This is a genomic window from Luteibacter sp. 1214, from assembly GCF_031455395.1.
Taxonomy (GTDB): domain Bacteria; phylum Pseudomonadota; class Gammaproteobacteria; order Xanthomonadales; family Rhodanobacteraceae; genus Luteibacter; species Luteibacter mycovicinus.
Map to the genome: position 1 here is coordinate 631,690 of NZ_JAVDSQ010000001.1, position 226,676 is coordinate 858,365.

At 65.4% G+C, this 226,676-nt stretch carries 219 protein-coding genes, 6 tRNA genes and 1 pseudogene (2 of these 226 only partly in view); 91 read left to right on the forward strand and 135 right to left on the reverse strand.

The genetic code is table 11. The features are described from left to right. On the forward strand, positions 1-929 hold the 3' portion of the coding sequence (locus J2X57_RS02420) for a CusA/CzcA family heavy metal efflux RND transporter (protein WP_309863387.1). 2,158 nt of this gene lie to the left of the window's left edge; only the last 929 of its 3,087 coding nucleotides appear in the window; its start codon lies beyond the left edge, outside the window; its stop codon occupies positions 927-929. Between the two features lie 66 nt (positions 930-995). On the opposite strand, the gene J2X57_RS02425 is transcribed toward J2X57_RS02420, so the two are convergent. From J2X57_RS02425 to J2X57_RS02470, 10 genes are read right to left on the reverse strand one after another with little or no spacing between them, the layout of a single operon-like run. Next, positions 996-2,126: a GNAT family N-acetyltransferase gene (locus tag J2X57_RS02425; RefSeq protein ID WP_043693773.1), complete on the reverse strand. Its 1,131-nt coding sequence runs from the start codon at positions 2,124-2,126 to the stop codon at positions 996-998. Further along, complete coding sequence (locus tag J2X57_RS02430; RefSeq protein WP_309863390.1) at positions 2,123-3,670, reverse strand: oligosaccharide flippase family protein; 1,548 nt, start codon at positions 3,668-3,670, stop codon at positions 2,123-2,125. The genes J2X57_RS02425 and J2X57_RS02430 overlap by 4 nt, the downstream gene beginning before the upstream one ends. Then, complete coding sequence (locus tag J2X57_RS02435; protein ID WP_309863393.1) at positions 3,667-5,406, reverse strand: hypothetical protein; 1,740 nt, start codon at positions 5,404-5,406, stop codon at positions 3,667-3,669. The genes J2X57_RS02430 and J2X57_RS02435 overlap by 4 nt, the downstream gene beginning before the upstream one ends. Beyond that, positions 5,403-6,407, reverse strand: coding sequence for a UDP-glucose 4-epimerase GalE (gene galE, locus J2X57_RS02440; protein WP_036113549.1), 1,005 nt, complete (start codon positions 6,405-6,407; stop codon positions 5,403-5,405). The genes J2X57_RS02435 and galE overlap by 4 nt, the downstream gene beginning before the upstream one ends. After that, positions 6,404-7,237 (reverse strand): alpha/beta hydrolase, encoded by an 834-nt coding sequence (locus J2X57_RS02445; RefSeq protein ID WP_036113551.1) that lies wholly within the window; start codon positions 7,235-7,237, stop codon positions 6,404-6,406. The genes galE and J2X57_RS02445 overlap by 4 nt, the downstream gene beginning before the upstream one ends. Continuing rightward, positions 7,237-7,956 carry an alpha/beta hydrolase gene (locus J2X57_RS02450; protein ID WP_309863398.1) on the reverse strand — a complete coding sequence of 240 codons (720 nt, stop codon included), beginning with the start codon at positions 7,954-7,956 and terminating at the stop codon, positions 7,237-7,239. The genes J2X57_RS02445 and J2X57_RS02450 overlap by 1 nt, the downstream gene beginning before the upstream one ends. Before the next feature lie 2 nt (positions 7,957-7,958). After that, positions 7,959-9,323: an outer membrane beta-barrel protein gene (locus J2X57_RS02455; RefSeq protein WP_308847102.1), complete on the reverse strand. Its 1,365-nt coding sequence runs from the start codon at positions 9,321-9,323 to the stop codon at positions 7,959-7,961. A gap of 28 nt (positions 9,324-9,351) precedes the next feature. Continuing rightward, complete coding sequence (locus J2X57_RS02460; RefSeq protein ID WP_239709009.1) at positions 9,352-10,116, reverse strand: polysaccharide biosynthesis protein; 765 nt, start codon at positions 10,114-10,116, stop codon at positions 9,352-9,354. Positions 10,117-10,119: 3 nt separating this feature from the next. Then, entirely contained in the window at positions 10,120-11,649 is a 1,530-nt protein-coding gene (locus J2X57_RS02465) for an XrtA system polysaccharide chain length determinant (protein ID WP_309863403.1), read from the reverse strand. 11 nt (positions 11,650-11,660) lie between these two features. Beyond that, positions 11,661-12,284 carry an XrtA/PEP-CTERM system exopolysaccharide export protein gene (locus tag J2X57_RS02470; RefSeq protein WP_036113560.1) on the reverse strand — a complete coding sequence of 208 codons (624 nt, stop codon included), beginning with the start codon at positions 12,282-12,284 and terminating at the stop codon, positions 11,661-11,663. A gap of 119 nt (positions 12,285-12,403) precedes the next feature. Between J2X57_RS02470 and J2X57_RS02475 the strand changes: the two genes are divergently transcribed. Then, positions 12,404-13,117, forward strand: a complete 714-nt coding sequence (locus J2X57_RS02475; RefSeq protein ID WP_309863408.1) for a YdcF family protein — start codon at positions 12,404-12,406, stop codon at positions 13,115-13,117. Positions 13,118-13,137: 20 nt separating this feature from the next. Here J2X57_RS02475 and J2X57_RS02480 read toward each other — a convergent pair whose 3' ends face one another. Together J2X57_RS02480 and J2X57_RS02485 are read right to left on the reverse strand one after the other, a co-directional pair. Further along, on the reverse strand, positions 13,138-13,452 hold the full coding sequence (locus J2X57_RS02480; RefSeq protein WP_036113562.1) for a cellulose biosynthesis cyclic di-GMP-binding regulatory protein BcsB: 315 nt from the start codon (positions 13,450-13,452) through the stop codon (positions 13,138-13,140). Positions 13,453-13,530: 78 nt separating this feature from the next. Beyond that, a complete protein-coding gene (locus tag J2X57_RS02485; protein WP_309863411.1) occupies positions 13,531-13,962 on the reverse strand; it encodes a hypothetical protein in 432 nt (143 codons plus the stop codon). A 112-nt stretch (positions 13,963-14,074) separates the two neighbouring features. Here J2X57_RS02485 and J2X57_RS02490 point away from each other — a divergent pair, with 112 nt between their 5' ends. Next, positions 14,075-14,440 carry a peptidase C13 gene (locus J2X57_RS02490; protein ID WP_309863413.1) on the forward strand — a complete coding sequence of 122 codons (366 nt, stop codon included), beginning with the start codon at positions 14,075-14,077 and terminating at the stop codon, positions 14,438-14,440. A gap of 3 nt (positions 14,441-14,443) precedes the next feature. Here the strand turns inward: J2X57_RS02490 and J2X57_RS02495 are convergent, their stop codons facing one another. Both J2X57_RS02495 and ispG read right to left on the reverse strand, forming a co-directional pair. Then, positions 14,444-15,274 carry an aldo/keto reductase gene (locus tag J2X57_RS02495; protein WP_309863416.1) on the reverse strand — a complete coding sequence of 277 codons (831 nt, stop codon included), beginning with the start codon at positions 15,272-15,274 and terminating at the stop codon, positions 14,444-14,446. A 65-nt stretch (positions 15,275-15,339) separates the two neighbouring features. Then, positions 15,340-16,599, reverse strand: coding sequence for a flavodoxin-dependent (E)-4-hydroxy-3-methylbut-2-enyl-diphosphate synthase (gene ispG, locus J2X57_RS02500; RefSeq protein ID WP_036113567.1), 1,260 nt, complete (start codon positions 16,597-16,599; stop codon positions 15,340-15,342). A gap of 133 nt (positions 16,600-16,732) precedes the next feature. Between ispG and J2X57_RS02505 the strand changes: the two genes are divergently transcribed. Next, positions 16,733-18,205: a phospholipase D-like domain-containing protein gene (locus J2X57_RS02505; RefSeq protein ID WP_036113569.1), complete on the forward strand. Its 1,473-nt coding sequence runs from the start codon at positions 16,733-16,735 to the stop codon at positions 18,203-18,205. Between the two features lie 31 nt (positions 18,206-18,236). On the opposite strand, the gene J2X57_RS02510 is transcribed toward J2X57_RS02505, so the two are convergent. Genes J2X57_RS02510 through J2X57_RS02520 form a run of 3 tightly spaced genes read right to left on the reverse strand, consistent with a single transcriptional unit; the run spans position 18,237 to position 20,613 of the window. After that, positions 18,237-18,527, reverse strand: coding sequence for a DUF6587 family protein (locus J2X57_RS02510; protein ID WP_043693748.1), 291 nt, complete (start codon positions 18,525-18,527; stop codon positions 18,237-18,239). Beyond that, the gene (feoB, locus tag J2X57_RS02515; protein WP_036113572.1) at positions 18,524-20,371 is read right to left on the reverse strand and encodes a ferrous iron transport protein B; all 1,848 of its coding nucleotides are present in this window, start codon (positions 20,369-20,371) and stop codon (positions 18,524-18,526) included. The genes J2X57_RS02510 and feoB overlap by 4 nt, the downstream gene beginning before the upstream one ends. Then, on the reverse strand, positions 20,368-20,613 hold the full coding sequence (locus tag J2X57_RS02520) for a FeoA family protein (protein WP_036113574.1): 246 nt from the start codon (positions 20,611-20,613) through the stop codon (positions 20,368-20,370). Before J2X57_RS02520 ends, feoB begins: the two co-directional genes overlap by 4 nt. A gap of 118 nt (positions 20,614-20,731) precedes the next feature. On the opposite strand from J2X57_RS02520, the gene J2X57_RS02525 reads away from it, so the two are divergent. Together J2X57_RS02525 and dacB are read left to right on the forward strand one after the other, a co-directional pair. Continuing rightward, positions 20,732-21,517, forward strand: coding sequence for an enoyl-CoA hydratase/isomerase family protein (locus J2X57_RS02525; protein WP_309863429.1), 786 nt, complete (start codon positions 20,732-20,734; stop codon positions 21,515-21,517). Next, positions 21,505-23,004, forward strand: coding sequence for a D-alanyl-D-alanine carboxypeptidase/D-alanyl-D-alanine-endopeptidase (dacB, locus tag J2X57_RS02530; RefSeq protein ID WP_309863432.1), 1,500 nt, complete (start codon positions 21,505-21,507; stop codon positions 23,002-23,004). Before J2X57_RS02525 ends, dacB begins: the two co-directional genes overlap by 13 nt. 81 nt (positions 23,005-23,085) lie before the next feature. Here dacB and J2X57_RS02535 read toward each other — a convergent pair whose 3' ends face one another. Then, positions 23,086-23,568, reverse strand: a complete 483-nt coding sequence (locus tag J2X57_RS02535; protein ID WP_036113577.1) for a glutathione peroxidase — start codon at positions 23,566-23,568, stop codon at positions 23,086-23,088. Positions 23,569-23,677: 109 nt separating this feature from the next. Here J2X57_RS02535 and J2X57_RS02540 point away from each other — a divergent pair, with 109 nt between their 5' ends. The 3 genes from J2X57_RS02540 to J2X57_RS02550 all read left to right on the forward strand — a co-directional run bounded on the left by J2X57_RS02540 (position 23,678) and on the right by J2X57_RS02550 (position 26,233). Next, positions 23,678-24,682: a methionine ABC transporter ATP-binding protein gene (locus tag J2X57_RS02540; RefSeq protein ID WP_308847114.1), complete on the forward strand. Its 1,005-nt coding sequence runs from the start codon at positions 23,678-23,680 to the stop codon at positions 24,680-24,682. Continuing rightward, positions 24,679-25,353, forward strand: a complete 675-nt coding sequence (locus tag J2X57_RS02545) for a methionine ABC transporter permease (RefSeq protein ID WP_036113583.1) — start codon at positions 24,679-24,681, stop codon at positions 25,351-25,353. The genes J2X57_RS02540 and J2X57_RS02545 overlap by 4 nt, the downstream gene beginning before the upstream one ends. Before the next feature lie 70 nt (positions 25,354-25,423). Further along, a complete protein-coding gene (locus J2X57_RS02550) occupies positions 25,424-26,233 on the forward strand; it encodes a MetQ/NlpA family ABC transporter substrate-binding protein (RefSeq protein WP_309863439.1) in 810 nt (269 codons plus the stop codon). Here the strand turns inward: J2X57_RS02550 and pncB are convergent. Next, positions 26,203-27,405, reverse strand: coding sequence for a nicotinate phosphoribosyltransferase (pncB, locus tag J2X57_RS02555; protein ID WP_036113594.1), 1,203 nt, complete (start codon positions 27,403-27,405; stop codon positions 26,203-26,205). The genes J2X57_RS02550 and pncB overlap by 31 nt on opposite strands. Next, entirely contained in the window at positions 27,402-27,785 is a 384-nt protein-coding gene (locus tag J2X57_RS02560; protein WP_309863442.1) for a thioredoxin family protein, read from the reverse strand. The genes pncB and J2X57_RS02560 overlap by 4 nt, the downstream gene beginning before the upstream one ends. An 81-nt stretch (positions 27,786-27,866) precedes the next feature. Here J2X57_RS02560 and J2X57_RS02565 point away from each other — a divergent pair, with 81 nt between their 5' ends. Beyond that, positions 27,867-28,670: a cytochrome c gene (locus J2X57_RS02565; protein WP_309863445.1), complete on the forward strand. Its 804-nt coding sequence runs from the start codon at positions 27,867-27,869 to the stop codon at positions 28,668-28,670. Positions 28,671-28,679: 9 nt separating this feature from the next. Here J2X57_RS02565 and J2X57_RS02570 read toward each other — a convergent pair whose 3' ends face one another. Then, on the reverse strand, positions 28,680-29,951 hold the full coding sequence (locus J2X57_RS02570; protein WP_309863448.1) for a dicarboxylate/amino acid:cation symporter: 1,272 nt from the start codon (positions 29,949-29,951) through the stop codon (positions 28,680-28,682). A gap of 125 nt (positions 29,952-30,076) precedes the next feature. On the opposite strand from J2X57_RS02570, the pseudogene J2X57_RS02575 reads away from it, so the two are divergent. Then, positions 30,077-31,162: pseudogene (locus tag J2X57_RS02575) on the forward strand (alkene reductase). 61 nt (positions 31,163-31,223) lie between these two features. Here J2X57_RS02575 and J2X57_RS02580 read toward each other — a convergent pair. The 3 genes from J2X57_RS02580 to J2X57_RS02590 form a co-directional block, all read right to left on the reverse strand. Next, complete coding sequence (locus tag J2X57_RS02580; protein WP_309863451.1) at positions 31,224-32,267, reverse strand: aminopeptidase; 1,044 nt, start codon at positions 32,265-32,267, stop codon at positions 31,224-31,226. Positions 32,268-32,377: 110 nt separating this feature from the next. After that, a complete protein-coding gene (locus J2X57_RS02585; RefSeq protein WP_309863453.1) occupies positions 32,378-32,920 on the reverse strand; it encodes a cytochrome b/b6 domain-containing protein in 543 nt (180 codons plus the stop codon). Then, a complete protein-coding gene (locus tag J2X57_RS02590; RefSeq protein ID WP_309863455.1) occupies positions 32,920-33,996 on the reverse strand; it encodes a catalase family peroxidase in 1,077 nt (358 codons plus the stop codon). The genes J2X57_RS02585 and J2X57_RS02590 overlap by 1 nt, the downstream gene beginning before the upstream one ends. Before the next feature lie 130 nt (positions 33,997-34,126). On the opposite strand from J2X57_RS02590, the gene J2X57_RS02595 reads away from it, so the two are divergent. Then, positions 34,127-34,639 carry a sigma-70 family RNA polymerase sigma factor gene (locus J2X57_RS02595; protein ID WP_043693712.1) on the forward strand — a complete coding sequence of 171 codons (513 nt, stop codon included), beginning with the start codon at positions 34,127-34,129 and terminating at the stop codon, positions 34,637-34,639. Next, positions 34,636-35,385 carry an anti-sigma factor gene (locus tag J2X57_RS02600; RefSeq protein WP_308847123.1) on the forward strand — a complete coding sequence of 250 codons (750 nt, stop codon included), beginning with the start codon at positions 34,636-34,638 and terminating at the stop codon, positions 35,383-35,385. Before J2X57_RS02595 ends, J2X57_RS02600 begins: the two co-directional genes overlap by 4 nt. Positions 35,386-35,458: 73 nt before the next feature. On the opposite strand, the gene lolD is transcribed toward J2X57_RS02600, so the two are convergent. From lolD to J2X57_RS02645, 9 genes are all read right to left on the reverse strand, one after another. Next, positions 35,459-36,151: a lipoprotein-releasing ABC transporter ATP-binding protein LolD gene (gene lolD, locus J2X57_RS02605; RefSeq protein ID WP_309863457.1), complete on the reverse strand. Its 693-nt coding sequence runs from the start codon at positions 36,149-36,151 to the stop codon at positions 35,459-35,461. Continuing rightward, complete coding sequence (locus J2X57_RS02610; protein ID WP_043693705.1) at positions 36,144-37,385, reverse strand: lipoprotein-releasing ABC transporter permease subunit; 1,242 nt, start codon at positions 37,383-37,385, stop codon at positions 36,144-36,146. Before J2X57_RS02610 ends, lolD begins: the two co-directional genes overlap by 8 nt. Before the next feature lie 147 nt (positions 37,386-37,532). Continuing rightward, positions 37,533-37,940, reverse strand: a complete 408-nt coding sequence (locus J2X57_RS02615) for a hypothetical protein (protein WP_309863461.1) — start codon at positions 37,938-37,940, stop codon at positions 37,533-37,535. Further along, positions 37,912-38,160: a succinate dehydrogenase assembly factor 2 gene (locus J2X57_RS02620; RefSeq protein WP_036113619.1), complete on the reverse strand. Its 249-nt coding sequence runs from the start codon at positions 38,158-38,160 to the stop codon at positions 37,912-37,914. Before J2X57_RS02620 ends, J2X57_RS02615 begins: the two co-directional genes overlap by 29 nt. A gap of 110 nt (positions 38,161-38,270) precedes the next feature. After that, complete coding sequence (locus J2X57_RS02625) at positions 38,271-39,056, reverse strand: succinate dehydrogenase iron-sulfur subunit (RefSeq protein ID WP_036113620.1); 786 nt, start codon at positions 39,054-39,056, stop codon at positions 38,271-38,273. Between the two features lie 21 nt (positions 39,057-39,077). Then, on the reverse strand, positions 39,078-40,862 hold the full coding sequence (gene sdhA, locus J2X57_RS02630; RefSeq protein WP_036113622.1) for a succinate dehydrogenase flavoprotein subunit: 1,785 nt from the start codon (positions 40,860-40,862) through the stop codon (positions 39,078-39,080). A 3-nt stretch (positions 40,863-40,865) separates the two neighbouring features. Continuing rightward, positions 40,866-41,252 (reverse strand): succinate dehydrogenase, hydrophobic membrane anchor protein, encoded by a 387-nt coding sequence (gene sdhD / locus J2X57_RS02635; protein WP_036113624.1) that lies wholly within the window; start codon positions 41,250-41,252, stop codon positions 40,866-40,868. Further along, positions 41,249-41,641, reverse strand: a complete 393-nt coding sequence (gene sdhC / locus J2X57_RS02640; RefSeq protein WP_036113627.1) for a succinate dehydrogenase, cytochrome b556 subunit — start codon at positions 41,639-41,641, stop codon at positions 41,249-41,251. The genes sdhD and sdhC overlap by 4 nt, the downstream gene beginning before the upstream one ends. Before the next feature lie 60 nt (positions 41,642-41,701). Next, entirely contained in the window at positions 41,702-41,869 is a 168-nt protein-coding gene (locus J2X57_RS02645) for a DUF1674 domain-containing protein (protein WP_081996514.1), read from the reverse strand. Between the two features lie 126 nt (positions 41,870-41,995). Between J2X57_RS02645 and J2X57_RS02650 the strand changes: the two genes are divergently transcribed. Next, positions 41,996-42,778, forward strand: a complete 783-nt coding sequence (locus J2X57_RS02650) for a folate-binding protein (RefSeq protein WP_309863469.1) — start codon at positions 41,996-41,998, stop codon at positions 42,776-42,778. 492 nt (positions 42,779-43,270) lie between these two features. After that, a complete protein-coding gene (locus tag J2X57_RS02655) occupies positions 43,271-43,705 on the forward strand; it encodes a cell wall hydrolase (protein ID WP_036113631.1) in 435 nt (144 codons plus the stop codon). Positions 43,706-43,875: 170 nt separating this feature from the next. Here the strand turns inward: J2X57_RS02655 and J2X57_RS02660 are convergent, their stop codons facing one another. Then, on the reverse strand, positions 43,876-44,343 hold the full coding sequence (locus J2X57_RS02660) for a glycine zipper 2TM domain-containing protein (protein ID WP_043693693.1): 468 nt from the start codon (positions 44,341-44,343) through the stop codon (positions 43,876-43,878). Positions 44,344-44,373: 30 nt separating this feature from the next. Then, the gene (locus J2X57_RS02665; RefSeq protein ID WP_036113634.1) at positions 44,374-44,970 is read right to left on the reverse strand and encodes a glycine zipper 2TM domain-containing protein; all 597 of its coding nucleotides are present in this window, start codon (positions 44,968-44,970) and stop codon (positions 44,374-44,376) included. 143 nt (positions 44,971-45,113) lie between these two features. Between J2X57_RS02665 and J2X57_RS02670 the strand changes: the two genes are divergently transcribed. Beyond that, positions 45,114-45,926 carry a TatD family hydrolase gene (locus J2X57_RS02670; RefSeq protein ID WP_309863478.1) on the forward strand — a complete coding sequence of 271 codons (813 nt, stop codon included), beginning with the start codon at positions 45,114-45,116 and terminating at the stop codon, positions 45,924-45,926. Here the strand turns inward: J2X57_RS02670 and J2X57_RS02675 are convergent. Next, the gene (locus J2X57_RS02675) at positions 45,902-46,816 is read right to left on the reverse strand and encodes a hypothetical protein (protein WP_308847129.1); all 915 of its coding nucleotides are present in this window, start codon (positions 46,814-46,816) and stop codon (positions 45,902-45,904) included. The genes J2X57_RS02670 and J2X57_RS02675 overlap by 25 nt on opposite strands. A gap of 245 nt (positions 46,817-47,061) precedes the next feature. On the opposite strand from J2X57_RS02675, the gene J2X57_RS02680 reads away from it, so the two are divergent. The 21 genes from J2X57_RS02680 to J2X57_RS02780 all read left to right on the forward strand — a co-directional run bounded on the left by J2X57_RS02680 (position 47,062) and on the right by J2X57_RS02780 (position 65,341). After that, positions 47,062-47,577 carry a MarR family transcriptional regulator gene (locus J2X57_RS02680; RefSeq protein ID WP_308847130.1) on the forward strand — a complete coding sequence of 172 codons (516 nt, stop codon included), beginning with the start codon at positions 47,062-47,064 and terminating at the stop codon, positions 47,575-47,577. Beyond that, complete coding sequence (locus J2X57_RS02685; RefSeq protein WP_309863481.1) at positions 47,574-49,034, forward strand: efflux transporter outer membrane subunit; 1,461 nt, start codon at positions 47,574-47,576, stop codon at positions 49,032-49,034. The genes J2X57_RS02680 and J2X57_RS02685 overlap by 4 nt, the downstream gene beginning before the upstream one ends. Then, entirely contained in the window at positions 49,031-50,230 is a 1,200-nt protein-coding gene (locus J2X57_RS02690; protein WP_043693679.1) for an efflux RND transporter periplasmic adaptor subunit, read from the forward strand. Before J2X57_RS02685 ends, J2X57_RS02690 begins: the two co-directional genes overlap by 4 nt. Positions 50,231-50,292: 62 nt before the next feature. Next, positions 50,293-51,798: a DHA2 family efflux MFS transporter permease subunit gene (locus J2X57_RS02695; RefSeq protein ID WP_051944251.1), complete on the forward strand. Its 1,506-nt coding sequence runs from the start codon at positions 50,293-50,295 to the stop codon at positions 51,796-51,798. A gap of 126 nt (positions 51,799-51,924) precedes the next feature. Beyond that, entirely contained in the window at positions 51,925-52,434 is a 510-nt protein-coding gene (gene phaR, locus J2X57_RS02700) for a polyhydroxyalkanoate synthesis repressor PhaR (protein ID WP_036113645.1), read from the forward strand. A gap of 88 nt (positions 52,435-52,522) precedes the next feature. Beyond that, entirely contained in the window at positions 52,523-53,902 is a 1,380-nt protein-coding gene (locus J2X57_RS02705; RefSeq protein ID WP_309863487.1) for an NAD(P)/FAD-dependent oxidoreductase, read from the forward strand. Between the two features lie 59 nt (positions 53,903-53,961). Continuing rightward, a complete protein-coding gene (gene ccmA / locus J2X57_RS02710) occupies positions 53,962-54,597 on the forward strand; it encodes a heme ABC exporter ATP-binding protein CcmA (protein ID WP_309864370.1) in 636 nt (211 codons plus the stop codon). After that, positions 54,594-55,280: a heme exporter protein CcmB gene (gene ccmB, locus J2X57_RS02715; protein WP_043693663.1), complete on the forward strand. Its 687-nt coding sequence runs from the start codon at positions 54,594-54,596 to the stop codon at positions 55,278-55,280. The genes ccmA and ccmB overlap by 4 nt, the downstream gene beginning before the upstream one ends. Positions 55,281-55,346: 66 nt before the next feature. Continuing rightward, entirely contained in the window at positions 55,347-56,114 is a 768-nt protein-coding gene (locus J2X57_RS02720; protein ID WP_309863492.1) for a heme ABC transporter permease, read from the forward strand. Next, positions 56,111-56,311, forward strand: a complete 201-nt coding sequence (ccmD, locus tag J2X57_RS02725) for a heme exporter protein CcmD (protein WP_036113652.1) — start codon at positions 56,111-56,113, stop codon at positions 56,309-56,311. Before J2X57_RS02720 ends, ccmD begins: the two co-directional genes overlap by 4 nt. Further along, positions 56,295-56,795, forward strand: a complete 501-nt coding sequence (gene ccmE, locus J2X57_RS02730; RefSeq protein WP_051943718.1) for a cytochrome c maturation protein CcmE — start codon at positions 56,295-56,297, stop codon at positions 56,793-56,795. The genes ccmD and ccmE overlap by 17 nt, the downstream gene beginning before the upstream one ends. After that, positions 56,792-58,756: a heme lyase CcmF/NrfE family subunit gene (locus J2X57_RS02735; RefSeq protein ID WP_309863497.1), complete on the forward strand. Its 1,965-nt coding sequence runs from the start codon at positions 56,792-56,794 to the stop codon at positions 58,754-58,756. The genes ccmE and J2X57_RS02735 overlap by 4 nt, the downstream gene beginning before the upstream one ends. Then, entirely contained in the window at positions 58,753-59,295 is a 543-nt protein-coding gene (locus J2X57_RS02740) for a DsbE family thiol:disulfide interchange protein (protein WP_309863499.1), read from the forward strand. The genes J2X57_RS02735 and J2X57_RS02740 overlap by 4 nt, the downstream gene beginning before the upstream one ends. Positions 59,296-59,402: 107 nt before the next feature. Then, on the forward strand, positions 59,403-59,825 hold the full coding sequence (locus J2X57_RS02745; RefSeq protein WP_308847138.1) for a cytochrome c-type biogenesis protein CcmH: 423 nt from the start codon (positions 59,403-59,405) through the stop codon (positions 59,823-59,825). Continuing rightward, positions 59,822-60,493: a tetratricopeptide repeat protein gene (locus J2X57_RS02750; protein ID WP_052191213.1), complete on the forward strand. Its 672-nt coding sequence runs from the start codon at positions 59,822-59,824 to the stop codon at positions 60,491-60,493. The genes J2X57_RS02745 and J2X57_RS02750 overlap by 4 nt, the downstream gene beginning before the upstream one ends. A 3-nt stretch (positions 60,494-60,496) precedes the next feature. Beyond that, positions 60,497-61,600 (forward strand): homoserine O-acetyltransferase, encoded by a 1,104-nt coding sequence (locus J2X57_RS02755; RefSeq protein WP_036113663.1) that lies wholly within the window; start codon positions 60,497-60,499, stop codon positions 61,598-61,600. 123 nt (positions 61,601-61,723) lie between these two features. Then, positions 61,724-62,302, forward strand: coding sequence for a cysteine dioxygenase family protein (locus J2X57_RS02760; protein WP_036113666.1), 579 nt, complete (start codon positions 61,724-61,726; stop codon positions 62,300-62,302). Positions 62,303-62,325: 23 nt separating this feature from the next. After that, positions 62,326-62,412 (forward strand) — tRNA-Leu (locus tag J2X57_RS02765). A 585-nt stretch (positions 62,413-62,997) separates the two neighbouring features. Further along, positions 62,998-63,252, forward strand: a complete 255-nt coding sequence (locus J2X57_RS02770) for a hypothetical protein (RefSeq protein WP_036113673.1) — start codon at positions 62,998-63,000, stop codon at positions 63,250-63,252. 42 nt (positions 63,253-63,294) lie between these two features. Continuing rightward, a complete protein-coding gene (tmk, locus tag J2X57_RS02775) occupies positions 63,295-63,921 on the forward strand; it encodes a dTMP kinase (RefSeq protein WP_309863509.1) in 627 nt (208 codons plus the stop codon). Between the two features lie 103 nt (positions 63,922-64,024). Continuing rightward, positions 64,025-65,341 carry a PAS domain-containing methyl-accepting chemotaxis protein gene (locus tag J2X57_RS02780; RefSeq protein ID WP_051943720.1) on the forward strand — a complete coding sequence of 439 codons (1,317 nt, stop codon included), beginning with the start codon at positions 64,025-64,027 and terminating at the stop codon, positions 65,339-65,341. 58 nt (positions 65,342-65,399) lie between these two features. Here the strand turns inward: J2X57_RS02780 and J2X57_RS02785 are convergent, their stop codons facing one another. After that, positions 65,400-67,355, reverse strand: coding sequence for a formylglycine-generating enzyme family protein (locus J2X57_RS02785; RefSeq protein WP_043693639.1), 1,956 nt, complete (start codon positions 67,353-67,355; stop codon positions 65,400-65,402). A gap of 111 nt (positions 67,356-67,466) precedes the next feature. Here J2X57_RS02785 and J2X57_RS02790 point away from each other — a divergent pair, with 111 nt between their 5' ends. Further along, a complete protein-coding gene (locus J2X57_RS02790; RefSeq protein ID WP_308851665.1) occupies positions 67,467-68,588 on the forward strand; it encodes a ribonuclease D in 1,122 nt (373 codons plus the stop codon). Here the strand turns inward: J2X57_RS02790 and J2X57_RS02795 are convergent. Together J2X57_RS02795 and J2X57_RS02800 are read right to left on the reverse strand one after the other, a co-directional pair. After that, complete coding sequence (locus tag J2X57_RS02795; protein WP_309863516.1) at positions 68,555-69,523, reverse strand: DMT family transporter; 969 nt, start codon at positions 69,521-69,523, stop codon at positions 68,555-68,557. The genes J2X57_RS02790 and J2X57_RS02795 overlap by 34 nt on opposite strands. 66 nt (positions 69,524-69,589) lie before the next feature. Further along, entirely contained in the window at positions 69,590-70,288 is a 699-nt protein-coding gene (locus J2X57_RS02800) for an AraC family transcriptional regulator (protein WP_309864373.1), read from the reverse strand. A gap of 105 nt (positions 70,289-70,393) precedes the next feature. On the opposite strand from J2X57_RS02800, the gene J2X57_RS02805 reads away from it, so the two are divergent. Further along, a tRNA-Ala gene (locus tag J2X57_RS02805) sits at positions 70,394-70,469 on the forward strand. 54 nt (positions 70,470-70,523) lie between these two features. On the opposite strand, the gene J2X57_RS02810 is transcribed toward J2X57_RS02805, so the two are convergent. After that, positions 70,524-70,922 carry a helix-turn-helix domain-containing protein gene (locus tag J2X57_RS02810; protein WP_051943723.1) on the reverse strand — a complete coding sequence of 133 codons (399 nt, stop codon included), beginning with the start codon at positions 70,920-70,922 and terminating at the stop codon, positions 70,524-70,526. Between the two features lie 99 nt (positions 70,923-71,021). On the opposite strand from J2X57_RS02810, the gene J2X57_RS02815 reads away from it, so the two are divergent. The 3 genes from J2X57_RS02815 to J2X57_RS02825 are packed head-to-tail and all read left to right on the forward strand — an operon-like array spanning position 71,022 to position 73,123. Beyond that, entirely contained in the window at positions 71,022-71,753 is a 732-nt protein-coding gene (locus J2X57_RS02815) for a glucose 1-dehydrogenase (RefSeq protein ID WP_309863522.1), read from the forward strand. Positions 71,754-71,777: 24 nt separating this feature from the next. After that, a complete protein-coding gene (locus tag J2X57_RS02820) occupies positions 71,778-72,266 on the forward strand; it encodes a low molecular weight protein-tyrosine-phosphatase (RefSeq protein ID WP_309863525.1) in 489 nt (162 codons plus the stop codon). Next, on the forward strand, positions 72,263-73,123 hold the full coding sequence (locus J2X57_RS02825) for a fructosamine kinase family protein (protein ID WP_309863529.1): 861 nt from the start codon (positions 72,263-72,265) through the stop codon (positions 73,121-73,123). Before J2X57_RS02820 ends, J2X57_RS02825 begins: the two co-directional genes overlap by 4 nt. 15 nt (positions 73,124-73,138) lie before the next feature. Here J2X57_RS02825 and J2X57_RS02830 read toward each other — a convergent pair whose 3' ends face one another. Then, a complete protein-coding gene (locus J2X57_RS02830; RefSeq protein WP_309863531.1) occupies positions 73,139-74,020 on the reverse strand; it encodes a LysR family transcriptional regulator in 882 nt (293 codons plus the stop codon). Positions 74,021-74,517: 497 nt separating this feature from the next. Here J2X57_RS02830 and pgaA point away from each other — a divergent pair, with 497 nt between their 5' ends. From pgaA to pgaD, 4 genes are read left to right on the forward strand one after another with little or no spacing between them, the layout of a single operon-like run. Next, positions 74,518-76,569, forward strand: a complete 2,052-nt coding sequence (gene pgaA, locus J2X57_RS02835; RefSeq protein WP_309863534.1) for a poly-beta-1,6 N-acetyl-D-glucosamine export porin PgaA — start codon at positions 74,518-74,520, stop codon at positions 76,567-76,569. A 5-nt stretch (positions 76,570-76,574) separates the two neighbouring features. Further along, positions 76,575-78,449 carry a poly-beta-1,6-N-acetyl-D-glucosamine N-deacetylase PgaB gene (gene pgaB / locus J2X57_RS02840; RefSeq protein WP_309863537.1) on the forward strand — a complete coding sequence of 625 codons (1,875 nt, stop codon included), beginning with the start codon at positions 76,575-76,577 and terminating at the stop codon, positions 78,447-78,449. Then, positions 78,446-79,696 (forward strand): poly-beta-1,6-N-acetyl-D-glucosamine synthase, encoded by a 1,251-nt coding sequence (gene pgaC, locus J2X57_RS02845; protein ID WP_036113696.1) that lies wholly within the window; start codon positions 78,446-78,448, stop codon positions 79,694-79,696. The genes pgaB and pgaC overlap by 4 nt, the downstream gene beginning before the upstream one ends. Then, complete coding sequence (pgaD, locus tag J2X57_RS02850; protein WP_036113697.1) at positions 79,693-80,136, forward strand: poly-beta-1,6-N-acetyl-D-glucosamine biosynthesis protein PgaD; 444 nt, start codon at positions 79,693-79,695, stop codon at positions 80,134-80,136. The genes pgaC and pgaD overlap by 4 nt, the downstream gene beginning before the upstream one ends. Here the strand turns inward: pgaD and egtB are convergent. The 8 genes from egtB to J2X57_RS02890 all read right to left on the reverse strand — a co-directional run bounded on the left by egtB (position 80,133) and on the right by J2X57_RS02890 (position 88,893). Next, a complete protein-coding gene (egtB, locus tag J2X57_RS02855; RefSeq protein ID WP_309863542.1) occupies positions 80,133-82,292 on the reverse strand; it encodes an ergothioneine biosynthesis protein EgtB in 2,160 nt (719 codons plus the stop codon). The two genes, pgaD and egtB, sit on opposite strands and share 4 nt — an antisense overlap. Before the next feature lie 23 nt (positions 82,293-82,315). Further along, positions 82,316-82,693 carry a DUF427 domain-containing protein gene (locus J2X57_RS02860; protein ID WP_036113700.1) on the reverse strand — a complete coding sequence of 126 codons (378 nt, stop codon included), beginning with the start codon at positions 82,691-82,693 and terminating at the stop codon, positions 82,316-82,318. A 123-nt stretch (positions 82,694-82,816) separates the two neighbouring features. Further along, positions 82,817-83,896, reverse strand: a complete 1,080-nt coding sequence (locus tag J2X57_RS02865) for a cyclopropane-fatty-acyl-phospholipid synthase family protein (RefSeq protein WP_308847790.1) — start codon at positions 83,894-83,896, stop codon at positions 82,817-82,819. Then, the gene (locus tag J2X57_RS02870) at positions 83,893-84,681 is read right to left on the reverse strand and encodes a DUF1295 domain-containing protein (protein WP_309863547.1); all 789 of its coding nucleotides are present in this window, start codon (positions 84,679-84,681) and stop codon (positions 83,893-83,895) included. The genes J2X57_RS02865 and J2X57_RS02870 overlap by 4 nt, the downstream gene beginning before the upstream one ends. Then, on the reverse strand, positions 84,678-85,913 hold the full coding sequence (locus J2X57_RS02875) for a cyclopropane-fatty-acyl-phospholipid synthase family protein (RefSeq protein ID WP_309863549.1): 1,236 nt from the start codon (positions 85,911-85,913) through the stop codon (positions 84,678-84,680). Before J2X57_RS02875 ends, J2X57_RS02870 begins: the two co-directional genes overlap by 4 nt. Positions 85,914-85,917: 4 nt before the next feature. Next, the gene (locus J2X57_RS02880) at positions 85,918-86,679 is read right to left on the reverse strand and encodes a DUF1365 domain-containing protein (protein WP_309863551.1); all 762 of its coding nucleotides are present in this window, start codon (positions 86,677-86,679) and stop codon (positions 85,918-85,920) included. After that, positions 86,676-87,941, reverse strand: coding sequence for an FAD-dependent oxidoreductase (locus J2X57_RS02885; RefSeq protein ID WP_043693604.1), 1,266 nt, complete (start codon positions 87,939-87,941; stop codon positions 86,676-86,678). Before J2X57_RS02885 ends, J2X57_RS02880 begins: the two co-directional genes overlap by 4 nt. 1 nt (position 87,942) lies before the next feature. Further along, positions 87,943-88,893 carry an acyl-CoA desaturase gene (locus J2X57_RS02890; protein ID WP_309863555.1) on the reverse strand — a complete coding sequence of 317 codons (951 nt, stop codon included), beginning with the start codon at positions 88,891-88,893 and terminating at the stop codon, positions 87,943-87,945. 151 nt (positions 88,894-89,044) lie between these two features. Here J2X57_RS02890 and J2X57_RS02895 point away from each other — a divergent pair, with 151 nt between their 5' ends. The 13 genes from J2X57_RS02895 (at position 89,045) to J2X57_RS02955 (ending at position 104,292) form a co-directional block, all read left to right on the forward strand. Continuing rightward, entirely contained in the window at positions 89,045-89,605 is a 561-nt protein-coding gene (locus J2X57_RS02895; RefSeq protein WP_309863559.1) for a sigma-70 family RNA polymerase sigma factor, read from the forward strand. Then, positions 89,602-90,339 carry an anti-sigma factor gene (locus J2X57_RS02900; RefSeq protein ID WP_309863562.1) on the forward strand — a complete coding sequence of 246 codons (738 nt, stop codon included), beginning with the start codon at positions 89,602-89,604 and terminating at the stop codon, positions 90,337-90,339. Before J2X57_RS02895 ends, J2X57_RS02900 begins: the two co-directional genes overlap by 4 nt. 133 nt (positions 90,340-90,472) lie before the next feature. Beyond that, positions 90,473-91,963 carry a GGDEF domain-containing protein gene (locus tag J2X57_RS02905; protein ID WP_309863565.1) on the forward strand — a complete coding sequence of 497 codons (1,491 nt, stop codon included), beginning with the start codon at positions 90,473-90,475 and terminating at the stop codon, positions 91,961-91,963. 73 nt (positions 91,964-92,036) lie between these two features. Beyond that, positions 92,037-93,818: a VWA domain-containing protein gene (locus J2X57_RS02910; RefSeq protein ID WP_309863568.1), complete on the forward strand. Its 1,782-nt coding sequence runs from the start codon at positions 92,037-92,039 to the stop codon at positions 93,816-93,818. Between the two features lie 11 nt (positions 93,819-93,829). After that, complete coding sequence (locus J2X57_RS02915; RefSeq protein ID WP_043693596.1) at positions 93,830-94,384, forward strand: RNA polymerase sigma factor; 555 nt, start codon at positions 93,830-93,832, stop codon at positions 94,382-94,384. Between the two features lies 1 nt (position 94,385). Then, positions 94,386-95,225 (forward strand): hypothetical protein, encoded by an 840-nt coding sequence (locus J2X57_RS02920; protein WP_309863573.1) that lies wholly within the window; start codon positions 94,386-94,388, stop codon positions 95,223-95,225. After that, positions 95,222-95,833, forward strand: coding sequence for a YigZ family protein (locus J2X57_RS02925; RefSeq protein WP_309863576.1), 612 nt, complete (start codon positions 95,222-95,224; stop codon positions 95,831-95,833). The genes J2X57_RS02920 and J2X57_RS02925 overlap by 4 nt, the downstream gene beginning before the upstream one ends. A 55-nt stretch (positions 95,834-95,888) precedes the next feature. Further along, positions 95,889-97,652: an ABC transporter transmembrane domain-containing protein gene (locus tag J2X57_RS02930; RefSeq protein ID WP_309863579.1), complete on the forward strand. Its 1,764-nt coding sequence runs from the start codon at positions 95,889-95,891 to the stop codon at positions 97,650-97,652. Positions 97,653-97,725: 73 nt separating this feature from the next. Continuing rightward, a complete protein-coding gene (locus J2X57_RS02935) occupies positions 97,726-98,748 on the forward strand; it encodes a ligase-associated DNA damage response exonuclease (RefSeq protein ID WP_309863582.1) in 1,023 nt (340 codons plus the stop codon). Next, positions 98,748-100,343: an ATP-dependent DNA ligase gene (locus tag J2X57_RS02940; protein ID WP_309863585.1), complete on the forward strand. Its 1,596-nt coding sequence runs from the start codon at positions 98,748-98,750 to the stop codon at positions 100,341-100,343. The genes J2X57_RS02935 and J2X57_RS02940 overlap by 1 nt, the downstream gene beginning before the upstream one ends. Next, positions 100,300-102,750, forward strand: a complete 2,451-nt coding sequence (locus tag J2X57_RS02945) for a ligase-associated DNA damage response DEXH box helicase (protein ID WP_309863588.1) — start codon at positions 100,300-100,302, stop codon at positions 102,748-102,750. Before J2X57_RS02940 ends, J2X57_RS02945 begins: the two co-directional genes overlap by 44 nt. Next, positions 102,747-103,394 carry a ligase-associated DNA damage response endonuclease PdeM gene (gene pdeM, locus J2X57_RS02950; RefSeq protein WP_309863591.1) on the forward strand — a complete coding sequence of 216 codons (648 nt, stop codon included), beginning with the start codon at positions 102,747-102,749 and terminating at the stop codon, positions 103,392-103,394. The genes J2X57_RS02945 and pdeM overlap by 4 nt, the downstream gene beginning before the upstream one ends. A gap of 40 nt (positions 103,395-103,434) precedes the next feature. Continuing rightward, positions 103,435-104,292 carry an energy transducer TonB gene (locus tag J2X57_RS02955; RefSeq protein WP_309863594.1) on the forward strand — a complete coding sequence of 286 codons (858 nt, stop codon included), beginning with the start codon at positions 103,435-103,437 and terminating at the stop codon, positions 104,290-104,292. Positions 104,293-104,323: 31 nt separating this feature from the next. On the opposite strand, the gene J2X57_RS02960 is transcribed toward J2X57_RS02955, so the two are convergent. The 13 genes from J2X57_RS02960 to J2X57_RS03020 form a co-directional block, all read right to left on the reverse strand. Next, on the reverse strand, positions 104,324-105,040 hold the full coding sequence (locus tag J2X57_RS02960; protein ID WP_036113751.1) for a copper homeostasis protein CutC: 717 nt from the start codon (positions 105,038-105,040) through the stop codon (positions 104,324-104,326). A gap of 2 nt (positions 105,041-105,042) precedes the next feature. Continuing rightward, positions 105,043-106,068: a N(4)-(beta-N-acetylglucosaminyl)-L-asparaginase gene (locus tag J2X57_RS02965; protein ID WP_043693570.1), complete on the reverse strand. Its 1,026-nt coding sequence runs from the start codon at positions 106,066-106,068 to the stop codon at positions 105,043-105,045. A gap of 8 nt (positions 106,069-106,076) precedes the next feature. Continuing rightward, positions 106,077-106,301 (reverse strand): hypothetical protein, encoded by a 225-nt coding sequence (locus tag J2X57_RS02970; RefSeq protein ID WP_309863600.1) that lies wholly within the window; start codon positions 106,299-106,301, stop codon positions 106,077-106,079. After that, on the reverse strand, positions 106,298-106,801 hold the full coding sequence (locus tag J2X57_RS02975; RefSeq protein ID WP_309863603.1) for a hypothetical protein: 504 nt from the start codon (positions 106,799-106,801) through the stop codon (positions 106,298-106,300). Before J2X57_RS02975 ends, J2X57_RS02970 begins: the two co-directional genes overlap by 4 nt. Then, a complete protein-coding gene (locus J2X57_RS02980; protein ID WP_309863606.1) occupies positions 106,798-107,220 on the reverse strand; it encodes a type II secretion system protein in 423 nt (140 codons plus the stop codon). Before J2X57_RS02980 ends, J2X57_RS02975 begins: the two co-directional genes overlap by 4 nt. Before the next feature lie 243 nt (positions 107,221-107,463). Then, entirely contained in the window at positions 107,464-107,670 is a 207-nt protein-coding gene (locus J2X57_RS02985; protein WP_036117760.1) for a cold-shock protein, read from the reverse strand. 138 nt (positions 107,671-107,808) lie between these two features. Further along, a complete protein-coding gene (locus J2X57_RS02990) occupies positions 107,809-108,555 on the reverse strand; it encodes an S-methyl-5'-thioinosine phosphorylase (protein WP_043693563.1) in 747 nt (248 codons plus the stop codon). Positions 108,556-108,559: 4 nt separating this feature from the next. Then, positions 108,560-109,108, reverse strand: coding sequence for a hypoxanthine-guanine phosphoribosyltransferase (locus tag J2X57_RS02995; RefSeq protein ID WP_036113767.1), 549 nt, complete (start codon positions 109,106-109,108; stop codon positions 108,560-108,562). Positions 109,109-109,115: 7 nt separating this feature from the next. Continuing rightward, positions 109,116-110,117: a beta-N-acetylhexosaminidase gene (gene nagZ / locus J2X57_RS03000; protein WP_309863625.1), complete on the reverse strand. Its 1,002-nt coding sequence runs from the start codon at positions 110,115-110,117 to the stop codon at positions 109,116-109,118. After that, a complete protein-coding gene (locus tag J2X57_RS03005) occupies positions 110,111-110,635 on the reverse strand; it encodes a CYTH domain-containing protein (protein ID WP_043693558.1) in 525 nt (174 codons plus the stop codon). The genes nagZ and J2X57_RS03005 overlap by 7 nt, the downstream gene beginning before the upstream one ends. Positions 110,636-110,648: 13 nt before the next feature. Next, a complete protein-coding gene (rlmD, locus tag J2X57_RS03010; protein ID WP_308847234.1) occupies positions 110,649-111,947 on the reverse strand; it encodes a 23S rRNA (uracil(1939)-C(5))-methyltransferase RlmD in 1,299 nt (432 codons plus the stop codon). Between the two features lie 88 nt (positions 111,948-112,035). Continuing rightward, the gene (locus J2X57_RS03015) at positions 112,036-112,638 is read right to left on the reverse strand and encodes a YdbL family protein (protein WP_079521431.1); all 603 of its coding nucleotides are present in this window, start codon (positions 112,636-112,638) and stop codon (positions 112,036-112,038) included. 19 nt (positions 112,639-112,657) lie between these two features. Beyond that, positions 112,658-114,685, reverse strand: coding sequence for a hypothetical protein (locus J2X57_RS03020; RefSeq protein WP_309863632.1), 2,028 nt, complete (start codon positions 114,683-114,685; stop codon positions 112,658-112,660). Between the two features lie 45 nt (positions 114,686-114,730). Between J2X57_RS03020 and J2X57_RS03025 the strand changes: the two genes are divergently transcribed. Further along, positions 114,731-115,471, forward strand: a complete 741-nt coding sequence (locus J2X57_RS03025; RefSeq protein ID WP_309863635.1) for a response regulator — start codon at positions 114,731-114,733, stop codon at positions 115,469-115,471. On the opposite strand, the gene recO is transcribed toward J2X57_RS03025, so the two are convergent. The 11 genes from recO to J2X57_RS03080 all read right to left on the reverse strand — a co-directional run bounded on the left by recO (position 115,468) and on the right by J2X57_RS03080 (position 127,157). Continuing rightward, positions 115,468-116,160, reverse strand: coding sequence for a DNA repair protein RecO (recO, locus tag J2X57_RS03030; RefSeq protein ID WP_308847237.1), 693 nt, complete (start codon positions 116,158-116,160; stop codon positions 115,468-115,470). The two genes, J2X57_RS03025 and recO, sit on opposite strands and share 4 nt — an antisense overlap. Before the next feature lie 21 nt (positions 116,161-116,181). After that, positions 116,182-117,111: a GTPase Era gene (era, locus tag J2X57_RS03035; RefSeq protein ID WP_036113787.1), complete on the reverse strand. Its 930-nt coding sequence runs from the start codon at positions 117,109-117,111 to the stop codon at positions 116,182-116,184. Next, positions 117,108-117,761, reverse strand: coding sequence for a ribonuclease III (gene rnc, locus J2X57_RS03040; RefSeq protein ID WP_036113792.1), 654 nt, complete (start codon positions 117,759-117,761; stop codon positions 117,108-117,110). Before rnc ends, era begins: the two co-directional genes overlap by 4 nt. 9 nt (positions 117,762-117,770) lie before the next feature. Continuing rightward, positions 117,771-118,148, reverse strand: a complete 378-nt coding sequence (locus J2X57_RS03045; RefSeq protein WP_036113794.1) for a DUF4845 domain-containing protein — start codon at positions 118,146-118,148, stop codon at positions 117,771-117,773. A gap of 89 nt (positions 118,149-118,237) precedes the next feature. Then, on the reverse strand, positions 118,238-119,140 hold the full coding sequence (gene lepB / locus J2X57_RS03050; protein WP_036113797.1) for a signal peptidase I: 903 nt from the start codon (positions 119,138-119,140) through the stop codon (positions 118,238-118,240). A gap of 99 nt (positions 119,141-119,239) precedes the next feature. Next, positions 119,240-121,033 (reverse strand): translation elongation factor 4, encoded by a 1,794-nt coding sequence (gene lepA / locus J2X57_RS03055; RefSeq protein ID WP_036113799.1) that lies wholly within the window; start codon positions 121,031-121,033, stop codon positions 119,240-119,242. 131 nt (positions 121,034-121,164) lie between these two features. After that, complete coding sequence (locus J2X57_RS03060; RefSeq protein WP_043693542.1) at positions 121,165-122,592, reverse strand: Do family serine endopeptidase; 1,428 nt, start codon at positions 122,590-122,592, stop codon at positions 121,165-121,167. Between the two features lie 156 nt (positions 122,593-122,748). Continuing rightward, positions 122,749-123,387: a sigma-E factor negative regulatory protein gene (locus tag J2X57_RS03065; protein ID WP_036113801.1), complete on the reverse strand. Its 639-nt coding sequence runs from the start codon at positions 123,385-123,387 to the stop codon at positions 122,749-122,751. Next, positions 123,384-123,980 carry an RNA polymerase sigma factor RpoE gene (gene rpoE, locus J2X57_RS03070; RefSeq protein WP_036113803.1) on the reverse strand — a complete coding sequence of 199 codons (597 nt, stop codon included), beginning with the start codon at positions 123,978-123,980 and terminating at the stop codon, positions 123,384-123,386. The genes J2X57_RS03065 and rpoE overlap by 4 nt, the downstream gene beginning before the upstream one ends. Before the next feature lie 155 nt (positions 123,981-124,135). Next, positions 124,136-126,670, reverse strand: coding sequence for a bifunctional diguanylate cyclase/phosphodiesterase (locus tag J2X57_RS03075; RefSeq protein WP_239709008.1), 2,535 nt, complete (start codon positions 126,668-126,670; stop codon positions 124,136-124,138). Positions 126,671-126,674: 4 nt separating this feature from the next. Beyond that, positions 126,675-127,157 (reverse strand): hypothetical protein, encoded by a 483-nt coding sequence (locus tag J2X57_RS03080; RefSeq protein ID WP_036113804.1) that lies wholly within the window; start codon positions 127,155-127,157, stop codon positions 126,675-126,677. Positions 127,158-127,314: 157 nt separating this feature from the next. Here J2X57_RS03080 and J2X57_RS03085 point away from each other — a divergent pair, with 157 nt between their 5' ends. Further along, positions 127,315-129,372 carry a 3-hydroxyacyl-CoA dehydrogenase NAD-binding domain-containing protein gene (locus tag J2X57_RS03085; protein ID WP_036113806.1) on the forward strand — a complete coding sequence of 686 codons (2,058 nt, stop codon included), beginning with the start codon at positions 127,315-127,317 and terminating at the stop codon, positions 129,370-129,372. Between the two features lie 58 nt (positions 129,373-129,430). Here the strand turns inward: J2X57_RS03085 and J2X57_RS03090 are convergent, their stop codons facing one another. The 4 genes from J2X57_RS03090 to J2X57_RS03105 form a co-directional block, all read right to left on the reverse strand. After that, on the reverse strand, positions 129,431-130,123 hold the full coding sequence (locus J2X57_RS03090; protein WP_309863652.1) for a DUF2058 family protein: 693 nt from the start codon (positions 130,121-130,123) through the stop codon (positions 129,431-129,433). A gap of 22 nt (positions 130,124-130,145) precedes the next feature. After that, positions 130,146-130,361 (reverse strand): SlyX family protein, encoded by a 216-nt coding sequence (locus J2X57_RS03095; RefSeq protein WP_036113814.1) that lies wholly within the window; start codon positions 130,359-130,361, stop codon positions 130,146-130,148. A gap of 180 nt (positions 130,362-130,541) precedes the next feature. Beyond that, positions 130,542-131,324, reverse strand: coding sequence for an FKBP-type peptidyl-prolyl cis-trans isomerase (locus J2X57_RS03100; protein WP_079521441.1), 783 nt, complete (start codon positions 131,322-131,324; stop codon positions 130,542-130,544). Positions 131,325-131,490: 166 nt separating this feature from the next. Further along, positions 131,491-133,251, reverse strand: a complete 1,761-nt coding sequence (locus J2X57_RS03105; protein ID WP_309863658.1) for a cation:proton antiporter — start codon at positions 133,249-133,251, stop codon at positions 131,491-131,493. Between the two features lie 205 nt (positions 133,252-133,456). Between J2X57_RS03105 and J2X57_RS03110 the strand changes: the two genes are divergently transcribed. The 3 genes from J2X57_RS03110 to J2X57_RS03120 all read left to right on the forward strand — a co-directional run bounded on the left by J2X57_RS03110 (position 133,457) and on the right by J2X57_RS03120 (position 133,765). Next, positions 133,457-133,532 (forward strand) — tRNA-Ala (locus J2X57_RS03110). An 11-nt stretch (positions 133,533-133,543) separates the two neighbouring features. Beyond that, a tRNA-Glu gene (locus J2X57_RS03115) sits at positions 133,544-133,619 on the forward strand. Between the two features lie 69 nt (positions 133,620-133,688). Next, positions 133,689-133,765 (forward strand) — tRNA-Asp (locus J2X57_RS03120). A 154-nt stretch (positions 133,766-133,919) separates the two neighbouring features. Here the strand turns inward: J2X57_RS03120 and J2X57_RS03125 are convergent. Further along, positions 133,920-134,393: a DUF1249 domain-containing protein gene (locus J2X57_RS03125; RefSeq protein ID WP_043693527.1), complete on the reverse strand. Its 474-nt coding sequence runs from the start codon at positions 134,391-134,393 to the stop codon at positions 133,920-133,922. Positions 134,394-134,426: 33 nt separating this feature from the next. Next, positions 134,427-135,242, reverse strand: a complete 816-nt coding sequence (locus tag J2X57_RS03130) for a pyruvate, water dikinase regulatory protein (protein WP_036113827.1) — start codon at positions 135,240-135,242, stop codon at positions 134,427-134,429. Between the two features lie 184 nt (positions 135,243-135,426). On the opposite strand from J2X57_RS03130, the gene ppsA reads away from it, so the two are divergent. Further along, the gene (ppsA, locus tag J2X57_RS03135; RefSeq protein ID WP_036113831.1) at positions 135,427-137,799 is read left to right on the forward strand and encodes a phosphoenolpyruvate synthase; all 2,373 of its coding nucleotides are present in this window, start codon (positions 135,427-135,429) and stop codon (positions 137,797-137,799) included. A gap of 96 nt (positions 137,800-137,895) precedes the next feature. On the opposite strand, the gene J2X57_RS03140 is transcribed toward ppsA, so the two are convergent. From J2X57_RS03140 to J2X57_RS03150, 3 genes are read right to left on the reverse strand one after another with little or no spacing between them, the layout of a single operon-like run. Then, positions 137,896-138,666, reverse strand: a complete 771-nt coding sequence (locus J2X57_RS03140; RefSeq protein ID WP_036113833.1) for a DeoR/GlpR family DNA-binding transcription regulator — start codon at positions 138,664-138,666, stop codon at positions 137,896-137,898. Then, a complete protein-coding gene (locus J2X57_RS03145) occupies positions 138,663-139,283 on the reverse strand; it encodes an HAD family phosphatase (protein ID WP_036113836.1) in 621 nt (206 codons plus the stop codon). The genes J2X57_RS03140 and J2X57_RS03145 overlap by 4 nt, the downstream gene beginning before the upstream one ends. Before the next feature lie 12 nt (positions 139,284-139,295). Further along, positions 139,296-140,417, reverse strand: a complete 1,122-nt coding sequence (locus J2X57_RS03150; RefSeq protein WP_036113839.1) for an MFS transporter — start codon at positions 140,415-140,417, stop codon at positions 139,296-139,298. A 109-nt stretch (positions 140,418-140,526) separates the two neighbouring features. Here J2X57_RS03150 and lexA point away from each other — a divergent pair, with 109 nt between their 5' ends. The 5 genes from lexA to J2X57_RS03175 all read left to right on the forward strand — a co-directional run bounded on the left by lexA (position 140,527) and on the right by J2X57_RS03175 (position 146,923). After that, the gene (gene lexA / locus J2X57_RS03155) at positions 140,527-141,153 is read left to right on the forward strand and encodes a transcriptional repressor LexA (RefSeq protein ID WP_036113842.1); all 627 of its coding nucleotides are present in this window, start codon (positions 140,527-140,529) and stop codon (positions 141,151-141,153) included. Positions 141,154-141,155: 2 nt separating this feature from the next. Next, positions 141,156-141,785: a translesion DNA synthesis-associated protein ImuA gene (imuA, locus tag J2X57_RS03160; protein WP_036113845.1), complete on the forward strand. Its 630-nt coding sequence runs from the start codon at positions 141,156-141,158 to the stop codon at positions 141,783-141,785. Between the two features lie 73 nt (positions 141,786-141,858). Next, positions 141,859-143,268, forward strand: a complete 1,410-nt coding sequence (locus tag J2X57_RS03165; protein ID WP_309863670.1) for a DNA polymerase Y family protein — start codon at positions 141,859-141,861, stop codon at positions 143,266-143,268. Positions 143,269-143,276: 8 nt separating this feature from the next. Continuing rightward, positions 143,277-146,414, forward strand: coding sequence for an error-prone DNA polymerase (locus J2X57_RS03170; protein WP_309863673.1), 3,138 nt, complete (start codon positions 143,277-143,279; stop codon positions 146,412-146,414). A 218-nt stretch (positions 146,415-146,632) separates the two neighbouring features. Then, positions 146,633-146,923, forward strand: coding sequence for a hypothetical protein (locus tag J2X57_RS03175; protein ID WP_309863675.1), 291 nt, complete (start codon positions 146,633-146,635; stop codon positions 146,921-146,923). A gap of 69 nt (positions 146,924-146,992) precedes the next feature. Here the strand turns inward: J2X57_RS03175 and J2X57_RS03180 are convergent, their stop codons facing one another. Both J2X57_RS03180 and J2X57_RS03185 read right to left on the reverse strand, forming a co-directional pair. After that, complete coding sequence (locus tag J2X57_RS03180; protein WP_036113850.1) at positions 146,993-147,217, reverse strand: RNA-binding S4 domain-containing protein; 225 nt, start codon at positions 147,215-147,217, stop codon at positions 146,993-146,995. Positions 147,218-147,297: 80 nt separating this feature from the next. Next, positions 147,298-148,254 (reverse strand): alpha/beta hydrolase, encoded by a 957-nt coding sequence (locus tag J2X57_RS03185; RefSeq protein ID WP_043693519.1) that lies wholly within the window; start codon positions 148,252-148,254, stop codon positions 147,298-147,300. 137 nt (positions 148,255-148,391) lie between these two features. On the opposite strand from J2X57_RS03185, the gene J2X57_RS03190 reads away from it, so the two are divergent. Then, positions 148,392-148,976: an ABATE domain-containing protein gene (locus J2X57_RS03190; protein WP_309863681.1), complete on the forward strand. Its 585-nt coding sequence runs from the start codon at positions 148,392-148,394 to the stop codon at positions 148,974-148,976. Between the two features lie 33 nt (positions 148,977-149,009). On the opposite strand, the gene J2X57_RS03195 is transcribed toward J2X57_RS03190, so the two are convergent. From J2X57_RS03195 to J2X57_RS03205, 3 genes are all read right to left on the reverse strand, one after another. Continuing rightward, on the reverse strand, positions 149,010-149,996 hold the full coding sequence (locus J2X57_RS03195; protein ID WP_309863683.1) for an MBL fold metallo-hydrolase: 987 nt from the start codon (positions 149,994-149,996) through the stop codon (positions 149,010-149,012). A 62-nt stretch (positions 149,997-150,058) separates the two neighbouring features. Then, positions 150,059-150,475, reverse strand: a complete 417-nt coding sequence (locus J2X57_RS03200; protein ID WP_036113861.1) for a ketosteroid isomerase-related protein — start codon at positions 150,473-150,475, stop codon at positions 150,059-150,061. A 9-nt stretch (positions 150,476-150,484) separates the two neighbouring features. Then, complete coding sequence (locus J2X57_RS03205) at positions 150,485-151,597, reverse strand: S-(hydroxymethyl)glutathione dehydrogenase/class III alcohol dehydrogenase (RefSeq protein WP_036113864.1); 1,113 nt, start codon at positions 151,595-151,597, stop codon at positions 150,485-150,487. Between the two features lie 130 nt (positions 151,598-151,727). Here J2X57_RS03205 and J2X57_RS03210 point away from each other — a divergent pair, with 130 nt between their 5' ends. Then, positions 151,728-152,624, forward strand: coding sequence for a LysR family transcriptional regulator (locus J2X57_RS03210; RefSeq protein WP_043693510.1), 897 nt, complete (start codon positions 151,728-151,730; stop codon positions 152,622-152,624). Between the two features lie 360 nt (positions 152,625-152,984). Next, entirely contained in the window at positions 152,985-153,146 is a 162-nt protein-coding gene (locus tag J2X57_RS03215) for a hypothetical protein (protein WP_156108748.1), read from the forward strand. A 66-nt stretch (positions 153,147-153,212) separates the two neighbouring features. Here J2X57_RS03215 and J2X57_RS03220 read toward each other — a convergent pair whose 3' ends face one another. After that, positions 153,213-153,776, reverse strand: a complete 564-nt coding sequence (locus tag J2X57_RS03220; RefSeq protein ID WP_309863694.1) for a hypothetical protein — start codon at positions 153,774-153,776, stop codon at positions 153,213-153,215. Between the two features lie 371 nt (positions 153,777-154,147). Here J2X57_RS03220 and J2X57_RS03225 point away from each other — a divergent pair, with 371 nt between their 5' ends. Then, positions 154,148-154,753 carry an NAD(P)H-dependent oxidoreductase gene (locus J2X57_RS03225; RefSeq protein WP_036113869.1) on the forward strand — a complete coding sequence of 202 codons (606 nt, stop codon included), beginning with the start codon at positions 154,148-154,150 and terminating at the stop codon, positions 154,751-154,753. 103 nt (positions 154,754-154,856) lie between these two features. After that, the gene (locus J2X57_RS03230) at positions 154,857-155,042 is read left to right on the forward strand and encodes a CsbD family protein (protein WP_036113872.1); all 186 of its coding nucleotides are present in this window, start codon (positions 154,857-154,859) and stop codon (positions 155,040-155,042) included. Between the two features lie 540 nt (positions 155,043-155,582). Here J2X57_RS03230 and J2X57_RS03235 read toward each other — a convergent pair. Then, on the reverse strand, positions 155,583-155,708 hold the full coding sequence (locus tag J2X57_RS03235; RefSeq protein WP_255349736.1) for a hypothetical protein: 126 nt from the start codon (positions 155,706-155,708) through the stop codon (positions 155,583-155,585). A gap of 149 nt (positions 155,709-155,857) precedes the next feature. Between J2X57_RS03235 and J2X57_RS03240 the strand changes: the two genes are divergently transcribed. Further along, positions 155,858-157,222: an amidohydrolase family protein gene (locus J2X57_RS03240; protein WP_036113874.1), complete on the forward strand. Its 1,365-nt coding sequence runs from the start codon at positions 155,858-155,860 to the stop codon at positions 157,220-157,222. A gap of 124 nt (positions 157,223-157,346) precedes the next feature. Here J2X57_RS03240 and J2X57_RS03245 read toward each other — a convergent pair whose 3' ends face one another. Further along, positions 157,347-157,529 carry a hypothetical protein gene (locus J2X57_RS03245; protein WP_043693505.1) on the reverse strand — a complete coding sequence of 61 codons (183 nt, stop codon included), beginning with the start codon at positions 157,527-157,529 and terminating at the stop codon, positions 157,347-157,349. Positions 157,530-157,717: 188 nt separating this feature from the next. On the opposite strand from J2X57_RS03245, the gene J2X57_RS03250 reads away from it, so the two are divergent. Continuing rightward, positions 157,718-158,416 (forward strand): Crp/Fnr family transcriptional regulator, encoded by a 699-nt coding sequence (locus tag J2X57_RS03250; RefSeq protein WP_309863703.1) that lies wholly within the window; start codon positions 157,718-157,720, stop codon positions 158,414-158,416. Between the two features lie 17 nt (positions 158,417-158,433). Here the strand turns inward: J2X57_RS03250 and J2X57_RS03255 are convergent, their stop codons facing one another. The 4 genes from J2X57_RS03255 to J2X57_RS03270 all read right to left on the reverse strand — a co-directional run bounded on the left by J2X57_RS03255 (position 158,434) and on the right by J2X57_RS03270 (position 160,165). Further along, positions 158,434-158,676, reverse strand: coding sequence for a DUF3820 family protein (locus J2X57_RS03255; RefSeq protein ID WP_036113881.1), 243 nt, complete (start codon positions 158,674-158,676; stop codon positions 158,434-158,436). Between the two features lie 15 nt (positions 158,677-158,691). Further along, positions 158,692-158,928 (reverse strand): hypothetical protein, encoded by a 237-nt coding sequence (locus J2X57_RS03260; protein ID WP_036113884.1) that lies wholly within the window; start codon positions 158,926-158,928, stop codon positions 158,692-158,694. 66 nt (positions 158,929-158,994) lie between these two features. Continuing rightward, complete coding sequence (locus J2X57_RS03265; RefSeq protein WP_309863709.1) at positions 158,995-159,264, reverse strand: hypothetical protein; 270 nt, start codon at positions 159,262-159,264, stop codon at positions 158,995-158,997. A gap of 130 nt (positions 159,265-159,394) precedes the next feature. Continuing rightward, positions 159,395-160,165: an NAD(P)-binding domain-containing protein gene (locus J2X57_RS03270; RefSeq protein WP_309864376.1), complete on the reverse strand. Its 771-nt coding sequence runs from the start codon at positions 160,163-160,165 to the stop codon at positions 159,395-159,397. A 60-nt stretch (positions 160,166-160,225) separates the two neighbouring features. Here J2X57_RS03270 and J2X57_RS03275 point away from each other — a divergent pair, with 60 nt between their 5' ends. Next, the gene (locus tag J2X57_RS03275) at positions 160,226-161,245 is read left to right on the forward strand and encodes a TraB/GumN family protein (RefSeq protein ID WP_309863712.1); all 1,020 of its coding nucleotides are present in this window, start codon (positions 160,226-160,228) and stop codon (positions 161,243-161,245) included. On the opposite strand, the gene J2X57_RS03280 is transcribed toward J2X57_RS03275, so the two are convergent. Further along, entirely contained in the window at positions 161,212-162,249 is a 1,038-nt protein-coding gene (locus tag J2X57_RS03280; protein ID WP_309863715.1) for a DUF4105 domain-containing protein, read from the reverse strand. The two genes, J2X57_RS03275 and J2X57_RS03280, sit on opposite strands and share 34 nt — an antisense overlap. A 172-nt stretch (positions 162,250-162,421) precedes the next feature. On the opposite strand from J2X57_RS03280, the gene J2X57_RS03285 reads away from it, so the two are divergent. After that, complete coding sequence (locus J2X57_RS03285; RefSeq protein ID WP_308847257.1) at positions 162,422-163,120, forward strand: HAD family phosphatase; 699 nt, start codon at positions 162,422-162,424, stop codon at positions 163,118-163,120. Between the two features lie 19 nt (positions 163,121-163,139). Here the strand turns inward: J2X57_RS03285 and J2X57_RS03290 are convergent, their stop codons facing one another. From J2X57_RS03290 to J2X57_RS03300, 3 genes are all read right to left on the reverse strand, one after another. After that, entirely contained in the window at positions 163,140-163,523 is a 384-nt protein-coding gene (locus J2X57_RS03290) for a response regulator (protein WP_051943727.1), read from the reverse strand. Between the two features lie 99 nt (positions 163,524-163,622). Then, complete coding sequence (locus J2X57_RS03295) at positions 163,623-164,123, reverse strand: tetratricopeptide repeat protein (protein WP_309863720.1); 501 nt, start codon at positions 164,121-164,123, stop codon at positions 163,623-163,625. Positions 164,124-164,215: 92 nt separating this feature from the next. After that, on the reverse strand, positions 164,216-164,575 hold the full coding sequence (locus J2X57_RS03300) for a DUF1304 domain-containing protein (RefSeq protein WP_079521462.1): 360 nt from the start codon (positions 164,573-164,575) through the stop codon (positions 164,216-164,218). 233 nt (positions 164,576-164,808) lie between these two features. Between J2X57_RS03300 and J2X57_RS03305 the strand changes: the two genes are divergently transcribed. The 4 genes from J2X57_RS03305 (at position 164,809) to J2X57_RS03320 (ending at position 167,135) form a co-directional block, all read left to right on the forward strand. Next, the gene (locus J2X57_RS03305) at positions 164,809-165,084 is read left to right on the forward strand and encodes a hypothetical protein (RefSeq protein WP_156108750.1); all 276 of its coding nucleotides are present in this window, start codon (positions 164,809-164,811) and stop codon (positions 165,082-165,084) included. 100 nt (positions 165,085-165,184) lie between these two features. Beyond that, a complete protein-coding gene (locus tag J2X57_RS03310) occupies positions 165,185-165,538 on the forward strand; it encodes a UBP-type zinc finger domain-containing protein (RefSeq protein WP_036113901.1) in 354 nt (117 codons plus the stop codon). A gap of 8 nt (positions 165,539-165,546) precedes the next feature. Next, positions 165,547-166,149, forward strand: coding sequence for an HAD family phosphatase (locus J2X57_RS03315; RefSeq protein WP_309863728.1), 603 nt, complete (start codon positions 165,547-165,549; stop codon positions 166,147-166,149). A gap of 5 nt (positions 166,150-166,154) precedes the next feature. Beyond that, positions 166,155-167,135 (forward strand): NAD(P)H-quinone oxidoreductase, encoded by a 981-nt coding sequence (locus tag J2X57_RS03320; protein ID WP_309863730.1) that lies wholly within the window; start codon positions 166,155-166,157, stop codon positions 167,133-167,135. Between the two features lie 32 nt (positions 167,136-167,167). Here J2X57_RS03320 and J2X57_RS03325 read toward each other — a convergent pair whose 3' ends face one another. From J2X57_RS03325 to tpiA, 5 genes are all read right to left on the reverse strand, one after another. Continuing rightward, positions 167,168-167,614: a hypothetical protein gene (locus tag J2X57_RS03325; protein ID WP_309863733.1), complete on the reverse strand. Its 447-nt coding sequence runs from the start codon at positions 167,612-167,614 to the stop codon at positions 167,168-167,170. A 60-nt stretch (positions 167,615-167,674) separates the two neighbouring features. After that, positions 167,675-169,729, reverse strand: coding sequence for an EAL domain-containing protein (locus tag J2X57_RS03330; RefSeq protein ID WP_309863736.1), 2,055 nt, complete (start codon positions 169,727-169,729; stop codon positions 167,675-167,677). A 211-nt stretch (positions 169,730-169,940) separates the two neighbouring features. After that, positions 169,941-170,025, reverse strand: a tRNA-Leu gene (locus tag J2X57_RS03335). Between the two features lie 33 nt (positions 170,026-170,058). Further along, positions 170,059-170,511 (reverse strand): preprotein translocase subunit SecG, encoded by a 453-nt coding sequence (gene secG, locus J2X57_RS03340; protein WP_036113913.1) that lies wholly within the window; start codon positions 170,509-170,511, stop codon positions 170,059-170,061. A 24-nt stretch (positions 170,512-170,535) separates the two neighbouring features. Continuing rightward, complete coding sequence (gene tpiA, locus J2X57_RS03345; protein WP_309863740.1) at positions 170,536-171,285, reverse strand: triose-phosphate isomerase; 750 nt, start codon at positions 171,283-171,285, stop codon at positions 170,536-170,538. Between the two features lie 159 nt (positions 171,286-171,444). Between tpiA and J2X57_RS03350 the strand changes: the two genes are divergently transcribed. Next, complete coding sequence (locus tag J2X57_RS03350) at positions 171,445-173,880, forward strand: DUF3772 domain-containing protein (protein WP_052191202.1); 2,436 nt, start codon at positions 171,445-171,447, stop codon at positions 173,878-173,880. Between the two features lie 56 nt (positions 173,881-173,936). On the opposite strand, the gene J2X57_RS03355 is transcribed toward J2X57_RS03350, so the two are convergent. The 7 genes from J2X57_RS03355 to J2X57_RS03385 all read right to left on the reverse strand — a co-directional run bounded on the left by J2X57_RS03355 (position 173,937) and on the right by J2X57_RS03385 (position 184,052). Continuing rightward, positions 173,937-175,565: a serine hydrolase gene (locus tag J2X57_RS03355; protein WP_052191201.1), complete on the reverse strand. Its 1,629-nt coding sequence runs from the start codon at positions 175,563-175,565 to the stop codon at positions 173,937-173,939. A gap of 68 nt (positions 175,566-175,633) precedes the next feature. Beyond that, entirely contained in the window at positions 175,634-176,536 is a 903-nt protein-coding gene (locus J2X57_RS03360; protein ID WP_043693472.1) for a DMT family transporter, read from the reverse strand. A gap of 169 nt (positions 176,537-176,705) precedes the next feature. Then, positions 176,706-178,538: an ABC transporter ATP-binding protein gene (locus J2X57_RS03365; RefSeq protein WP_036113918.1), complete on the reverse strand. Its 1,833-nt coding sequence runs from the start codon at positions 178,536-178,538 to the stop codon at positions 176,706-176,708. Between the two features lie 89 nt (positions 178,539-178,627). Further along, positions 178,628-180,817: a catalase gene (locus J2X57_RS03370; RefSeq protein ID WP_043693466.1), complete on the reverse strand. Its 2,190-nt coding sequence runs from the start codon at positions 180,815-180,817 to the stop codon at positions 178,628-178,630. A gap of 94 nt (positions 180,818-180,911) precedes the next feature. Further along, entirely contained in the window at positions 180,912-181,544 is a 633-nt protein-coding gene (locus J2X57_RS03375; RefSeq protein WP_036113922.1) for a Pr6Pr family membrane protein, read from the reverse strand. A gap of 2 nt (positions 181,545-181,546) precedes the next feature. Further along, a complete protein-coding gene (locus J2X57_RS03380) occupies positions 181,547-183,484 on the reverse strand; it encodes a M1 family metallopeptidase (protein WP_309863756.1) in 1,938 nt (645 codons plus the stop codon). A 73-nt stretch (positions 183,485-183,557) separates the two neighbouring features. Then, positions 183,558-184,052, reverse strand: a complete 495-nt coding sequence (locus tag J2X57_RS03385) for a pyridoxamine 5'-phosphate oxidase family protein (RefSeq protein ID WP_043693460.1) — start codon at positions 184,050-184,052, stop codon at positions 183,558-183,560. 158 nt (positions 184,053-184,210) lie between these two features. Between J2X57_RS03385 and J2X57_RS03390 the strand changes: the two genes are divergently transcribed. After that, positions 184,211-185,173, forward strand: a complete 963-nt coding sequence (locus tag J2X57_RS03390) for a glutathione S-transferase family protein (RefSeq protein ID WP_309863761.1) — start codon at positions 184,211-184,213, stop codon at positions 185,171-185,173. 79 nt (positions 185,174-185,252) lie between these two features. After that, the gene (gene gnd, locus J2X57_RS03395) at positions 185,253-186,257 is read left to right on the forward strand and encodes a phosphogluconate dehydrogenase (NAD(+)-dependent, decarboxylating) (protein ID WP_036113931.1); all 1,005 of its coding nucleotides are present in this window, start codon (positions 185,253-185,255) and stop codon (positions 186,255-186,257) included. Between the two features lie 138 nt (positions 186,258-186,395). Here the strand turns inward: gnd and J2X57_RS03400 are convergent, their stop codons facing one another. The 5 genes from J2X57_RS03400 to J2X57_RS03420 form a co-directional block, all read right to left on the reverse strand. Beyond that, positions 186,396-187,337 carry a cation diffusion facilitator family transporter gene (locus J2X57_RS03400; protein ID WP_036113934.1) on the reverse strand — a complete coding sequence of 314 codons (942 nt, stop codon included), beginning with the start codon at positions 187,335-187,337 and terminating at the stop codon, positions 186,396-186,398. A gap of 207 nt (positions 187,338-187,544) precedes the next feature. Continuing rightward, entirely contained in the window at positions 187,545-188,528 is a 984-nt protein-coding gene (locus J2X57_RS03405; RefSeq protein ID WP_036113936.1) for a malate dehydrogenase, read from the reverse strand. A gap of 37 nt (positions 188,529-188,565) precedes the next feature. Beyond that, the gene (locus J2X57_RS03410; protein ID WP_309863769.1) at positions 188,566-189,765 is read right to left on the reverse strand and encodes an aminotransferase class I/II-fold pyridoxal phosphate-dependent enzyme; all 1,200 of its coding nucleotides are present in this window, start codon (positions 189,763-189,765) and stop codon (positions 188,566-188,568) included. A 105-nt stretch (positions 189,766-189,870) separates the two neighbouring features. Continuing rightward, entirely contained in the window at positions 189,871-190,377 is a 507-nt protein-coding gene (locus J2X57_RS03415; RefSeq protein WP_309863773.1) for a peptidylprolyl isomerase, read from the reverse strand. Between the two features lie 126 nt (positions 190,378-190,503). Then, the gene (locus J2X57_RS03420) at positions 190,504-192,258 is read right to left on the reverse strand and encodes a 3-hydroxybutyrate oligomer hydrolase family protein (RefSeq protein WP_309863776.1); all 1,755 of its coding nucleotides are present in this window, start codon (positions 192,256-192,258) and stop codon (positions 190,504-190,506) included. Between the two features lie 165 nt (positions 192,259-192,423). On the opposite strand from J2X57_RS03420, the gene J2X57_RS03425 reads away from it, so the two are divergent. Further along, complete coding sequence (locus J2X57_RS03425) at positions 192,424-194,634, forward strand: pilin (protein WP_309863779.1); 2,211 nt, start codon at positions 192,424-192,426, stop codon at positions 194,632-194,634. A 126-nt stretch (positions 194,635-194,760) separates the two neighbouring features. Then, positions 194,761-196,605 (forward strand): translational GTPase TypA, encoded by a 1,845-nt coding sequence (gene typA / locus J2X57_RS03430; RefSeq protein WP_036113947.1) that lies wholly within the window; start codon positions 194,761-194,763, stop codon positions 196,603-196,605. A gap of 136 nt (positions 196,606-196,741) precedes the next feature. Here typA and J2X57_RS03435 read toward each other — a convergent pair whose 3' ends face one another. Then, positions 196,742-197,296 carry a DUF1003 domain-containing protein gene (locus J2X57_RS03435; protein ID WP_309863784.1) on the reverse strand — a complete coding sequence of 185 codons (555 nt, stop codon included), beginning with the start codon at positions 197,294-197,296 and terminating at the stop codon, positions 196,742-196,744. 118 nt (positions 197,297-197,414) lie between these two features. After that, entirely contained in the window at positions 197,415-198,533 is a 1,119-nt protein-coding gene (locus tag J2X57_RS03440) for a mechanosensitive ion channel domain-containing protein (RefSeq protein WP_309863787.1), read from the reverse strand. Between the two features lie 71 nt (positions 198,534-198,604). Here J2X57_RS03440 and J2X57_RS03445 point away from each other — a divergent pair, with 71 nt between their 5' ends. Continuing rightward, entirely contained in the window at positions 198,605-199,135 is a 531-nt protein-coding gene (locus tag J2X57_RS03445) for a mismatch-specific DNA-glycosylase (RefSeq protein WP_309863790.1), read from the forward strand. Here the strand turns inward: J2X57_RS03445 and J2X57_RS03450 are convergent. Together J2X57_RS03450 and J2X57_RS03455 are read right to left on the reverse strand one after the other, a co-directional pair. After that, positions 199,111-200,331 (reverse strand): cytochrome c, encoded by a 1,221-nt coding sequence (locus J2X57_RS03450; RefSeq protein WP_309863793.1) that lies wholly within the window; start codon positions 200,329-200,331, stop codon positions 199,111-199,113. The genes J2X57_RS03445 and J2X57_RS03450 overlap by 25 nt on opposite strands. A gap of 4 nt (positions 200,332-200,335) precedes the next feature. After that, positions 200,336-201,040 carry a c-type cytochrome gene (locus tag J2X57_RS03455; protein ID WP_309863797.1) on the reverse strand — a complete coding sequence of 235 codons (705 nt, stop codon included), beginning with the start codon at positions 201,038-201,040 and terminating at the stop codon, positions 200,336-200,338. Positions 201,041-201,140: 100 nt separating this feature from the next. On the opposite strand from J2X57_RS03455, the gene J2X57_RS03460 reads away from it, so the two are divergent. Continuing rightward, complete coding sequence (locus tag J2X57_RS03460) at positions 201,141-202,724, forward strand: amidase (RefSeq protein ID WP_309863800.1); 1,584 nt, start codon at positions 201,141-201,143, stop codon at positions 202,722-202,724. Positions 202,725-202,844: 120 nt separating this feature from the next. On the opposite strand, the gene J2X57_RS03465 is transcribed toward J2X57_RS03460, so the two are convergent. The 9 genes from J2X57_RS03465 to cmk all read right to left on the reverse strand — a co-directional run bounded on the left by J2X57_RS03465 (position 202,845) and on the right by cmk (position 211,656). Continuing rightward, on the reverse strand, positions 202,845-203,249 hold the full coding sequence (locus J2X57_RS03465) for a DUF2628 domain-containing protein (RefSeq protein ID WP_036113966.1): 405 nt from the start codon (positions 203,247-203,249) through the stop codon (positions 202,845-202,847). 154 nt (positions 203,250-203,403) lie between these two features. Continuing rightward, complete coding sequence (locus J2X57_RS03470) at positions 203,404-204,279, reverse strand: UTP--glucose-1-phosphate uridylyltransferase (protein WP_036113970.1); 876 nt, start codon at positions 204,277-204,279, stop codon at positions 203,404-203,406. After that, positions 204,276-206,174 carry a nucleoside-diphosphate sugar epimerase/dehydratase gene (locus tag J2X57_RS03475; protein WP_036113973.1) on the reverse strand — a complete coding sequence of 633 codons (1,899 nt, stop codon included), beginning with the start codon at positions 206,172-206,174 and terminating at the stop codon, positions 204,276-204,278. The genes J2X57_RS03470 and J2X57_RS03475 overlap by 4 nt, the downstream gene beginning before the upstream one ends. Next, positions 206,161-207,195: a glycosyltransferase family 4 protein gene (locus J2X57_RS03480; RefSeq protein ID WP_309863806.1), complete on the reverse strand. Its 1,035-nt coding sequence runs from the start codon at positions 207,193-207,195 to the stop codon at positions 206,161-206,163. Before J2X57_RS03480 ends, J2X57_RS03475 begins: the two co-directional genes overlap by 14 nt. After that, positions 207,192-208,364 carry a lipopolysaccharide assembly protein LapB gene (gene lapB, locus J2X57_RS03485; RefSeq protein ID WP_036113976.1) on the reverse strand — a complete coding sequence of 391 codons (1,173 nt, stop codon included), beginning with the start codon at positions 208,362-208,364 and terminating at the stop codon, positions 207,192-207,194. Before lapB ends, J2X57_RS03480 begins: the two co-directional genes overlap by 4 nt. Beyond that, a complete protein-coding gene (locus J2X57_RS03490) occupies positions 208,361-208,621 on the reverse strand; it encodes a lipopolysaccharide assembly protein LapA domain-containing protein (protein ID WP_043693444.1) in 261 nt (86 codons plus the stop codon). Before J2X57_RS03490 ends, lapB begins: the two co-directional genes overlap by 4 nt. Positions 208,622-208,766: 145 nt before the next feature. Next, positions 208,767-209,069 (reverse strand): integration host factor subunit beta, encoded by a 303-nt coding sequence (locus J2X57_RS03495; RefSeq protein ID WP_036113981.1) that lies wholly within the window; start codon positions 209,067-209,069, stop codon positions 208,767-208,769. A 61-nt stretch (positions 209,070-209,130) separates the two neighbouring features. Then, the gene (gene rpsA / locus J2X57_RS03500; protein ID WP_036113984.1) at positions 209,131-210,804 is read right to left on the reverse strand and encodes a 30S ribosomal protein S1; all 1,674 of its coding nucleotides are present in this window, start codon (positions 210,802-210,804) and stop codon (positions 209,131-209,133) included. A gap of 171 nt (positions 210,805-210,975) precedes the next feature. Then, positions 210,976-211,656: a (d)CMP kinase gene (cmk, locus tag J2X57_RS03505; protein ID WP_079521488.1), complete on the reverse strand. Its 681-nt coding sequence runs from the start codon at positions 211,654-211,656 to the stop codon at positions 210,976-210,978. A 118-nt stretch (positions 211,657-211,774) separates the two neighbouring features. Here cmk and J2X57_RS03510 point away from each other — a divergent pair, with 118 nt between their 5' ends. Further along, positions 211,775-212,047, forward strand: coding sequence for an acyl-CoA-binding protein (locus J2X57_RS03510; protein ID WP_036117804.1), 273 nt, complete (start codon positions 211,775-211,777; stop codon positions 212,045-212,047). 99 nt (positions 212,048-212,146) lie between these two features. On the opposite strand, the gene treY is transcribed toward J2X57_RS03510, so the two are convergent. The 7 genes in view from treY to J2X57_RS03545 are tightly spaced (at most 11 nt apart) and all read right to left on the reverse strand, a layout consistent with a single transcriptional unit that may run on beyond the window. Continuing rightward, positions 212,147-214,759 carry a malto-oligosyltrehalose synthase gene (gene treY, locus J2X57_RS03515; RefSeq protein WP_309863820.1) on the reverse strand — a complete coding sequence of 871 codons (2,613 nt, stop codon included), beginning with the start codon at positions 214,757-214,759 and terminating at the stop codon, positions 212,147-212,149. Next, complete coding sequence (gene malQ / locus J2X57_RS03520) at positions 214,756-216,834, reverse strand: 4-alpha-glucanotransferase (protein ID WP_309863824.1); 2,079 nt, start codon at positions 216,832-216,834, stop codon at positions 214,756-214,758. The genes treY and malQ overlap by 4 nt, the downstream gene beginning before the upstream one ends. Before the next feature lie 3 nt (positions 216,835-216,837). Then, positions 216,838-218,589 carry a malto-oligosyltrehalose trehalohydrolase gene (treZ, locus tag J2X57_RS03525; protein ID WP_309863826.1) on the reverse strand — a complete coding sequence of 584 codons (1,752 nt, stop codon included), beginning with the start codon at positions 218,587-218,589 and terminating at the stop codon, positions 216,838-216,840. Then, entirely contained in the window at positions 218,586-220,694 is a 2,109-nt protein-coding gene (gene glgX / locus J2X57_RS03530; RefSeq protein WP_309863829.1) for a glycogen debranching protein GlgX, read from the reverse strand. Before glgX ends, treZ begins: the two co-directional genes overlap by 4 nt. Positions 220,695-220,705: 11 nt before the next feature. After that, a complete protein-coding gene (gene glgB / locus J2X57_RS03535) occupies positions 220,706-222,892 on the reverse strand; it encodes a 1,4-alpha-glucan branching protein GlgB (RefSeq protein WP_309863832.1) in 2,187 nt (728 codons plus the stop codon). Continuing rightward, positions 222,889-226,206, reverse strand: a complete 3,318-nt coding sequence (gene treS / locus J2X57_RS03540) for a maltose alpha-D-glucosyltransferase (protein WP_309863834.1) — start codon at positions 226,204-226,206, stop codon at positions 222,889-222,891. Before treS ends, glgB begins: the two co-directional genes overlap by 4 nt. Positions 226,207-226,209: 3 nt before the next feature. Further along, positions 226,210-226,676: the end of a maltotransferase domain-containing protein gene (locus J2X57_RS03545; RefSeq protein ID WP_309863837.1), read on the reverse strand. 2,815 nt of this gene lie beyond the right edge of the window; the window shows 467 of its 3,282 coding nt (coding positions 2,816-3,282); its start codon lies off the right edge, out of view; the stop codon is at positions 226,210-226,212.

Below are 226,676 nucleotides of genomic sequence, written 5' to 3' on the forward strand. Positions count from 1 at the left end.
TCGAGGTCGACCGCACCGCCCTGGCTCGCTACGGGCTCAATGCCGACGATGTACTCACCGTGGTTCGCAACGGTATCGGTGGCGAACCCGTCAGCAGCCTTATCGACGGTGTACGCCGTTTCGACATCGCGGTGCGACTGGACGACGCCAGCAAGGCCTCGCCGGGAACGATCGGGCGCATTCCGCTACGCACCCCGACCGGCGCGCTGGTGCAGTTGTCCCAGGTCGCCCGCGTCACCCAGGCTGAGGGGTATTCGTTCATCCGCCGCGAGGCGCTGCAACGCTTCGCCGTCATCGGACTCGATGTGCGCGGCCGGGATATCGACGGGTTCGTGCGTGAGGCGGAGGCACGGCTGGCCTCGGAACTCACCCTGCCGACAGGCTATTACACCGAGTGGGGCGGCGCATTCGAGAACCAGCAGCGGGCCATGAAGCGTCTGGCACTGATCGTGCCGCTGACGATCTTCTGCATCTTCGTGCTGCTCTATACCGCGTTCAGCTCATTCCGGCATGCGGCGCTGATTCTTGCCAACGTGCCGTTCGCAGTCATCGGCGGCGTCATCGGCTTGTTCATCACCGGGCAATATCTCTCCGTACCTTCCGCGGTCGGCTTCATCGCGGTATTCGGCGTGGCCATGCTCAACGGCATCGTGCTGGTCAGCTTTCTGGACCGGCAGCGTGACGAAGGGGGTGACCTCCGCCAGGCAGTATTGCTCGGAAGCGCGCTGCGTCTGCGCCCCGTGCTGATGACTGCCACGGTGGCGATCCTCGGGTTGCTACCGATGTTGCTGTCCAGCGGCGTCGGCGCTGAGACGCAGCGACCGCTGGCCACCGTCGTTGCCGGCGGGCTGATCACCTCGACGCTCCTGACCTTGGTGCTGTTGCCGGTGGTGTACGAATGGATGGAGGCAAGGGCCCGACGCCGCTAGACCGTCCGGCTGCGGTGGAGGCCCACCGCAGTCGTCACCGGCCCTCGTCTCGAGGGCCGTCCCGGCTCAGCCCTTGCGACGTGCCCGCAGATCCGAGCGAACGCGATGCAGTCCCCGGTAAATCCATCGCACCGGCGCATACATCCGGAAGCCCGCCGTCGCACGGGTCGCGCGCACGACGTACAACGAGCCGCAAGCCTCCGCGCGCGTCGCCAGCAGTCGCTTGTACTGGTTATCTCCGTAGCCGAAGCTGATCCGCTCGCCAGGGAAACGATCGAGCAGCGCCCGCACGGCCTGAAACACGGCCACCGACCCGATGCCGACCTTCGCCACCTCTTCGTCATAGCCGAGGTCGTCAACGAGGTAGGTTCCCCCGAGGCGATAACCGTGGACGTAGGCCAGCGGTCTGCCGTCGCGCAGCACGACATGACCGATCAATTGCCCGGCGGCGGTAAGCCTTTCGAACAACGCGACCCGCTCAGGCGCCTCCCAGTCCATCGGCAGGTCGTCATGGTGCCAGGTCTTCGCGTACACCTCGTTCATCAGGCGGCAGTATTCGGGCATGTCCTCGGGCCGGTCGAACGTGCGCAAGGCCGCGTCGCAGCCGAGCTTCCGATAGGCGCGGCCCACACGCTGGGTCAGATCCGTGCGCTTCTTCTTGTCCATCGCCGAAAGCCACGCTTCCGACGAAACCTGCGGATCGATCGACCAGTGCAGCTGATCCAGCAGATGCGCAGCCACCGTATGAAACCCGCCGCGAGCAAGTGAGTCCGCAAACGGATTGGGCAGGTCCGCCTCCTGCACGCGCACCACACGGACGCTACTGTCCCCCGCCAGCTGGCGTGACACGGCGACGCTGACGACGCCGCGCTCGGCCTCCCCGGCCACGACGCCAGACCCAAGCAATCGCAACGCCGCCCCGCGATAGAGGCGCACACGCCGCCCCGCGAGATCCAGCCGCGCCGTGTGTTCGATCGCAAGCAACGGTGCGTAGCCGACCACCCTCCCCCCGGCATCGCGCACCACGATCACATGCGGCACGGTGCCATCCCGGCGACTCTCGACCTCATATGCGATCCAGTCCGGATGCTGCACGATACCGCTGGCCGCGCCGGGCAGTTCAGCGACGCGGGCCAGCTCATCGCGGTAGCCGCGCAAGGTCTCGAGGGAACGTACGATGCAACAGACGTAACTCATGGGCTGGCCTTGGACACTGCCGGCGGGATGAATTCGAGGGCACGGATCAACCAGCGACCCGGCCGGCCGAGGCGTCGGCCGATGCCGGCCATCAGCTGCACGTCGTCTCCGGTCCAGTAACGAACCAGGACGCTACCCGGCACGTAAAGCACAACGAACACGGCGCAGCCGCCGAGGAAGCCGACCCGTGACGGTATGGCGGCGGTGGTCGCCCATGCCGCCAGCGTCGCCACGCTGCCCACTGCGAACAGGCGGGTCATGGCCGCCACCGGCAGTGCGCCGCTGGTCGCCTTGCGCAGGTAGTGCACCGCAAGCACCATCTCGACGATACGCGTCCCCGCGTATGTCACGACTGCGCCGGATAGCCCGAGAACAGGAATCAGCGCCAGACCGAGAACCGCGTTGGCGACGAGTGCGATAGTGGCGATGCGTACACGGTCGTCCTGCCGGTCCACCACGGTCTGAAAGGCCGCGATACCGTTGCCGATCAACAGCAGGCCACCCAGCACCAGCGTGGCCTCGATCGCGGGAATCGCATCCAGATAGCGCGTGCCGTACATCAGGCGGACGATCTCAGGCGTCGTGACCAGGCCGAGCCCGGCGATGGCGATGCCCACCGCCCAGTAGAACCGGGTCGCCTCGGCAAGAAAGCGCGCCGCGCGCGCACTGCCGCTCTCCCCGTACGACTTGGCCATGTAGGGAAGCAGCGTCGACGTGAGCCCGACCGAGAACAACTGCACCGCGCCGCGCGTCAGCGTGCCCGCAATCGCGAAGTAACCCACCGCGACCGATCCCGAGAACGTGTTGAGCAGAAAGATCTCGATCGTTCCCACACGAAACGAGCCCATCAGCACCAGCACGGCCGTGAGTTTCAGGTGGCGGTTCACCCGCGCATTCAGCGTGGGAGGAATCGGTCCGGAAGCGAAATCCCGGCAATAACGGCGGTAGACCAGCCGGTTGACCAGGTTGAGGATCAGGCACGCCACCGCGAACAGCGCGACAAACGAGACCAGGTCGGCATGCATGAGCATGGCCGCAAGCACGAGCGACATCCCCAGGATGCCGCCGATCACCGTCGCCACCGCTTCGGGCTCGAAGCGTTCCTGTCCTTTGCCGATGGCCACCAGCATCGCATAGTTGGCCTTCGCGACCACGGCCACGACGACCAGCGCCATGATCGGTAGAAGGGACGCATCCCACTCGGCGGGCCGGAACGACCAGCCGATCACGAGGAACAGACCGATGACGCTCGCCGAACTCCACGTCTGGATGCGTGAAAAGCGCGCCGCGAGACTGGACGCGAGCCCGGGGTCGCCCATGCCATCCGCCTCGGCGATGAACTTGGTCGATGACGTGGTCAGCGCATGGTTGGAGCAGACGATCAGCCAGCCACACAGCCACACGGTGAACGCATAGCGGCCGAAGTCGCCCGGACCCAGGGCGCGAGCGATCCACACACTCATCAGCAGCCCAAGCGCGTACTCGATATACGTGGACACGGTGACGATGCCCACGCTGCGCAGGACATCGAGGCGGCGGGTCATGGCGACGTCCGCGCAAGCGAGTCGGTCAGCCCCGCACCCGCCGGCTGGCGCATCATCCACTGCGCCACGCCCGCACCGCGGTTGTTCCAGTTGAACCGGCGCAACGTGTCCGAGATGGCCGCGCATGACGGTGCGTACGACGACGACAAGGCGGCAAACCGCTTCTTCAGCAGCGCGGCCTGCGCCGGATCCGTCTCGAAGTAGTGGGCAGCCGCGACGGGGAGGCCCAGTTCGACATTGTGCCCGTCGCTGTACCAGCCCTCCGACTCCTGGATCTTCATCAGGGCTGCCGGTGTCGCCTTCGATGACGACCAGTACCAGGCGATCTGCCCGCCCGGCCCCGAGCATTCGTTGCGCCAGTCATGCGGATGCACGAGCAACGCCGGGTCGATCCAGCCGTAACGTTCGAGGTAGCGTCCGAAGGCGGTGATCATCGGGGGAATGCGCGGATCCTGCGTCACCAGCCATGCATGCCAGAGACCGTCCACGATGTTCTCGCTCATCCACGGCGAGGCACCGCGCACGTCATCGGCACCGTCGGGGTCGTTTTCATGCACGTTCCAGCTGTTGCGCCAGGAGCCGTCGTCGCCGAGCCCGTCGGGGTTATGTCGTTGCTGCTCGTCGAGCCAGCCGACGCGAGCGAGTACGCGATCGCGATAACGTGCATCGCCTGTGAGCTCGTACGCGGCAACGGTCTCGATGAGACCCAGGCCGGCAAGTCGCTCGGTGAAGTAGTCAGTCGGGTGCCTGTATGGACCTGGCGGTCCGTTCCAGCCGCCGCTGTGCCAGAGGTCGGCCATCTTGCCGACGAGGGCGGCGTCGTGCATCGAGTCGTCTCCGCTCAGGGCGACCGCGAGCAGGATGGGTTCGATATAGACGTACTTCACGTCGCACGGTTTGCCGTCAGGCAGCCATCCCCCGGCGCATGAGGGGCTGACTGGAACGCCGTCACGCTTCATACCCGCCATGTACCAGCGATAGCTCGCCTCGGCCGCCTCGAGATAATCGGCGCGACCGGTGCGCACGTACGCCTTGAACAACGTGGAAGGCCGGTCGAAGAGCCAGGCGGTGGTGTCGTTGACCGGAAGTTCCTTCGCCCAGCGGAACTGCGCATCCACGTAGCGCGCGTAGGCTTCGTCGCGGTCGGCCACCGACTGCGGGCCGGCGATCAGTGAGGCGGTGAGCCATTCGGGCGTGAGCGCGGCGATCGCTTTGGGCCTGTCGTCGATCAGGCCTTGCGCGTAGGGCCAGCCGGGAGCGTCCATCGCGCGAGGTGTGCCGAGTTCGAAGCGATAAATCCCGGCGGTGGCGCGGAACTGGACGCGGACGGCGCGGATGCCGCCGGCGCCGGTGTGCCACTGGAGGGTCGGGATGACGGACGCGGGGACTTCGTTGCCTTTGACGTCGACGATGCGCAGGAGCCTGGGGTCGCGGAGGGTGCCGGGTGGGAAAGGGATGCCTACGGTGACCTGGACGGAGGCCGTGTCGGAAGTGCGGCGGGTTACCGTGATTTGCTGGGTACCGGGGCCAGGTCGTTTCGCGACCAGGGTCGCTCCTGCCGGAGCGGGTGACGCGCCGCGGACGGGTGACAGGCCCGCCGCGACGGCGGCAAGCAGAAGGCCGATGACGATGAGCACGTGGCGGGACATCGCTTGAGACGCGCCCGGCGTCGCTCGCCGTGTCTCGCGCACGATCCCGTGCCAGCCGCGCCGACGCTGGAAGGTACGTGCGTTCATGCGACCGACGCGACAGGCGCGTGCAGCCCCGCCAGGCGGTACTCCCAGTCCAGCGCGGTACGGACGATGAAGTCGAGATCGTCGTGGCGCGGTCGCCAGCCGAGCACGTCGCGCAGCCGGTCGCTGCAGGCGATGAGCTTTCCGATGTCTCCGGGCCGGCGCGGCAGTTCCAGCACGTTGAGCGCATGGCCGCCCGCGCGCGCCACGGCATCCACGACCTCGCGCACGCTGTAGCCGTGCCCGTAGCCGCAGTTCAGGGTGAGTGAATCGCCACCGTCGCGCAGATGATCCAGCGCGCTCAGATGCGCGGCGGCCAGATCGTCGACGTGGATGTAGTCACGCACGCCCGTGCCGTCCGGCGTGTCGTAGTCGGTGCCGTAGATGGACACGCACTGACGCTTACCCACGGCGTGTTCGCACGCCACCTTGATCAGCAACGTGGCCAGCGGAGTGCTGTGGCCGATGCGTCCGAGCGGGTCGCAACCGGCGACATTGAAGTAGCGCAGGATGACATGCCGCATCGCTCCGGTTGCGCACCAGTCGCGCAACATCGTTTCGGACATCAGCTTCGACGTGCCGTAAGGATTGGCGGGACACGTCGGCGTCGTTTCGTCCGCCACGCCGGCTTCCGTGGCACCGTAGACCGCCGCCGTCGACGAAAAGATGAACTTGTCCACGCCGGCCGCCGCACACGCCGCCAGCAGGTTGCGGGTATTGCAGGTGTTGTTGCCGTAGTACTTCAGCGGATCGCTGACCGACTCCGGCACCACCGTATGTGCCGCGAAGTGCAGGACCGCATCGACGCGATGCGCTTCCAGAACCCGCGAGACGAGGTCGCCGTCGCCCACATTGCCTTCGACCAGGGACGCGCCGCGCACGGCCTCGCGGAATCCGGTGGAGAGGTTGTCGATCACGACGACCCGGTCGCCCCGCGCGACCAGCTGCTGCACCGTGTGGCTGCCGATATAACCGGCACCGCCGGTGACCAGGACCGTATTCATGGAGACCTCCCGGCCGTGGCCGGTGGGAAGTTGCGGGCAAGCCAGCCGCCGATGCCGTCGAGCAGACGGGCGCGGTCGCCGGTGAGGATGTACGTATGGTCGGTCTCGGCCAGGTACCGCGTGGTGACCGCCGGATGGCTCATCACCTTGCCAAAGCACTCGCGGAACTGACGCGCGTGATTGAAATAGTTGCTGATGCCACCCGAGTAGACGAGATAGAGCTTCATGCCCCGCCCCACCATGCCGGTGAAATCGGCGATCACCTGATCGCGGGGCGCGGGTGCCACCGCGAACACGGGCTCGGGTGCCGCCTTGTCGGCGCCGCCTCCACCCGGACGCCCGCGCAGCCAGCGCGCCCAGCGGCCGGGATCCGCCACACGCGGCAGGTAGTGACGAAGCTTGTAGCCGAGCGTGCGATACGCGTATCCGTCGAGGAATACCGCTCCCGAGACACGCGGATCGGTCGATGCCACCACATGTGCGTTCTGCGCGCCCGAACACAGGCCGACCAGCACGAAACGCTCGCACCCCGCCCGGTTTTTCATCAGAACCATCGCGTCGTCGAGATCCGCGCAGACCTGCTGGGTACGGGTCATGCCGCCGCCCGTGGCACCGCTGTCGCCGAGCGTCGACATGTCGAAGCGAAGTGTCGGGTAGCCAGCCGCGTTGAGCTGGCGGGTCAGTTCCACGTGCAGCCGGAAGGGACCGATGCGATGCACCAGTCCCGCGTTCAGCACGATGACCCCGGTCTCTCCGCGCGCGCCTTCCGGCACACCCGCGATACCGACCAGGTGCCTTGCACGACCGAATCGATGAGCTTCCTCACGCATCACGCGACCTCCTTCAGGCGACCGGTGACCGCCTGGATGAGCGGCTGCGACAGGATCGCGGTCTCGAGTCGCCGCAAGTCGTTCCACGGGGTGGACTGACCCAGCGACTGCGCATCCAGTACGAGCGTAGGCACGGCCGGCGTGGCGACGCGTAACGCGCCGAGCTGACGCCGCAAGCTGTCGCCGATGTCGAAGCCCAGCCATTGCTCGGCCACATCGGCCTGGCTGCGCGGTCGCGTAAAGCGCTCGCCGTCCTCGCGCAGGGCGGCCTGCATGGCGTCCAGTGCCGCCACGTAATCGCCGCCATCGAGCACGGGATCCCATGCGATGACTTCCGTGAAACCGGCCCGACCCGCAGCGGCCATGGCGATGCTGCCACCCAGCCGTGCACCGAAGGCGACGACGCGGTCGATACCGGCGCGTCCGCGCAGCTCCGCGGCGGCCGTCACGGTGTCCTCGACACAGCGCGACCAGTCCACCTCGCGACTGCTGCCAGCGGCGTCGCCGGTACCGTGGTAGTCGAAGCGCAACACGGGGACGCCCTGCATCGCCAGCGCTTGCGCGAGCTGACGATACAGGCGATGGCAGCGGATCAGGTCCTGCCCCAGCGAGGGGCACATCAGCAACGCGCGACGCGCGGTCGGCGTACCCGCGTGATACATGCCGAACAGGCCGTCGTCGGCACCGAAAAAGAACGGCAGGTCGAGGTCGCCATGCATGCTCATCTCCGGTAGACCACGCCGATGAAGAATTCCGCCTCGCGATAGCTCTGGCCCACGGCATCGCTCGTACGCCGCTCGCGTGCGACGGAGGCGTGCCAGCTCCAGTGCCGATTGATCTGTTTGCCCAGGTCCAGGCCCAGCCGGACCGTGTTGTCCTTACGGCTGAGCGTGTCGTAGGTCACGCGGTCGTAGGTGGCGAAGCCCGAGAGGGTCAGCGTGGGGTTGAGGCGGTAGCCGACACCGACGCTCAGCCCGCGTCCGGTCTGGTCGAAGGTGGGATCGTCCAGATAACTCAGCTTGTTGAAGGCCGGCGATACGGTCATGGTCAGCCGCTCACCGCGCCAGTTCCAGGTCGCTTCGAGACGGCGCTCCTTGTACACCTCCGAGCCGATCACCGCGCTGCCCACGCCGATGCCCGTGCCGGTCGCCCCCCTTCCCAGTCCGCCCGTGTTGGCGAACGGATCGATCGCCTCGGCGCGATCGGCGGTCAGGCCCGCGCCATAGGCCCCTGGCGTCGTGATCAGATCCTGCGCGGCGTCGGCATACTGGTAGGCACCCGCCACGGTCAGTGCGTTGCGCAGGGTCGGCTGCCAGCCGACCTGCAGTCGTACGACGGGAGCCGACGTGCTGCGCCCCTGGTCGAACGACAGTCGCGTACCGCCCACCAGCACGTCCGCATCGAAATGCGCCAACGTGCTCGTGTAGCGCACGAAGGCCTCCTTGCGATCGTAATCGGCCGTGCTCGGCTGATGGGTGAAACCGACCCGCTGGAACTCCACGTTGCCGGAGAGCTGATCGGTCGGGCTCAGGTCGCGATAGACACGAAAAGCCGCCATGCCGCGGGACGAATCGAACTCATCGACCTTCGATGCGTAGCTGTTGATGTACCGCAGTTCGAACTGACCGCGCGCCGCATCGCCGAAGCGCATGCGCAGCGTGGGGCCGAGCACGATCACGTTGGTCTGCTGCTGGTTGTCGGGCGAGTCGGCCGACAACTGATCCACGGGCTGCACGCCCGCATAGTCCTCGACCGAAAAGTCCAGCCGCTCCGGGGCGATCGTCCAGTTGGCCTGCGCGCCGAGCTGTGTCTGCGTCTGCGAATCGAAGTGGTTTTCGAGGTACTTGCGGTATTCGAAGGTTCCCGCCACGTTGGCCTGGAACGTCGAACCGAGCTGCGTGAACTGGAATGTCCCCCCTGGCGTCAGCACGTTCTCGCTCAGGGGCCGGTCCGACGACAAGGCAATGTTGTTGCTGTGCTCGATGCCCCCATACAGGGTGTAATCGAAGGTTCCGGCAAGCACCGCCGTCGGTGCGACCGCGAGCCCGATCACGATGGCCTGCGCGAGCCTGGTCGATGCCGGCATGATCCCTCCCCCTGCCCTTCGGTCCGCGTCACGGCGACTGATTGAAGACGACGCCCGCCAGCTTGGCCGGATCGAAATTCGCCACCGCCTGATTGATCGCCGCGGGCGTATCGCGTCCATAGCCCGCGACCACCACGACGAAGTCGGCGAGATCGGCCAGGATGCGCGCATCCGGCGAGCCCTTGACGGACGGACCGTCGAGGAACAGGTAGCGGTCGCTGTAGCGACAACGCAACGAGTCGAGCACGGCGCGCATGCGGAACGACGAGAAGTACTCGCCACTGTTCTCGCGCGACCTGCCGGCAGGAATCAGGCGCATCCGCGGTACGCCGGTCGGATACATGATCGAGGCGATGCCGCGTGACGGATGCTCGAGGAAATCGATAAGACCGCCCGTGTGTGGCTCGATACCGAACGCCTTGTGCTGATTCGGATAGCGCAGATTGCAGTCGACCAGCAAGCTCGTCTTCGACTCGTCGAAAGCGAACGCGGTGGCCAGGTTGCGCGTCACGAAGCTCGCTCCCGACCGCGGGCTCACCGCGACGACCAGGGTGATGAAGTTGTTTTCGCCCGCCATCTCCAGCAACCGCGTGCGGATCCCCCGGAAGGCATCGGACTGTTGTCGGACGGATTCCTCGCGATGGATGAGGCGTTTGCGCTCGCAGTCGATCGGCGCCAGCGCCCCGTCCGCCTCGCGCATGCGCGCGATGGAGTGACCCGGCGTGGTACGCGGGTCGACGTGCGGGTGCTCGGCATGCCCGGGTTCGATGGGTTCGGCGGCCAGTTTGTTCATGAGTCAGCCCTTCATCCTCAACCAGAACAGCAGCAGGTAGACGGCACCGACGCCGGTGACGATGAGCACCAGCAGCATGTTCTGCAGGTGCTCACGGCGGCGGTCGCGCGGCGTGGGATAGAACGGAATGGTGGCCAGCACGGGAAAGCCCGTGGCCCGTTCGAGCTGGCCGACCGAACGCACGCGGGGATCGAAACGCGCCACCGCGAACAGCAGACCGAACGGAACCGCCAGCGACAACGCGACACCCGCCAGACCGAAGTGCATGAAACGCAGGCCCGACGGCACCAGTGGCAACACGGCCGGATCCTGCACCTGAAAGGTCAGTCCGCGCTGCTCGGCGTCGAGATTCATGGAGACGCGCGCGTTCTCGCGCCGCTTGAGCAGATCCTGGTAGACGTCGCGATTGACCGTGTAATCGCGCGTTAGCTCGGCGGTCACGTTTTCCGAGTTGGCGATGCGCTTGCTGCGCTCCAGCTCGGACTGAAGCATCGACTCGCTCGCGCTCACCCGGGCCGACGCGGCGGCGGCATCGCTGCGGATCGTCGCCAGCTGCACGCGCATCTGCTGGTTGACCGGATTCATGGTGACCATCCGGTCGACCGTGCCGCCACCCACCGCACGGCTTGCGTCGGCACTCTGCATCTGCGTCCGCACATCCTCGATCTGGTGACGCAGGCGGACGACGTCCGGGTAGGAGTCCGTATAGGTGAGCAGGAGCTTGTCGAGCTGCGACTGCATCTCGGCCAGCTGGGCCTGGTAGATGCCGCCGACGGTCTGCACGGCGTTGACCTCGGACTCGCCGCTGAGTTGCGCATTCAGCGCCGCGGCCTGGGACTGCTTCTGCATCGCGTCCATGCGGTTGTTCTCGATCTGCGTACGCAGGGCACTGATGCGGGAATTGGTGTCGATATCGCTACCGGGACGCGCATCGGCATTGGCATCGCGATACGCCTTCAGCTTGTCCTCGGCGTCGGTGAGCTTGCCGCGATAGGCCTCGACCTGACTGTTGATGAACTCGTAGGCGTCGCGGCTTTCCCGCTGCTTGGAGAGCAGGCTCTCGCTGATGAACAGCTGACCGAAGGCACGGGTCACCTCGAAGGCACGTCGCGGGTCGGAGTCGAAGTAGCTGATGGTGATCAGATTCTCGCGATTGTTGACGATCTTCGTGCGTGCCTTGATGCTCTCGATGAGCTTGTCGCGCTCGATCGGGGACGGTGAAGAGGCCAGCCACCCGCCGGTCCGCAACACCTCATCGAGCACGCGGCGGCTGAAGATCACGTCGCGTGCCATGCCGGCGCGATTCTTGTTCGCCGTCGCCGAAGCCGCGCCTTCCATCAGCGGCGTGATGATGCTCGCGTCCTGCGCGAGGATGGTCGTGGATGCTTCGTACTTTTTCGGCCATACCGCTCCGATACCCAGCGCGGCCAGCGCGATCACCGCGAAGGTGACGCCCATCGCGACGCGCCGTCTGCGCGCCTCGCCGATCAGTGCGGGCAGCATGCCCGCGAAAGGAACGAGTTCCCCGCTCATCGATGTACCCCTTAAAAGGCGCGTTGCGGCACGGTGATCACGTCGCCGGGCTGTACCGGGTAGTTGTTGGCCAGATCGCCCTGCTGCAGGATCTTTTCCAGCCGCACGGCGTATGCCTGGGTGGCACCGGCCTCGTTGTGCCGATAGAGCTCGGTGCGATCGGGCGCCGCGAATTCGGTGGTTCCGCCGGCGGCAAGCACCGCGTCCAGCACGGTCATGCCCTGCCGGTACGGCATGGAGATCGGGCTGCGCACGGCGCCCGTCACCCGCACACGGGACAGGTACTCATGGCTGCGCAACGCGGTGAGGATCACGGCGACCTGAGGATCGCGGATGTACTGCACCAGCTTCTGCTGAATTTCCGCACCGACCTGATCGGTCGTACGCCCACCGGCGGCGATGTCGCCGACCAGCGGCACGGTGATCTTGCCGTCGGGACGGACCGGCACGCTGACGCTCAGGTCCGGGTTATGCCAGACGGTGATCTGCAACTGGTCGTCCACGCCGATCAGATAGGACGCGACGACCGGGCTGGCCGCGTCCATCTTCGGTGGTGGAAGGTTGCTTCCCCCGGTGGCGCAGGCCGTCAGCCAGAGAGTGGCTGCGACGGCGGCGACGCGATTCCAACGCTTCATACGGACACCTACCCCTGTGACTTCGCTCGGTCCGTATCGTCATTTCAACCGGGGGCCGCGTCCATTCAACAGCCCGCCTATGCCATTCGACCGACGGGTGATCCGCGGCGTTTTACGCCATGATCGCGTCCAACATGGATATCGCCGCACGCCTCCTCCATCCCGCCGTGCAAGCGTTGCTGCTGGCTCTGTGTTCGACGGCGTTCGTGCTGTGTCGGCGTCCGCGTGCGGCGTGCGCACTCGCGGCGATCGCGCTGATATGGATCTGGCTGGCCGCGACACCGGCGCTGGCGTTGCGTCTGCGCGATGGGCTTGTCGCCGGTGCGCCGGAGACGCCGCGGCACGCCGATGCGATCGTCGTGCTTGGCGGCGGCAAGCTTCCGGTCGGGGACTGGTCACACACGACGACCCGGGCAGGCATGGGGCTGTCGTTATGGCGAGCCGGATGGGCACCGCTGGTGCTGGTGTCGGGCAGCGATCAGGCGATGGACCTCGCGCAGGGCTTCGGACACTCGGGCATGCCGGATGGCGATCTTCGCATCGAAGCGACCAGCCGGAACACGCACGAGAACGCGCGCAACTCGGCCGCCATCCTCGAGGCGGAAGGCCTGCACCATGTACTGCTGGTGACCTCGGCGGTTCACATGCGGCGGGCGGCCGGATGCTTCCGGCATGAGGGTATCGAGGTGACGCCTGTGGCCGCCGACGATCGTCATGCCATGCTGGCCGCGGCGCCACCATGGATACCAACGCGCGGTGCGCTCACCCTGACTGCTCGTGCTCTGCACGAGTATGTGGCCTTATGGATCTACGAACGCCGCCAATGGATATAGCCCGTAACGGTCCGGCGCTCTCAGCGGTCGCCTGTCTCGATCTGCAGTGACGTCTTGCTGTCACGACGAACGAGCCCCGGGCCGAACTGGGTGACCTTTCCGTCCTTCAGCACAACGGTGTAGTCCTTATGGGAGAAGGAGAAGCGGCCGGGACGGCGGTCCAGCCAGCTCATCACCTCGTAGCCGATGATCGTGCGATCGGAGTCGGCCGGGCCGAGTCGATCCAGCACCTCGTCGCGGGGCATTCCCACGTCAAGCCGGGCGACCTTCGACGCCATGCCCGCACAGCCGGCGACCCCCAAGGCGAGGACGGCCACGACGATCGCCTGCTTCATCCTCACTCGCATACCTCGCATGGGTCGGCATTCACCGGATGGTAACGCACCGGCGCAAGTCCATGCGACCTCGCCGGATCAACGAACCGTGGTCGCGGGAGCTGGCATCGGGACGGCTGCCTGACCAACCGGCTTGCCGTGCGCATCCAGCGTATGTCCCAGCGCATCGACGCCGTGGGCATTCGCACGCTGAACCCGCTGGGTTACGCCTGTCGCCGCGCCATCCGTGCTGGCGGCAGCGCCGGCAGCCCCGGTGGTGTTCAGGCCGCGCTCCGTCGCACCCGCTTCCGAGCGGGGCGGAACGGGGGCGGCCGCGGGATTGGCCTGATGCAGCATCCCGGGTGAACCGACCAGTGGAGCCGGCGACGAAGCGGGTGCCGTGACCGGCTTGGGAGCGGGCGCGCTGGCCGGGTTTCCTGCCGGCGCCGACGGCGAATTCGTGGCCGTCTGTGCCATGGCGGCCGTGGCGGCGAAGGCCAGGGATAGCAGGAACATGGGACGCGGACGCATGGCGTTTCCTCGATGCGCCAACAGCGGCGCGTGACAGACCCACGCTAACCCCTCCGGTGTGAAGCCCGCGCGTCCCTGTTAGGCTTCCACGATCCTGCTTCGGAGACCTGGAATGCTGCTTGCCCTTGCCCTCGCCCTGGCCACCGACAACGCCTTCGACGCGCGTGTCCACACCGCGAAGATGCTCGAAAACAACGCCGAGGGGAAAGTCTGGCAGGGCAGACTGTGGGACAGCATCGGCAATCCCGCGACGGACGCGCTGAAGGGCTGCATCGCCAGCAATATGCCGGCGGCCGACCGCCGCCCCTTCACCCTGGTGGCCCGCGTGGCCGCGGACGGGCGCAGCAGCGATGTCGACGTACGGCCGAAGTCGACGGTGGCGACCTGCTTTGCCGGGCAGTTCGCCACCTGGACCCTGCCAAAACCGCCGAAGACGCCGACCCCCTATCCGCTGGAGATCGACGTCACGATGGACTGAAGCTCAGTTCAGTTCGTCGGGATCCGGGCCCATGCGCTTACCTGCATCGAGCGCGGCGATGGCCTTCATTTCATCGGCCGACAGTTCGAAGTCGAACACGTCGATGTTCGACTTGATGCGCTCCGGCGTCGCCGACTTCGGAATCACCATATGGCCGAGCTGCACGTGCCAGCGCAGCACGACCTGGGCCGGTGACTTGCCGTGCGTCTTGCCGATCGAGACGAGGGTCTCGTTCTTCAGCAAGTCGCCGCCCTGACCCAGCGGGCTCCACGCCTCGGTGATGACGTTGTGCTTCGCGTTCGCCGCGACGACATCGCTCTGCGCGAAATCCGGATGCAGTTCGATCTGGTTAACCACCGGCGCCACACCGGTTTCCTTCACGATGCGCTCCAGATGCGCGGGCTGGAAATTGGACACGCCGATCGAGCGGATGCGGCCTTCTTCGCGCAGACGGATGAACGCCTTCCAGGTATCGACGTAGCGATCGTGCTTCGGCGTCGGCCAGTGGATCAGATACATGTCGACGTAGTCGGTGCCGAGCTTCGCGATGCTCGCATCGAAGGCCTTGAGCGTGGCATCGAAGCCCTGCTCCGAGTTCCAGAGCTTGGTGGTCAGGAAGATATCGCCGCGGGCGACGCCGGAGCGTTCGATGCCCTGGCGTACGCCGGCTTCGTTCTTATAGATGGCTGCGGTATCGATCGAGCGATAACCGGCCGCCAGCGCGGCGGATACGGCGTCGGCGGTCTCGCCGTCGGGAATCTGGAAGACACCGAAGCCCAGCTGCGGTGCCTTGTTGCCGTCGTTGAGGTCGAGGACCGGAACGGTAGAGGTCATGCGTCATCTCCTGCAGGGAACCGCCCGATATCATGACGGCGGCCCCGCATTCAACGCGTGACGGGTCAGTCGCCGCGGCTGGCGTAGTGCGTTTCGACGTAGTTGTCGAGGATGGCCACGAACTCGTCGGCGATGTGTTCGCCGCGCAGGGTCATGGCCTTTTCACCGTCGATGAACACCGGCGCGGACGGAGCTTCGCCGTTACCTGGCAGCGAAATACCGATATTGGCGTGCTTGGATTCGCCGGGACCGTTGACGATGCAACCCATCACGGCGAGGGTGAGGTTTTCGACGCCGTCGTACTTCACGCGCCACACGGGCATCTGCTCGCGCACATGTGCCTGCACGGTCTTCGCCAGTTCCTGGAAAAATTCGCTCGTGGTCCGGCCGCAACCCGGACACGCGGTGACCAGCGGCGTGAACGCGCGCAGGCCCATGGTCTGCAGGAGTTCCTGCGCGACGATGACTTCGGCGGTACGCGACTGGCCCGGTTCGGGCGTCAGCGAGATACGGATGGTGTCGCCGATGCCTTCCTGCAGGAGCACGCCCAGCGCGGCGCTGGACGCGGTGATCCCCTTCGAGCCCATGCCGGCCTCGGTCAGGCCCAGGTGCAGGGCGTAATCGCCGCGGCGGGCGAGATCGCGATAGACGGCGATCAGCTCCTGCACGCCGGAGACCTTGCACGACAGGATGATGCGGTCGCGGGACAGGCCGAGGTCCTCGGCGCGGGCGGCGGAATCCAGCGCGGAGCGGATCAGCGCCTCACGGGCGACATGGCCGGCGTCCCAGGGATCGGCGCGGCCGGCGTTCTCGTCCATCAGCGCCGCGACCATGCTCTGGTCGAGCGAACCCCAGTTGGCGCCGATGCGGACCGGCTTGTCGTAGCGGATCGCCATCTGGATGATCGAAGCGAACTGGGCGTCCTTCTTCTTGCCGAAGCCGACGTTGCCCGGATTGATACGGTACTTGGCCAGGGCCTCGGCGCAGGCCGGCTCGCCTTCGAGCAGCTGGTGACCGTTGTAATGGAAGTCGCCGATCAGCGGGACCGACACGCCCATCATGTCCAGCCGTTCGCGAATCCGCGGCACGGCCGCGGCCGCGGCCGGCGTGTTCACGGTGATCCGGACCATTTCGGAGCCGGCACGGGCCAGTTCCGCGACCTGCCTGGTCGTGGACACGGCATCCTCGGTGTCCGTGTTGGTCATCGACTGGACGACGATGGGCGCGCCGCCGCCGACCCGGATACGATCGACGGAAACACCGGTGCTGGGACGGCGGGCGCCGGCTTCCGCGGGACGCGGGCGGCTGAGAAGGTCTTCGGTCATAGCGGGGCATTTTAGCGCAATGGTGTGACTGGAATCCGACTGGCTGCGGCAATCAGGCGGGGCGCCCTGCCCGGTCGGCGATTCGACCCGCCTCACCCCCTGCTCATCCTCCGGCCCGATAAACTCGCCCCCCATGAACGCACGTCACCGCACCCACGGCTTCTCGAGCCGCCTCTTCGCCGAACAGGCCCTCAGCCGCAGCGCCGGCGCCCCCCTCATCGGGGGGAACGCCGTCGAGCTGCTGATCGATGCCCAGGCCCACTTCGACGCCTGGCTCAAGGCCATCGCCAACGCGAAGCGCCATGTCTTCCTCGAGAACTACATCATCCGCGACGACCGGATCGGCCAGGCTTTCCGCGACGCGCTGGTCGAACGCGCGAAGGCCGGCGTCTTCGTCGCGGTGATCGGCGACTGGGGCGGCTGTCTCGGCCAGTCACGCTCGTCGTTCTGGGCGGCCCTGCGTGAAGCCGGCGGACAGGTACGGATCTATAACCCGCCACAGCTGGGCAGCTCGTTCGGCTGGATCAGCCGCGACCATCGCAAGGTTCTGGTGGTCGACGGCGAAGTCGGCTTCCTGTCCGGCGTCTGTCTCAGCGAAAAATGGCTGGGCGACCCCGCCAACGACGTGCCGCCGTGGCGCGACACCGGCGTCGCCCTGCGCGGTCCCGCCGTCGCCGAGATCGAACAGGCCTTCGCGGACAGCTGGCGTGAAGCCGGCGAACCGCTACCCGACGACCCCCGGCTGTCGCCTGTCGCCGGCGCAACCCACGCCGGCGAGGTGTCCTTGCGCGTCATCGCGACCCAGCCCAGCACGGCCGGCATGTATCGCCTCGATCAGATGGTCGCGGCGATGGCGACGAAGACGCTGTGGCTCACCGACGCCTATTTCGTCGGCGTGGCGCCCTATGTGCAGGCCCTCTCCGCCGCCGCTCGCGACGGTGTCGACGTCAGGCTGCTCGTGCCCGGCACCAGCGACATTCCCATGGTCGCCGGGATGTCGCGGTCGGGCTACCGCCCCCTGCTGAAGGCGGGCATCCGCGTCTTCGAATGGAACGGCACGATGCTGCACGCCAAGACGGCCGTGGCCGATGGCCGCTGGGCACGCGTGGGCTCATCCAATCTCAACATCGCCAGCTGGCTGAGCAACCGCGAGATCGACGTGGCTATCGAGGACGTCGGCTTCGCGACGCAACTGGAGGCGCAGTACGAGAAGGACCTGGAGAACGCGACCGAGATCCTGCTGCATCCCAGGCGCCGCCGCTCCGGAAACGAGCGCGTCCGCAGCCGTGCCCCGCACCCGCCCAGGCCGCGTCACGGTGGCGGAAGTTCGAGCCGCGCCGCCGCGGGGGCCCTGCGCATCGCCAATACCGTGGGCGCGGCCATCTCGCAGCATCGCGTGCTGGGCGATACCGAAACCGGGCCGTTGCTGGCAGGCTTCATCGCGGCAGCGGTGCTGACCCTCGTCGCCATCCTCTGGCCCGCGGTGATCGCATGGCCGCTGGCTCTGATCGGCGCATGGTTTACCGTCAATCTTTCAGTGAGCTGGTGGACACTGCGCCGCAAGCGCGTGGCGAAGGCCGCCACGGAAGCGCCGCACGAAGATTGACCAGCCATCGTCGACGCTCATGGCAAGGCGATCAGCCGCGCGGCCGGAACTCCAGCGGCTGCGCCGCACTCTTCGGCGCCACAGGCCCACAGCTCCCACACGACCCGCACCCGTCCCCGCAACTTCCGGTCGCCGCGGCAGGTTGCACACGCTTTCCCAGCGACCGGACCATCACCGGCCTGCCGTCGCGATTGAGCCATGCCGACACCCGCGCCAGCACCCGCGTCGACGTCTTCGGCAGCAGCTTCCGGAACGCCACATACGCCGCGACCGCGACAGCCACGCCGATAACGAAGCCCTGAAACAGTTCGAACGTGCTCATGAAAGCGCCCTCGCGATCTGGTAAGTGGCGAGCGAAGCGAGATATGCCAGGCCGAACAGATAGCCCGCGGCCACCGCCACGTTGCGCCAGGAATTGGTTTCGCGGCGGATGACCGCCAGCGTCGACATGCACTGCGGCGCGAACACGTACCACGCGAGCAACGACAACGCCGTGGCCAGCGACCACGAGTGCGCGATCACGGGCCCGAGCTGCGAGGCGACCGCATCGTCGCTTCCCGACATGGCATACACCGTGCCGAGTGCCGCCACCGCCACTTCGCGCGCGGCAAGGCCGGGCACCAGCGCGATGCAGATCTGCCAGTTGAAGCCGATCGGTGCGAACACGTATTCGAGCAGCCTGCCGAGGCGGCCGGCCAGGCTGTAATCGATGGCGGGCCCCGTGGCTCCTTCCGGCGGTCCGGGGAAACTGGAGAGGAACCACAGCAACACGGTGAGCGCGAGGATGATGCCGCCGACGCGCTTGAGGAAGATCAGCGCGCGCTCCCACAGACCCAGGCCGATGTCTCGCACGTTGGGCAGGCGGTAGGACGGCAACTCCATGATCAGCGCGTGCTCGCTGCGATCCTTGCGCAGGCGCTTGATCACGAAGGCGACCAGCAAGGCGCTGAAGATACCCGCGAAGTACAGCGTGAAAAGCACCACGCCCTGCAGGTTGAAGATGCCCCACACCGTCCGGTCGGGGATGAACGCGGCGATCAGCAGCGTATACACCGGGAGGCGGGCCGAGCAGGTCATCAGCGGCGCGACGAGGATCGTGGTCAGGCGATCGCGCGGATCCTGAATACTGCGCGTGGCCATGATGCCGGGAATCGCGCAGGCGAAGCTCGACAGCAGCGGAATGAACGCCCTGCCCGTCAGGCCGACGCGGAACATCATGCGGTCGAGAAGGAAGGCCGCGCGCGGCAGATAACCCGATTCTTCCAGCACGAGGATGAAGAGAAACAGGATCAGGATCTGCGGCAGGAACACGAGCACCGCGCCCAGACCCGCGAACAGACCGTCGTTGAGCAGGCTGTGCAATGCGCTGTCCCCGGGGAGGAAACCCGTGACCGCCGTGCCCAGCGCGGCGATGCCCGCCTGGATGCCATCCATGACCGGCTGCGCCCAGGAGAACACCGCCTGGAAGATCATGAACATCAGGCCGGCGAGAATCAGCAGACCGAATACCGGGTGCAGCACCCAGCGATCGATCGCGTCGTCGACGGCGGCGGTATCCCGCGGCAACGTGACCGTGTCGGCGAGAATGGACCGCACTTCGGCATGCAGTTGCTCGATCCCGGCGTTGTCGATGTCGGCCGGCTCGATCGCCGGCACCGAGGTATCGATGCGCTGGATCAGGGCCTGTGCGCCACCACGCCTGATCGCGACCGTTTCGACCACGGGCACGCCGAGCCGACGTGACAGCGCGTCCACGTCGATGACCATGCCGCGACGGCGCGCCGCGTCCATCATGTTGAGTGCGAGCACCACGGGCCGACCCAGACGGCGCACTTCGAGCACGAAACGCAGGTGCAGGCGCAGGTTGGTGGCATCGGCCACGCAGACGATCAGATCCGGCGGCGCTTCACCGGGATAACGGCCATAGCAGACGTCGCGCGTGATCGCCTCGTCGGGGCTGGTCGCATCGAAGCTGTACGTGCCGGGCAGATCGAGGATATGCAGCGTGCGACCGGACGGTGCGAGGAAGCGCCCCTCTTTGCGCTCGACGGTCACGCCGGCGTAGTTGGCGACCTTCTGCCGACCGCCGGTGAGCTGGTTGAACAGCGCCGTCTTGCCGCAGTTGGGGTTGCCCACGAGGGCGATGCGCATTGTGGAAGCGCTCATGCGGCACCGTCCACGGCGATCATCACGCGCTCGGCCTCGGTACGGCGCAAGGCGAAACGGGTCGAACCGATCTGGATCAACAGCGGGTCTCCGCCGAGAGGGCCCCGCGCCACGAGGCGCACCGGCTCACCGGACACGAAGCCCAGGTCGCGCAGGCGCTGGGCGATGGGGTCGGCGGGATGGGCATCGGTGACGGACTGGACCACGGCTTTGGCACCTTTCGGCGCGTCGGAGAGGCGCACTGGGATTACTCAAATAAGAACTGTTCGCATTGTATGCCTTTAGCGCGAAGGCTGCACAATGCGCAGGATCGGGACTCAGGCGTTTATGATCTTGCGCCTCAGTCCCCGGAGAACGCCCATGTCAGCTGTCGAACTCACCCGCGAAGGCAGCACCGCCCGGCTCGTCATGAACCGGCCCGAGGTGCATAACGCCTTCGACGACGGTCTGATCGCGGACCTGACCGCCGCGATCGACGAGCTCGACCGCGACGACAGCGTGCGTGCCGTCGTGCTGACCGGCGCCGGAGCGAGCTTCTCCGCGGGTGCCGACCTCCACTGGATGCGCGGCATGGCGACGGCCAGCGAGGCGGACAATCTCGCCGACTCGCTGCGGCTGGCGACGCTCATGCGCCGACTGCAATTTCTTTCGAAGCCGACCATCGCGCGGATCAACGGCGCGGCGTTCGGCGGCGGCGTGGGCCTGATCGCCTGCTGCGACATCGCCGTGGCGGTCGACGGCGCACGCTTCGCGCTGTCCGAGGTGAAGCTCGGCCTCGTCCCCGCGGTGATCTCGCCGTATGTCGTCGCGGCGATCGGCCTGCGCCAGTCGCGTCGTCTGTTTCTGACCGGCGAGATCTTCGACAGCGCCGCCGCGCTGGCGCACGGGCTGGTGCATGAAGTCGTCCCTGGCAACGACCTCGACGGCGCGGTGGACCGGCTTGTCGGCTTGCTGAGCAAGGGTGGCCCCGCCGCGCAGCGTGAGGCGAAAAGCCTCGCCCTGAGCATGGGCGGTCAGTCGCCGGAAGCTATGGAGAAAACCGACGCGGTCAACGCGGCACTCATTGCGAAACTGCGCGTTTCCGCCGAGGGGCAGGACGGGCTGTCCGCCTTCCTCGATAAGGCATCTCCGTCTTGGTTGCGCTGATCCGTTACGGCATCGCGACCATCCTGCTGGCCGCCGCCCCCTGCATCGCGGCGGAAAGCCTCACCGAGCGGATCGACGCCCATATCGCCCAGCCACGCTTCGCCGCGGCATCGTGGGGCATCGCGGTGGTCTCGCTGGAGGACGGGCATACCGTCTACGCGCACGACGAAGGGCGCCTGCTGCTGCCCGCGTCGACGGCCAAGCTCTACACGGCGGCGTTCGCTCTGGATCGCCTTGGCCCGGACTACCGCACGCATACCGATGTCCTCGCCGCAGGCTCGATCGCACGCGGGCGCCTGCATGGCTCACTCGTCCTGCGCGGTCGGGGCGACCCGACCCTGTCCGGCGACGAATGGGCCGAGCAACTGGCGGCCCGGATCGGCGAACGCGGGATCCGCCGCGTCGATGGCGCGGTGATCGGCGACGACACCGTTTTCTCGGGGCCCGCGATCGGATCGGGCTGGGAAGCATCCGACCTTCAGGCGGCGTACGGCGCGGCGGCGGGTGGGCTGGACGTCGACGAGAACACGATGACGGTCGCCCTGTCGCAAAGCGGTGTGGACGTCGCACCCGCCGACGCGGCCGTCACCGTCGCGGCCCAGCCAAGGGATGGCGTGGAGCTTTACCGGGCGCCAGGCTCGTCGACCGTTCATGTGCTCGGCGGCGTCGCCGAGGGCGGCGCCACGAAGCGCATCCGCCTGTCCCTGCCCGACCCGGCGCTCAGCGCGGCGCGGCGCCTGCAGGCCGCGCTGATCAGGCAAGGCATCCGTGTCGATGGCGAAGCACGAAGCGTCCACTGGCCGGTCGCCGCACCCACGGGCGAAACCATCGCAAGCGTCCCGTCGCCGACCCTCGGCGACATCCTTCGCACAGGCCTGAAACGTTCGCAGAACCTCTACCTGCAGAGCGTCTTCCTGCTCACCGGGCTGGAAACTGCGGAAGCCTGTAGCGCTCAGACTTCCTCCGCCAACTCGCCCGATGGCCCCGGCTCAGGTAGGAGCCAGCCCTGCTGGCGAAACAACCTTGCCACAGTCCCCAAAGAAGACCTCGCCGCTGAAGCCCTCACCCACTGGCTATCCACCAAAGCCATAGGCCCGTCCTCCACCACGCTCGACGAAGGCACCGGTCTCTCCCGCCACGACCTGACCACGCCCGCTTCGCTGGTGCGACTCCTGACCTTCATGGACAGATCTCCGCAGGCCGCCGCATGGCGCGATCTGCTGCCCGTCGCAGGGGTCGACGGCACGCTCGTCAACCGCATGCGCGGGACGGCGGCCGAAGCCAACGTACAGGCGAAGACCGGCAGCATGAGCTTTGTCAACACGCTGGCCGGCTACGTGACGACCCGCAGCGGCGAACGGCTGGCGTTCGCCATCATGCTCAACAACTACCGGGCACCGCCGCATAGCGCGGAGACGGTGCCTCCGGTCTCGTCCGAGGTCGATGCGGTTGCGGTGATGCTGGCGGAGGCCGAGGGTCATCTTTGACCGGCTTGGGAACCGACTCGCACCGTGCGCCGCGGACCGGTGAAAGCGAATGCCGTCAGCGACGCCCGTCGACCGGCCGCCTCAGCCCAGCACGTTGGGCAGATCCTTCCCGATCTTCTCCGGTGTGTCGGTCGGCGCGTAGCGCTCGACCACCTGCCCCTCGCGATCCACCAGGAACTTGGTGAAGTTCCACTTGATGCCTTCGGTACCCAGCAAGCCCTTTTTCTCCGCCTTCAGCCACCGATACAGCGGATGCGCATGCTCACCGTTGACTTCGACCTTGGCGAACATCGGAAAGCTGACGTCATAGGTGAGCGAGCAGAAGTTGCGGATCTCGGCTTCGTCGCCGGGCTCCTGATGACCGAACTGATCGCACGGAAAACCCAGGACCTCGAAGCCGCGCGCGGCATATTCCTTCTGCAGGGACTCCAGGCCTTTGTACTGCGGCGTGAAGCCGCACTTCGAAGCCACGTTGACGACCAGCAAGGCCTTGCCTTTGAACTCCGCCAGCGACCGCTCGTTGCCGTCGATATCGCGGGCCGAAAAATCATAGATGCTGGTCATGCGGGCTTTCCTTGAAAGGGAATGGACCCGCCAAGTCTACGCCCGCCGCTCCGGCCATGGGCTGGCTTGGGCTACCATGGACGTCTTTCCGGCTGGAGCCTGACGCCCCGTGATCCGTTTTGCCGCCGCTTCCAAGTCCTATCGTGTCGAGGGAGCGCTCGTCCCCGCGCTCGAGCCCGTCGATCTCACCATCGAGCGCGGCGAGGTGTTCGGCATCATCGGTCATTCCGGCGCCGGCAAATCCACCATGCTGCGCCTGATCAACCTGCTCGAACGGCCCACCGCCGGCCAGGTCTTCATCGAGGACCGTGACGTCACGCACGCCGAGGGTGCCAACCTGCGTCGGCTTCGCGCGGGCATCGGCATGATCTTCCAGCACTTCAACCTGCTGTCGTCGCGGACGGTGGCGGACAACGTCGCGTTCCCGCTGCGCCTGCACGGTGGCATGAGCGACGCCGAGATCGCCGCACGCGTCGACGAACTGCTTTCGCTGGTGGGTCTCACCGCACATGCGCGGAAATTCCCCGCGCAGCTTTCCGGTGGCCAGAAGCAGCGCGTAGGCATCGCGCGCGCGCTGGCCAGCAAGCCATCGATCCTGCTTTGCGACGAAGCGACCAGCGCGCTCGACCCGCAGACCACGGCATCCGTGCTGGAACTGCTGGCCGATATCAACCGTCGCCTCAACCTGACCGTCGTACTGATCACACACGAGATGGATGTGATCCGTCGCGTGTGCGACCGCGTCGCGGTGCTCGATGCGGGACGCGTCGTGGAAGTCGGCGACGTCGCCGATGTCTTCCTGCATCCGCAGCATCCCACCACACGACGCTTCGTCGCGGAAGCCGACCATCGTGAAGGCCGTGGCCCGGAATTCCCGGGTGTCGACGGGCGCCTGTTCCGCCTTTCGTTCCGTGGCGACGCGACCTACTCGCCCCTGCTCTCTCGCGTGGTGCGCGATAACGGCATCGAATACAACCTGCTCTCCGGCCGCGTCGACCGGATCAAGGACACACCTTACGGCCAGCTCACCCTGGCCATGAACGGCGAACGTCTGGAGGACGCGCTGGCGCAGATCCGCGCCGCGGGCGTCGACATCGAGGAGGTGGCCCGATGAGCCCCATGCAGACCCTGTTTCCCAACATCGACTGGCCGGAAATCGGCCAGGCCTGCGTCGACACCCTGCTGATGCTGGGCGGCTCCCTGCTGTTCACGCTGGTGCTGGGGCTGCCACTGGGTATCTGGCTGTTCCTGAGCGCCCGCGGCCAGCTCCACGCCCGGCCAAAACTGTACTCGGCGCTGTCGCTGGTGGTGAATGTCCTGCGCTCGATCCCCTTCATCATCCTGATGATCCTGCTGATCCCGCTGACTCAGGCGATCACGGGCGTCAGCATCGGCATCCGCGGCGCCATCGTGCCGCTGGTGATCGGCGCCGCACCGTTCTTCGCCCGTCTCGTGGAAACCGCGCTGCGCGAAGTGGAGCGCGGCGTTATCGAAGCCAGCCAGGCCATGGGCGCCACGACGATCCAGATCGTCACGCGCGTACTTCTGCCCGAGGCACGCCCGGGGCTGATCGCCGCGACGACGGTCACCGCCGTGGCCCTGGTCGGCTATACCGCAATGGGCGGTATCGTGGGCGCGGGTGGCCTGGGCGCCCTGGCCTATCAGTACGGCTATAACGGCTACAAACCCGACTACATGCTGGTCACGGTGGCCCTGCTCGTGGTGCTGGTGCAGATTCTGCAGTCGCTGGGCGACCGCCTGGTGCTTCGCTATACCCGCCGCTGAGTCATTCTTTGCATACGGCGGTATGGACGTCTATGCTGGCGCACCGCACCATCCGCCACGGACGTCCACCATGAAGAAGTACCTGCTGCCTCTTACCGCCGCCCTCGCCGTTTTCGTCGCGGGCTGTTCAGGCAGCGCGGACGGCGGCAAGGCGGATCCTTCGGCGACGCTCACCATCGCGGCCACACCCGTGCCGCATGCGGAGATCCTCAAGGAGATCAAGCCCCTGCTGGCCCGGCAGGGTGTGAACATCGAGATCAAGGTGTTCACCGATTACGTCCAGCCGAACATGCAGGTCGCGCAGAAGCAGATCGACGCCAACTTCTTCCAGACCGAGCCGTATCTCGACGCTTTCAATAAAGAGCGCGGTACCGACCTGGTCAAGGTGGTGGGCGTGCATATCGAACCTTTCGGCGCGTACTCGAAGAAGTTCACCTCGATCGACCAGCTGCCGGACGGCGCCGATGTCGTCATCCCCAATGACCCGAGCAACAACAGCCGCGCGCTGCTGCTTCTGGCCGGGCACGGCCTGGTCAAGCTGAAGAATCCCGACGATCGCCTCGCCACGCTGAAAGACGTGGTCGAGAACCCGAAGCACCTGAAATTCCGCGAGCTGGAGGCGGCCATGCTGCCGCGCGTGCTCGACCAGGTCGACCTCGCCCTGATCAACACCAACTACGCGCTGGCGGCCAAGCTCAACCCGGTCAAGGACGCGCTGCTGATCGAGGACAAGAACTCGCCGTACGTGAACTTCCTGGTCAGCCGTGCCGACAACAAGGACGATCCGCGCGTGCAGAAGCTCGCCGCGGCCCTCACCTCGCCCGAGGTGAAGGCCTTCATCGAGAAGAACTACGGCGGCGCCGTGCTGCCGGCGTTCTGAACCGGCATATCGAACACCTTGCGCAGGTAAGCGACGTACTCCAGATCGTCGCTCATGTTCTTGCCCGGTGAGTCTGAAATCTTCGCTACGGGCTGACCGTTGCATCGGGTCATCTTGATGACGATGTTGATCGGCGCCGGCCCCACGTCGTTCGTGAGGTTGGTGCCGACGCCGAACGACAGCAGACAGCGACCGTCGAAATGACGGTAGAGGTCCATCACACGCGGAATGTCCAGGCTGTCGCTGAAGACGAGCGTCTTGGTCCGCGGGTCCACACGGTTCGCCACGTAATGAGCCAGTACGCGGTCGCCCCATACGAAGGGGTCCCCGGAGTCGTGGCGCGCACCGTCGAACAGCTTGCAGAAATACATGTCGAAGTCACGCAGGAACGCCTCCAGTCCGTAGACGTCGGATAGCGCGATGCCGAGATCGCCACGGTATTCGCGGGCCCACGCCTCGAGCGCGGCGGTCTGCGAGTCGCGCAGACGCGGTCCCAGCGACTGAAACGCCTGCAGGTATTCGTGCGCCATGCTGCCGATGGGTACCAGACCCTGCCGCATCGCCAGCCACACATTGCTCGTACCCGCCAGTTGCGGACCCAGCCCCCTGGCGAGCGTCGCCAGCATCTCGTCATGCCATGCCTGCGAGAACCGACGACGGGTGCCGTAGTCGGCGATGCGTACGCGCTCGAAGCCCGGGGTGTCGCGCAGCAGCGCGATCTTCGCCTCCAGGCGCGCCCTGCCCTCCGTCAGATCGATGTCCGGCTGTGTCGCACGGTAGTACAGCTCGTTCACGATCGCCAGCAGCGGCACCTCGAACATGATCGTGTGCAGCCACGGGCCCTCGATCACGATATCGATCTCGCCATGGGCCTCCGCCGAGGGCGCGATCGACACATACTTGGCGTTGAGGTGGAAGAGACCCAGGAAGTCGACGAAGTCGCTCTCGATGAAGCGCAGACCTCGCAGATAATCCAGTTCCGCGTCGGTGAATCGCAGCGCGCACAGGCCGTCGAGTTCCTCGCGGATACGACCGATCAGCGGGACCAGATCGACGCCCGGCGTGCGGCAGCGAAAGCGATATTCCACCTGAGCCGCCGGGTACTGATGCAGCACCACCTGCATCATCGTGAACTTGTAGAGGTCGGTGTCCAGCAGCGAGGTGATGATCATGCGCTCGCCCCGGTCAGCCCGATCTGCTTGTCGACCGCGTCCACGAAGGCTTCCGTACCGGGCCACGACGTAATCCGTCCCAGCTTGCGGCCGCGATGGAAGAGGAAGAACGCCGGGATGCCATGCAGCCCGAAACGCGTGGCCATCGCCGGATCGTCATAGACGTTGTCGTGCAGCCAGCGCACCTGCGGCCAGCTGAAGCTTTCGGGCGTAAGCAGCATCTGTCGCTTGGCGATGTCGCAGTTGGGACAATCGCGCCCCCACAGGAACAGGATCGCGATGCGGTTGTCGTCCTTCGCCAGCTCGGCGTCGAGGGCGGTATCGACCACCTTCTGCATCGGGAACTGTTCGAAGAAGCGGGGAACGGTGGTGTCGGCCATGGTGAATCCGTGATCGGGTCGATCCCCCGAGGTGGGGACGATGAGGGGATAATCCGAGGGTACAACCGCCAAGGATTCCCCGTGCGCGCTTTCATCGGTCTCGCCCTGCTCCTCACCGCCTCGCTCACTCAGGCGGCCACGCTGACCCTGGATACGGGCAAGGGGCCTCAGCGGATCACCACGGAGCAGCTTCTGGGCCGGCCCGACGTGCGCGCCATCGACGTGCCTGGCGACGTGTCGTACCACGCGACCATGCATTATCGGGCCATACCGCTGAAGGCCCTGCTGGGCGGGGTGGATCCCGCGGCGCATCTTCAGTTCGTCGCCCTGGACGGCTTCGCGGCCGAGATTCCCGCGGCGCTGGCGCTGCAGGCCCGCGCCGAGGCCTGGCTGGCGATCGAGCCTGCCGACGCGCCCTGGCCGAAGCTGGGCCCCGACAAGCCAGGCGCTGGCCCGTTCTACCTGGTCTGGCTGCATCCGGAGGCGGGCCACGTCGGCTCCGAGCAGTGGCCCTATCAGGTGGCGACCATCCGCGTGCTGGCGGACCCGGCGTCCCGGTTCCCGAAGATGCGCCCGGCGCCCGGCCTTGCCAGCAGCGATCCGGTGATGCGAGGGTTCGCGGTGTTCCAGCGCGACTGCATCACCTGCCACACGCTCAACGGCCAGGGCGACGCGAAACTCGGGCCGGATCTGAATATCCCGCACAGCCCGACCGAATACCTGCGCGACGACATGTTCCGCGTACTCGTCCGCAACCCGCAGGACCTGCGTCACTGGCCGCAGGCGAAGATGCCGGGGTTCGACCGCAATGCACTCTCGGATGCCGACCTGGACGATCTGGTGGCGTATCTGAAGCATATGGCGGGGAGAAAGGCCGCGCCCTGAGCGACGGCGTCACGCCACCGGCTTACCCTCCACGATCAACTCGCTCGACGCCCGGTGATAAACCTCGAGATCTAGAATCCCGCGCTCCCGGGCCACGAGCACCGGCACCACCATCTGCCCGGTCACGTTGGTCATCGTACGCATCATGTCCAGAATGCGATCGATGGCGACCAGGTAGCCGATACCCTCCAGTGGCAAGCCGGCCGAACTCAGCACCAGCGTCACCATGACCGTCGCCGTACCTGGCACCCCCGCCGTGCCAAATGAACCCAGCACCGAGGCCAGCAGGATCACCACGTACTGCGCGGGCTGCAGGTCGAGATGGAAATACTGCGCGATGAAAACCGCCGAGATCGCCGGGTAGATCGCTCCGCACCCATCCATCTTGATGCTCGCGCCCAGCGGCACCGCAAACGCGGCGTATTCCTCCTTCACGCCCATGTTGCGCACCACGCTACGCAGCGCGATGGGCATGGCGGCGAAGCTCGACGACGAGGTGAAGGCCACCTGCATCGCCGGAAATGCGGCACGGAAAAATTTCACCGGATTGAGGCCGTGCGTCAGCAACAGGCCACCGTAGACGAAGACGATCTGCAGCGCGCAGGCGAGATACAGCGCGCCGACGAAGGTCGCCAGGGGCAGCAGCTTCTCGAACCCATAACTTCCCACCAGCGCGGCGATAAGACCGAAAGTGCCGATCGGCGTCACCTCGAGCACGAAGCGCGTGACCTGAATCATCGCGTCGTTCGCCTCGCCTGCCAGGGCCCGCAACCGGGCCGACTTCTCGCCGATCTTCACGAGCGCAAGGCCAAGCAGCCCGGCGAAGAAGATGACCTGCAGAATTTTCCCTTCGCTCAGGGCCCTGAACGGGTTCGCAGGCACGATGTCGAGCAGCACCTTCACCGGCTCGGGCACGTCCTTCGGATGCCAGCCGGTCGGCGTCGTCAGACCCTCGACACCGAGTCCCGGCCGCAGGACATGCGCAACGAGCAATCCCACGAACACCGCCAGACTCGCCGTCGCGGCGAACCACGCGAACGTGCGTCCACCCAATGCAGCGACATCCTTCACGCCGTGCAGGCTCGACACGCTGTGTAGTACGGCGAAGAACACCAGAGGCACGGCGATCATCTTGATCAGCGTGACATAGAGCGTGCCGAACGGGCCGAACCACGTCGCCGCGTCGGGCCCGATGAGCCAGCCGGCCAGCGCGCCGAGGACGAAACCCGCCGCTACCCGCTTCCAGAAGCGGACGCGGAACCACGATGTGAACAAGGACATGAGACGTGCCAGGCAAGGGCAATGAATCACGATACAACGCGGTGTAGCCGTCTGGACGGCCAATGCCGAACGCTGTGTTTCCTCTCGCGAACGCTGAGGGGTTGATATACCTCGAAGGAGCATACATGACCGACCAGAACGTGCTTTTCCAGCCCTTTCGTGCTGGCGACATCGAACTCGCCAACCGTATCGTCATGGCGCCGTTGACCCGCGACCGATCGGGTCCGGATCGCGTGCCGCGTGCACTCGCGGTCGAATATTACGCCCAGCGCAGCACCGCCGGGCTCATCGTATCCGAGGCGACGCAGATTTCACCGCAGGGTCAGGGCTACCTCGATACGCCGGGTATCTACAACAGCGCGCAGGTCCGCGGCTGGAAGCGCGTTACCGACGCCGTGCACGCCCGCGGAGGAAAAATCGTCCTTCAGCTGTGGCATGTCGGCCGCATTTCACACACCAGCCTTCAACCCGGCGGTAAAGCGCCGGTCGCACCTTCGGCGATTCGCGCCGACGGCAAGACCTTCACGGCCCACGGGATGGAACAGGTCTCCGCGCCGCGAGCGCTCACGGCCGGTGAGATTCCGCTGATCGTCAATGACTAACGCCGCGCGACCGAACTCGCTCTCGACGCCGGGTTCGACGGCGTCGAAGTGCACGCCGCCAATGGTTACCTGATCGATCAGTTCCTGCGCGACAAGACCAATCGTCGCGACGATGCCTGGGGCGGCAGTATCCCCAATCGTCTACGTTTCCTCCGCGCCGTCCTGGATGCCGTCATCGGCGTGGCAGGCAGCGGCCGTACGGGCATCCGCATCTCGCCGACGACGCCGGCAAACGACATCGCTGACTCCGAGCCGACGAAGCTGTTCAATGCGGTGATCGACGACCTGAAAACACGGCATCTGGCTTACACCCATGTGATCGAAGGCGCCACGGGCGGCCCTCGCGACGTCCTTCCGTTCGACTACGACGCCTTCCGCGTCCGGCACGGCGGAACCTGGATGGTCAACAACGGTTACGACCGTGCCATGGCCGTCGATGCGGTGCGCAGCGGGCACGCCGACCTGGTGGCGTTCGGACGTCCGTTTATCGCCAACCCGGACCTGGTCGACCGGTTGCGTGAAGGGCACCCGCTGGCCAAGCCGAACCCGAAGACGCTCTATGGGGGCGGTGCGGAGGGTTATACGGATTATCCGGCGTTTGCCGGGTAAGTCGCCGCCGATCCATCGCGAGCAGGGTTGGCTCCGTCGTCGGGAGCGAACCCTGCCCGCGTCAGCGTGCTGACGACTTCAACGCCTCGAGTTCACGCGTCCGCTCAGCCGGCGCCTTCTTCCCGAGCTCCTTCACCCTCGCAAAGAAGACCGGCCACTTTCGCCCGCATCGCTCGAACAGCGCGGCGAACGATGGTTTCCACGTGTCATAAAGCCCAAACGGCAACAGCGCGGCATTATTGAGCGGCTTCGCCATCCATCGGTCATACCGGCGATCGCCGCCCGCGACCGTCGCCCGCCACTGGACATAGTCGCCACGAAACACCTCGAAAGCTTCCGCCTTGGCGACACGCTTCGTCTCGTCGCTGTCCTGCGTCGCATAGATCGAGCCGAGCCGGTCGCGCAGCGCAAGAACACGGGCCGTAAAAGAGCCGTCGAGCTCGCCATCCTTCTCGTCCGGCGGCGGTAGCCCCCGCGCGGTGTGCCACTCACGCACACCTTCCTCTTCGACGAAGCTCGCATACGATTCGTTGAACGACGAATCGTCCTTCACGTAGAACTTCTGATGAGCCAGCTCATGGAAGATCGTACCCGCGAGGGTATCGTCATCCCAGTAAAGCATGCTGCTGATGATCGGATCGGCGAACCAGCCCAGCGTGGAATACGCGGGCACCTCACCCAGCGCCACGTCGTCCCCCGCCGTCTTCAGCCGGGCCGCCTCCCGGTCCGCAAGATCCTTGCGGAAGTACCCCCGGTACGCGACGCAGCCTGCAATCGGAAAACAATGCGTGACAGGCGCAACGGACAGTTCCGGTGCGGCGAAGACGTTCCAGGCCACCCACGGACGATCGAGCTGGACGAAATACGTGTAGCTGCGATTGTCGGGCAAGCCGAGGCTCGCCGAGGCGAACCGCCGGGCCTCGCTGGCGAGTTCCAGGCGGTGGCGTGTTTTCTCCGGTGTTTTCGGATCGCGCAGCACGTTCGCGATCGGCCGTCGCGCGGCGAGCAAGGACGCCTGACCGTGCGCGACATGCGCGTAGTAACCGAGCGAGCGGCAGCCGGTGAGTGTGGTGAGAAGAACGATGGCAGTAACTGAGAGACGCATACCCCATTCTGCCGTAAACGATGCAGGAGCGAGCCCCGCTAGCGACCCACGTCGCGGCGAGCCCCCATCGCGAGCAGGGCTCGCTCCTACCCAGGCCGGGCGCGCCCGCGTCAGCGGGGGGCCTTGCCCCCGGTCATGCTCTGCAGCACGCCATCGCGGCGAATCAGGCCGTGCATGAGCGCCGCACCCATGTGCGCAAGGAAGGTCAGGAAGAACAACCAGGCCAGATACCGGTGCGACTCGCGCAACCACGCGAACAAGGCGGGGTCGGTCGGCAGGATCTTCGGCAGGTGCACGCCAGCGAACATCGTCACCGGATAGTTACCCGCCGAAAGCATGCCCCAGCCGATCAACGGCATCGCGATCATGAGGGCGTAGAGCAGCACGTGCGAGCCATGTGCGGCCAGCTTCTGCCACAGAGGCAGGTCCGCCGGCAGCGGTGGGGCGGGATGCGTCAGTCGGAAGGCAAGCCGGATCAGTGCCAGCACGAAGATCACGATGCCCAACGGACGGTGGATCGTCAGCAGCCAGTCGTGCTTTTCGGCCACGGTACTCACCATGCCCGCGCCGATGAAAAGCATCGACAGCACCATGATCGACATCAGCCAGTGCAAGGCGCGTGCGAAGGGGTGGAACGTCTGTTCGCGGCTCATCACTTGGCCTCCTTGGGACGGGCGGCACCGGGAAGATGACCTTCTTCGCTGGTTCGACGCAGGTATGAATCGGCGTACGCCGCGGAACGTGCCGCCAGCAGCGGATCGTTCGATGTCTCGATGCCCTTCGGCAGGATCGTGGGATCGTAATTCACGTCGCGGCACGGACCGGTCGCCTGATCCTGCCAGCTGTCGATCACCAGCGTGCCCGCGTCCACCGATTTACGGTCATCCGGCCAGGCTTTCGCGGCGTCGTCGATGGCGTCACCGTCGCCGGCGAACGTCATGATCAGATGCCAGCGGAGGGGACCTGCCGCAAGCCGCTTCGAAAGATCGGCGGCAAGGTAATCGGTGTCGCCGGCCGCTGGCGAGCCGTCACCGGTCTCCGGCGTCTCCGGCACCATCTTCCAGCGCACCGCACGGCGCTCACCCGCAGGGTCGCGCAGGTAGAACGCGTTGATGCTCTGGTAGGTCTCCGTGGCGTAGCTGGCCGGCGGCTTCGCCGTCTTCGCCCAGCCCAGAAAAGCACCTGTCTCCGGGTGCGAGCCGAAGAACGCACCGGCCTTCGCCGGATCCGGCTTGCCGGTCTTCGGATCGGGATGGGTGGCGACCTGAAGGTCGTAGAACGCCTGTGGGGTCGAGACCGGGAAGACCGGCATCGCGTTCATGCCGGTGCGCCATTGCTCGCCATCGGCGAGATCGAAGCGCAGCGCGAAGCTGCGGATGGGCGCCGAGCTGTCCGCCGCGTAGGGATTTCCGCCGGGAATGGCCAGCCGCCCGACGACCGGCGTCCTTTCCTTCGCGAAGACGGCCGAACGGGAAAAACTCTGCAGCGCGCCGTTGCCCTCGAAATAGCCGCCGACGCATATGCCCTTGGCATGGTTGCGACGGTATCCGGGGTGCGCGCCGCCGTTGGCCTCGAGGGAATCGACGATCTTCTTCGGCGACAGGCGCTCCGGTGCCAGCCAGCCGCCAACGTAACCAAAAGCGACGGCGGAGCCGGCGACCGCCAGTCCGATCAGGGCCCAGCGCCAACCGACGTGCGCCGGAGGGCGCCGATTCTCGGTGTCTTGCATGCGTCTTTCTCCGTTTTCCAGGGTGGTCGTGCTCAGGGTGGGACGTACGTCCACGACTTTTATTCCCGGGCAGGGGAATATTTCTTCGAACCGGGCGTCTAACGTCCGACACCACCGACCGAGGTCCGGAATGTCCGACCCCAAGATCGACGAAGCCCTACGCTCGATGCTGCCGCGACTGCGGCGCTTCGCGCTGTGGCTTGCCCGCGACGAACACGCCGCGGACGATCTGGTCCAGTCCACGATCGAGCGGGCGCTGTCGAAATGGCATGCGCGACGCGACGACGAGAGTCTGCGGGCATGGCTGTTCTCGATCTTGTACCGGCTGTTCCTCGACGGGAAGCGACGGTCCGGCCGTTACGCCCGCCTGCTGAGCATGCTGGGCCGGGAAGAGCCGACCTGGCCGTCGGCCGAGCGGGTCGCCGTGGCGCACTCGACCCTGGCCGCGTTCGCCTCGCTGCCGGTCGAGCAACGGAGCCTGCTGATCTGGATCACCGTCGAAGGCATGAGCTACCAGGAGGTAGCCGACATCCTCGAAGTGCCTATCGGCACCGTCATGTCCCGACTGTCCCGGGCCCGCCGCGCGCTGCGCCGGCTGGGCGAGGGCGTCCCCGAAACACCTGCCCTGCGACTGCTGAAATGACCCACACGCCCCCCAGCGAACACGACATCCACGCCTACGTCGACGGTCACCTGGACTCGCCGCACCGTAGCGAGGTGGAACGGTATCTCGCCCGTCATCCCGAGCGCGCTGACGAAGTACAGGGCTGGCGGCAGGACGCCCAGCAGCTGCGGACCCTGCTGGCGGGCGATCTCGCCCCTGCCCCGGCTTTCGATCCCGCCCTGGTCAGAGCGCGCGCCGGGCGCCGTCGCATCGTTCGTCTGGCCATGGCGGCCAGCCTGCTGTTCTGTCTCGCCGTGGGCGGCATGGCCGGCTGGGCCGCGCGCGGCATGGGTCCGGGCGCCATGAAGCCCATGGCCGATGCGATGCAGGCCTATCGCCTGCTGGCGCTGGATCACGGCGTGGGCATGGACATCACGACGGCCAACGAGGGCGACCTGCGCTCCTGGCTGGCCGGCCGCGTCGGCTCCAGCGTCCGCCTGCCCGACCTCGCCGATGCCGGCTTTCGTCCGATCGGCGGCCGCCTGTTCGCGACCGACCAGGGTCCGGCGGCCATGGTCCTCTATGACGACGGCAGCGGCCACACGGTGAGTTTCTACGTCAGGCCCCCGGGGGTCGCCCGGCACCTGTTGCCGCGAGGCACCCGTGAAGACAGCGGCCTGCTGGCCGACTACTGGTCACAAGGCGGCCACAACTACGCCGTGGTCGCCATGGCCGATGAAGCCGGCCGAGCCGCCGCTCAGCGCATGACGGCCAGAACGATCTGACGAGCGATCCGGCACCCGCGCCCGGTGGGCGCCAACCCTCCCGGCGGTCCGCCCGACAGGACGACGACGGACCTCAGCGCTCCTGCAATTCCCCGTTGTGCAGCTCAAGGGTCCGATCCATCCGCCCCGCCAGCCGCGTGTCGTGCGTCACCAGCACGAAGCTGGTACCGATCTCCCGATTGAGTTCCAGCATCAACTCATAAACGTGAGCCGCATTGGCTTCGTCCAGGTTGCCGGTCGGCTCATCGCCCAGCACGCACGCCGGACGCGTCACCAGCGCACGCGCCACGGCGCAACGCTGACGCTCACCGCCGGACATCTCGGCCGGACGATGCCGCAGCCGCGACGACAATCCCACGCGCTCGAGCAACGCGGTCGCTTCCTTCTGCGCCTGCACAATCGACACGCCACGAATCAGCAGCGGCATGCACACGTTTTCCAGCGCCGTGAACTCCGGCAGCAGATGATGAAACTGGTAGATGAAGCCCAGTGAGCGATTGCGCTCACGACCGCGCTCGGCGTCCGACAGTTCGGACAGCACGCGACCGTTCACCTCGACCTTGCCGGCCGTGAGCGTATCGAGCCCACCGATGATGTGAAGCAGGGTCGACTTGCCCGAGCCCGATGCGCCGACGATGGACATCGTCTCGCCGCGACGCAGGGCGAAATTGACGTTGGACAGGACGCCCGTACGCAGGTCGCCCTCTTCATACACCTTGGCGACGCCCGTGGCGCGCAGGACGATATCGTCGTTGGGCTTATTCATAACGGAGCGCCTGGGCGGGCTGCGTGCGCGAGGCGCGCCACGCCGGATAAAGCGTGGCCAGCAGCGAGAAAGCGAAGGTCACCAGCACCACCCAGCCCACGTCGGACCAGAGCAGCTGACTGGGCAGCTCGCTGATGTAGTACACGTCGGGCGAGAGAAAATTCTGCCCCGTGACGTGCTCGATCCACTTCACGATGGCCGGCAGGTTGTACGACAGCAACGCGCCGAGCGCGACGCCCGCGCCGATGCCGACGATGCCGACGAGCAGGCCCTGCACCATGAACATGCCCATGATGCTGCGCGGCGTCGAGCCGAGCGTGCGCAGGATGGCGATGTCCGCCTGCTTGTCCGTCACCAGCATCATCAGCATGGAAATGAGGTTGATCACCGCGACAAGGATGATCAGCGAGAGGATCACGAACATCACCGTCTTCTCCATGTCGATCGCGCGGAAGAAGTTGGCGTGGGTATCCATCCAGGTTTCGACGCGGTACGTCTGGCCGAGTTTGTTGACCAGGTCCTGCGCCACCGGCCAGGCGGCGCGCAGATCGTCCAGCTTCAGGCGGATACCGGTCGGACCATTGAGGCCGTTGAGACGCTGGGCGTCTTCCATGGAAATCAGAGCGAGGTTGGCGTCGTATTCCTGCATGCCCAGCTCGAAGATGCCGCTGACCGTGAAACTGCGCAACTTGGGCACGGCACCCATCGGCGTCGCCGTGAACTGAGGCACCACGACCGTTACTTTGTCGCCCACCTGCACACCGAGCGTCATGGCCAGTTCGCGCCCCAGGGCGATCTTCCAGCTGCGATCGGTCAGGTCGGTCATCTTGCCTTCGACCATATGCGTATCGATGTCGGAGACCTTCGGCTCCAGCGACGGCACGATGCCGCGGATCAGGGCGCCGCTGGGCCGGCGGGCCTGCAGAAACGCCTGGATCTCGACATAGGGCGCGGCGCCCTTCACGTGCTTGGTGGCTTCGGCGGTCTTCACCGCCGTCTGCCAGTTCTGCACCGTGTCGTCGATACCGGACACGGTGATATGCGAAACGGCGCCCAGGATGCGGTTACGCAACTCGTTGTCGAAGCCGTTCATCACCGACATGACCGTGATGAGCGCGGTCACACTGATGGCGATGCAGACGATCGACACCGTGGAAATGAACGAAATGAACTGGTTGCGACGCTTGGCGCGCGTGTAGCGCAGTCCGATGAAAAGTTCGAGGGGTCTGAACATACCTGTCGATCGCAGCCTTGAATGAGGGGGCCAACGCGAAAGGCAGCCACCGCGCGGCAGAGTGCCCGATGCGGCCCGTCGGGGCAAGCTGGAACAATAGACCGGGCAGATATCCTTCAGCTTTCGCCGGGATACGCTTACAGGCCCTCACGCCCGTTTCAAACGGCCGCGCAACAGACGGAGGTGCTCCGTCGACGTGCTGTCAGGCATCAATAACACATGCCCTGCCCCGCCGCGCCAGCGAAACCGCAGAAACATCGCCAGTCCGACCCGGCGGACGTGAAACAGTTCGGCTGGCATGGCCAACCCGCGGCGATCCGTTACGCTCCAGACGCCATCGACCGCCCAATGCAACCGACGCAGCCGCGGATGCCGATACCGGCGGACCCGACGCATGCCGAATACGCCGATAACCGCCATCGACGACCAGCAGGCGAACAACGGCAGCGAGGTGAATAACGGTGCGAGCGTGGCCAGACAGACCACCAGGACAAGCCATACGGTCAGCGTGGCCGAGGGCTTTATCTCAAAGCTGATGCCTTGCGCGGATGTCATCGATGATCGCCTGCCAGTCGTCGCGAGGGGCGCGGGCATGGCCCATCACCCAATCCCAGAGATCGGGATCCTGCACGTCCAGAAGCGCATCGAATGCCGTCTTCCCCGCTTCATCGGCGTCAGCGAAACGCTCTTCCAGCCACCACCCGAACAGGCGATCGAGTTCGCGGGTACCACGTCGGGTACGCCAGCGGAGGCGTTTGAGGCGGGCATCTTCCATAGCGGGAACGGCATCCTGTAGGAGCGCGCCCCGCGCGCGATGGGTTTAACGATTCCCTCAAGGGATACCGCAAAACCATCGCGCGCGGGGCGCGCTCCTACAGAGGCCTTTTAGGCTGACCGCCTCTGCACGATCAGCTTCTTGATCTCCGCGATCGCCTTGGCCGGGTTGAGACCCTTCGGGCAGGTGCGCGCGCAGTTCATGATCGTGTGGCAACGGTAGAGCTTGAACGGATCTTCGAGGTCGTCGAGGCGGTTACCGGTGTCCTCGTCACGGCTGTCGACGATCCAGCGGTAAGCCTGCAGCAGAATGGCGGGACCGAGGTAACGGTCGCCGTTCCACCAGTAGCTCGGGCACGAGGTCGAGCAGCAGGCGCAGAGAATGCACTCGTAGAGACCGTCGAGCTTCTTGCGGTCTTCCGGCGACTGCAGGCGCTCCTTATCGGCCGGCGCCGGGCTCTGCGTACGCATCCACGGCTTGATCGACGCGAACTGGGCGTAGAAGTGAGTGAGGTCCGGCACCAGGTCCTTCACCACCGGCATGTGCGGCAGCGGATAGATGTTGACCGTACCGCCGCCACACTCCTCGATGGCGCGCGTACACGCCAGCGTGTTGGTGCCGTCGATGTTCATGGCGCACGAACCGCAGATGCCTTCACGGCACGAGCGACGCAGCGACAACGTCGAGTCGATCTCGTTCTTGATCTTGAGCAGGGCGTCGAGAACCATCGGACCGCACGTATCGAGATCGACCTCGTACGTGTCGGTGCGCGGATTCTGGCCGTCGTCCGGCGTCCAGCGATAAATCTTGAAGGTACGCGTGTTTTTCGCGCCCTTCGCCGGGAAATGCTTGCCGGCCGTAATCTTGGAATTCTTGGGTAGCGTGAACTCTGCCACGATTGCCTCTCCGGTCCGGTATCAGTAAACGCGCTTTTTCGGCGGCACGACTTCGACGTCGTCCGTCAGGGTGTACATGTGCACCGGGCGGAAGTCGAAGCTGGACTTGCCGGCCTCGTCGATCCACACCAGGGTGTGCTTCTGCCAGTCATGGTCGTCACGATCCGGGAAATCTTCACGGGCATGCGCGCCGCGGCTTTCCGGACGCTGTTCGGCCGAATGCATGGTAGCCACCGCCTGCGCGAGCAGGTTGGAGAGCTCCAGCGTTTCGATCAGGTCGGAGTTCCAGACCAACGAGCGGTCGCTGACCTTGACCTTCTCGAACGAGGTGAAGACCTCGGAGATCTTGGCCTTGCCTTCCTTCAGCGTCTCGCCGGTGCGGAACACGGCGGCGTCGGACTGCATGGTCTTCTGCATCTCGGCGCGGATCGCCGCCGTCGGCAGCGTGCCGTCGGCGTTACGCAGCGCGTCGAAGCGACCGAGGATCTTGTCCAGCGCATTGGCCGGGAGATCCTTGTGCGGCGTGCCCGTCTTGATGAGCTCGGCGCAGCGATGCGCCACGGCGCGACCGAACACCACCAGATCGAGCAGCGAATTGGAACCCAGACGGTTCGCGCCATGCACCGATACGCAGGCGGCTTCGCCGATCGCGAACAGACCCGGGACGATCGAATCCGGATCGTCGTCGCGCTTGGTCACGACTTCGCCGTGATAGTTGGTCGGAATGCCGCCCATGTTGTAGTGAACGGTCGGCAGGACCGGGATCGGCTCCTTGGTGACGTCGACGCCGGCGAAAATGCGCGCGGACTCGGCGATGCCCGGCAGGCGCTCGTTGATGACCTCGGGACCGAGGTGCATCAGGTTGAGATGGATGTGGTCCTTGTTCGGGCCCACGCCGCGGCCTTCGCGGATCTCGATGGTCATGGCGCGGCTGACGACGTCGCGCGAAGCGAGGTCCTTCGCGTTGGGCGCGTAGCGCTCCATGAAGCGCTCGCCCTCGGAGTTGGTGAGGTAACCACCTTCGCCGCGGACACCCTCGGTGATCAGGCAGCCGGCGCCGTAAATGCCCGTCGGGTGGAACTGCACGAACTCCATATCCTGCAGCGGCAGGCCGGCGCGCAGCACCATGCCGCCGCCATCGCCCGTGCAGGTATGTGCGGAGGTGGCGCTGAAGTACGCGCGACCGTAGCCGCCCGTGGCCATGACCACGGCATGGCCACGGAACAGGTGCAGGGTACCTTCGTTCATGTCGAGGGCAAGCACGCCCACGCACTTGCCATCCTCGAAGACCAGATCGATAGCGAAGTATTCGATGAAGAACGTGGCGTCGTGCGCCAGGGCCTGCTGGTAAAGCGTATGCAGGATGGCGTGACCGGTACGGTCGGCCGCGGCGCAGGTGCGCTGCGCGGTACCCTGACCGTAGTGCGTGGTCATGCCGCCGAACGGACGCTGGTAGATCTTGCCTTCCTCGGTACGCGAGAAAGGCACGCCGTAGTGTTCGAGCTCGATGATGGCCGGAATGGCCTCACGACACATGTATTCGATGGCGTCCTGATCGCCGAGCCAGTCGGAGCCCTTGATCGTGTCGTAGAAGTGGTAACGCCAGTCGTCTTCACCCATGTTGCCGAGCGCGGCGGAAATGCCGCCCTGCGCCGCTACGGTGTGCGAACGGGTCGGAAAGACCTTGGTGATGCACGCGGCCTTGAGGCCCTTCTCGGCCAGACCGAAGGTGGCGCGAAGGCCTGCGCCACCGGCGCCGACCACGATGACGTCGTATTTGTGTTGCTGAACCTTATAGGCTTCCATCGATCAGTTTCCGAGCGCGATGCGCAGCACGGCCAGCACGCCCGAGAGCGCGGCGAGTACGGCGATGAACTTGATGGCCACCAGCGACGCGACTTCGAGCCAGCGCGTGTGGACGTAATCTTCAATCACGACCTGCAGGCCGAGGACGGCATGCCTGAACATCGTGACGATGAGAGCGATGAGCATCACCGCGTTCCACGGCCTGGCGATGGATGCGCGGGCGGTGGCGTAGTCGGCGTGAATGAGGCTCAGCACCGTGATGACGAACCAGAGGGTAAGGAAAATCAACCCGACCGCGGTGAGGCGCTGGAGCATCCAGTGGCTGACGCCCTCTTTCGCCGAGCCGAGGCCACGGGCGCGGGCAAGCGGATTGCGCAGGTCCTTGCTCATGCGTGCGCTCCCATCAGGATGTAGCCCCACACCAGCGCGGTGAGCACGATGGCCAGGACGATCGCCAGCCAGCTGGAGCGTACGAAGGACTGGATCGAGTATCCCTGCCCGGCGTCCTGCGCCAGATGGCGGATGCCGTTGCACAGGTGATAGAAGAAATTGAGCGTCCAGCCGACCATGACGACCGTACCGAACGGACTGCCGACGATGCCGGTGAAGGTTCCGAAGGTGTCAGGACCGGCGGCGAGCGACGCGAGCCCCCAGACGATGATGAGGCTACCCACGGCATTGATGATGCCGGTGGCGCGGTGCAGGATGGAAGAAACCATCTGCACTTGCCACTTGTAGATCTGGAGATGGGGTGAGAGCGGTCGTCCCGTTTGTGCCATGGCGGCTATCCTGGATTGGAATCGCTGATGCCCGACGCACCTACCCTTGCCTTCCTGGACTCAGAAGTCGATACAGCGTCCGTTCTTTTCCCAGTCGCCATAACGCGTGGGGTCCAGCGGCGCTTTCTCGACCTTTGGCTCGCCATTCGTGGGGACGAGTGGCGGTACGAGCGGCTTCGCCGGGGCGGAATCGTTCGGGCCTTCGGACTTGGAGGGATTGTCGGACATGGTTATAAAGCCCCAAAAGGGTAATACCTGTGGCAAATCAGCACAACCTTGACGATCGGGCCAAACCTTGGTTTGGCCTTGGGCTGACCGTATATCCTACGCCTCCGCCCCGACTTGCGCCTCCCCATGCCGAGCCGTACCACTCGCACGATCACCCTCACCGGCCCCGACGCGGCCGCTTTCGCCAATGCCCAGTTCGGCAGCGCCGTGCTCTCTCTTGGGGTGGGTCGCTGGCAATGGAGCGGCTGGCTCGATCCCAGGGGTCGGGTTCGCGCCCTGCTTCAGATCGCGCACCCCGAAGACGACCGCTTCGTCGTCGTTCCGCGTGGCGGCGATGCCGAGACGCTGGCTTCCGATCTGAAACGTTTCGTCTTTCGTTCGAAGGTGAAGATCGCGGTATCCGACGTGCTGCATGTATCCGACGGTAACGCGATCGGCGACGGCGATGTACGCGAAGAAGATGACGCCCTGTATTTCGGTGAAGGCGATACATCGACACGTATAAATACGACGCAAGGTGGAGACACCTGGTACGAACGTCACATACGGAAAGGATATGCGTGGCTTCCCGACGAGGCGATGGACGCACTGCTTCCGCCCGCCTTGTCGATGGAGCGACTGGGTGCCGTCGTATTCGACAAGGGATGCTTTCCTGGACAGGAAATCGCTGCGCGACTGCATTTTCTGGGCGGTCACAAAAAGCATCTGCACGTCGTGCGAAGCGATGACACGTTGCGCGAGGGCGAGACGCTGCGCGTTAACGGCCGCGACATAGGTATCGTGCTGATGCATGCGGCATCGCAACCTTCACCTATATCGCTTGTCGTACTCGACGACAGCGTTGCATCGGCAGAGACTCTTGAAATAGATGACAAGCACCTACACATCTTATCGACATTCGAAGCGTGATCTTTCGCAGATTCGCAAGAATGCGTCTCACGCAATGTGTGAGTTAAAGCTGAACCGGACAGCTCACGCACTTGCAGAATTCGTGCAGCGCCACTAGGCTCCGCCGATCCAATTTAAGTGGTCGTGGTGTTTCTCCACGGTTACACCCGCGACGATCCGTCGATGATGACGGTTCCGGCGCGACCCGGCGAAAGCCGGAGATTGAGCAACGCGCAGCCCATGAGTAGCGCGTAGTCAGCCGACGGAGCCGCCGCCTTTGCGAGCCGCTCCCTTTCGGTGCACCCCCATACCGGGCGACTCCGGACAGTCGCCCAGTACAGTCACAGTGTGTGACGCCCGCCTCATCCGTGTTTCTCCAAACACAACATCGGATGTCGTCGGTTGGTCCAGGTAGTAACGGCCTGCCCGCCCGTCTACCGCTCATACGTCCCCCATGGCTCTTTCCGAAAGAAAGCCGCAAGTGACGGAAAAGCTCGTTGGAGGCAGATACACATGAAACTTTCCGCGCTGCTCTGGATGGCGTCCGTCCTCCCGAGCCACCTCGCTGACCAGACGTGCCTGGCGACGACGGTATACCTCGAAGCACGTAGCGAACCCACCATCGGCCAGTACGCCGTGGCGGAAGTCGCCCTTCGACGCCGCGACCGCGGCATGGGCGGCGACAAGGTGTGCGACGTCGTTTCGGCGCCACATCAGTTTGCGATCACCACCACGCCGAAGGATTTCGAGATCACGGATCTCGTCTCCTGGTCCAAGGCATGGAAGGTGGCAGGCGACTCCCTGAATAACTGGAGCCTGCCAAAGAGTGAACGACTCGTTTATGTTCCGCAGGCCGACCACTTCGCCACGGCTGCCGTCTCGCCGAACTGGTCCGCAAGCCGCATCGTTCGCAAGATCGGCGACCACGCGTTCTACGCCGTGAACTGACAACGGCCCTACAACGTGAGGGGAAAAGGAAGGCAGAACGGGCAGCTTGTGCTTTCCCGGGAAAAGGGGCCCTCGGATGAGGGTCTTTTTTTGTGCCCAATTTTCTCATCGGTTATAAAAAAAACCCGCCGAAGCGGGTTTTCTATTTAGCCATCCATACGTCTAAAGTATCAACGCCGGTAGACGCGATCCCCGCGCACCTCGACGTAATCGCCGCGACGCAGCTGCGGATCTTCCACCTGGGTCACCGTGGCCCGGCGACCGTCGTCCAGACGGATGCTCACGCGGAAAGCGACCTGATCGGCGCCATTGCGCTTGCCGACCTGGTTACCGACCACGCCGCCGACCACCGCACCACCGACGGTGGCGGCCGAACGACCGTCACCCTTGCCGATGGTGTTGCCCAGCAAACCACCGGCGACCGCACCGATCACGGCACCGAGCGGCGACGAGTCGCGCTGGGTATAGACCTGCTCGACGTCGTCCACGACGCCGCACTGCTCGCACCCTCGCGGTGCGCCCTGATATACGACGCGATCCTCGCGATACACACGACGTGGCTGCTCATAGCACGCGGTCAACGACAGCGTGGCGACGGCGGCGGCGACGAGGCCTGACTTGCGGACAATGCTGTACATGGATGAAGCCTCTGGGAACGCGTTGGAGAATCAGCGTGCGTCGGAAACGACCGACACGCCTTCCTGTACCTCGACGCGATCGCCCGGATCGTGATCCATACGCACCGAACGCGTCACGCCGTTGTATTCGTAACGAACGTCATAAGCGACGATCTTGTCACCCGACGTGCCAGCCACGGTGCTGCACTTGCGCACCGTGCTCGTGGTGGTGTTCGTTTCCTGGCGGCGCTCCTGGATCTCGTGGCCCGCATAGCCGCCACCGACCGCGCCGGCCACCGTCGCCAGGGTGCGCCCCTTGCCACCGCCGATCTGGTTGCCGAGCAGACCGCCGGCGACCGCGCCGATGGCCGTACCGGCGATCTGATGCTGGTCCCTGACCGGCACGTGGCGGGTCACCACCTCGTCGTGGCACTCGCGCTGCGGCGACGAGGCCGCCTCGCGGACCGGATCGACGCTGACCACGCGCCCGTACTTCGGGCCGGCCGGTGCGGGCGCGGGAGCAGAAGCCGCGGCGCCGTCGCCACGGTAGGACACGTCGGCATTCGCGTCGCGGTTGCACGCGGACAGGCCGCACACCAGCGCCGCGCCCAACGCGATGTTCAGGACGGAAATCTTCAGACTGCTCATAACCCTACTCTCCTAACGAAGGTCCGCGACCTCGATGGCGCATGAGCCCCATCTCCCGGAAGTCGCCTCGGAGGACATTTGACATTCGTTAAACTGAATGAGGCCTTAGACTGTCGCTACCTTCATTCAGGCATCACGCTTACATGGCCGATCTGGTCGACACCCACGCACATCTGGACGACGCGTCGTTCGACAGCGACCGGCAGGCGATGTACGAGCGCGCAGCCGCCGCGGGCGTTCGCCGCTGGATCGTGCCGGCGATCGATCGCGGCAACTGGGAAACGATCGAGCGACTCGCCGGTGAGAGAGACGGCGTTTTCCCCGCCTACGGCCTCCATCCCTTGTTCATCGACCGGCATCGCGACGAGCACCTCGCCGAACTGCCCGACTGGCTCGACGGCCACGGCGCCGTGGCCGTGGGCGAGATCGGGCTGGACTGGTACGTCGAAGGACTGGATCCGGTGCGGCAGCGCGACGTGTTCGCCCGCCAGCTGGGCATCGCCAAGGAGCACGACCTTCCGGTGATCGTGCATGCACGCCGGGCGTTCGAGGAGGTCATCCATACGCTTCGCCGGATCGGCGGATTGCGTGGCGTAGTGCACAGCTTCTCGGGAAGCGAGGAGCAAGCCCGACAGCTGTTCGACCTCGGCTTTCATATCGGCATCGGTGGCCCGGTCACCTACGACCGGGCTCACCGGATCCGACGCGTCGTCGCGACCATGCCGCCGGAGTGGCTTTTGCTCGAAACAGATGCACCCGATCAGCCCTGTATGCATCGTCGCGGCCGACGCAACGAGCCGGCGTTCATGACCGATGTCGTGGACACCGTGGCGGTCCTGCGCGGCATCAGCCGCGAGGAGGTTGCCGAGGTCACGACACGCAATGCCGATCGTCTCTTCTCGCTCGGGCGCGCACGAGTCGACGACGCTCGTCAGCGCGGAACGGACCAGAACTGAAAATCCTTCGGAAGCAGCCCATACCGACTAACCCGGATGATGAAGGGCGATTCGACGGTGGCCGGCCACACGTTCACCCGGAGCCCTCCCTCGAGTTGCAGCTTTGTCCCATTCAGCGGAACACCGACGAGTGATCCAGGCGGTAACCCCAGAAACGCCGGAGCATCGTATGGGTCGAGAATTTCGAAGACGAGCGATCCGAAATCGTAATGTTTCCCGTCCTGATCCTTTAGCTCGAAGAGTCCGTCGAGATCGTGCGACATACCCGCAGCCAGCTTACGCGTGCCATAAAACTCTCCGTCGAGCGTAGTTGGCACATTCGACGAGACACGGACGAAGAATTCGTGTTCGACCTTGCGATCGATGGGCGCGTTCACCGTGAATGCCCGGACTTTGAAGTTGTCACCCGGCAACCCCGATGCGATAAGCGGCACCGGCGGCAACGCCCGACCACCGGAATCAGTGTAGGCGCTGGCGTATTTTGACGGGCGACCGTCGATGAGGAAATGTGCCTGCGCTTCGGCATGAGGGTCGCCGGGCTCGATCTGCCAGGCGATGAGCTCTCCGCCTACCAGGCCGCCATAGGGGTCGGTGGCGACCACACCGCGGTCAGCAATCCGCGCACCGGGATCGACATGGATGGGATCGCGCCCGCTCGGCCTGAGTCTGGATACCCTCGAGGAACCGTCGCCGCCGGCAGGGAACGACGACGCGGCCGACACGGGCTCCGGGGCCCCCTCGCGCCCTCGCCTCGGGTTGGCATACCCTTCCGGCCAGGAAGGCAGAGCAATGGTCCAGCGATCTTGCGGGGCTTCGGCAGCAGGCGCGCTGTCAGCGTTGCGCAGCTTTTCGGCAGTGTCGGCCGCGTCCGATGACTTGTCGGTCGTCATATGGCTCTCCTTTTCCCATGGCTGCATGGTCCTCATGCAAAGTGACTATGCGCCTCCAAAGAGGCGGCGAACAGCCGCTCGACGATGCTGTCGATTTATTTCGTCATCCGCATTCGGCAGCTGCGCCCGATGTGGCTGATAGGGCGCGTTTAGTCACCACGGCGGTCCACGGCACGACGGCACTTGTTGCCTGAAGCCAGTGCTTGCTAGGCTAATAGTTCACCAGCGAACTATTAGCCAGCGTAATGTCCACCCTGAAACCATGCGTCGACGCGCTCTACGAGGGCGTCGACCGGGTCGCCGAGAACATCGACGGCTTGCCGAAATGCGAGGTCCTTCTCATCCGCCTGCTTTTGCTGACGGGCGAAGCGCTGCAGCGCAACGTGGAGACCAGGCTCAGGCCGTTCGACCTCAACGACAGCGATTTCCGCACGCTGATGATGCTGTATTCATCCCGGAACGGCAGTTCGACGCCCAGCGAGCTCTGCGCGCTGGCCGAGCAGAAGCCGACCAACATGACCCGCATCACCAATCTGCTCGCCAAACGCGGCCTGATCACCCGCTCGCATGCGACGCAAGACCGCCGTCAGGTCGTGCTGACGATCACGACGGAGGGCAGGCAGTTTGTGCGCATGCTGCTCCCGCCGATGTTCCCCGAGGTGGTGTCGAAGTTCGCCTGCTTCAGCGCTACGGAACGAAAGACCTTCGAAGGGCTGCTGAAAAAACTGGCCCTGCATCTGGATACCGCGGAAACCCCATGAAACCCTTACCGTTCCGCCCCACGCTGCTGGCGGGCATGCTGGCCGTGTCGCTCGCGGCCTGCCACGTGCCCGCGAAGATCGACCGCCCTGCCCTGCGCGACGACGTGCCGCTGGCCGGCCTCGTCACCGACCAGCGCCCGGGTTGGCCCGCCGCCGAATGGTGGCGTGCGTACGGCGACCCACAGCTCGACATGCTGATGGACATGGCCCTGCGCGGCGCGCCCGATCTCGCCCAGGCGAAGACACGCGTCGACAGCGCGCAGCAGAACATTCGCGTGGCGGCGGCGCAGGCGGGCCTGCGCGTGGACGGCAGCGCGCAGGTCGCACGCCAGCGCATGAGCGAGCACGGCCTGATTCCGGCGCAGTTCCTCGGCTTCACCTGGTACAACCAGGCCGACCTCGGCGTGCAGGTCAGCTACGACTTCGACTGGTGGGGCAAGAAACGTTTCACCCTCGAGTCCGCGATCGACAGCGCGCGGGCGGCGGAAGCGGAGCGCTCGGCCTCGTCCCTCGCGATCCAGGCGGTCGTCGCGGACACCTACTTCGGCTGGCTCGCGGACATGTCGCGCGTGGCCATCGCGGACCGGCTCATCGCCGTCCGCGAACGCGCGCTGCGTATCGCCGACCTTCGCGTGAAACAGGGCGTGGACGTACCCGATACCGTGCAGCAGGCACGCGCCGAGCTGTCCGGTGCCCGCCAGCAGCGTGTGGCGTTGCAGGGATCGGCGGACATCCGTCGCGCCTCGCTGGCCACGCTGGTCGGCGTCTCGCCCGGACAGCTGCCCGCGCTTACGCCGCGTGCGCTTCCCGCCGTCGCCCCCGGCCTGCCCGCGAACGTCGGCACCGATCTGATGGCGCGCCGACCGGACATCGCGGCCAGCCGCTGGCAGGTCGAAGCCGCGCTACGGCAGACCGACGCCGCACGCGCCCAGTTCTTCCCCGATGTGAGCCTGTCGGGCATGGCGGGTTTGTCCAGCATCGACATGGACAAGCTCTTCTCCGCGAGCAGCCGCGTGTTCTCGCTGACGCCCGCGCTGCACCTGCCGATCTTCGAAGGCGGGACGCTCGAGGCGAACCACGGCGTCAGCCAGGCGCAGCTCGGCGCCGCCGTCGCTCAGTACAACGCCACCGTGGCCTCGGCCGCACGCGACGTCGCTACGCAGGCGCTCGGTGCGCAGCAGATCGCCGCCCGACGCACCGAGCAAGCCGCGCAGATCGATGCCGTCAATACCCTGCTCGCCAGCGCGAAGGCGCGGGCGGCACGCGGCGTGCGTGACGACCGCGAGTCGCTTGCCACCGAAGCCTCGCTGGCGCAGCAGCTGGACATGGACGCAGACCTCCAGGGCCAGGCCTTGTCCACCGATGTCGCCCTGATCAAATCCCTCGGGGGCGGCTATCGCGCCGAACCCGTCGACACCTCTTCCACGCCCAGCACGAACGGAACCCAGAGCCCATGAGCGCCAACCCGACCGATACCCAGCGCACCCCGGTGGAAAGCGGCAACGCGCCCAGGGACAAGCGCAAGCGAGGCCGTGCGCTGCTGATCGCCCTGATCGTCTTCCTCCTGGCGGCGGCGACGTGGTTCCTGCTGTGGCTGTTCGTGTTCTCGATCCGCGAGACCACCGATGACGCCTATGTGGGTGGTAACCAGGTGGGTATCTCGGCGCAGGTGCCCGGCATCGTCACCGGCGTGTTCGCCGACGACACGCAGCGGGTCAACGCGGGTCAGGTGCTCGTCCGCCTGGACGCTACCGACGCCGATGTGGCCTTGCGCAAAGCCAGCAGCGCCCTGGCGCAGGCGGTTCGTCAGGTCCGCCAGCAGACGCAGTCGGCCGCCAGCGCGGACGCCGCGCTCGGCGCACGCCGCAACGATCTGAAGCGTGCGCAGGACGACCTGAAGCGTCGTCTGCCCCTGCTCGCCGAAAAAGCCGTCGCACCGGAAGAAGTGCAGCACGCCCGCGACGCGGTGGACACCGCGCAGTCCGCACTGGAATCCGCACAGCGTCAGGCCGATGCGTCGCGCGCGCTGATCGACGGCAGCGATGTCGAGTCCAATCCGGCGGTCGAACAGGCACGCGCCAACTTCCGTCAGGCCTGGGTCGCGTCGCAACGCAACGCGATCGTTGCACCCATCGACGGGTACGTCGCGCAGCGCAGCGTCCAGGTGGGCAACAGCGTGCAGCCCGGCCAGCAGCTGATGACGGTGATCCCGCTGCACGACCTGTGGGTTGAGGCGAATTTCAAGGAGAGCCAGCTGCGCCACGTGCGCATCGGCCAGCCGGCGAAGATCGAAGCCGACATCTACGGTGGTGGCGTGGAATACCACGGGCACGTGGTCGGTCTCGGCGCCGGCACCGGCAGCGCGTTCTCGCTGCTGCCCGCGCAGAACGCCACCGGCAACTGGATCAAGGTGGTGCAGCGCATCCCGGTTCGCATCGCGCTGGACTCGAAGGACCTCGACAAGCACCCGCTGCGTATCGGCCTGTCCACCGCCGTGACGCTCGATATCTCCAACGACGATGGCGACGTCCTGGCAAGGGCTCCGTCGACGACACCGGTCGCGCAGACCACCGTCTACGACGAGGTGGCCGCGAAGGCCGATGCCGCCGCCGACGAGATCGTGCGCAAGAACCTGGGAGCCAGTGCGCCTTGAGCGACGCCGTCGCCATTCCGGACGCCGCGCCCGCACCGGCGGGCCCGAAACCGCTGCAGGGCATGCAGCTGGTCCTGCTGACCATCGCCGTCGCGTTCTCCACGTTCATGGAGATTCTCGACATGACGATCGTCAACGTGGCCGTCCCGCATATCGCGGGCAGTCTGGGCGTGAGTTCGAACGAGGGCACGTGGGCGATCAGTTCGTACGCGCTGGCCAGCGCGGTGATGCAGCCGCTGACGGGCTGGATCGCCAAGCGCTTCGGCGAAGTGAAGACCTTCTGCTTCTCCGTCGCGCTGTTCGTCGCGTTCTCGATGCTGTGCGGCCTGGCCACCAGCATGCCGATGCTGGTGCTGTTCCGTCTGCTGCAGGGTGCGGGCTCCGGCCCGATGGTGGCGTTGTCGCTGTCGCTGTTGCTGGCGAGCTATCCGAAAGACAAACAAGGCATCGCGCTGGCGATGTGGGCGATGACCGTGGTCGTCGCACCGATCTTCGGCCCGATCCTCGGCGGCTACCTCACGGACAATTTCTCCTGGCCGTGGATTTTCTACATCAACGTACCGGTGGGCGCCGCGGCGGGCGTGATCACCTGGGCGATCCTGCGCACCCGTGAAACGAAGATCGTGCGCGCTCCGATCGACTCGGTAGGCCTGTTCCTGCTGGTGCTCGGTGTGGGCTGCCTGCAGTTCATGCTCGACAACGGCAACGACCACGACTGGTTCGCGTCGCCGCTGATCCTGACGCTCGGCCTCATCGCGGTGGTCGCGCTGACCTTCCTAGTCATCTGGGAACTGACCGCGAAGTATCCGGTGGTCGACCTGTCGCTCTTCACCCGGCGCAATTTCGCCGTCGGCGTCAGCGCGTTGTCGCTGGGCATGCTGGGCTTCTTCGGCATCACGGTGGTGTTCCCGCTGTGGCTGCAGACGACGCTGGGCTATACCGCGACATGGGCAGGCCTGGCGACCGCGCCCGTCGGCATCCTCGCGTTCCTCATGTCGCCCATCATCGGCAAGAACATCCAGCGGCTGGAACTGCGCGCGGTGGTGACCTTCGCCTTCCTCGTGTTCGCGTTCACCGCGTTCTGGTTTTCGACCTTCAACAGCGGCGCGTCGTTCGCCACGCTGGTCCTGCCTCGCTTCGTCATGGGCATCGGCATCGCGTGCTTCTTCATTCCGCTGAACCAGATCTTCCTTTCCGGCCTGCGGCCCGACCAGATCGCCGGTGCGTCGGGGCTGGCCAACTTCTGCCGCACGCTCGCGTCGAGCGTGTCGACCGCGCTCACGGTGACGATCTGGCAGCATCGCGGCGAAGCGCACCATGCCTCGCTGACCGAATACGTCAATCCGGCGTCCCCGGCGGCGATGGCCTATGTCGACCGGCTGCAGATGATGAACCTGCATGGACAGGCACAGCGAACCGTGCTGGACCAGGTGGTCAACCGGGAGGCGCTGACGCTCGCCGTCAACGACGTGTTCTGGCTGTGCGGGATCCTTTTTCTGGCACTGATACCGATTCTCTGGCTGGCGAAGCCGCCGTTCGGGAATGCCGGAGGAGCGGCGGCGCACTGACGCTGCACCTCCGAACATTAAATCGGCGTTATTTAAATCGTTCCAATCCCATATGTGAAACCGCAAACGTTTACAAGACGGTGCGACAACTGGTGCGACGCAATACCACGTGGTAGCTTTCGCCGCATGGCACAATCCCTACGCATCATTAAGAAGTATCCGAACCGTCGTCTGTATGACACGGAGATCTCGAGCTACATCACGCTGGAAGAAGTCCGCCAGCTGGTCCTCGACGGGGAAACTTTCGAAGTCCGCGACGCCAAGTCCGGTGACGACCTGACCCGATCCGTCCTGCTGCAGATCATCTCCGAACACGAAGAGCACGGTCAGCCGATGCTCTCCCCGCAGCTGCTGTCGCACATCATCCGCTTCTACGGCGACTCCCTGCAGGGCTTCATGGGCCCGTACCTGGAGCGCAGCCTGCAGGTCTTCCTCGACCAGCAGCAGCAGTTCCGTACCCAGCTCAACAGCCTGATGGGCCAGACCCCGTGGTCGATGCTCAACGAGATGACCGAGCGCAACCTCGACGTCTGGAAGTCGATGCAGCGCGGTTTCCTCGATGCCGCCACGGCCAAGCCGCCCGAGCCCGCCTCGCGTCAGAGCCAGACGTCGCGGCCAGGTAAGAAGGCAAGCTGACGCATCCCGCCGCCAGGGACTTGCTCCCGGCGGCGCTGCGGCGCACGATGCGCTGCCCCGCAATATTGCGCAGCAAAAACAGGCCGCCATGCCCCGTAACGACATCGCCGTGGTCGGCGCCGGACTGGTCGGCGCCATGGTCGCCACCCTGCTGACCCAACGCGGTTTCCGCGTCTCCGTCTTCGAGAAGCGCTCCGATCCCCGCAAGGCGGGCTTTCAGGGCGGCCGTTCGATCAATCTCGCCCTGGCCGAACGTGGCCTGCATGCCTTGCGCGCCACCGGTCTCGCCGCGCAGGTGCTCGAGCAGGCGGTCATGATGCGCGGCCGCATGGTGCACGATCCGGCCGGCCACAGCGGCCTGCAGCGCTATGGGGTGGACGATTCCGAAGTGATCTGGTCGGTGTCGCGAGGTGGCCTGAATAACCTGATGCTCGATGCCGCCGAAGCCGCCGGCGCGACCATCCATTTCGACCAGGGCCTGGCCGGGGCCGATCTGGACGCGGGCAGGCTCATGCTGCGCAGCATGGACGGAACCGAGCGCAGCATCGACGCACCCGTCATCATCGGTGCCGATGGCGCCGGGTCGGCGTTGCGCGCCGAGATGCACCGACATTCGCCGCTCGGCGAACGGATCGAAGAGCTGGGTCACGGCTACAAGGAACTCGAGATTCCTCCTGGCAAGGATCCCTCCGCGCCGTTCGCCATCGAACGCAACGCGCTGCATATCTGGCCGCGCGGCCATTACATGTGCATCGCCCTCCCGAACCGCGAGGGCAGCTTCACGGTAACGCTGTTCCTGCCCAACGATGGCGAGCACCCCAGCTTCCGTACGATCGCAGGCGCGGCCGCCGCCGAGGGCTTTTTCCGCACGGAATTTCCCGATGCGCTGGCGCTGATGCCCGAGTTCACGAACGACTGGGCGGCCCATCCGGTCGGCACACTGGCGACGCTTTACCTGGATCGCTGGCATATCGGTGGCCGTGCCCTGCTGATCGGCGACGCCGCGCACGCGATCGTGCCGTTCCATGGTCAGGGCATGAATTGCGGTTTCGAAGACGCGGCCGAACTGGCGGACCTGTTCGCGGCGAATCCGTCCGATCCCGCAGCCGTGTTCGCCGCCTTTGAAGCGACGCGCAAGCCGAATGCCGACGCGATCGCCCGGATGGCGTTGGAGAACTACGTGGAGATGCGCGACAAGGTCGCGGATCCCGTGTTCCTGCGCAAGCGCGAGCTGGGTGCGCTGCTGACGGAGCGCTGCCCGACGCACTACCTGCCGCGCTACCGGATGGTGACCTTTACGCACCTGCCTTACCGCTACGCGCTGGAGCGTGGGCAGGCACAGGACGTGCTGGTGGAGCAGCTCCTGCTGGGGCATGAAAGCGTGGCGTCGGTGGATATGGAGGCGGCTGTGCGGGCGCTGCAGGCGACCTTGCCTCCGTTGCCGGCCGAGGCGTTCGATCGGGGCTGAGGAAGCCGCGACACCGTCACGCATGGACAAGCCGCCGCATGGCCCGGACAATCGTCGGAATGACCGTCGCCGCCGCCAACGCCGTCCTGCTTGAAGCGCGCTCCCTGTGCTTCCTGCGCCAGGATGAGCCGGTCTTCGGTCCGGTGGATTTCGCGCTGCGCGAGGGCGAAATCGCGCTGATCGAAGGCGACAACGGCAGTGGTAAAACCACGCTGATGCGGGTGCTTACCGGCATGCTCCGCCCCGGCTCGGGGGAGGTCCTGCTCGACGGCGCTCCGTTCTCGCTCGATACCGTCGCCGGGGCCGTGGTCTTTCTCGGCCACCATCCCGGCCTCAAACTCGACCTCTCGCCTCGCGAGAACCTGCGTGTCGCCGCCGGACTCTACGGCTTGCGCGGCGGCGCCGATATCGGTGTGTCCCTCGCCGAGGTCGGCCTCGCCGGATACGAAGACGAGTCCGTACGCCGCCTCTCCGCCGGACAGAAGAAGCGTGTGGCTCTCGCCCGCTTGCTGATCCTGCCCGCACGCGTGTGGCTGCTCGACGAGCCCTACGCCAATCTCGACCGCGAAGGCATCGCCCTGGTCAACCGCCTGCTGGAGCGCCATGCGGCGCGCGGCGGTGCCGCTCTGGTGACGAGCCACGGGGCGGTGTCTTTCGCAGGCGACGCACCACGCCGCATCCGGCTGCACGCATGACCCCCGGAAGCACACCCGCCGCCTGCGCCGCCCTGCTGCGCCGCGATCTGACCCTGGCCTGGCGCCGGCGCGGTGACATCGCCATGCCCGTGCTCTATGCGGTGATCGTCGCGACACTGTTCCCGTTTGCCCTCGGACCCGAGCCTGCCCTGCTCGCCCGCATCGCCGGTGGCGTCGTGCTGGTCACGGTCGTGCTGGCCATCCTGCTTTCGCTCGACAACCTGTTCCGCGGCGACATCGAGGACGGCTCGATGGAGCTGCTGATGCTCGCACCGCAGCCGCTGGCCTTGCTCGTGGGCGTCAAGATCCTCGCTCACTGGATCGTCTCGTCGCTGCCGCTGATCGTCGTCGCACCGCTGCTGGCCAGCATGCTGAAGCTCCCGGCGCCGGCCATGCCCGTGCTCGTGGCCACCCTCGCGCTGGCCACGCCGTTGCTGTGCCTCCTGGGCGCGATCCTCGTCGCGCTGACGGCCGGCTCGCGACGCTCTGGTATGCTGCTCGCGCTCATGCTTCTGCCGCTTTGCGTGCCGGTCGTCATCTTCGCCGCGGGGGCTGTATCAGCCGCGCAGGACGGCCTGCCCTGGGTCGCGCCGGTGGCGTGGCTCGGCGCCGGACTGGTTCTGGCGCTGGTGCTGGCACCGCTTGCGTGCGCCGCGGCGCTGCGTATCGCGATGGACTCATGATGCGCGCCACCGTACGGACCGGAATCCGGACTCACCCTTTCTCGCACCAAACGGCAACGAGGACCGATGGCTAACTGGGTTCCCCTCTGGCTGCACCGTCTCAGCTCCCCGCCGGTGTTCTACCGCTTCGCGGGTGCCGTCCGTCCATGGGCGCTGGGCCTCGCCCTGCTTCTCGGCGGTGTGGCGCTCTATGGCGGCCTGTTCGTCGCGCCCGCCGACTACCAGCAGGGCGACGCGTACCGGATCATCTTCATCCACGTACCCAGCGCCTGGATGAGCCTTTTCATCTACGGCGCGATGGCCGTCGCCGCCTTCATCGGCCTGGTCTGGCGGATCAAGCTCGCCGAAACCGTGGCGATGGAGTCCGCCCCTGTCGGCGCCGCGTTCACCCTGATCACGCTGGTCACCGGCTCGCTCTGGGGCAAGCCGATGTGGGGCACGTGGTGGACCTGGGACGCGCGCCTCACGTCCGAGCTGGTGCTGCTTTTCATCTACCTTGGCATCGTCGGTCTGTATCACTCCTTCGAGGACCGGCGTCAGGGCGCGCGTGCCGCATCGTTTCTGGTGCTGGTCGGCGCGGTCAACGTGCCGATCGTGCATTTCTCGGTGAACTGGTGGAACACGCTGCACCAGGGATCGACGGTGCGTCTGCTCGGCCCCTCGCATATCGATGCGAGCATGCTGTGGCCTCTGCTCACGATGATGGCGGCGACCAAGCTGTATTACGTCGCCAGCCTGTTCGCACGCGTGCGCGCCGACTTCATCGTCGCGGAAAGCGGCAAGGGCTGGGTGCGCGATCTCGCCCTGAACACGCCGGGGAACGACGCCGCATGACCGCCGCCCTCGCCATGGGCCAGTACGGCTTCTACGTCTGGACCTCGCTCGCCGTTTTCTTCCTCGTCCTTCTGATCGACACCCTCGCGCCACTGGCGAGGCGTCGACGCAACCTGCGCGATCTCCGTGCGCGCCTCGCGCGCCAGGAGAACCGCCGCCGTCCCGGAACCGCTCCCCGTAATGAATCCCACCCGTAAGCGTCGCCTCGCCATCGTGATTTCGGTGATCGCCGCCGCCATCGTGGCGGTCGGTCTGACCGTGTTCGCATTGCAGCGAAACATGAATTATCTCTTTACCCCGAGCCAGGTGCAGCAAGGCCAGGCCACGCAGTACGGCAGCTTCCGGCTGGGCGGCATGGTCAAGGCGGGTTCGATCCAGCGCGCGAAGGACAGCCTGAAGGTCAGCTTCATCGTCGTCGACGACCAGGGCGCCATGCCGGTGGAATACACCGGGATCCTGCCGGACCTGTTCCGCGACAACCAGTCGGTCATCGCGACGGGTCGCATGGACGACGCCCGCTTCATCGCCAGCGAAGTGCTCGCCAAGCACGACGAGAACTACATGCCGAAGGAACTCAAGGACGCCATGGCCAAGGCGCATGAGAACCGCAAGATCGACGACAAGGGCATGGGCGATCAGGCCATGACTGACAAGGCCACGGCACCGGGTACGCCGAAATGATTCCGGAGCTTGGCCAGTTCGCGCTCGTCCTCGCGCTGTTGCTGGCGCTGGTCCAGGGAGTGCTTCCCATCCTCGGCGCGTGGCGTGGCAACGCCGCGCTGATGGCCGTGGCGCGACCCGCCGCGGCCGGCCAGGCCGTATTCGTGTTCCTGGCGATGGGCGTGCTGATCCACGCGTTTCTGGTCTACGACTTCTCGGTGGCCTATGTCGCCGACAACTCGAACCTCGCGCTGCCCTGGTACTACCGGATCACCGCGGTGTGGGGCGCGCACGAAGGCTCGATGCTGCTCTGGGTCTTCATCCTCAACGTCTGGTCGCTCGCGCTGGCGATGCTGAGCCGTCACCTGCCGACACCTTTCGTCTCCCGCGTACTCGGCGTGCTCGGCCTCATCGGCGTCGGCTTCCTGGCCTTCATCCTGTTTACCTCGAATCCGTTTCTGCGCGAGCTGCCGATGCCATCCGACGGCGGCGACCTCAACCCGGTGCTGCAGGATCCCGGCATGACCTTCCACCCGCCCGTGCTGTACATGGGCTACGTGGGTTTCTCGGTGGCTTTCGCGTTTTCCATCGCGGCGCTGCTGGGTGGCGAGCTCGAGCAGGCCTGGGTGCGCTGGGCGCGCCCATGGACCAACGTCTCGTGGGCGTTCCTCACCATGGGCATCGTCGCCGGCAGCTGGTGGGCATACGCCGAGCTGGGCTGGGGCGGCTGGTGGTTCTGGGACCCGGTCGAGAACGCGTCGTTCATGCCCTGGCTGGTCGGCGTCGCGCTGATCCACGCCCAGGCGGTGACCGAGAAACGGGGCTCGCTCCCCGCGTGGACGGTGCTGTTATCGTTGTTCGCGTTTTCGCTGTCGCTGCTCGGCACCTTCCTCGTGCGCTCGGGCGTGCTGACCTCGGTACATGCGTTCGCTTCGGATCCGCGTCGCGGCCTGTACATCCTCGGCTTCCTGATCGTGGTGATCGGCGGCTCGCTGCTGCTCTATGCCATCCGTGCGCCCAGGGTGGCGACGGGCAAGCCGTTCGCGGCACTGTCGCGCGAGACCGGCATCATGATCGCCAACCTGCTGTTCACCACGGCGGCGGCCATGGTGCTGCTGGGCACGCTGTTCCCGCTGATCGGCGACGCGCTCAACCTCGGCCGCATCTCGGTCGGACCACCCTATTTCAGTTTTCTGTTCATCGCGCTGATGGCGCCCGCGGTCCTCCTGCTTCCGTTCGGCCCCTACCTGCGCTGGGGCAGCGCCGAGGGCCGCCAGCTGACGACGCTCGCCCTGCGTGCCGGTATCGCCGCCGTGATCTGCGCCATCGTCGCCGCCTTCGTCGCCCAGGGTCACCTGCGTGCGATCGCCGGCATCGCGGGCGCCGTCTGGGTGGCCGCGGGCACCCTGTCGTACATCCTCAAGCGCTGGCGCGAGATGCCGCGCGGCCGCCGCTATCCGGCCGAGATGGCCGGCATGCTGGTCGCTCACACGGGCGTCGCCATCTTCATCATCGGCGTGATGCTCTCCGAATCGCTGAGTGTCGAGCGCGACGTACGTATGGCGCCCGGTGACACGCAGGCCATCGGCGGCTATGTGTTCCGCTTCGATGGAGTCCACGAAACCCAGGGACCGAACTGGCGCGCCGATGAAGGCACGGTCACCATCAAGCGCGATGGCACGACGATGGCGACCGTGAAACCGCAGAAACGCACGTATTCGCGCGGCCAGGTACAGACCGAATCCGCCATCGACGCGGGCTTGTTCCGCGACATCTACGTAGCGCTCGGCGAGCCGATGCAGGCGACGGATGTCGAGGGCGCCTGGGCGTTGCGGCTGTACTACAAACCGTTCGTCCGCTGGATCTGGCTCGGCGGCCTGTTCATGATGCTTGGCGGATTCCTCGCCGCGGGCGAGCGCCGCTTCCGCGCGAAGAAGGCCGCCGCGACCGCCCCCGTGCCCGCGAAGGAATCGCTCGCATGAGTCGCCTGATGCCCTTGTTCGTGTTTCTCGCGCTGTGCGGTCTGTTCGGCTTCGGTATCTGGTGGAACACGCAGCACGATCAGCACGAGATCGTCTCGCCGCTGATCGACAAGCCAGCGCCGGACTTCCTGGTGCCCGAACTGGGTCGGCCCATGAGCACGGTCGGCAAGGCCTCGCTGCTGGGCAAGCCGTATTTCCTCAACGTGTTCGGAAGCTGGTGCATCGAATGCGTGCATGAGCATCCGGTGTTGTCGGGTGAGGTGAAGTCGCTGGGCCTGCGTCTGGTTGGCCTGAACTACAAGGACGAACCGTCCGACGCGATGAACTGGCTCCGCGAACACGGCAACCCGTTCGACCTCGTCATCACCGACCGTGACGGACGCGCCGGCATCGATTTTGGCGTGTACGGCGCGCCGGAAACCTTTCTGATCGATGGCAAGGGTGTAATTCGTTACAAGCATGTCGGGCCGATTACGCCTGAGGTGGTCGATAAGGAATTCCGGCCGGCGCTGGCGGCGCTGGCGAAGGAAGGTCGGTAATGGGCAGGTACGGTCGCGCGCAGGGCGCGCTCCTACAACGTGCCGGCAACGGTCAGGGTCCTGCCGCAGAAGGTAGGAGCGCGCCCCGCGCGCGACCGCTCCTCGCCATGATCTTCATGCTGCTGCTACCCCTGCTCTCGATCGCCCAGGCCATCCAGCCGCTGCCCTTCCGCGACCACGCCGAAGAACTTCGCTTCCAGCATCTCAGCGCCGAACTGCGCTGCCCGATGTGCCAGAACGAGACCCTGGCGGATTCCAACGCGCCGATCGCACACGACCTGCGCCGACAGATTTTCGAAATGATGCAGGCAGGCAGGAGCGATGCCGAGATCAAGGCGTATCTGGTCGATCGCTACTCCGACTTCGTGCTGTACAAGCCACCGGTGGAACCGAAGACCTGGCTGCTCTGGTTCGGGCCGCTGATCGTGCTTGCCCTGGGCGGCCTCGTCGTCGCCATACAGGTACGCCGCCGTGCGCGCCAGAACCCCGTCGGCAATGTGCCGGCGAACGACACCGAGGACGACTGGTGACCCTTCCGTTCTATCTTGCCGCCGGGGCCATGCTCGCCGTCGCGCTCGCCCTCATCCTGGTGCCGCTCATTCGTCAGGGCCGGATGCACGGGCGCTCGAAGGGCGTGTTCGTGCTCGTCGTCGCGCTGGCGGTGCTGGTTCCTCTGGGCAGCGCCGGCATCTATCTGCTGGTCGGCACGCCGGCCACGCTCGGCGGCGTCGAGCCACCGAAGGAAATGGACGTCGGTCAGGCGATCGCCGCGCTGCAGGCGCGACTGAAAGAGCATCCGGACGATACGCAGGGCTGGCTGCTGCTCGGCCAGACCTACGCCATGCTGAAGCAGCCGGCGGATGCCCGCGAAGCCTACGACGGTGCGCTCAAGGCCGACCCGAAGAACGGCCCCGCGATGGTCGGCTGGGCCGAGGCGGACTCGCTCGTGCGTGGCGATCACCTGATCGTGGGACGCGCGTTCGACCTGCTGCAGGCCGCCGTCGCCGACAATCCGCAAAACCAGAAGGCACTGTGGTTGCTGGGCATCGCACAATTTCAGCAGGAGCACTTCGCGGACGCGTCGGCCACCTGGAAAAAACTGCAGCCGCTGCTGGATCCGGATTCGAACGTGGCGCATGCGGTGGCACAACAGATCGCCGAAGCCGACAAGCGCGTCGGTGGCAAACCGAAGGAATGACCCATGGGTGACGCCCGCCGCTACCACCAGCTGTCCTCACCGTTCCGCATGAAGAGGGGCGGTGAACTGCATGGCGCGCGTGTCGCCTTCGAGACGTGGGGCACGCTCGATGCGTCGCGCGGCAATGCCGTCCTCATTCTGACGGGCTTGTCGCCCAGTGCGCACGCGGCATCCAACGACGAGGATCCCACCCCCGGCTGGTGGCAGGACATGATCGGGCCCGGCAAGGCCTTCGATACCGATCGCTGGTTCGTCGTCTGCGTTAACTCGCTGGGCAGCGATAAGGGCTCGACCTGCCCCGCGTCGGTCGATCCCGCCACCGGCGCGCCGTACCGCCTGACCTTTCCCGAGCTGTCGCTGGAGGACGTGGCGAATGCGGCGCACGAAGCCATCACCGGCCTCGGTATCTCACAGCTCGCCTGCCTCGTCGGCTGCTCGATGGGCGGCATGAGCGCACTCGCGTACATGCTGCTGCACCCCGCCTCGGTGCGCACGCACGTCAGCGTCGACACCGCACCGCAGGCGCAACCGTTCGCCATCGCCATCCGCTCGCTCCAGCGCGAGGCCATCCGCCTCGATCCCCACTGGAAGGGCGGACAATACGAAGGCGACGAATGGCCCGAACACGGCATGAGCATCGCGCGTAAGCTGGGCGTGATCACCTATCGCTCCGCGATGGAGTGGAACGGCCGCTTCGCGCGCATCCGGCTCGACGCGGAGCAGCGTGAAGAAAACGAACCGTTCGGTTTCGAGTTCCAGGTCGAGTCGTATCTCGAAGGTCATGCGCGGCGATTCAACCGTCAGTTCGACCCGAACAGCTATCTGTACCTCTCGCGCGCCAGCGACTGGTTCGATATCGCCGAGCACGGCGAGGGCGACGTCATGCGCGGCCTGGCCCGCATCCAGGTCGAACGCGCGATGGTGATCGGCGTGAGCACGGACATCCTGTTTCCCCTGGAGCAGCAGGAAACCATCGCCAAGGGGCTGGAGGCCGCGGGCGCGGCGGTCGAGTTCGTCGCGCTGGACTCGCCCCAGGGCCACGATGCCTTCCTCGTCGACATCGCCAACTACAGCAAGGCCATTGGCGGCTTCCTCGGTTCGCTCTGACACCACGGCCCCACGTCAGTCGGGTGCGGCGGCACGCCGCTGACGCTCCCGCCCCGCCCGCCCTGCTATGATCGGAAGCGACCCGGCGTCCCCACGCCACCATCGCCTCCAGAGGTACCACGCATGATCACGGTCGATTTCCAGGGCAGCCGCAAGCTCATCGATGCGATCGACGCTTCCGTCGCGCAGCCGAGCACACCGGCGATCACCGACACCCTGCGCAACGCGCTGTGCCGGCTGATCCGTTCGCAGGAAGTCATCCTGCCCGCCTGCGTCTTCGAGACCGCCGGCGACCACTACGCCCGCCGCGAGCTCTATCGCAGCGAAGAACACGGTTACAGCGTCGTCGCCATGACCTGGGGTCCCGGTCAGGGCACCCTGATCCACGACCACAGCGGCATGTGGTGCGTCGAAGGCGTATGGAACGGCGCGCTCGAAATCGTCCAGTACGAACTGCTGGGCCACGAGGCGGAGCGCTACCACTTCCGCCCGGTCGGCTCGATCCAGGCAGGCCCCGGTTCCGCCGGCAGCCTGATCCCGCCGCACGAGTACCACACCATCCGCAATCCCAGCGACGACGCGGTCGCGGTCAGCCTGCACATCTATTCGGGCCGCATGACCCAGTGCGCCGTGTTCAACCCCGAAGGCGACGACTGGTACCAGCGCGCCGAACGCAAACTGGGTCTCGACCAGATCCATTGATTCCCGCATAATCGCGTGCCCGTGCCGAAATGGCGGAACCGGTAGACGCGGCGGACTCAAAATCCGTTTGTAGTGATACAGTGAGGGTTCGAGTCCCTCTTTCGGCACCACGCGTTTCAAAAAAAACCCGCCCACGTGGCGGGTTTTTTTTGGATGCCGGCACCCCGCCTTCACTAATGTGACGGGCTTGTCTGGCGCCGGATGTCGACTGCCGAATAGGTGCAAAGCGCCCGACTCGCCGACCTTAATGTGCCGCTCCTTCCACTCAAGTAGCCGTCGATGTCGATCCAGTCCGCCCGCTTGCGCAACATGCAAGCTATCGCTGCACGTTTGGTGAGCGAAGGATTTCATGGGAAGGACGCCATGGCGAGATACCTCGGGCCAGCCTTCACCGCACGTCGCCTGGAGACCCTCCTCGCCGGTGGGCCCATGACGGCCATGTGCGCCTGGGCGCTGGAACACCGTCTCCAGAAAAGCCGGGGATGGCTGGACGCCGATCGTGTGGCCGAAATTGTCGTCATGCCGCTGCCAGCCCTCTGCGAACCTGCGACCGGGGTGGCCCTGCGTGACGTCGCTTCCTCCACAGGAGACGACACCTGCCCAGCCTGCGGGGGACGTACGTAAGTATTCGCTCACGGGGCCTTAACCGAGGGAAGCTCCAGAATCGCCAGCGGGGCATCAACGGGGGAAATGACGTGCATACCGACGAAAGAACGCGACACGAACCGACCATCGATCCGGAAGCGCGTTTCGCGCTCCAGCAACTCTGTTCCACAGCGTTTCTTGCCGTGAGCAGCCTCAACGAAACGGCGTGCGTCCGACTTCTGCGCCGCGGCCTCGCCTCGCAGGACGAATTCGGTTACTGGAGCGCCACGGCAACGGGTAAGCGTATGTTCGACCTGCTGACACGTGATGCTCGCGTCGCCGCGGAAGTCGCACGCCGGGCCTGACGGTGGTGAAAGTCCGGATCTGATCCGGTAAAGTCCCCGCCCATGGCACCTCTCCCTATTCCCGGTGGCCTGCTCGTTGCCATCGAAGGCATCGATGGTGCAGGCAAGACGACGCTCGCCCATACCTTGCGTGACACGCTGGCTCCGGCCGGCACCCCTGTGGCGCTCAGCAAGGAACCGACGACCGGCCAGTGGGGCATGCGGATGCGCGCCTCCGCATCCACCGGACGGCTGACGCCGGATGAAGAACTTCGCCTCCTGATTCTCGACCGGAAAGAGCACGTGGCCGAACTGATCGGCCCCGCCCTGGCCCGTGGCGAGATCGTCATCCTCGACCGCTATTTCCCGTCCAATGTGGCCTATCAGGGGGCAGCCGGCCTGGACACCGGCGCTCTGCTGGAGGCCAACGCCTTCGCCCCTCGCCCCGACCTGCTGTTGCTGCTGGACCTGGAACCCCGGGTGGGACTGGAGCGCATCCGTAAGCGCGGCGACAAGCCGAATCATTTCGAGACCTCGGAGAACCTCGACCGTTGCCGTTCGATCTTCCGTGGCCTGGGCCTCGGGCATACGGTCGTCATCGACGCGACGCAGACCGCCGAAGCGGTCGCGCAGGAAGCGCTTGGCCATGTCCGCGAGGCGTTGGCGGCCAAACAGGGACATCCGGACTGACGCGCCGATTTCATGGACGAGAGCTGAACCGATTTTGTCACTTTTACTCAAGTAACCAATTCGCCCGCCGATGTGGTCAACACCACATTCCCCGGGTCACCGAATGCTTCGTTACTGGATCGACAGAAACCGCGAGTCGCGGACCAAGCTCGCCGCGCTGGACAAGGTCCAGGCGATCGTGGAGTTCACCCCGGACGGGCACGTACGCCACGCTAACGCCCTGTTCCTGCAGGCCATGGGCTATGGCATGGACGAAATCCGTGGCGCCCATCACCGCACGTTCGTGGCGCCGGCCGATGCCGACAGCCCGGACTATCGAGCGTTCTGGGAAGGGTTGCGTGCGGGACGCGGCGACACGGGGCTGTACCGCCGCCGGCGCAAGGACGGAGGCGACGTGTGGCTGCAGTCGTCATACAGCCCTTTGACCGACCGCAACGGCAACGTCATCGGCGTCATCAAATACGCGACCGACGTCACCGCCCAGCGTCTCGCCGCCGCGGACATGGACGGGCGTCTCCAGGCGATCGATCGCGCTCAGGCGACGATCGAATTCGATCTGGACGGCACCATCCTCGAGGCCAACGACAACTTCCTTGGCGCCATGGGCTACACACGGGACGAAGTGATCGGTCGCCATCACCGGATGTTCGTCGATCCGACCGAAGCCTCTTCGCCCGGCTATCAGACCTTCTGGGCACGACTGCGCGAAGGCCGCCATGACGCCGCGCTGTACCGTCGGCTCGGTCGCGATGGTCGCGTTGTGTGGATTCAGGCGACCTACAACCCCATCTTCGACTTCAACGGCGTACCGATGAAAATCATCAAGTACGCGACCGACATCACGGCACAGACGCTCGCCGCGCAGACGCTTCAGCGCGAAGTGGTGTCGCTGTCGGGCGCCGTCGTCGACAACGCGGAAAAGGCCGGCAAGGCCGAGGCCCTTGCGGGTGGCGCGCGGCATGCGGCCGAACGAGGCGGTGCGGTAATGCGCGATGTCGTACGTACCATGGGCGGCATCCAGGAAGGCACGCGCTCCATCGAGGAAATCCTCGAACTGATCGACTCGCTGTCGTTCCAGACCAACCTCCTCTCGCTGAATGCGGCCATCGAGGCGGCGCGCGCGGGCGAGAGCGGCAAGGCGTTCGCCGTGGTGGCGGAAGAAGTGCGCCGCCTCGCGGTACGTAGCGCCGAGGCGTCGAAGCAGATTCATCAGCTGATCGGCGATGCCCGCGGCCGCGTGGACGAAGGGGCGAGCCTTGTCGGTACCGCGGGACACACGATGGAGGAAATCCTCGCCGCTATCGGCAACGTTACTCAGGTCACCGGGGCCATCAGCGAAAGCGCCGAGCGCCAGTCTTCGGGAATCCAGCGGGTCAACGCCGCCGTCTCGCAGCTCGAGGCGGTCTACGGAAATCTCTGACGGCCAGCGCTGCGCGTTCGACGCCGGTGGTCGTTACCGGTCTCGAACCCGGCGTGCGTCAGAGCTCGCGCACGATGCGGAAGCCGACGCGCGCGCTGCGCAGATCCGCCGAGGCGCCCTGCCGGTACGCCGAGCGAACCATCTCCGGCGCGCTGCCCCAGGAGCCGCCGCGGATCACCCGGCGTCCGCACCCGGGATTGACCCACGCATCGGCCGAACGTGGCGCACGGATGTAGTTGTCGTGCCAGCAGTCGCCTACCCACTCGGAGACGTTTCCGCCCATGTCGTACAGGCCGAACGCGTTCGGCGTGAAGCTCATCACCGGCGCCGGCCCCCAGAAACCGTCCTTGTAACCGTTGAAGGCGTTGCTCCAACGGCGGCCGGAACCCGAACGATCGTTCCCGCCGGTGAGGTTTTCGACGCGTGACGTCGGCGTGTCGTCGCCCCACCAGTACCGGGTGGTGCTGCCCGCGCGCAAGCTGTATTCGAACTCCGCCTCGCTGGCCAGGCGATATTTCTTGCCGGTCCGCTGGGACAGCCAGTCCGCGTAGGCCTTCGCATCGTTCCAGGAGACGTTGATCACGGGCAGACGCTCCTGCCCGGGTTTGCCCGCGTAATCGTCCTGCCAGGTGGCCGCATCGTCATCGCGCAGGCCGCCGCTCTGTTCGTCGTACACGCTGCCTCCCTGCAGCGACTGCGACTGCGGCACGTAACCGGTGGCGCGTACGAAGTCGCGGAACTGACCGATGGTGACCGCGCTGCGCGCCATGGCGAAACCCTTGTCGATCTGCACCTCGTGCACCGGCGCTTCGTTGGCGTCGTGACCACGCTCGCCATCGGGCGAACCCATCAGGAACTTGCCGGTCGGCACGACGACCATGGCGGGCGCCTGGCCCGTCGAGTCGACGAAGCGGTCTGCGAAGACCTGACCCGGCTTGTAGCTCGCATAGAGCCGGGCGTTGGTCAGCCGCTCGTTGAAATCATCCAGACCGGCGAGATCGGCACTGATCTGCTGAGCCTTGTCCGCCAGTTGCCGCGCCAGTTCGAGATTGCCTGAGTCCAGCGCGGAACGCGCCTGCGCGAGCATCGCCGTGGCGCTCTGCCGACGCATGCCTTCGATGCGGCCACGGGTGTCCTGCAGGCCTTGCGATTCCGGCTGGATCGCCGCCGCCTCCGCCAGCGCGGTGTCCGCCGCCGCAAAGTCGTTCTGCGCCACCGCGGCCAGCGCCTTGTCCAACACGGTGCGTTGCACCTGCGTAATGCCCTGTTCCGCCACTGCGTTGTCCGCGTCCAGCTGCAGCACCTCGCGGTAGGTGTCGAGGGCACTGTCGCCGTGCGGGAGGTCGGCCTTGCCCTCCTGCAACTGCGCGGCGGCCTTGCCCAGCAGCGGCCGCACCTTGTCCAGCACGGCGAGTTTCTGTTGCAGCGGGGCGACGTCGGCGGTGCTGTCGGGCAGAGCCTTCAGCGCCGTCAATGACTCACGCGCCGCGTCGGCATCACCCAGTGCGATGTCCTGCTCGATCTCGGCCGCAAGACGTGCGCGAACCTCGTCCATGCCCGCGAGCGCGCGTTGACTGTCCGCTTTTTCCTTGAGCACGGCGGCGAAGAGTGAGGCCGCGCTGTCCTTGCCTCCGACCAGACGATCGGCGGCCAACGCCTTGTCACCGCGATCGAGCGCGGCAGTGATCTCCGGCGTGTCCGGGCTCTTCTGCGCCGGCAACGGTACCTCGGGCGATTTGTCGCGGCGGCGGGCGGCGATAACCGCCGCGGGCGCCAGCATGATCGGTGGCCCGGCGTCGATCTCGGACACGACGGCCGGCGTCGCGGCCTGCGGACGCTGGTCGAACCCCATGGTCGTCGGCTGGCCGCGCATGGGCGAACGCGGGGTGTTCTGCGTCGGCGAGACGTGAAGAAGCTGCGGAAAGAAGTGATAGAACAAGGCGAAACCGAGCACGGCCACACCCAACGCGCCGCCGATGGCGCGCTGTCGCTGGACGGTTTCGGTGTTGGGCATGGTGGGCGGTTCCGTGCGAGCCTGCTATCGTGCGTTGCAACCATAGGGAATCGCGCTCGACAGGGCAACACGATGCGTCGACGTGACCCCTGACCGAACAAGGACGCATGCATGACAACGAGCGACATCGCTCACACCGCTCCCTGGATCGACAACCGCGAGGTTCTCGACACATGGCTCGCCCCGATCGCCCCCGCCGCCGTCGTCGGACTCGATACCGAGTTCATGCGACGCAACACCTTCTATCCTCAGCTCGCCCTGCTCCAGCTTGCGCATGAAGGCCGCTACGCGCTCATCGATCCGCTTGCCGTGCCGCTGGAGGACGCGCTCGCACCGACGTTCGCCGACCAGCCCGTCGTCACGGTCATGCACAGCGCGGGCGAAGACCTGGAAGCCATGGCGCCGTGCCTGCCCGATGGCCCGCACACCCTGTTCGACACGCAGATCGCCGCCGCTTTCGTCGGTATGGGGCTGGGCATCAGCTATCGCGCGTTGGTCGCCGAGCTGGTCGGTGCCGAGCTGGACAAGGGCGAGACACGCAGCGACTGGCTGCAGCGGCCTCTGACCGACTCACAGAAGTTGTACGCCACGCTCGACGTGGTGCACCTGCATCCGGTCCACGCGATCCTCAGCGAACGACTGGCCGCGCGCGGCCGCGACGGATGGCACGCGGAAGACTGCGCACGCATGAAGCGCCGCGCCAGCCAGCGCGAGGGCGATCCGCAGCCCCAGCGTGGGTTCAAGGCGGCCAGCGAGTGGGTGCCGGAGAACCAGGCGCTGCTGCGCCGCGTGCTGCGCTGGCGTGAAGCCGCCGCACGTGCCCTCGACAAGCCCCGCTCCTGGCTGCTCGAAGACAACCATGCACTCGACCTGGTGTCGAAAATCCCCCAGACGCCCGCCGAACTCGACGAGCGTGTCCGTGGGACGCGCGCCCTGCGTTCGGCGCAGCGCCAGGAGTTGTTCGACCTGTTGCGTGTTCCGGTCGACGCCACGGAAGTCGAGACGACGGTGAGAATCACCGGCCATCCGATGGGCGACGCCAAGCGCGCCATCAACGAGATGCGCAGCGCCATCGATACGCTGGCCACGCAACTCGACCTTCCGCCCGGCCTGCTCTGCGCACGCCGCTCGATGGAAGAGTTCGTGATGAGCGGCGGCCTGTGGCCCGAGGCGCTGGAAGGCTGGCGTCGTGGGGTGCTTTACGACCGGTTGTCGGCGTTGTTGCCTGGCTGAGTCTGAGGCAACGCCCCCCGGTGCACCCGCGCACACTGGACAATCCCCGCGACCAGCAAGGCGATAGCCGCCCACTCCAGGGCATCCGGCCATCGCCGATGCCACAGGAAGCTGTACAACAGCGCCGCCAGCGTCTCGAAAACGATCATCTGCCCCGACAAGGACAACGGCAGCAGACGACTGGCACGATTCCAGAATGCATTGCCCAGCACCGACGCGAACAGCGCCACCCCCATCGACATCCCGACGAACAGCCACCACTGTTCAAGGTCATGCGCCGGGGTTCCGACGGCGAGCGCCACAGGGACAAGCAGCAACGACAGTGCCGCCGTCATCAGCCCCGTCAACAGCGACCACTCATGACTACCCAGGTCATGCCGCCGCGTGAGCCAGCGCGCGTTACCGATCGAATAGGCGGACCACGACAGCAAAGCGCCTACGGCGCAAACCAAACCCAACAGACGTGTCGGCCACGGTGCCACCTGTGTTGTCTGCGAAGACAGCGCGCTATACGCAATCAACGCCACGCCAGTGACACTCAACGCCAGCGCTGGTGCAAGCCGGCGCATGGGAATCGCATCCGCGTCGTGTCGGGCGACGACCGCGACTACCACCGGCACCAGCCCCACGATAAGCGATGTGGCCGCGCCGCCCGCCGACTGCACGGCAAACGCCAGCAGCAAGTAGTAGACGAGATTTCCCGACAGGCTCAGCCACACCAGGCCCCACCAGGCTGACCGATCCAGTCGCCGCATCAGTGGCCGTGCGTTCACGCCTAAAACAACGGCCGATACGAGACCATAGGCGACATAGCGCCCGATACTCAGTTCGAAGGGACTGAAGCCGTTCAATACGGCGGGAACGAGGAATACGGTTCCCCACAGCGCGCCAGCTGCCGCGCCGCTGGCCATACCGCGAACAAGAGATCTGCGCATCAAAGGAGGTCACCGAGGACGGAAGCCACAGCCTAGCGAAGGCGTACCGCGCGGGCTTGACCCAGCCTACTGCTGACCGCGTCGCCACTCTGCCGGTGACATACCCAGTTCACGACGAAACGCCCGGGTCAACGCGCTGTGCTCGGAGTATCCGGCCGCCTGTGCGATGTCAGCGATGGTGTGCGAGGTGTACGCAAGCGCATGTTTTACGCGTTGCAGGCGACATGCCGTCAACCAGGCCTGCGGGGAGCGCCCGAAATAGCCGACGAACAAGGCATGCAGGCGACTCACGCTGACGCCCACCTCCAGCGCCATCCGCTCGACGGTCCACATCGCATCCGGACAGGCGTCGATCCGCGCACACAAGGTGTGCAGTCGCGTGGTTCGCGACTCCGGTGCGAAGTGCAGCAGCAACAGGGACAACAGACCTTCAGCATCGCCCCGCGCAACCAGGGGCGGCAACCGTCGTTTCGCATCCGCCGGTAACGCCAGCCAGCGCCGTTGTCTCAGCGTCTCATGCGTAACGTCGTCGAGCCGCGGCGGCGGACAGTCGAGGATCAGCACCGTGTCATCGGCCACGCCCGACTCGTCATGCAGCTCGCCTGCGGCCACGAAGGCGCCCTGCAGCTGACCGAGGCGATTTCCCCGACCGCCCAGCTCGAACTCGAGGTCGCCATGCAGCGGGATCACCCACTGCGCGTAGTCGTGCCGGTCAAGGCCGGTGGGCCGGCTGTAACTGCGCAGATGGATGGCCGGGCTCGACATGCCGCCAGTCTGCCGCCCACCGACCGTAGCCGGCAAGCCTTCATCCCGTCGGCGCGCGAGGGCTTGGCGACCCGCTGTTCCCCTGCTAACATTTGTGGCTCGTGTGGGGCCTTAGCTCAGCTGGGAGAGCGCGTCGTTCGCAATGACGAGGTCGGGGGTTCGATCCCCCCAGGCTCCACCAATCCGATACCGACAAAACAGCGCGTGGTGCTTCCGCACCTCGCGCTGTTTTGCTTTACGAGGCCTCGTGGTCCAGCCGGCGCTCGTCGTAGTCCGACTGCGCCTGCGCCATCGCCTGCCCGTGTCGGCTGGCCCAGATGCACAGCGCATCGAACGGATCCTTTAGCGTACGCCCCAGCGGGGTGATCGAGTACTCCACCGCGACGGGCGACAGCGGCAGCACGCGCCGCGCAACCAGACCGTTCCGCTCCAGCCGTCGCAGCGCCTCGGTCAGAGCCTTATGCGTGATCCCTTCCAGCCGGCGCAGCAGCTGATTGAATCGCACCGGGTTTTCACAGACCACGCTGAGGATCATCACCGACCACTTGTTGGCGATCTGGTCGAGGATCGGTTTGGTTTCGCGCACGTCGATCAGCGCGACTTCGTCGTCGGGGAGCGGAAGCCTGGGCGGCATGGAGATAACCTCGCGTATACCTACGCACTTCAAAGTGCATAATTGACCGTAGATATACGCCGTATACCATGATGCTTCAAGTCCTTCCGGAGCATCGTCATGTCGCAACTCAGTGGAAAAATCGCCGTCGTTACCGGCGGTGGCAGCGGGATCGGGCTCGCCATCGCCCAGCGCTTCGTCAACGAAGGTGCCTATGTCTTCATCGTCGGCCGCCGCCAGGCGACACTCGATGACGCCATCGCCAGCCTCGGCGCCAACGCCGCAGCCGTGCAGGCCGACGTTACCGACGCCGACCAGCTAGACCGCGTCTTCGCCACGGTCGTCGCCCGCAAGGGTCGCGTCGACACCCTCGTGGTCAACTCGGGCATCAGCGAATACAGCCTGGTCGACGACATCACCGAAGCGCACTTCGACGGCATCTTCGACCTCAACGTCCGTGCCGCGGCATTCACCGTGCAGAAAGCGGTGCCGCACATGCCCCCGGGCGGCACAATCGTGCTGATCGGGTCCATCGCGGATGCGATCGGCGTGTATGGCTACGGCACCTACGCCGCAAGCAAGGCGGCGCTGCGCTCGTATGCCCGCACCTGGACTGCCGAGCTGGTCAGCCGCGGCATCCGCGTCAACACGCTCAGCCCGGGCCCGGTCGACACCGAAATGATGGCTGCCGCTTCCGATGAGGTGCGCGAGACGCTGACCGCCCGCATACCCCTCGGCCGTATGGGCAGACCCGATGAGGTCGCCGCGGCGGCGTTGTTCCTGGCCTCGTCCGAGAGCAGCTTCATCGCGGGCGCGGAATTGTGCATCGACGGCGGCATGACACAGGTCTGACCGGTTTTGCTTTATGGTCATGGGATGACTTCCGACCTTAAAACCACGCCTTCCGTCCTTTTCATCTGCACCGGCAATATCTGCCGGTCTCCCACCGCCCATGCCCTGCTTCTGCACAAGGCGGCCGAACTGGGCTGGGACGTCCGCGTCGACAGCGCGGCCGTCAGCGGTGAAGAGATCGGCAATCCGCCCGACTCGCGCGCGCTGACCGAGTTGCGTCGACGTGGCGTCGCCATGCCGACACATCGCGCGCGCCGCGTCACCGCCAGGGACTTCGAGGACTACGACCTCGTGCTGGGCATGACCGGGTCACACATCGACGCCCTCCGCCGTGTCGCACCCGACGCGGCGGACAAGGTCGGGCTGCTGATGGACTATGCGGACGGTCCGAAAGGCCTCGACGTGCCCGATCCGTGGTACGGCTCGGCGAAGGATTTCGTGCACGCGTTCGACATGATCGAGCGCGGCGTCGATGGCGTGATTCGTAAGCTCCGAGAGCCCGCCGCACGGTGACCGTTTCGGAACTCGACCATCTCGGGCAGCTCCTGGGCGAGCGCCCTGCCCGCCTGCATACGCTCTCCGGCGGCGACATCGCGCGCAGCGTTCGTGTCGAGCGGCAGGATGGCAGCCACGTCATGGCCAAGTTCCGTCGACCGGGACAAGTCGCGCTGACGCTCGAGGCGAGCATGCTCGATGACTTGCGTGCCGCCGGGCTCCCCGTGCCCGAGACGCTGGCGGTCGATGACGATGCACTCGTACTGGCGTGGGTCGACGATGGCGGCCGAGGCTTCGACGACGAGGTGCAGCGCGCCGCCGGTCGCGCTATCGCGACCATGCATGCGCAGCCCGTGGGCGATGAGTTCGGATATGGGCACGACACGGTGATGGGCAGCATCCCGCAACCGAATACGTTCGATCGCGACTGGATCGCGTTCTTTCGCGACCGGCGCCTGCTTTATATGGCGGGACTGGCGGACGACGCCGGTGAACTTCCTGCGGCGTACCGCCATCGCATCGATGCCGTGGCCCGGCGTCTCGGCGAGTGGATCGATCCGGCGGTGCAACCGTCACTCGTGCATGGCGATCTGTGGGGAGGCAACATGCTCGCCACCGCCCAGGGCGGGGCATGCTTTATCGATCCGGCCATCTATCGCGGTGATGGTGAGGTCGACCTTGCGCTGGCGACGCTGTTCGGCAGTGTCGGGCCGGCCTTCTTCGAGGGGTATAGCGAGATCCGGCCGCTCGAACGCGGATTCATGACGACGAGGCGGCACCTCTACCAGCTGTATCCGCTGTTGATGCACGTGCGCTTGTTCGGCGGCTCGTACCACGCCCCGCTCGACAGCACACTCGGAAAACTGGGCGTCTGACGATTCGCCCGGCCGTCAGCGACTCGACGCACCCAGGCGTTCGCGCAAATACGTCACCACCCGCATCGCCCTCATCGACAACGCCCACTCCACTCGACGCACCAGCCAAAGCGTATCAACGACAGGATCGGCTCCACTCACCACCTGGATAGCCTCCTGCCGCGCAAACGCACGACGCGCATGCTCCGGAATCACCGTGAAGCCAAGTCCGCGCGCTACCGGCTCCAGAATCAGCCCGATCTGGTTACTGAACCCTGCGACGGGAACACCCTTAAGACCACCGGCACCGGGAAACTGACGCGCCAGGAGCCGCGTCGCCATCGCCTGACCGTCGGGATGGTCAATAAAGCCAATCTGGACGAGATCCTTCCAATCCTTCACAGCGCGGTCGGCAGGAGCGACCAGTTCCAGCGCCTCAGTCGTAAACGGCTCGGCGGCCAGCGATTCGTCATCGGGCCGCAGGCTCATCAGACCGATTTCATAGCGGCTTTCCATCACCGCCGCGCGAACTTCGCTGTCCGGGGCAAAGCGATGGCGAATGACAAGCCCCGGATTCGCCTGCTGCAGATCCAGCAATAGCGGATACAGCGACAAGCCAATGCTTCCAGGCGTAATCAGACTGACCTCGCCCTCCAGCGCGTCGACATCCGACAGGCGCAGCTTCAGCGCCTTGTCGGCGCGGTCCACGTCACGGCAGTAGTCCAGTAGCGCGAGGCCGGCTGGCATCAGTTCGATGCTTCGGGGCCGGCGAATCACCAGGGGGCCCAGCCGGTCCTCGAGCTGACGGATGTGCTGGCTGATGGCGGCCTGGGTGACACCCAGTCGCTCAGCGACACGGGTAAAGTTACCGAGGTCGGCAAGCTGCCGGAAGCTCTCCAGCCATTGCGGTTGAATCATAAGATTCTCTTATCCGTGAGAGATTATTCGCGCGAACGAACTTATGGTCATTATCGACCCTCACGCCAAGGGCTGCTAGTCGTTCTCGCCCGCGAAACGAGCCAGCCTGGAATAACGATAGTCCCCGCCTCCGCAAGGCGATCGAGGCGCCCACCCACCTGCACGGTCGCCCCGTACTGCCCACGCAATTCGGCAACCACCGGCGAAGCCGTGCGCATCCAAAACAGTCGTCGGGCCGTACTTCACGTCGCCGGTGACGGTCATCACGGTGTCGCGTCCGCTGACGTGTCCTCGAACATCGTGGACCTGAACGCGCGACGCCGAAGCCCGGCTGATCCGGTACTTGATGCATCACTTGGCATGCAGCTTGCCTTTACCATGGCAGGCTGCGCCGGCGCGAACGGGATTCGGTGCCTCAAACGCTTACCGCCACTTGCCGGGAATGGACATTCGCAGTGGCTGATACAGGTCATGTTGGCAGGATGGGAATCAATTCGATGACACCGCCGCGCACCGCGCGCGTGCCCAGGGCACGCTTGTGTCTCGCACTGGCGCTGGCTCTGCACGGGCCTCTGGCGCTGGCCGCGGCGCCTTCCGAACGCGACGCACTGATGGCGAAGGCACGCGACGAGCGTAGCGCGGGGCACCGCGTCGACGCGCTGGCGCACTGCCAGGAGGTACTGGCCCGTTGGCCGGACGATCGCGAGGCACAGACGCTCAACGTCGCTTTATTGACGGAAATGGGCGCGACGACGCGCGCCAGGGAACTGGCGGCTCGCTTGCAGCCGCCCCAGAGCGTGGGCGATCGCGTTCATCTGGACGCCGATCACATCGCCCACGAGATACGCTGGGCTAACGGCGAGCCCGCCGATCCGCGCGCACCCTACGCCGAGGCCGACCGCGCCGTGGCCGATGCCCGTCGCCTCGCGGACGATCCTCAGCTGGACGAGGGCCTGCGCCAGCGCGCGGAGCTGGATCTGCTGGTGGCGCTGGACCAGGCCGGTCGCGCGGACGAGGTGGTCACGCGTTACGACGCGCTTCGCCAGCGTAACGTCGCCCTGCCCGCTTACGTCGAGCGCGCCGTCGCCGATGCGCTGCTGGTCAGGCGCCGGCCCGCGGAAGCCGCAACCCTTTACGAAGACAGCATTGCCAAGGACCCGGGTCCCTATGGCGCCGCCGATTTCGAACCACGCATCGGCCTGATGTACGCCTACCTGGAATCCGGGCAGACGGACAAGGCCATCCAGACCATCGATGCGCTCGCCGCGAAAGAGCCGACATGGACGCGTGTGCCCGGTATCCGTGCGCCGATCCAGAACCAGCGCAAGGTCGATGCCGATCTCAACGCGGCCACGCTCCGCGAATACGTCGACATGCCGGCCGACGCGTACGACCGCCTTCTTCCGCTGTCGCGCGAGGCGCCCGCCAACTCGCAGATCCGTCGCGAGCTCGGCATGGTCGAGCTGGCGCGCGGCTGGCCACGCCGCGCGCAGGAAGACTTCAACATCGCCGGCACGCTCGACCGCCGCGATGTCGGCGCTTACATCGGTGAAGCCGATGCCGCGCGCGTGCTCAACGATTATGAAAGCGTGGACGAAGACCTGGGCGTCGCGCAGACCCTGGCCGACCGCAATGGGCGCGTCGCCCGCGCCGTGCAGTCGTGGAACCGCGAGCGCGGCTGGCAGTTCGATCTGAGCACCGAACAGGGCAAGGGCTCCAGCCCCGACTTCGGCGACCGCGACGCCACGACCCAGGCGTCGGCCGCCAGCCCGCTGATCGACGATCACTGGCGTGTGCTGGCACTGGCCCGCTATTCGACCGCCGACCTGCCCGAGGGCGACGTGCGTCGCTCACGCGTCGGCGTGGGCGTGATCGGCTATGCCCGTGGCCTCGAGGCATATGTGCGAGCCCTTCCCGCCGCCGACCGTTATGTCGGCAAGACCGCCCTCGAGGCCGGCTTTGACTGGTCGATCACCGATCACTGGACCTGGGCGACCGATTACAGCACCGCGGGCGAAGACGCGCCGCTCCGTGGACAGTACTACGGCATTTCAGCGAAGACGCTGGATACCGCCGTCACCTGGAGGGCGAGCGAGCTGACCCGGGCGCGCGTGGGCCTGTCGCGCGACAACTTCAGCGACGACAACAAGCGCACGTCATGGACCGCCTCGCTGACCCAGCGACTGCACACCGCTCCCAATCTGGCGCTGGACGGCGGCATCGAACTGGGTGGCTCGATGAACACCCTGACCGATCGCCCTTACTTCAACCCGCGCCGCGACAAGAGCTACGCGATCACAGGCCGCCTGCAGAACCTGCTGGGCCAGTTCTACGAGCGCTCGGTCACACAGCGGATCGACGTCGCCGTGGGACAGTACGCCGAACAGGGCTACGCGACCGACTGGATGGCCACCATCCGCTACGGTCAGACGTTCCAGCCACGCGCCGGTATCCGGCTGGGCTGGGGAATCGGCTGGCACAACCAACCTTACGATGGTCAACGCGAACACCGCTTCGTCCTCGACCTGACGATGCACTGGGGAGAATGAGAGTCATGCGTCCGCTGTTGTTTCTGCTGATCCTGCTCGGAGCGGCACTGTCCGCCGCCGCGCAGCCGGTCGCCGCCCCGCACCCCACCCTCATCGTGCTGGCCTACCACGACGTGCGCGATGACGTCGGCCTCCAGGCCGATCACGATCCGGATGCGACCAGCACCGATCATCTCATCGCTCATTTCGACTGGCTGCGCGCCAACGGCTACAACATGGTCAGCCTGTCGCAGGTCGTGGACGCCAGCAACGGCGGCAAGCCCTTGCCGAAGGACGCCGTACTCCTGACCTTCGACGATGGCCTCGAGAGTTTCTACACCCGCGTGTATCCGCTCCTGCGTGCCTATCACTATCCCGCGCTGCAGGCGCTGGTCGGCTCGTGGATGGACATGCCCGACGGCAAGCACATGCCGTACAACGGCGGTGACTGCACGCGTTCGTGTTTCCTCACGTGGGATCAGGTCGCCGAGATGCAGAAGTCCGGCCTCGTCGAGTTCGGCTCGCATACGTGGGAGATGCATCAGGGGCAGAACGGCAACCCGCAGGGCAACCAGATGCCCATGGCCGCCTCGATCGCTTACGACAACGCCACGAAGCACTACGAGACCGAAGCCGAATACGCCGCGCGCGTCCGTAAGGATCTCTCACACAGCGCGGATGAGATCGCCGCGCACACCGGCGTGCGCCCGCGCGCGGTGGTGTGGCCTTACGGTGCCTACACCCGCGTGGGGCGCGAAGTCGCCGCCGACCTCGGGATGAGCGTGTCGCTGAGCCTGGGCGACAGCGTCCCCACGCTGATCCCGGGCAAGACGATCCCGCGACTGCTGGTCAGCGGCAACGTCACCGCCAACCGCCTCGGCTGGCTGATGCGCCATCAGGCCCGTGTCGACGCCACGCGCGCCGTACAGGTCGACCTCGACTACATCTACGACCCCGATCCGGCGCAGCAGGACCGCAACCTGTCGAAGCTGCTCGACCGGATCAAGCGGATGCACCCCAGCCAGGTCTGGTTGCAGGCATACGCGGACCCGGACGGTGACGGCGTGGCCGATGCCGTCTATTTCCCCAACCGTCACCTGCCGGTGCGGGCGGACCTGTTCTCGCGCGTCTCATGGCAGCTGCGTACCCGCGCCGGCGTGCGTGTCTACGCGTGGATGCCCGTGCTGGCTTTCCGGTTCCCGGACGGCAAGGATCTGCCTTCCCTCGCGGGCGAGCCCAAGCCCGGCGGCGATCATTTCCGCCTCGCGCCGTATGACCCACGCGTACGCAGGATGATCGGCGATGTGTACGAAGACCTCGCGATGCATGCCGACGAGGCGGGCATCCTGTTCTCCGACGACGCGTACATCCGCGATACCGACAACCTCGGCCCGTGGGCGAAGAACACGCCTGCCCAGAACACGCAGGCGCTCATCGATTTCACGAAGGAACTGACCGAGCGCATGCGCCGCTGGCGTCCGCAGGTACTGACAGCGCGCAATCTCTACGCGCGCCCGGTGCTGCAGCCGCAGGCGGAGGCCTGGATGGCGCAGAGCCTGCCCGCATTCGTCGCCGCCTATGACATGACCGCGATCATGGCGATGCCGCAGCTGGATCAGCAATCGGACCGCCTGGGCTGGTATCGCAAGCTGACCGCACAAGTCGCCGCCGTGCCGGGAGCCATGGAGCGGACACTGTTCGAATTCGCCACGATGAATTGGCGCACGAAGAAGCCGATCCCCGATCCCGACCTTGCCGCGCGCATGCGCGAGGTCCAGGCGCAGGGCGCGCGTCACATCGGTTATTACCCCGACGATTTCCTGCACAACCATCCCGACCTGGAGACGATCCGTCCGTTCATCTCCGCCTCCGACTATCCTTATCCGGCGCCGGCACGATGAACGGCGGCGTTCTGCATGCCCTGCTCGAATTCGCGTTCTTTTATCCGCTGGTGATGTCGCTCATCTGGATGAGCGGCGGCGTCATCTATTTCCTGCGCTGGGAACGCAACGAGCCGATCCGGGTCAGGCCGCCGGACCTGGCCGAATACCCGATGGTCACCCTCATCGTGCCATGCCACAACGAGGGCGAGCAGGTGCGCGAAACGATCGCGCACCTGGCGTCGCAGCAGTACCCCAACTTCGAGATCATCGCGGTCAACGACGGCTCGACCGACGACACCGGAGCACAGCTCGACCAACTGCTGGACCAGTACCCGAAGCTGCGCGTCATCCACATGGCCAGCAACCAGGGCAAGGCGATGGGTCTGCGCGCCGCCGCACTCGCTTCCAACGCCGACTTCTTCGTCTGCGTGGACGGCGACGCGCTGCTCGATGATTACGCCACGCACTGGCTGGTCTCGCACATGCTGGACAGTCCTCGGGTCGCCGCGGTCACCGGCAATCCGCGCATCCGCAATCGTTCCACGCTGCTGGGCAAGCTGCAGGTGGGCGAGTTCTCCTCGATCATCGGACTGATCAAGCGGGCGCAACGGGTGTACGGCCGTATCTTCACGGTGTCCGGCGTGATCGCCGCGTTTCGCAAGAGCGCGCTGCACGACGTCGGTTACTGGAATACCGACATGGTGACCGAAGACATCGACATCAGCTGGCGCCTCCAGATGCGCCACTGGGAAATCCGCTACGAACCCAATGCGCTGTGCTGGATTCTCATGCCGGAAACCGTGCGCGGTCTGTGGAAACAGCGCCTGCGCTGGGCACAGGGTGGCTCCGAAGTCCTGCTTCGCTACACCGGCAAGCTGATGCGCTGGCGGCAACGTCGCATGTGGCCGGTGGCGCTCGAGTATGTGATGAGCCTGGTCTGGTCGTACACCATGGCCGTCATCGTCACGCTGTGGGCGCTCGGCAAGTTCGTCGAGCTGCCCCGCGAGTACTACGTCGACACTCTGCTGCCGCACTGGCACGGCGTCGTGCTCGGGATCATCTGCCTGCTGCAGTTCCTGATCAGTCTGCTGGTCGACCGCCGCTACGAAACCCGCATCGGCCGCAACTATTACTGGATGATCTGGTACCCGCTGGTGTACTGGCTGCTCAACACGGCGACCTCGATCGTCGCGATGCCGAAGGCGCTGATGAAGCCCAAGGGCAAGCGTGCGGTATGGGTCAGCCCGGACCGGGGACTGCGATGAAAGCCGAAGCGATCGTTATCCAGCGACCGGAGCGTCAGTCGCGCGTGCAGAAGGCCGTGTTCGGCACGGTCACCGTCGTCGCCTGGGTGGCCTGGGCGTTTCTGTGGATGCCGCTGATCACCTTCGCCGCCTGGGTCTTCGGGGCCCGCTCCGCGTGGGTGCAGTTCTATGTCGAGAACCGCATCGGCGATGGCGGCGACATCGACGTGATCTTCCTCGTCGCTCTGCTCTGCGCGCTCGTTTTCACGTCGTGGTCGGGCTATAACCACGCGCGCTTCGCCGGCAGGCAGAAACGCCGTGGCAACAAGCCGTTTACCGTGGAAGAAACCGCGAGGGAGATCGGCGCCAGCACCGACGACGCCCTGCGCATTCAGGCCCATCGCCGGGCCGTGGTGAGCGTCTCCGACGAGGGCTACATGACCGTGCAGGACGTGCGCTAGCGGGCCCTCAGGACGAACACGCCGAAGGCGGGATCGGGCGATATCCACTGCCGCTCGACGGTCCACCCGCCCGCCTCGGCCAGCCGTGCGAACGACGCCGGTGTGAACTTGTGCGAGTTCTCGGTGTGGATCGACTCACCCGCGGCGAAGGCGAAGGTCTGCCCCGCCACCTGCGCCTGTTGCGCCTCACGGCTTACCAGATGCATCTCGATCCGCTCCAGCGCCACATTCCAGACGGCACGGTGCTCGAACGACAGAGGATCGATATCGCCACCAAGTTCACGATTGATCCGCACCAGAACGTTGCGGTTGAACGCCGCCGTGACGCCTTCGGCATCGTCATAAGCGGCCAGCAGCACATCGGCGTCTTTCACCTGATCGGCGCCGACGATCAGGTGCGCGTCGGCACCCAGCCGTTCTCGTATGGAACGCAGCAGTGCGATCGCTTCAGTCGGGGTGAAGTTACCGATGGTCGAACCCGGAAAGAACGCCACGAGTGGGCGACCGGCCACGGCCACCGGCACGTCGATTCCCGATGTGAAATCGCCGGCGACCGGATGGACCGGCAGCGCGGGATAGTTCGCTGCGAGGCTCTGCACCGCCCCCTGCAGGGCGTCCGCGCTGATATCCACGGGAACATACGCCGAAATCCACGGCGCGGCATCGAGCAGCACCCGCGTTTTCTCGCTGGCCCCGCTCCCCAGTTCCAGCAGGACCGCGCCTTGCGGAATCGTGCTTGCGAGATCGTCGGCGATGGCGTGCAGCAGCGCGGTTTCGGCGCGTGTCGGGTAATACTCGGGCGTGCGGCAGATCGCCTCGAACAGCGCCGATCCCGCACCGTCGTAGAAATACTTCGGCGAGAAGTGCTTGCGATCCGCCGAAAGCCCGGCGAGCGTATCGCGAAGGAAGGTCAGGCGTTCGCTGTCGGGCGAGCCGTGGACATCGCGGGCGAGACGAACGCCGCTGAACATCCAGCGCTGACCGGGCCGGTAAAAGTTGCGGTATGACGGACGCGAATGTCCTTGCGGCGTAACGCTCGCACCACCGCGCAAGACCATCTGCCCGACCATGAACTTGCCGTTGTATTCGCCCACGGCATCGTCGGCCGCCCGGAAGCCGGGATACGGAAGATAGGCGCTGGCGGTCCACTGCCAGGCGACGTCATCGATCTGCTCGAGCCTGCCTTGCGTGCGAACGGCATGTTCCCACTCGGCCTCTGTCGGCAATCGCGCACCCGCCCAGCGCGCGAAGGCGTCCGCTTCGTAGTAACTGACGTGCGTTACGGGTGCATCGGGATCCAACGGCCGCCAGCCACCCGGCGTCATGTGCGACCACACGTCGCCCTCGCGCCGCCAGTACAACGGTGCCGTCCAGTCTTCTTCCTGCCGCTGCGCCCAGCCATCCGACAACCACAGATCCGGGCGACGGTAGCCACCAAGGGCGATGAAGGCGAGCCACTGGCCATTGGTGACGAGGCGGTCGGAGATTTCGAACGGCTCCAGCCACACGGTATGACTGGGCCCCTCGTTGTCGAAGGCGAACGGTTCATCCACGGCACCGATGCGCACCGGGCCGCCGGTGACCCGATGAAAGCGTCCGCCAGGTCCGGCCGCGGGCGCAGGCCACGCCGGATCGAAAGCCGGTCGCAGCGGCGACTGGGCGAACAGGTGCTGCGCGTCCATCACCAGGAGTTCCTGGTGCTGCTCCTCATGGGCGAAACCGAGCCGGACCAGCGCCTCGACGTCGGCACCCGGGTCTGTGCGCAGGAACGACCGCATATGCATGTCGACATGATGCCGGTACGCCAGCACGTGCTCGCTCGTCGGCCGTGTCAGCAGGCCGCGCATCGGTCGGGGATGCCGCGGACCGACCGCTTCGTAATAGGAATTGAACAGATAGCCGAAGTCCGCGTCGAACACGTCGTAGCCCGGAACGTTGGGGCCGAGGACGAAGGTTTCGAAGAACCACGTGGTGTGCGCGAGATGCCACTTGGCCGGGCTGGCGTCCGGCATGGACTGAACCACCATATCTTCCGGACCGAGCGCGGATACCAGGGACTCCGTGTGAGCGCGCACGCGTTCGTAAGTCGCGCCGAGACTCTCCCCCGGCGTACATCGCGCGCACGCCGGGGTGACGTCTTCGAGAAAAGCTTGCATGGGTCGTCTTCCTTGCGGGCGGTTCAGTCGGGCGTGTGCTCGATGGTGACGCGGTCCGCGTAGAACGCGAGGTGGCCGTCGATCGACGCGACCGCGTCATGGGGTTGCTCGTAGGTCCATATGGCGTTGACCGCCCGCTCGCTGTCGCCGGGCAGGCTGTAATACGACGCCTCGCCCTTGTACGGGCACCAGGAGTGATGGGCCGTACGGCTCAGAGCCTGCATATCGGCATCCTTGCGTGGCAGATAAAAGACCGGCGCGTAGCTGGCCTCCTGAAGGACCAGCGCGTCGCGGGTGTCGACGATGACGCGGTCGCCATCGCGGACGACGACGCGACCGCCGGCCGGGGTCACGGTGATGGGATGATCGGGGCCGGGGATCCTGACGGGACGTGAGGACATTTCACTCTCCTTCGCGGCGGAATCGCCGCAGACCAGTCATCCTGCGACCGGACAGCGACGAATCCAAGGCGACAAACCGGAAAAGGTGAAATTACCCGCAGGCACAGATGACTGGATTGGCGCTTACGACCGCGCGAACCGGTAGTGCGCGACGAGCCACTCCTGTCCATTCGCGTACCCGAAAAGCTCGGCGCAGGACATCCAGAATATGCGCCAGCGCTGGAACCACAGTCCCGCGGCGTCCCCGTAGGCTTCACGCAGCACCGCCATGACCTCGTCGCGGGCGGCGTCCTGATTGGCCAGCCAGTGATTGGCGGTGCGCTCGTAATGGCTTCCGTCCACGTGCCAGCGATCCTCGATCTTCAGGTCCTGCTGGAACCAGAGCAGGGTGTCGGAAGCCGGCATGAGGCCGCCGGTGAAGAAGTGCCGCCCCATCCAGTCGTCCTCCCCGTCCGTCTCGAAGGGGTACATGAACTGGCGATGGGCGAAGATATGCACGAAGAGCTTGCCACCGGGCCGGAGCCAGGTGCCGATGCGCGACAGCAGGGTCTCGTAGTTGCGCATGTGTTCGAACATTTCGACCGACACGCAGCGGTCGAACCCGCCCGCAGGGAGCTCCAGCGCGTTGACGTCCGCCGTGATCACCCGGACGTTGTCCAGCCCCAGCTCGACGCATCGCGCCTCGATGTGCCGACGCTGCCCCTGCGAATTGGATACGGCGGTGATCCGCGCATTGGGGAAGCGGCGCGCCATCCACAGCGTCAGCGAACCCCAGCCACAGCCGAGCTCGAGAATGGTCTGCCCGTCCGCCAGCTCCGCACGTCGGCCGTAGACGTCGAGCATCGCATCCTCGGCCTGCGCGAGCGTCTCCGCACCGGTGGGATACAGACAGCCGGAATACTTCAGGCGCGGCCCCAGGCACAGCTCGAAGAAGCGTGCCGGGAGCTCGTAATGCTGGCCGTTGGCGGCGTCCGTATGGACGGCAACCGCACTCTGCCTGAGTGCATCGATGCGCGACTGATAGCGGGCGGCCACCGTGGTCAGGCCGCCCTCGCCTTCCTCCGCCAGGCGTTTCGCGCAGAGTCGCCGGATGCCCGCGCGAATCAGCGCGTCGGGCAGCGTACCGCGCTCGGCGAGCCCGAGCAGTCCGGACGCCGCCTGATCCTCACGGGTGTAACGGGTGGAATCGGCCGTCGTATTCATGTGTCCTCGCTATGCCGTGAGGGAAACCAGGGGAAAAACATCGGGGTGTCGCGCTGGTATCGCCGGTATTCATCGCCACGCGAACGCAGCGCCTGGGTCTCCGTGTACGGCACGCCGCTGACGAAGCGCAGAAACAGGAACATCACCAGCGGACCGCTCCATGCCAGCCAGCCCACCGGCGAGCCCACCGCGAGTGCGACATAGGCGAACCAGTGCAGCCATTCGAAGAAATAGTTCGGGTGGCGTGAGTAACGCCAGAATCCGTCGCGACAGGTTTTGCCGCGGTTCGCCGGCTGCGCACGGAAATGTGCGAGCTGCCGGTCGGCCATCGACTCACCCACCACGCCGACGAGCCAGACCGCGATCGCTACGCCGATCCAGCCGGCATGGGTCGCCGGGTTGGCCGCCACGGCGACGAACGGCACCGCGAAGAGCGCGACGAGGAATGCCTGAAACTGAAAAAACGCGAAGAATTTGCCCTGGTGTCCGTGCCAGTGGGCACGAAGCGCGCGGTAACGCCCGTCTTCGGCCTCACCACGCACACGCCGCCAGAGGTGCAGCGCAAGACGCCCGCCCCACAATCCACCCAGGATCGCCATCACCGCGCGCGTCGCTCCCGCGCCCGATCCTGCCAGCGCCGCCCATACGGCCGCGCCACCCACGCCGATCGACCAGAGAACGTCGACGATACCGGCATTGTTCTTGCGCCACTGCCAGGCCCAGCCAGCGGCCATCATCCATGCCGCGGCCAGCCATATGGCGAGGAAGGTGTGTGACGTACTCATGACAGGCGCGGCTTTTCGAAGAGAAGGTGCGCCACACCGATCGACCGCTCGATGAAACCGCCTTCGCAGTACGCGAGATAAAACTCCCACATACGGATGAACCGCTGATCGAACCCCTGGCCGCGCACTTCGACCAGACTGGCCATGAAGCGCTCGCGCCACGCATGCAAGGTCCGCGCATAGGACTGGCCGAAGTCTTCGAAGCGAACCAGCGCCAGATCGGTCGCCCGGGTCTTGGCCGCCAGCATGCCTTGCACTGACGGTATGAAACTGCCGGGGAAAATATGGCGTTTGATGAAATCCACCGAGCGAAGCGCCTGTGCGTAGCGATCGTCTTCGATGGTGATCGCCTGGATCAGCGCGCGACCACCAGGCCGCAACACGCTACGGATCTTGGCGAAATAGGTCTCCTGGTACTTTGCGCCGATCGCCTCGATCATCTCGATGGACACGACCTTGTCGTAGGTGCCACGAAGATCCCGGTAGTCCTCCAGCAGCAGCGTCACACGATCTTCGAGCCCGGCTTGGGCGACGCGCTCGCTCGCCAGCGCGAACTGCTCACGCGAGATCGTGGTGGTGGTCACGTGGCAACCGAAATAGCGCGCCGCGTGCACGGCAAAGCCGCCCCAGCCCGTACCGATCTCGAGAACGCTGTCGCCGGGCCTGAGGTCGAGCCACTGGCAGATGCGATTGAGTTTGCGCGTGGAAGCGACCTCCAGCGTATCGTCCTCACTCTCCCAGAGCGCCGAGGAATACATCAGGTCTGACGAGAGGAACAACCGGAAGAAATCGTTGCCGAGATCGTAATGCGCGGCGATGTTTCGACGACTGCCCACGCGGGTGTTTTCGCGCAACGCATGCCATGCCTTCATGGCGATACCGCCCACGCGCGCCAGGCCGGTCTCCATGCCGTCGAGGCGGTCGCGGTTACGGACCAGCAGCCGGATCAGGCCGACCAGGTCGTCGCAGGTCCAGAGACCCTCCATGAACGCCTCGCCCGCACCGACGCTGCCGTTGGCGGCCACGGCCCTGTAGAACGCCAGATCGTTCACGTCGATCCTGACATCGGGCGCACCCTCGACGAACTCACCGAACGTGGTGCCTCCCAGCGCATCGCGGATCGTCAGGCGGCCATGCCGGAGTCCCTCCATGCGCGCCAGCAACATCCGCCGCAGGAAGCGGTGGCTACGCGAATCGGGGACGAATTCTTCCGTGCGAGCGATGCGATTCATGGTCTCAGCCCTGTTTCATCGGGTGGTCGTAAACGGGATTGCGCTTCAGCCACAGGCGCATGGCTTCGAAATGGATGGCGCCGATGACCTTCGCGGTCATCAGCGGGTACCGCCAGAGGACACGCGCCAGCGATGCGCCCGTGAGCGGCAGGCGTCGTAGTGCGAGATGCGCGTCGAATTCGCGCTCACCGTCGCGCATCACGTCCATATGAACGGCCAGCGTGTCGCCAGGTACGGTGAACCGCCACCGGTAAACGCGCTCCATCGGCATGAATGGAGACACGTGGAAGACCTTGTCGAACCCGGCATCGATCGCGTGCCCCCCGGAGGCATCCGCCGCCAGCACGTAACTGTGCCGCTCGCGCCAGGGCGTGTTGGTGATCTCCGCCAGCACACACTCGAGTGTCACCCCGTCCGCGGCGTAGCAGTAATAAAAGCTCACGGGATTGAATGCGATACCCGCGTACCGCAGATGGGTCAGCAGACGCACCGGCCCCGCCGGGCGGCGACCCAGTACCTCGGCCGCGCGATCGCGTACGGCATCGGCCAGGGGCGTGGCGGGATCGCCGAAATAGTCGGAACGACGGAACTCCGCGAGGTTGCGCCGACCGTTCGACCACAACCAGCGCCGCGCGAAGACGCGATCGACCTCGTCGAGATCGAGGTACACCTGCGCCATGCGGTAGGTGAATGCATGGTCGTGAGGCGCGTGGCGATGGTGTGTCACCACGCCTTCGTAGATCGCGCTGGCGAAGCGGCCGGTCATGCCATAGCCTCGCGACGTAGCGCCGCCACGCGCTCGAAGTCGTGCGAGAGTTCGACCGCGCTGCGCATGCCGTCCTCGTGGAAGCCCCAGCCCCAGTAAGCCCCGGCGAACCAGGTGCGACGCTGGCCCTGGATCTCGTCCTTGCGGGACTGAGCGGCGACCGAAGCGTGTGTGTAGACCGGATGGTGGTAACTCATGCGCCGCAGGATGCGCGCCGGGTCGATCGCGCCGGTCCGGTTGAGCGTCACGACGAACGGATCGGGCGAATCGATGCCTTGCAGCAGGTTCATGCAATAGCTGACGGTGCATGCGGCACCCGGTTCCGCGGGGACGAAAGCGTTCCAGGCGGCCCACGCCTTGCGCGACCTCGGCAGCAGTGAGGCATCCGTGTGCAGCACGGTATCGTTGGCCTGATACGTCATGGCGCCAAGCACGGATCGCTCGACCGCATCGGCGTCGCCGAGCAGCGCCAGCGCCTGGTCGCTATGGCAGGCCAGCACGAGTTCGTCGAAAGCTTCCGTGCCCGCGTGCGTCACGACTTCGACAGTATCGTCGTGGCGACGAACACCGACCACCGGCGTATTCAGGCGCTCCCGTACGTCCCAGCGTGAGCGCAACGCGTCGACGTACGTGCGCGAACCGCCTTCGACCACGCGCCACTCCGGCCGGTCGGTCAGCCGGAGCATGTGATGATTGGCCATGAACTTGACGAGGTACTTCGCCGGGAAGCCGAGGATCGACGACGACGGCGACGACCACAGCGCGCAGGCCATGGGCACCAGGTGCTCATCACGAAAGGCTTCGCCGTAACCATGGGCTTCGAGGTACGCCCCCAGCGCGGGGCCTTCGCCAGGCACATCGAGCAGGCGCGGCGCTTCGCGATAGAACCGCGCCAGGTCCCTGAGCATCCCGAGGAAGCGCAGCGACACCAGATTGCGCCGCTGGCAGAACAACGTGTCCAGCGTGGTCGCGTTATACTCGAGGCCCGTGGCATCGTTGCGGACCGAAAAGCTCATCGTCGTCGGCCGGGTCGCCACGCCGAGTTCGTCGAAGAACGCCGACAACAGCGGATAGTGCGCCCGGTTGTGCACGATGAAGCCGGTATCCACCGCGTATTCGCGACCCGCCTGGCTCACCCGGTGCGTATGGGTGTGGCCGCCGGGATAATCGTTGGCCTCGAACAGCGTGACCTCATGACGTCGCGACAGCAGCCAGGCGGAAGCCAGTCCGGCGATACCCGATCCCACAACGGCAACGCGCATGTCAGCCCCTCGCCTTTGCCGCGACCCACGCGGGAATCGGCTTCAGGTCACGGACCAGACCCAGCCACGACATGGCGACCAGGCCGTAGTACGTCATGTCGACCTCCCACCAGCGAAAGCCCTGACGAACGGTGCCCGGGAAAAAGTGGTGGTTGTTGTGCCAGCCCTCGCCGAAGGTGATCAGGGCCAGCCAGAGGTTGTTGCGGCTGTCGTCACGGGTCTCGAAACGCCGGCGCCCATAACGATGAGCCAGTGAGTTGATCGTGACCGTGGCGTGAAACAGCACGGTGGTGGAGATGAAGAATCCCCACACCAGCATCTGCCAGCCGTCCGTGCCCAGGCCGGGAGCGACGTAATGCAGAAGCTTTCCCAGCCCGAACAGGGCGACGGCCAGCAGCACCGGCACGGCCGTGTCAAAACGGTCCAGCCAGCGCAGCTCCGGGTACACGGCGAGGTCGGGCACGCGGTCGATCTGCGTCCGGAAGCCACGCGGCGTCAGAAACCAGCCCGCATGACTCCACAGGAAGCCATGCACGCGCGGCGAATGCGGGTCCAGCGGGGTATCGGTGTGACGGTGGTGATGGCGATGGTGGGCCGCCCACCACAGCGGACCGCGCTGCACGCAACTCGCGCCGATCACCGCGAAGACGAACTGCACCGCACGCGACGTACGGAACGTGCGATGCGAGAAGTACCGGTGATAGAACGCGGTAAGCGCGAACATCCGCAGCGCATACAGCGCGACGGCGACACCGATCGCTATGGGCGACACCCCGGTCCAGATCGCGCCAAGGCAGGCGAGATGCATGACCACGAACGGCGACGCGCGCAGCCAGTCGATCCGGTCGGCACGGGCCTCATCGGACGCATCGGCAACGGACGTATCGAACCAGCGACGCCATGCCGCCTTGCGAGGCGGCAGGGGGGCGTTCTGGACGGCATCGAAGGACATGGTCGTGGCTGCTCCCGTGGGTTCTCCACTCTATACGGGACGAGGAGTCAGGCGGATGCACGATCCTGGCCGCGATGCTCCGGGCACACGGTTCATGCTATAGAACGTGATGCAACGCTGACCGGCCCCGTCCGACCAAGGAACCCGACGTATGCCCGCCACCAGCCCCGCCGAGCGCGACGAGCTGAACCGACTTCTGCAACGCACCGCGGCCGGGGACGAACGCGCCTTCGCCGAGCTTTACCGTCGCACGTCACCACGCCTGTTCGGCGTGTGCGTGCGCGTGATGAACGATCGCGACGAGGCCGAGGAGGTCCTTCAGGAAGCCTTCGTCACCGTCTGGAAGCGCGCCGGCAGCTTCGACCCGGTACTGGCCAGCGCCGTCACCTGGCTGATGACCGTGGCGCGCAACAAGGCCATCGATCGCCTCCGCCAGCGCCCGGACATGCGCCAGCAGCACGACGTCGACTTCGACGCCATGATCGACGACACGCCTGGTCCCGCCCATGACGCGGAAAACGACGAGGAGTACCGCCGCCTGCGTGCCTGCCTGTCCGAGCTCGAGCAACAACAGCGTCGCTCGATCCGTGAAGCCTTTTTCGGCGGCGCTACGTATAACGAGCTGGCGGAACGTGCAAAGGTGCCCCTGGGCACCATGAAAAGCTGGATCCGTCGCGGTCTCCTGCAGCTCAGGGCATGCCTCAATCCATGAACAGTACTTTCGAAGCGGACAAGGACAACTTACGGTATGCCGAGTACGTTCTCGGCCTGCTCGATGCGGATGCGCGCGCCGCCGTGGCACGGGAGGTCGAGACCAGCCCCGAGGCCGCCGCCGCGGTGGCGCTGTGGCAGCGGCATCTGACGCCGCTCGCCTTGGAGATCGCCGACGAGGTGCCGCCCCCGCACGTATGGGCCGCGATCCGTCGTCGCCTCCGTTTCGACGCTCCCGCGGAACAGCCCCGTACCAGCGTCTGGGACAACGTCGCGCTGTGGCGCTGGCTGGGTCTGGGAGCCACCGCCGTGGCCGCCTGCCTGCTCGTGCTGACCGTCACCCGGCCGACCACGCCGGTCGCTCCACCGGTCGTGACGGCGCCCAGCGGCCCGACGACGCTCATGGTCTCCACCATCGCCGGCGAAAACGGTGTCGCCGGCTGGACCGCAACCATGGACATCGACCGTTCCGAACTGCTCGTGGTACCGGCAAGCCCCGACGCGGTCGCCTCCGATCGGAACACCGAACTCTGGCTGATTCCGGAGGGCGGCAAACCGATTTCGGTCGGCGTCTTCCCGCCCACCGATCCCAAGCGGTTCCACCTGGAGAAGGCCCTCCTCGACCGGCTCGGCCCGACAGCCGCGCTTGCGGTTTCGCTGGAACCGGTCGGCGGCTCGCCTACCGGCCAGCCCACGGGTCCGGTCATTGCCAAGGGGGCGATCCGCGCCGCGTGACGCGGAGGCGCTCCCGCTGGCCGCGAACTTCACACTTTCTGGCGAGCGTGCCGTAACAATGGCGTCATGGCCCTCAACCTGCCGCTCTTCCCGCCGATATGACTACTGCGTTGCAGTCGGGGGAAGGACGCCAATGAAAGCGCTCACCGCCGCGGCCCTCATCGTCGCGGCTCACGTTGCCGGTCTCGCGCTCTTCCCCGCGCGCGGGATGGCGGTGTCGTACGTTTTCTTTTTCTCCGTGGCCGCGCTGGCGATGGGCAGCGTCGTGCATGCCTGGCGTCGCTCGGGGCCGCCGCGCGACCGGCGCTGGTGGCTGCTCCTGGCCAGCCTCGCGCTTTGGGTCATCGGCATGTCGCTGTCCGCCCGGCAGAACTACGCACTCGACAACTCGAATCCCGCCCCTGGCGACAGCATGTTCTTCTACATCCTGTACGTCCTGCCGGTACTGGTCGCCGTGTCGTCCGCGCCGGTGGCCGCGCGGAAACACTGGGCCATGGGGATCGACCTGGTACTGGCCGCGCTGCTGGGCGTGCTGTTCTACGTACGTACGTTCTCGATCGTTTCGCTCGAAGGGGCCATGGGTCCGCAACAGGCCATCGATGTCGCCTACATGCTCGACTTCGAGAACGCGTGCCTGGCCGTCGCGGCTTCGCTGCGTTTCCTGGCCACCGACCGTAGCGACGACCACGCCTTCTTCCGATCGGTCATGTTCTTCTTCGTCAGCTACGCGTTCGCCGGCTACTTCTACAACCACTACGTCGCACTCGGCGGACATCCGGATTTCGGTACGTCGCCGTGGGACGCCTTGCTGGACGTCCCCTTTCTCGCGTTGTTCGTCGCCATCGCCGTGCGCCTTCCGCAGCGCCACTGGCATCCGCCCGTCTATCTCGTGCGCTTCGTGCAGAGCGCCAGCCCGACGTTTCTGGCCATGAGTGTTCTGGGCTTCGGCCTGATGGTCATTCCCGGCTATCCCTCGCTGGGTATCGCCGGCGCGATTGCCGCCGTGATCGGTATCGGTCTGCGCGGCACGCTTGCCCAGGTGGATCTGGTGGAAGAGGAATACCGCCTGTCGCGCAGTCGCGAGGAACTGCAGGGACTGGTCTTCGTCGACGCTCTTACCGGACTGGCCAACCGCCGGGCGCTCGACGAGCGCCTCCTGCGCGAATGGCATCGGCCGGGACAGCGCGAGCCCATCGGTCTCCTGATGATCGACGTGGACTACTTCAAGGAATACAACGACCGCTACGGTCATCTCGCCGGCGACGATTGCCTGCGCGCGCTCGCCGAGACACTGACCGCACGTGGCCTGCGCCCCAGCGACTTCATCGCACGCTTCGGCGGTGAGGAGTTCGCCGTGGTCGCCCCGGGCACACGGCTCGAGGAAGCGCTGGCCCTCGCCGATGATCTGCGCGCGCACGTCGAGGCCCAGGCGATCATCCACCCGATGAGCCCGTTCGGCGTGTTGACGATCACGATCGGCGTCGCGGCGTCGCAGCCATCGGCCAACAACGGCCCGCTGGACCTGCTCAACGCCGCCGACCGTGCGCTGTACCGCGCCAAGCATGCCGGTCGCAATCGTGCCGGCGGGCCGGTCGAACCACGTAACGAAAGCTCGCGGGCCTGATCGCGTCATTGCTTTAACCCCGTTTGCCTTGCTTCCGCGTTTCACCGTCATGTCCCCCACGAGGTCGTGCACGATGAATACGCTACGCATCACTCTGCCCCTGCTGTTGGCCGGCCTGGTCGCCGCCGCCGGCAGCGCCGCGTCGTCCGGACAAACGGCGGCGCCACGCTCACGCGCATCCCTGCCCGAGCCGGTCGACACGGGCAATGACTGCTCCGCCCAGGCGTTTCCGCCGCGCTTCCGACATGGTGGGCCCATGAACGGGGCATACGCCGCGGCACCCGTCGCGGTGCCCGCGCCACCGCCTGCACCGCCTGCACCGCCTGCTCCGCCGGCACCTTCACCGGAGGCCGGGGCGCAGCTATCGGCGGCACCGATCGCCTCGCTGGAGGCCGCCAGGGCGTCGCCCTCGCAAGGTGTGATGGCCGCAGGAACGATCGACCGCGACCATTACGCACACCGCGACGCCAACCCCGTGCATCTCGCCGCCGCCGATCCCGTGTCCACCTTCAGCATCGATGTCGATACCGGCTCGTACACGAACGTGCGGCACATGCTGAAGGAAGGGCGCCTGCCGCCTGCCGACGCCGTGCGTACCGAGGAATTCATCAACTACTTCGACTACGGCTACACGCCACCCACCACGCGTGCGCGCCCCTTCAGCGTCACCACCGAATTCGCACCGTCTCCCTGGAACGCCGATCGTCAGTTGCTGCTTGTCGGTATTCAGGGCTACGCCGTGCCGGCCAGCGAGATTCCGGCGGCCAACCTCGTGTTCCTGGTCGACGTGTCGGGTTCGATGAGCGAGGAAGACAAGCTGCCGCTGTTGAAGGCCTCGCTGAAGCAGGTGGTGCCGAAGCTGCGTGCCCAGGACCGCATCTCGCTCGTGACCTACGCTGGCGCGACGTGCGTCGCCTTGCGGTCCACACCGGGCGACCAGCACGCGACCATCAACGCTGCGATCGATGCGCTCGGCGCGGGTGGGTCGACGAACGGTGCCGCGGGTCTCGACCTTGCCTACGCGCAGGCGGCGAAGGGCTTCATCAAGGGCGGCGTCAACCGTGTGATCCTCGCCACCGACGGCGATTTCAACGTCGGTACGGTGGGCGTGAAGGAGCTGAAGGATCGTATCGCCGAGAAGCGCAAAAGCGGTGTCGCGTTGACGACGCTGGGCTTCGGCGAAGGCAACTACAATGACGACATGGCGGTGGAACTGGCCGATGCCGGCAACGGCAGCCATCATTACATCGACAGCCTCGAGGAGGGCCGCCGCGTGCTGGTCGACGAGATGTCGGCGACGCTGCTTACCATCGCGAAGGACGTGAAGATCCAGGTCGAGTTCAACCCCGGTGTCGTCGCCGAGTACCGCCTCATCGGTTACGAGAAGCGTGTGCTGGCTCGCGAGGATTTCAACAACGACGCGGTCGATGCCGGCGAGATCGGTGCCGGTGCGAATGTCACGGCCCTTTACGAGATCACCTTGAAGGGTGCGAAGGGTGCGCGGATGGATCCGCTGCGTTACGGCGACAAGCCGACGGCCTCGGCGGGGAGCGAACTCGCCTTGCTGCGGATGCGCTACAAGTCGCCCGAAGGCGGTGCGAGTCGGTTGATCGAGCAGCCGCTTTTTCCGGCGGTGTCGGCGGCGCCGAGCGAGCGGATTCGGTTCGCCGCCGCGGTGGCCGCGTTTGCCGAGAACCTGCGTGGCGGGAAGTATGCGGAAGGCTTCGATTATTCGAAGGTGGCGGCGCTGGCGCGTGCGTCGCTGGGCGCGGACAAGGGCGGGTATCGCGCGGAAATGGCGCGGCTTGCCGAACTGGCGGGTGGGATGCAGACGGAGCCGGTGGCAATGCCGTAACCTTCCCGGCCATGGACGCTCCCCTGACCGACGATGGCGGACTGATGCTCGCCTGGACAGGTGGGGACGCGGCCGCGTTCAGGGAGCTGTACAGCCGGCACAAGGGCCCGCTGTACCGCTTCCTGCTGAAGACGGTCAAAGACCGCGCGCTGGCGGATGAGCTTTTTCAGGAAACCTGGAGCCGCGTCATCGTGGCGCGCGACCGCTACCGCCCCGACGCGAAATTCAGCACCTGGCTTTTGCAGATCGCGCACAACCTGGCGATCGACAGTTTCCGCCGCCAGCGACCGCAGGCGGGCGAACGGGAAACCGAGGCGGTGTTCGCCGCGCAGGCCGCGCCCGAACGCGAGCAACCCGAGCATGCCCTGTCCGATTTCGAACTGCGCCGGCGTATGCAGCGCGCGGTCGAAAGCCTGCCCGACGAGCAGCGCACGGCGTTCGTGCTGCGCATGGAGAACGAACTTTCCCTGGAGGAGATCGCCACCATCACCGGTGTGGGACGCGAAACCGCCAAGTCGCGACTTCGCTACGCCATGGCCCGCATCCGCGAACTCGTAGCCGAATGACATGAATCCGAACACGCCTCCACCCAGCGACGACGATCTGCCCGACGAGCAGGCGCTCAGGGCACTCTACGCGCGCCTGCCGAAAGTCGAACCCGACACGTCGCTCGATGCGGCCGTCTTCGCCCAGGCGACACGTGCGACGCCGGTGCGGCGCCGGCCGCGGTGGCCCGTGGCGTTTGGCTCCGCCGCGGTGCTGTTGCTGGCCGTCGGTGTGGCCTGGCAGGTGCGCGACACGACGCCCCTGACCGTGCGTCCCGAGGCCGCTCCTGCCGCGCCGGCCGCGGCGCACACGGCCGAAGAAGCGAAGGCTTCCGCCGTCCGGACGGATACGGGCGTCGACGGGACAACCGCCGAAGCGGCCAGGCCGTCGATGAAGGCGAGCACGGTCGCGCCGACCCCTCGCCACGCCGTTCGCAGTGGCCGCGTCGCCACCGAGGCGCCTGTCGTATCGTCCGCTCCCGTCGCGACACCCGCGCCGGCACCGGCACCGGCACCGGCACCGGCACCGGCACCGGCACCGGCCGAGGCTGACATGGCTCCGGTGCCCGCGCCGCCGCCCGCGCCCCCTGCGCCGCCTGCACCGCCCGCGCCGTCGGCTCTCGCGGAACCAGCGCCCGCCAGCGCATCCGGCGACAGCGATAGCCATCGCGGCGCTGTCCCGTCGGAGGGCCCGATCACTCCGGGCCCGAAGACCGATCTCCCGCCCGACGACCGCATCGGCGACATTCGCCGGCTGCTCAACCAGGGACAGCGCGACGAGGCAATCCGCCAGCTGCGCGACTTCCGACGCCGTTATCCTCACTACGACCTGCCCCAAGACCTCCGCGATCTGAATCCTTGAGCACACCGCTGGACACCCTCGCAGCCCCATGGCAGCACGAAGAGGACATCAGGAAGAGCCGTTTCCTCGCCCAGGCGTCGCCGATCTCTTCGCCCGCAGAAGCGCTCGCGTGGTTCGACGAGGCGGGCGACCCCGCCGCCACGCACAACTGCTGGGCCTACCGCATCGGCGACGCCTACCGCTTCAATGACGATGGCGAGCCCGGTGGCACCGCCGGCCGGCCGATCCTCGCCGCCATCGATGGCCAGGCTTGCGATCGCGTCGCCGTCCTGGTCACCCGTTGGTACGGCGGCATCAAACTGGGTGCGGGTGGCCTCGCCCGCGCTTATGGCGGCAGCGCCGCCGAATGCCTGCGCCTGGCACCCCGCACGCCCATCGTGCTGCGGGGGCAGCTGCTCCTGCACTGCGACTTCTCCGAACTCGCCCTGGTCTCCGCGCGTATCCGCGACATGGACGGCCTGATCGAAAGCGAGCGGTTCGTGGCCGACGGCGCCGATCTGGTGGTGAGCGCGCCACGCGACCGTCTCGACGCGATCGCGTCCCGCATCGTCGACGTATCCCGTGGCAAGATCCAGCCGCGACGCGCCGACGCAGTCGACGAGCGTTGAATACTGCACCGCCAGGCCCCATCCGTTGGCGAATGACTAAAGGAAGCCACCGCGCATGACCGTCGAACGCAGGGAGAAGTCACGCAAAATCGGTGCCTTGCGCAATCTGTGGCCCTTCATCAAGCCGCACAGGGGCCTGGCCATCGGGTGGCTGATCTTCCTCGCCATTTCCTCCGGTGCATCGCTGACCCTTCCCGTGGCCGTGCGGCACATCATCGACCGCGGTTTCCTTGCGGCCAATCTGTCCACCATCAACGGCACCTTCCTGGCGCTGTTCGGCGTGGCCATCGTGCTGGCCATCGCCACGGCCGCGCGTTACTACTGCATCGCCCTGCTGGGCGAGCGCTCGCTGGCCGAGCTGCGGACCTCCCTGTACAAGCATGTCATCCAGCTGGATGTGGGCTTCTTCGAGAGCACACGTGTGGGCGAGCTCACTTCCCGCCTCGGCACCGACACCGAGGTCGTCCAGACCCTGATCGGCTCGGGCATTTCCGTCGCGCTGCGCAGCGCCGTGATGCTCATCGGTGCCGCGGCGGCGATGGCCTGGACCAGCCCGCGACTGGCGGGGCTCACCGCGCTCGTGATTCCGGCCGTGATGCTCCCGATCCTGATCTTCGGCCGCCGGGTGCAGAAGCTGTCGCGCACCAGCCAGGACCGCATAGCCGACGCCGCCGCCGTCGCCAACGAGACGCTGAACGCGGCTCAGGCCGTGAAAGCCTATGCGCGGGAGCCGACGGAAAGCCGTCGATACGCGCATGCCATCTCGCTCGCACTGGCTACCGCGCGTCGTCGTATCGGTATGCGTTCACTGCTGACCGCCGCCGTGATCGTATTGATCTTCGGCGCCATCACGCTGGTGCTCTGGGCCGGCGCCCGTGACGTCATCGCGGGTACGCTGGAACCCGGCATTCTCAGCCAGTTCGTCCTCTACGCGATCTTCGCGGCGGGCTCGGTGGCTGGCCTCTCGGAAGTGTGGGGTGACGTGCTGCGCGCGGCCGGCGCCATGGAGCGCATCGGCGAGCTGTTTGCCGAGAAGGCGACCATCGCGACCCCCGACGCTCCCGAATCGTTGCCGCGACCGGTCAGGGGCGCCCTGCGCTTCGACCGGGTGCAGTTCCGCTACCCGTCGCGCCCCGATGTGGCTGCCCTGTCCGACTTCGACCTGGAGATCTCGCCCGGTGAAACGGTCGCGCTCGTCGGCCCTTCGGGAGCCGGCAAGAGCACGGTCTTCAGCCTGCTGCTGCGCTTCCACGATCCGGTCTCCGGCGCGGTTCGTGTCGACGGCGTCGACCTGCGTGCCCTCGCTCTTCCCGAGCTGCGCGGCGCGATTGCGCTGGTGCCGCAGGAAACCGTGATCTTCGGCGGCAGCGCCGCCGACAACATTCGCTTCGGCCGCGAGAATGCGACGGACGACGAGGTCCGTGAAGCCGCGCGTCTTGCGGAAGCCGATGGCTTCATCAGCGCCTTGCCGGAAGGCTATGAAGCGGCGCTGGGCGAGCGTGGTGTCCGCCTGTCCGGCGGCCAGAAACAGCGCATCGCGATCGCACGCGCGATCCTGCGCGACGCGCCGCTGTTGCTGCTCGACGAGGCGACTTCCGCGCTCGATGCGCAATCGGAGGCGGCGATCCAGCACGCCCTGGAGCGACTGGAGAAGGGCCGGACCACCCTGGTGATCGCGCATCGGCTGGCGACCGTGCAGCGGGCGGACCGCATCGTGGTCATGGATGGTGGGCGGATCGTGGCGCAGGGAACGCATGAGTCGCTGCTGCGTGAGGGCGGGCTTTACGCCGAGCTGGCCAGGCTGCAGTTCGTGGCCTGAGGTCATCGGCGGAGACTTGGCTCTTGCCGTCATCCGCACACCGCGTTGACGCCCGTCTGCCTAACGTCGCCTCATGGATAGCGACCTGCTGCTACCCCGACCTGAAGGCCTTTACTGCCCGGCGGGGGACTTCTACATCGATCCGATGCAACCGGTACCGCGGGCCGTGGTGACGCACGCCCATGGCGATCATGCGAGATCGGGCAGCGGTCTCTATCATGTCGCCCGGGCCGGCGGCGGCCTCATGCGTGAGCGTCTGGGCGCCGCATCGGACATCCGCGAGTTCGCCTATGGCGAGCGATTCACACTGGGTGGAACCGTGCTGTCGCTGCATCCCTCCGGGCACGTGCTCGGCGCGGCGCAAATCCGCATCGAAGGCCGAGGCCTCGTCGCGGTGGTTTCGGGTGACTACAAGCGCGATCCCGATCCGACCTGCGCGCCCTTCGAGCCCGTGCCGTGCGACATCTTCGTCACCGAATCCACGTTCGGTCTGCCGATCTATCGCTGGCCACCCATGTCGGGCGTCGTCGAAGAGATTCTTGCATGGCTCGACGAATGCGCCGCGCGCGGCGTACCTGCCGTGCTGTTCTCTTACGCGTTGGGAAAAGCTCAGCGCATCCTTGCCGAACTGGCCACGCGCACCGACCGTACCGTGCATCTGCACGGCGCCATGGTCCGCCTCGTCGAGGCGTACCGCGAAGCCGGCGTCCACATGCTGCCCACGGTGCCGGTGAGCGATTCGGCGAAGGGGCGCGACTTCGCGGGCGAGCTGGTGATGGCGCCGCCGTCGGCCGCCGGCTCGCCATGGATGAAGCGGTTTTCCAAGGCGTCCACCGGCTTCGCCTCGGGCTGGATGCAGGTACGCGGCGCGCGGCGCCGACGCGGATACGACCGCGGTTTCATCGTCTCCGACCATGCCGACTGGTCGGGCCTGATCCGCAGTGTCGACGACTGCGGTGCGAAGCGCATCTATGTCACCCACGGCGATGGGGAGGCACTGATCCGCCATCTCCGCGAAACGGGTCACGATGCGCGACCGCTGCGGTCACTGGGTGGCGCCATGCCGGACGAACGCAGCAGTGAGGAAGGCGACTGATGCGCCGCTTCGCCCAGCTTTTCGAAGCGCTGGACCGCACCGCATCGACGTCGGCAAAGCGCGACGCCATGGCGGCTTACTTCGCGGTGGCGCCCGCTGAAGATGCGGCGTGGGCCGTCTATGTCCTCGGTGGCGGCAAGCTCAGACGCACCGCCAGCTCGACCGAGCTGCGCACCGCCCTCGCCGACGAAACGGGCTACGCCGACTGGCTCATCGACGACAGTTACCAGCACGTCGGCGACCTTGCCGAAACGATCGCGCTGATGTTGCCCGCGATCGACGACGAGGGCGAAGACACGCCACTGCACGTATGGATGGAAGCGCGCCTTCCCTCCATCGGCAAACTCGAACCGGGCGAGCGAATCGCCCTGCTCCGCGAATGGTGGCGATCCACGCCCAGGGAACAGATTTTCCTCGTCAACAAGCTCCTCACGGGCTCGCTTCGCGTCGGCGTGTCGCAGCGGCTGGTGGTACAGGCTCTGGCACAGTGGTCCGACCTTGCCACCGATCTCATCGCCCACCGCCTGAGCGGCACCTGGAAGCCGGGGGCGGAGGCCTTTCGCGCACTGGCCGGTCCGGAACGCGATGACGAACATGCGGGCGAACGTCCGTACCCGTTTTTCCTTGCCTCACCGCTGGAACAGGGTGTGGAGAACCTCGGCGACATCCACCATTGGCTGGCGGAATGGAAATGGGACGGCATCCGCGCTCAGCTGATGCGTCGTGCCGATGGCGCACTTATCTGGTCCCGTGGCGAAGAACGCATGGATGGCCGCTTCCCGGAACTCGAACAGGCCGCCGCCGACTTGCCTGACGGCTGCGTGATCGACGGCGAAATCCTGGCGTGGCTACCGGACGAGGCGCATCCCCTGCTCTTCGCCGCCTTGCAGAAGCGCATCGGCAAACTGAAGCCCGGCCCGAAGCTGCTGGCCGATACACCCGTGCGCCTCATGGCGTACGACCTGCTCGAACTCGGTGGGAAGGATCTGCGCGAACACCCGCTGGCCGAGCGCCGTGCACTTCTCACGAGCCTCCTGGAGGGACGGGGTCCGACGCTGACCGTGTCGCCCGCGGTGTCCGCGCCGGACTGGGCATCGCTCGCCGAGGTGCGCGCGGAGTCACGCGAACGCCGCACCGAAGGCCTGATGCTGAAACGCACCGACTCTCCTTACCGCGTCGGACGCAAGCGCGGCGACTGGTGGAAGTGGAAGGTGGAACCCTACACCGTCGATGCCGTGCTGCTTTACGCGCAGCCGGGCCACGGTCGGCGCTCGGGACTGTTCACCGATTACACGTTCGGCGTCTGGGACGGCGAGACGCTGGTACCCGTGGCCAAGGCGTATTCCGGCCTCGACGACAGCGAAATCGGCAAGCTGGACCGCTGGATACGCGCTCACACCATCGACCGCTTCGGCCCCGTGCGTTCGGTCGAGCCCACGCATGTCTTCGAACTCGCCTTCGAGGCGATCCAGGCCTCCGGCCGCCACAAAGCCGGCGTCGCGGTGCGTTTCCCGCGCATTCTCCGCTGGCGCACCGACCTTGCGATACGCGATGCCGACAAACTCGACGACCTCCGCCGCCTGGCGTCGGGCTGAGGCTCGCCTCGTCGCCTGGTTCGCCGCGCAGGAGCGGCGACCGGCCCCGTTCCAGCGCGCCGCGTGGCGCGCCTGGGCGGAGGGCCGCAGTGGGCTCGTGCATGCACCCACCGGCACCGGCAAGACGCTGGCCGCGGCGGGTGGCCCTCTGATCGACGGATTGCTCCGGCCACGAACCGGTCTGCAGTTGTTGTGGATCACGCCACTGCGATCGCTGGCCACCGACACCACCCAGCACCTCACGGCAGCCGTCGAGGCGATGGAGTTGTCCTGGCGCGTACTTCGCCGCACCGGCGACAGTGGCAGCGCCGAGCGCGCCCGTCTGCGGCGTGGCGCCTGCGAGTTGCTGGTGACGACACCCGAGAGCCTGGCACTGTTACTGAGCTATCCCGACGCGCGCGAACGCTTCGCCACACTGCGCGGCATCGTCGTCGATGAATGGCATGAGTTGCTCGGCAACAAACGCGGCACCTTGCTCCAGCTCGGCCTGACCCGCCTGCGCCACTGGCTTCCCGAGCTGCGCACCTGGGGCCTCTCGGCCACGCTCGGCAATCTCGATGAAGCCCTGGGCGCGCTGGTCGGTAACGGCGAGAGTAACGGCGTCATGATCGGCGGCGGTGGCCGGAAGAAGACGTCGATCGAGACCGCGCTGCCCGAGGGCGGTGAACGGTTTCCCTGGGCAGGCCATCTCGGTTTGTCGCAGCTTCCGCGTGTACTCAAGGCGGTGCTCGACGCGCGCACGAGCCTCGTTTTCGCCAATACTCGCTCTCAGGCCGAGCTCTGGCACGAGGCGCTCGCCTCCGTCTGGCCCGAAGCCCCCGAGACGCTGGCCCTCCATCACGGCTCGATCGATCCGAAGCTGCGTCTGGCCACCGAAGAGAAACTGCGCATCGGCGCGCTGCGCTGTGTCGTCGCCACCTCCAGCCTCGACCTCGGCGTGGATTTTTCCAGCGTGGAGCGCGTCATCCAGATCGGCAGCCCGAAGAGCGTCGCGCGGTTGTTGCAACGTGCCGGTCGCAGTGGCCACCGTCCCGGCGTGCCGTCGAAGATCCTCTGCGTCCCCACCCATCTGCTTGAACTGGCTGAAATCGCCGCGGCACGACGCGCGCTCGACGAGGGGCACCTCGAACCGCGTCACCCGATGCGCGGTTGCCTCGACGTGCTCGCGCAGCATCTGCTGACGATGGCACTCGGTGGCGGATTCACGGCGGACGAGGCGTATGCGGAAATCACCTCATCGCTGGCGTATGCCTCCCTGCCGCGCGAACGCTTCGACGCCGTGCTTGCATACCTGCGCACCGGCGGCTCGGCACTCGCAAGCTATCCCGAATACCAGAAGCTCGCGACAACCGACGGTCGCTTTCACGTGGAGAGCGGCCGCATCGCACGCATGCACCGCCTGTCGATCGGCACGATCACCTCCGACGGCAGCCTCGCCGTGCGCTACATGAAAGGCGCGCGGCTTGGCACGGTGGAGGAAAGTTTTCTGTCGCGACTGCGTCCCGGCGACCGCTTCCTGTTTGCCGGACGCCACCTCGAGCTGGTTCGCGTCCGCGACATGACGGCCTACGTACGTGCCGCACCGAACCGTCGCGGCGGCGTTCCCCGCTGGATGGGTGGACGGCTGCCGCTATCGGGCGAGCTTTCGGACGAACTGCGACGCACCCTGGCGGGGCAAGGCCGGGAAGCAGAAATGCGCGCGCTGACTCCCCTGCTCTCCATCCAGCGCCAGCATTCGAGCGTGCCCGACCTTCATGAGACGCTCTGCGAAAGCACGCGTACGCGCGAAGGCGACTATCTGTTCGTGTATCCGTTCGCGGGGCGCCTCGCGCATGAAGGCCTCGCGGCGGTGATCGCACTCAGGCTCGCGCGCATCCAGCCCGGCGATTATGGCTACGCCGTCAATGACTACGGGCTCACGATCACCGCCGCGCGCATGCCTGCCATCGATGCGGAAACGATGCGCATGCTGCTGCATCCGGCGGGACTTCGCGACGACATTCGCTCGAGTGTCAATCTTTCCGAACTGGCGAAACGACAGTTCCGCGAGATCGCACGCGTGGCGGGCCTGGTGTTCAACGGTTACCCGGCGCACAACAAGACGATGCGTCAGCTACAGGCTTCCAGTGGACTGCTTTACGACGTGCTCCGTCGCCACGATCCGGAGCACCCGCTGCTCTGGCAGGCGGAGCGCGAGGTGCTGGACCAGCAGCTCGACTACACGCGGCTGCGCCACTGCCTCGTCCGCGTCGCGCGGTCACGCCTGCTGTGGAACGAACCGAAGCGGCTCACGCCGCTGGCCTTTCCGCTGTGGGTCGAACGGCTTCGTGGAGGCATCGCGGCGGACGACTGGAAAAGCCGGGTCGAACGCATGCTGGCGACGCTCGAAGCGGGAGCCGACCGATGACGACGCACGAGATCGAGGTTGCCGGTGAACACCTCACCCTGCACAGCGAACGCGCCATCTACTGGCACGCGCAACGCATGCTGCTCGTGTCGGACGTGCATTTCGGTAAGGGCGCCGTGTTCCGTCGCGCCGGCATCGCCGTACCCAGCGGCGACACGGACGACGATCTGGCACGACTCGACGGCCTGATCGCCGCGTTCGCTCCCGCGACGATCGTGGTGCTCGGCGATCTGGTGCATGGCGCGGCCACGGAGCGCAGTGTCTGGGTGGAACGTGTGCGTCAGTGGCGACAGGCGCATGCGGATATCGCCATCATTCTGGTCGCCGGCAATCACGACCGTCACTTCGACGTGCGCCTGCTCGGTATCGACGTACGACCCGACCGGCTCCTGGTACCACCGTTCGTGCTCGCGCATCATCCGGAGGCACACGGCGATGGCTATACGTTATCGGGACACGTGCACCCGGGCGTCGTCGTCCGCGACGGCTGGCGTAAACATCGCCTGCCCGCCTTCGTCTTCGATCGCGAGGTGGCCATGCTGCCCGCCTTCGGTACGTTGACCGGCCTGCACGAAACGCCGGCAAAACCCGGTCGGCGCATCGTCGCGGTGACCCCTGCCGGTTTGTTACCTGTCATGGTGTAGATGGCATACTCCGCGGACATCCCGACACGGAGTGATACGCATGAAGCGTTTTATCGTTGGTGTGACGTCCCTTGCCGTCACGGGACTGGCGTTGGCCGCTGGCCCAGGCGCGGTACGCAAACAGGTCGAGGCCAGCATGCTGCTCACCGGCACGATCGTCGTCGCGCCCGATGGAAGCGTGAAATCTTACGAGCTGGATAAGGCGGAAAAAATTCCCGCCAATATCACCGCTCTCGTGAGCAACGCGACGCAGCAATGGCACTTCGATCCGGTCATGCGTGACGGTCAGGCGGTCACGGCGAAAGCCCGCATGTCGCTGCGCGTCGTCGCAAAACATGAAACGCCCGATAGCAGCGATTACACGGCGCGCATCTCGGGCGCCACCTTCGGTGACTACGACGCCGCGTCGACGGACCAGATCACCTATATCGAACGCAATCCGCCCGCTTATCCCCAGATCGCAGCGCGCGGTCACGTGGGAGGAACGGTCTACGTCCTGCTGCGCATCGGGCGCGACGGCAAGGTGGTCGATGCCGAGGCGGAACAGGTCAACCTCAATGTCGTTTCCAGCGACGCTGACATGAAGGCCTGGCGGAAAGTGCTGGCGAGCCCCTCCGTGACCGCCGCCAGGCACTGGACGTTCCACATTCCGACCACGGGGCTGCATGCCAACGATCCCTATTACGTGACGCGCGTGCCCATCGTGTACCGAACCGAACGCACGAGCCCCGACGCCGAATACGCCACGTGGCAGGCCTATGTACCGGGCCCGAAAGACCGCGTCTCGTGGGCCGATGACGACCGCGCGGCCGGTGGCGGCACCGACGCCCTGCCCGACGGTCAGATCCAGCTCGTCGGTACGGGTCTGAAGCTGACGACGCCCGTGTCGAAGGGCTAGCGCGCGGGCTGGGTCGACGCTTCTCCCGCCATCAAGCCAGCGCGGCGACGATCGCGCGCACGGTCTCGACGTCCGTGCGCGTTTCACCCGCGCCCATGCCGAGTGGATCGACCGGCAGTTGCATGCCCGACGGAAGCCGCCGCTTGGCTGAGGCGTGAAACTCCCGCGCACGCGTGGTCGCACGCAGTGCCGCGGCGTTGCCTGGCTCGACACCGGCGCCCGGCATGACGACGATACGGCCGCCTGCCTGGGCGACGAGCCTCGCCAGCGATGCCGCTCCGGCCACGGCACTCGGCATGCCCCCCGAGGTCAGTACCCGCTCGAAGCCAAGGTCGATCAGGACTTCCAGCGCCGCGCTGCGATCGGCCACCAGATCGAACGCACGATGGAAGGTCACACCCATCGTTCCCGCGGCGCGGATAAACATCCCACACGCCTCGGTGTCGATCTCGCCGTCGGCGGTCAGCGCGCCGACGACGACGCCATCGCAACCCAGATCGCGACAGTGCTCGATGTCGTCGAGCATCGCTTCGATCTCGACGTTTTCATAGAGAAAGTCGCCCCCGCGAGGACGAATAAGGACATACAGCGGAATCGTCAGGCCTTCGCGAGCGAGGGTGATCGTCCCGTGCGAGGGTGTGACTCCACCCTCGTCGAGGCTGGCGCACAGTTCGACACGACCTGCCCCGCCTTCCTGCGCGGCGAACGCCGAGGCCACGGAGTTGGCCGCGACTTCCAGCAAGGCCATGATCAGTAGGTGCTCTTGCCGGGGATCAGCGCATCCTGCTTTGTCGCATCGCACACGGCGTACGAAAAACCTTTCTGGATCGACCACGCACCGACATTGCCTTTCTTGTCCAGGGCAAGAAAGCCGACCTGGAGATCTTTCGCTTCCGGCTTGCGCCTGAGAATACGTTCGACCGCTTCGCGGCAGGCATCTTCCGGCGAACGTCCCTGCCGCATCAACTCGACGACGAGGAAGCTGCCGACATTGCGAATCACTTCCTCACCGACGCCGGTCGATGTGGCGCCGCCGACCTCGTTGTCGACATAGAGTCCCGCGCCGATGATCGGACTGTCGCCGACACGACCATGGAGTTTCCAGGCCATGCCGCTCGTGGTGCACGCACCGGACAGGTTGCCCTTCGCGTCGATGGCGAGCATGCCGATCGTGTCATGGTTGCTCGCGTCGCCCGGTGTACCACCCGGACCGGCGTTGTAGCTCCTGACTTCGCTGTTGGCGACCGGCTTGTATTTCGCGGATTTCAGCCACTCGTGCCAGGCCTTGTCCGATTCCGGGGTCAGCAGCTCCTCGCGCGGAAAACCCTGCTCGAGGGCGAACTGCAACGCGCCATCGCCGACCAGCAATACGTGCGGCGTCCGCTCCATGACCCGTCGCGCGACCGATATCGGGTGCGCAATGTGCTCGATGGCCGCGACCGCGCCACAGTTACCCTTCTCGTCCATGATGCTGGCATCGAGCGTGACCTTACCATCGCGATCCGGGTAACCGGCACGACCGACGCTGTGGTTGCGCATATCGGCTTCGGGCACGCGTGCCCCCGCCTCCACCGCATCCAGCGCCCGGCCACCACCGGCCAGCACCTTCCACGCCGCCTGATTGGCAGCCACGCCGAAGTCCCAGGTGGAACACACGCGAGGCAGCACGCCGCCGCCCGTCACCGACGGCGCTTTGGCGTCCGCCGCCAACCCTCTGGCGGTCAACGCCACACCGGAGGCGACCGTCGCCCCCTGAAGAAATCGCCTGCGATCCATGAAACCCCTCAGTCTTCAGCCACGCGTTTTTCGCGCCTCGTCCGATGTTCGCATGGGGCGACGCCATCCTGCCAGCCAGCCGGATGCGGCCCCGGGCCGCAGAGAGCGTCGCGGTATTCCGCCGTGGCCAACCGCCGCCAGGCGGCGTGCCGCGACAGGGTCGCGCCGAGCACACCCATCGCCGCCAGCATGACAAGGACGAAGACGAGTATCGAACCGCGGCAGGCACTCATTGCTTAGCCACCACGCGAGAGAAGCGCGTGCCATCGGCGAACCGGATCGATACCTCGAGCAGCCGCGCCGCGTTCCCATGCCACTGCAGGAAGCGAACGCGTCGCACCCGACCGCTCTCATCGGGTACGTCCGCGAGCACATCGAGACCGACGATGTCATCGACCAACGCATCGCAGGCTTCGACACACCGTCGCAGGCCCTTGCCGACGAGCCAGTCGGCCGCATCGGTGTGCACGACGTAGGAACGGTAAGGTCTGCCCGCCGGAATGAGCGGGCAATCTCGCGCATCGGTACACACGCCCCAGGCCTTCGACTCGGCAAGGTCGTGCGCGAAGACGGCCAATGCCTGGCGCGCCGCATCGCCCCGCTCCATCGAGCGAAGATGCCGACGCGACGCCACACCGGCCGATCCGAGTGAGACCGCCACCACACCCGCGACGATACCGGCGACCGCCAGAGAGCAGAGAAGCTCCACGACACTGGAACCACGATGCTTCATGGCTTGAACGACATCGCGACGAGAGGGCGGCCGTCCCATGAGATGCGCACGACGCACACCGATCGATCCGTGCAATGCAGCGTGTGCCGCGCAGCCGGGCCCAGTTGCTCGTGCAACGTCCGGTCGAACCGGTCCAGATCGTCCATGGCAAGTTCCGCCGGCGCACAGCCGTTCCCGCAGCCAGGCGAGCGACGAGCGGTTACGCCGTGGTAGTGGCCTGACCCCACTCCGGCGGGGTTCGAATGCATGCGCTCGCGCAAGTCAGCAATCGCCGACACCGCCGCCATGAGCCGTGATGCCTTCGCGTCAGCTTCGATGGAGGTGCTGAACCACGTGCCTGTCGCCGCACTGCCGATGGCGAACACGGCCAACGCAACGAGCGATTCGATGAGCGATGCACCACGGCAGGAATCTTTCATGCCGATAGATTGCGACCACTATCGCCGCGTCGATGCGCGCTTCCACAATCCGCGGGAGTCAGTCGTCTCCCATACGTCGCACGCGATGTGCCCGCGCTGTCGTGCATGCGCGATGCCTTCGCGCGGAAGGTACACGCCTTGGGGCCTCGGGGAGCGGCTCTGCCGCTCCGTAAAGCCGACCGACCTGTCGAAAAAAAACCCCGCGCCAGGGCGCGGGGTTTTCAAGACACCAGACCGTGACAATCAAGCCGCGATTTCGACGCCCGAAGCCTGCGCGCCCTTCGGGCCCGTGGTGACTTCGAATTTCACGCGCTGGCCTTCCTGCAGGCTGCGAAAGCCCTTGGAGTTGATAGCGGAGAAGTGGACGAATACGTCCTCCCCACCGTCCTCGGGCGCGATGAAACCGAAACCCTTGGCGTCGTTAAACCACTTGACGGTACCGAAACGCATTGCGGAGACCTCATACATGGAATTGGAAGCGCCCGGATATGGCGAGGCGTTCCCCATGGATCCCCTGATGCCTGCCCCCGCGGCGGTGGCAAGTATCATCAAGTTTCGGCGCAAAGCGCAACTGGGATTTTTTCGGGGTCAGGCCCCCGACAGCAACCGGCCGAGGATCGGCGCCACGTTGGCCGTGGCCGCCGCGAGGTGGGCGAAGATCTCCTCGATGCTGATTTCCGCCTCATCACCGGCCCCGGCTGCGAAGTTGGCCACCAGCGCCAGGCAGGCGAATTCGAGATCGAGCTCGCGTGCCAGGGCCGCCTCAGGCATACCCGTCATACCGACCAGATCGCAGCCGTCACGCTTCATACGGGCGATTTCGGCACGCGTTTCCAGACGCGGCCCCTGGGTCACCCCGTGGCAGCCACCGTCGATGATCGCCAGGCCCTCGGCACGCGCCGCCGACAGGATCGCCTGGCGCAGGCTCTCCGTATAAGGCGCGCTGAAGTCGATATGGCGGACTTCGGCTCCGTCCACATCATTGAAACTGGTGTACCGACCGTGCGTGTAGTCGATGATCTGATCGGGCACGACCAGCGCACGCGGGCCCATGTCGTCGCGGATGCCGCCGACCGCATTCACCGCGACCACCCGGCGAGCGCCCAGCGCATGCAGTGCCCAGAGATTGGCGCGGTAATTCACCCGGTGCGGCGGCACCGTGTGGCTTTCGCCATGCCGTGCAAGGAAGGCCAGACGCTTCCCGCGGAAATCGCCGGTGACGACATCGCCGGAGGCGGGCCCGAAGGGCGTCTCCACGCTGTGACGCTGCGTGTTCTCGAGGCCTTCGAACTGGTACAGGCCGCTGCCGCCGATGACGGCGAGATCGATGGTCATCGGGTCAGTCCTTCAACGCGTGGATGGCCGGCAGGTTGCGGGCCTGCTCGTGATAATCCATGCCGTAACCAAAGACGTAACGGTCCGGCAGGTCGACACCGTTGAAGTCGGCTTCGATCCCGTGCGCGCGACGGTCGTGCTGTTTGGTGCAGAGCACGGCGAGCAGGACCTTCTTCGCGCCCATCGCGAGGCAGGCGTCGCGGACCGCCTTGAGGGTGTGGCCTTCGTCGAGGATATCGTCGACGAGGACCACCGTGCGGTCACGCAGCGGGACTTCCGGACGGCGCAGCCAGTGCAGATCGCTGCCGCTGGTCTCGCCGCGATAGCGGGTGGCATGCACGTAGTCGAATTCGAGGTCGGTGCGGATCGCCAGGGCGAGCTGGCCGGCGAACACCAGCGCGCCGTGCATCACGGTGAGGAAGACCGGCACTTCACCGTCGAGGGCGGTATCGATCTCGCGGCCCAGGCGGGCGATTTCAGTGTCGAGCTGCTCGCGGGTGAACAGGATATCGGAGTGCGCGAGCGCGTATTCGAGCGAAGCTTGGGCGGTCATGGTGGAATCAGGGCTCCAGGGCGGTCACGCGCGCGATGAATCGTTCGCGCTGGGGATTGTCGACGAGGCCTTCCCAGGTCGAGCCGATCGCGCCGCGCAGCGGAGCGATACGCTCGACCGGCGACGGACGGCGGCCCTTGACCGCCGCGATCGCCTCGGGAACGACGTCGGGAAAACAGGCGAGCACGAGATCGCAGCCCGCATCGAGGTTGGCGCTGACGCGTGCGGCGACACCGCCGACGCTGCCGGCCGCGGCCATGCTGATGTCGTCGCCGATCACGCAACCGCGGAAGCCGAGCTCGCCGCGCAGGATCTCGTCGATCCACACATGCGAGTAGCCGGCCGGCTGGTCGTCCACGGCCGTATAGACGACATGCGCGGCCATGACGGCCTCGGCACGTGCCTCGATGCCCGCGACGAAGGGCAGCAGGTCGGTGCTGAGGATCTCGTGCTTGCTGCGCGGATCGATCGCGGACGACAGGTGCGTGTCTTCCGCGACCGAGCCATGTCCGGGGAAATGCTTGAGTACGGCGGCCATGCCGCCGAGGTGCATGCCACGCACGTAGGCCTGGACAAGATCGGCCGCAACGACGGGGTCGGAATGCAGGGCGCGATTGCCGATAGCCGCGCTGCCGCGATCGAGATCGGCAACCGGTGCGAAGCTGAAATCCACGCCGATGGCGCGCATTTCGCTGGCCATGATCCAGGCGTGTTCTTCCGCACGATCGATCGCCGCACCCGGATCGGTGTCGTACAACCGGCCGATGGCAGCCAGCGGCGGCAGACGTGTGAAGCCCTCACGGAACCGCTGAACGCGGCCGCCCTCCTGATCCACGCAGACCAGGACGTCCTCACCCGCCACATCACGAATGCTCTCGATGAGCGCGCTGACCTGCTCCCGCGATACGAAGTTGCGTAAGAAGAGAATGACCCCGGACACGCCGGGCGCCGTGAGCAAGGCATGCTCGTGCGCCTCGAGCTGCGTGCCGGCCAGGCCGACGATCAACATGCTGCGTCCTCCTTCCCTTCCCGTTCCGCGGCCGACCATGCCTTGAAAGGATGGTCGATCAGGTTGACGTTGTAATAGCGGACCGCGTGGCTGACTTCGGCACCCAGCCAGTCGGGTGTCGGGTAAGCGGCGTCCGCCGATGGCAGTTCCACCTCGGCGACGATCAGCCCGGCGTTATCGCCCAGGAATTCGTCGATCTCGAAGTGTGCGCCGTCGAGCATGACATGGTGACGAATCTTTTCCACCCGCCCGTCGGCAAGGTCGTCCAGCATCTGGCGGGCATCGGCGAGGGGCACGGCGTACTCGTATTCCTGACGCTCGATGCCGAGCGTGGCCGACTTGATGTTGAGCCACGCCTGCTCGCCGGAGACCCGAAGCCGGACCGACGATTTCGCCTGGCCCGAGGCCACGGCGGCACCGCTGACCAGATACCCCTGCGCCATGCGCTCGCTGCGCTCGACCAGCGGGCGCCAGCCGTCGCCGGCGAGGAGGAATTTGCGTTCGATCTCGATACCCATGGGTCTCCGGTACTCAGCGGCGCTCGAACAGCGCGATGGATTCGACGTGCGCCGTGTGCGGGAACATGTCCATCACGCCCGCCGACACGAGGCGGAAGCCCTTGCCGACGAGAATGCCCGCGTCACGCGCCAGCGAGGCCGGGTGACACGACACGTAGACCACGCGGTCGGTGCCCTTGCGTGGGAGGTACTCGAGCACCTTGTCCGCGCCGGCACGCGGCGGGTCCAGCAACAGCTTGTCCCAGCGCTGGGTGGCCCACGGCTCGTTGCGCTGGTCGTCGAACAGATTGCCGACACGGAACGATGCGTTGGAAAGGCCGTTGCGCGCGGCGTTGGCGGCGGCGCGCTCGACCAGCCCATGCTCCCCTTCCACGCCGACCACCTCGCCCGCATGGCGCGCGATGGGCAAGGTGAAGTTGCCGAGGCCGCAGAAGAGGTCCAGCACACGGTCCGTGGGTCTGAGGTCCAGCAGCTCCAGCGAGCGCGCGAGCATGCGCTGGTTCATCCCCGCGTTGACCTGGACGAAATCCAGCGGCTGGAACTCCAGCTCGACGTCGTCGGCCGGCACCCCGAACGCGAGCCGCGGCGACTCCGGCCAGATCGGATGGACGCTGCTGTGATTGCCGGGCTGAAGATAAATCGCGAAGCCATGCGCCTTGCCGAAGGCGATGAGCGCATCGCGGTCCGCGTCGCTCAACGCCGACATGTGCCGGAACACCAGGGCGATCATGTCGTCGCCCGCGGCGAACTCGATCTGCGGGATGTCCCGCGCCGCGGCCAGACCGCCGACCAGCTCGGCGAGCAACCCGACCTTCGGCCCCAGGGCAGGATGAAGCACCTCGCAGTGCTCGATCTCAGCGACGAAGCGCGGATTGGCCTCATCGCGGAAGCCGACCAGCACGCGCTCCTTCTTGGCCACGTAACGCACCGAGAACCGCCCCTTGCGGCGGTAGCCCCATGGCTGGTCCGTCAACGGGGGCAGCCACGACCCGGGCGTGACCTTGCCGATACGTTCGAAGTTGTCGGCCAGCACCTGCTGCTTCGCGGCGATCTGCGCGGCGGAATCCATATGCTGCAATGAGCAGCCGCTGCACTGACTGAAGTGCCGGCACTTCGGCTCGACGCGATCGGGCGAGGCATCGAGCACGCTGACGATTTCGGCGTCGTCGTAATGACGATGACGCTTGTAGTACTTGAGCAGCACCCGCTCGCCCGGCAGCGCGCCGGAGACAAAGGTGGCCTTGCCGTCGATGCGGGCGACGCCCCGGCCGTCGTGGCCGAGGCCGGTGATGGTGGCTTCGAATTCGGTCATGCGCTCAAAACGTAAAGCCCGGACGACGACGGTCCGGGCTGGCTGGGAGGAAGCCCGCGCCTGCGCGGCGGGCGGCCCTGGCGGAAGCCTACTTGCGCTTCCAGGCGCCGGAGGCGTCCCGATAATACCAGCCCGGCGGCGCGCGCTGGACCCAGCCATCGGCGAACGCCTTGCGGATCTGCGGCTCCCACTCCGGATGACCGTTGGCGCGGGCCACCGCGGCATACAGCGCATCGCGGTCGTTGTTCTCCTGCCCGACGATGCCATTGGCCTGCGAACGCTGATCCAGCGGCAACGCACCGGCGTCGCGCACGGCGACCAGGCCGTCGGCGGTGAAGCCGACCGCGCCGCTGTCGAACAGGCCCTTGAGCTGCCCGCTGAAACGACTGGTCATGCGTTGACGGATGGCATCGGTCTCCGGCGTGCGCACCTGGATATCCGGCGATTCCGCCGCCTGCGCCGCCGGGATGACCAGATCGAGCAGCGACGCGGACGGCTGCTTACCGGGCACCGGCTTCGGCTTGTCCGATTCGCCGGACGGCTTGGCGACGCCGCTGTCGTCGAGGACCGTGCCGATGAACTGATCGGCCGCCTTCTGGGCGGCGGCCTCGGGGAAGTAGACATTGATGGTGACGCAGCCGACGAGGGCCACGGCGGCCGCCAGCATCACGACGATCAAAGGCTTGCGCATCGTTCCTTTCCTCCGTTTCCTAATGAATGGTCGGGCCGTCGCCCTGCGTGGCGGCTTCGAGACGACGGACCAGCGTCGGCCAGTCGACCTCGCGCTGATGCCCGACGACCGTCAGCCGCGGCAATCCGCTGCCTTCGACGATAGTGTAGCCATCCTTCGCCGCGCCCAGCCCGCCCATGGAGCAAAGGTCGCCCTTGAGCGTGCAGGACAGGCCGATACGTTTGTAGCCGAAGGTCTTGAAGATCTTCAGCACCGTGCCCTGAAGGCCGCCGGCGATGCCGCCCCCACCGACCGAGGTGAGGTTGTTCACCGCTTTCTGGCTGATCCGGCCACCGCTGTCCGCCAGCAGGTGGGCCTTGAACGCCGCAGGCTTCCAGCCGACCAGACGCAGGTCGTCGATCCCGCCGTCGAGGCGACCGGTGATGCTGCCGAAGTCGAAGACGGAGGTCATCAGCGCGAGATCGAGCTTACGCAGCGAAATGTCACCCGTGAGTATCGGCGCCGCGCTGAAGGGCTGCGCGAGGCTCATCCCGGTGATGTCGACGAAGCCGTCGAAGACGTTGAGCGAGAGACCGCCGGCCAGTTCGACACGATCGTCGACGTAACGCAGCGAGGGCACCGCACCGCCTACCGTACCCCTGAACTCGGGCCAGCCGAGCGCCCGACAGAATGCCGCCATGTCGACCTGAGTCAGTGCAAGCGAGGTCTGCAGCCGGTCGCCACGCGTCGCGGCCGGCTTCCAGGCGAGGCTCTGCACGCGCAACTGACCATCGAGTACCGGAATGGCGAACGGCTTCTGCAAGGCCAGCGTGCCGCCCGTACTGCGCAGGGTGGCGTCCGCGGCACCGTTGGGGATGCGCTGCACCTGAAGCGCCCGCCAGCCGAGTTTCGTCGCGGGACGATCGTCCGTCACGTTCCAGTCGATCGCTCCGTGCAGGCCCTGCACGCCGAATTGGCCATCGCCGCGGGCAAGGTCGAGTCCCACCGTCTGCACGGCGAACGACTCGAGGCCCTTCGGTCCCAAGGCGAGATGGCCGGACGCGTCGCCGTCCGCGTCGAGCGACTCCACACCTATGCTGCGCAGCAGGCCCTTCCCGTAACGCGTGTAGGCGGCGGGAAACCGAGCGTTGAAGCGATCCAGCCGGAGGACGGAAAGATCGCCGGTAGCGGCGAAGTCCACCTCGCCCTCCAGCTGCAACGCGTCCGGATCGGTCAGCCGCAGCTTCCGCACGGCCAGCGCGCCCTTCTGTGACCGCGCTGAAAGCGACAGTTGCACGGCGTGCCCCGGGAGATCCGCGTACAACGGTCCCAGCAGCAGAGCGCCGCCGCGCAACGCCGCATCGAGGTCGATCACGGTAGCGTCCGCCTGATTGTCGAGGCCGAGGCGGCCGCTGCCGGACAGCTTTTCTCCCGCCAGCTTGCCTCCCGGGCTGTCGAAGCCGACGCCGTCGAGGGCGAACTGCCCCCCCGCCTGCAATCCGCCGTCGAGCACATCGAGCGCAAGATCCGCATTGACGCGGCCCGTGGTCGTACGTCCCGACCACACGGTCGAGAGAAGCCCTTGAAGCCAGCCGGCCGGCAGATTCTTGAGCGTTATCTGAGCATGGCTGGTCTGGTCCATCGGCAACGCGACCTGGGCCAGCGAGCTGTCCTGGCGGATCGATACCTCGAGCGTGTTCGCCGATTCATCGGCGGCCATGTGCACGGTCGCCCGCGTCCATGCGCCTCCCGGCGCGCCACGCAGGCGAAGGTCACCGTCGAAGTTCCATCGACCCAGTTCGTCGCGGTCGAGCCTGCCGGCAAGGTCCAGGCCGATCTTGCGCCAGCCCATGGCGGCGATGTCCGCCCTCTGGGCCGTCAGCGCGAGTGTCACGCCCGTGCCCCCGGAGACCGGCGCAATGTCGGCTTCCACGCCCGTCATGCTCAGGCCGGGCACCGCAACGCTGTCGGCGCCCACGGAAAGGCCCGCCCGCGCGCCGTCGGCCCAGGTCAGCGCGATCCAGGCGGCGAGAAAAAGGGCGAACGTGCGGGTTGATACCGGAAGCATGCTCCGCCATTCTGCCAAATCAAGATGAACAACACGGAACGTTGCATGGTCGAGTACGGCACGCCCCCTTCTTTTGCTTCCCCCGGACGCGCGATTCTCGTCGCCGATGACGACGCGCCGACCCGGCAGTTCCTGGATCTGGCGCTCCGTTCGCTGGGCTATCAGCCGACGCTGGCCGACGATGGAGAGCGCGCGGTTTCACTGGGTCGGACGCAGTCGTTCGCGGCCATGCTGCTCGATTGCCGCATGCCCGGGGGCGGCGCTCTGACCGTGCTTGCCGCGCTCCGTGGCGATGCGTCAGCCCTGTCGCGCGGCGCCGTGGCGCTGGCGACCAGCGCGGAGGTGCCTGCGGAGCTTCGCGACCGCCTGCTCGGCGCAGGCTTCGCCGGCGTCATCGAAAAGCCCTGCCAGATCACCTCACTCAGGCATGCGCTCGCCGCGACCCTCGGCATCGACGAAGACCTGGGCGTACTCGACGACGAGCTGGGCCACGCGGCGAGCGGCGACGCGAGAACGCTTCTGGCGTTACGTCAGCTGCTGCGCGAGGAACTGACCGAACTCGATGCGGCCCTGGACGCACTTGCCGACCGCCCCACCGAATTGATCGAGCGCATGCACCGGCTGCGCTCCGCGTGTGGCTTTTGCGGAACGGCCCGACTCGGCGCTCAGGCCAAGGCGTTGCAAAATCATCTGCTGGAGACGCGGGCCGTTGTGCCGGCGGCGATCGACCGCTTCCGCATCGAGCTGAGAAAGGCCCTCGCCGCCCTTCCGCCGCGCCCCGCTTAGCGCAGCACGCGCCACGCTTTCAGCTCTCCCCCGCCGAGATGAAACGAGATGATCTGACGCATCATCCGGCGCAGCGAAGCGAGACCGGCCGTATCCGGAGCCTGATCGGCGGCCAGCGCGAGCAGATCGGCGCCACGAATGCCACGGGCGTCGCCCGCGCGTCCGGGCAGGACGCCCGATTCGGGATCGTAGAAATAGGTCAGCAAGGGATCGAGCGGTTCCCCGTCGATCGCGTCGATGTCGAGCGGTAACGCATAGCCCAGCGCCTCAAGCATGTCGCGCTCGAACCGGCGCAGGGTCCACGCCAGCGGCTCGCCCACCGCCATGCGCCGCAAGGTGCGTTCGTAGTGATCGAAGAGGTCGGGATTGGGATCCTGACGGCCCGTGAGGCGGACCACGAGCTCATTGAGATAGAGGCCGGCCATGCCGGCGTCGCCGGTCAGGCGCTGCGCCACGCCCGAGGGCTCGGCGGTACGCAACGTCGCGAGTTCGCCCTTCATGATCAGGTCGAACGCGAGACGCTGGAAGGGCTCGAGCTGGGCCCTCTGGAGGCGCGCCCGCTCGTTACGCACGCCGCGCGCGACCACGCCGATACGGCCGTGGTCGCGGGTCAGGCACTCGACCAGCAGTGAGGTTTCCCGGTACGGCCGGGCGTGCAGAACGAACGTGGGTTGCTGCTCGACACGCATGGCGCGGGAGACCCGTCGGGCTTATTCGTAGCCGAAACGCTTGAGCAGGTTTTCGTCGTCCGCCCAGCCCTCGCGCACCTTGACCCACAGTTTGAGGAACACCTTACGCTCGAACAGGTGCTCCATGCCCTTGCGTGCGGACGTGCCGATGGCCTTGAGCTGGGCGCCACCGTCACCGATGACAATGGCTTTCTGGCCGTCACGCTCGACCCAGATCACCGCATGGACCTCGGCGATCCCGTCGGGGCGGTCTTCGAAACGCTCGATCTCGACCGTGGTGGCGTACGGAAGCTCCTGGTCGAGACGCAGCATCAGCTGCTCACGGATCATCTCGGACGCCAGGAAGCGCTCACTGCGATCGGTGATCTCGTCTTCGCCGTACACCGCGGGCTGCTCCGGCAGACGCTTGAGGATGCCCTTCTCGAGGCCGTCCAGCCCCTTGGACTTCAGCGCGCTGACGTAATAGACGTCGTCGAACGGATGCTTCGCCATCAGATCGGCCACGAACGGCAGCATCGCCGTCTTGTCCTTCTGCAGGTCGACCTTGTTGATCGCCAGCAGCTTCGGCATGTCCTGCTGGGCAAGCGCGTCGTACATGGCGGCGTCTTCATCCGTCCAGCGACCGGCCTCGATCACCTGCACCGCGAGGTCCACTTCGGTGATCGCAGCGCGGGCGGCGCGGTTGATGCTGCGGTTCATCGCACGCTTCGCGCCACGATGGAGACCGGGCGTGTCGACGTAGAGAATCTGTCCCTCGGGCTTGGTCGAGATGCCGAGGATGCGGTGGCGGGTCGTCTGCGGACGATGGCTGACGATGCTCAGACGAACGCCGATGAGGGCGTTGAGGAGCGTGGACTTGCCGACGTTGGGTCGGCCCGACAGGGCCACATAGCCACAGCGGAAGTCGTCGTCGACGAGGGTGTCGTTCTCGGGGGTGTCGTTGTCGTTCATGTCTTTTTTTCCAGCAATCGGCGCAGCACCGCTTCCGCGGCATCCTGTTCGGCGGCCCGCCGGCTGCCACCGCGTCCCTCCACGCGGATCGGTTCCGGTTCGTCGATACAGCAGCTGACGTCGAAGATCTTGGCGTGGTCTTCGCCGGAGCTGTCGGTAAGTTCGTAAGTGGGCAGCGGCAAACCCCTGCCCTGCAGCCACTCCTGCAGGCGCGTTTTCGCGTCCTTGCTGGAGCGCTTGAGTTCTGCCACGCGGGGCGTGAAAAGCCTGCGCACGACCTGGCGGCAGGCATCGAAGCCGTCATCCATGTAGACAGCGGCGATCAGCGCCTCGAACGCGTCGGCAAGGATGGAGTCGCGACGGAAACCGCCACTCTTCAGCTCGCCCGGGCCGAGCTTGAGGACGTCGCCCAGTTCGAGTTCACGGGCGATGACGGCCAGGGCCTCGCCGTTCACGAGCTGGGCGCGCAGACGCGACAGCTCGCCCTCGCTGGCTTTCGGATGAACCTCGAAAAGCAGTTCCGCCACGATCGCGCCCAGCAGGGCGTCACCGAGGAACTCCATCCGCTCGTTGTTCGGCTTCCCGACGCTTCGGTGAGTGAGCGCCAGGGTGGCCAGGGTCGGGTTACGGAAGGAATGCGGAAACTGCACGAAGCCTCATTATTGCCCAACGGCACTCTTCAGCGGGACCGAATGGTCGAAATGCAACAGGAACGAGATGTTGTAAAGGAAAGGGATTTCCTTGTCGTAGTTCACGTTGAGCACGGCGCCGTTGTTGGCCCGGGTCACGGTCACGTCCTGCGGCTTGATCGTCGAATCGTCGACGTACTGGAAGCTCATCTTGAAAGCGAGCTGACGACGTGCCTGACCGACGTCCTCATTGCCGCCCTCGGTCGACATCTGGTTCATGGCCTTCACCACGCCCATGTACTCGATGTACGACGGAACGAGCTTCATCGCCATGAAGGCGAAAAACCCCAGCACCAGCAGAACGATGACGAAGCCGATAAGGGTAATACCCGACTGCCTGGATTTCATGCGTTGTTGTCCCCCCGTGAATACGCGCAGATTACCTTGTCCGCGGCCGTCCGCAACGCCCTCCCGCGTGACGGACGCCACTAATCCGGTCAATGGATGACCTTGCCCATCTTCGAGAAATCGAGGATGCCGTTGTCAAGACCGCGCCACGCCAGCCAGACGAAGAAGGCCTTGCCGACCAGGTTCTGTTCCGGCATGCAGCCCCACCAGCGGCTGTCGGTGCTGTTCATGCGGTTGTCGCCCATGACGATGTAGCAGCCCTTGGGTACTTCGGACGGCACCTTGTCGTTCGGGATGTCCATCGGCATGTTGTAAGCCGGGGTCAGCGCGATCGTGTGGTTGATGCTGCCCAGATGCTCGGTATACAGCTTGGAGCCGAAGGTCATCAGGAGGCGGTCTTCCGGACGGGTCATGCTGCCCTTGAACGGACCGATTTCATCGGCACCGACGCGTTCGCCATTGATGTAGAGCTCGCTGCCGCGGGTTTCGATACGGTCGCCAGGCAAGCCGATGACGCGCTTGATCCAGTTTTCGCCGGGGACCGGCTCGTGAGGATTGGCGCAGGTCACGTCGCCGCTGCGAATCGTATGGCCGCTTTCGTCCGTGCAGACGTAGCCCGGGAACCGGAACACCACGACATCGCCGCGGCGCGGTTCGCCGTTTTCGAGCAGCTTGTTGTTGAAGGCCGGCATGCGCAGGCCGTACGCGAACTTATTGACCAGGATGAAATCGCCGACGTCCAGTGTCGGCATCATCGAACCCGAGGGAATCCGGAAGGGCTCGGCGACGAACGAGCGCAGCAGCAGCACGACGAGGATGACCGGAAACAGCGAGCGCGCCCAGTCGACCGGCCACGGCTCGGGCTGCTCGGTACCCGACGCTTCGGTGCGGGCACGGCGCGACTTGGCCAGAAACAGCCAGTCGATCAGCCAGATGACGCCGAAAAGCACCGTAAGGCCGAGAAGAATCGCGGAAAAATCGAATGACGCCATGCCAACTCCGTAAGTCGTGTGGAGGGGCCCTGACGGCCCGTTCCGGCGCATCCGGCGCCGGCCTTCCATAAGTTCGAGGGGTTACGCCGTGCGGCGAGCTTACTTGTTGTCCTGCCTGAGCACGGCAAGGAAGGCTTCCTGGGGGATCTCCACGCTGCCGACCTGTTTCATGCGCTTCTTGCCTTCCTTCTGTTTCTCCAGGAGCTTCTTCTTACGCGAGACGTCGCCGCCGTAGCACTTGGCGAGAACGTTCTTGCGCAGTGCCTTCACCGTGGAGCGGGCAATGACCGCCGCGCCGATGGCGGCCTGGATAGCCACGTCGAACTGCTGGCGGGGAATGAGATCCTTCATCCGCTCGACAAGTTCCCGCCCGCGGCGGTCCGCGTGAGAACGATGAACGATCAGGCTGAGCGCGTCGACGCGATCGCCGTTGATGAGGACATCCACGCGAACGAACGGACCCGGATCGAAGCGCTCCAGGTGGTAGTCCATGGAAGCGTAGCCGCGGGACACGGACTTCAGGCGATCGAAGAAGTCGAGCACGACCTCGGCGAGCGGCAACTCGTAGGTCACCTGCACCTGGGTGGCCAGATATTGGATGGTGCGCTGTACGCCGCGCTTTTCCTCGCACAGCTTGATCACGTTCCCGACGTATTCGCCCGGGGTGAGGATGTTGGCGACGATGATCGGCTCACGGATCTCGACGATCTGCTGCGGCGGGGGCAGCTTCGCCGGGTTGTCCATGGCCAGCACGGTACCGTCGGTCTTGGCGACCTCGTACACGACGGTGGGCGCGGTGGTGATCAGGTTGAGGTCGTATTCGCGCTCGAGGCGCTCCTGCACGATCTCCATGTGGAGCATGCCGAGGAAGCCGCAGCGGAAGCCGAAGCCCATGGCCTCGGAGCTTTCCGGCTCGAAGAACATGGCGGCATCGTTGAGGCGCAGCTTGTCGAGCGCTTCGCGCAGTGCCGGATAGTCGTCGGCGGACACCGGGAACAGACCGGCGAACACGCGCGGTTGCATGGTCTGGAAACCCGGCAGCGGTGCTTCGGCAGGCTTGCCGGCAAGCGTGAGCGTGTCGCCGACCGGCGCGCCATGCACATCCTTGATGGACGCATTGATCCAGCCGACTTCGCCGGCGGAAAGCTTTTCGAGCTTTTTACGCTTCGGCGTGAACACGCCGACGTCGTCGACCAGGTGCGTGCGCCCCGTGGACATGACCAGGATCTTGTCGCCCGGCTTGATCTCGCCCTGCATGACGCGGACCAGCGAGACGACGCCGAGGTAGTTGTCGAACCAGGAGTCGATGATCAGCGCCTGGAGCTTGTCCGTATCGCCCGCCTTGGGGGCCGGAATGCGATGGATGATTGCCTCGAGCACTTCAATGACGTTCTGGCCGGTCTTGGCGCTGACAGCGATCGCGTCGCTGGCGTCGATACCGATGACGGCCTCGATCTCGGCCTTGGCCTTCTCCGGGTCCGCCGTCGGCAGGTCGATCTTGTTGAGCACCGGAATGACTTCCAGGCCCTGCTCGATGGCCGTGTAGCAGTTGGCGACCGACTGTGCCTCGACGCCCTGGGCGGCATCCACCACCAGCAGCGCGCCCTCGCACGCCGACAACGAACGGCTGACTTCGTAGGAGAAGTCCACGTGGCCCGGGGTATCGATGAAATTCAGCTGGTAGGTCTTGCCGTCCCGCGCCTTGTACGGCAGCGAAACGGACTGGGCCTTGATCGTGATGCCGCGCTCGCGCTCGATCGGGTTGTTGTCGAGGACCTGCGCTTCCATTTCGCGCTCGGACAAGCCGCCGCACAACTGGATGATGCGGTCGGCCAGCGTCGACTTGCCGTGGTCGATGTGGGCAATGATGGAGAAGTTGCGGATGAGTTCCATGGAGCGCCGTGGTCACGTTCACCATCGCTCGCGGCGCGAACGACGTGCAGCGGCCGTGAGGGCCGCTGCGAATCCGGCATTATCGCATGGAAGGCCACCCGCCGCCGACCGGCGAGTGGCCCACGGCCGCATCAGCGGTCGCTGGGGATGGTAACGCCGACAAACCGGGTGGCATCGTCGCGGCGAACGAGCAACATGGCGGTATCACCGGGCTTGATGTCCTTGCTCGCGTCACGGAAGGCCGCCGAGGAGCCCACCCGCTTCTGGTTGACCATCAGCACCACGTCGCCCGGCTGCAGACCGGCGCCCGCGGCGGCCCGGCCGGTCACCTTACTGACCACGACACCTTCGCCGGGCTTGAGCCCGAGCTCGGAGCGCGTGGACGCATCGATGTCCTGAACGGACAGACCCAGAGCCGCCGAGCTGCCCGACCCACCGCCGGCGGCCGCACCGGCTTCGGCCAGCGCGTTCTTGTCCCGGGGCAACTCACCGACCTTGACGTCGAGTGTCTGCTTCTTGTGGTCACGGAGGATCTCGACCTTCGCCGTCGACCCCGGACGCGTGATGCCGACCAGCGGCGGGAGGTCGGGCGACTGGGTGATCGGCGTCCCGTTGAACGACAGGATGACGTCGCCCTGGCGGATGCCGGCCTTGTCGGCACCGCTCCCCGGCGTGACCTGGGCGACCAGCGCCCCGTTGGCATCCGGGAGGTCGAGGTTCTTCACGAACTGGTCGACCGGCTGCACCGTCACACCCAGCATGCCGCGCGATACATAGCCCTTTTCCTTGATCTGCTGGACGACGTTCATGGCGACGTCGATGGGAATCGAGAACGACAGGCCCTGATAGCCGCCCGAGGTGGAGTAGATCTGCGAATTCACGCCGATCACCTGGCCCTGGAGGTTGAACAGCGGGCCGCCGGAATTGCCCCGATTGATCGGCACGTCCGTCTGGATAAAGGACGTATAGGGCTGGTCGCCGCTGCCGAGGTTGCGCCCGACCGCGCTGATGATGCCGTGGGTGACCGTCGCGTCGAGCCCGAAGGGCGAGCCGATGGCCAGCGCCCACTGGCCGCGCCTGACGCTGCGCGAGTCGCCGATGGATACCGTCGGCAACGAGCTGCCGTCGATCTTGAGCAGCGCGATGTCGTACTGAGGGTCCTTGCCGACCACCCTGGCCGTAAACGTGCGTCGGTCCTGCAGCCGGATCTTGACCTCGTCGGCCTCGTCGACCACGTGGTCGTTGGTCAGTACATAACCATCGGCGGAAATGATGAATCCCGAGCCCAGCGACGTCTGGTCGCGCGGCGGGGCCGGCATGCCCGGCATACCCGGCATACCGAAGAAGCGCCGGAGAAGCTCCTGCTGGTCGTCCTGCGCGCCGCCGTCCGGCGCCGCTCTGCCCTTCTTGTTCCCGCTGGTCTTCGCTTCGACGTGGACGACCGCCGGCGCGTTCTTTTCCACGATTCCCGTGAAGTCCGGCAGCGCCTGCGCCTGTGCGCCCGCACTTGCGACAACCAGTGCGCCAGTCATCAGGGCGCGCACATGCCAGAAAGCCATCAAAATTCTCCTTTTTTTAGCTACGGCTGCCCGTACGGTATTCGCCGCACGGGGTTGGAATGATGGGGATGGGGATATGGCGCTGGGGAGCCTGTCGCCAACAGGGTTGGCTTCCACCGGGGCTGAACACCGGCAGCGGCTCCACCAGGGCCGGGCCTAGCGAGCCTGCGGGACGGCCACCGGCTGGACATAACGGCTACCGTCGGGGCGGGTCAGCAACATGTAACCGTTGCCGTCCGGGCTCTCCGCAGCCCGGGCACGATGGATCTGATAGGGCATCGAACGGGGAAGGTACGTGGCGCCGCCCTCGCTGGACCCGTCGAAGGCGGCCTTCTGCGTGAACTGCGAGGCGTTGTTACCCGTCAGCCACTGAGGCGCTACGGGAGCCGTCGCCGCCGACACGTCCGCCACTTCGTTGCCTTCCACCGCCGGGGCGTGCTGCGCGACGTCCGTCGCGGCCGAGTGCCGGCCGGCGGGCTGCGACAACATCAGCGCGGCCACGGCCACGCTCGCGGCAATCGCGCCACCGGCGGACCAGTGGAGCCAGCGGCGGCGCGGCGCGGCCGACACGACCACCGACTCCGCGTCGATAGCCGCCATGACCCGGCTGGCGAAGTCGGGCGACACCGACGGCCGGTCCTCACCGCGAAGACCGTCACGTCCCGCGTGATAACGCGACCAGACGTCCGCCAGACCGGCATCGGCCTCGATGCGGCGCAACAGGAAGCGGAGTTCCTCCCGTGACAGCTCTCCGTCCATACCGGCGGAAAGAATTTCCCGATTGGCTTCACTCATGGGCTGTGATCCTCGCGGTCGGACAACAACGGCCGCAGTTTTTCGTCGATGGCTTCGCGAGCCCTGAAAATACGCGAACGGACAGTCCCGATGGGACAGTCCATGGCGGCGGCAATTTCCTCGTAGCTCTTGCCGTCCACCTCGCGCAGGGTGATCGCGACCCGAAGTTCTTCAGGCAAGGCTTGGACAGTAGAAAATACCGTTTGTTCCACCTGCTCACGCATGAGTTCGCGCTCGGGGGTGGCGCTTTCGTGCATGCGCGTGGCGCCCGGCACGTAAACCGCATCCTCGATGTCGATGTCTCCCGTGGGCGGGCGGCGTCCCATGGCTACCAGGTGATTTTTCGCCGTATTCACGGCGATCTTGTACAGCCACGTATAAAACGCGCTTTCGCCACGGAAGGAGGCCAGGGCGCGCCACGCACGCACGAAAGCTTCCTGGGCGATGTCCTCGCACTCGGTCCGGTCATGCACGTAGCGCGAGATCAGCGCAATCACCTTGTGCTGGTATTTTCGGACAAGCAGGTCGAAGGCGCGGCGGTCTCCTTGCTGCACACGTTCAACAAGTGCTTGATCCAGTTCGTTTTCGCCCATCCGGGCCGTCTCCTTAACTCTTTCGGGGCCGTCGCGGGCGCAGCTGAGACAAGCTCAGGGAGGGCAAGTTCATTCGCCCTTCCCCTCCCGTCGCATCCGGAAAATATGCGGACCGCTGGCTGAACCACAAGTTTGGTCCTCGCCTTTTGCTTCCGTCAGGCGGGAACCGCGGCCCTCGCGTCATGGATGATGCGCTCCCGCTCGCCCAGCAGCTTTTCGAAGCTGATCACCGGCAGCGGGCGGCAGAACAGATAGCCCTGCAATTCATCGCAGCCGTTGGCGCGCAGGAATTGCAGATGCTGTTCGATCTCGACGCCCTCGGCCACGACACCCCGCTTCAGGCGATGTGCCATGTCGATCGTGGCGCGCACGATGGCCTCGTCGTCGGGATCGACACCGATGTTGCGCACGAAGCTCTGGTCGATCTTGATCCGGTCCGCCGGCAGGCGCCGCAAATAATCGAGCGAGGCGGCGCCGGTACCGAAATCGTCGATGGCGATATGGCAGCCCATGGCATGCAGCGCATCGAGGGTCTCGACCAGATGCGGCACCGTCTTCACGCTGATGCTCTCGGTCACCTCGAGCTCCAGCAGGTGTGCGGGGAAGCCCGTATCGCGGAGGGCCGTGGCCACCACCTCGGCAAGGTTCGGCTGCATCAGCTGCACCGCGGACAGATTCACACCCAGACGCAGCTTGAGGCCGAACCGGTCCTCCCACGTCTTGGCCTGAGCGCACGCCGTTCGCAGGACCCATTCGCCGATCGGCACGATGAGGCCACTCGCCTCCGCCAGGGGAATGAAGAACGCCGGACTGATCATGCCCAGCTCGGGATGCTCCCAGCGGACGAGAGCCTCCATGCCGACGATGTCTTCGCTCGCCGCGGCCACCTGGGGCTGATAGAACACGCGAAGCTCGTTGTTACGGACGGCATGCCGAAGCCGCGATTTGAGCTCGGCGTTCTGCTGCTGCGAAGCATCCACGCTCGCCGCGTAAATCTGATAGTTGTTGCGGCCGAGGCTTTTCGCGCCGTACATGGCTTCATCGGCGTGACGCAGCAGCAACTCGCCTTCGGCGGCATCGTCGGGAAAAAACGAGATGCCGACCGACACGGTGACCTGCAGCTCCGAGCCGTCGTCCAGGGCAAGCGGCATCTCCATCGTCTGCACGACCTTCTCCGCGATGCGGAGCACGTCGTCGCGCTTGATGATGTGGCGCAGGATCATGGTGAACTCGTCGCCCGCGTACCGGGCCACGGTGTCGGACGCGCGGACGCTGGCACGCAGGCGGCGCGCGACGGCATTGAGCACCTGGTCGCCGACGGCATGACCGAGCGACTCGTTGATGCTCTTGAACCGGTCGAGGTCGACGAGCAACGTCGCGAACAGTTCACCCGTACGTTCCGCCTCACGGATGGTGGTCTCGAGGCGATCGTTGAACAGCAGACGGTTGGGCAATCCGGTCAGGGTGTCGATCAGGCCACGCACCCGGCCCTGCTCCCGTGCCCGGCGCAATTCCAGCGCCGACGCGAAACGCGCCGTCGCGGCGCGCAGCGCCTGAGCCAGTACACGGCCGTCACCGCCACTGCGACGACGCCCGGCAAGCATGGCACCCAGCACACTGCGCCGTTCATCCAGAAGGGGCAGCAGCGCGAACGCGGTGAGGCCGAGCGCCTCGATGAGCGGGTCGCTCAGCGCGGCCCCTTCGCCCTCGACCAGACGCGAGAGCGACTCGCCGCCCAGACATACCCGCAACAGCGGCAGATCGCCGGCCTCCGGCCAGGTCGCGGGCGAGGGACCGTTCCAGATCCGGGCGAGAATCTCAGGGCCGGCGTCGCTTTCGGGCAAGGCCGACCAGATCGCCACGACGTCCAGTTCGAGCGCGTCGGCCAGCATTGCAGCTGCTTCATTCATGCCTTCGTCGTCACTGGGACAACCTTCGAGCACGGCGAGCAGCGACAGGGCCCGCGCCGCCATATCGGTGGCGCGCAGGTCCCGGAAGCCCACGGCGATGCGGTGTTCGCCATGATCCTTGCGGTGACGCACGTCGATCTCGCCGGTGATCTCGACACCGTCGCGGCGGCGCAACGTACATGCGATGGCGTCGCCGTCCGGAAGCGGCCATGTGGCGTCATGGGCGAGGTCGAAGAGCTCCGCGAGGGTCCGCCCCTGCACCGGTCCGTCGCCCGCGCAGAGACGCTCCATGGCTTCTCCGGTCTCGACGATGCAGCCGTCCGGCGTGGAAGCGATCACCCACGCGGCACCCGCATCGAAGGCAAAGCGGTAGTCGCGGATGGGCGTGGCCGGCACGGCCGACGCCGTCGTTCCCTGGGTCGCCTGACGCACTCGCTGGGCCAGTTCGGTGGGAATGGCGCCTTCGCGTAGCCAGTCGACACCCCCCTCGGGTGCGACGCCCGGCATATCGTCGACGACGTATACCGCAGGCAGTGAAGCGTATGCCGGGGATGCGCGCAGGATGCGAAGGCCCTGGGCGATATCGGCACTGTCATTTTCCCCGACCACGATCACGTGCAACGGCGGCGCGTCGGCCATCAGGGTTTCGAGCTGGGCGGCATCGCGCGCACTGAGCAGCACGAAATCGCCGTCGAGGTCGAGGGCATCGAAGATGGCACGCCGCACATCGCGACGCGGGGTAAAGATGAGAACGCCAAGGGGCTCGGAAATGGTGGCCACGACGTCAGACGATCCAGCGGCCGTCGCGCAGGCGCGGCGCCGCCGTGCGGGAGCGCCAGTCGGCGTCGACCTGGACCACGTCGTCTTCGAAAGTCGCCAGCAGGCTCGCGCTGGCCCCGATCAGGACCACGCGCCGCACATGGCCGGTGCTGGTCCGCGCCAGCTGCCGCAGCAACGCACCGTCCGTCGCACTGGGCACGCCCGGCGGCATGTCCAGCAGGTACACCCCGAAGTGCAGGCTCTGCAGGATGTAGCGAAGTGCGTCGCCCAGTCGGAGGCAACCGGGAACGCGCATCTGCGCGTCGCGAAGGCTGACCAGACCCTCGGCATTCCGCCACAGATAAACCGCCTGCCCCGACCGGCGTGCGACCAGCCGGAACTGGTCGACCAGCGAGGCCAGATCGGGCGCTTGCAAGGCGACCAACGGGCCCGGTGCCGCGAGGATCCGGTCGAAGACGTCCGTGGCTGCTAGGGCATCGGGTGGCATGAGGCATCGCTGGATGAAGAGACGTTCAGTATCGATCCAATACAGGGGAGTCCGCCAGTCACCGACGTGAATTCGCCCACCATACGGGCGGGTATCTCGCATTCGGCCCGGCGGGAAGGTATGGTGATGCGCTCATTCGCCACCGCACGACGCCGCCATGTTCGAAGGACTCCGATTCAAGCACTGGAAGACCAGCGTGGGCGACGACGGCATCGTCGTCCTGACGTTCGACCGCGAGGGTTCCAGCGCCAACGCGCTGTCCCGCGAGGTCCTGGATGAACTGGACAAGCTCGTCGAGCGCCTCACCATCGAGGGCCCTCGCGGCGTGGTGATTCATTCCGCCAAGCCTTCCGGGTTCGCGGTAGGCGCCGATATCCGCGAATTCGTCGAGTACGCGCACACCGGCACGGTGCTCGAGAACATCGAGAACGGCCAGCGTGTCTTCGATAACCTCGCCCGCCTGCCGTGTCCGACGGTGGCCGCCATCCACGGCGCCTGCATGGGCGGCGGTACCGAACTGGCCCTCGCCTGCCGCCTGCGCATCGCCGCCGACGACGAGGCGACGAAGATCGGCCTGCCGGAAGTGATGCTCGGCATCCATCCGGGCTGGGGCGGATCGGCGCGCCTGCCACGTCTGATCGGTGCGCCCGATGCGCTGCCGGCCATGCTTACGGGCAAGCCGTTCAACGCCCGTCGCGCCAAAGCGGTCGGGCTGGTCGACCGCGTCGCCCGCCCGGACGAACTGCTCGCGGAAGCCAGACAGCTCGCACGCCGCCCCACACGGCGCCCGCTCGCGCAGCGCGCGAAGGCCTGGGCGACCAACACCCTGCCCGCACGCGCGATCCTGGCGCCGATGGTGCGCAAGCAGACGGCGGCCAAGGTACGTAAAGAACATTACCCGGCGCCGTTCGCGCTCATCGACGTCTGGGCACGCGGCGGGTCGAGCATCCAGCAACGACTCAGACTCGAAGCGAAGTCGGTGGCGAAGCTCGCCACCACGCCCACCGCGCGCAACCTCATCCGTATCTTCTTCCTGCAGGAACGCCTCAAGGGCCTCGGCGGCGGCACCGACCATGGCATCAAGCACGTGCATGTCGTCGGCGCCGGCACCATGGGTGGCGACATCGCCGCCTGGTCCGCACTGAAAGGGTTCGACGTGACGCTGCAGGACCGCGAGCTGCGCTTCGTCGAGCCGGCGATCGCGCGGGCCCGCACGCTGTTCGAGAAGAAGCTGAAAGCACCGGCCAAATTCGAAGCCGCCGTCGCGCGCCTGCGCGCCGACGTCGAGGGTAAGGGCGTCGCCGATGCCGACCTCGCGATCGAGGCGATCTTCGAGAACCCGGAAGCGAAGCACGCCCTGTACGCGACCATCGAGCCACAGTTCCAGTCGGACGAGATCCTCGCGAGCAATACGTCGTCGATCCCGCTCGATGAACTGCGCCAGGGCCTGAAGGCACCGCAGCGCTTCCTCGGGCTGCACTTCTTCAATCCCGTGGCGCAGATGCCGCTGGTCGAAGTCGTGCGCCACGACGCGCTCGATCCGGCGATCGAGAAGCGCGCGCTGGCCTTCTGCAAGGCCATCGGCAAGCTGCCGGTTCCGGTCAAGGGCACGCCCGGCTTCCTGGTCAACCGCATCCTCATGCCCTATCTGATGGAAGCGATGCGCCTCTACAACGAAGGCGTGCCCGGCCCGGTGCTCGACCGCGAGGCGAAGAAGTTCGGCATGCCGATGGGGCCGATCGAGCTGGCCGATACGGTCGGCCTCGACGTATGCGCCTCGGTGGGCAAGGAACTGGCACCCTTCCTCGGTCTGGAAATCCCGGCAGGCCTCGAGGAAAAGCTCGCCGCCAACAAACGCGGCAAGAAAGACGGCGAAGGCCTTTACGTCTGGAAGGAAGGCAAGCCGGACAAACCGGATGTCGATCCCGACTATGTGCCGCCGGCCGATATCCAGGACCGCATGATCCTGCCGATGGTCAACGAGGCCATCGCCTGCCTGGCCGAAGGCGTGGTGGACGATGCCGACCTCCTGGATGCCGGCGTGATCTTCGGCACCGGCTTTGCGCCGTTCCGGGGCGGCCCGATTCAGTACGTGCGCACCGAAGGCGTGGCGGCGATCCGCGAGCGCCTGGCGAAGCTCGAACAGAAGCACGGCGCGCGCTTCGCGAAGAAGGAAGGCTGGGATAACCCGGAGCTGTCGAGCCCGCCCGCATAACGGCGCGAGATCATCCTGGGGGGCGAGGGCCGCGCAAGCGGCCCGACTCACCCCCGAATCACCACATCAGATCGTCAGGCACGCCGTCATCCGCCTCGCTCACCGCGTTCGGATCCACCATCAACGCGATGAACTCCGGCGCGAGCTCGCGTAGCGCGTCAACGACGGCCTTGTCGACTACCAGGTAACGACCGCCCTGCTGGACGACACCCAGTTCGCCCGCGTTGATCGCGGTGAGCTGCGCGGCATCGACGTGCACGCGACGAATCTTTTCACCGTACGGGAAGTGACGCACCTGATCGGCGTCAGCCAGGTTGAGCGCTTTACCCTTGAGCAACTCTTCAACCTTGCGTTTCTTTTCCTTACGCAGGCGCGCCACTTCAGCGGCTTCAGCCTCCGCCTTGCGACGCTCGGCCGATTCCGTCTGCGCGCGAATGGCATAGGCCCTGGCCAGATCCATCTCGCCATCGGTGCGTGCCGGCTTCGCGCTCTGCGGCCGGCCAGCAGCCTGTCCGCGTCGTCCTTCCTGCGGACGGTTGTTTCCCGCGCCCTTACCGCCGCCGGCGCGGTCACCCTGAGGCCGGCCACCCTGCCCCTGCTTCGGCTTGCCACCATGACGCGGATTGTTGCCCGCGTAAGGCTGACCGCTCGCGCCACCCTGTTTCGGTGGCGGCGTGGACGCACGCTTTTCTTCGCGGACTTCCTTTACGAGGCCGCTCTTCAACAACTGGTCGCGCAGGGACTCTGCCATTCGGTAAGACTCGTTCCGTGTTTCAGTAATGCGGGGGCGGCGGTTCGTTCGCCGCGTCGCTGCCAACGCCGGTGCGCATGTTGACCAGATCCGAGCGAAGGTCGCGCACCGCGCGCTCCAGCCGGTCCAGTCGCCGGGCGATTTCCGTGTCGGCGGAAGAAAGTCCGTTCACCGTGTCGTCGATGAAGGAAAGACGCACCTCGAGCTCGGTCAGGCGATCGTCGTCGTGGTCAGCCACGGCGGCGTTCCGCGAGTCGGAATCTGGACATCGAGGCGTTCATGCGGCTCCAGGAAGCTCAGGCGAGCATGTGGTAACAGTCGATTGTAATCCGCCGGTGCCGCGGATCAAAGAAACCGGGCCAAAGAAAAAGGGCGCGGATTGCTCCGCGCCCTCGGGTGTCGCTTGTACGGCTGGGGCTTACTTGCCGCCCGCGCCCGGAGCCGGACCGGCGCCCGGACCCTGACCAGCAGGCGTCGGACCCGTCTTCAGCAGTTCGACGTCGAAGATGATCGTCGCGTTCGGCGGGAAGCCGTTCTCCGGCTTGGCGCCGTAAGCGATGTTCGACGGGATGAACAGCTTGTACTTGCCGCCGGTCTGCATCAGCTGCAGGCCTTCGCGGAAGCCCGGGATCACCGCGGCGAGCGGGATCTGGGCCGCACCCGGCGGCTGGTGGTCGGCCGAGGAGTCGAACTTCTCGCCGTTCACGAACGTACCGGTGTAGTTGATGCTGACCGTGTCGTTCGGGCCCGGACGCTGACCGGTACCGGCCTGGACGACCTGGTACTGCAGGCCGGAGGCCGTGACCTTCACGCCCGGAGCCGACTTGTTCTTCGCCAGGAAGGCGTCGCCTTCGGTCTTGTTCTGGGTCGCGACCTTGTTGTACTCAGCCTCGGCCTTGACCTTCAGCTGGGCCACGAAGGCCTCACGGACGGACTTGGCTTCCGCCTCCGACATGGTCGGCTTCTGGCCCGACAGGGCAGCCTGCAGAGCCTTGGCTACCGTGGCGGCATCCACTTCCTTCGCGACGAGCGGCGGAAGCGAGCTGGCAAGGTCCCAACCCACGACGTAGCTGGCCTTCTGCTTATCGACCGGTGCCGCGGAGGCAGCCGGCTTGGCGGCCTGGGCGGATGCGCCCGCAGCCGTACCCAGCGCAACCGCCAGGGCGACGGCCGTCATCGTGGGACGCAAAAAGTGCTTCATTGAATACTCCCTCTCTTGGAAAGATTCGGCGACGCCGCCGGTTTACACCTCCTTGTGGAGGCAGAATCGCCATTGTGCGGTGGTTCGCATCCTGCTTGCAATGACGGGTCGAAAGACAAGGTTTCACATGGAAAGTTCAGAAACCTTTCAAAAAACGGGACACGGGTCACTCATGGTGGTCTTGCCCGGGCTTGTCCAGGGTGTCGCGAAGGGCCGTCTGAAGCCGGGCGTGCACCTGCACCAGCACCCGCCAGAGCAGCCACGCCAGGCCGATGCCGACCAGTATCAGCACCCCCGCGACCTCCCGCGGCGGCAGGATCGTCGAGGCCAGCGCCGCGACCAGCAAGCCCATGATCAGCATGGACATCAAAGGAACGATGCGGGCCAGGATCGCCCGGATCCGGTAGGTCCGGCTGCCGAAGCGGTCGGGCACCGACAGTTCGGCCAGGAGCATGCCCAGCGCCTCGGCCTTGCGGTAGGTCGCCACGATCATCGGCAGCGAGACCAGCGCCGCCAGCGACCAGGCGAGAGTGCGCTGAACGGTCGCATCGGTGCTGACGATGTCCAGATGGAGGAAGCCCCGGCGATAAGCGAAGGCCGCCGCGATGAACACCGCGACCACCAGCGCCGTGTTGATGATCACGTGCCAGACCAGCCGGCGGATCATTTTCATCACGATGGCGCCCTGCCCCTGCAGGCCCAGGCTACCCATCCACTCCGTATAGGCGCCGAACACGCCGGTCACCCGTGACGGCAGCTTGCGCGCGAGGAAACTCGCCAGCGGATCGGACGCGCGCATCAGATAGGGCGTAAGGAACGTCGTGATGGCGGAGACCGCCACCGCGACGGGATAGAGGAAATTGCTCGTGACCTTGAGCGTGAGACCCAGCGAAGCGATGACGAAGGAGAATTCACCGATCTGCGCCAGCCCCATGCCGACCCGCAGCGAGGTGCGGCCATCGTTGCCGGCGACGAAGCTGCCGAAGCTGCACGTAATGACCTTACCCACGACGACCGCGATGGTGACGATGGTGATCGGCCACGCGTACTGCGCCAGCAGCGCCGGATCGATCAGCATGCCGATAGCGACGAAGAAGATCGCGCTGAACATGTCGCGCACCGGCATGATAATCCGCTCGACGCGCGCCACGCTGTCCGACTCGGCGACGATCGCGCCGATCATGAAAGCCCCCAGCGCCACGCTGTAGCCCATTTCGGTGACCAGCAGGCAGAAACCGAAGCAGATACCCAGCACGGCGACCAGCAGCACGTCGTTGCGACTGACCCGCGCGATGTAGTCGACGACGCGCGGTACCAGCAGCAGTCCGACCACCAGCGAGACGGCCATGAACAGACCGAGGCGACCGATCGCGGCGAAGGCCTGCCCCGCCTCGACGCCGCCGGTGCTGGCGATACCAGTGAGCAAGGCCATCAACACGATGGCGAGCAGATCCTCGACGATGAGGATCCCGAACATGAGTTGTGCGAAGCGCTCGCGTTTCAGCCCCAGGTCTTCGAGCGCCTTCATGATGATCGTCGTCGACGAGATCGAAAGCATCGCGCCCAGGAAGATCGAATCCATCGCCGACCAGCCGAAGAACCGGCCGATCTCGTAACCGATCCAGACCATCAGCACGATTTCGGAGAACGCGGCCACGAGCGCCGCTCCGCCGACCGCGCGCAGCTTCTTAAGACTGAACTCGAGACCGAGCGCGAACAGCAGCAGGATCATGCCCAGTTCGGACAGCGTTCGAATCGTCTGTTCGTCGTGGATGAAGATCACCGGCAGCGTGTGCGGCCCGATCAGCAAACCCGCGATGATGTAGCCAAGCACGACCGGCTGCCGGAGACGCTGGAAAATAACCGTCGTCAGTCCGGCGACGAGCATCACCGTGGCGAGATCCTGGATGAAAACGATGCCGTGCATGCTTGTCCCTGTGTGTGCGAACAGACAGGTTAACCCGTGTTTCGTGATCGAGGGACGCGGCAGCCAAAACAACGATCGATGCATGACACACGCAAGTGATTGCTGCACCTCGTCATTCTGAATTTGTCGAAAATAAATTCAAAAAAAGTGTAACGAATGCTTGACGAAGCGACGGGTCGGACGTAATCTTTGCGGCTTCCAGCAGGGGGCCATAGCTCAGCTGGGAGAGCGCCTGCATGGCATGCAGGAGGTCGCCGGTTCGATCCCGGCTGGCTCCACCAACTTCTAAGACGTCCCCATCGTCTAGAGGCCTAGGACATCACCCTTTCACGGTGGCGACCGGGGTTCGAATCCCCGTGGGGACGCCACTTTCTGGTCCGCCAGGAAGTGAATGGACGGAGAAGTTGGTAGTTGTTGGAAGAGTTGGAACGTAGTGTGGAGCGGTAGTTCAGTCGGTTAGAATGCTGGCCTGTCACGCCGGAGGTCGCGGGTTCGAGTCCCGTCCGCTCCGCCATTACTTCTAAAAGGAATCCGCCATCTGGCGGATTTTTTTTGCCTGCAATTTTTCCCCAAATGTAGGAGCGCGCCCCGCGCGCGACCGGTTCCGCCCCTCGATACATACACAACCTGATCTCGTCGCGAAAAGCTTTCGCGCGCGAGGCGCGCTCCTACGGAAGCGGGTCGTCGACACGCGCCAGCGTCCCGATCGAATGGCCCTGCTCGGCCAGGTATTCCAGCCAGCGGCTGAGAAACCCGTTCATCCTCAGGCGATGCTGAAACACCGTATGTGCCGCCGGAAACGGCCCCAGTACCTGCGACAGCTTACGACCGGGATGGCAATGCATCGCTTCGGCCACGTGGGCATCCGTGTACATGCGGAGCTGCGCGGACGGCGACGGCTGCCCGGTGACCTCGTCGACGAAGTCATAGGTCAGCTCGAGCTCCAGCGTGTACGGATGCTTTTCCTGCACGTCCAGCCGCACCTTCAGCCCATCGTCCACATCGGAAATGTACCGGCCGGGCGTCAGCCGCTGTGGCGCGAACAGGCGCGCCAGCCGGTGGTAGTTCTCCGCATACAGACCCATCAGGAACTCGAAGCGTCCCGGGATCAGCGGCGTTGGGCGGTCGATGACGGCGGTCATAACGTGGGCGGGTCTCCGTAAACCGTGGCTCGGTCAATACATGTGTCGCTCGATCCCCAGGTATTCGAAGATCTTGCTCGAGATTTCCTCGATCGAGGTGTGCGTCGTGTTGAGGACCGGGATGTTCTCCCGCCGCATCACCTTATCGGCCTGCTCCAGTTCCCAGCGGCATTGTTTCAACGTGGCGTAGCGGCTGCCGGGACGGCGCTGCTCGCGGATCTGCGCCAGGCGGACCGGGTCGATGGTGAGCCCGAAGAGCCGGCTGCGATAGGGGCGGAGGCGCGTCGGCAGTTCCAGCTTGTCGAGATCGTCGTCCGTGAGCGGATAATTGGCGGCACAGACGCCGTAATGCAAGGCCATGTAGAGGCAGGTCGGCGTCTTGCCGGACCGCGACACGCCCACGAGCACGACATCGGACTGGTTGTAGTCCACGTCCAGACCATCGTCGTGAGCCAGGGCGTAGTTGGTCGCCTCGATGCGAGCCTCGTAACGCTCGAAATCGACCAGACCATGGGAGCGATTCACCGCACCCGACTGCTTGGCCCCCAGTTCCGCCTCGAGCGGCTCGATGAAAGGCGCGAACACGTCAAGCATCAGCGCGCCGCTACCCGCCACGATGTCGCACAGTGCCCTCGAGGTCATCGTATTGACGACGATGGGGCGGTGTCCGTCCTGCGCGTATTTGGTCTTGATCCGGAGCGAGGCGGCTTCGGCCTTCTGCGCGTTGTCGATGAAGGGCAGCCGGTGGGTATCGAACTGCACCCCGTCGAACTGGGCGAGCATGCTGTTGCCGATGGTCTCGGCCGTAATGCCGGTGGAGTCGGAAATGAAGAAGACGGTACGCCGCATCGAACGGTTTCCTTGGGTTGGTTCCGTGACCGCCACCTTAAGACCAATACGTCTTCATAACCATCCACCCCGCATTATCACGGGCGATTTGTGCATCGCCGCTTGTCAGCCAGACCATACCACCGCGACAATGCGCCGATTTTTCCAGCGCGGCCCGCCGCCCAACCGATGTGAGGAACTTCCTTTGAGCGACCTGGTACTTTGGCTCGACGCGCTACGCATGACCGACCTCGGCAAGGTGGGTGGCAAGAACGCCTCCCTCGGCGAGATGATCGGCAACCTGGCGAAACTGGGTGTCTCCGTGCCGGGTGGCTTCGCCACCACGGCCGACGCCTTCCAGACCTACCTCGAAAAGAGCGGCCTCGCGAAGCGGATCCAGGAGCGCCTGGCCACGCTCGACGTGGACGATGTGGATGAACTGACTCGCGGCGGCAAGGAAATCCGTGGCTGGATCGTCGACACCGCCCTGCCCGCCGACCTCGAGCAGGCCATCCGCGACGCTTACATCAAGCTCTGCAAGGATGCCGGCGCCGACGACATCGCCGTGGCCGTGCGTTCCTCCGCCACGGCCGAGGATCTCCCCGACGCCTCGTTCGCCGGCCAGCAGGAAACCTTCCTCAACGTGGTCGGCATCGACGACGTACTGCATAAGGTCAAGGAAGTCTTCGCCTCCCTGTACAACGACCGGGCCATCGCCTATCGCGTGCACCAGGGCTTCAAGCACGAGGACGTCTTCCTGTCCGCCGGCGTGCAGCTGATGATCCGCTCGGATGTCGGTGCGTCGGGCGTACTGTTCACGCTCGACACCGAATCCGGCTTCCGTGACGTCGTCTTCGTCACCGGCTCGTACGGTCTGGGCGAGATGGTGGTCCAGGGTGCGGTGAACCCGGATGAGTTCTACGTTTTCAAGCCCACGCTCAAGGAAGGCAAGCCTGCCGTCCTGCGCCGCAGCCTGGGCGCCAAGCAGCAGCGCATGGTTTATTCCGATGAGCCCGGCGAGCGCGTGCGCATCGAAGAAACCCCGGCCGAGCTGCGTCATCGGTTCTGCCTTGACGATGCCGACGTCGAGGAGCTCTCGCGCCAGGCCCTCGTCATCGAAAAGCACTACGGCCGCCCGATGGACATCGAGTGGGCGAAGGACGGCAACACCGGCAAGCTTTACGTCGTGCAGGCCCGCCCCGAGACCGTGAAGTCGCGCTCGCACGCGACCACGCTCGAGCGTTTCCAGCTCAACGAGAAGAGCAAGGTCCTGACCGAAGGCCGCGCCATCGGTCAGAAGATCGGTTCGGGCAAGGCTCGCGTCATCCGGTCGCTGGCCGATATGAACAAGGTGCAGCCCGGTGACGTGCTGGTGGCCGACATGACCGACCCCGACTGGGAGCCGGTGATGAAGCGTGCCGCGGCCATCGTCACCAACCGCGGCGGTCGTACCTGCCATGCGGCGATCATCGCCCGCGAGCTGGGCGTGCCCGCGGTGGTCGGTTGCGGCAATGCGCTGGAGTCGATCCCGGATGGCGCGGAAGTCACCGTCTCCTGCGCCGAAGGCGATACCGGCACGATCTACGAAGGCCTGCTGAAGTTCGACCGCATCACCGCCGACCTCGGCGCGATGCCGGAGGCCCCGCTCAAGATCATGATGAACGTGGCCAACCCCGAGCGCGCCTTCGACTTCGGCATGCTGCCGAACGCGGGTATCGGTCTGGCCCGCCTCGAAATGATCATCGCCAGCCACATCGGCGTGCATCCCAGGGCGCTGCTGGAGTACGGCAAGCAGGATGCCGAGACCCGGGCCCGGATCGACGCGCGCATCGCCGGCTACAAGGATCCGGTCTCCTTCTATGTCGACCGCCTCGCCGAAGGCATCTCGACGATCGCCGCCTCCGTCTACCCGAAGCCGGTGATCGTGCGCCTGTCCGACTTCAAGTCGAACGAGTACGCGGGTCTGCTCGGCGGTTCGCGCTACGAGCCGCATGAAGAAAACCCGATGATCGGCTATCGCGGCGCCAGCCGCTATGTTTCGCCGGACTTCGCCGAATCGTTCGCGCTGGAGTGCAAGGCCGCCAAGTACGTGCGCGAGGTCATGGGCCTGACCAACGTCTGGGTCATGATTCCGTTCGTCCGCACGCTGGACGAAGGCCGCAAGGTCATCGAGGTACTGCGCAAGAACGGCCTGGTCCAGGGCGAGCACGACCTGAAGGTCATCATGATGTGCGAGGTCCCTTCCAACGCCCTGCTGGCGGACGAGTTCCTCGACATCTTTGACGGCTTCTCGATCGGCTCGAACGACCTCACCCAGCTGACCCTCGGCCTCGACCGCGACTCAAGCATCGTCGCCAACCTGTTCGACGAGCGCGACCCGGCGGTGAAGAAGCTGCTGGCCATGGCGATCAAGACCGCGAAGGCCAAGGGCAAGTACATCGGCATCTGCGGCCAGGGCCCGTCGGATCATCCGGACCTTGCCGAGTGGCTGATGGAACAGGGCATCGAGTCGGTGTCGTTGAATCCGGATACCGTGGTCGATACGTGGCTACGTCTGGCCAGGAAGAAGGCCGGCTGATGGATCGGCTCTTTCCTTAGTCCGGAAAGAGCATCGCCAGCAGGCTTGGCTCCCACCCGGCGATCACACCCCGGTGGGAGCCGTACCTGTTGACGATTACAGGTGCACCGTCACGCCCGCCACCCGATACCGCTCCACCACTGCCGGATCCGTATCCGCCGCCACCACCAGATGCGAGACGCCGCTGATCGGCGCCGTGTGATGTGTCGCCGAGGCCACCAGCTTGTCCGGGGTGGCGATCGCCACCGTCTCACCACTCGCCTCGATGATCGCCTGCTTGAAGACGGTTTCTTCCTCGTCGTACGTCCATAAGCCGCGTTGCGGATCGATGGCGCAGACGCCCGGGAAACACAGATCGGCGCGAATATCCTGCGCCTGTCGCACCGTACGTGAGCCGATCGCGCCACCGATGGCCGGATCGAGTTTGCCGCCGAGCAGGATCACGTCGAAACCGGGTCGTCCCAGCACCGCGAGGGCGACGTCGGGGGCGTTGGTCACCACGGTCAGGTCATGGTGCTCCGGCAGCATCCTCGCCAGAACCGTGTTGGTCGAGCCCGCGTCGATGAAAAGAATCTGGCCGCTACCGACCAGACCGATCGCGGTACGTGCAAGCGCCCGCTTCAGTTCCGTGCGCTCCGCATGGCGCTCGCCCAGCGGCGGAATGCTCACCGCCAGTAACGCGCCACCGTAAACGCGCCGACACAGACCCTGCCCCGCCAGATCGCGCAGATCACGCCGGATGGAGTCTTCCGACACCCGGAATTCCTGCGCGAGTTCCGCCGCCACGACTTTCCCGTCGCGTCGCAGACGCTCGAGGATCAGCTGCTGACGCTCGCGAGGCAGCGTAATGTCGACCGACGCATTCATGCCGACAGGAAACCCAGGGCAATCAGTTCGTCGCGCAACTGACGCGGCGTGTGGAAATGGATGCCATGAATGCCCAGGGCGTCGGCGGCGTCGACATTGGCCTTGTTGTCATCGATGAAGACGGCCGTCGCCGGATCGATGTCATATCGCTCGAGCAGTGTCTGGTAAAGCCTGGGGTCGGGCTTGATCATGCCCTCTTCGCCCGACACGACGATGCCGTCGAACAGGCCCAGGAAATCGAAGCGTTCCCGCGCGAACGGAAAGGTCTCGTGCGACCAGTTGGTCAGGCCATACAGCGGATGACCCGCCTCTTTCAGCTCACGCAGGATGTGCAGGCTGTCGTCGATGGCGCCGCCCAGGGTTTCTTCCCAGCGGTGCTGATAGGCGGCGATCAGTTCGGCCTTGGTGGGATGCTCATCGGTAAGAAGGCGAACCGCCTCATCCCATGAACGACCCGCGTCCTGTCGCAGGTTCCATTCCGGCGTGGTGACTTCGGCAAGGAAGGTTTCCATCGCCTGTTCATCGTCACCGAACAGCTTGCGATAGAGGTAGCGCGGGTTCCAGTCGATCAGGACACCGCCGAAATCGAAGATCACGACATCGCGTTTCTTATGCATGGAAAACTCCGTTCAACGGCGCACGATGGAGGCGCAAAGGGAAACCACGACGAGCAGACTGGCGACCCCCGCCAGGGCGATCGAAAGGCTGCTGGCGTGGGCGACGAAACCGATGACCGCGGGCCCGGCCAGCATCCCCGCATACCCCAGCGAGGTGACCGTGGCGATGGCGATACCCGGCGAGGTGTTCTTCTGCCGCCCCGCCGCGCTGAACAGGACAGGCACGATGTTCGACGCGCCGATACCGACCAGGACGAAACCCAGCAAGGCGACGGGGCCCCAGGGCAACAGCGTGGCAAGGAAGAAGCCGGCCGCGGCGATCAGGCTGCCCATCCGCACGATGGTGGTCGCTCCCAGCGAGGCCGTGATGCGATCGCCCAGCAGGCGCCCGATCGCCATGGCGACGGAGAACGCCGCGTACCCCAGGCCAGCCACGGAAGGATCGAAACCACGCGAGAAGCGCAGGAATACCGCACTCCAGTCGAGCATCGCACCTTCCGCAAGGAAGACGACCATGCACAGGAAGCCAAGCAGGAAGACGGCGCCACTCGGCATACGGAAGCCCGCATGCACGTCGCCCGAGCCATCGTCGTGCCGGACAAGGAAGTGTCGCCACTGGGTACCCACGATGAGCAGCATCAGCACGGAGACCGCGATGGCACTGCCGGTCAATGGCGCACCGAACCGAAGCAAGGCCGCCATACCGGCGGAGCCGGCCAGACCTCCGACGCTGAAAAGCCCGTGGAAGCCCGACATCATCGGCCTGCCCTGCTGCTTCTCGACGTCGACCGCATGCGCATTCATGGCGACGTCGACCACACCGAGGGATGCACCGAAAAACAGGAGCGCCGCGCCAAGCCACCAGACATTCGGCGCGAGGGTCAGCAAGGGCAAGGCGAGGCAGACGAGAAGCCCGCTCACGCCGATCACATCGCGGTGGCCGAAGCGATGGCTGAAGAAACCGGCCAGTGGCATCGCAGCTGTCGCTCCGCACCCCATGCACAAGAGAACGAGGCCCAGCGTGGCATCGTCCAGACCCAGACGAGCCTTGGCGTAGGGCACCATCGGTGCCCAGCTGGCCATACCGATGCCGGATAACAGGAAGATCAATCGGGTAGCGCGTACAGGCTTCATGCAAATTCCGGGGACGAGGAATGCGCATCAATGTATTCAATCATGCATAAACGTGCAATAGAGCGCACCCCTCTTGCACCGGTTGCCCGACCTATGTACAAATGTACACATGTCGACACCTACCCTCACAGAGCGTCAGCAAAAGACCCTCGCATTTCTGCAGGAATACCTGCAGACGCAAGGCCTGCCGCCCACGCTGCGCGAAATCGCCGATGCCCTGGGCTTCCCCAGCCACAGCTCCGCACAGGCCTGCGTCGAGTCGCTGGTCCGCAAGGGCGTGCTGGAACGTTCCCCGCAGCATCGTGGTCTGCGCCTTTCGGCCGGCAACGCCGCCATCATGCGTACCGCCGCCGCTAACGACCTCCCGCTGATCGGTCGCGTGGCCGCCGGCTCGCCCATCCTGGCCGAGGAAAACATCGAGTCGCAGCTCGAGGTCGATCCTTCCCTGTTTCGTCCGCGCGCCGATTACCTGCTGCGCGTGGTGGGTCTGAGCATGCGCGACGCCGGCATCCTCGACGGCGACCTGCTCGCCGTCCACAAGACCGCCACCGCCACCGATGGCCAGATCGTGGTCGCCCGGCTGGACGACGAAGTCACCGTCAAACGCCTCAGGCACGAGCGCGGCCGGCTTCTGCTGCTGCCCGAAAACCCCGACTTCAGCCCGATCGAAGTCGATCCCCGTCGCCATGCGTTCGCCATCGAAGGGCGTTACGTCGGCATCATCCGCAGGACCTGACCATGAACGCCATCGCCACTCCGACCCTCGCCCAGGTGCTCGACCATCCCGGTATCTGGCGCCGTTCCGCTGACCGTCAGCCGCGCGTACGTGCGCTGTCCACCGGCTGGACCTCCCTGGACCAGAAACTGCCCGGCGGGGGCTGGCCGCAAGGCGCGCTGAGCGAAATCCTGTTCGAACACGATGGGCTGGGCGAGCTCGACCTGGTGATGCCCGCGCTTGCCGCGCTCACCCAGGAACACCGTCGCGTGATCTTCGTCGCACCGCCCTACCTGCCTTATGCGCCCGCGCTGGCGGCGGCCGGTGTCGACCTGCGCTTCCTGCACGAAATCCATGCCGGCAGCACCGAGGCCGCATGGAGCATGGAGCAGTGCCTGCGTTCCGGCTGCTGCGGCGCCGTGGTCGGCTGGTTGCCCGACATCGATTACCGCAGCCTGCGTCGCCTGCAGCTGGCCGCCGAAAGCGGCGACGCCTGCGCCATGATCTTCCGCCCGGCCGGGCACGCCGAGCAGAACAGCCCGGCGGCACTACGCCTCAAGGTCAGCAACAGCGACGAGGCCACCTATGTGGATGTCCTCAAGTCGCGAGGACTGCTGACCACCACCGCTCCGCTGCTGCGCATGCGGGCCTGATGGAAACCGTCATGACGCCGCTTCCCGCTCGCCGTCATGACGGACGCTCCGTCGTCGCTTCTTATACGCAGCCATGCTTTGGGCCTGTCTCCGTTTTCCCGGTCTGGCGTTCTCCGCCGCCTTTGCCGCGACACCGGAGGCAGGCCCCTCCGCCTTGCTCGATACCCGGGCGCGCCAGCGCCTGATCGCCGCCGCCAATCCGGAGGCCACCACATTCGGTGTGCGCCGTGGGCAGAGCCTCGCCGCCGCGCGCGCGCTTTGCCCCGCCCTGGAAGTCCGCCCTCGCGACCGTGAGGCCGAGGCGCGTCTGCTCGCCGAACTCGCCGCGTGGTGCTACCAGTTCAGTGGTCATGTCAGCCTGGTCCCGCCAGGTGCCATCCTCATGGAACTGGGTGCCAGTCTGCGCCTGTTCGACGGCTGGCCCGTGCTGGCGGAACGCCTGTGCCAAGGCCTTAGCGAGCAAGGTCATGCACACACCATGGCCGCCACTCCCTTCCCAGCCGCCTCATGGGTGTTCGCCGCCCATGCGGACGGCATGGTGCTGCCCGAGCGCGAAGGCGTCATACGTATGTTGGGCGCCTTGTCGCTCGATCGGGCGGGCTTGCCGGCAACCACGGTGAAATCGCTGCACGCGATGGGCTTTCGTCGTCTCGACGAGGTCTTTCGCCTCCCTCGCCCGGAACTCACCCGGCGCATCGGCCGCGATGGCGTGAACTGGCTCGATCGCATCCGCGGGCAAGCCACCCACCCCCTGGCCGCCTGGCAGCCACCCGCCAACTTCCAGCAGAAGATCGAGTTCGACAGCGAACTGGATGGCAGTCAGCCACTGCTCTTTCCATTGCGGCGCCTCACCCGTGCGCTGGCCAATCTGCTCGCGGCACGGGATGGCGGCGTACAGCGTTTCACCCTGACGCTCGAGCATGCACGCGGTGCCACGACACGCGTCGTCGTCGCCATGGCCGCGCCGCAACGCGACGCGGAGCGCCTGTTCGAACTGGCCCGCACGCGCCTCGAGCGCACCGTGTTGCCCGCACCGGCGCGCGCCATCGAACTGGATGCCGAAGAACTGCCTGTGTTCCGTCCACCGGTGCGCGATCTGTTCGAACCGGTCCGCGGCGATGGTCTCGACTGGCCTACCCTCGACGAACGTTTGCGGGCACGACTGGGCGACGCCGCGCTTCGGCAGATCGCGCTCGTAGCCGACCATCGGCCCGAACGCGCCATGCGTTACGGCACGCCGGACAGCACGGTTTCGCCGCCGCGCCGACGTCGTCCCTTATGGCTCCTGCCCCGCCCCCTGCCGATGCGCCCCGAGCCCACGGCCGTACTGGCCGGCCCCGAGCGTATCGAAAGCGGCTGGTGGGACGGTGAAGACACGCGACGCGATTACTACATCGTGCGCACCGCAAACGGACAGCAAGCCTGGGCCTACCTGCCGCCCGGCACACTCGACGGCTGGATGCTGCACGGCTGGTTCGCGTAGGTCCCGCCGTGCTGCCTCTCGTACTTCCACTGCCCGCCAACGATGGGGATGTCGACGTCCCGGCGTATGCGGAGTTGCATGCGCTGAGCGATTTCAGTTTCCAGCGCGGGGCATCGAGCGCACGCGAGCTGTTCGAGCGAGCCAGGGAAATCGGCTACACCGCACTGGCGATCACCGACGAATGCTCGCTCTCAGGCATCGTTCGAGGTCTCGAGGCCTCACTCGAAGTCGGTTTACCGATGATCGTCGGCAGCGAATTCCGACTCTCCGACGGCACCGTCATCGTTCTCCTCGTCGAAAACCAGGACGGCTATACCGAGCTGTGCCGGCTGATCACGCTGGGTCGGCGACGTGCAACCAAGGGCCATTACGAACTGCATCGTGCCGATCTGGAGAACCTCGCCGACGGACTGTGCCTGCTCTGGGCGCCCGGCCCGCTGGCGGCCACCGGCATGGCGACACACGAGAACCGGGCGGCATGGGTGGCAACGCACTTCAAAAGCCGCGCGTGGCTGGCCGTCGAACTGCACCGGTCCCAGCACGACGAGGCCGAACTGGCCGCGTTGCGCGACCTTGCCGCGCGCCACGCCCTGCCCTGTGTCGCGGCAGGCGATGTACACATGCACCTGCGTCGCCGACGCGCCCTGCAGGACGTCATGACAGCGATCCGTCTCAACCGCACGGTGGCCGAGGCGGGCCACGATCTGTTTCCCAACGGAGAACGCCATCTGCGCCGGCGCGAGACGCTCGACCGCATCTACCCGCGCGACATGCTGGACGAGACCGCCGTCGTCGCCGCGCGCTGCATCGGTTTCGACATTCGCAAGATCAACTATGTCTACCCCCGGGAACTGGTTCCCGAAGGCAAGGACCCCGCCGCCTGGCTGCGCCAGCTCACCTACGAAGGCGCGGCGTTGCGCTGGCCCGATGGCGTCGCATCCGCGCTGGTCGAGCGCATCGAGAAGGAACTGGACCTCATCGCCCGACAGCGCTACGAGGCCTTCTTCCTGACCGTGCAGGACATCGTGCGCTTTGCGCGTTCACGCGGAATCCTCTGCCAGGGACGCGGTTCGGCGGCGAACTCGGTGGTCTGTTTCTGCCTGCACATCACCGAAGTGAATCCCGACCAGATCACCACCCTGTTCGAACGATTCATCTCCCTGGAACGCGACGAGCCGCCGGATATCGACGTCGATTTCGAACACGAGCGTCGCGAAGAAGTCCTGCAGTACGTGTTCGACAAGTACAGCCGGGAGCGCGCCGCCCTTGCCGCCACGGTGATCAGCTACCGGCCCAAGAGCGCCGCACGCGATGTGGGTCGTGCGCTCGGTCTTTCGGAAGACCAGCTCGACCAGCTCAGTCATGCGTATTCCCATGCGCATGGCGAGGTCTCCATCATCCAGCGCCTGCAGGAGCGTGGTTTCGATATCGCCAGTCGCACCATCCGGCAGCTGGTGGTCCTGGTGCAGGAACTCAGCGGCATGCCACGTCACCTGTCGCAGCACGTGGGGGGTTTCGTTATCTCCGATACGCCGTTGCATTACCTCGTGCCTGTCGAGAACGCGGCGATGGATAACCGCACCATCATCCAGTGGGACAAGGACGACCTGGAGACGATGAAGCTGCTCAAGGTGGATTGCCTGGCGCTGGGCATGCTCACCTGCATGCGCAAGGCGATCGACATGCTGCGTACGCATCGCGGTATCGACTACCGGCGCCTGGCCGACATCCCCATGGACGACGGTCCGACCTACGCGATGATCCAGCGGGCCGATACCGTCGGCGTGTTCCAGATCGAATCGCGCGCGCAGATGTCGATGCTGCCGCGTCTGAAGCCGGCCTGCTATTACGATCTGGTGATCCAGGTGGCGATCGTTCGCCCGGGTCCGATCCAGGGTGGCATGGTGCATCCGTACCTGCAGCGGCGACAGATGCCGTCCGGGGAGATCCACTACGAACACGGCGTACGGCCGGTGCTGGAGCGTACGCTGGGCGTACCGATTTTTCAGGAACAGGTGATGGCGATCCTGCAGGTGGTGGCGGATTTCTCGCCTGGCGAATCCGACGACCTGCGCCGTTCGATGGCCGCCTGGAAACGACGCGGCGGGCTGCAGAAATTCGAGCCGAAGATCCGCCGGAACATGGCGAAGAACAACTACACGCCGGAGTTCACCCAGCAGATCATCGACCAGATCCAGGGCTTCGGCAGCTATGGCTTTCCCGAATCGCACGCGGCCGGTTTCGCCCTGATCGCTTACGCCTCGTCCTACCTGAAATGTCACCATCCGGAGATCTTCTGCTGCGCCCTGCTCAACAGCCAGCCGATGGGGTTCTACGCGCCCGCGCAACTCGTCGCGGACCTGCGCCGCCACGGGTTTGAAGTACGGCCACCCGACGTGACCACCAGCCACTGGGACTGCACGCTCGAGCCATGGAAGGACGATCGCTTCGCCCTGCGCCTGGGCCTGCGCCAGATCGCCGGCCTGTCGGCCGATCTGGGCGCGCGCATCGTCAGTGCACGCGAAGCCTCGCCACTGCGCGATCTCGCCGATCTGGCCCGCCGTGCGGGTCTCAACCGTTTCGAACGCGAACGCCTCGCCGATGCCGGCGCACTTCGTGTGCTCAGTGGTCACAGACACCGCGCCCGCTGGGAAAGCTCAGGCATCGAACGGACATTGCCCTTGCTGGATACGGTTGCCGAGGAACATGCCACGCTGCGTCCTCCGACGACTGCCGAAAATGTTTTCGCCGATTACGCCACGGTCGGCCTTTCACTCACCGCTCATCCGTTAGGGTTGATTCGCAAGAACTTGCAGGCGCGTCGGGTCCGGCGGGCGCGCGACCTCGAAGGCGAACGCAACGGCATCTGGCTGCGACACGCCGGTCTCGTCACCGTGCGTCAGCGCCCCCAGACGGCCAGTGGCATCACCTTCGTCACGCTCGAGGACGAGACCGGACAGGTGAATGTGATCGTGCGGCCCAGGGTGGCCGAAGCCTGCCGTCAGGCTTTGCTGGACGCGGTATTACTGGCGGTCGACGGCCAGTGGCAGTCGATCGAGGGCGTGCGCCATCTCGTTGCCAGCCGCCTGCATGACTTCAGCGACCTGCTTCCGCAACTGGGCTCCGTCTCCCGCGATTTTCACTGACACCCCCCTCACGCCCCACGACCCTTGCCGTCACTTAATAGACGCTAATTTTCGGCTGAACGGTTCCCCGAGAAATTGCTGCTTTGCAGGAGCAACGTTCAGTGAAAACGCGATAGCGTTTGCTAAACCCGTCAGGTCCGGTCTACCGGTGAGCGATGCGCATGCGCCGCGCGTCGCAATGTTTCCCCAAGGCGCCATAAGTTCCAGGAGATTTCGTCATGCGCAACACGAAACTGATCGTCGCGATGCTGGCTGGCTGTATGGCTTTCGGCGGTACCGCCATGGCTCAGGACGCCGCTTCGAAGCCCGCGCCCACGCCGGCCTCCACCGCCGGGTCGCAGACGCATACGAGCAACGATTCCATGAAAATGGACAGCAACAGCTCGATGAGCGGCGACTCCAAGGCTGCCGATTCCAGCGGCGCGATGAAGTCGACCCACAAGAAGCACAAAAAGGCCGCCACCACGACCGGCGCCGAGCCGGCAAAGTCGTCCAGCTCGGGCATGTAATTCGCTTGCTGGAACGCAAAAACCCGGGGCCTCACGGCCCCGGGTTTTTTCATGCATGCGACAAAAACGTCAGTCGATTTCGGGCAGGACGCTGATCTCGTCACTGCCGATCGTCACCACCTGCCCGGCACGCACCTTGTAGGTCTTGCGCATCTCCGTCACCCCGTCCACGGCAACCAGACCGTCGGCGACCCGATGCTTGCCCTCGCCACCGCTGGCGACGATGCCGGTGAGCTTGAGTAGCAGGTTGAGTTCGACATAGTCGCCTTCGAGGCGGAATTCATGGAACGGCATGACGGTGGCTTCGCTTCAGTATCGGTGCGCCATTAGAACACTCCCGGCCACCCGGAAACGCAATCGCCCGATCTCCCAGGTCAATCCCGCGGCACGACCCTGTCGAGGAAACGGCGGATCTCCGCACCGATCTCCGCGCCATGTGTCTCCAGCGCGAAGTGGCCCGTGTCGTAGAACCTGACCTCGGCCCGGGGCAGATCGCGCTTGAACGCCTCCGCACCCGGCGGCAGGAAGAAGGGATCGTTCTTTCCCCACACAGCGAGCAGAGGCGGCTGGTATTTCCGGAAATAGGCCTGGAACGACGGATACTTCGCCACATTGTTCCTGTAGTCCAGAAACAGGTCGAGCTGGATATCCGCATTGCCCCTGCGGGATACCTGCGAGAAATCCAGCGCATAGGTTTCCGGCGCGACCAGCGTCGGATCGGCGACGCCATGGGTGTACTGCCACTTGATGGCATCCAGCGTAAGGAACTCGCGCAAGGCCTGTCGGTGAGCGTCCGTCGGCTCCTTCCAGTAGGTCTGGATCGGATTCCAGCCGGTGCTAAGGCCCTCCTCGTAGGCATTGCCGTTCTGCGTAACGATCGCCGTGATTCGCTCGGGATGAGCGGCCGCGAGGCGCCAGCCGACCGGTGCGCCGTAGTCGAAAACCTCGATGGCATAGCGCTTCAGGCCCAGTGCCTGGGTGAAGGCATTCACAGTAGTGGCGAGACGATCGAACGTATACGTGTACCGCGCACCGTCGGGCACCTCGGTCAGCCCGAAGCCCGGCAGATCGGGCGCGACCACATGGTACCTATCGGCGAGGAGCGGGATCAGATTCCGGTACATGAATGACGAGGTGGGAAAGCCGTGCAGCAGCAGGACCGTGGGAGCCCTCGGGTCGCCGGCTTCGCGGTAGAACACCCTGACGCCGTCCGCCTCGGCGAAACGGTAGTGAACGGTGGTGTCGACCGTCGACGGTGACGGCGCCGCGGTCGCCCCGCCGACGGCGGCGACGGACAGGATGCTGCTGGCTAGCAGGGTTCTGAAGTGCATGAGAATTCTCCGGGCAGGCGGTCGTGAGGCAAGGATGTAACTTGTTAGTTGCGTTTTTGAAGGTTACTCAGCTATGAGTAACTTGTCAATAGATACTTTGCAAGTTACACTGCACACCACGCTACGCGGACTCATTCATGAAGACCCCGACCGACCACAACTCGCCCGCGCCTCACTTCGTCGGCGACGACCTGGCACTGGATTTCATCAACAGCAGCTATGGCGTCGGAGAAGCGCGGCACGACCATTTTCAAACCGTGCAGGGTTTGTACGACTGGCTCTCCGCCGCCGGATTGCCGACAGCGCCCCTTACAGGGGAAGAGCCGGATACGCTGCTGGCGTCCGCCCGCGGCCTTCGTGACAACGCCCGCGATCTGGTCGCTCTGCGCAAACGCGGAGAGCATGGCAATGCCGAGCCGCTGAACGCGGTTCTCGCGCAGAGCAGTGCCTATCGTCAGCTCGACTGGTCGACCGGCGAAGCGCCCGCGCTTATCGATCGCCAGCGCGCGGACGGCCCCGTGGCCGCCCTGTTGCCCGTTGCCGAGGCGATCGCGTCCCTCCTGGTGAAGGCCGATTTCAACCTGGTCCGCCAGTGCGAGAGCGACGATTGCACGCTGTGGTTTCACGACCGCACGAAGTCACACCACCGCCGCTGGTGCAGTCAGGCAATGTGCGGCAATCGGATGAAAGTCGCCGCTTTCCGCGCCCGCAAACGCGGCTGAGCCCCGTCTCGCGACGGAGCTCAGAGCGAAAACTCAGAGCGACGTGCGTCCGCCGATCGGCAGCAGCATGAAGTCGTCCGCGGACAGGCCCGACTGCGTCAGCGCCTCGCCGAGCAATCGCGGCGGCTCGTCCAGCGGATCGTCCGCCAGTTCGAAAACGCCCCAGTGAATGGCGATGGAGCGCCGCACCCCGATCTCGCGATGCAACTGCACGGCCTGGGCCGGATCCACGTGCTGGCCACGCATGAACCAGCGCGGTGCGTAGGCTCCGATGGGAATGGCCGCCAGATCGATCGGCCCGGCGCGACGGCCGATCTCGGCCAGCTTGTCCGAGTAGCCCGTGTCGCCGGCGAACCAGAAACGAAAGCCCTCATGAGCCATCACCCAGCCACCCCATAGTGAGCGGTTGCGATCCCACAAGGTTCTCGCGCTCCAGTGCCGCGCGGGGACGAAGGTAAACGTTGCGCCACGCACGTCGGTGGTCGCCCACCAGTCCAGTTCCCGTACGTTGCCGATACGCTGACGATCGAACCAGCGCTTGAGGCCGAGCGGCACCAGGAAGACGGCATCGGGAAAGCGCCGCGAGAGCGCGTGCACGGTCGCCTTGTCGAGATGGTCGTAGTGATTGTGAGAGATCGCCACCACATCGATCGCCGGCAGCGATGCGACATCCACCGGGGCCACGGTGCGACGCGCTGGCCCGAGAAACGACAGCGGCGACGCGCGGCGGCTGAGCACCGGATCGGTCAGGACCGTAAGCCCCGCCTTGCGCACGAGGACCGTGGCATGACCCAGCCACCAGGCCGCATCGGCGTCACCTGACACATCCGCACCCTGCCACCAGCGGCGTGAGAACGACTCGTAACCGCCCTCGGGCGGCTTGGGCAGGCCTTGCTCCTTGCGTTCCCTTCGCCAACGCCTGAGGCCATCCGGTGGACGCGTTTCCGGTTCGAGGTTACGGAATCCCTCCGCGGTGTGATGAGGCTTCGAGGGATCGTGAAACGGATTGGTCCATGCCATGCGTGGCGTGCTCGGAAACGGGTCGCAGAAAGACCTGCGGCCCGTTTCGCCTCGTTCAAGGCCTAGTCCACCTCGACGCGCCGGACCTGGGCGAGCCAGTCCTCGAGGTTGTAGTAGTTGCTCACGCGGGTGATCCGGCCGTTCGCGACATCGAAGAAGGCACCACCCGGCAGAACGTAAGACTGGCCCTGAGCAAAGGGCAACCCTTCGTCGGTCGCCTTGTACTCACCGTGGACGATGTACTCGGCGGCCGCACGCGTACCCTCCGCGTTCGCCATCACGACGATGTTCTTCAGCTGCTCGCTGTAGCTCACGTTCATGCGCTCCAGGAAAGCCGCGAAGCGGGCGCGGCCGGATTCGCGGCCGCCCTGATTGATATCGTGTGCCACATGCTCGTCGAGCAGATCGAGCATCGCGGTCCAGTCGGCACGATTGAAGGCGTCGTAATAGCGGCGGATCAGGTCGAGAGTTTCGTTCATCGGCTTTTTTCAGAAAAGAATGACGGAGCGGATGGCCTTGCCCTCATGCATGAGGTCGAAGGCACGGTTGATGTCTTCCAGCCCCATCGTATACGTGATCATCGGATCGATCTTGATCTCGCCACCCATGTAACGGTCTACATACCCGGGCAACTGACTACGCCCCTTCACGCCGCCGAACGCGGAACCACGCCACACACGGCCCGTCACCAGCTGGAAAGGCCGGGTGCGGATCTCCTGACCGGCACCGGCGACGCCGATGATGATCGACTCGCCCCAGCCCTTATGGCAGCACTCGAGCGCGGCGCGCATGACATCGACGCTGCCGATGCATTCGAACGAATAGTCCACGCCACCGTCGGTCAGGTCCACGATCACCTGCTGGATCGGCGTATCCGGGTAGTCGCGCGGATTGATGCAGTCGGTCGCGCCCAGCATCTTCGCCATCTCGAACTTGGAGGGGTTCGTATCGACCACGACGATCCGGCTGGCCTTCGCCATGACCGCGCCCTGCACCACCGAGAGACCGATGCCGCCCATGCCGAAGACCGCGACGGTCGAACCCGGCTCCACCCTGGCGGTGTTCAGCACCGCGCCGATGCCGGTGGTGATGCCGCAGCCGAGCAGGCAGACCTTGTCCAGCGGCGCATCCTTGTTGATCTTCGCCAGCGAGATTTCTGGCAGGACCGTGTATTCGCTGAAGGTACTGGTGCCCATGTAGTGCAGCAGCTGCTTACCACCCAGCGAGAAACGTGAGGTGCCGTCCGGCATCAGCCCTTTGCCCTGCGTCACGCGAATCTTTTGGCAGAGGTTGGTCTTGCCCGACAGACAGAACTTGCACTCGCCACATTCCGGCGTGTACAGCGGAATCACGTGATCGCCGGGCTTCAGCGAGGTAACGCCCTCGCCGACCTCTTCCACGATGCCGCCACCTTCGTGCCCGAGAATCACCGGGAAGGCGCCTTCCGGGTCGTCGCCTGACAACGTGTAGGCATCCGTATGGCACACGCCCGTGGCGACGATGCGGACCAGTACCTCGCCCGCCTTCGGGCCCTGGACGTCGATTTCTTCGATGGACAGCGGCTTTCCTGCTTCCCAGGCAACGGCGGCACGAGACTTCATGGTCGGATCTTCCTCTTACAATGACGATGGACCCGGCGCCAGCGCCGGCGAATCGGGGATTTTAGTCATGCCGCGCCCGATCGATTAGCCATCCGGCACGTGAAGCATTTTTACCTGAGAGCAAAGATCGATGCGCGCATGGGATGGGATGGACGCCTTTGTCGAGGTCGTGCGGCTGGGCAGCTTCTCGGCTGCCGCCCGCAGCCTCGACCTCTCGACGGCTTTCATCAGCCGGGCGGTCAGCGCGCTGGAGCAGCGGCTTGGCACCCAGTTGCTGCACCGGACCACCCGCAAACTCCGCCTCACCGACGCCGGCCGTCTTTACTATGAGCACGCCAGACACCTCCTCGAAGGGTTCGATGCCGCCGACCAGGCGATTGTGGACTTTCAGGACGGTTTGCGCGGCAACCTCCGGATCAGCCTGGCGACCACCTACGGCGAGCGTTACGTTGCCCCGCTGGTCAATGAATTTCTTGCCGCACACCCTCAGCTGGGCGTGGACATGGATTTCTCAAACCGGACGGTCGACCTGATCGAGGAAGGTTACGACCTGACGGTACGCACCGGGTTGCTGCCCGACTCGAACCTGGTGGCGCGCCGTCTTGGCGAGCGTCGGCTCTTCGTGGTCGCCTCGCCCGCGTATCTCGCCAGCCATCCCGCACCGGCAACCCCTGATGATCTGACGAGTCATACCTTGCTGCTCGGGTCGGCAAGCCACTGGATCTTCGCCGAGCACGGACAGCCCCGACAGCGGCCTGTGCGTGGCCGATATCGCGCCAGTTCCGGGCAGGCCCTGCTCGACGCCGTCCGTCGCGGACTTGGGATCGCGCAGCTGCCCGACTTCTACGTCGAGCAAGCCCTGACGGACGGCTCACTGGTGTCCGTGCTCGACAGCTGGCGCTATGACCATGGCTCCGTCTGGCTGGTTTATCCCCAGAGCCGCCACCTGTCGCCCAAGGTGCGCCAGCTCGCCGACTTCCTTGTTGAACGGCTGGCAACACCCCCGTGGCGTCAAACACCCGTTTGAGTTAAACTAGGGTTAACGGATACGGCTGAAACGGCGAACGAAAGCCGCAGGTAAGGGTTCGAAAGAGGTCTTCGGTCGGCTCGGCCGGAAAATCGTTTGAACCTTTTCCTTACAAGCGCTGTCCAACGATTCGATGCCTGAGACCCCTTGTAATGTCCCAGGGCGCCCATAGAAAGGGCGTGTACTAAACTCGTTAGTTCAGAAATTAAGCCGATATGGCGATGACGAAAGACTAACGAACCGATTGTTCACCAAACGAAACGGACCAGCGATATCAGCGGGTCCACACCGCGCCAAAGACCGGCGGCGCAGGTGCCCACGCTTTCGATATCCGGTCACTGACGACTGGGAGAAACGACTATGAACGAACTTCGCAACGATTACGGCATCACCACTTTCGAATACTCGACGGGCTTCCAGGCCGGCGACAGCAGCACCGGTCTCGACCTCTTCGGCGGTGAGATGGACGGCTACGACTGGCTCGGCGAAGTCGCCAGCCGTCTGAGCGGCGACTCGGTCTAAGGCGCCTGCGCCACCTGGCCGGTCGAGCATAAGCAGAAGGCCTGCCACGTGGCGGGCCTTCTTGCGTCAGGGCGTCTTACGCGCCCGTGTCTTCGCTGCTTTCTTCGCGGCGGTTTTCCTTCCCGTAGCACCTTTGGTGCGAGCGGCTTTCTTCGCGGCGGTCGAGCGGCTTGTGGCCGTCCGCTTCGACGCACTTTTTCTCGCCTGCACTGACAGCGCCCGCTCAGACGCAGCGGACTTACCCTCGCGCTTGAGCGCCTTGCTGCTTGCCCGGGAACGGGCGGCGGAGGTCTCTTTCACGACTGAAGTCTTCTTCGGCGCCGCTTTCCGGGCAGCCGGGCGTTTCGCCGGCGCCTTCGTTGTGGCGGATTTTTTAGCGGACGCCCTGGTGTCCTGCGCAGCCTTCTTCTTCGTCGCCTTACTCGCCGTCCTGGCGGGTTTCGCATTGATACCAGCGCGCCGCGCCTTGGACAGCCCGATCGCAATGGCTTGCTTTGCCGACCGGGCGCCGTGCCTGCCCTCGCGAATGTGCTCTATTTCCTCGTGAACGAATTCGCCCGCCTGGGTCGACGCGGACTTACCTTCGCGCTTGTCCTTTTTTGCCCTGGCGAGCGTTTTTTTCTCAGGCATGGCGTGTCTCCTCCGGCAGTCGCTTCAGGGAATTCGGATCGCCAACGCTTCCGGCGCCTCAGGCGGCGGGGCATCGCCCTCGGGGTCATCTGGATGGGGCGGCGTTTCCTGCGGTCGATCCGAGCCGGGGTTGCCGCCGGGCATTTCCGGTCGAGGAGTCACCGGAGCCTCTTCAGGTATCACTGGCGAGCGACCAGGGGTTTCGGGAATGTAAGGGCTTTGCATGGTGGCGTGTCCATCGGCGGCGTCGTCCAGCGAGACTGCCCCGCCCCGCGTGATCCGATCGTCATTCCCACGTCATGCACGCGGGAACGACGCTCGTTACACGGACGCCCGCCCAACGTTCCTGGACCTGTCCACGGAGCACGCGCATGACACTGAAAGCCCTCGGCCTGAACTGCACGCTCAGTGCCTCGCCCAAGCCATCATCAAGTCAGAAGCTGCTGGATCAGTTGCTCGACGGCCTGAAAAAGTACGACGTTGAGACCGAAAGCGTACGGGTCGTCGATCTGAACATCAAACCCGGTGTCAGCCACGATGAGGGCGAGGGTGATGAGTGGCCGGCGCTGCGCCAGCGCATCATGGCGGCGGATATTCTTGTCATCGCCACACCGATCTGGATGGGTCAGCCTTCGAGTGTCAGCAAACGCGTGCTCGAACGCATGGATGCAATCCTCGGCGATATCGGTGATGACGGACGGTATCCCACGTTCGGGAAGGTCGGTCTGGTCGGTGTCGTCGGTAACGAGGACGGCGCGCACCACGTGACCGCGGAGATCTACCAGGCGCTCGCCGATGTCGGCTTCACGATTCCCGCAGGCAGCTCGGCCTACTGGGTAGGCGAAGCGATGTCCGACACCAATTACATCGATCTGAAGAAGACCCCGGAAAAGGTGGCCAAAACGATCGCAACGCTGACGACCAACGCCGCGCATCTCGCCACGCTTCTCAAGGCGTCGAACTATCCTGCACCCTGAGCACGGTGAATTCGACGAAACGCACGCTTCACAGGTCACTCATGGGGAGAGGGCGTAAACAGGTCACGCTGCGAATGACGCAGAGCCTGAAGAGGAACGCACCATGGATAAGAATCGCACCGAAGGCATGAAGCACGAGATCAAGGGCGCCGTGAAGGAAGGCGTCGGCAAGGTTACGGGCAATCACGCGAAAGAAGCCGCGGGCAACATCGAAAAGAATGCCGGCAAGGTCCAGAAAGAAGTAGGCAAGGCTGCGGACCAGGTACGCGACGAAAGCCGCAAGCACTGAGTGCTTTGCGTCGGGGGATCCGCTCAGGATCCCCCGCGCCTTTCAGCCGGCGTCAGCGCCGGTACTACCTGGCCGCACCACGCAGTCTCGTAGCCATCGCTTCAGATCTCGTAACTCGCCCGCCCGGCAGCCGACCCCTTCCGGACCGTGCACGGCCCGATTCCGGCGAGGCAAGCATGAGGGCGGTCGCCGCGCGGATCAGTATCCGCATGTGGCTGTAGCGCAGCGCATGCCCCCCCCCGCGAAAATCATCACTTCCAGCGGCATCAAACCTATGACCGTGAGAGACGGACGAACTCTCCATCACGGCGCGGCAAGAGGAAACCTCCGCGGAACGCGATGATGGGAGACCACTAGCAGGATGCTGGTGCCGCGCAGCATGTCAATGCCGGGGCTACGTGGGAGGATCGAACGGGACATGCCGGCTTCCAAGGCGAAGCCGAGAGCATGTGGTCTTGCGGAAACGTCGAAACGTAGGACAGGGTCGAGGTAGGACAGCGGTAGCGCACCGTTTGAGGGCACGCTACCGCATGGCGTCGATCAGGTGCAGCCGCGTACCAGGAAGATCAGCAGCAGCACGGGGATCGGCACGCCCAGCAACCACAGCAGGATGTAGCCGATGCCACCCTTCTGCTTTTCCGGAACCACACTCTTTTCCTCATCCATCGAACGTCCCTCCGCATTGTGTCAGGGCGCAAGCGTCTATCGGGGCGCGTGCAACGGGTGTGATTTCGTCGCCACCGCCGTTTTCGCAACGACACCGTCTTCGCACGTCGTGCATTATTCGTGACGGGTACCCGCCTCAAGGATTTACGATGAATCTGCTCCGTCCCACCCTGCTCGCTCTTGCTCTGGTCGCCGCGTGCCCTGCCGCCGGTGCGGCCACGGTGATCCGGGGCGCGCGTCTCCTCGACGGCACCGGCGGCCCCGCGCGGGAGGATGTCACGATGGTCATCGACGGCGACCGGATCACGATGCTGGGCGCCGGTCTCCGGGTGAAGATGCCGAAGGACACCACGGTCGTCGACTACACCGGCAAGACGATCATACCGGGACTGATTTCCGACCACGGTCACATCGGCTCGGTCGACGGGACTCGCAGTGGTACGCCGGATCTGTACACGCGCGACAACGCCTTGCGCCAGCTGAAGCAGTGGCGTGCCTACGGCGTCACCACGGTCACCTCGCTCGGGGTCAACAACCCCGACGTGTTCTACCCGCTGCGTGCCGACCTGCATGCGGGTAAAGCGGACGGCGCCGATCTCTTCGGTGCGGATCGCGGGATCGGCGTGCCCAACGGTGCGCCGCCAGCAAAGATGATGCAGGTCGGCCCGAATCAGCTGGACCGCCCCTCCACCCCCGACGAGGCACGCGCCGCCGTCGACGCCGCAGCGGAACGCGGCACCGACATCGTCAAGATCTGGGTGGACGACTTCAACGGCAGCCTGCCCGTCAAGATGAAACCGGAGATCTGGCACGCGGTCATCGATGAGGCGCACGCCAGACATCTGCGCGTCGCGGCGCACGTCTATTACCTCGACGATGCACGCCAGCTGGTGGATGCGGGCGTCGACATACTCGCTCACGGTGTACGCGACCGACCGGTGGACAGCGCCTTCGTCCAGGCGATGAAGCAGCACGGGACCTGGTATATCGCCACGCTCGATCTCAACGAGGCCGCTTATATCTATGCCCGTCATCCGGCGTGGATGGACCAGCCCTTCTTCACCCACGCAGTGCAGCCCGCCCTGGCCAGGCAGTTCGCCGATACCGCGTGGCGCGATCGCGTGCAGAACGACGGCTCCACCAGGACCAACGAAGAAGCGCTGCAAACCAATCTGAAGAACCTGAAGACGCTTTACGACGCAGGTGTGAGGATCGGCTTCGGCACCGATGCCGGTGCGATGCCGCTGCGCATTCCCGGTTTTGCCGAGCACCGTGAGCTCGCCCTCATGGTCGATGCGGGCCTCACGCCGATGCAGGCGATTCAGATCGCAACCCAGCGTGCCGCCGAACTGCTGGGTCTTGACGACCGCGGCGTCCTGGCCAGGGGCAAGCGGGCCGACTTCATCGTTCTCGACGCCGATCCGTCGGGCGATATCGAAGCGACCACGAAAATTTCCGCGGTGTGGCAGCGCGGCCGCCAGGTCAGCGGTAAGGTCGACGCGTTCACGCCCTGATGCCCAACCCACCCACATCGAGCCCGTCGAGTGTCACGGTGCGGCCAGCGTGTGCTGCTCGTCGAAGACAAAGCCATGCTCCGCTCGCTGGCCCCCATTTGCTGGGGCCGACGGCGCCTTAGCGTCAGGCCGTTTCAGGTTCCGCAGGTCGCTCGGCATCGTGCACCTGCGCCGCGCGCTGCATGGCCACCAGAAAATCGGTGCCGTAGCGCATCACGAAAGGTGCCACCGTTCCCGGGACGAACCCGTCGGGCAAAGAAGCGATGTCGGTATCGATGTCGGGCAAAAGCGTGGATCGACGTGCCATGGCCTTGAAGGCCCCCTTTACTGGTATTCCCCCATCGCTCTTACTAAGGCAAAAACCGGGCCACGTCAATCCTCGAACCGAAAAAATCTGCGACAAAAAGGCGCATGCGACTGATTTTATCGGAGGACATCCCGGCATAGGCCTAAAATCCACTCACGCGCCGCTTCCGGCGCGCGGGAGGTCCCATCGTGTACCAGGCCCAGGCCGTCGCCAGTCAGTCCGTCGCCCGCCGTCCGTCGGTGTACTGCAATGCGTCGTGTCGTTACGCCGCCGTCTGCGAAGCAACACGTGGCGGCGATCCCGAGCTCGACATGCGTGGCGTCGTCGAACGCGTCGGTCCGTTTTCCGAAGGCGACCGGCTCGTGCAGCCCGATGCCCCGCATCGCGCGGCCTTCGCCGTCGTCAGTGGCATGGCCAAGACGGTCGGCGACGGCCGGGTGGTCGCGTTCCATCTACCGGGCGAACTCTTCGCGCTGGACGTCGCCAGAACCGGCGCACACAACGCGTCCGTCGTGGCCGTCGGCAAGACGTGGTTCTGCCGTTTTCCGCGCGCCGCGACCGACGAACTCTGCGAGCACAACGACGCGCTGACCCGACACCTGCGCTCGCTGCGTCGGCGTGAACGCGTCAGCGCCGCCCACGCGGCGGACGGCCTGGCTGCGTCGCGCGTTCGCTCTTTCCTGGTCGACCTGCTCGACCGGCGGCGTCGTTTCGAAGGGGCCAGCCCTTTCGTTCCCCTGCCCATGTCCCGCGACGATATCGGCTCCTACCTCCGGATGAGCTCGGCCACCGTTACGCGCATGCTGGGGAAGCTCCGCGCCGAGGGTGCCATCGCCATCCTTCCAAATGGTATCGAGGTCACCGACGAGGCCGCTCTGCGCGGCTAGCGATCGATCCGCCCGCGTCATGCACGGGGCGGCCCGGACCTCAGGGGATCGAGCAGGCGACGCAGACCGTTATGGTCGAGCTCCAGCATGATCGCCAGCAGGCGTCCGAGTTCGCCGGGAGGAAAGCCCTCCCGGGCAAACCACGCGAGATAGTTGCCCGGCAGATCGGCGATCGCCCTTCCCTTGAACTTACCGAAGGGCATGATCGCGGTGGCGAGCTTGGCGAGGTCCTGACGAAAAGCGTCGTTCGGATCGGTCATGCCGAAATTCCAGCCCTACTCGTCGCCGGGATCGAAGCCTTCGCGTTCCTTCATCAACGTGCGCGCCGCCGCGACACCAAGGGTCATGCCCTCCGCGCACGCGTCTTCTTCATTCTCGTGGAGGGTGACGCAGAGCTTCTCGGCGATCTCGTCGCCGTCCTCGCTGATGACGTATTTACCGCGCCAGCGGCCGGGCTTGGCAACGTAGCACGTGCCTTCCACGTCGAAGTAACCAATCTTTCGATGCGTCATGGGTGGGATGTTCCTCCTTCTTCCCTCCATCGTATGCATCGCGGATCAACGTGACGTGCAGCCGTGCTATTGCAGACCGGCGACGGGCCGCTTGGCGTTGGATTCGAATTCCCGCCAGATACCGTCCGCGCCTTCCACGGAGACGAGCACCTGCAGGCCGCCTTGCACGCCGAGCAGCTTGGACTGCTGCACGGCGTACGCTATCGCGGCGACGCGAGTTTCGAAGTTTTCCATCGGCACGCCATTCATCTGGACGTGCCACAAGCCCGCGAGGTCGGGGCTGAACGGAATGTCGTAGATCACCAGGGCCATGAAGAAATGCGTAACCTCGTGCATTCCGCAGGCGCCTTCGCGTATCGCGAAAAAGGTCGGCTGCGGAGATGGATGCGCAAGGTTATCCGTTCGCACGTGTCCCCACAATGGAAGAAATGCCCGAAAATCCTTCACATAGCGGTCACGACGCAACTCACTTCGGCGCGTCGTAGGTGCCCGGGCTCTCCGACGTCGCCCGCCATTCGGGACGCCGCTCGCGCGTCGCATCGAGCAGAGCCTGCCGCACCCCTTCGAGGTCGAGGTCGGTGCCATAAACCGGACTGGCCGGCTGCTGCCGCCAGGACTCCGCGAGCGTGCCCGCATCCACGCCATCGAAACCCAGCTCGTCGACGAGCTTCAGGATCGTGGCCTTGGCGTTGGAATCGTCCCCAGCCACCGGAAGGGCGATGCGCTTATCCGCCGTGGAGGGCTTGCCGTGAGTGCGCAGATGTTCGGCGTAAATATTGTTGAACGCCTTGATCACGGGCCTGCCGAGCTGATCGGCGACCCACTGGCTTTCCGGCACACCCTCCTCGATGGGTGCGATACGACCGTCACGCTCGCGGGGGTAGTAGTTGCCGGTGTCGACGACCACGGTCTCCGGCGAGACGCCGGCAAAGAGGTCCGAGGGGAGGCCGGGAATGCGCGATTCCGGGATCGTGACGATAACGACCTCGCCACCGCGCGCCGCCTCGTGGGCCGTGACGGCTACCGCACCCGTCTCTTTCGCCAGGCCGGAAAGCGTTTCCGGGCCGCGCGAATTTGCGATCAGCACCTCGTGACCGATTTCGCGAAACCGCCGGGTCAGAGCCTGCCCGATATTGCCAGCGCCGATAATGCCGATTTTCATAGCGAAGGAACTCCAGTCCGGGGGAGACGTCCATGTTCGTGATCCGGCGTGAATGGCGGGCGAGCACCTGGTGATTGCCCAGCTGTGCCGCCCGACACTCGTCCGTTCATCGTCTTCCCTTTAGCCTTCTCGCCCATGACCCCGACCCGCACCCTCGCCCTGCTCGGCTCCCTCCTCCTGGCGATGGCGCCCGCCCTCGCCCAGACGACCCTGCCGGCACCTGCCTCGTCCGTACCCACCCTGGAGGCGGTGACCGTCAGTGGCGTGCAGCCGGGCCCGGGACTCTGGAAGGTGACGCGAGGGGAGCACACGTTGCTGATTCTCGGCACGCTGACGCCGTTGCCAAAGAACATGAGCTGGCAGACCGCCGAGATCGACGACGCTCTGAGCCATACCGATGCCCTGATCCTCCCGCCGAAAGTCGAGATCAAGCCGAACACCGGGTTCTTCGGCCGCCTGGCCCTGCTGCCGTCCCTGATCGGCGTACGCAATTCGCCCGACGGCAAGACGCTGCAGGAATCCGTTCCCCCGGACGTCTACGCGCGGTGGCTGACCGTCAAGGCGAAGTACATCGGCGACGACCGCAAGGTCGAGCGTTACCGGCCCATTTTTGCCGTGCTGGAACTGTACAAGTCGGCTGTGCGCCAGAGCGGACTGGCGAGGTCAGGGGGCGTCACCCGCACGGTCATGGACCTGGCGACCAAACATGGCGTAAAGCAGGTGCCGGTCGAATACACCCTGCTGGTCGACGACCCCCGTGCGGCGGTGAAGTCGTTCAAGAAGTCGACGCTGGACGATGTCTCCTGCTTCGCCCAGAGCATCGACAACATCGACGCCCAGCTGGCCGACATGACCGCACGCGCCAACGCCTGGGCCACGGGCGATATCGCCGCGCTGCAGGACGACCGCACGGCGAAGCAGCGGATCACCTGCATGAACGCGGCCACCGACAGCGGCGTCGCGCAGCAGATCGGCCTGACCGACGTACCCAGGGACGTGCGCGAACGCTGGCTCGCCGCCGTGGATGCCGCGATGGCGAGCAATACGCAGACCATCGCCATCGTGCCGCTCGACGACCTGCTCGGCAGCAACGGCTACCTCAGCGCACTGAAGGCGAAGGGTTACAGCGTGCTCGCACCCGATGAGGGCGACTGAGCGGGTGGTACGCCAACCCGGATCGCGGCGGAGAAATCATCCCCCTGCGCCGTCGCTCGCGCACGGTCGGTGATGCGCCCGAGCCGACGCCACTCTCCCACGCTCAGACGCCGGTCGAGCGTACCGTTGTCCATCAGATATTCCGGCAGATAGCCGGTAAGCAACAGTCGGGGATCGAGCGGCAGACCACGGTCGATGCGCCGCGCCATCCGGTACACGATGGTCGTGCAGTTGGACGTCACGGTGTTGTAGAACCGGGGCTGCCTGACCAGCTGATTCGCTGCCTCCACGTAGGAAACGAATAACGAACGCATCGCCTCGCGCGGCATGCGCAGCGGGAAGATGTAATCGTCCTCGCCACGCACATTGGTGCGGACGCGCACGATGTCCCGCTCGTCGGCCGCCAGCAGGATCAGTTCGAACTGCTTGAAGAAGCCGCCGATTTCGGAAAAGGCCTCTCCGCGCTCACGCCGGATCTCGACCGAGAACACCACGTGGCGGCCATCGTCGAACCCGAACGACAGCATGGCGTGGGCGATGGCTTCGCTGGACCAGTAAGAGAGGATCGCGTCGGCATCGGTCAGGTGATCGAGGTCGTACTCGCGGGTTTCCCAGTGCTGGTCGTAGTCGGTCTCGGTGCGCCAGCTGAAATCACGAACGTTGTGTAACGTGACCCGTGACCCGTTCACCTCACCGGACAGCAACCGGCTCACGTCGTCGGCCCAGACACGGTCATGAGTGGGCCGGACCGTGCTCCACCATCCCAGCAGAGCGATCAGGGCGACCAGCATGGCTACTGGCGCCCACCACACGCGCCAGCCGAACAGCGCCGCGGCCAGCCCCAGCCACAGGACACTCCACACGCAGGCGCCCGCGATCCTTGCGGCCTGCGGCCCCGGCAACTGGTAAACCAGGGCGATGGCACCCCAGGCACCGGAAAGAAACAGCAGCAGCCCCGCGAACGCGCCGACCAGGCCACGGGCAAACATCCGGCGTTTTCTCATGGAGGCTCATGGGCTCGAAGGAAAGATCGCATAAGCGTCGCCCGCCACGATCGCGAACGCAAACGCGCCGGCATCGGTTCGCCCCTTCGGTCTATGGCATCGCGGCGAAAACCGCGTTATTTTCGTGACGTTACCGGGCGTCGCGCCCGGTCCGGCCGATTTCGGGGGTGGCATGGTCCGTTTTCCGGCGATACCGCAGGCGATCGTCTTCGATCTGGATGGCGTCCTGTTCGATACCGAGGCGCTCTACCGCGATGCCCTTCTCGCAGCGGCCGAGGAGGCAGGCATCCATCTTCCCCTGTCACTGTGCCAGCGCATGGTCGGACTGCACGGCCATGCGGCGCGCATGCTGTTGCGCGAGCACGTCGGCGACGAACTCGACCTCGATACCGTCTGGCACAGTAGCTCACGGCGCTACCACGCCCTGCTCGACACCGACCTGCGTCTGAAACCCGGTGTCACCGCGCTGCTCGATACACTCGATGAGCTCAGCCTGCCCCGCGCCATCGCTACATCGTCCCCGCACCGGACCGCGATTCATCACCTCGAAGCGTTCGGCCTGCGTGACCGCTTCGACGCGCTCGTCGCGGCCGGCGACTGCGAGCGGTGCAAACCCTTCCCCGATCCCTACCTCCGTGCGGCCCGCATCCTCAACAAGGCCGCCGGCGTCTGCCTCGCGCTGGAGGACTCCCAGGCCGGCGTACGTTCCGCGGTCGCCGCGGGCATGCCAACCATCATGGTGCCCGACCTGCAGCAGCCCTCGGCCGAGCTGCGGCGGCTGTGCGCGACCGTGGTCACCGGTCTCGACGACGTCAATCTTTGGCTGCGCGAGGTCTGTGGCGCGAGTCCCAGCGAGGCACCGGCCCACTGATCGTCCTCGCACGCCGCGATCACGCCCCCATACGGTGGCGTCCCGTGCAGGCTTCATGCACCGCGTCCTCCAGTTCCCTGAGGCTATAGGGCTTGGATACCAGCGGTGCGCGGTATCTCCCGGGGATATCCACCGGCAGGGTACCGGTGGCGAGCACGTAGGGAATACCGCGGCGCTTCAGCTCGTCGAGCGCGGGATACGCCATCACGCCTTGCAGGTCGAGGTCGACCACCGCCACATCGCAGTGTTCGACATGGGCGAGCCGGATGGCCTCTTCGATGCACGATGCCGATGCGGCGACCGCGTAGCCCAGCCGCTCCTCGAGCAGGTCGGCGAGGGCAGCCGCCAGACCGGGGTGATCTTCGAAGACAAGCGCCCGCCCTGTGACGTGAGTACGACTCATGGTCCCCTCGAGCTCAAGCGAAAAAACTCGCGGTCCGACGCTACTCCGCTTTGACTCAGCCGGCCATACATCGTTCGACCGGCTTCGTGCCGCGCGCCGCTACGGGGACGCCGTCGCGTCGGACGATTCGACGATAAACGGTGGCGCGCCGCCGTCGCCCTTGCCCTGTGAGCCGAGGTCATCGCCCACCCTGGCCAGCCGCTGCGCGATGTGGCCGCTATCGCGGCGCAACGGGTCACCCGGCCTTCCCGCCTGCGCGCTGGCGATCATCGCGGCCTGCGCCTGCTTCAGCCGGACGACGCCCATGTTGTACAGCGCACGCGCGTGATCCGGCTTGATCTGGATCGCCCTCCCGTAGGCGGCGACGGCGTCATCGGGCCGTTGCAGCCGAAAACGCGCATTTCCCAGTCGGAACCAGGCATCGGCATCATCAGGCAGCACCTGCACGATCGCCTCGTACAGATCGGCCGCATGCTGGATGTCGCCCTGCGCATACGCTCGGTCGGCCTCGAGCTCCCGCTGCTGCACATCCGGCATGCGGGGCGGTTCGGGGAGGGTTCCGTGCGCGGCGCAACCCGCCAGCGCGAGCAGGCCCGCCATGAGGGGAACCCGCATCGTCGAAATCACCATCGCCTGCTCCTGTCACATCACCGTGCCGGACAGCTTGTCGCCTATGACGCGACCGCGTCAAATCAACGGGCGAGCCACTGTGCCGCCAGGGCGAGCGCGGCGGGCAAGGCCTGCACGTACAGAATGCGGCGGCTGGCGGTAAAGCCGCCCCAGAGGCCCGCGACCACGACGCAGCCCAGACCGTAAAACACGAACGCCGATGCGAACGGTTCGGGCAGGAGCACGCCAAGCAGCAGCGCGGCCACCAGGAACCCGTTATAAAGCCCCTGATTGGACGCCAGGGTCGCGCTCTGGTCAGCAAACTGCGGGGTGATCCCGAAAACGCGCGGACCGCGCGATCGCCACAGCACCATCTCCAGGATGACGATGTAGATATGTATCAGGATCACCAGGACGGTGAGTACGATGGCGACGAGGTGCATGGACGATCCTTCCCGATGCGGAGGGCGGCAAGGATAGCCGCAAAGACCTCCATTCCGCACCGGATGGTTTCGTTGCCCCGCAAGGATCGTCGCCGCACCGGACGGCGTCTACCGAAAAACTACTGCAAGGTAAAAAAGCCCGAAACGTCGTGGAATCCCGCGCATCCGATAGGCCGGAAGTCAGATTGCATGAAGGCTGGCATGACGGTTTCATTAGCGTCATGCGGAACGTCATGGCAGCGCAGGAGATCTCCCTGGAAGCTCTCGGGCTGCTTCAGGCATTACTGCATCGTGATTACGACGAGGCGCAGTTCAGGGCCAGCCATGTCGCCCGGCATGCCCTTCGCCACGAACACCTCTCCGTGGCCGACGCGGCCGAGCGGATCGAAGCACTCCTGCAACACGGCTGCCCTGACAGCGTCGCCCTACGCCGCGCTCTGCGTTTGCTGACCGCCTCGGTCGATCACATGCAGGTCGTCGCACTGAACCGGGCCGGCCGCATCCTCTGAGTCCGGCCCGGCGGCCAGCGACAAATGACGGCACGCGCGTCCTCCGCCGCGCCCTTCCACCTCGGTTAGTATCGGACGGACCTGCACGGAGTATCTATCCATGAGTCCCACCGACGGCATCGACCCCACGGCAAAACCCAGCGGCGCCGGATGCGCTGAATGCATCGCCAACGACACCTGGTGGTTCCACCTTCGTCGCTGCGCGCAGTGCGGACACATCGGCTGCTGCGACGATTCACTGCACAAGCACGCCTCGAAACACGCGCACGCCACCGGACATCCGATCATCCAGAGCTTCGAGCCCGGCGAAGACTGGTTCTACGACTACCGCACGGACTCGGAAGTCGACGGGCCGTCGCTCGCGCCGCCTCATAGCCATCCGTCGGACCAGCCGACGCCGGGGCCGGCGGGCAAGGTGCCGCGCAACTGGCAGCGTGTTTTGAGCGAGGGCTGATCCGATCCATGAAACACGTGCTTTTCGACATGGACGGCGTGCTCGTCGATTACGAACCCGGCATCCGCGTCGCCCACCTGGCGGCGGCGCTCGACCGCTCACCTGACTCCGTACACGCGGCCATTTACGATTCGGGCATCGAGGACGACTCGGATGCCGGGCGCATCGATGCCGATGAATACCTTCGTCGCCTCGGTGCGGCGCTCGACACCTCGGTCTCCTGCGCTCAGTGGACAGCAGCACGCAGGGAAGCGACCCGGGTACGTCCCTGGGCCATCGCGCTGGCTTCTTCACTCCCGCCTCGCGCCGACGCAGCGATTCTGACGAACAACGGTGAGATACTCGCCGGGCAACTGCCCACCATTGCTCCGGCACTGGCCGCATGGTTCGGCGCTCGCGCGCTTGTGGCCGGCCAGTTCGGCGCGGCCAAGCCGGACCCCGCCGTTTTCGAGTCGGCCGCGCGGCATCTCGGCTGGCGACCTGCCGATACGTTATTCATCGACGACACCGCCGGTCACGTCGAAGGCGCGAAGCGGGTCGGCATGCACGGGCACCACTTCCGGTCGGAAGCCCTGCTCCGCGATGAGATCCAGCGATTCCTAACCAGGTAACCTTCATGAAAGCCATCACCTTCGATCAGTTCGGCGACGCGGACGTCCTGCACCTCACCGACGTCGATCAGCCCGTGGCTCGCGACGACGACCTGCTGGTGCGTGTACACGCCGCGGGCGTCAATCGTGCGGACATCATCCAGCGCAATGGCGGCTACAAGGGCGAAAGCTACGGCGACTCCGAGATCATGGGCCTGGAGATCGCCGGCGAGATCATCGCGACCGGCCGCAACGTGCACGGCCATGCGGTCGGCGACCGCGTCATGGGAATCGTCGGCGGCGGGGCTTACGCGGAGGTCGCGCGCATCGACCATCGCATGGCGATGACCATTCCCGACCGCCTCGGCTACGTGGAAGCCGCCGCCATCCCCGAAGCCTTCGTCACCGCGCACGAGGCGGCCTTCCATCTCGGCCGCGTCGAATCGATGGACAGCATCCTCATCCATGCCGGCGCCAGCGGCGTTGGCTCGGCCGCCATCCAGCTCGCCCGTGCGGCGGGTGCCAGGGTGTTCGCCACCGCGAGCGGCGGCAAGCTCGACCGCGTACGTGGTTTTGGCGCCGGGATCGCCATCGACTACCGCAGCGACGATTTCGCCGAGGTGGTCGCACGGGAAACGGACAAGCGAGGGGTCGATGTCATCGTCGACTTCATCGGCGCGCCGTATTTCGAGCGCAACCTTGCCTCACTCAGTCACGGCGGCCGGCTCGTGCAGGTTGGCCTGCTCGGTGGCAGCAACGGAACGACGTTGCCCCTCGACCAGTTGTTGTACCGGCACCTGCAAATCATCGGCACCGTCATGAAATCGCGCCCCGCCGCGGTGAAGCAGGCCATGACCCGACGCTTCCGCGAGCGCTGGCTGCACCGCTTCGCCGACGGCACGCTCAGCCCGGTGGTCGACAGCGAATACCCGCTCAGCCAGGCCGCCGAGGCGCACCGGCACATGGAATCGGGCCAGAGCACGGGCAAAATCATTCTGACGATGTGACCCGGGTTACCTCACCTGGCTGTCCGAAGCGGTCAATCTGCGCTCTTAGCCTTGAAGAACTGCGGCTGCACCTCGACGGCAAGCAGTTCGTGCAGATGCACGGCCGTTTCGCCCGCGGAGCGAATCTCGTAAGGGATGTAGATGAAGCGGGCGAAACCGTCGCCCTCGATATGCACGCGGATGCCCGTCTCCACCTGAGCGTCAAGGTTTTCAGGAATGTCGACCTGGGCAACCAGAGCGACACCTTCGACGCCGCCCGCGGCCCCGATACGCACCAGCTGCGCCGAAATCGATTCATAAACATCGCGCGGTTGCGGATTTTCTTCGCCACCGACATCGCCACTCACCGCGGCGATCTTTCCATCCGCCGATATCGTGGCACCGAACGGATAGAAATCACCACTTTCGGACAGCATCTCCTGCGCGAACCGGGCGGTGAACCTGAAGAGGTTTTCAATCTGGTCGTCGGTCTGGGCCATCGGTCGTTCCCCGCATGTCGTGAAACGGCATCCTAATGCACAGCGGGCGGCGTGGCGACTTTACGCCACCGCCCGGTTAGCCCGCGACAACTGATCGGCCGCGACGGGCACACCCAGCAGGTAGCCCTGCAGCGCGTTGCAACCCAGTCGCGTCAGCAGTTCCTGTTGCTCGACCGTCTCCACGCCCTCGGCCACGATTTTCAGACCCAGCGTCTTGCCCAGCGCGATGATCGCCGAAACGATCGCCTCGTCGTCATTGCCCTGGGTCAGTTCGGTAATGAAGCCACGGTCGATCTTCAGCTCATCGGCCGGCAGCTGCTTGAGGTAAAGCAGGCTCGAATAGCCGGTGCCGAAGTCGTCGATGGATATGCCTACGCCCAGCGCGGCCAGCTGATTGAGAATCGCGAGGCTAGCCTCCGCATCGCGCATCGCGGTCGACTCGGTGACCTCGAGCACGAGATGGCGCGGCTCGATACCGTGACGTTCGAGGGCCTCCCTGAGCACGTCGACCAGACCGACATGGGTCAGCTGCACGGTCGACAGATTGACCGCGACCGTCCAGTCGTCGTGCCCCTCATCCTGCCAGGCGCGCATCTGCCGGCAAGCCTCGTCGATCACCCAGTTGCCGATCGGCACGATCAGCCCCGTGCGCTCGGCGACCGAGAGGAACTCATCGGGTGGCACGAGCCCCACATCCGGCTTCTGCCAGCGCAGCAATGCTTCGACGCCGACCATCGGGCCATTCGGCGAGACGAGCTTGGGCTGGTAGTGCAGCAGGAACTCACCCCGATCCACCGCCCGGCGCAGATCCTGCTGGAGCTGCAGTTGCTGGTGAACGTTGGCGTTCATCGCGCTCTCGAAGAAGCAGTAACCGTTGCGGCCCTGTTCCTTCGCGTGGTACATCGCCGCATCGGCGTTGACCATGAGCTCGTGCGTGGTCCGGCCATTCTCGGGATCGATCGCGATACCGATGCTCGCCGCGACGTGCACGGTGTTGTCGTCGATGCTGTACACCGCACCCAGCTGGTCGACCACCGTTTGCGCGAGCACGGCGGCATCTTCGGGCGTCCCGATGTCCAGCACCACGACGAATTCGTCGCCACCCAGGCGAGCCACCGTGTCATGCTCGCGCTTGATCGCGAGGATACGGCGCGACACCGCCTTGAGCAGAAGATCGCCGACGTGATGTCCGAACACGTCATTGACCGCTTTGAAACCATCGAGATCGATGAACAACACCGCCAGTTGCCGCTTCTCGCGCGCTGCCGTGTGAATCGCCTGCTCCATGCGATCGCCAAGCAGGACACGGTTGGGCAGCCTTGTCAGGTTGTCATGGAGCGCCAGCTGCACGAGCTCGCTGTTCGCCCGGTCGAGCGAGGTGACCAACGCATCGGCGCGCACGTCGAGCATCGCGATGATCAGGGCGATGGCGAAGACCATCAGGCTGATCAGGATCACGACGACCGCAAGCCATTTCGCATCCAGACCGGAGTTGGCCGCACCACACCAGCTGCCCAGCGGGAACTGAGAGGCGGCCATGCCGGTGTAGTGCATCCCGACGATCGCGCAACCCATCACCAGCGATGCACCTACGCGCGGAAGCACGACACGCTCGGCGTCGCGACGAAGTCGGAAAGCGATCCAGAGCGCCGCACCCGAAGCGAGCACCGCGATGGCGATCGACGCGGCGAACAGCCAGGGCTCATAGATCACCCCCGGCTCCATCTTCATGGCGGCCATGCCGGTGTAATGCATCGCGGCGATGCCGGCACCGAGGAGCAGCGCACCACCACACAGGCGGCGCCCCGGTAGTTCTTCGAGACAGACCAGCCATAGCGCGAACGCCGACGAGCTCACCGCGATCGCCAGCGACAGCGTCGTCAGACCCAGGTCGTAACCGATGGCGATCGGCAGACGGAATGCCAGCATGCCTATGAAATGCATGGACCAGATGCCGAAGCCCATGGCCACGGAGCCGCCGACAAGCCACAGCACGGAAGCACGCCCGCGCGTGCTCGCCACCCGGCCGGCCATGTTGAGCGCTGTGTAGGACGCCAGGACCGCGACGATGAGCGAGAAGAAAACGAGGATGCCGCTGTAACTGCTTGCGAGCATGAGGGAATCTGCCAGGCCTGCTATGGCCATCGAATACGGCCGTCGAGGATGTGTCGGCAAATTTACCGAATTCTTGAGCGGGGGATGATGCGGAAACTCTGCATCTGCTCAGAACTGCTGCCGCCGCTGATCGGGATCGAATCGCAGACACAAAAAAACCCGCTTCCGCGGGTTTGATTGCGATCCGGTTGAGGTACTCCGGATCTTGCGTTGGTGCCCAAGGGGGGACTCGAACCCCCACAGCCTAAGCCGCTACCACCTCAAGGTAGTGCGTCTACCAATTCCGCCACCTGGGCATAACTTTTACAGCGTGTTGCGTGTGTCGCTGATTACTTCTTGGCCGGTTCGGCGGGAGCCTGGGTGGCTTCCTGCTTCGCAGCCGGAACATCGTTGGTCGCTGCCGGCGCCGTGGCGGCCGGGGTGTCACCGTTGGCGGCGGGTGCCTGCGGCACATCCGACGCGACCGGCTTCACCGGAGCGTTGTTGGCGGGAGCGGCCGGCGTGGTAACGCCAGACATCACGCCAAGATCCGCGGCCGGCTGGGGAGCACCCGTGCGACCGAGGTAGATACCCATACCCAGGCTGAGCACGAAGAACAGTGCCGCCAGGATCGCGGTAGCTCGCGTCATGAAGCTCGACGAACCACGCGCACCGAACACGGTTGCGGACGCGCCGCCACCGAAACCCGAACCTGCATCCGCACCGGCGCCGCGCTGCATGAGGATCAGCACGATCATCGCCGCGGCGATCAGGATATAGAAAACGCTGAAGAGGATGAACATATCTTCTTGTTTGCCGTGTCGCGATTATCGCGCCGCGGCGCATATATCCAGGAAATCGGACGCTACGAGAGCCGCACCGCCGATGAGTCCCCCGTCTACATCAGGCTGGGCGAAAAGTTCGGCCGCATTGGCCGGCTTGACGCTTCCACCGTAAAGCACCCGGGTCAGGAGCGAGATATTAACATCCTTTTTTGCCAGTTGGCTACGGATGAAGGCATGAATTTTTTGCACCTTGTCCGGAGTGGCCGTCAGACCCGTCCCGATAGCCCAGACAGGCTCGTACGCGATGACCGCCTGACGGAACGGTTCGATGCCCACGTGTACCAACACGGCCTCTAGCTGGCGACCGATTACGGCCTCGGCCTGCCCGGCCTCGTGCTCCTCACGGGTCTCACCGACACAAAGGATGGGAGTCAGCCCCGCGCCGAGGGCGGCCTCGACTTTTCCGGCCACGACCGCGTCGGACTCGTGCTGATACTGACGACGTTCCGAATGGCCGACCAGCACCCACGTCGCGCCCACGTCCCGCAGCATGCTGCCCGAGACCTCACCGGTGAAGGCACCCGACGCCGAGTGCTCACTCAGGTCCTGGGCACCGAAGCGCAGCCCCCGGTCGCGGTACTTGTGCGTCAGCTCCTGCAGGAACACATCCGGCGGGAAGACCACCAGGTCGGGACCGTCCGGCCGGTTCTCCACCAACTCGCGAACGAGGTCGTCCGCCATCTTGCGGGAGCCATGCATCTTCCAGTTACCGGCGACGAGCTTCGTGCGCATGGGTCAGGATTCCGTGCGGGGTAAGGGGGCGGCAGGATAGCGGCGGGCCGCCCGGCGGCAAAGCTGCATTGCCGCACGGAGGGCGCGCACGCGCCATTCACCGAGGGTAATGCATGAATCGGGCATTTGCCTTGATCCGGCCTGTCTTATGATCCCCGTATGCGCACCCTGAGAATTCTCTTTATCGCCCTGCTCGTCTTCACGAGCGGCCTGGCCTTTGCCCAGACCGACGACGCCACGACCACACCGGCGCAGCAGATCGACGATCTGCGCGGCCAGCTCGACCAGGTCGAGAAGTCCATGAAGGACGAGCAGATCACCGACGGCAAGATCGACGACCTGCGCGGCAAGGCGACGGACATCGTCTCCAACGCACAGAAGGTGTCGAGCGCCCTGCAGTCCAGCCGGGACGCGGCCAAGGCCCGCCTCGACCAGATGGGCCCCGCGCCCGCCAACGGGACGAAAGAAGCACCGGAGCTCGCCGCGTCCCGCAAGGACGCCACCAAGGCGTTCAACGCGGTCGACGCTCAGATCAAGCAGGCGGACGGCATCGCGCTCGAGGCGCAGCAGACCTCCGGACAGCTGGCGGATCTGCGGCGCATCCGCTTCCAGCAGACCATCTCCCAGCGGACCAACTCCCCCGTGTCCCGCGCGTTCTGGTCCGATCCGGCGGACGCCTTTCCCCGTGACCTGGCCAATCTTCGCGATTTCGGAAACCAGGCCAGAACCGACCTTGCCGCCAGCTGGACCCAGGGCAACCGGGTCGCGCTGATCGTCTGCGTGTTCTTCGGCCTGCTTCTGATGACGGGCGTTCGCTTCTATATCGAACATCGCGTGCGCCACCTCACGGCCAACCGCATGCCGCCAGGCCGCCTGCGCCGCTCGGCACTGATCCTGGGCATCGCGCTGACCTCGACACTCACCACCGGGCTGGGCACCCAGCTCCTTTATCTCGGCATCAACTGGAACGACACGCTCAGCCACGACACCGACGAGATCGCGAAGCACATCGTCGGACTGGTGTTCTTCGGTGCGTTCGTCGCCGGACTGGGCCGCGCACTGATCTCCGCCAAGAAGCCCTCGTGGCGACTGCCCGCACTCTCGGACGAGACCGCCCTCCAGCTGCGGCGTTTTCCGATGCTGTTCTCGCTGGCGATCGTGCTGTTCCGCTTTCTCGACCTGCTGAACCGGACGATCGGCACGAGCCTCGCGGCAACGGTCATGACCAGCAGCGTGCAAGCGGTGGTACTGACCATCCTCGCCGCCCTCGCCCTGATCCGCCTCAGCCGTACACACAAGACGGAGGCAGACGCCGACAGCGACGATGCCGGGCAAGCCACGGCCGCCCGTCCGATCTGGGCCAGCCTGCTGATCGCGGCGGCGTGGATCGCCATCATCGCTTCCTGGGTCGGTCTGCTTCTGGGCTATGTCTCGTTCGCCGCCTTCATGGCCGGACGCGTGGTCTGGATCACCATCGTGATCGCCGCGACATATCTTGCGATGCGTCTGGTCGACGACCTCTTCGAGACGCTGCTGTCGGAAAAGGGGCCGATGAGCGCCCGTGCGCAGGCGGTCTTCGGCACGCATCCCAAGATGCTGGACCAGGCGGGCGTATTGCTCTCCGGCGTCGTGAGGCTGGGTCTGTTCCTGCTCGGTCTCTCCGCCGCGGCGGCCGGTGCCGGCGGCAGTGTTCCGGACCTGCTGGAACTCGGCGGCAAACTGCAGTCGCTGAAAATCTACAACGTCGAGCTGAAACCCGATCAGATCCTCACGGCGATCGGCCTGTTCTTCGTCGGCCTGATGGCGGTGCGCGTAGCGAAGAACTGGCTGTCCGACCAGTACCTGCCGCGAACCAGCCTCGACCCGGGCATGCGCAGTTCGCTGACCACACTGCTCGGCTACGTCGGCGTCGTCATCGTCGTCGCCATCGCGCTGCTGGCGATGGGTCTCTCGGTACAGAACGTGGCGTGGGTCGCCTCGGCCTTGTCGGTCGGTATCGGTTTCGGCCTGCAGGCGATCGTGCAGAACTTCATTTCAGGCCTCATCCTGCTGGCCGAGCGACCGGTCAAGGTCGGCGACTGGGTCGTGCTGGACGATGCCGAGGGCGACATCCGCCGGATCAATGTCCGTGCCACCGAAATCCAGGTAGGCGACCGCTCGACCATCATCGTGCCGAACTCGTCGTTCATCACCAAACCGGTGCGGAACATGACGATGGCCAATCCGCAGGGGCGCGTGCAGATCAAGCTGCCGATGCCGCTGGACAGTGACCCGGTGCACGTGCGCGATCACATGCTGGAAGCGATGACCGCGCATAGCGCCGTGCAGGATACGCCCGCGCCGTCGGTGACGCTGGACAGCATCGACCGCACCGCGATGATGTTCGTGGCGACGTGCTATGTGGGTAGCCCGCGCGACGTCGGCGGAGTCAAGAGCGATCTGTTGTTCGACATCATCGCCCGGTTGCGCGGGGCGGATATTCCGCTGCTCCGACCGCAGGATCTGGTGTTGCGCTCGGGAGGGAATACGCCAGAGATGCCAGGGCCGACGGGTGCGGCTGCGCCGAAGGCGTCCACGGACGATCCTTCGTCGTAGGAGCGCGCCCTGCGCGCGATGCTCTTCACATCGCGCGAAAGGCGCTCCTGTAAGTCTTATTTCTCGACCGGCACCAGGCGCAGATCCTGGAAGTCGAAGCTGAAATCGGTCAACGGTGAGACGGGCTCCATCCGCACTTCGCGGACTTTGCCATCCGGATCCAGCGAAAAGTTGACGAACGCATCGCCGTTAAGCGACCGATCCGTCCAGTGAGCGATGAAGGTATCGTGCTGCCACGGCTCCAGCGTGCCGCTGAGCTGCGCGGTCTTGCTGAAGGTCATGGACAGCTTGCCGCCCTGCTTCGACACCTTGACGTCGCCGTACCACGGATCGCGATACGTACCGACATAACCATCGAGCGGCAGCGAGGGCTTCGCACCCTTCATGCGCGCCGCCTCATGCTTCTTCATGCTGTCGTCGGCGTTACCTTCCGCCTTTTTGACGCCGGCGGCGTATGCGGCGATCCAGTCGGTCTTCGGCGCATCGGTGAATGCGTCCAGCGCACGCATGGTCACCGCCTGGAACGCGGCACCGCTCTCCTGATTGGTCAGCACCACGATACCCAGCTTGAGGTCGGGAACCATCGTGACGCGCGAGACCATGCCGGGCCAGCCACCGGTGTGCCAGACCAGCTTGTGACCGCGATAGTCGGAAACGAACCAGCCTTCGCCGTAGCCGGAGAAGTTCGGTCTGGCCGATTTGAGTTCGGGCACGGTGGGCTCAGGGATACGGATCGGCGTGATCAACGACCACATTTCGGCCTGACGCTTTTCGCTGAAGAGACGTTGTTCCTTGCCGCTGCCGTCCTTGTACGTGCCGCCATCGAGCTGCATGGTCAGCCACTTCGACAGGTCGTGCACGCTCGAGTAGATGCCGCCCGCCGAAGGATTGTTGTTCCACGACATCGGCGCGACCGGCTTCAGGTCCTTGAAGTCGAATTTGGCATGACCCGTAGCGATGTCGTCGTTCGGGCCGATGCTTTCCGGCGCATGCGTCTGCGACTCGGTCATGCCCAGCGGAACGAAGATGCGATCGTGCACGAAGTCGGCCCAGGGCTTGCCCGAGACCTGCTCGATCACCAGGCCCGCCACCGCGAAGAGAATGTTGTCGTACGCATACTCCGCACGGAAACTGTTGGTCAGAGGCACGTAACGAAGACGCTGCACCACTTCCTTCGTGGTGTACGTCGTCGCGGGCCAGTACAGCAGGTCCCCCGCGCCAAGGCTGAGGCCGCTGCGATGCGCAAGCAGATCGCGCACGCGCATCTCGCGGGTCACGTAGGGATCCGACATCTGGAACCAGGGCAGCCGGTCGACCACCCGGTCGTTCATGTCCAGCTTGTTCTCGTCGGAGAGGATAGCCAGCGACGCCGCGGTAAACGCCTTGGTATTCGAGGCGATGGCGAACTGGGTATGCGCATCGACCTTGGCAGGGTCGCCCAGCTTGCGCACGCCCGAGCCCATCTCGAGGACGATCTTGCCGTCCTTGACGATCGCCACGGCGATACCCGGCACGTCGAACTGCTTGCGCGTCGCATCGACATAGGCGTCGAAGTCGGCCAGCGCCGCCGGACGGGATGCCGTGGCGGCGGAAGCGGGCGACGGCCCCACGTCCTGCCCCTGCGCGGCGAGTGCGAACGCGAAGCTGGTGACGCCGAAGGCGAGAAGATAACGAAGACGCGACATGGAAAGCCCCTGCAGGCAAAACGGTGTGGGGACTATTCCACGCATCGCCGTCCGGCGAAAGACTTCTCTCAGGCCTTGCTTTTCTGGCTGAAAAGCACGCTGCCGAGAATGATCGCGCCGGCGAGCGCCATGGTCGGGGTGAGCGCCTCACCGAGGAACATCCAGGCCCAGGCCACGCCGAACAGGGGCACCAGATAGGTCGCGGTGGCGGCGCGCGGCGCACCGATACGCTGGATGAGGCGAAAGTAGAACGCGTAGGCCAGACCGGTGGAAAGCACACCCAGCGCCGTGACGGCGACCCACGACTTCACGGGAATGGGCGCGTCGGGCCATGTCAGCACGGCCAGCGGCGCGGTCAGAAGGGTCGCACCGAGCAGGCACCCGGCCGCTACTGCCGTGGGCGCGATATCGGACAGGTAGCGCTTGATCAGATTGCCGGCAAGTCCGTAGCAGAACGACGCCGCGGCGCCCGCCAGGGCGGCCGGTGCCACGTTGTCACCCGCAGTGCGGCCGCTGGCGAGAATCACCACGCCGATAAAGCCGGCGACCAGGGCGATGGCCTTGCGCGTGCCGATCTTCTCACCGAAGCCGACGAAGGCGACGAGGGCCGCGAAGAGGACCGTCATGCTGTTGGCGATGGCGCCAATGCCAGCCGGTGCGCGCTCCGCACCCCAGGCGAACAGGGTGAACGGGACGGCCGCGCTCAACGCGCCGAGTACCAGCATCTTCCACAGATGCGAAAAGCGCAGGGTGCCGCGGGCGCGCCACAACAGCGGCAGCAGGATCACCGAACCGAACAGCAGGCGCGTCGCCACCATCGGGAACGGGCCGAAGTCTTTCGCGGCCACGCGCATGAAGAGAAACGAGCCGCCCCAGATGGCGCCCAGGGCCACCAGCTCGACCGGTGTACGCCAGTCCCGCGTGGCGGTCGGCGTGATCGAATCGACGGGGGCATCGGTGGCAGCGGACATACGAACCTCACTTGTGTCTGGCCCTCATTGTCGCCGGAACCACGGGGCCGACAAGCGCGTTCTTTGCAACGCTGCCTATCGCCCGATTCATGCCTGCCATGCGTCCCTCCCCTTCCCTTGCGTTCACTGAGCGGGCGGAGCGGGAAACCCTGGAGCCTGGGAGGCCGCCCTACTCCACCCCGACGAAGCCACCGGTCTGATGCGCCCACAAGCGCGCATAAAGGCCGCCACGCGCAATCAGCTCCGAATGCGTGCCGGTCTCCACGATGGCCCCGTGTTCCATCACGACGAGACGATCCATCTTCGCGATGGTCGACAGGCGGTGGGCGATCGCGATAACGGTCTTGCCGCGCATCAGCGTCTCGAGGCTCTCCTGGATCGCTGCCTCCGCTTCGGAATCCAGCGCCGAGGTGGCTTCGTCCAGAACCAGAATGGGCGCATCTTTCAGCAGGACGCGCGCAATGGCGATACGCTGCCGCTGGCCACCCGATAGCTTCACGCCACGCTCGCCGGCGTGGGCGTCGTAACCCGTGCGACCTTCGCCATCCGACAGCAGCGGGATGAACTCATCCGCACGAGCTTGCCGGACGGCCTCGGCCATCTCCGCGTCGGTCGCATCCGGACGCCCGTAAAGCAGGTTGTCCCGGATCGATCGATGCAGCAGCGAAGTATCCTGCGTCACCACGCCGATCTTCGAGCGCAGCGATTCCTGGGTGACCTTCGCGACATCCTGCCCATCGATGTAAATGTGCCCGTCCTCGAGGTCGTAGAGACGCAGCAGCACGTTCACCATCGTGGACTTGCCGGCACCCGACGGGCCGACCAGTCCGATCTTCTCACCCGCACGCACGACCAGATCGAGGCCGCCGATGATGCCGCCGGCCTTGCCGTAATGGAAATGAATATCGTCGAAGCGGACCTCGCCCTTCGACACCACCAGCGGCACGGCGTCGGCCCGATCGACCACCGTACGTTCCTGCGAGAGCGTGGTGATGCCATCCTGGACGGTACCGACATCCTCGAAGATGCCGTTGACCACCCACATGATCCAGCCGGACATGTTGTTGATACGGATGACCAGGCCCACGGCGAGCGCCACCTGACCCGTCGTCACCGTGCCACGCGACCAAAGCCACAACGCCAGTGCGCTGGTGAAGCCGATCAGCAGGCCGTTGAGCGTCGTGATGGAGACATCCATCGTCGTGACCATGCGGCTCGACGACCGCACCTTCTCGGTCTGCTCGACGATGGCTTCACGCGCATAGGCTTCCTCGCGATTCGTATGGGCGAAGAGTTTCAGCGTCATCACGTTGCTGTAGCCGTCGACGATGCGCCCCATCAGCTTCGAGCGGGCCTCCGACGCCTTCCACGAACGCTCCTTCACCCGCGGCACGAAGAACACGAGCATGCCGATATAGCCAGCGATCCAGCAGATCAGCGGAACGGCCAGCCAGATGTCCGCTTTGGCGAACAGGTAGATCGAGGTGCCGGCATAGACGGTGACGTACCAGAGGGCGTCAACCACCTGCACGGCCGACTGCCGCAGCGAGGGCGCCGTCTGCATGATGCGATTGGCGATGCGCCCGGCGAAGTCGTTCTGGAAAAAGGACAGGCTCTGCTTGAGCACATAGCGATGATGCTGCCAGCGCATCATGCTGGTCATGCCGGGATTGAGTGTCTGGTTGACCAGAAGATCGTGAATTCCGATCGAGAGGGGACGCAGGACGACCACGACGAACGCCATCCACGCGAGCGTGCCGGCGTGCGTCTGGAAGAAAGTCGCCGCCGGCGTCTTCTGCGCCATGTCGACCAGGCGCCCCAGAAAGTCGAACATGGCGACTTCGATCAGGGCGACGGCCAGCCCCACCACGAGGGCTGCGACGAAGATCTTCCATACCTGACGCAGGTAATGGGCATAGAAGCGGACGACACTCTTCGGCGGGGTCCGATCAGGGACCTCGCGGAAAATGTCGATCAGGGATTCGAACCATCGGAATATCATGCCGGCATTGTAGACCGGTATGGAGTCACGTCGATGTCGTAAGGCACCGGGGGATACGTGGTCCACGTATCCCCCGGCCAGGGCCCCGGTCAGGAGAGCGTTTCACGCTCCCAGTGCCGTCCCGCGGCCAGCGCCTGCACGAAGCCCTTCGCGAACCCATCGCTGGCCTTTCCGCCCGTGACGACCACGCCGTGCTCGCTGCGGACGTCCTTTTTTTCGCCGACGGCGACACCGCCGGGCAGACCGACGAGAAGCTCGGCGCCTTCACCGCTGGCAGCGATGGCCTTGCAATGGCGCCAGCTGTCCTTGATGAAGTCCGCGACATCCGGCACGCGCTTCAGCAGATCGACGCTACCCCGGCCGCCCGGCACGTAGATCGCATCGAACAGCACCGAATTGCTCGTGAGGAAGCTGAAGTCGGCCTCGACGGAATCGCCGTTCGAGCGAATCGAACCAAGCTGAGGTGCGACGAACTTGACCTGTACCCCACTCTGCTCGAGGGCCTTGCGTACCGCAGCGACGTCATCAGCCGCGAAGCCATCGGCCAGCAGCACCGCCACCTTGCGCGTCGCCAGGGTGTCGCCTGGCCGGTGGCGCATGCTGAGCGCCGGGGAGACCGGCACGTCACGCGCCGGCGTCGGTTGATAACTCTTCGGATCCGCGTCGGCTGGCACGCTTCGGTTGAGCGGCCCGTCGCTCTTCTTCGGGACAGGAATGCCGAGCGCCTGCGCCACGCTCGCCGCAAGGTCCGTGTCGACCTGAGCCAGCATGAACAGCATGCGTTGCCGTACCGTCGGCTCCTGTACCTTGCCCAGCTCGAAGCGCAGCGCGCTGACGATATGGTTGTACTCGGCCTCGGACTGGCTGTGCAGGAACATGCGCGCCTGCGTGAAGTGATCGAGGAACGTTTCACTACGCGCACGTACCTTCCGCGCGTCGATGCGCTCGTTCACCGACGTGAATCCGCCATCCTTCCAGGAGGCCTGGAACGGACACCCGCCGCCCAGCGAGTTGGGCTCATACGCGACGCGCCCCTTGTCGATCGTGTGCCGCATGTGGGCATCGCGCTGGTGATTGCGGACCGGAACCACGGCACGATTGATCGGCAGCTCGTGGAAGTTAGGGCTGCCCAGGCGCGAGAGCTGCGTGTCCGTATACGAGAACAGGCGTCCCTGCAGCAGGGGATCGTTGCTGAAATCGATACCCGGCACGACGTGTCCGGGATGGAACGCGACCTGTTCGGTCTCGGCAAAATAATTATCCGGGTTGCGGTCCAGCACCATGCGGCCGATGAGGCGCACGGGCACTACCTCTTCCGGAATCAGCTTGGTCGGATCGAGCAGATCGAAATCGAACTTGTGCTCGTCTTCCTCGTCGACCAGCTGTACACCGAGCTCCCATTCCGGGAAATCGCCCGCCGTGATGGCATCGGCCAGATCGCGCCGATGGAAGTCGGGGTCGTTGCCGGAGATCTTCAGCGCTTCGTCCCAGGCCACGCTGTGCAGACCGAGCTTCGGCTTCCAGTGGAATTTGACGAAGGTCGACTTGCCCGCCGCATTGACGAAACGAAACGTGTGGACGCCGAACCCTTCCATCATCCGGTAGCTGCGCGGAATCGCACGGTCCGACATCGCCCACATGATCATGTGCATCGACTCGGGCATCAGGGAGATGAAATCCCAGAAGGTGTCGTGTGCGCTGGCGGCCTGCGGAATCTCGTTATGCGGCTCGGGTTTCACCGCATGGATCAGATCGGGAAACTTGATCGCGTCCTGAATGAAGAACACCGGGATGTTATTGCCGACGAGATCGTAATTGCCTTCCTCGGTATAGAACTTCACCGAAAAGCCGCGCACGTCGCGGGCGAGATCGGTGGACCCGCGGGAGCCCGCCACGGTGGAGAAGCGGACGAAAACCGGCGTGCGCTTCCCTTTCTGTGCCAGGAAGGACGCGCGCGTGACCGATGCCAGCGAATCGTAGGCCTCGAAATAGCCATGCGCCGCGGCACCGCGCGCATGGACGATACGTTCCGGGATGCGCTCGTGATCGAAGTGGGTGATCTTTTCGCGGAGGATGAAATCCTCCAGCAGCGTCGCGCCGCGCTCGCCGGCCTTCAGCGAGTTCTGGTCGTCGGCGATGCGCGTTCCCTGATCGGTCGTCATCGTCGCGCCGGCGGCATCGACGGTATCCCTCGCCAGATCGGCGCGCTTGGGATCGTCGTGGACGGCGGAGGAGTGCTTGCGTGAATCGTCGGCTGGGGCTTTGGGCGCCTTGCTCATGATGTACCTCGCGTGTTCTCAACGGGAGGTATATGGCAGCGGCCCCGTGAATCGCGGGTCAAGCCAGTGCAAAGGCCACACTTCTACGTAGGTATCAGGCGTGGCGCGCCAGCGCCTTGTCGAGGGCGACGAGCGCGAGGCCCAGACCGAGAAACAGAGCCCCCACGAGAAGGCTGTTGAGCAGCACCGCGACGTAACCCAGGTGAGCCACGTCCATGAACGGATAGGGATACTCATGCACCACGGCGCCCCGACCCAGCGTCCATACCAGGAAAGCCAGCGGAAACACCATCCAGCGCAACGCGTCACCCCAAACCAGTGCGCCATGCGGGAGCAACGCAAGCCACCACACGACGAACAGAAACGGCACGACGTAATGCAGCGAACGATCGGCGACCAGCTGCGGCCCCATCGGGTGCCAGAGCGACTGCAGGAGCACCGCGTAAATCAGACAGGTCACCGAAATGGACAAGGCCGCCAGTCCGCGCACGCGCGGGCCACGCCATATCCGCAGGGGAGCCCATTCACCACCCGTCGCCGACGAGGTGGCGACCAGCGCGACCAGAAGGTTCGACAGGATGGTGAAGAAGCTGAAGAAACGCAGCGTCACTTCCAGTACCGGCCCCGACCAGAGCATCAGCCAGTACTGGAGCATCAGCGTCGGCCAGGCGACCGCTGCGACGATAATCGCGAAAAGATTTGAGACAGCGGCAACCCGGGGCGACATGGTCAGTGCGGCCAGACGTTGTTCGAGCGGTCGCGATCGGGAAGCGTGTGATCCGGATCGATCACGGCGCCCACGATCTTCTTCTGGCCCGGGACGGTCACGTCGAAGGCCGTGTGCTGCTGCCAGGTCTCCACCGGGATGCGGATATCGCGCGTGGTCTTGTCCTCGAAGGTCACCCGCAGGGTCGCAGGCATCACCAGCCGATCCAGATTGGCGATGGTCACCTTCGCACCATCCACCTTCGTCACCGCAAGGTCCAGCTGCCAGTTGTTGGCATACCAGCCGCGCCAGAACCAGCCGAGGTCCTCGCCGGTTTCGCTCTCCATCAGGCGAAAAAAGTCCGACGGTGTCGGATGCTTATAGGCCCAGGTGGTAATGTACTTACGGAACGCCGGATCGAAACGCTCGGGACCGACGATCTGCTCGCGCAACAGCACCAGGCCGAGGGCCGCCTTGAAGTACGTCGCCTGGTGCCGGTATTTCTCTTTGACCATGTCGGCACCGATCAGCAGATTCGGCGCTTCCGGATCAGCCAGCAGCGGCAGGATCTCGTCGACCGGATTGCCACCTTTGGGCGAGTACTCACTGTCGCGCTTCGGCGCGAATTCGCCCCGGTTGAACGCGTCCGCCTCATACACGTCGATGAAGGTGTTGAATCCCTCGTCCATCCAGGCGTTACGACGCTCGTCGGAACCGACGATCATCGGGAACCAGGTGTGACCGATCTCGTGCGCGGTCACCATGTGGAGGTCCTTCGGCGACGCCTTCATCGGATCGAAGACGATGCCCGGGTATTCCATACCACTGGCCGCGTCGCCGGCTTCATTGATCGCGACGGGGTACGGGTACGGGTACCACTTTGTCGAGAAGTGCTCGACAGAAGCCTTCAGGTATTCCGTCGAACGACCCCACTGCGCGTCACCGACGCTCTCCACCGGGTACACCGACATGGCCAGGGCTTTCTTGCCTTCGGGCAGATTGATCCGCGCCGCGTCCCACACGTAGCTGGTCGACGCGCCGAACGCGACGTCACGCGTGTTCTTCATCTGGAATTTCCAGGTGAGCGTACCGCCCTTCTTCGGCCGGCTGGCCGGATCGGTCACTTCCGCGGGCGTGCGGATCATCACCGTCTTGTCGCTCTCGCGTGCTTTGGCCAGCCTGTCGCGCTGCGCGGCCGTGAGCACGTCGTCCGGGTTGACCAGTTCGCCGGAGCCGGCCACGATCATGTCCGATGGCACGGTGATCGCGTAGTTGAAGTCGCCGTACTCGAGGTAGAACTCGCTGTTGAGATAGGGCGCGGTGTCCCAGCCACGTTGATCGTCGTATACGCACATGCGCGGGTACCACTGCGCCATCTCGTAGATATTGCCGTTCTTTGACGGTGCGAAGCCCGTACGGCCACCGAAATCGCCCGGCAGATCGTAAGAATATTCGATCGTCACCGAGACCTTGCCGCCTTTCGCGGAAACCGCCTCTGGCAGGCGGATCTGCATCCGTGTGTCGCTGACCACATACGTCGCCTGCGCGGTCCTGCCACCCTGCTCGACGCTCACACTCGCGATACGGTAACCATCCGTGTGCTGCTTGTCCGCCGGCTGCCGTCCGCCGGTGAAGTTGCCGCGGGCCTCGCGGGTGAAACGGTTCTCGTCCATCTGCAGCCAGAGCACGTCGAGCGCGTCAGGACTGTTGTTGGTGTAGTGGATCGTGGCCTTACCGACCAGCGTGTTCCTGACCGGGTCTAGCGTGGCGGACAGATCGTAGTCCGCCCGGTTCTGCCAGAACAGCGGACCCGGCATCCCGCTGCCGGAGCGATAAGCCGTTGCCGGCTGGGGATAATCGAACGGAGCGAACGCTTCGCGCGGATCGAAGGTCGCGGCCGCGGCGCCGAGCGAACCCGCAAGGGCGACACTGGCGAGCGACAGACGGGCAACGTTTTTCATCGGGGACACCCTGGGAACGACCCCTGAGCGTAACCGGCAAACGAAGCCCGCCTCTACCGTGCCAGAAGTCAGGTCAACGGACGTCGATCTTGCGATTCTCGCCAAGGTCGGGCGTCTTTCCCGAAAGACGCGCCTTCAGATAGTCGAACGCGACGACCATCTTCGACGAGGGCGCATCCCAGTATTCGGCGGTGTCGACGTCGACACGGATCAGCGCGATGTCCGGGTCGTCCTTGCCATCCGGGAACCAGGTTTTGATCCACTCGTTCCAGTGCGCATCGATGGACGCGCGGTCGTCGACCACGACAGCGGCGCCCGACAGCGAAACATAGCTGTTGTCGGAGGAACTGGCATACGCGACGTTGACCTGGCGATGCGCCTCCACCTCGGCAACCTTCGGCGAACTCTTGCGGGTGAAAAACCAGAGGCTGCCATCGAAGGCCTTCTGCGAGGCGACCATGGGGCGGCTGTAAAGCCGGCCGTCGCGCTCGCTGGTCAGCATGGCGACGCGGGCGTCCTTGATCAGCGACCAGATCTTCTCGTTGTCCTGCTGGCGTGCGTCGGTCATGAGAGGCTCCTTTGAAGGTAATGGAAAGCCGCACCCTCCCACTGAGCCACTGAAGAACCCGTCAAGCATCTCCCCCGAGGGACAGACATCGCCCTCACATGACGGAATTTTCTCTCCCCCTGCGCTATCAAGGCGTTTTCCCACCGAGGATGACGCCCATGGGGCTGCTCGTCGAAGGCACCTGGACCACCGCGGGGTACGACACCGGCAAGAGTGGGGGCCGCTTCGAGCGCGAGCCGACGCGTTTCCGGAACTGGATTACCCCGGATGGCTCGGCGGGTCCGACCGGCGAAGGCGGCTTTGCCGCCGAAGCCGGGCGCTACCACCTGTACATCGCACGGGCGTGCCCATGGGCACACCGCACGGCGATTTTCCGGGCCATCAAAGGCCTCGACGAGATGATCGGCCTCTCCGTGACACATTGGCTCATGGGCGACGAGGGCTGGACCTTCGAGCTCGCCGAGGGCGTCGTGCCCGATGACGTCAACGGAGTGCGCCGGATCTACGAGCTTTACAAACGGGCCGATCCGGCGGTCTCGGGCCGGGCCTCCGTCCCCGTGCTGTGGGACAAACAGAGGCGCACCATCGTCAGCAACGAGTCGGCCGACATCATCCGCATGTTCAACGACGCCTTCGATGGCGTCGGCGCCCGGCGCGGCGACTATTATCCGCAACACCTGCGCGCGGAGATCGACGGGTACAATGCGCGGATCTACGACACATTGAATAATGGCGTGTACAAGGCCGGCTTTGCCGGCAGCCAGGACGCTTACGAGGAAGCCATCGTCCCGCTGTTCGACACACTGGACTGGCTGGAGATGCACCTCTCGGACCGTCGCTACCTGTGTGGCGACCGCCTGACCGAAGCCGACTGGCGACTGTTCACCACCCTGCTCCGCTTCGACCCGGTGTACCACGGACATTTCAAATGCAACCTGCACCGCCTGATCGACTATCCCGTGCTTTGGGCGTATACGCGCGCGCTGTATCAGGAGCCGGGCATTCGCGAAACGGTCGACTTCGGGCACATCAAAAAGCACTATTACCTGAGCCACCCCTGGCTGGACCCGACCGGGATCGTTCCCGCCGGACCGGATATCGACTTCGAGGCACCGCTTTGAGTGCCTGACACGTTGATATGCCTTGCATCCTGACCGGGTAGCCACATATTCCCCCGATAAACACACGAGGACCCCACGCATGAAAATCGGTTTGATCGGTCTGGGCAAGATGGGCGGCAACATCGCCCGTCGCCTGATGAGGGACGGTCACCAGACCGTTGTCTATGACAACAACGCCGACGCGCGTGCCACGCTGGCGAAGGACGGCGGCGAAGCCGTCGAGTCGCTCGAGGCCCTGGTCCAGGCCCTGCCCTCGCCCAAGGTCGTCTGGGTCATGCTGCCGGCAGGCGAGATCACCGAGACCACGATCGCCAAGATCAGTGGCCTGCTGGGCAAGGACGACATCATCATCGACGGTGGCAACACCTTCTACAAGGACGATGCCCGCCGTGCCGAAGAGCTCGCCGCCAAGGGTCAGCACTACGTCGACGTCGGTACCTCCGGCGGTGTGTGGGGCCTCGATCGCGGTTACTGCATGATGATCGGCGGCGACAAGCCGACCGTCGACTTCCTCGACCCGATCTTCAAGACCCTCGCGCCGGGCGCCGGCGACATCCCGCGCACCGAGAGCCGTGAAGGCCGTGACCCGCGCGTCGAGAACGGCTACATGCACGCCGGTCCCGCCGGTGCCGGCCACTTCGTCAAGATGATCCACAACGGCATCGAGTACGGCATGATGCAGGCCTTCGCGGAAGGCTTCGACATCCTGAAGAACCGCAACGGCACGCAGCTGCCCGAGCGCGAGCGCTACAACCTCGACATGGCCGACATCGCCGAAGTCTGGCGCCGCGGCAGCGTCGTGTCCTCGTGGCTGCTCGATCTCACGGCCAGCGCGCTGGCCAAGGGTCCGGAGCTGGACAACTACTCCGGCTACGTCGACGACTCCGGCGAAGGCCGCTGGACGGTGAACGCCGCGATCGAAGAAGCCGTCCCTGCCGAAGTACTCACCTCCGCCCTGTTCGCCCGTTTCCGCTCGCGTCAGGACCACACCTATGCGGAGCGCCTGCTGTCGGCGATGCGCATGGGCTTCGGTGGTCACATCGAAGGTCGCGGGAAGCCGCCGAAAGAAGGCGATCATTCCTGAAAGGCATGAAAAATCCCGCTTAGGCGGGATTTTTTTTGGTCGCGCGATCTGTGTCGGGTCGTGCGATTTTCTGTAGGAGCCCGCCCTGCGGGCGATGGGCGCCAGCAGCACCCTCCAAATCGCGCGCAAGGCGCGCTCCTACCTGCCGTCCAGCTCGTTCAGGCGTTCCCGCCACCGCTCCGGCGTCTGCGGCTTGATGAACAACGCCACGATCGGCAGCTTCGCCTCTTTCGTCCGCCGCTCGATCTCGCGCACGCATTCCTCGATCTGCACCGTCGTCAACGCATCGTCGAACGCCGCGGATAGCGCCACCAGCACGTGGTCGGGGCCGACCTGCACCGTCAGCACGCCATTGACCGCCTCGATGCCGGGTACCTCGCCCGCGATGTTGCACACCTGCGCCAGAAGCTTCGGCTGCGCGGGCTCACCGATCAACAGCTCCTTGCTCTCGCGAGCCAGCGCGATCGCCGCCAGCGCCAGCACGACCGAAATACCCACCGAGGCCCAGCCATCGATGCGCGGATCGTTGAACGCGTGCGACAGATAGATACCGATGGCCGCGATGCCCAGACCGAGCAACGCCGCGGTGTCTTCGAACAGCACCGAGTAAGTGGTCGGGTCCTTGCTTCGACGGAACGCCTCGAAGTACCCGAGCCGGCCCTTCTTCCGCTGCACACTCTTGAGCGACAGCCACCACGATGAGCCTTCGAACAGCACGCTCACGGCGAGGACGATGTAAGCGGTCTTCGGGTCCTCGAGCGGCTCCGGCGTCAGGATGTGGTTGACGCCCTCGTACAAGGAGAAGCCGGCACCGAGCGACAGCACCAGCAGCGCGACGATGAAACTCCAGAAGTAGAGTTCACGACCGAAACCCAGCGGGTGCTGGCGGTCCGGACGTCGCTGGGAGCGCTTGAGCCCATAGAGCAGCAGGATCTCGTTGATGCTGTCGACGAGGGAGTGCACGCCCTCGGACAGCATCGCGGAGCTGCCGGTGATCGCCGCGGCGACGAACTTGGCGACAGCGATCGCGACATTGGACGCGAGCGCGACGTATACGACGAGTTTTGAACCTTCGGCCATGGGGTCATCGTCGCGGACAGGGTGTGTTCCGCAAGTAAAGCATGAGCAAGCCTCGCCCGCAGGGCAGCTCACCCGTAGGAGCCCGCCCTGCGGGCGAAAAGCCAACGATGCGCGGACGCGGAAACTCCACCCATGCGACGAGGTAAAACATAAAAAAAGCCGCCCCAACCGGAGCGGCTCTTTCCCAAACGCAAAACCCGTCGCGAATTACTTCGCGAACAGATGCTCCACGCCAGCGCGCTCTTCGCGCAGTTCCTTTTCGGTCGCGTCGATACGCGCCTGAGAGAACGCGTTGATCTCCAGACCCTGGACGATGGCGTACTTGCCGTCCTTGACCGTCACCGGATAACCGAAGATCACGCCCGGCTCCACACCGTACGAGCCATCCGACGGGATACCCATCGAGACCCAGTCACCCTCGGCCGTACCGAGCGTCCAGTCACGCATATGATCGACGGCGGCCGAAGCGGCCGAGGCGGCCGACGATGCGCCACGCGCCTTGATGATCGCCGCGCCGCGCTGCTGCACGGTCGGGATGAACTCGCCCTCGTACCAGGCCTGGTCGACCTGATCGAGCGCCGGCTTGCCCTTGACGGTGGTCGTGTGCAGGTCCGGATACTGGGTCGAGCTGTGGTTGCCCCAGATCGTCAGCTTCTTGATGTCGGTGGAGTGCGTACCGGTCTTCTCGGCCAGCTGCGACAGCGCGCGGTTGTGGTCGAGACGAACCATCGCGGTGAAGCACTTCGGATCGAGATCCGGAGCGTTCTGCTGCGCGATCAGCGCATTGGTATTGGCCGGATTGCCGACGACCAGCACGCGCACGTCGCGCTTGGCGTGGTCGTTCAGCGCCTTGCCCTGCGGACCGAAGATGGCGCCGTTGGCTTCCAGAAGGTCCTTGCGCTCCATGCCGGGGCCACGCGGACGCGCGCCGACCAGCAGTGCGTAATCGACGTCCTTGAAGGCGACGTTGAGGTCATCGGTGGCGACCACGCCCGCGAGGGTCGGGAAGGCGCAATCGTTGAGCTCCATCACCACGCCCTGCAGCGTGGGCAGCGCCGGGGTGATTTCGAGCAGGTGCAGGATCACCGGCTGGTCGGGACCGAGCATGTCGCCAGCGGCGATACGGAACAGGAGGGCATAACCGATCTGGCCGGCTGCGCCGGTGACGGCAACGCGAACGGGTGCTTTCATCTTTCGACTCCTCAGGGATATCGCGGGGGACTGACGATCAGCTCAGCTCGGCGAAGAACTCGACGATGCGGGCCATGCCCTTGTCGAGTGCCTCGTCCGGGCACGAATAGGAAATACGCAGGGCGCGCGGCTCGCCGAAGGCGGAACCCGGCACGCAGGCCACGCCCTTGGCATCGAGCAGCACGGCGCAGAAGTCGACGTCGGAGGTGATCTCCACGCCGTTGTGCTTCTTGCCAAAGGCCACGGAGATGTCCGGGAACGCGTAGAACGCGCCCTGCGGACGTGGGCAGACCACGCCCGGAATGGACACCAGCGCGTTGTAGACGCGGTCGCGCTTCGCGGCGAACTCGACGCACTTCTGCGCGGGGACGTCCTGCGGACCGGCCAGCGCGGCGACGGCGGCGGCGGTGACCACTTCCGGCAGGCTGGTGATGTGATTGGAGTTGAGCGTGGTGACCGCCCTGGCGACGGTTTCCGGCGCGGCGATGAAGCCCACGCGCCAGCCGGGCATGCCGTAGGTCTTCGACAGTGAATCGACGAAGATCGTGCGGTCTTTCAGCTCCGGACGGACGTGCACGAAGTTGTGGTAACCCACGCCGTCGAACACCATCGTGTTGTAGATGTCGTCGGTGATGATCCAGGTATCCGGATACTTCGCGATGACGTCGGCCAGCGCGGCGATTTCATCGCGCGTATAGACCATGCCCGTCGGGTTGGAGGGGTTGTTGAACAGGAACACACGCGGCTTGCGCGCCAGCGCTTCGTCCAGTTGCGCGGGCGTGAGCTTGTAGTGCTGCTCGGGCGGGCACGGCAGGATGTTGATCTTTGCCCCGACGATCTCGGCGATGTCGAGGTAGCTGGTCCAGTACGGGGCCGGGAAAGCGATTTCGTCGCCTTCGTCCAGCAGCGCTTCGGCCAGGTTGTAGAGGATCTGTTTGGCACCGACGCCGGTGGAGACGTTTTCGCGCTTGTAGCCGGTGAGACCCAGAGCGTCGATGTGGACCAGGAAGGCATCGACCAGCGCATCGGCGCCACGGTTGCTGCCGTACTGGCCGGAGTCCTTCGACAACGCCTCGCGGGCGGCGGCATAGACGTGCTCACCGGGAAGGAAGTTGGGGACACCGATCGAGAAGCTGACGATGTCGCGGCCTTCAGCCTTGAGGCGCTTGGCTTTCTCGGCAATGACCATGATCGCACTGGGTTTGGCGCGACCCATTCGCGTGGCGAGCTGCGGCATCGTTTCCTCGTCGGGGGTGGGGCAAAGTGCGGCATTTTAACACGCCCCAAAAAGAAAACGCCGCCCGGAGGCGGCGTTTCAAACGCTTCAACGCCTTACGGGCGCTCAGCGGTTGTCGAGCACTTCGTTCCACTTCGCGACCTGGGCGGCCTGCTTTTCGAGCAGCGCGTCCACGTCGCCTTCGACGGTCACCGTCTCGATGGTGTCGTCGCCGACGATCTTGTTGACCACGGCCTGGTCGTCCGGGCCGACCACTTCGCCGAAGACGCTGTGCTTGCCGTCGAGCCAGGGGGTGGCGCCGTGGGTGATGAAGAACTGCGAGCCATTGGTGCCCGGGCCGGCGTTGGCCATGGACAGGACGCCCGGCTTGTCGTGCTTGAGGCTGGCGTCGAACTCGTCACCGAACTTGTAGCCCGGACCGCCACGGCCCGAACCCTCGGGGCAACCGCCCTGGATCATGAAGTCGGGGATGACGCGGTGGAACGTCTTGCCATCGTAGTAGCCACGCTTGGCCAGGTTGACGAAGTTGGCCACGGTAACCGGGGTCTTGTCGTCGTGCAGGCGGAGATGGATATCGCCCTTGTTGGTCTTCATGGTGACGGTAATGGTCATCGCAATTCCTGTAACTCGTTGAAAATCGGACTATCCACTGCGAGCGGCCGGTCCGGTGGGCTGCAAAGGCTAACGAAGATGGCGCCACCTGCCCAACAGTTCAAGCGGTAAGGCGTGATGGTGCGTTCAGGTCCGTGGCAGGGCCAGCGCTTCGGCGGTCAGAGGACCGGCACCTCGCGGGCGGGTATCGCGCACGGCGGCGTCCTCCGGGAGCGCCCTGCCCTCCGTGATGTGCGCCCAGGCCCGGTCCAGCGCCGCGTAGCCGTAAGGCAGCAGCGGCACGTGGCCGTCTCCAAAGTCCGGGAAGGCCAGGAAGGAATCGAAGTGCTGCGCGTACGGTACCTTCCAGAAAACAGGCGATCGGCCGGAGGCGCGCAGCCATTTCACGTAGGGCTCCGAACTGAAGGCCACGGGGATCAGCCCGTCCTGCGCCCCGTGCACGATGAGGATCGGGAGCGCGGCGCGTGGCAGCGTCGCCGCTGTAGCCGCCACGCCAGCGCGCAGGCTGACGGCATACTCGCCCTGCCCCGTCCACAGGTCACGCAGGCTCAGATGGCCGGGCAGGGTGGGATCGAGCGAGAAGTCGGTGCCGCCGGCAAGGATGACCCCGGCCCCCGGGGGGACGCCCGAACCCTCCGCCCACCAGGCGGCGCGGATAATCGCTTCGGCCGGACCCGCGATCCCACCCGCGTGCTGTGCCCGGTATGAAAACCCGCAGGGCATCGCGCCCGCCGGGCGCCGCATATAAGCGGAGGCATACGCCGCCGTGACCGCCCGCCAGAGATCGAGCGAGGTCGAGGACGCGCCTACCTTGAGGGCGTCGTCGTCCCAGCTTGACGCCCGCAGCATGGCCAGCGCTTCGTCGGCCTGCGGGCCCGGCATGAAAGCCTTCAGCCGTCCATGCGCACGAAGCGCGGCACCCCGCAAAGCCCAGGCCGGGGGCGAGACCGCACCGACCCGCGCGAATGGCACGCGGTCGAACTCACGCGCCGCCAGGGCGGCAGGCAACAGCAGGGCCGCCTCGGTCGCATAGTCGTAGAACGGCCGCCCATGTCCTTCGACGTGGATGTTGGGCTCGAGGGCGACGACCGCCGCCAGCATGCCGTCGGTGTCGTCGCCTGCGGCACGCAGGACGGCGCCGCCGCCATTTGAGAGGCCGGTAGCGATGATGCGCGTATTTTCCGGCGTGAACGGCGCCTCGTCCGGAAACGCGCGGTCGAGCATGGCGAGACCGAAACGCGCCGCCTGCAAAACGTGTCGACCCCAGTCCGCTTCCGGGTTGTCGCCCGAGTGCGCGTGCTTCACCGCGATACCCGCGTCGTGCGGCGCGTCCTGAGCTTCGAATTCGAGTGACGCCTCCCCCGCCTTCGCCCGGGTTCCGTCGAGCGCCACACCCGTTCTATCGCCGGTATCGAAATACCCCGCGCCCGCGCCTTTGTCCGTGTACGCCACCGCGCAGCCTCGCGGCAGACCCCAGCCTCCGGCGAGGGCGATCGCACCATAGATGCCACGCGATCCCGACGAGGCGGTGACGACCAGGCAGCGCTGCGCGTGATCGAAATCATCGGGGACCTGCGCCAGCACACGATGTGACGCACGTGCACCAGACAGCGTGGCGAACGCGGTGTACTCGCGCCCTGGTACATCCGGCACCTGTCCGTAAAGCATGCCGAAGCCGCCGAGCGGACCCAGATCGGCTATACCTTTCCAACTGCTCTGGATGGCGCGTCGCCGGAGCTCCGCAGGCGTCGGCGACGTTGGCTGCGCGAACGCCGTGGACGTGCCCGTCAGCCCGCGCAAGCCGAGACCGGCGCTCAGAAGATCGTCGCCATTGCGATGGGTGGTGACGCGGACATCGCCGAAGGTGTCGGGTGCTGACATGACGCGCTATCTCGTGGCGAACGCAGAGGCACCGAGCATACCGGTCAGCGGCGGGTGAGGTTTCCGCCGATACGTTCGACGCAAGTTCTCGCGAAATATCGCAGCGCGCCAAGGTATGCTCCGGATCCCGGCAGGAGCCGGAAGAACCCAAGGGGATACTGAGCAATGACTGCCCGTCGTAACGTCCTGCTGTCCGCCGCGATCGTCGCGGGTCTGGGACTGGCTGCCTGCCACAAGAAAGACGAAGCACCCGCCGCCGATCCGAAGGCCGTTGCCGCCGCGCAGGCCGTCATCGCTTCGCCCGCATGGTTACGTCAGCACCTGCCCGCCCAGACCGTCGCGTATCTGCGAATTCCTTCGCCGTGGGGCATGCTCGGCGCGGTCCCGGCAGGACGCCCGCTGGATGCCGCCCTCTCGACGAAGGCGCACCTGGATGCGATCGCGAAGATTCGCGAAAGCATCGGTAAGGACAAACTGCTCGCCGACCTGAAAATCGCGCCGGTTGCGAATCTCCTGCTCGGCGACCTGCGGTCGCCGATCGAGGGCATCATCGTCGATCCCCTCGGCATCCCCTCTTTCACGTCGCGCGTGGTCGTCACAGTCGTGCTCGACTTCCCGTCGGTCGATGCGTTTAACGCGCGCCTCAAGAGCCTCGGCGGCGAAACCCCGCTACTCAAGGCGCCGCTCGACGCGCAAGGCAACGGACAACTCGCGTCCGACGGCGGAGCGTTGCATTACGACGTCACCACGCGCCGCCTTTGGGTGACAGGACACATGAAGGGGCTGGCCGCCGAGCAGCCCGGCATCGACGGAACCGCCCTGAACACGCTCATTGCCGACGTCGACAAGGCCACGGCCGCTACGGCACCGGCCAGCCTCTCGGCGCTCGAGCCACGCATCGACACCTCGGGCGAGGGCTTCTTCGGCTGGATCAGCATGCGCGGCATCGGCGCCGTTGCCGCGGCACAGGCCGGCGATTCCCCGCTGGGCCGGTTGCCGGCCGACTTCGCTTCCAAGGCGGACGCCGTGGCCTTCGGCGCTGGCACCGTCAATGGTCGCGGGCAGCTTCAGCTACTGGTGCACGCGCCTCAGGCCCGCCTGCTGCAGTACCTGTCGCCGACGTCCTTTGCGCCGACGGTAAAGAGCGTCGGCGCGCCCCATTGGGCCGTCACCCTGAATACGCCGACCGCCGAGACGTGGAAAGCCTTCGAAGGCAATCTCAATCTCGACTTCGGAGCGGAAGGCGCGAAGGCATTCCACGAAAGCGTCGACCGCCTCTCGAAGCGCTACCACTTCGATCCTGAGCGATACACGGCATGGTTCGGCCCGGAGACGGTCGTCTTCGCCGACGATGCTGGCCTTTACTACGCTACACGCGTCCGCGACTGGAAGGGCTGGCACGAGCTGATTGACCAGAACAAGGGCAACGGCTGGAAAACCGGCACGGCGAAGGTCGACGGCGCCGAGGTGCACTGGCTGTCGATCCCAGGACAGGCTGCCACGAACCTGCCGCCGGACAGCGACCCGTCCATGCGTGCGTTCATGCGGATGGTCGATCGCTTCGGCGGCCGTACATGGTGGACGGAAGAAGGCGACTGGGCTGTCTTTGCCAAAGTCCCTCAGGCCCTGTCCGATCGCGCGGCCGCCGGACCCGACACTTCGCTGGATGACTGGTTCAAGGCAAGGTCTTACCCGGGCCAGCGCACGGTGGCGGGCTTCACCGCGACCACCCATGGAGCCCAGCGCGACGCCTACTATCTGTATCTGTCGCTCCTGCAGTTCGTCGCGGGGGCCACCGGTTCCGATGCCGACATCAGCACCCTGCCATCGGCTCACACACTTGGCCTTCCGGACCAGGGCGTTCTGGGCGCGGCGCTCGAAGCCGACAAGGACACTCTGGGCTTTTCGCTCACCTACGAGCACTCCCCCGTCGAGCTCGTCGGTGAAGGTGGCGGCGTCACGGTCATCGCCGGCACCGCCATCCTCGCCGCCATCGCCGTCCCCCAGTACCAGGAGTACACGCTGCGCAGCCAGGTGGCCGGCGCCCTGTCCGCCGCCGACCCGGTCAAGACCGCCGTGGCCGAGCACCGCCTGACCACGGGGAAGTTTCCCGCCAGCAACAAGGCGGCCGGCCTGGGCGATGGGGAAGCCCTCGGTAACGACTACGTCAGCTCGGTCGAGGTCGGCCAGGGTGGCGAAATCACCGTCAACCTCGATGGCGAAGCCCCGCACAAGGCCGATCCCAAGCTCGACGGTGGCCAGTTGATCCTGCTGCCCAGGGTCGAGGGCGGTAAGGTCGGCTGGACCTGCTCGGGCGAAGGCATCGACGAGAAATACCTGCCGGCAAGCTGCCGGGACGCGTTGCCCGGGCTCTGAAACCGGTCTGCCGGGCGGGGTTCCTGAACGGAGCCTCGCCCGTCATGCGAAAGTCGTCAATTTCCTTTATAATCGGCGGCTTCCCAAACCAAAGAGGCGATCCGGCTTTACGCCGGCGCATAACGCATGTCGATCGAATTCCTGCGCAACATCGCCATCGTCGCTCACGTCGACCATGGCAAGACCACCCTCGTCGACCAGCTTCTGAAGCAGTCGGGCACGCTCAACGAGCGTACCGTGCTCGCCGAGCGCGTCATGGATTCGAACGACCAGGAAAAGGAACGTGGCATCACGATCCTGGCCAAGAACACGGCCATCACCTGGGAAGACAAGAAGACGGGCGTCAAGAACCGCATCAACATCGTCGACACCCCGGGGCATGCCGACTTCGGTGGTGAAGTCGAGCGCGTGTTGTCGATGGTCGACACCGTGCTGATCCTGGTCGACGCGATGGACGGCCCGATGCCGCAGACGCGCTTCGTCACCCAGAAGGCCTTCGCCATGGGCTTCAAGCCCATCGTCGTCGTCAACAAGGTCGACCGCCCCGCCGCCCGTACGGAGTGGGTCGTCGAGCAGGTCTGGGACCTGTTCGCCAAGCTCGGCGCCACCGATGAGCAGATGGACTTCCCGATCGTTTACGCATCGGCGCTCAACGGTTATGCCTCGCTCGACGAGAACGCCCGCGAAGGTGACATGACCCCGCTGTACGAAGCGATCATGCAGCACGCGCCGCGGCCGGACGTCGATCCGGAAGGCCCCTTCCAGATGCGCATCAGCCAGCTGGACTACAACAACTTCGTCGGCGTGATCGGCATCGGTCGCGTGCAGCGCGGCACCCTGAAGAAGGGCATGCAGGTCGCCGTCATCGATCGCGAAGGCAAGAAGCGTCAGGGCAAGATCGTCCAGGTGCTGGGCTTCCTGGGCCTCGAGCGTATCGAGCAGGACAGTGCCGAAGCCGGCGACATCGTCGCCATCTCGGGCATTCCCGACCTGACCATTTCCGACACGCTGACCGCGCCGGATACGCCGGAAGCGCTGCCCGCGCTGAGCGTCGACGAGCCGATGATCAGCATGACCTTCCAGGTCAACAACTCGCCGTTCGTCGGCAACAAGGACCTGTCGGGCGGCAAGTTCCTGACCAGCCGTCAGCTGCGTGAGCGCCTGGATCGCGAGAAAGTGCACAACGTCGCCCTCCGCGTCGAAGACGGCTCCGACGCCGACAAGTTCCTGGTCTCGGGCCGCGGCGAACTGCATCTTTCGGTGCTGATCGAAAACATGCGTCGCGAAGGCTACGAGCTGGCCGTGTCGCGTCCGGAAGTCATCCTCAAGGAAATCGACGGCCAGAAGATGGAGCCGATCGAAGAACTGGTGATCGACATCGAAGAGATCCACCAGGGCGGCGTGATGGAGCGCCTGGGCATCCGTAAGGGTGAACTGAAGAACATGGTCTCGGACGGTAACGGTCGCGTGCGTCTCGAGTACGAGATTCCGGCCCGTGGCCTGATCGGCTTCCAGAACCAGTTCAAGACCCTGACCCAGGGCTCGGGCCTGCTGTTCCATGTGTTCAAGCACTACGGTCCGTACACCCCGGCTCCCATCGCCAAGCGCCAGAACGGTGTGATGATCGCAAATGCCGGCGGCAACACCCCGGCCTACTCGCTTGGGCCCCTCCAGGAGCGTGGCAAGCTGTTCGCCGCCGAAGGTGATGCGGTGTACGAAGGCCAGCTCATCGGTATCCATGCCAAGGACAACGACCTCACCGTTAACGCGATCAAGCCGAAGCCGCTGACCAACATGCGCGCCTCCGGTAAGGACGATGCGATTCAGCTGACCCCGGCGACCAAGTTCACGCTGGAGCAGGCCCTGGACTTCATCGACGACGACGAGCTGGTCGAAGTCACCCCGAAGGAAATCCGCATGCGGAAGAAGTTCCTGACGGAAGGCGATCGTAAGAAGGCGTCGCGCGGTTAATTGCGGCGACATCGCAATCTGAAAAAAAGGCCCGGCAATTTGCCGGGCCTTTTTTGTTGGCGGGTGCTGCTTCACTGCTTCGTTGGCTTTCGCCAGCAGGGCTGGCTCCTACCAGAGCGGGGCTCGACGGGGTGGCTTACTCGTCTCGCTCGCGGACCAGCTTAAGCAGCAGGTCGATCTGCTCCTGCTGCTTCACCAGCATGCGCTTGAGCTGATCGGTACGCATCTGGTCGATCTTCTCGTGCAGGCCCATGATCTCGATCTCGGCCTTGAGGTTGACCTTGTAATCGTTGGCGGCGTCGAGACGGTCTTTCTCGGCCTGGCGGTTCTGACTCATCATGATCACGGGCGCCTGGATGGCGGCGAGCATCGAGAGCAGCAGGTTGAGGAAAATGTACGGGTAGGGATCGAATGGCGCGTGCAGGATCCACGAATTGAAGCCGGTCCAGGATGCCAGGATCACGGCGAACACGATGATGAAGGTCCACGAACCGCCGAACCGCGACACCTTGTCGGCGAGGCGCTCGCCGAAGGTCATGTCCGAGCCGAAGACGTCGTTGACGTTCTCGGCGACGAGCTTGCGCTGCATGAGTCGGTCGATCAGGCGGCGTTCGGCGTGGCCCAGGTCGTTCAGGCCCTTGGCGAACCAGTGCTGAGCGGCGTGTTCGTGAGGGTGTTCGTTAGCTGCCATCGGGGGCTCCTGGCGTGATGCGTTGACGGCACGGGGTTCTTGCCGGGAAAGCTATCACGGTGGGGGCTTGAGGCGATGGGGGTCGCGACCAGGGTCGCTCCTACACAACCGTCGATCGCTAGCGGCGTACGTTCGCCAGCTTGCTGGCGAAGGGGGGCGATGCGGCGTCGACACCGCGGAGCTCGCTCTCGAGTTCGCCGCGCAGGCGCGGCAGATACGCCGGGAATTCACGCCTGACGAAGGCGATCAGTCCCTCACGAACCTTGCAGCGCAGGTCGAACGACTTGCCCGAATTCGACGAACTGACCAATGCACGCAGTTGCATAGCTTTGTCACTGGCGTCGACCACCTGCAGGACGATGACACGACCGTCCCATTCGTTGGCGTCCTTGCAGATGCGCTGCAACTCGTCGCGAAGCGGGTCCAGCGGAATACCGTAATCGAACCAGAGCATGACCGAACCCAGGATCTGCGAGCTGGTCCTCGTCCAGTTCTGGAACGGGTTTTCGATGAAATACTGCAGCGGCACGATCATCCGCCGCTCGTCCCAGATGGCCACCACGACATACGTGCTCGTAATTTCTTCGATCCTTCCCCACTCCCCTTCGACGATCACTACATCGTCGATGCGGATCGGCTGGGTCAGCGCGATCTGAATGCCGGCGATCAGGTTGCCGAGCACCGGCTTGGCAGCGAGACCGACCGCCAGCCCGGCCAGACCCGCCGATGCCAGGAGGCTGGCCCCGAACTGGCGCACGACCGGGAACGTCATCAGGGCAACGCCGAGGCCGAGGACGATAACGACGACCATGCCGGTACGGGACAGCACGCGCACCTGGGTCTGCACGCGACGAGCGCGGAGGTTGTCCTCGAGATCGATAGGGTTGAAGCGCGATACGGTGGCTTCCAGCGCGCCGATGCAGCGGACCAGAAACCACGTGCAGGCCCCGATGAGCACGACCGCGATGACATGCTCCATGCCGTCGATCAGGCGCGCGGGCTCGTCGGGCGCCCCGCGGAAGGCCAGCAGCAGCATCGCCAGCGGCACGATCACATCCATAGGCGCCTTGGCGCGGGCGATGATGCTCGCCCCACGCGGATGGCGGAGGGCGAAGCGACGCAGCACCATGTCGACGGCGCGGCGAAGAAGACCCGCGACCGCCAGCGCGACCACGACGGTCAGCGCGAAACGTGTCCACGGATGCGAGAGATCGGGCATCCAGTCGGAGAAGTTCATGGGAGCCCAGCCTAAGCCCCCGGATGTCCACGTTTTGTTGTGACGCAGCAATGTAAAGGTAAAGTAACGAAATGACCGCCGCCGACAACCCTGCTTTCGTGCTCCCCGATGTCCTGGAACCGGGGCTCGCTCTGGTGTTCTGTGGCACCGCCGCGGGTACGCGGTCGGCACGGGAGCATGCCTATTACGCGCATCCGGGCAACATGTTCTGGCGCACGGTGCACGCGGTCGGTCTGACGCCGCGCCTGCTCGCACCGTCCGAATATTCGTCGATGCCGGGCTTCGGTATCGGCCTGACCGACCTGTCGAAATTTCACTTCGGCAACGACAACGAGCTGCCGCGGGAGGCTTTCGATATCGACGCGCTGCGTGCCAAGGTACTTCGCTTCGCTCCCCGCGTACTTGCCTTTACCAGCAAGCATGCCGGACGCCATGCACTCGGCAGGCAGGCGACCTACGGGCGACAGCCAACGAACATCGGCGACACCATGGTGTTCGTCTTGCCTTCGCCCTCCGGACAGGCCCGCCGCTCCTGGGACGTCGGTCTGTGGCAGGAGCTGGCGGACGTCGTGCGTGCTCAGCCGCCCGGCGTCGACTTGTAAGCGCGCACGTCATTCGGCGACACCGACGCCGCTTTGTTCGACCAGGCCTGGCGGATATAGGTCACCACCGCGGCGGCGTCATCGTCGCTGAGCTTCTGCGAGAATGGTGGCATCGAATACGGGCGTGGATTGTCGCGCGTCGCCGGAGCGAATCCACCGCTCAGCACCATGCGGATCGCATTGATACCCGTAGGTTCGGTCACCGAAGCGTTAAGGTCGAGCGGCGGGTACGCATCGCCCTTGCCATGACCGTCGACGCCATGACAGTCCGCGCATTGTTCGACGTAGACCTTCTGACCGGTGCGTGCGAGATCGCGAGCGTTGGCGGCCGACTCGCGTTGCGCGGGAGGATCGCGTTCCGGCAATGACCTGAGGTACGTCGCCATCGCGGCGAGGTCGTCGTCGGTCAGGTGCTGCGTACTCTGCAAAACCACCTCCGCCATGGGCCCGAACGCCGTACCTTTCGCCGAGCGTCCGGTCTTCAGCAGCGCGACCACATCGGCTTCGCTCCATCCCGCCAGCCCGCCGTTGGGGCCCATCGACAGATCCGGCGCGTACCAGTTCTGTACCGGAATGATGCCTCCGGCAAGATACGGCTCCGACACCATCGCGCCGAACGCGTTGCGGTTCGCGTGACACTCGTTGCAATGGCCAAGGCCCTGCGCCAGATAAGCGCCGCGGTTCCACGCGGCGGACCGCTTCGGGTCCTGGACGAACTCGCCTTCGTCGAAATACAACAGCCGCCACGAAGCGATCAGCGACCGCATGCTGTAAGGCCAGCGCAATATCGGCTCGATGGAAGCGCGCTTCACCGGCGGCAGCGATTTCAGGTAAGCGAAGATGGCATCGGTGTCGGCACGCGTGACCTTCGTATACGACGTAAAGGGGAAGACGGGATACAACGAGCGGTCGTCGTGCCCTTTCCCGTTGTGCATCGCACGGTAGAAATCGTCCGCGCTCCACGCACCAAGGCCGGTGTCCCGGTCGGGCGTGAGGTTGGGTGCGGGGATCGCACCGAACGGCGTACCGATCACCCGTCCGCCTGAAAACGGCGCCCCGCCGCGCGTCGTGTGGCAAGAGGCGCAGTCACCGGCCAGGGTAAGGTAACGACCTCGTTCGACGATGTCGCTGGCCGGGACGACACCTGTCGCGAAGGCCAGGGCAAGAAAAGCGATGAGTCGGATCGTCAGCGTCATCGACTCAGCCTCCGAGCACGCCGCAGCGCATGGGTGGGGTCACACTTCCCGCCACCTCGGCATGCGCGTCCGCAGGGACCGGCCGGGTCGCCAGCCATGCCGACACCGCGCTGATATCGGCATCGCTGAGGCGACTGACGATCGTCGCCATGCAGTCGGGCGTGATGGTGTTGCGGGTATTCGTACGCCAGGAACCCAGCTGCGCGCTGATGTAGTCGTACGGCAGATTTACCAGCCCGGGAATATCGGGTTGCACGCCCGTGAGGTTGGCGCCGTGACACGCCATGCAGGCAGGCACGCCGCGCGCCGGGTCACCGCGCGTCACCAGCTCCTCCCCGCGTGCGGTCGCCTGGGGCGACATCGCGGGGGCCGGCTGCTTCGTATAAGGCACCTGCTGCGCGGCGAAGTAGTCGGCGATCTCGCGCATGTATTCGTCGCTCAGCGGAGCGACGGTGTACTCCATGATCGGGTAGTGACGCAGACCCTTCTGAAAATCCTGCATCTGCCGGTGCAGATAGCCCGCCGGCTTGCCGGCGAGTCGTGGGTTGAAGCCGTTGTCGCCACCCTCCCCGTGCACTCCGTGGCAGCTCGTGCATGCCGCGATGCGTTGCAGCAGCGTGTCGGGTACGGTCGGCGCGTCCTCCGCCCCGACGGATATGGCGAAACAGGCGATAGCGGCAGCGGCGAACCGGCTGAGGAGACGACGCATGGGCACTCCCTGGCTGACGAGGCATCGGGCCAGTATAGCCACGCGCGACTTGGGGTAGATTGGCCTCAGCCATCACCGTGTCGCCAGGGGGAAAAGACATATGCAGCATGTAGGGATCAGGCCGGCCGCGCTCGCCGCGGCGCTCGTACTCAGTTCGAGCTGCGGTGCAGCCAAAGCGCGCGACGCCGGTGACGATGACGCCTTCGCCTCCATCGCGACCCTGCGGCAAGCCTATGCCACGGGTGCGTTGACGCCGGCGGACATGACCCGACTCTTCCTCCATCGCATCGAGACGCTCGACAAGGCCGGGCCGTCGATCAACGCCGTGCTCGAAGTCAATCCGGACGCACTGTCCACCGCCGGCAAGGCGCCGCGCAAAGGCTCGCTGGCGGGCATCCCGATCCTGCTGAAGGACAACATCGACACCGGCGACCGCATGCTCACCACGGCTGGCTCGCTGGCCCTGGCGACGAAGCCCGCGCCTCACGATTCCGCCGTGGCGGCGAAGCTGCGCAAGGCCGGTGCCGTGATCCTCGGCAAGACCAACCTCAGCGAATGGGCCAACATGCGCTCCAACCATGCGACCAGCGGATGGACCGGGCGCGGCGGCCTCACCCTCAACCCCTACGTCCTCGACCGCAACGCCTGCGGTTCCAGCGCGGGCTCAGGCGCCGCCGTCGCGGCAGGCCTCGCCACGGCGGCGATCGGCAGCGAGACCGACGGCTCGATCATCTGTCCTGCGTCGATGACGGGACTGGTCGGCATCAAGCCCACGGTAGGCCTCGTAAGCCGCACCGGCATCATCCCCATCTCCAGCAGCCAGGACACCGCGGGGCCGATGGCACGCAGCGTGGCCGACGCGGCGGCGGTGCTCGGCGCCATCGCCGGCAGTGACCCGCGCGACCCGGCCACGAAGGACGCGGACAAGCACGCCACCGACTACACGAAGTTCCTCGACCCGAACGCGCTGCGTGGCAAGCGCATCGGTGTGGCGCGTCAGCTGGCGGGTATCGAGCCGAACGCGGATCGCGCGCTGGAACACACCATCGCGCTACTCAAAGCACAAGGCGCGACGGTGGTCGACAACGTCGAGATCCCTCACCTGAAGGAACTGAGCGAACACGAGATCGACGTACTGCTTTATGAGTTCAAACACGGGATCGATGCATATCTCGCCAGCCGGCCCGATCAGCCGATGAAGAACCTCGCCGACCTCATCGCGTTCAACAATCGCGAAGCCGCGAAGGAGATGCCGTGGTTCGGGCAGGAACTGTTCCTGCAGGCGCAGGACAAGGGCGACATCACCGATCCGAAGTACATCGAGATGCGCGATCGCAACCAGCGTCTCGCGGGTCCGGAAGGCATCGATGCGGCATTGGCAAAAGACCACCTCGACGCCCTGCTCGCGCCGAGCTGGGGCCCGGCGTTCGTCAACGATCTGGTGCTTGGCGACCATGTGGTCAGCGGCGATCCTACCGTTGGCGGGGTTTCCGCTCCCGCGGCCATCGCCGGCTATCCGTCGATCACCCTGCCGGTGGAGTTCGCGCACGAGCTACCCGTGGGGGTTGTCTTCTTCGGCACGAAATGGAGCGAGCCGACGTTGATCGGCATCGCTTACGGCGTCGAGCAAAAAGCCCAAGCCTACCAGCGCCCGAAGTTCCTGCCGACGGTACCGATCAAGTAAGCCAGCAACCCTGCCGATGCCATGGCTCTGGAGGGAGCCAACCTTGTCGGCGATGGGCCCTGTCGCAAGCACCCATCGCCAGCAGGGCTGGATCCTGCCGGGAGCGGCAGACGTCCGTCGTCAGAGACGCATGCCCTCGAACGGGCTCCAGTTGTCCTGACCCTTCACCCGCTTCAGGTAGTAGGCGTAGTTGGCGACCAGCATGTAGAACACGTTGAAACCCGTGCCGACGCCGCGGTAGAAACCATCGGGTGCATTGAAGATCATCAGCGCGATGATGATGGCGACTTCGAGACCGAGGATCACCAGGGCCTTCTTCCAGAGACCCAGAATGAAGAAGTAGATCGGCCCGAAGAAGAACGCGAAGAAGTTACCGTTGACGATGAGCTTCTGTCTGAAGGGAAGCTTCTTCAGCTCCGCCTTGTACTGCGGAGAACTGGGACCGCCGAAACGCTCGAAGAAAGCGAAGCGCGTATTCCACTTCGCGTTGAGGCTCGGGTCGCTGACAAATTCGGCTTCCGCCATGATTTAACTCCTGATGGGATGCCGCGCGGGATGCGCGATCGCGGGATGTTACGCACGTAACGGCGTTACGTAACCATGCAATCGCGGTTCCGGTGCGCACAAAAAAGAAAGCCCGCACAGGAGTGCGGGCTTGTGTGCGGGTACCGACGTCGCCTTACGGCTTATTGGCAAACTCGCGGACGATCGGGGCGAGCTTCGGATCTTCCATCGCCATGGCCAGCGTCGCGCGCACGAGGCCCGCCTTGTTACCGCAGTCGTAGCGATCGCCGAAGAAACGATAGGCGAGCACCTTGCCTTCGTCCTTGAGGTAATTGGCGATGGCGTCGGTCAGCTGGACTTCGTTACCTGCGCCCGGGCGCGTGTTCTTCAGGTAATCGAAGATCTGCGGCGGCAGCACGTAACGGCCGACCACGCCCAGCGTCGACGGAGCGTCTTCCGGCTTCGGCTTTTCGACCATCGTCTTGATGATGGTGGTGCGGTCGTTGACCTTCTCCAGCGCATCCACGATGCCGTACTTGTCGGTGTCGGTGGCAGGAACGTCTTCCACCGCGATGACGCCGGCCTTGTGTTCGAAAGCCGCCTCGGCCATCTGGCGAAGCGCACCCTTGCCACGCGACCAGATCAGATCGTCCGGCAGCACCACGCCGAAGTACTCATCACCGACGACAGCCTGGGCACGCGCGACGGCGTCGCCCAGACCCAGAGCTTCGGGCTGGGTCACGAAGACGCAGCGCACGTGACGCGGAAGAATGCCGCGAAGGATTTCTAGCAGCTCATCCTTGTGCTTTTCGGCCAGCTTCTCTTCCAGCTCGTAAGCCTTGTCGAAGTAGTCCGCGATGGCGTGCTTGTAACGGTTGGTGACGAACACCAGCGTGTCGGCACCGGCGTCCACGGCCTCGTCCACGGCGTACTGGATCAACGGCCGATCGAGCACCGGCAGCATTTCCTTCGCCACCACCTTGGTCGCCGGGAGGAAGCGCGTACCGAGGCCAGCGACGGGAAATACGACCTTGCGCAGGGGTTGGGTCATGCGATGTCTCCACTTTCGTTGCGGCGTAGCGGCAGCACGTTGTCGCTCTGCGGCTCGCTCCAGCGGAACGAAGGCAACAGCTGCGACACGCACCGACGCAGGGTTTCTTCATCGAACGCCGCCACGGCCTCTTCGGCCCTGGCCAGCTGAACCTGAAGCATTTCCCACGAGACCTGGCGATGCTGCGCCTGAAAAATCTTCGCGTGGGTCGTGCTCGTATAATTCTCCAACGGGTGAAACAATTCTTCGAACAGCTTCTCACCCGAGCGAAGACCCGTATAAACAATCTGTATGTCAGAGCCGGGACGCTTGCCTGCCAGACGGATCATCTGTTCAGCCAGATCGCGGATCTTCACCGGGTCACCCATGTCGAGCGCGAAGATCTCGCCACCCTTGCCGAGGGTCGCCGCCTGAAGAATCAGCTGGCAGGCCTCGGGAATGGTCATGAAGTAGCGCGAGATCTCCGGGTGGGTGATCGTCACCGGACCGCCCTGGCGAATCTGCCGGCGGAACAATGGGACCACCGAACCGGCGGAATCCAGAACATTACCGAAGCGAACCGTAATGAAACGTGTAGAGGTATGCGCCGCGAGGTTCTGGCACCAGATTTCCGCCATGCGTTTGCAGGCGCCCATCACCGACGTCGGATTGACCGCCTTGTCGGTGGAGATCAGCACGAACGATGCGGCACCACAGCGCACGGCGGCGTCGGCTACCACGCGGGTGCCGAGCACGTTGTTGCGGAACGCCTCGCGCAGCTGACCCTGCAACATGGGCACGTGCTTGTAGGCGGACGCGTGGAAGACGATCTGCGGCTGTGTCTCCTGGAACAGGCGATTGATCGCCGTGGCATCGCGGGCATCGGCCAGCACACCGTTGAAGATCAGTTCCGGGTAGGCCGAGGTCAGCTCCTGACCAATCCGATAAAGATTGTATTCGGACATCTCGACCACGGTCAGTGAGGCGGCGCCCAGCCGCGCGACCTGACGGCAAAGCTCCGAACCGATCGATCCGCCACCGCCGGTGACCAGCACACGACCGCCGCTGATGTTCTCGCGGATGGCCGTCCAGTCGAGTTCCACGGCGTCGCGGCCGAGAAGATCCTCGATGGCGACTTCCTTGATTTCGTTGAACTGGGCACGACCGGCGACGACGTCCTCGAGGCGGGGCACCGTACGGAATGGCAGGCCCGTGCTTTCGCAGAAGGCGACGATGCGACGCATCTGCGCGGTCGTGGCGCCCGGTACCGCGATCAGCAGCATCTGGACCGCGACGGCCTTCGACAATTCGGCCAGCTGGTCGACGGTGCCCAGCACGGGGATGCCGCCGATCTGCGCGCCGCGCAGGGCCAGGTTGTCGTCGACGAAGCCGATGACGCTGTAGCGGCTGTCGCGACGCAGGTCGCGAGACAGCGCCTCGCCCGCACGATCGGCACCGACGATAAGCACACGCTTGGTCGGCGCCGACTGGAACAGGTCGATACGGCTGTCCTTCCAGAAGCGGTAGCTGAGGCGTGGGACGCCAAGCAGCACCACCAGCACGACCGGATAGACGAGCAGGACCGAGCGTGGCACGCCGTCGAGGCGCGCGTACATGACCATGGCCAGGCCGATGATCAGGGCGCCGATGACGGTCGCGCGGATGATGTTCCAGAGATCGGGCAGACTGGCGAAGCGCCAGACACCTTTATAAAGGCCTGTCCAGTTGAACACCGCACCCTGCACCAGCAACACGATGGGGAATTCCATCGGCAGGTACGAGACCGGTGCCAGATCCGGCATCAGCGCATAGCGCAGCGTTTTTGCAATCCACCAGGCGAGCGCCGCCATGGCCAGGTCGTGCGCGACGACCGCCGTACGTGGATGAATGATGCCGATGAACTTACGCAGAAACATGTCGCTCCCTTCGACGCAAGCCGTAACGCTTGCCAGTACGCCAGACCGCTGCCCCCAACACGTATGTCGCCCCGAAACACACGGGCGCCACCGCCGGGTAGCGGAACGCGATCCATGCGACGGGAACGCAGACGAGAACGTTCCATGCGAGGTAGCCCAGGGCTACCCTTCGATGTGACGAACCCCGCCTCACGAGCCACTGGTAAAGGTGTTCGCGGTGCGGAGTGTACCAGCGCGCACCGCGCAGCATTCGCACGAGCAGCGTCAAAGTCGCGTCGATGACGAAGGCCGACGAGAAGATCAGCGCCGGCCAGAGTAGGTTCGTGCGCCAGGCCCAGAGCATGGCCGACAGGGCAAAGACCATGAGGCCGAGGGTGGCGCTGCCGACGTCCCCCATGAAAATACGGGCCGGCGACCGGTTGAACCACCAGAAACCCAGCGATGCCGCGGCCATGGCCAACCCCGCACCGGCAATGGCCGGGCTACCGGCCGACCAGGCAAGGGCGGCGGAGGCGGCACCGAAGAAGACGGCCTGCTGCGCGGCCAGACCGTCGATACCGTCCATGAAATTGTGCAGGTTGACGCACCAGACGCCCGCCAGCAGCAGGGGAAGCGCCCACCACAGGCTTGCCGTGGACGATGCCACGGCCACGCACAGCAGCAGGGTCGCCGCCAGCTGAATCAACAGGCGCGGCTTGATCGGCAGTGAACCGTGATCGTCCAGCCAGCCAATGCCGGCGATGGCGATCGTCGCCACGGAAAAGGCGCCAACCGTCGCAGCCCCTGGCGAGACAGGCAACAAAAGCAGTCCTGCCGGCATGCCCGCCAGAGCGCCGAGCACGATGCCGATGCCGCCCCCGCGAGGGGTCGGGGTGCTGTGCGAGCGCCGGCGCCCCGGCTCGTCGAGCATGCCGCGTCGATGGGCATAGGCAATCGTGGCGCGGACCGAAGCGAAGGAGACGACGAACGCGGCCAGGACACAGGCGACGAGAGTCGGACCGATACTGATGACGGGCGTCATTCGTTGGCGACGCCATGGATGGGCCGGACCGTACCCCAGCTCTTGCAGCTCGGGCACTGCCAGTGATGGGCCTTGGCGCCGAAGCCGCAGCGGCTGCAGCGATACATCGCCTGCCCCTCGAGCAGCTTGCGGGTGAGGTCGCGCAGGATAAGATAGTTCTCGCGGGCCTCGCCGGAGACCTTGTCCATGGTCGCGTCGATCAGCGCCATCAGGCCACGCACCGACGGACGCTTGCGCAGCTGCCCGGTCAGGAAGTCGATGGCCGTCCGTTCGCCGTCCCTTCCCTCGTACAAACGGGTGAGAGCCAGCACCGGTGAGATACCGTGATAGCGCTCCATGATCTCGCGCAGAAAGGTCTCGGCGCGGTCCATCTGCTGGGAGCGCGCGTAGCAGTTGAGCAGCGGCGGCAGAATCTCGGGAACGAACGCGATGTCGGCGGCGATGGCGGCCTCGTAGGAGCCGATGGCACCCGGAAGATCGTCGTCTTCCGACGAAAGACGACCCGCGATCATGTGTGCCCGTACGCAGTCTTGCTGGCAGGCGAACGCTTCGCGGATGTACTCGCGGGCTTCGGTACGGGCGCCATGCTGTCGCGACTGTTCGGCCAGCTCGCAGTAGAACTGCGCGATCATCGCCGACTCATCTTCGCTCGTCATGGTTTCGAGCCGACGCGCGTGGTCGATGGCCTTATGCCATTCGCGCTCGTGCTGATAGATCGCGATCAGATGCCGGAGGGCCGAGGGTGCCAGCGCATCCATCGCGACCAGATCGGAAAACAGGGTCTCAGCGCGATCCAGCAAGCCCGCCCGCATGTAGTCCTCACCCAGCTCGAGCAAGGCCACCGTCTTCATTTCGTCCGAAAGACCCTGCCGGGATACTAGGTGCTGGTGGAGACGAATCGCCCGATCCACCTCGCCGCGCTTGCGGAACAGGTTACCCAGCGCGAGATGGGTCTCGACCGTGTCCCGGTTGTATTCCGCCAGACGCAGGAACACTTCCAGCGCCTTGTCCTGCTCCTCGTTGAGAAGGTAGTTCAGGCCCCGGAAGTAATCGGAGGAAAGCTCATTGACTCGCTCGCCGGAGCGTCGCGTATGAGTACGCCGGGCAAACCACCAGCCGCTGGCGAAGGCCAGGGGTGGAACGAGCGCCAGCAACCAGATCGGATTCATGCGGTCGTCGCGCTGCCTACCTTGCGTTCCTTGCGCTCGCGACGGCGCAGGCGCCGATGGGCGAACGACGTGCCGAGCCAGGCGGTGAGTCCGCCCAGAATCCAGCCCACGAGCACGGCGGCGAGGATCGTGCCGCCCTTGGGCAGGGAGCCTCTGGCGAAGCCGAAATCGAAGGTCACGAGATCGGCGTTCAGCGCACCGAACACGACGCCCACGGCGACGAAAAGCAATAGGAAAAGTATGACAAGAAGGCGCATTCCCGGACTGTACCCGAATCGTGAACGCGATGGTGCGGCGCGGTTGGCCTTTCATACAGGTTGGCCAGACGGGAATGTCGTGCCCGATGGATGCCAGGCGGCAAGACGGAGGTCACCCCGCCCCGCGACCAAAAAAAACGCCGCGTCAGAGCGCGGCGTTGGTTTCCTCGACGAGGTTTACGCGTTCGCGCAACTCCTTGCCAGGTTTGAAATGTGGCACGTGCTTACCCGGTAGGGCAACCGCTTCGCCGGTCTTGGGGTTACGCCCCATGCGTGGCGGACGGAAGTGCAGCGCAAAGCTGCCGAAGCCGCGGATCTCGATGCGCTCCCCCGTGGACAGGGCATGGCTCATCTGTTCGAGCACGCTCTTGACGGCGAGTTCCACGTCGCTGAACGCAAGGTGGGTCTGGCGCCGCGCCAGCGCCTCGATCAGTTCCGACTTTGTCATGGGTCCCCTGGTTCCTGTCAAGCAAACAGCGAGGGGCGGCGAACCGCCCCTCGCCCGACGGTTAGTCGGCCTTGTTCATCTGCTCTTTGAGGAGAGCGCCGAGCTTGGTCGTACCACCGGCAGCCGAAGCGTAATCGGCCATGGCGTCAGCCACGTCCTCTTCGTCCTTCGCACGGATCGACAGCTGGAGCTGACGGCCCTTGCGATCCATACCGGTGAACTTCGCCTCGACGGCATCGCCGACCTTCAGGTGCGTCGTGGCATCTTCCACGCGCTCCTTGGCGATGTCGTTGGCACGGATGTAGCCTTCGACGCCTTCACCGAGGTCGATGACCGCACCCTTCGCGTCCACTTCCTTCACGGTGCCATTCAGAATGGTGCCGCGCGGATTCGTGGCCATGAACTGACCGAACGGATCCTGCTCCATCTGCTTGATGCCGAGGGAGATGCGCTCACGTTCCGGATCGACCGCCAGAACCACGGCTTCGACTTCGTCGCCCTTCTTGAAGTTGCGAACGAGGTCTTCACCCGAAGCCTGCCAGGAGATGTCGGACAGGTGGACGAGACCGTCGATGCCGCCTTCCAGACCGATGAAGATACCGAAATCGGTGATCGACTTGATCTGACCGGAAACCTTGTCGCCCTTCTTGTGCATGGCGGCGAAGGCTTCCCACGGGTTCGAGCGGGTCTGCTTGATACCGAGGGAGATACGACGACGCTCTTCATCCACGTCGAGGACCATGACTTCCGTCTCGTCACCGACCTGCACGACCTTGGCCGGGTTGACGTTCTTATTGGTCCAGTCCATTTCGGAGACGTGCACCAGGCCTTCGACGCCCGGCTCGATCTCGACGAAGCAGCCGTAATCGGTGACGTTGGAGACCTTGCCGAACAGACGGCTGCCGACCGGGTAACGGCGGGCGATGGCGACCCACGGATCGTCGCCGAGCTGCTTGAGGCCGAGCGAAACGCGGTTGCGCTCGCGGTCGTACTTGAGGACGCGGACGTCCAGCTCGTCGCCGACGTTGACCACTTCCGACGGGTGACGCACGCGCTTCCACGCCATATCGGTGATGTGGAGCAGGCCGTCGATGCCGCCGAGGTCGACGAATGCGCCGTAATCGGTGAGGTTCTTGACCACACCCTTGACGACGGCACCTTCGGTCAGGCGCTCGAGGAGCTTCTCGCGCTCTTCCGAGAACTCGGTCTCGACAACCGCGCGGCGGCTGACGACGACGTTGTTACGCTTGCGGTCGAGCTTGATGATCTTGAACTCGAGGTCCTTGCCCTCGAGGTAAACCGGGTCACGGACCGGACGCACATCGACCAGCGAGCCCGGCAGGAATGCGCGGACGTCCTTGATGTCGACCGTGAAGCCGCCCTTGACCTTGCCGGAGATCTTGCCGGTGATGGTCTCTTCCTTGTCGAACGCCTGCTCGAGGTCGTCCCACACCATCGAACGCTTGGCCTTCTCACGGGAGAGCTTGGTCTCGCCGAAGCCGTCCTCGAGCGCATCGAGCGCGACCTTGACTTCGTCGCCCACTTCCACTTCGAGCGCGCCGTTCTCGTCCTTGAACTGCTCAATGGGGACGATGCCTTCGCTCTTCAGGCCGGCGTTGATCACCACCACGTCGTTGCGGATTTCCACAACGATACCCGTGACGATGGAGCCGGGCTTCAGCTTCGAAATGGCCTGCTGGCTCTGTTCAAACAGTTCGGCAAAACTTTCAGTCATGTTGATTCCAGGGTTATGAAAGGTCGTACCCGGCGCCTGCGTAACATCAATGAACGCGTGCGGACAGGGGACCCACCGGTTGTGGGCGCAATAAGAGGGCTGTTATGGGGCCGCTCCGCGCCGTTGCCAATATCCCGCGCACACTGCGCGGGGGTCGTGCCGGATGCGCCCTTACGGACGCACCACGGCGAATACTCTTTCCACCACCACGTCGATCGGCATGCCGGTGGTATCGATCACCACGGCGCCCTCGGCGGGCTTCAACGGGGCCACGAGCCGCGACGCGTCACGCTCGTCGCGAGCCTCGATCTCTCGTTGAAGGACGGCAAGTGTAACGCTCAGCCCCTTATCCTTCAACTGCTTATAGCGCCTTTTCGCGCGCTCGGCGGCACTGGCCGTGAGGAAGAACTTATGCGCCGCATCCGGGAAAATCACCGTCCCCATATCCCGGCCGTCGGCGACCAGCCCCGGGGCCTTGCGGAAGCCGTGCTGCATGTCCACCAGGGCCTGGCGGACGCTGGGGATCACCGCGATGGCCGAGGCCGCGGCCCCGGCCGTCTCGGTCCGCAGCTCGTCCGTGGCGTTGTGGCCGTTGACCAGAATGTAGGTCTCATCGCCACTGGGACTGGGTTTGAAGCGGATCTTCACGGTCTGAGCGCAGCGGGTCACCGCGTCGACATCGGACAGATCGATGCCCTCCTCGCCCGCCGCGTAGCCCACCGCCCGGTAGAGGGCGCCGGAGTCCAGCAGGTGCCAGCCGAGTTTCTCCGCCACCAAGCGGCTGATGGTGCCCTTGCCCGAGCCCGAGGGCCCATCGATGGTCAGGACAGGGGCAGCAGCCGATGGGGCCATGGGGAAACCTCGTTCGCGAAACGAGCATGATATCGCGTCGACGCCCGGCAGTCGGCGCATGGACGCGACCGCCCTTGCGTGCTACAAGCGCCCGAACGATCGACCAGGCCGCCTTTCCATGTCCGACGACCTCCAGAGCCAGTTCGAGCAGGCTTACCTGGACATCACCCGTCTGGGGCGCCGACCGGACAATGACACGCTGCTGCGGATCTACGCCCTCTATAAACAGGGCTCCGAGGGCGACGCCGTCGGGCCGAAGCCGGGTTTCTTCGATTTTGTGGGCACAGCCAAGTACGAGGCATGGGTGAAGCTGACGGGGATGCCACAGGCGCAGGCGCAAGAGGAATACGTCGCACTGGTCAGGTCGTTAGGGGCCGAGGGGACGGGCTGATGGCGGTCTCAGGGGGCCCCGGGCCGCCCTGACGAGGGAAGTTCCCACCGAACCGGCGTTCACCGGATAGCGCGGTTCGGCGGGGCACGCCGGTGACTGCTATGAAGCGCGCTGCGCAAGCCACGCCGCAACCGGCAATTCGCCGAACAGACTGGCTACCTCGATCACCCCGCCGTCGACCCGCCCTTCTCCGAAAACACTCATCCAGCGCCCATCAGGAAGCGTCAGCGACGTCCCCTCCCAGTGATTGGCGCCGATCACTGGCGCGTCGCTGCCGGCAATCCACTCCGCCGTGTGCCGGGCGACGGCGATGAACAGCCGCTGCCCGCGATGCTCCCGGACGAACGCAAGGACATGCTCCGAGGCAGGGCCTTCCGCCGCCAGAGCGCGATAGCTGCCCCGGGCAAACAGCTCCGGGTGCTCGCGGCGCGTCGCCAGGAGGCGGGCGATCACCGCCTGCTTGATCGCGCCGTCGCGCCAGTGCGTCAACGCCTCGAAGGGAGTCTCCGCCAGTTCAAGGGATGAGGCGCGCGCGAGGAAATCGACCGGTCGCCGGTTGTCGGGATCGACCAGACTGAAGTCCCAGTAATCCGTACCCTGGTAAAGGTCGGGTACGCCGGGCGTCGTCAGTCGCAGGACGGTCTGGGCCAAACCATTCGCCGCGCCAGGCGTGGCGATGTAATTGGCGAAAGCCGCGAACTCCGCCGCGACATCGCTGGACAAGATCGCCCGCAGGAAGTCTTCGCAGGCATCTTCGTAAGGCTCGTTGGGCGACGTCCAGCGCGTCCAGCGCTTGGCCTCACGCAGTGCCTTGCGCTGCCAGGCGGCGATACGCGAGGCGAACCGTTCGACGCCGTCGGTATCGTCGGGCGACAGGTGCAGAGGCCAGGCGCCTACGAGCATCTGATACAGCATCAGCTCATCGCCCGCCGAAGGCGCCATGCGCCCATCCGCCCGTTGCCGGAAGTCCGCGTGGCGAACACGCCAGCGCTCCGCGGTGACGACCCAGCGTTCGCTTACTTCGGACAGTACCGCCAGCCGGGCGCGCAGGTCTTCGCCACGTTTGTGGTCGTGCGTCGCCGTCGCCAGCAAGTTGTGCGGCAAGGTATCGGCACGCATCGCACAGCGCGCATGGAAGTCTTCGATCGACATGGCCATGCGCCCGGCGTCGACACCCACCTCGTTACGCGAGAGCAGCCGACCGTAGCGGTAGCCGGCGGTGTCTTCGACGGCCTTGGCGGCCACCGGCGATGTCGCCTGCTGGAACACCGCGATGGCGCGCTCGCGTGCCCGGCGTACAGGGCCCGGTGGCAGCGATCGGGGCGCTACGCCGCCAAGCCACGACGACACCAGTTGCAGCAGGTCGCTGTCTTCGAGCCGCAGGGTCCGTGAAGCGCCTTCAACCGCTCGGGCGAAGAAGACCTCGTCGATGGCGTCCCGCCCCGCGCCACCCGCATACGTGCGGTAGACGGGGAAGTGCACCAGCAGCTCGACGATCACCCGGCGTACCGCGGCCAGCGACACGTCGCGCGTGGCGACGTTGGCGCGGGCGGCCGTGAACAGCGCTCGTGCGGTGCGATCGAGCTCGGATTCGAAGCTGTCGACCAGAATCTGCCGGCGTGCCCGCACCGCCTGTGTGCCGAAGTCCGCCGACTCACCGGTGAGCTTGCGCCACAGTTCGGTCAGTGGCGCTTCGCCGCGCTGGCAGTGCAGGACGGCCGAGACCTGGTCCATGAACTCGTAGCCCGTGGTGCCGTCGGTGCGCCAGTCCAGCCGGAGATCTTCGTCTTCGGCCAGGATCTTCTCGACGACGAGATAAGCGGCGTCATGCGGCGCGGAGGGCGGCCGTTGCGTACGCAGCGTTTCCAGCCGATGGCGCAACTGCCGGCAGTAGCGACGCGGATCGGCGAGGCCATCCACATGGTCGCAGCGCACGCCATCGATCAGCCCTTCGGCGTAAAGCCGGAAAATCGTTTTGTGCGTATCCTCGAACACCGCCGTTCGCTCGATGCGAAGACCCGCCAGTTCGTTGATGTCGAAGAAACGACGGTAGTTGACCATGTCGCTGGCCAGCTTCCAGAACGCAAGCCGGTAATGCTGCTTTTCGATCAGAGCATGCAGCTTCGCCCTGCCCGTCTCCGTCGATGGGTCGTGCTCGTCGACCGCGTCATCGCCCAGTCCGGCAACGGAGGCTGGCGACAGCGGAAGACGATCGTCGTAGATGCCCAACATCCAGGTATCGCCGCGACGGCGCAGGCGCAGATGCCCCGACTGCAAGGTTTCCTCGTAACCGGCACCGAGGATCGGCAAGAGCACGCGACCGCGAATCAGCGGATCCGGCGCGGTCCATTCGATATCGAAGTAACCCGCGTAACGGCTCTCACGCCCGTTCCGCAGCACGTCCATCCACCAGGCGTTCCCGGTGCCGACGCCCATGTGGTTCGGCACGATGTCGACCACGAGACCCATGCCGTGCTCGCGCAGAGCGACGACCAGGCGGCGCAACGCGTCCTCACCGCCGATCTCCGGGTTGACCTCGTGGCAGTCGACCACGTCGTAGCCATGCGTCGAACCCGCACGTGCCTTAAGGATCGGCGACGCGTAGAGGTGACTCGCACCCAGCCGGGCGTAATAGCCGACGACGCCGACCGCGTCGTCCAGAGTGAAGCCCGCATGGAACTGCAGGCGAGCCAGCGCGCGCGGCGGGCTCATGTCCGGTTCCGGGTTTTGTCGATCGCCGCGCACACCGCGTTGGCAATCGGCCCATCGAACAGGCGGGTGGACGAGTCGGGCATGCGCCGCCGCCAGTTCGGATGAATGGCATCGGTGGGGCCCGGAAGATTCGGCTGCTCATGCAGGCCGAGGATATCCTCCACGGGGAAGATCGCCAGCGGTGCGGGCGCCTGAGACACGTGGCGCGCCGCCGCGACCACGACAGGAGAAATATCGTCCGTCGCGGGTGGCGCGTCCTCGTTCCAGGCCGAGCCCGACGCGCACATCGCACGCCACAGCGCCCCGCGTTCCTTCTCACGCTGCGCCGCTTCGTCGACAGCGGGATCGTCCAGGCCGGTGCGCTTACGCCATTCGACATCGCGCCCGCTCCACCATCCCGCCACGGTCGAGACATCGTGGGTGCTCGTCGTCGCCATGGCATTGTCCGACCATTCGCGTGGCGACACGAAACCGCCGTCCGATGCACGCTCGAACCACAGCACGCGAATACCGAGCACGCCCTTATCGGCGATGGCATGGCGGAAGTCGGCGGGTACGGTGCCCAGATCCTCGCCGATGACGATGGCGCGGTGCAGATGCGACTCGAGTGCGATCAGCCGCAGCATGTCGGTGAGCGGATAGCGCAGATAGGCCCCCTCGGTGGCGCCGGCGCCGTGCGGGACCAGCCACAGGCGTTTCAGGCCGAGCACGTGATCGATGCGGACACCGCCCGAGTGCGCGAGCGCCGCACGCAACATGCCGATGAAGCCACGGAAACCGGTTTCGCGCAGGCCACGCGGGGAGAACGTCGTCAGACCCCAGTCCTGTCCCAGCCGGTTCAGCGCGTCCGGTGGTGCCCCCACCGACAGGCCGCGCAGCATCTCCGCCTGGTGCGCCCACGCATGGCTGCCACCCGAGTCCGCTCCCACGGCGAGGTCGGCGACGAGGCCGATCGCCATGCCCGCGTCACGCGCCGCTTTCTGCGCACCTTCGAGCCCTTGCGCGGCCAGCCACTGCAGCCAGGCGTGAAAGGCCACTTCGCGACCATGCTCGCGCACGAACGAAGCGACCTCGTTGCCGGCCGGGTCGTGGAATTCCGCGGGCCAGCCCTGCCAGCCACCGGGCCGGCCATGTGCGGTGAAATGCCCATGCAGCGCCTCGAAACGTGCGTGCCGCTCGAGCGGCTCGCCCTGCTCCCGCCTGAAAGCGCTGAAACGCTCCGAGTGGGCAAGATCCACCGACGCCCATTCGAACAACGACCGCAGAATGGTCATACGCGCACGGGCCGCGCGCGGCCAGTCGATCAGCTCGAGCCATTCGAGTTCGGCCAGTTCCTGACGCAGGTTGTGCGTGTCGATCACCGCGCGAACGGTCTGCTCACCACTGGTTTTCACCGGGTCGACATACAGACCGTTGAGAAACAGGCGGCTCGACGGCGCGTAGGGGCTGTAACGCTCGGGAGCGGCGGCGAACAATGCATGCAACGGGCTGATCGCGAGCGCATCCGCGCCTTTTTCCGCCGCGGCGCGCGCACAAAGCTCAAGCGCCGTGAAATCGCCGAAGCCGCCATCGCCGGGGCGACGGAGCGCGGACATCTGCACGGCCATGCCCCAGGGTCGGCGCGTACCGGCGACGTCGCCGACGCCAAAGGTTCGCGGCGGTGCGATCGCCAGCGTCACCTCGTCGTCGTCGAGCATCAACGTGTAATAGCCGGGTGTCGAGGGCGCCGCAATACCAGCCTCGCCCGACGGCAACGCGCCCTCGGCCACCTGGCCGCCTTCGCTGTCCAGCAGCTTCCACACGCGACCGCGCGGTACGGGCGGAATGGCTACCTGTGCGCCCGCATCGGCGGTAATCATGCGCGGCGGTCGTCGGCCGCTGCGCTCCTGCTCGAGCAGATGCAGGCTCGAGGAAACATCATCGGCGTTGTCCGCAGGCAGGCCGATCGCGCGGAGCACGGCACGAAGCGTGCTGGCCGGCGTGGTCTGCGGGCGGTCCAGCGCGTCGCGCCAGTCGACATCGATGCCAGCCTGTTCGGCAAGCAAAGCGAGACGATCGTCGAGGGGGGCGTTCACGGCTCAGGACTCCAGGCAGGCGACGGTACGGCGAGCGGGAAGCAGGCCGCGCGAAACGGAAGCGATATCCGCGGCATCGCCATGGAGCCATGCCGCGGACGCCGATGGTGGCCGCTGGATCGTGACGTCGGCGTCGCCGAGGTTGACGTACAAGGTAAGCGTCGCCGGTCCCAGTTTCCATGCGGCGGTAAAGGCGCGGTCGCCGACTGCCTCCGCTCCCGCCGCCCTGGCATCGCCTATGTGCGGAGCGACGTGCTTGTGCCGCTGGGCGATCAGTTCGCGAACCAGTTGCCGGCGCGCTTCACCCGCTCCTTCCTCACGGCTGGGAATGGACGCGGTGAACGTGTCGTAGTCGTTCGGATCGGGAATCTCCTCGCCGCCGAAGCTCGTGAATGCCTCGAACTCGCGACGCCGACCGTCGCGCACCGCCTTGCGAAGGTCCTCATCCTGGAAATCGGTGAAGAAGAGAAACGGCGTGCGGCTGGCCCACTCCTCTCCCATGAACAGCATAGGGACGAAAGGCGCAAGCAGCAGGAGGGCCAGCGCGGCCTCCATCGTCTCGGCGTCAATCAGCGTCGTCAGGCGGTCGCCGAACGCACGGTTGCCCACCTGGTCGTGATTCTGCAGGAAGTTGACGAAGCGCGACGGCGGCAGATGAGCGCTCGATTCGCCGCGACGCTTGCCGCCCATCGGCTCGCCCTGAAAAACGAACCCCTCCTGCAGGCTGCGCAGAAGCTTGGGCATCGGCGCTTCGTAGTGCGCGTAGTAACCCTCGGCCTCACCCGTCAGCAGCACGTGCAGGGCATTGTGAAAGTCGTCGTTCCATTGCGCATCGAAGCGTCCCCTGCCGAGCAGGCTGGCCTGGTTCGCCTCGTTCTCCAGAATCAGGTGCACATGACGGTCCGGCCCCACCGCGCCGTGCACGCGCGCCGCGAGCGAGCCCAGCCAGCCGGGGTTGCCGATCGCGTGCACCGCGTCGAAACGCAGGCCGTCGAAGCGGAATTCCTCCAGCCAGTAAAGCGCATTGTGCACGAAGAAGTCGCCGACCTGCGGCGTCGACACGCCGATCGCCGCACCCCACGGGGTATGCACGGAGCCATCGAAAAACGGTGATGCGTAGGCGCCCAGATAATTTCCGTCTGGACCGAAGTGGTTGTAGACGACATCGAGGAACACCATCAGGCCGAGGCCGTGCGCGGTGTCGATCAGCGACTTGAGGTCTTCGGGCGAGCCGAACGCGTCCGTCGGGGCATACGGGAGGACGCCGTCGTATCCCCAGTTCCGCTCACCGGGAAATTCGGCGATCGGCATGAGCTCCACGGCCGTGATGCCCAGCGAGGCGAGATGCGGCAGCACCATTTCCACACCGTGATAGCCGCCCAGCGCACCGACATGCAATTCGTAGATCACGGTGTCCTGCCAGGGACGCCCCTGCCAGGCGCCGTTCCGCCACTCGAAGGCCTGCGGATCGGTCACTACACTGAAGCCGTGCACATCGCCGCCTCGCTGCCGGCGCGACGCGGGGTCGGGTACCGCTGTGCCATCCGGCAGACGAAAGCGATAGCCCGATCCAATCTCCGCGGGGCAGATACATTCGAACCAGCCATCGTCCAGCGCACGCATCGTCGACGTGTGCCCGGTATCGCACTCGATCGACACGCTGTCGACATCGGGTGCCCACAGACGGAAGCGCGCCTTGCCCTCGCCCAACGGCTTCACGCCATAAGGCATGGCATGTACGTAACGCGCGCTCACGCGGGTTCGGTCCGCACTGTCGCTGCCAGCAACAGGACGCTCCGTCCCTCCACTTCGATCGTCGGCTCGGTCCACGGTAGCTCCGGCGCCAGGGGCGCGGCAGTGTTGCAACGCAGGCGCCAGTTGGCGGCGGGCTGCGGAAGGTGGAAGACATGCGTCTCAGGCGTGGCATTGACCAGAATCAGCGTCACGTCGGCTCGTTTCTCTCCGTACGCCTGGGCGCGCCGCAGGGCCAGCAGGCGCCCTTCGGTATAACCCCAGGTCTCCAGTGTCATTTCGGCACCGCTCTCGTCGAACCACACCACCTCGCGCATGCCGGGCGCGACCTCCTTGTCGCCCCGCAGGAAGTGCGCGGCCCGCAAGGTGGGATGTTGTTCGCGCAGGCGTATCAGGCGGGAAACGAATTCGGACAACTCGCGACCCGGATCCGAGCTGGCCAGCTTCCAGTCGTACCAGGACAACTCGTTGTCCTGGCAATAGGCATTGTTGTTGCCGCTCTGCGTGCGACCGAACTCGTCGCCACCGAGCAGCATCGGCGTGCCGTGCGAGAAGAACATCGTCGCCAGCATCGCGCGCTTTTGCCGGTCGCGCTGGGCGCGGATGGCGGCATCGTCGCTCGGCCCTTCGACACCGTGGTTGTAGCTTTCGTTGTCGTTGCCACCGTCACGGTTTTCTTCGCCGTTGGCATCGTTGTGCTTGTCGTTGTAACTGACCAGGTCTTCCAGCGTGAAACCATCGTGCGCCGTGATGAAATTGACCGATGCCCACGGCTTGCGCTTCTGGTGGTCGAAGAGCTCGCCGGACGCCTGAAGCCGACCCGCAAGCGCACCGCGCATGTTCGAGTCGCCTTTCCAGAACTTCCGGATATCGTCACGGAACTTGCCGTTCCACTCGGCAAAGCCCGGCGGATGATTGCCCAGTTGGTAACCGCCTGGACCGATGTCCCACGGCTCTGAAATAAGTTTGACGTTGGCCAGCACCGGATCCTGCCGCATGGCATCGAACAGGCCGCAACAGGGGTCGAACCCATGCTCTTCGCGTCCCAGACTGACGCCGAGATCGAAGCGGAAGCCGTCCACATGAAAGGTCTGGACCCAGTAGCGCAGTGAATCCATCACCATCTGCAGCACGCGCGGGTGTGCCGTATTGACCGTATTGCCGGTACCGGTGTCGTTGATGCAGTAACGCGGGTTGTCCGCCATCAGCCGGTAGTAGCTCTTGTTGTCCAGGCCCCGGAAGGACATGGTGGTGCCCAGTTCGCTGCCCTCGCAGGTGTGGTTGTAGACCACATCCAGGATCACTTCGATGCCCGCCGCATGCAACGCCTGCACCGCGGCACGGATCTCGTTGAGCGCACCTTCGGCAAGATACGCCGGTTCCGGAGCGAAGAACGACAGCGTGTTGTAGCCCCAGTAATTGCGCAGTTTCATCTCGGCGAGGCGCCGGTCCTGGAGAAACGCATGCACGGGCAGCAGTTCGACGGCCGTGATCCCCAGCTTGACCAGATAGTCGATAACGTAAGGATCGGCCAGCGCGATGAAGGTGCCGCGCTCGTGCGGCCGGATACGCTTGAGCGTTCGCGTTATCCCCTTGAGATGGGTCTCGTAAATGACCGTCTCATTCCAGGGGGTATGCGGACGGTTGTTCTGCGTCCAGTGCATCGGTTCGTCGACCACGACCGCCTTGGGCATCGCCGCGGCGCTGTCGCGACGATCGAACGAAAGGTCCGCACGTGGCGAGGACACACGGTAGCCGTGAAGCGCATCGGACCAGCGAACCTGTCCGTGGAGCAGACGGGCGTAAGGATCCAGCAATAGCTTGTTCGGATTGAACCGGTGTCCCTCTTCCGGCTCGTACGGCCCATAAGCCCGGAAACCGTAAAGCGTCCCGCCACGTACACGTGGCAGGTAGCCGTGAAACACCTCATCGGTACATTCGGGGAGGTCGTATCGCGCGATCTCGCGCTTACCGGATGGATCGAACAGACACAGTTCGATGCGCTCCGCGTGGGCGGAGAACACCGCGAAATTCGTTCCCATGCCGTCGCAGGTGGCGCCAAGGGGATGCGGCGTACCGGACTGCATGCGCTCGGGAAGTGCGGGCATCGGATTCCTCGTCAGTCGGCCACGAAGATGACCGTGGAAAGGGGTGGCAGGCTCAGCACCAGCGAACGATCGAAGCCATGCGATGGCACATCCTGCGTATGCCGCTCGCCTTCGTTGCCGACGCCGGAACCGCCGTAATCGGAAGCATCCGAGTTGAACGCTTCCTTCCAGCGGCCGCCGTCGGGCACGCCTAGGCGGAAGCCGTGACGCGGCGTGGGCGTCATGTTGCTGACGACCAGGGCCGGCCGTCCATTCTCCGCGAAGCGAAGCCAGGCAAAGATGCTCTGCGACGCATCGTCCCCGATCACCCAACGGAAGCCGCGCGGATCGGTATCCCATGCGTACAGGGCCGGCGTCGACGCATAGAGCCGGTTGAGGTCGCGCACGGTCTTCTGCACACCGAGGTGCAGCGGGTTGTCCAGCAACTCCCAGGCGATCTGCGCATCGTGGTTCCACTCGTGTGGCTGCGCGATTTCGCCACCCGTGAACAGCAGTTTCTTGCCCGGATGACCCCACATGAAACCGTAGTAGGCACGCAGGTTGGCAAAACGCTGCCACTCGTCGCCAGGCATGCGTCCCAGCAACGACCGTTTGCCGTGCACGACTTCGTCGTGTGACAGCGGCAGCACGAATTTCTCGGAATAGGCATAGACCATGCTGAAGGTCATTTCGCCATGATGAAACTGGCGGTACAACGGATCGCGCGACATGTACTCGAGCGAATCGTGCATCCAGCCCATGTTCCACTTGAAGTCGAAGCCGAGGCCGCCCTGCTCCACCGGCTGGGTCACGCCCGGCCACGCGGTCGATTCCTCGGCGATGGTCATGCAGTCCGGATGCCGTTCCGCGACGAGCTGGTTCACCCGGCGCAGGAAGGCGATCGACTCGAGGTTTTCGCGGCCGCCGTACTGGTTCGGCACCCACTCGCCGTGCTTGCGCGAGTAGTCGCGATACAACATCGACGCCACGGCATCCACACGCAGGCCGTCGACGTGGAAGCGCTCGAGCCAGGCCAGCGCGCTGGCGACCAGGAACGCGGATACCTCGTTCCGGCCGAGATTGAAGATCAACGTGTTCCAGTCCTGATGGAAACCCTCGCGCGGATCGGCATGTTCGTAGAGCGGCGTGCCGTCGAAGTGCGCCAGACCGTGGATGTCCGTGGGGAAATGCGCGGGCACCCAGTCGACAATGACGCCGACGCCCGCCTCGTGGCAGCGGTCGACGAAGCGCGCGAACGCCTCGGGCGTACCGAACCGCGACGTCGGGGCGAACTGGCCCAGTGGCTGATAACCCCAGGATCCGCCGAAGGGGTGCTCCGACACCGGCAGCAGTTCGATATGGCTGAAACCCATTCCCGCCACATACGGGATCAGGCGTTCGCCCAGTTCATCCCAGTGCAGCTCGCGCCCATCGGGACCGCGCAGCCACGATCCGGCATGCAGCTCATAAATCGACAGCGGGGAGCCCGCATGATGCAACGAACCACGGTGACGCATCCACTCGTCATCCGTCCAGCGGAACGCGGTCGGGTCGGCCACGATCGACGCCGTTGACGGCGGCAGCTCGGCCGCGAGGGCGACCGGATCGGCGCGCTGGGTCAGCGATCCGTCGGCGCCCCAGATCTCGTACTTATAACGTGCGCCGGGCAGCAAGCCGGGCACGAAGAGTTCCCAGACACCCGCCGGTACGCGTTTGCGCATGGGCAGGCGACGACCGTCCCAGCTATTGAAGTCGCCCACGACACTGACCCGCTGCGCATTCGGCGCCCAGACGGCGAAGCGGACGCCGTTCACGCCGTCGACCGTGACCGGATGCGCGCCGAGGCAGAGAAACAGCTCCGTATGCGTTCCCGCGGACAGACGTTGCAGGTCGTCGTCGCTGAGGAGGTTCCCGAACCTGTAAGGATCGTGCATGTCGTGGGCGGCCGCAGGCCAGTGAACACGCAAGCGGTAGCCGTCGTCGGACTCCGGGAAACCGGCGAACAAGCCGCCGTCGTGTACCCGCTTCAGCTCGCCCAGCGACCGGCCGGTCGCATCGATCAATTCCACACCCTGTGCGCCCGGCTGCAGACTGCGCACGACCCGCCTCCCCTCGACAAGATGCGGGCCGAGCAGAGCAAAAGGATCGCCGTGCCGTCCGTCGACAAGTGCGTCGACGGCAGCGGCATCGGTCAGGCCATAGGTACGGGGATCGGTCACGTCTCTTCCTTCAATTCTCGGGATGTCTCACCGCGCGCGGCGTGCAGCAGCCCGCGCACCGGCACATCGACCCAGCCGGGCCGGTTCGCCGCTTCATAGTTCACTTCGTACGCCGCCTTCTCGATGACGAACAGCTCCAGGATGGGTGCCAGCGTCTCGCCATCGACCCAGCGTACCGGTGCCGCGTCCAGGACGGCGCGATAGGCCGCCAGGAAGACGCGCGACGAACGCTCGCGGAATCGGGACAGGTAATCGCCGAAGCCTTCGTCCTCGATCGGAGCAAGTCCGTCTTCACCCCGGCGCGCCATGGCGGCCGCATAGTCGAGCGAACGCAGGAAACCGGCGACATCTCGCAACGGGGAGCCCTTCGCCCGGCGCTCGTCCAGCGAACGAGCGGGTTCGCCTTCGAAGTCGATGATGTACGCGTCGTCCTGGACCACAAGGATCTGGCCGAGGTGGAAGTCGCCATGCACCCGGGTTTTGAGGGCGGATACGCCCGCGTTCGCCAGCTTGCCCACGCGCTCGTCCAGCGTGCCCACGAGACCTTTGAGGGCCTCGACGTCGGCCGCCACGGCCTCCGACAGATCGGCAAGATGATCGATCGACATCAGCGCACGGCCGATCTGGGCACGAACGCTGTCGCGTACCGCGTCGACGTCGGCGGCGCTCGCCTTTTCGGGCGAGAACGCGGGAATCTCGGACGGCTGCGCAAGCAAGGCGTGCAACTCGCCCAGACGCGTGCCCACGGCGGTCGCGAACGCGTCGTACCCCGCCTCGATCTCCGCCTTGCGCTCTTCCTCGTCGGAATGACTGTATTCGTCGTAGCTGCGACGAAGGAAGTCCAGCGTCCACCGCCAGGCATCGCCCTGATTGCGCAGAAAGCCCTGCAACACGGCCAGCGTGGTGCGTTCGCCGTTTTCGCCGATGCGTACCACCTCACCGAGCAACGGCGAGGTGTTGGCGTAGCCGTGCTCGGTAAGGAAGCGACCCATCTCGACTTCCGGATTGACGCCGACGGAGGTGCGTCGGAACAGCTTCACCACACCGGCGTCGTGCATGATCATCGAGCTGTTGGATTGCTCAGCGGTCAGCCACCGGCTTTCGATGGCCGGGTCGAAGGTGACGCCGGCGAACGCATCGGTCGTCTCGAAACGCACGACGCCATGGTTCACCGGCAACTCGGTTCCCTGACGCAGCCCGATCAGGAGGCCGGAGGCAAAGGCGTCCAGCGCGAATCCGTCGGTGAGCAAGCCGATGCGACGACCGCGACGCACGCGTGCCAACGCAAGTTGCTGGGCACGCGCTGTCGGGCTTTCGTCTTCCCAGACGATGCCGACGGGCAGGCTGTAGCGCTCGGTACCGCCGTCGGCAAGCGTCGCTTCGACCTCGGTGAAGACGAGATCGTCGCCGTGGTCCGGCCACGGCACGGCATAGAGAATCTTCGAGCTCTCGATGCCACGATCCTTCGAGGCGAACCAGCGACGCACTCCGAGGTAGCCGGGCAGAACCTGCTTCTCGATCACGCCACGGTGATGCGCCATGACCGGCCCTTCGACCAGCGCGCCGCGTAGCACCAGCGTCTCGTAATCGGGCAGCGGTTCGGCGGGCACTTCGTGCCACTCCGGCATCTGCGCGTTGGGGCAGATCTGGAAGGCGTAGAAACCGTATGCCGGCAGCGTCAGCAGATAGGGGAGCTGACCGATCGGCGGAAATGACGAGCCGCCCATGATCTCGATGGGAACCTGCCCGTCGAACGCGGCCACGTCGAGCTCGACCGCCTGCAGCGAACGGGACATGTTGGCGACGCAGAGCAGGTGTTCACCCTCGAACTCGCGCAGATACGCCAGCACCTTGCGGTTACCCGGATAGAGAAACTTCAGCGTGCCGCGACCGAAGGCCTTGTAACGCTTTCGCACAGCCAGCATGCGGCGCGTCCAGTTGAGCAGCGAGTGCGGATCGCGCCCCTGCGCCTCGACGTTGATGGCCTGAAAGCCATAAAGAGGATCCATGATCGGCGGCAGCACCAGGCTGGCCGGATCGGCCCGCGAGAATCCGCCGTTGCGGTCGACGGACCACTGCATCGGCGTGCGTACGCCGTCACGATCACCCAGGTGGATGTTGTCGCCCATGCCGATCTCATCGCCGTAATACAGCACCGGCGTGCCCGGCATCGATAGCAGCAAGGCGTTCATCAGTTCGATGCGACGACGGTCGCGCTCGAGCAAGGGGGCGAGACGCCGACGAATACCCAGGTTGATACGAGCACGACGGTCGGCCGCGTAGGTCTGCCACAGGTAATCGCGTTCGTTGTCGGTCACCATCTCGAGCGTGAGCTCGTCATGGTTACGCAGAAAGATAGCCCACTGACAATTCTCGGGGATTGCCGGCGTCTGACGCATGATGTCGGTGATCGGGAAACGGTCTTCGCGTGCGATCGCCATGTACATGCGCGGCATCAGCGGAAAATGGAACGCCATGTGGCATTCGTCGCCGTTGCCGAAGTAGTCCTGAGTATCCTCCGGCCACTGGTTCGCTTCCGCGAGCAGCATGCGATCCGGGTAATGCTGGTCGATCTCCGCACGCATCAGCTTGAGGATGTCGTGCGTTTCGGGAAGGTTCTCGTTGTTGGTGCCTTCGCGCTCGATCAGATAGGGCACGGCGTCCAGTCGCAGGCCGTCGACGCCAAGGTCGAGCCAGAAGCGCATGACTTCGAGCACCGCTTTGATCACCGCGGGGTTATCGAAGTTCAGATCCGGCTGATGAGAGAAGAAACGGTGCCAGAAGTACTGACCGGCCACCGGATCCCAGGTCCAGTTGGACTTTTCGGTGTCGAGAAAGATGATGCGGGTGCCGTCGTAGGCCTGGTCGGTATCGGACCAGACGTAGAAGTTGCGCGCTGCGGAACCTTTCTTCGCCTCTCTCGCCCGCTGAAACCACGGGTGCTGGTCGGAGGTGTGGTTGATGACCAGCTCGGTGATCACGCGCAGGCCGCGCTTGTGGGCCTCCGCGATGAACCGTTTCGCATCGGCGAGCTTGCCGTAGTCGGGATGCACCGACTTGTATTCGGCGATGTCGTAGCCGTCGTCGCGCCGCGGACTCGGATAGAACGGCAGCAGCCATAATGTGTTGACGCCCAGCTCGGCGATGTAGTCCAGCTTCTGGATCAGGCCCTCGAAATCGCCCACGCCGTCGTCATTGGCATCGAAGTACGACTTCAGATGGACCTGATAAATGATCGCATCCTTGTACCAGAGCGGATCGCTCGAAAAATCGGGAGCGATCGTCTGTTTCTTTCCCTTACCGCGTGTTGCCATGGATCAGACTCCAGGGAGACGGACGTGCCAGATCGCGTAGGGCTGGCCGAGGCCGAGCCATACGTTCTGACGGGCACCGCGCCAGGCGATGGGTTGGGTATGCAGAAGGTCGTGTACGTCGATCGCGGCGTCGTCGCTCAGGCCCCAGTCGCCGAGCGGCAGCGTGAGGTCCGCGGACTGGGCGTTGTGCGGGTCCATGCTTATCGCGACAAGCACGAGATCGTCACCGGAACGCTTCTCGAAGAAAAGGACCTGATCGTTGCTGGCCGGCAGGAAGCGCAGTCCGAGGTGCGACTGCAGCGCCGGGTGCGCGCGCCGGATGTGGTTGAGCTGGGTGATTTCCGCAACGATGTTACCGGGGGCGTTGAAATCGCGGATGCGGATCTCGTACTTCTCGGAATCGAGGTACTCCTCCTTGCCGGGCATCGGCGCGGACTCGCAGATCTCGAAGCCCGAGTACATACCCCAGA

Coding starts and splice junctions, on each gene's coding strand:
- J2X57_RS02425 (WP_043693773.1), bottom strand. CDS start 2,126: ATGAGTTACGTCTGTTGCATCGTACGTTCCCTCGAGACCTTGCGCGGC.
- J2X57_RS02430 (WP_309863390.1), bottom strand. CDS start 3,670: ATGACCCGCCGCCTCGATGTCCTGCGCAGCGTGGGCATCGTCACCGTG.
- J2X57_RS02435 (WP_309863393.1), bottom strand. CDS start 5,406: ATGAACGCACGTACCTTCCAGCGTCGGCGCGGCTGGCACGGGATCGTG.
- galE (WP_036113549.1), bottom strand. CDS start 6,407: ATGAATACGGTCCTGGTCACCGGCGGTGCCGGTTATATCGGCAGCCAC.
- J2X57_RS02445 (WP_036113551.1), bottom strand. CDS start 7,237: ATGCGTGAGGAAGCTCATCGATTCGGTCGTGCAAGGCACCTGGTCGGT.
- J2X57_RS02450 (WP_309863398.1), bottom strand. CDS start 7,956: ATGCATGGCGACCTCGACCTGCCGTTCTTTTTCGGTGCCGACGACGGC.
- J2X57_RS02455 (WP_308847102.1), bottom strand. CDS start 9,323: ATGCCGGCATCGACCAGGCTCGCGCAGGCCATCGTGATCGGGCTCGCG.
- J2X57_RS02460 (WP_239709009.1), bottom strand. CDS start 10,116: ATGAACAAACTGGCCGCCGAACCCATCGAACCCGGGCATGCCGAGCAC.
- J2X57_RS02465 (WP_309863403.1), bottom strand. CDS start 11,649: ATGAGCGGGGAACTCGTTCCTTTCGCGGGCATGCTGCCCGCACTGATC.
- J2X57_RS02470 (WP_036113560.1), bottom strand. CDS start 12,284: ATGAAGCGTTGGAATCGCGTCGCCGCCGTCGCAGCCACTCTCTGGCTG.
- J2X57_RS02475 (WP_309863408.1), top strand. CDS start 12,404: ATGATCGCGTCCAACATGGATATCGCCGCACGCCTCCTCCATCCCGCC.
- J2X57_RS02480 (WP_036113562.1), bottom strand. CDS start 13,452: ATGAAGCAGGCGATCGTCGTGGCCGTCCTCGCCTTGGGGGTCGCCGGC.
- J2X57_RS02485 (WP_309863411.1), bottom strand. CDS start 13,962: ATGCGTCCGCGTCCCATGTTCCTGCTATCCCTGGCCTTCGCCGCCACG.
- J2X57_RS02490 (WP_309863413.1), top strand. CDS start 14,075: ATGCTGCTTGCCCTTGCCCTCGCCCTGGCCACCGACAACGCCTTCGAC.
- J2X57_RS02495 (WP_309863416.1), bottom strand. CDS start 15,274: ATGACCTCTACCGTTCCGGTCCTCGACCTCAACGACGGCAACAAGGCA.
- ispG (WP_036113567.1), bottom strand. CDS start 16,599: ATGACCGAAGACCTTCTCAGCCGCCCGCGTCCCGCGGAAGCCGGCGCC.
- J2X57_RS02505 (WP_036113569.1), top strand. CDS start 16,733: ATGAACGCACGTCACCGCACCCACGGCTTCTCGAGCCGCCTCTTCGCC.
- J2X57_RS02510 (WP_043693748.1), bottom strand. CDS start 18,527: ATGAGCACGTTCGAACTGTTTCAGGGCTTCGTTATCGGCGTGGCTGTC.
- feoB (WP_036113572.1), bottom strand. CDS start 20,371: ATGAGCGCTTCCACAATGCGCATCGCCCTCGTGGGCAACCCCAACTGC.
- J2X57_RS02525 (WP_309863429.1), top strand. CDS start 20,732: ATGTCAGCTGTCGAACTCACCCGCGAAGGCAGCACCGCCCGGCTCGTC.
- J2X57_RS02535 (WP_036113577.1), bottom strand. CDS start 23,568: ATGACCAGCATCTATGATTTTTCGGCCCGCGATATCGACGGCAACGAG.
- J2X57_RS02545 (WP_036113583.1), top strand. CDS start 24,679: ATGAGCCCCATGCAGACCCTGTTTCCCAACATCGACTGGCCGGAAATC.
- J2X57_RS02550 (WP_309863439.1), top strand. CDS start 25,424: ATGAAGAAGTACCTGCTGCCTCTTACCGCCGCCCTCGCCGTTTTCGTC.
- pncB (WP_036113594.1), bottom strand. CDS start 27,405: ATGATCATCACCTCGCTGCTGGACACCGACCTCTACAAGTTCACGATG.
- J2X57_RS02560 (WP_309863442.1), bottom strand. CDS start 27,785: ATGGCCGACACCACCGTTCCCCGCTTCTTCGAACAGTTCCCGATGCAG.
- J2X57_RS02570 (WP_309863448.1), bottom strand. CDS start 29,951: ATGTCCTTGTTCACATCGTGGTTCCGCGTCCGCTTCTGGAAGCGGGTA.
- J2X57_RS02580 (WP_309863451.1), bottom strand. CDS start 32,267: ATGCGTCTCTCAGTTACTGCCATCGTTCTTCTCACCACACTCACCGGC.
- J2X57_RS02585 (WP_309863453.1), bottom strand. CDS start 32,920: ATGAGCCGCGAACAGACGTTCCACCCCTTCGCACGCGCCTTGCACTGG.
- J2X57_RS02590 (WP_309863455.1), bottom strand. CDS start 33,996: ATGCAAGACACCGAGAATCGGCGCCCTCCGGCGCACGTCGGTTGGCGC.
- J2X57_RS02595 (WP_043693712.1), top strand. CDS start 34,127: ATGTCCGACCCCAAGATCGACGAAGCCCTACGCTCGATGCTGCCGCGA.
- J2X57_RS02600 (WP_308847123.1), top strand. CDS start 34,636: ATGACCCACACGCCCCCCAGCGAACACGACATCCACGCCTACGTCGAC.
- lolD (WP_309863457.1), bottom strand. CDS start 36,151: ATGAATAAGCCCAACGACGATATCGTCCTGCGCGCCACGGGCGTCGCC.
- J2X57_RS02610 (WP_043693705.1), bottom strand. CDS start 37,385: ATGTTCAGACCCCTCGAACTTTTCATCGGACTGCGCTACACGCGCGCC.
- J2X57_RS02615 (WP_309863461.1), bottom strand. CDS start 37,940: ATGACATCCGCGCAAGGCATCAGCTTTGAGATAAAGCCCTCGGCCACG.
- J2X57_RS02620 (WP_036113619.1), bottom strand. CDS start 38,160: ATGGAAGATGCCCGCCTCAAACGCCTCCGCTGGCGTACCCGACGTGGT.
- sdhA (WP_036113622.1), bottom strand. CDS start 40,862: ATGGAAGCCTATAAGGTTCAGCAACACAAATACGACGTCATCGTGGTC.
- sdhD (WP_036113624.1), bottom strand. CDS start 41,252: ATGAGCAAGGACCTGCGCAATCCGCTTGCCCGCGCCCGTGGCCTCGGC.
- sdhC (WP_036113627.1), bottom strand. CDS start 41,641: ATGGCACAAACGGGACGACCGCTCTCACCCCATCTCCAGATCTACAAG.
- J2X57_RS02645 (WP_081996514.1), bottom strand. CDS start 41,869: ATGTCCGACAATCCCTCCAAGTCCGAAGGCCCGAACGATTCCGCCCCG.
- J2X57_RS02650 (WP_309863469.1), top strand. CDS start 41,996: ATGCCGAGCCGTACCACTCGCACGATCACCCTCACCGGCCCCGACGCG.
- J2X57_RS02655 (WP_036113631.1), top strand. CDS start 43,271: ATGAAACTTTCCGCGCTGCTCTGGATGGCGTCCGTCCTCCCGAGCCAC.
- J2X57_RS02660 (WP_043693693.1), bottom strand. CDS start 44,343: ATGTACAGCATTGTCCGCAAGTCAGGCCTCGTCGCCGCCGCCGTCGCC.
- J2X57_RS02665 (WP_036113634.1), bottom strand. CDS start 44,970: ATGAGCAGTCTGAAGATTTCCGTCCTGAACATCGCGTTGGGCGCGGCG.
- J2X57_RS02670 (WP_309863478.1), top strand. CDS start 45,114: ATGGCCGATCTGGTCGACACCCACGCACATCTGGACGACGCGTCGTTC.
- J2X57_RS02675 (WP_308847129.1), bottom strand. CDS start 46,816: ATGACGACCGACAAGTCATCGGACGCGGCCGACACTGCCGAAAAGCTG.
- J2X57_RS02680 (WP_308847130.1), top strand. CDS start 47,062: ATGTCCACCCTGAAACCATGCGTCGACGCGCTCTACGAGGGCGTCGAC.
- J2X57_RS02685 (WP_309863481.1), top strand. CDS start 47,574: ATGAAACCCTTACCGTTCCGCCCCACGCTGCTGGCGGGCATGCTGGCC.
- J2X57_RS02690 (WP_043693679.1), top strand. CDS start 49,031: ATGAGCGCCAACCCGACCGATACCCAGCGCACCCCGGTGGAAAGCGGC.
- J2X57_RS02695 (WP_051944251.1), top strand. CDS start 50,293: ATGCAGCTGGTCCTGCTGACCATCGCCGTCGCGTTCTCCACGTTCATG.
- phaR (WP_036113645.1), top strand. CDS start 51,925: ATGGCACAATCCCTACGCATCATTAAGAAGTATCCGAACCGTCGTCTG.
- J2X57_RS02705 (WP_309863487.1), top strand. CDS start 52,523: ATGCCCCGTAACGACATCGCCGTGGTCGGCGCCGGACTGGTCGGCGCC.
- ccmA (WP_309864370.1), top strand. CDS start 53,962: ATGACCGTCGCCGCCGCCAACGCCGTCCTGCTTGAAGCGCGCTCCCTG.
- ccmB (WP_043693663.1), top strand. CDS start 54,594: ATGACCCCCGGAAGCACACCCGCCGCCTGCGCCGCCCTGCTGCGCCGC.
- J2X57_RS02720 (WP_309863492.1), top strand. CDS start 55,347: ATGGCTAACTGGGTTCCCCTCTGGCTGCACCGTCTCAGCTCCCCGCCG.
- ccmD (WP_036113652.1), top strand. CDS start 56,111: ATGACCGCCGCCCTCGCCATGGGCCAGTACGGCTTCTACGTCTGGACC.
- ccmE (WP_051943718.1), top strand. CDS start 56,295: ATGAATCCCACCCGTAAGCGTCGCCTCGCCATCGTGATTTCGGTGATC.
- J2X57_RS02735 (WP_309863497.1), top strand. CDS start 56,792: ATGATTCCGGAGCTTGGCCAGTTCGCGCTCGTCCTCGCGCTGTTGCTG.
- J2X57_RS02740 (WP_309863499.1), top strand. CDS start 58,753: ATGAGTCGCCTGATGCCCTTGTTCGTGTTTCTCGCGCTGTGCGGTCTG.
- J2X57_RS02745 (WP_308847138.1), top strand. CDS start 59,403: ATGATCTTCATGCTGCTGCTACCCCTGCTCTCGATCGCCCAGGCCATC.
- J2X57_RS02755 (WP_036113663.1), top strand. CDS start 60,497: ATGGGTGACGCCCGCCGCTACCACCAGCTGTCCTCACCGTTCCGCATG.
- J2X57_RS02760 (WP_036113666.1), top strand. CDS start 61,724: ATGATCACGGTCGATTTCCAGGGCAGCCGCAAGCTCATCGATGCGATC.
- tmk (WP_309863509.1), top strand. CDS start 63,295: ATGGCACCTCTCCCTATTCCCGGTGGCCTGCTCGTTGCCATCGAAGGC.
- J2X57_RS02780 (WP_051943720.1), top strand. CDS start 64,025: ATGCTTCGTTACTGGATCGACAGAAACCGCGAGTCGCGGACCAAGCTC.
- J2X57_RS02785 (WP_043693639.1), bottom strand. CDS start 67,355: ATGCCCAACACCGAAACCGTCCAGCGACAGCGCGCCATCGGCGGCGCG.
- J2X57_RS02790 (WP_308851665.1), top strand. CDS start 67,467: ATGACAACGAGCGACATCGCTCACACCGCTCCCTGGATCGACAACCGC.
- J2X57_RS02795 (WP_309863516.1), bottom strand. CDS start 69,523: ATGCGCAGATCTCTTGTTCGCGGTATGGCCAGCGGCGCGGCAGCTGGC.
- J2X57_RS02800 (WP_309864373.1), bottom strand. CDS start 70,288: ATGTCGAGCCCGGCCATCCATCTGCGCAGTTACAGCCGGCCCACCGGC.
- J2X57_RS02810 (WP_051943723.1), bottom strand. CDS start 70,922: ATGCCGCCCAGGCTTCCGCTCCCCGACGACGAAGTCGCGCTGATCGAC.
- J2X57_RS02815 (WP_309863522.1), top strand. CDS start 71,022: ATGTCGCAACTCAGTGGAAAAATCGCCGTCGTTACCGGCGGTGGCAGC.
- J2X57_RS02820 (WP_309863525.1), top strand. CDS start 71,778: ATGACTTCCGACCTTAAAACCACGCCTTCCGTCCTTTTCATCTGCACC.
- J2X57_RS02830 (WP_309863531.1), bottom strand. CDS start 74,020: ATGATTCAACCGCAATGGCTGGAGAGCTTCCGGCAGCTTGCCGACCTC.
- pgaA (WP_309863534.1), top strand. CDS start 74,518: ATGACACCGCCGCGCACCGCGCGCGTGCCCAGGGCACGCTTGTGTCTC.
- pgaB (WP_309863537.1), top strand. CDS start 76,575: ATGCGTCCGCTGTTGTTTCTGCTGATCCTGCTCGGAGCGGCACTGTCC.
- pgaC (WP_036113696.1), top strand. CDS start 78,446: ATGAACGGCGGCGTTCTGCATGCCCTGCTCGAATTCGCGTTCTTTTAT.
- pgaD (WP_036113697.1), top strand. CDS start 79,693: ATGAAAGCCGAAGCGATCGTTATCCAGCGACCGGAGCGTCAGTCGCGC.
- egtB (WP_309863542.1), bottom strand. CDS start 82,292: ATGCAAGCTTTTCTCGAAGACGTCACCCCGGCGTGCGCGCGATGTACG.
- J2X57_RS02860 (WP_036113700.1), bottom strand. CDS start 82,693: ATGTCCTCACGTCCCGTCAGGATCCCCGGCCCCGATCATCCCATCACC.
- J2X57_RS02865 (WP_308847790.1), bottom strand. CDS start 83,896: ATGAATACGACGGCCGATTCCACCCGTTACACCCGTGAGGATCAGGCG.
- J2X57_RS02870 (WP_309863547.1), bottom strand. CDS start 84,681: ATGAGTACGTCACACACCTTCCTCGCCATATGGCTGGCCGCGGCATGG.
- J2X57_RS02875 (WP_309863549.1), bottom strand. CDS start 85,913: ATGAATCGCATCGCTCGCACGGAAGAATTCGTCCCCGATTCGCGTAGC.
- J2X57_RS02880 (WP_309863551.1), bottom strand. CDS start 86,679: ATGACCGGCCGCTTCGCCAGCGCGATCTACGAAGGCGTGGTGACACAC.
- J2X57_RS02885 (WP_043693604.1), bottom strand. CDS start 87,941: ATGCGCGTTGCCGTTGTGGGATCGGGTATCGCCGGACTGGCTTCCGCC.
- J2X57_RS02890 (WP_309863555.1), bottom strand. CDS start 88,893: ATGTCCTTCGATGCCGTCCAGAACGCCCCCCTGCCGCCTCGCAAGGCG.
- J2X57_RS02895 (WP_309863559.1), top strand. CDS start 89,045: ATGCCCGCCACCAGCCCCGCCGAGCGCGACGAGCTGAACCGACTTCTG.
- J2X57_RS02900 (WP_309863562.1), top strand. CDS start 89,602: ATGAACAGTACTTTCGAAGCGGACAAGGACAACTTACGGTATGCCGAG.
- J2X57_RS02905 (WP_309863565.1), top strand. CDS start 90,473: ATGAAAGCGCTCACCGCCGCGGCCCTCATCGTCGCGGCTCACGTTGCC.
- J2X57_RS02910 (WP_309863568.1), top strand. CDS start 92,037: ATGAATACGCTACGCATCACTCTGCCCCTGCTGTTGGCCGGCCTGGTC.
- J2X57_RS02915 (WP_043693596.1), top strand. CDS start 93,830: ATGGACGCTCCCCTGACCGACGATGGCGGACTGATGCTCGCCTGGACA.
- J2X57_RS02920 (WP_309863573.1), top strand. CDS start 94,386: ATGAATCCGAACACGCCTCCACCCAGCGACGACGATCTGCCCGACGAG.
- J2X57_RS02930 (WP_309863579.1), top strand. CDS start 95,889: ATGACCGTCGAACGCAGGGAGAAGTCACGCAAAATCGGTGCCTTGCGC.
- J2X57_RS02935 (WP_309863582.1), top strand. CDS start 97,726: ATGGATAGCGACCTGCTGCTACCCCGACCTGAAGGCCTTTACTGCCCG.
- J2X57_RS02940 (WP_309863585.1), top strand. CDS start 98,748: ATGCGCCGCTTCGCCCAGCTTTTCGAAGCGCTGGACCGCACCGCATCG.
- J2X57_RS02945 (WP_309863588.1), top strand. CDS start 100,300: ATGCCGACAAACTCGACGACCTCCGCCGCCTGGCGTCGGGCTGAGGCT.
- pdeM (WP_309863591.1), top strand. CDS start 102,747: ATGACGACGCACGAGATCGAGGTTGCCGGTGAACACCTCACCCTGCAC.
- J2X57_RS02955 (WP_309863594.1), top strand. CDS start 103,435: ATGAAGCGTTTTATCGTTGGTGTGACGTCCCTTGCCGTCACGGGACTG.
- J2X57_RS02960 (WP_036113751.1), bottom strand. CDS start 105,040: ATGGCCTTGCTGGAAGTCGCGGCCAACTCCGTGGCCTCGGCGTTCGCC.
- J2X57_RS02965 (WP_043693570.1), bottom strand. CDS start 106,068: ATGGATCGCAGGCGATTTCTTCAGGGGGCGACGGTCGCCTCCGGTGTG.
- J2X57_RS02970 (WP_309863600.1), bottom strand. CDS start 106,301: ATGAGTGCCTGCCGCGGTTCGATACTCGTCTTCGTCCTTGTCATGCTG.
- J2X57_RS02975 (WP_309863603.1), bottom strand. CDS start 106,801: ATGAAGCATCGTGGTTCCAGTGTCGTGGAGCTTCTCTGCTCTCTGGCG.
- J2X57_RS02980 (WP_309863606.1), bottom strand. CDS start 107,220: ATGAAAGATTCCTGCCGTGGTGCATCGCTCATCGAATCGCTCGTTGCG.
- J2X57_RS02985 (WP_036117760.1), bottom strand. CDS start 107,670: ATGCGTTTCGGTACCGTCAAGTGGTTTAACGACGCCAAGGGTTTCGGT.
- J2X57_RS02990 (WP_043693563.1), bottom strand. CDS start 108,555: ATGACCATCGATCTCGCCGTCATCGGCGGCAGCGGCCTGTACCAGTTC.
- J2X57_RS02995 (WP_036113767.1), bottom strand. CDS start 109,108: ATGACCGCCCAAGCTTCGCTCGAATACGCGCTCGCGCACTCCGATATC.
- nagZ (WP_309863625.1), bottom strand. CDS start 110,117: ATGTTGATCGTCGGCCTGGCCGGCACGCAGCTCGAGGCGCACGAGCAT.
- J2X57_RS03005 (WP_043693558.1), bottom strand. CDS start 110,635: ATGGGTATCGAGATCGAACGCAAATTCCTCCTCGCCGGCGACGGCTGG.
- rlmD (WP_308847234.1), bottom strand. CDS start 111,947: ATGACCGAATTCGAAGCCACCATCACCGGCCTCGGCCACGACGGCCGG.
- J2X57_RS03015 (WP_079521431.1), bottom strand. CDS start 112,638: ATGCGCAAGCCTTTGATCGTCGTGATGCTGGCGGCCGCCGTGGCCCTC.
- J2X57_RS03020 (WP_309863632.1), bottom strand. CDS start 114,685: ATGCTTCCGGTATCAACCCGCACGTTCGCCCTTTTTCTCGCCGCCTGG.
- J2X57_RS03025 (WP_309863635.1), top strand. CDS start 114,731: ATGGTCGAGTACGGCACGCCCCCTTCTTTTGCTTCCCCCGGACGCGCG.
- recO (WP_308847237.1), bottom strand. CDS start 116,160: ATGCGTGTCGAGCAGCAACCCACGTTCGTTCTGCACGCCCGGCCGTAC.
- era (WP_036113787.1), bottom strand. CDS start 117,111: ATGAACGACAACGACACCCCCGAGAACGACACCCTCGTCGACGACGAC.
- J2X57_RS03045 (WP_036113794.1), bottom strand. CDS start 118,148: ATGAAATCCAGGCAGTCGGGTATTACCCTTATCGGCTTCGTCATCGTT.
- lepB (WP_036113797.1), bottom strand. CDS start 119,140: ATGGCGTCATTCGATTTTTCCGCGATTCTTCTCGGCCTTACGGTGCTT.
- lepA (WP_036113799.1), bottom strand. CDS start 121,033: ATGGAACTCATCCGCAACTTCTCCATCATTGCCCACATCGACCACGGC.
- J2X57_RS03060 (WP_043693542.1), bottom strand. CDS start 122,592: ATGGCTTTCTGGCATGTGCGCGCCCTGATGACTGGCGCACTGGTTGTC.
- J2X57_RS03065 (WP_036113801.1), bottom strand. CDS start 123,387: ATGAGTGAAGCCAATCGGGAAATTCTTTCCGCCGGTATGGACGGAGAG.
- rpoE (WP_036113803.1), bottom strand. CDS start 123,980: ATGGGCGAAAACGAACTGGATCAAGCACTTGTTGAACGTGTGCAGCAA.
- J2X57_RS03080 (WP_036113804.1), bottom strand. CDS start 127,157: ATGCCACCCGATGCCCTAGCAGCCACGGACGTCTTCGACCGGATCCTC.
- J2X57_RS03085 (WP_036113806.1), top strand. CDS start 127,315: ATGTTCGAAGGACTCCGATTCAAGCACTGGAAGACCAGCGTGGGCGAC.
- J2X57_RS03090 (WP_309863652.1), bottom strand. CDS start 130,123: ATGGCAGAGTCCCTGCGCGACCAGTTGTTGAAGAGCGGCCTCGTAAAG.
- J2X57_RS03100 (WP_079521441.1), bottom strand. CDS start 131,324: ATGAAGCACTTTTTGCGTCCCACGATGACGGCCGTCGCCCTGGCGGTT.
- J2X57_RS03105 (WP_309863658.1), bottom strand. CDS start 133,251: ATGCACGGCATCGTTTTCATCCAGGATCTCGCCACGGTGATGCTCGTC.
- J2X57_RS03125 (WP_043693527.1), bottom strand. CDS start 134,393: ATGACCGCCGTCATCGACCGCCCAACGCCGCTGATCCCGGGACGCTTC.
- J2X57_RS03130 (WP_036113827.1), bottom strand. CDS start 135,242: ATGCGGCGTACCGTCTTCTTCATTTCCGACTCCACCGGCATTACGGCC.
- J2X57_RS03140 (WP_036113833.1), bottom strand. CDS start 138,666: ATGAATGCGTCGGTCGACATTACGCTGCCTCGCGAGCGTCAGCAGCTG.
- J2X57_RS03145 (WP_036113836.1), bottom strand. CDS start 139,283: ATGCATAAGAAACGCGATGTCGTGATCTTCGATTTCGGCGGTGTCCTG.
- J2X57_RS03150 (WP_036113839.1), bottom strand. CDS start 140,417: ATGAAGCCTGTACGCGCTACCCGATTGATCTTCCTGTTATCCGGCATC.
- lexA (WP_036113842.1), top strand. CDS start 140,527: ATGTCGACACCTACCCTCACAGAGCGTCAGCAAAAGACCCTCGCATTT.
- imuA (WP_036113845.1), top strand. CDS start 141,156: ATGAACGCCATCGCCACTCCGACCCTCGCCCAGGTGCTCGACCATCCC.
- J2X57_RS03165 (WP_309863670.1), top strand. CDS start 141,859: ATGCTTTGGGCCTGTCTCCGTTTTCCCGGTCTGGCGTTCTCCGCCGCC.
- J2X57_RS03175 (WP_309863675.1), top strand. CDS start 146,633: ATGCGCAACACGAAACTGATCGTCGCGATGCTGGCTGGCTGTATGGCT.
- J2X57_RS03180 (WP_036113850.1), bottom strand. CDS start 147,217: ATGCCGTTCCATGAATTCCGCCTCGAAGGCGACTATGTCGAACTCAAC.
- J2X57_RS03185 (WP_043693519.1), bottom strand. CDS start 148,254: ATGCACTTCAGAACCCTGCTAGCCAGCAGCATCCTGTCCGTCGCCGCC.
- J2X57_RS03190 (WP_309863681.1), top strand. CDS start 148,392: ATGAAGACCCCGACCGACCACAACTCGCCCGCGCCTCACTTCGTCGGC.
- J2X57_RS03195 (WP_309863683.1), bottom strand. CDS start 149,996: ATGGCATGGACCAATCCGTTTCACGATCCCTCGAAGCCTCATCACACC.
- J2X57_RS03200 (WP_036113861.1), bottom strand. CDS start 150,475: ATGAACGAAACTCTCGACCTGATCCGCCGCTATTACGACGCCTTCAAT.
- J2X57_RS03205 (WP_036113864.1), bottom strand. CDS start 151,597: ATGAAGTCTCGTGCCGCCGTTGCCTGGGAAGCAGGAAAGCCGCTGTCC.
- J2X57_RS03210 (WP_043693510.1), top strand. CDS start 151,728: ATGCGCGCATGGGATGGGATGGACGCCTTTGTCGAGGTCGTGCGGCTG.
- J2X57_RS03215 (WP_156108748.1), top strand. CDS start 152,985: ATGAACGAACTTCGCAACGATTACGGCATCACCACTTTCGAATACTCG.
- J2X57_RS03220 (WP_309863694.1), bottom strand. CDS start 153,776: ATGCCTGAGAAAAAAACGCTCGCCAGGGCAAAAAAGGACAAGCGCGAA.
- J2X57_RS03225 (WP_036113869.1), top strand. CDS start 154,148: ATGACACTGAAAGCCCTCGGCCTGAACTGCACGCTCAGTGCCTCGCCC.
- J2X57_RS03230 (WP_036113872.1), top strand. CDS start 154,857: ATGGATAAGAATCGCACCGAAGGCATGAAGCACGAGATCAAGGGCGCC.
- J2X57_RS03235 (WP_255349736.1), bottom strand. CDS start 155,708: ATGGATGAGGAAAAGAGTGTGGTTCCGGAAAAGCAGAAGGGTGGCATC.
- J2X57_RS03240 (WP_036113874.1), top strand. CDS start 155,858: ATGAATCTGCTCCGTCCCACCCTGCTCGCTCTTGCTCTGGTCGCCGCG.
- J2X57_RS03245 (WP_043693505.1), bottom strand. CDS start 157,529: ATGGCACGTCGATCCACGCTTTTGCCCGACATCGATACCGACATCGCT.
- J2X57_RS03255 (WP_036113881.1), bottom strand. CDS start 158,676: ATGACCGATCCGAACGACGCTTTTCGTCAGGACCTCGCCAAGCTCGCC.
- J2X57_RS03260 (WP_036113884.1), bottom strand. CDS start 158,928: ATGACGCATCGAAAGATTGGTTACTTCGACGTGGAAGGCACGTGCTAC.
- J2X57_RS03265 (WP_309863709.1), bottom strand. CDS start 159,264: ATGCACGAGGTTACGCATTTCTTCATGGCCCTGGTGATCTACGACATT.
- J2X57_RS03275 (WP_309863712.1), top strand. CDS start 160,226: ATGACCCCGACCCGCACCCTCGCCCTGCTCGGCTCCCTCCTCCTGGCG.
- J2X57_RS03280 (WP_309863715.1), bottom strand. CDS start 162,249: ATGAGAAAACGCCGGATGTTTGCCCGTGGCCTGGTCGGCGCGTTCGCG.
- J2X57_RS03285 (WP_308847257.1), top strand. CDS start 162,422: ATGGTCCGTTTTCCGGCGATACCGCAGGCGATCGTCTTCGATCTGGAT.
- J2X57_RS03290 (WP_051943727.1), bottom strand. CDS start 163,523: ATGAGTCGTACTCACGTCACAGGGCGGGCGCTTGTCTTCGAAGATCAC.
- J2X57_RS03295 (WP_309863720.1), bottom strand. CDS start 164,123: ATGGCGGGCCTGCTCGCGCTGGCGGGTTGCGCCGCGCACGGAACCCTC.
- J2X57_RS03300 (WP_079521462.1), bottom strand. CDS start 164,575: ATGCACCTCGTCGCCATCGTACTCACCGTCCTGGTGATCCTGATACAT.
- J2X57_RS03305 (WP_156108750.1), top strand. CDS start 164,809: ATGGCAGCGCAGGAGATCTCCCTGGAAGCTCTCGGGCTGCTTCAGGCA.
- J2X57_RS03310 (WP_036113901.1), top strand. CDS start 165,185: ATGAGTCCCACCGACGGCATCGACCCCACGGCAAAACCCAGCGGCGCC.
- J2X57_RS03315 (WP_309863728.1), top strand. CDS start 165,547: ATGAAACACGTGCTTTTCGACATGGACGGCGTGCTCGTCGATTACGAA.
- J2X57_RS03320 (WP_309863730.1), top strand. CDS start 166,155: ATGAAAGCCATCACCTTCGATCAGTTCGGCGACGCGGACGTCCTGCAC.
- J2X57_RS03325 (WP_309863733.1), bottom strand. CDS start 167,614: ATGGCCCAGACCGACGACCAGATTGAAAACCTCTTCAGGTTCACCGCC.
- J2X57_RS03330 (WP_309863736.1), bottom strand. CDS start 169,729: ATGCTCGCAAGCAGTTACAGCGGCATCCTCGTTTTCTTCTCGCTCATC.
- secG (WP_036113913.1), bottom strand. CDS start 170,511: ATGTTCATCCTCTTCAGCGTTTTCTATATCCTGATCGCCGCGGCGATG.
- tpiA (WP_309863740.1), bottom strand. CDS start 171,285: ATGCGCACGAAGCTCGTCGCCGGTAACTGGAAGATGCATGGCTCCCGC.
- J2X57_RS03350 (WP_052191202.1), top strand. CDS start 171,445: ATGCGCACCCTGAGAATTCTCTTTATCGCCCTGCTCGTCTTCACGAGC.
- J2X57_RS03355 (WP_052191201.1), bottom strand. CDS start 175,565: ATGTCGCGTCTTCGTTATCTTCTCGCCTTCGGCGTCACCAGCTTCGCG.
- J2X57_RS03360 (WP_043693472.1), bottom strand. CDS start 176,536: ATGTCCGCTGCCACCGATGCCCCCGTCGATTCGATCACGCCGACCGCC.
- J2X57_RS03365 (WP_036113918.1), bottom strand. CDS start 178,538: ATGATATTCCGATGGTTCGAATCCCTGATCGACATTTTCCGCGAGGTC.
- J2X57_RS03370 (WP_043693466.1), bottom strand. CDS start 180,817: ATGAGCAAGGCGCCCAAAGCCCCAGCCGACGATTCACGCAAGCACTCC.
- J2X57_RS03375 (WP_036113922.1), bottom strand. CDS start 181,544: ATGTCGCCCCGGGTTGCCGCTGTCTCAAATCTTTTCGCGATTATCGTC.
- J2X57_RS03380 (WP_309863756.1), bottom strand. CDS start 183,484: ATGAAAAACGTTGCCCGTCTGTCGCTCGCCAGTGTCGCCCTTGCGGGT.
- J2X57_RS03385 (WP_043693460.1), bottom strand. CDS start 184,052: ATGACCGACGCACGCCAGCAGGACAACGAGAAGATCTGGTCGCTGATC.
- J2X57_RS03390 (WP_309863761.1), top strand. CDS start 184,211: ATGGGGCTGCTCGTCGAAGGCACCTGGACCACCGCGGGGTACGACACC.
- gnd (WP_036113931.1), top strand. CDS start 185,253: ATGAAAATCGGTTTGATCGGTCTGGGCAAGATGGGCGGCAACATCGCC.
- J2X57_RS03400 (WP_036113934.1), bottom strand. CDS start 187,337: ATGGCCGAAGGTTCAAAACTCGTCGTATACGTCGCGCTCGCGTCCAAT.
- J2X57_RS03405 (WP_036113936.1), bottom strand. CDS start 188,528: ATGAAAGCACCCGTTCGCGTTGCCGTCACCGGCGCAGCCGGCCAGATC.
- J2X57_RS03410 (WP_309863769.1), bottom strand. CDS start 189,765: ATGCCGCAGCTCGCCACGCGAATGGGTCGCGCCAAACCCAGTGCGATC.
- J2X57_RS03415 (WP_309863773.1), bottom strand. CDS start 190,377: ATGACCATTACCGTCACCATGAAGACCAACAAGGGCGATATCCATCTC.
- J2X57_RS03420 (WP_309863776.1), bottom strand. CDS start 192,258: ATGTCAGCACCCGACACCTTCGGCGATGTCCGCGTCACCACCCATCGC.
- J2X57_RS03425 (WP_309863779.1), top strand. CDS start 192,424: ATGACTGCCCGTCGTAACGTCCTGCTGTCCGCCGCGATCGTCGCGGGT.
- typA (WP_036113947.1), top strand. CDS start 194,761: ATGTCGATCGAATTCCTGCGCAACATCGCCATCGTCGCTCACGTCGAC.
- J2X57_RS03435 (WP_309863784.1), bottom strand. CDS start 197,296: ATGGCAGCTAACGAACACCCTCACGAACACGCCGCTCAGCACTGGTTC.
- J2X57_RS03440 (WP_309863787.1), bottom strand. CDS start 198,533: ATGAACTTCTCCGACTGGATGCCCGATCTCTCGCATCCGTGGACACGT.
- J2X57_RS03445 (WP_309863790.1), top strand. CDS start 198,605: ATGACCGCCGCCGACAACCCTGCTTTCGTGCTCCCCGATGTCCTGGAA.
- J2X57_RS03450 (WP_309863793.1), bottom strand. CDS start 200,331: ATGACGCTGACGATCCGACTCATCGCTTTTCTTGCCCTGGCCTTCGCG.
- J2X57_RS03455 (WP_309863797.1), bottom strand. CDS start 201,040: ATGCGTCGTCTCCTCAGCCGGTTCGCCGCTGCCGCTATCGCCTGTTTC.
- J2X57_RS03460 (WP_309863800.1), top strand. CDS start 201,141: ATGCAGCATGTAGGGATCAGGCCGGCCGCGCTCGCCGCGGCGCTCGTA.
- J2X57_RS03465 (WP_036113966.1), bottom strand. CDS start 203,249: ATGGCGGAAGCCGAATTTGTCAGCGACCCGAGCCTCAACGCGAAGTGG.
- J2X57_RS03470 (WP_036113970.1), bottom strand. CDS start 204,279: ATGACCCAACCCCTGCGCAAGGTCGTATTTCCCGTCGCTGGCCTCGGT.
- J2X57_RS03475 (WP_036113973.1), bottom strand. CDS start 206,174: ATGTTTCTGCGTAAGTTCATCGGCATCATTCATCCACGTACGGCGGTC.
- J2X57_RS03480 (WP_309863806.1), bottom strand. CDS start 207,195: ATGACGCCCGTCATCAGTATCGGTCCGACTCTCGTCGCCTGTGTCCTG.
- lapB (WP_036113976.1), bottom strand. CDS start 208,364: ATGAATCCGATCTGGTTGCTGGCGCTCGTTCCACCCCTGGCCTTCGCC.
- J2X57_RS03490 (WP_043693444.1), bottom strand. CDS start 208,621: ATGCGCCTTCTTGTCATACTTTTCCTATTGCTTTTCGTCGCCGTGGGC.
- J2X57_RS03495 (WP_036113981.1), bottom strand. CDS start 209,069: ATGACAAAGTCGGAACTGATCGAGGCGCTGGCGCGGCGCCAGACCCAC.
- rpsA (WP_036113984.1), bottom strand. CDS start 210,804: ATGACTGAAAGTTTTGCCGAACTGTTTGAACAGAGCCAGCAGGCCATT.
- cmk (WP_079521488.1), bottom strand. CDS start 211,656: ATGGCCCCATCGGCTGCTGCCCCTGTCCTGACCATCGATGGGCCCTCG.
- J2X57_RS03510 (WP_036117804.1), top strand. CDS start 211,775: ATGTCCGACGACCTCCAGAGCCAGTTCGAGCAGGCTTACCTGGACATC.
- treY (WP_309863820.1), bottom strand. CDS start 214,759: ATGAGCCCGCCGCGCGCGCTGGCTCGCCTGCAGTTCCATGCGGGCTTC.
- glgX (WP_309863829.1), bottom strand. CDS start 220,694: ATGCCCGCACTTCCCGAGCGCATGCAGTCCGGTACGCCGCATCCCCTT.
- treS (WP_309863834.1), bottom strand. CDS start 226,206: ATGGCAACACGCGGTAAGGGAAAGAAACAGACGATCGCTCCCGATTTT.